The organism is Streptomyces sp. NPDC048257 (assembly GCF_043201855.1).
In the GTDB taxonomy this organism is placed as follows: domain Bacteria; phylum Actinomycetota; class Actinomycetes; order Streptomycetales; family Streptomycetaceae; genus Streptomyces.
Map to the genome: position 1 here is coordinate 1 of NZ_JBICZI010000014.1, position 172,520 is coordinate 172,520.

156 protein-coding genes, 1 tRNA gene and 1 pseudogene are annotated in these 172,520 nt (G+C 72.1%); 94 read left to right on the top strand and 64 right to left on the bottom strand.

The features are described 5' to 3' along the window. Positions 1-384 precede the first annotated feature (384 nt). Positions 385-1,455: a DUF3533 domain-containing protein gene (locus ACGFZK_RS24235; RefSeq protein ID WP_393850954.1), complete on the bottom strand. Its 1,071-nt coding sequence runs from the start codon at positions 1,453-1,455 to the stop codon at positions 385-387. Positions 1,456-1,570: 115 nt separating this feature from the next. On the opposite strand from ACGFZK_RS24235, the gene ACGFZK_RS24240 reads away from it, so the two are divergent. From ACGFZK_RS24240 to ACGFZK_RS24250, 3 genes are all read left to right on the top strand, one after another. Beyond that, entirely contained in the window at positions 1,571-5,200 is a 3,630-nt protein-coding gene (locus tag ACGFZK_RS24240) for a DNA polymerase III subunit alpha (RefSeq protein WP_393850955.1), read from the top strand. Further along, positions 5,197-6,204 (top strand): hypothetical protein, encoded by a 1,008-nt coding sequence (locus ACGFZK_RS24245; RefSeq protein ID WP_393850956.1) that lies wholly within the window; start codon positions 5,197-5,199, stop codon positions 6,202-6,204. Before ACGFZK_RS24240 ends, ACGFZK_RS24245 begins: the two co-directional genes overlap by 4 nt. Before the next feature lie 179 nt (positions 6,205-6,383). Next, on the top strand, positions 6,384-7,244 hold the full coding sequence (locus tag ACGFZK_RS24250; protein ID WP_393850957.1) for an esterase/lipase family protein: 861 nt from the start codon (positions 6,384-6,386) through the stop codon (positions 7,242-7,244). A 47-nt stretch (positions 7,245-7,291) separates the two neighbouring features. Here ACGFZK_RS24250 and ACGFZK_RS24255 read toward each other — a convergent pair whose 3' ends face one another. The 6 genes from ACGFZK_RS24255 to ACGFZK_RS24280 form a co-directional block, all read right to left on the bottom strand. Continuing rightward, complete coding sequence (locus tag ACGFZK_RS24255) at positions 7,292-8,353, bottom strand: lytic polysaccharide monooxygenase (protein WP_393850958.1); 1,062 nt, start codon at positions 8,351-8,353, stop codon at positions 7,292-7,294. Positions 8,354-8,681: 328 nt separating this feature from the next. Next, positions 8,682-8,909 carry a hypothetical protein gene (locus ACGFZK_RS24260; RefSeq protein WP_393850959.1) on the bottom strand — a complete coding sequence of 76 codons (228 nt, stop codon included), beginning with the start codon at positions 8,907-8,909 and terminating at the stop codon, positions 8,682-8,684. Positions 8,910-9,061: 152 nt separating this feature from the next. Then, positions 9,062-10,186: a hypothetical protein gene (locus ACGFZK_RS24265; RefSeq protein ID WP_393850960.1), complete on the bottom strand. Its 1,125-nt coding sequence runs from the start codon at positions 10,184-10,186 to the stop codon at positions 9,062-9,064. 1,057 nt (positions 10,187-11,243) lie between these two features. Beyond that, positions 11,244-12,317 (bottom strand): tRNA (adenosine(37)-N6)-threonylcarbamoyltransferase complex transferase subunit TsaD, encoded by a 1,074-nt coding sequence (tsaD, locus tag ACGFZK_RS24270; protein ID WP_393850961.1) that lies wholly within the window; start codon positions 12,315-12,317, stop codon positions 11,244-11,246. 219 nt (positions 12,318-12,536) lie between these two features. Continuing rightward, positions 12,537-13,019 carry a DUF402 domain-containing protein gene (locus ACGFZK_RS24275; protein ID WP_393850962.1) on the bottom strand — a complete coding sequence of 161 codons (483 nt, stop codon included), beginning with the start codon at positions 13,017-13,019 and terminating at the stop codon, positions 12,537-12,539. After that, entirely contained in the window at positions 13,016-13,975 is a 960-nt protein-coding gene (locus ACGFZK_RS24280; RefSeq protein ID WP_393850963.1) for a GNAT family N-acetyltransferase, read from the bottom strand. The genes ACGFZK_RS24275 and ACGFZK_RS24280 overlap by 4 nt, the downstream gene beginning before the upstream one ends. A gap of 71 nt (positions 13,976-14,046) precedes the next feature. Between ACGFZK_RS24280 and ACGFZK_RS24285 the strand changes: the two genes are divergently transcribed. After that, entirely contained in the window at positions 14,047-14,436 is a 390-nt protein-coding gene (locus ACGFZK_RS24285; RefSeq protein WP_393850964.1) for a GntR family transcriptional regulator, read from the top strand. A 57-nt stretch (positions 14,437-14,493) separates the two neighbouring features. Here ACGFZK_RS24285 and ACGFZK_RS24290 read toward each other — a convergent pair whose 3' ends face one another. After that, complete coding sequence (locus ACGFZK_RS24290) at positions 14,494-15,591, bottom strand: DUF5925 domain-containing protein (RefSeq protein WP_393850965.1); 1,098 nt, start codon at positions 15,589-15,591, stop codon at positions 14,494-14,496. A 206-nt stretch (positions 15,592-15,797) separates the two neighbouring features. Between ACGFZK_RS24290 and ACGFZK_RS24295 the strand changes: the two genes are divergently transcribed. After that, entirely contained in the window at positions 15,798-16,604 is an 807-nt protein-coding gene (locus tag ACGFZK_RS24295) for an SGNH/GDSL hydrolase family protein (protein WP_393851081.1), read from the top strand. Here ACGFZK_RS24295 and ACGFZK_RS24300 read toward each other — a convergent pair. Continuing rightward, positions 16,574-18,358, bottom strand: coding sequence for a serine/threonine-protein kinase (locus tag ACGFZK_RS24300; RefSeq protein ID WP_393850966.1), 1,785 nt, complete (start codon positions 18,356-18,358; stop codon positions 16,574-16,576). The genes ACGFZK_RS24295 and ACGFZK_RS24300 overlap by 31 nt on opposite strands. 279 nt (positions 18,359-18,637) lie before the next feature. Between ACGFZK_RS24300 and ACGFZK_RS24305 the strand changes: the two genes are divergently transcribed. Next, positions 18,638-18,907: a hypothetical protein gene (locus ACGFZK_RS24305; protein WP_030723188.1), complete on the top strand. Its 270-nt coding sequence runs from the start codon at positions 18,638-18,640 to the stop codon at positions 18,905-18,907. 49 nt (positions 18,908-18,956) lie between these two features. Here the strand turns inward: ACGFZK_RS24305 and ACGFZK_RS24310 are convergent, their stop codons facing one another. From ACGFZK_RS24310 to ACGFZK_RS24320, 3 genes are all read right to left on the bottom strand, one after another. Next, the gene (locus ACGFZK_RS24310) at positions 18,957-20,153 is read right to left on the bottom strand and encodes a CaiB/BaiF CoA transferase family protein (RefSeq protein ID WP_393850967.1); all 1,197 of its coding nucleotides are present in this window, start codon (positions 20,151-20,153) and stop codon (positions 18,957-18,959) included. Positions 20,154-20,293: 140 nt separating this feature from the next. Beyond that, the gene (locus ACGFZK_RS24315) at positions 20,294-21,082 is read right to left on the bottom strand and encodes an ABC transporter permease (protein WP_393850968.1); all 789 of its coding nucleotides are present in this window, start codon (positions 21,080-21,082) and stop codon (positions 20,294-20,296) included. Then, positions 21,079-22,110 (bottom strand): ATP-binding cassette domain-containing protein, encoded by a 1,032-nt coding sequence (locus ACGFZK_RS24320; protein WP_393850969.1) that lies wholly within the window; start codon positions 22,108-22,110, stop codon positions 21,079-21,081. The genes ACGFZK_RS24315 and ACGFZK_RS24320 overlap by 4 nt, the downstream gene beginning before the upstream one ends. Positions 22,111-22,183: 73 nt before the next feature. Here ACGFZK_RS24320 and ACGFZK_RS24325 point away from each other — a divergent pair, with 73 nt between their 5' ends. Next, a complete protein-coding gene (locus ACGFZK_RS24325; protein WP_393850970.1) occupies positions 22,184-22,909 on the top strand; it encodes a TetR/AcrR family transcriptional regulator in 726 nt (241 codons plus the stop codon). Positions 22,910-22,938: 29 nt separating this feature from the next. On the opposite strand, the gene ACGFZK_RS24330 is transcribed toward ACGFZK_RS24325, so the two are convergent. Beyond that, positions 22,939-24,069 carry a type ISP restriction/modification enzyme gene (locus ACGFZK_RS24330; protein ID WP_393851082.1) on the bottom strand — a complete coding sequence of 377 codons (1,131 nt, stop codon included), beginning with the start codon at positions 24,067-24,069 and terminating at the stop codon, positions 22,939-22,941. A 144-nt stretch (positions 24,070-24,213) separates the two neighbouring features. On the opposite strand from ACGFZK_RS24330, the gene ACGFZK_RS24335 reads away from it, so the two are divergent. Beyond that, positions 24,214-24,378 carry a hypothetical protein gene (locus ACGFZK_RS24335; RefSeq protein WP_393850971.1) on the top strand — a complete coding sequence of 55 codons (165 nt, stop codon included), beginning with the start codon at positions 24,214-24,216 and terminating at the stop codon, positions 24,376-24,378. 45 nt (positions 24,379-24,423) lie between these two features. On the opposite strand, the gene ACGFZK_RS24340 is transcribed toward ACGFZK_RS24335, so the two are convergent. After that, on the bottom strand, positions 24,424-25,173 hold the full coding sequence (locus tag ACGFZK_RS24340) for a GntR family transcriptional regulator (protein WP_393850972.1): 750 nt from the start codon (positions 25,171-25,173) through the stop codon (positions 24,424-24,426). Positions 25,174-25,239: 66 nt separating this feature from the next. After that, positions 25,240-26,553, bottom strand: a complete 1,314-nt coding sequence (hmgA, locus tag ACGFZK_RS24345) for a homogentisate 1,2-dioxygenase (protein ID WP_393850973.1) — start codon at positions 26,551-26,553, stop codon at positions 25,240-25,242. A gap of 274 nt (positions 26,554-26,827) precedes the next feature. Here hmgA and ACGFZK_RS24350 point away from each other — a divergent pair, with 274 nt between their 5' ends. The 8 genes from ACGFZK_RS24350 (at position 26,828) to ACGFZK_RS24385 (ending at position 39,066) form a co-directional block, all read left to right on the top strand. Next, a complete protein-coding gene (locus tag ACGFZK_RS24350; protein ID WP_393850974.1) occupies positions 26,828-28,966 on the top strand; it encodes a right-handed parallel beta-helix repeat-containing protein in 2,139 nt (712 codons plus the stop codon). Positions 28,967-29,088: 122 nt separating this feature from the next. Beyond that, entirely contained in the window at positions 29,089-29,889 is an 801-nt protein-coding gene (locus ACGFZK_RS24355) for a hypothetical protein (RefSeq protein WP_393851083.1), read from the top strand. A gap of 535 nt (positions 29,890-30,424) precedes the next feature. Then, positions 30,425-31,777 (top strand): hypothetical protein, encoded by a 1,353-nt coding sequence (locus tag ACGFZK_RS24360; protein WP_393850975.1) that lies wholly within the window; start codon positions 30,425-30,427, stop codon positions 31,775-31,777. A 35-nt stretch (positions 31,778-31,812) separates the two neighbouring features. Next, on the top strand, positions 31,813-32,433 hold the full coding sequence (locus ACGFZK_RS24365; protein ID WP_393851084.1) for a TetR/AcrR family transcriptional regulator: 621 nt from the start codon (positions 31,813-31,815) through the stop codon (positions 32,431-32,433). Between the two features lie 193 nt (positions 32,434-32,626). Further along, positions 32,627-34,825, top strand: a complete 2,199-nt coding sequence (locus ACGFZK_RS24370) for a molybdopterin oxidoreductase family protein (RefSeq protein ID WP_393850976.1) — start codon at positions 32,627-32,629, stop codon at positions 34,823-34,825. Positions 34,826-34,898: 73 nt separating this feature from the next. Further along, the gene (locus ACGFZK_RS24375; RefSeq protein WP_393850977.1) at positions 34,899-36,383 is read left to right on the top strand and encodes a CitMHS family transporter; all 1,485 of its coding nucleotides are present in this window, start codon (positions 34,899-34,901) and stop codon (positions 36,381-36,383) included. Between the two features lie 97 nt (positions 36,384-36,480). Continuing rightward, positions 36,481-37,893: an aldehyde dehydrogenase family protein gene (locus ACGFZK_RS24380; protein WP_393850978.1), complete on the top strand. Its 1,413-nt coding sequence runs from the start codon at positions 36,481-36,483 to the stop codon at positions 37,891-37,893. Between the two features lie 93 nt (positions 37,894-37,986). Beyond that, positions 37,987-39,066, top strand: coding sequence for a Zn-dependent alcohol dehydrogenase (locus ACGFZK_RS24385; protein ID WP_393851085.1), 1,080 nt, complete (start codon positions 37,987-37,989; stop codon positions 39,064-39,066). 19 nt (positions 39,067-39,085) lie between these two features. On the opposite strand, the gene ACGFZK_RS24390 is transcribed toward ACGFZK_RS24385, so the two are convergent. Continuing rightward, on the bottom strand, positions 39,086-39,727 hold the full coding sequence (locus ACGFZK_RS24390; protein ID WP_393850979.1) for a TetR/AcrR family transcriptional regulator: 642 nt from the start codon (positions 39,725-39,727) through the stop codon (positions 39,086-39,088). Between the two features lie 77 nt (positions 39,728-39,804). Between ACGFZK_RS24390 and ACGFZK_RS24395 the strand changes: the two genes are divergently transcribed. From ACGFZK_RS24395 to ACGFZK_RS24405, 3 genes are all read left to right on the top strand, one after another. Then, positions 39,805-40,956, top strand: a complete 1,152-nt coding sequence (locus tag ACGFZK_RS24395; protein ID WP_393850980.1) for an acyl-CoA dehydrogenase family protein — start codon at positions 39,805-39,807, stop codon at positions 40,954-40,956. Positions 40,957-41,122: 166 nt separating this feature from the next. Next, on the top strand, positions 41,123-41,410 hold the full coding sequence (locus ACGFZK_RS24400) for a YiaA/YiaB family inner membrane protein (protein WP_393850981.1): 288 nt from the start codon (positions 41,123-41,125) through the stop codon (positions 41,408-41,410). A gap of 96 nt (positions 41,411-41,506) precedes the next feature. Next, positions 41,507-42,142 carry a TetR/AcrR family transcriptional regulator gene (locus tag ACGFZK_RS24405; RefSeq protein WP_393850982.1) on the top strand — a complete coding sequence of 212 codons (636 nt, stop codon included), beginning with the start codon at positions 41,507-41,509 and terminating at the stop codon, positions 42,140-42,142. Positions 42,143-42,154: 12 nt separating this feature from the next. On the opposite strand, the gene ACGFZK_RS24410 is transcribed toward ACGFZK_RS24405, so the two are convergent. Next, on the bottom strand, positions 42,155-42,616 hold the full coding sequence (locus tag ACGFZK_RS24410) for a MaoC family dehydratase (RefSeq protein ID WP_393850983.1): 462 nt from the start codon (positions 42,614-42,616) through the stop codon (positions 42,155-42,157). A gap of 130 nt (positions 42,617-42,746) precedes the next feature. Between ACGFZK_RS24410 and soxR the strand changes: the two genes are divergently transcribed. Next, on the top strand, positions 42,747-43,190 hold the full coding sequence (gene soxR, locus ACGFZK_RS24415; protein WP_393850984.1) for a redox-sensitive transcriptional activator SoxR: 444 nt from the start codon (positions 42,747-42,749) through the stop codon (positions 43,188-43,190). On the opposite strand, the gene ACGFZK_RS24420 is transcribed toward soxR, so the two are convergent. The 4 genes from ACGFZK_RS24420 to ACGFZK_RS24435 all read right to left on the bottom strand — a co-directional run bounded on the left by ACGFZK_RS24420 (position 43,171) and on the right by ACGFZK_RS24435 (position 47,468). Then, positions 43,171-44,004: a 3-keto-5-aminohexanoate cleavage protein gene (locus tag ACGFZK_RS24420; protein WP_393850985.1), complete on the bottom strand. Its 834-nt coding sequence runs from the start codon at positions 44,002-44,004 to the stop codon at positions 43,171-43,173. The genes soxR and ACGFZK_RS24420 overlap by 20 nt on opposite strands. Further along, positions 44,001-44,582 carry a hypothetical protein gene (locus ACGFZK_RS24425; RefSeq protein ID WP_393850986.1) on the bottom strand — a complete coding sequence of 194 codons (582 nt, stop codon included), beginning with the start codon at positions 44,580-44,582 and terminating at the stop codon, positions 44,001-44,003. The genes ACGFZK_RS24420 and ACGFZK_RS24425 overlap by 4 nt, the downstream gene beginning before the upstream one ends. A gap of 95 nt (positions 44,583-44,677) precedes the next feature. Then, a complete protein-coding gene (locus ACGFZK_RS24430) occupies positions 44,678-46,072 on the bottom strand; it encodes a serine-threonine protein kinase (RefSeq protein WP_393850987.1) in 1,395 nt (464 codons plus the stop codon). A gap of 82 nt (positions 46,073-46,154) precedes the next feature. Further along, complete coding sequence (locus ACGFZK_RS24435) at positions 46,155-47,468, bottom strand: exo-beta-N-acetylmuramidase NamZ domain-containing protein (RefSeq protein WP_393850988.1); 1,314 nt, start codon at positions 47,466-47,468, stop codon at positions 46,155-46,157. A 95-nt stretch (positions 47,469-47,563) separates the two neighbouring features. Here ACGFZK_RS24435 and ACGFZK_RS24440 point away from each other — a divergent pair, with 95 nt between their 5' ends. The 3 genes from ACGFZK_RS24440 (at position 47,564) to ACGFZK_RS24450 (ending at position 50,789) form a co-directional block, all read left to right on the top strand. After that, on the top strand, positions 47,564-48,328 hold the full coding sequence (locus tag ACGFZK_RS24440) for an SDR family oxidoreductase (RefSeq protein ID WP_393850989.1): 765 nt from the start codon (positions 47,564-47,566) through the stop codon (positions 48,326-48,328). Continuing rightward, the gene (locus tag ACGFZK_RS24445; protein ID WP_393850990.1) at positions 48,313-50,115 is read left to right on the top strand and encodes a class I adenylate-forming enzyme family protein; all 1,803 of its coding nucleotides are present in this window, start codon (positions 48,313-48,315) and stop codon (positions 50,113-50,115) included. Before ACGFZK_RS24440 ends, ACGFZK_RS24445 begins: the two co-directional genes overlap by 16 nt. 68 nt (positions 50,116-50,183) lie before the next feature. Beyond that, entirely contained in the window at positions 50,184-50,789 is a 606-nt protein-coding gene (locus ACGFZK_RS24450; RefSeq protein WP_189973680.1) for a TetR/AcrR family transcriptional regulator, read from the top strand. A 79-nt stretch (positions 50,790-50,868) separates the two neighbouring features. On the opposite strand, the gene ACGFZK_RS24455 is transcribed toward ACGFZK_RS24450, so the two are convergent. The 9 genes from ACGFZK_RS24455 to ACGFZK_RS24495 form a co-directional block, all read right to left on the bottom strand. Continuing rightward, entirely contained in the window at positions 50,869-51,126 is a 258-nt protein-coding gene (locus tag ACGFZK_RS24455) for a hypothetical protein (protein WP_393850991.1), read from the bottom strand. 73 nt (positions 51,127-51,199) lie between these two features. Then, a complete protein-coding gene (locus ACGFZK_RS24460) occupies positions 51,200-52,399 on the bottom strand; it encodes a S8 family serine peptidase (RefSeq protein ID WP_393850992.1) in 1,200 nt (399 codons plus the stop codon). 189 nt (positions 52,400-52,588) lie between these two features. Then, positions 52,589-53,821, bottom strand: coding sequence for an acyl-CoA dehydrogenase family protein (locus tag ACGFZK_RS24465; RefSeq protein WP_393850993.1), 1,233 nt, complete (start codon positions 53,819-53,821; stop codon positions 52,589-52,591). A gap of 11 nt (positions 53,822-53,832) precedes the next feature. Beyond that, on the bottom strand, positions 53,833-54,882 hold the full coding sequence (locus tag ACGFZK_RS24470; RefSeq protein WP_393850994.1) for a phosphotransferase family protein: 1,050 nt from the start codon (positions 54,880-54,882) through the stop codon (positions 53,833-53,835). Between the two features lie 132 nt (positions 54,883-55,014). Beyond that, positions 55,015-55,926, bottom strand: coding sequence for an MBL fold metallo-hydrolase (locus ACGFZK_RS24475; protein WP_393850995.1), 912 nt, complete (start codon positions 55,924-55,926; stop codon positions 55,015-55,017). A 96-nt stretch (positions 55,927-56,022) separates the two neighbouring features. After that, a complete protein-coding gene (locus ACGFZK_RS24480) occupies positions 56,023-56,319 on the bottom strand; it encodes a hypothetical protein (RefSeq protein WP_393850996.1) in 297 nt (98 codons plus the stop codon). A 106-nt stretch (positions 56,320-56,425) separates the two neighbouring features. Then, positions 56,426-56,743 carry a DUF202 domain-containing protein gene (locus ACGFZK_RS24485; protein WP_393850997.1) on the bottom strand — a complete coding sequence of 106 codons (318 nt, stop codon included), beginning with the start codon at positions 56,741-56,743 and terminating at the stop codon, positions 56,426-56,428. Continuing rightward, positions 56,740-57,138, bottom strand: a complete 399-nt coding sequence (locus ACGFZK_RS24490; protein ID WP_393850998.1) for a YidH family protein — start codon at positions 57,136-57,138, stop codon at positions 56,740-56,742. Before ACGFZK_RS24490 ends, ACGFZK_RS24485 begins: the two co-directional genes overlap by 4 nt. 9 nt (positions 57,139-57,147) lie before the next feature. Then, the gene (locus ACGFZK_RS24495) at positions 57,148-57,669 is read right to left on the bottom strand and encodes an NUDIX hydrolase (RefSeq protein ID WP_393850999.1); all 522 of its coding nucleotides are present in this window, start codon (positions 57,667-57,669) and stop codon (positions 57,148-57,150) included. Positions 57,670-57,754: 85 nt separating this feature from the next. On the opposite strand from ACGFZK_RS24495, the gene ACGFZK_RS24500 reads away from it, so the two are divergent. Continuing rightward, positions 57,755-59,410, top strand: a complete 1,656-nt coding sequence (locus ACGFZK_RS24500; RefSeq protein WP_393851000.1) for an FAD-binding dehydrogenase — start codon at positions 57,755-57,757, stop codon at positions 59,408-59,410. 33 nt (positions 59,411-59,443) lie between these two features. On the opposite strand, the pseudogene ACGFZK_RS24505 reads toward ACGFZK_RS24500, so the two are convergent. Then, positions 59,444-59,839, bottom strand: a pseudogene (locus tag ACGFZK_RS24505) (ASCH domain-containing protein). Positions 59,840-60,206: 367 nt separating this feature from the next. Between ACGFZK_RS24505 and ACGFZK_RS24510 the strand changes: the two are divergent. The 3 genes from ACGFZK_RS24510 to ACGFZK_RS24520 all read left to right on the top strand — a co-directional run bounded on the left by ACGFZK_RS24510 (position 60,207) and on the right by ACGFZK_RS24520 (position 64,487). Next, entirely contained in the window at positions 60,207-61,154 is a 948-nt protein-coding gene (locus ACGFZK_RS24510) for a hypothetical protein (protein WP_393851001.1), read from the top strand. A 100-nt stretch (positions 61,155-61,254) separates the two neighbouring features. After that, positions 61,255-62,826 (top strand): APC family permease, encoded by a 1,572-nt coding sequence (locus ACGFZK_RS24515; protein ID WP_393851002.1) that lies wholly within the window; start codon positions 61,255-61,257, stop codon positions 62,824-62,826. Positions 62,827-63,038: 212 nt separating this feature from the next. Then, positions 63,039-64,487: an amino acid permease gene (locus ACGFZK_RS24520; RefSeq protein WP_393851003.1), complete on the top strand. Its 1,449-nt coding sequence runs from the start codon at positions 63,039-63,041 to the stop codon at positions 64,485-64,487. Positions 64,488-64,593: 106 nt separating this feature from the next. Here the strand turns inward: ACGFZK_RS24520 and ACGFZK_RS24525 are convergent, their stop codons facing one another. Further along, positions 64,594-66,363 (bottom strand): SpoIIE family protein phosphatase, encoded by a 1,770-nt coding sequence (locus tag ACGFZK_RS24525; RefSeq protein ID WP_393851004.1) that lies wholly within the window; start codon positions 66,361-66,363, stop codon positions 64,594-64,596. 117 nt (positions 66,364-66,480) lie between these two features. After that, positions 66,481-66,864 carry a hypothetical protein gene (locus ACGFZK_RS24530; RefSeq protein ID WP_393851005.1) on the bottom strand — a complete coding sequence of 128 codons (384 nt, stop codon included), beginning with the start codon at positions 66,862-66,864 and terminating at the stop codon, positions 66,481-66,483. A gap of 115 nt (positions 66,865-66,979) precedes the next feature. Here ACGFZK_RS24530 and sigJ point away from each other — a divergent pair, with 115 nt between their 5' ends. After that, positions 66,980-67,942 (top strand): RNA polymerase sigma factor SigJ, encoded by a 963-nt coding sequence (gene sigJ, locus ACGFZK_RS24535; protein ID WP_393851006.1) that lies wholly within the window; start codon positions 66,980-66,982, stop codon positions 67,940-67,942. A 629-nt stretch (positions 67,943-68,571) separates the two neighbouring features. On the opposite strand, the gene ACGFZK_RS24540 is transcribed toward sigJ, so the two are convergent. Then, positions 68,572-68,659 (bottom strand) — tRNA-Leu (locus ACGFZK_RS24540). Positions 68,660-68,826: 167 nt separating this feature from the next. On the opposite strand from ACGFZK_RS24540, the gene ACGFZK_RS24545 reads away from it, so the two are divergent. From ACGFZK_RS24545 to ACGFZK_RS24555, 3 genes are all read left to right on the top strand, one after another. Continuing rightward, on the top strand, positions 68,827-70,152 hold the full coding sequence (locus ACGFZK_RS24545) for a M20/M25/M40 family metallo-hydrolase (RefSeq protein ID WP_393851007.1): 1,326 nt from the start codon (positions 68,827-68,829) through the stop codon (positions 70,150-70,152). Positions 70,153-70,281: 129 nt separating this feature from the next. Next, the gene (gene chpH, locus ACGFZK_RS24550) at positions 70,282-70,515 is read left to right on the top strand and encodes a chaplin ChpH (RefSeq protein ID WP_393851008.1); all 234 of its coding nucleotides are present in this window, start codon (positions 70,282-70,284) and stop codon (positions 70,513-70,515) included. Positions 70,516-70,679: 164 nt separating this feature from the next. After that, positions 70,680-71,528, top strand: coding sequence for a chaplin (locus ACGFZK_RS24555; protein ID WP_393851009.1), 849 nt, complete (start codon positions 70,680-70,682; stop codon positions 71,526-71,528). A 39-nt stretch (positions 71,529-71,567) separates the two neighbouring features. On the opposite strand, the gene ACGFZK_RS24560 is transcribed toward ACGFZK_RS24555, so the two are convergent. Beyond that, on the bottom strand, positions 71,568-71,756 hold the full coding sequence (locus ACGFZK_RS24560; RefSeq protein WP_030009118.1) for a DUF5703 family protein: 189 nt from the start codon (positions 71,754-71,756) through the stop codon (positions 71,568-71,570). A 47-nt stretch (positions 71,757-71,803) separates the two neighbouring features. On the opposite strand from ACGFZK_RS24560, the gene ACGFZK_RS24565 reads away from it, so the two are divergent. Beyond that, positions 71,804-72,460 carry a hypothetical protein gene (locus ACGFZK_RS24565; protein WP_393851010.1) on the top strand — a complete coding sequence of 219 codons (657 nt, stop codon included), beginning with the start codon at positions 71,804-71,806 and terminating at the stop codon, positions 72,458-72,460. 61 nt (positions 72,461-72,521) lie between these two features. Here the strand turns inward: ACGFZK_RS24565 and ACGFZK_RS24570 are convergent, their stop codons facing one another. Then, the gene (locus tag ACGFZK_RS24570) at positions 72,522-74,759 is read right to left on the bottom strand and encodes a helix-hairpin-helix domain-containing protein (RefSeq protein ID WP_393851011.1); all 2,238 of its coding nucleotides are present in this window, start codon (positions 74,757-74,759) and stop codon (positions 72,522-72,524) included. Beyond that, positions 74,756-75,739, bottom strand: coding sequence for an aldo/keto reductase (locus tag ACGFZK_RS24575; RefSeq protein WP_393851012.1), 984 nt, complete (start codon positions 75,737-75,739; stop codon positions 74,756-74,758). The genes ACGFZK_RS24570 and ACGFZK_RS24575 overlap by 4 nt, the downstream gene beginning before the upstream one ends. Before the next feature lie 101 nt (positions 75,740-75,840). On the opposite strand from ACGFZK_RS24575, the gene ACGFZK_RS24580 reads away from it, so the two are divergent. After that, positions 75,841-76,890, top strand: coding sequence for an LLM class F420-dependent oxidoreductase (locus ACGFZK_RS24580; RefSeq protein ID WP_393851013.1), 1,050 nt, complete (start codon positions 75,841-75,843; stop codon positions 76,888-76,890). Between the two features lie 236 nt (positions 76,891-77,126). Then, positions 77,127-77,957, top strand: coding sequence for a ferritin-like domain-containing protein (locus ACGFZK_RS24585; protein ID WP_393851014.1), 831 nt, complete (start codon positions 77,127-77,129; stop codon positions 77,955-77,957). Here ACGFZK_RS24585 and ACGFZK_RS24590 read toward each other — a convergent pair. Continuing rightward, entirely contained in the window at positions 77,935-78,927 is a 993-nt protein-coding gene (locus ACGFZK_RS24590) for a magnesium and cobalt transport protein CorA (RefSeq protein ID WP_393851015.1), read from the bottom strand. The genes ACGFZK_RS24585 and ACGFZK_RS24590 overlap by 23 nt on opposite strands. 53 nt (positions 78,928-78,980) lie before the next feature. On the opposite strand from ACGFZK_RS24590, the gene ACGFZK_RS24595 reads away from it, so the two are divergent. The 4 genes from ACGFZK_RS24595 to mshC all read left to right on the top strand — a co-directional run bounded on the left by ACGFZK_RS24595 (position 78,981) and on the right by mshC (position 82,519). Then, positions 78,981-79,700: a histidine phosphatase family protein gene (locus ACGFZK_RS24595; RefSeq protein ID WP_393851016.1), complete on the top strand. Its 720-nt coding sequence runs from the start codon at positions 78,981-78,983 to the stop codon at positions 79,698-79,700. A 76-nt stretch (positions 79,701-79,776) separates the two neighbouring features. Beyond that, entirely contained in the window at positions 79,777-80,367 is a 591-nt protein-coding gene (locus tag ACGFZK_RS24600) for a DUF3090 domain-containing protein (RefSeq protein ID WP_393851017.1), read from the top strand. Beyond that, positions 80,331-81,179: an SCO1664 family protein gene (locus ACGFZK_RS24605; protein WP_393851086.1), complete on the top strand. Its 849-nt coding sequence runs from the start codon at positions 80,331-80,333 to the stop codon at positions 81,177-81,179. Before ACGFZK_RS24600 ends, ACGFZK_RS24605 begins: the two co-directional genes overlap by 37 nt. Before the next feature lie 110 nt (positions 81,180-81,289). Next, positions 81,290-82,519: a cysteine--1-D-myo-inosityl 2-amino-2-deoxy-alpha-D-glucopyranoside ligase gene (gene mshC / locus ACGFZK_RS24610; RefSeq protein WP_393851018.1), complete on the top strand. Its 1,230-nt coding sequence runs from the start codon at positions 81,290-81,292 to the stop codon at positions 82,517-82,519. A gap of 184 nt (positions 82,520-82,703) precedes the next feature. Here the strand turns inward: mshC and ACGFZK_RS24615 are convergent, their stop codons facing one another. The 5 genes from ACGFZK_RS24615 to ACGFZK_RS24635 form a co-directional block, all read right to left on the bottom strand. After that, entirely contained in the window at positions 82,704-83,702 is a 999-nt protein-coding gene (locus ACGFZK_RS24615; RefSeq protein WP_393851019.1) for a PAC2 family protein, read from the bottom strand. Positions 83,703-83,829: 127 nt separating this feature from the next. Then, a complete protein-coding gene (locus ACGFZK_RS24620; protein WP_393851020.1) occupies positions 83,830-85,437 on the bottom strand; it encodes an FAD-dependent oxidoreductase in 1,608 nt (535 codons plus the stop codon). 41 nt (positions 85,438-85,478) lie between these two features. Then, positions 85,479-87,005, bottom strand: coding sequence for a glycerol kinase GlpK (gene glpK / locus ACGFZK_RS24625; RefSeq protein ID WP_393851021.1), 1,527 nt, complete (start codon positions 87,003-87,005; stop codon positions 85,479-85,481). An 81-nt stretch (positions 87,006-87,086) separates the two neighbouring features. After that, positions 87,087-87,869: an MIP/aquaporin family protein gene (locus tag ACGFZK_RS24630; protein ID WP_393851022.1), complete on the bottom strand. Its 783-nt coding sequence runs from the start codon at positions 87,867-87,869 to the stop codon at positions 87,087-87,089. Between the two features lie 313 nt (positions 87,870-88,182). After that, complete coding sequence (locus ACGFZK_RS24635; protein ID WP_393851023.1) at positions 88,183-88,950, bottom strand: IclR family transcriptional regulator; 768 nt, start codon at positions 88,948-88,950, stop codon at positions 88,183-88,185. Positions 88,951-89,226: 276 nt separating this feature from the next. Here ACGFZK_RS24635 and metH point away from each other — a divergent pair, with 276 nt between their 5' ends. The 4 genes from metH (at position 89,227) to ACGFZK_RS24655 (ending at position 97,348) form a co-directional block, all read left to right on the top strand. Then, on the top strand, positions 89,227-92,739 hold the full coding sequence (metH, locus tag ACGFZK_RS24640) for a methionine synthase (RefSeq protein WP_393851024.1): 3,513 nt from the start codon (positions 89,227-89,229) through the stop codon (positions 92,737-92,739). Positions 92,740-92,852: 113 nt separating this feature from the next. Beyond that, the gene (locus tag ACGFZK_RS24645; RefSeq protein ID WP_393851025.1) at positions 92,853-93,554 is read left to right on the top strand and encodes an HAD family hydrolase; all 702 of its coding nucleotides are present in this window, start codon (positions 92,853-92,855) and stop codon (positions 93,552-93,554) included. A gap of 533 nt (positions 93,555-94,087) precedes the next feature. Further along, positions 94,088-95,692 (top strand): ABC transporter substrate-binding protein, encoded by a 1,605-nt coding sequence (locus tag ACGFZK_RS24650; protein WP_393851026.1) that lies wholly within the window; start codon positions 94,088-94,090, stop codon positions 95,690-95,692. A 72-nt stretch (positions 95,693-95,764) separates the two neighbouring features. Continuing rightward, complete coding sequence (locus ACGFZK_RS24655; RefSeq protein WP_393851027.1) at positions 95,765-97,348, top strand: ABC transporter substrate-binding protein; 1,584 nt, start codon at positions 95,765-95,767, stop codon at positions 97,346-97,348. Positions 97,349-97,447: 99 nt separating this feature from the next. Here ACGFZK_RS24655 and ACGFZK_RS24660 read toward each other — a convergent pair whose 3' ends face one another. Continuing rightward, positions 97,448-98,119 carry a response regulator transcription factor gene (locus ACGFZK_RS24660; protein ID WP_030016364.1) on the bottom strand — a complete coding sequence of 224 codons (672 nt, stop codon included), beginning with the start codon at positions 98,117-98,119 and terminating at the stop codon, positions 97,448-97,450. 64 nt (positions 98,120-98,183) lie between these two features. After that, positions 98,184-99,077 carry a RecB family exonuclease gene (locus tag ACGFZK_RS24665; RefSeq protein WP_393851028.1) on the bottom strand — a complete coding sequence of 298 codons (894 nt, stop codon included), beginning with the start codon at positions 99,075-99,077 and terminating at the stop codon, positions 98,184-98,186. A 222-nt stretch (positions 99,078-99,299) separates the two neighbouring features. Here ACGFZK_RS24665 and ACGFZK_RS24670 point away from each other — a divergent pair, with 222 nt between their 5' ends. The 3 genes from ACGFZK_RS24670 to ACGFZK_RS24680 all read left to right on the top strand — a co-directional run bounded on the left by ACGFZK_RS24670 (position 99,300) and on the right by ACGFZK_RS24680 (position 102,141). Then, positions 99,300-100,433 (top strand): site-2 protease family protein, encoded by a 1,134-nt coding sequence (locus ACGFZK_RS24670; RefSeq protein ID WP_393851087.1) that lies wholly within the window; start codon positions 99,300-99,302, stop codon positions 100,431-100,433. An 18-nt stretch (positions 100,434-100,451) separates the two neighbouring features. After that, positions 100,452-101,348, top strand: coding sequence for a tRNA (adenine-N1)-methyltransferase (locus tag ACGFZK_RS24675; protein ID WP_030016358.1), 897 nt, complete (start codon positions 100,452-100,454; stop codon positions 101,346-101,348). 196 nt (positions 101,349-101,544) lie between these two features. Beyond that, positions 101,545-102,141: a hypothetical protein gene (locus ACGFZK_RS24680; protein WP_393851029.1), complete on the top strand. Its 597-nt coding sequence runs from the start codon at positions 101,545-101,547 to the stop codon at positions 102,139-102,141. Positions 102,142-102,145: 4 nt separating this feature from the next. Here ACGFZK_RS24680 and ACGFZK_RS24685 read toward each other — a convergent pair whose 3' ends face one another. Beyond that, on the bottom strand, positions 102,146-102,466 hold the full coding sequence (locus ACGFZK_RS24685; protein ID WP_393851088.1) for a ferredoxin: 321 nt from the start codon (positions 102,464-102,466) through the stop codon (positions 102,146-102,148). A gap of 264 nt (positions 102,467-102,730) precedes the next feature. On the opposite strand from ACGFZK_RS24685, the gene arc reads away from it, so the two are divergent. From arc to prcA, 6 genes are all read left to right on the top strand, one after another. Continuing rightward, positions 102,731-104,497, top strand: a complete 1,767-nt coding sequence (gene arc / locus ACGFZK_RS24690; RefSeq protein ID WP_393851030.1) for a proteasome ATPase — start codon at positions 102,731-102,733, stop codon at positions 104,495-104,497. Between the two features lie 274 nt (positions 104,498-104,771). Next, positions 104,772-106,283, top strand: a complete 1,512-nt coding sequence (gene dop / locus ACGFZK_RS24695) for a depupylase/deamidase Dop (RefSeq protein WP_030389612.1) — start codon at positions 104,772-104,774, stop codon at positions 106,281-106,283. 186 nt (positions 106,284-106,469) lie between these two features. Continuing rightward, a complete protein-coding gene (locus ACGFZK_RS24700; protein WP_030016348.1) occupies positions 106,470-106,682 on the top strand; it encodes a ubiquitin-like protein Pup in 213 nt (70 codons plus the stop codon). Between the two features lie 149 nt (positions 106,683-106,831). Next, positions 106,832-107,008 carry an endonuclease domain-containing protein gene (locus tag ACGFZK_RS24705; RefSeq protein WP_393851031.1) on the top strand — a complete coding sequence of 59 codons (177 nt, stop codon included), beginning with the start codon at positions 106,832-106,834 and terminating at the stop codon, positions 107,006-107,008. Then, positions 106,960-107,799 (top strand): proteasome subunit beta, encoded by an 840-nt coding sequence (gene prcB / locus ACGFZK_RS24710; protein ID WP_393851032.1) that lies wholly within the window; start codon positions 106,960-106,962, stop codon positions 107,797-107,799. Before ACGFZK_RS24705 ends, prcB begins: the two co-directional genes overlap by 49 nt. A gap of 46 nt (positions 107,800-107,845) precedes the next feature. Continuing rightward, positions 107,846-108,610, top strand: a complete 765-nt coding sequence (gene prcA, locus ACGFZK_RS24715; protein WP_329103781.1) for a proteasome subunit alpha — start codon at positions 107,846-107,848, stop codon at positions 108,608-108,610. A gap of 68 nt (positions 108,611-108,678) precedes the next feature. Here prcA and ACGFZK_RS24720 read toward each other — a convergent pair whose 3' ends face one another. Beyond that, positions 108,679-109,677: a LacI family DNA-binding transcriptional regulator gene (locus tag ACGFZK_RS24720; protein ID WP_393851033.1), complete on the bottom strand. Its 999-nt coding sequence runs from the start codon at positions 109,675-109,677 to the stop codon at positions 108,679-108,681. A 145-nt stretch (positions 109,678-109,822) separates the two neighbouring features. On the opposite strand from ACGFZK_RS24720, the gene ACGFZK_RS24725 reads away from it, so the two are divergent. From ACGFZK_RS24725 to ACGFZK_RS24785, 13 genes are all read left to right on the top strand, one after another. Further along, complete coding sequence (locus ACGFZK_RS24725; RefSeq protein WP_393851034.1) at positions 109,823-111,085, top strand: MFS transporter; 1,263 nt, start codon at positions 109,823-109,825, stop codon at positions 111,083-111,085. A 128-nt stretch (positions 111,086-111,213) separates the two neighbouring features. Then, a complete protein-coding gene (pafA, locus tag ACGFZK_RS24730; RefSeq protein WP_030768414.1) occupies positions 111,214-112,575 on the top strand; it encodes a Pup--protein ligase in 1,362 nt (453 codons plus the stop codon). Positions 112,576-112,701: 126 nt separating this feature from the next. Continuing rightward, entirely contained in the window at positions 112,702-113,643 is a 942-nt protein-coding gene (locus ACGFZK_RS24735; protein WP_393851035.1) for an FKBP-type peptidyl-prolyl cis-trans isomerase, read from the top strand. 28 nt (positions 113,644-113,671) lie between these two features. Next, complete coding sequence (locus ACGFZK_RS24740; RefSeq protein WP_393851036.1) at positions 113,672-114,064, top strand: FKBP-type peptidyl-prolyl cis-trans isomerase; 393 nt, start codon at positions 113,672-113,674, stop codon at positions 114,062-114,064. Between the two features lie 169 nt (positions 114,065-114,233). After that, positions 114,234-115,190 carry a helix-turn-helix transcriptional regulator gene (locus tag ACGFZK_RS24745; protein WP_393851037.1) on the top strand — a complete coding sequence of 319 codons (957 nt, stop codon included), beginning with the start codon at positions 114,234-114,236 and terminating at the stop codon, positions 115,188-115,190. A 110-nt stretch (positions 115,191-115,300) separates the two neighbouring features. Further along, a complete protein-coding gene (locus tag ACGFZK_RS24750; RefSeq protein ID WP_393851038.1) occupies positions 115,301-116,269 on the top strand; it encodes a helix-turn-helix transcriptional regulator in 969 nt (322 codons plus the stop codon). A gap of 14 nt (positions 116,270-116,283) precedes the next feature. Beyond that, complete coding sequence (locus tag ACGFZK_RS24755) at positions 116,284-116,511, top strand: hypothetical protein (protein WP_393851039.1); 228 nt, start codon at positions 116,284-116,286, stop codon at positions 116,509-116,511. 26 nt (positions 116,512-116,537) lie between these two features. Next, entirely contained in the window at positions 116,538-116,738 is a 201-nt protein-coding gene (locus ACGFZK_RS24760; protein WP_393851040.1) for a hypothetical protein, read from the top strand. Positions 116,739-116,904: 166 nt separating this feature from the next. Continuing rightward, the gene (tatA, locus tag ACGFZK_RS24765) at positions 116,905-117,195 is read left to right on the top strand and encodes a Sec-independent protein translocase subunit TatA (protein WP_393851041.1); all 291 of its coding nucleotides are present in this window, start codon (positions 116,905-116,907) and stop codon (positions 117,193-117,195) included. A 47-nt stretch (positions 117,196-117,242) separates the two neighbouring features. After that, positions 117,243-118,208 (top strand): twin-arginine translocase subunit TatC, encoded by a 966-nt coding sequence (tatC, locus tag ACGFZK_RS24770; protein ID WP_393851042.1) that lies wholly within the window; start codon positions 117,243-117,245, stop codon positions 118,206-118,208. A gap of 16 nt (positions 118,209-118,224) precedes the next feature. Further along, positions 118,225-119,124 carry a diacylglycerol kinase gene (locus ACGFZK_RS24775; protein ID WP_393851043.1) on the top strand — a complete coding sequence of 300 codons (900 nt, stop codon included), beginning with the start codon at positions 118,225-118,227 and terminating at the stop codon, positions 119,122-119,124. A 46-nt stretch (positions 119,125-119,170) separates the two neighbouring features. Further along, positions 119,171-122,011, top strand: coding sequence for a DEAD/DEAH box helicase (locus ACGFZK_RS24780; RefSeq protein ID WP_393851044.1), 2,841 nt, complete (start codon positions 119,171-119,173; stop codon positions 122,009-122,011). 91 nt (positions 122,012-122,102) lie between these two features. Continuing rightward, positions 122,103-122,774: a helix-turn-helix domain-containing protein gene (locus ACGFZK_RS24785; protein WP_393851045.1), complete on the top strand. Its 672-nt coding sequence runs from the start codon at positions 122,103-122,105 to the stop codon at positions 122,772-122,774. A gap of 48 nt (positions 122,775-122,822) precedes the next feature. Here ACGFZK_RS24785 and ACGFZK_RS24790 read toward each other — a convergent pair whose 3' ends face one another. The 4 genes from ACGFZK_RS24790 to ACGFZK_RS24805 form a co-directional block, all read right to left on the bottom strand. Beyond that, the gene (locus ACGFZK_RS24790) at positions 122,823-123,794 is read right to left on the bottom strand and encodes an RluA family pseudouridine synthase (protein ID WP_393851046.1); all 972 of its coding nucleotides are present in this window, start codon (positions 123,792-123,794) and stop codon (positions 122,823-122,825) included. A gap of 170 nt (positions 123,795-123,964) precedes the next feature. Then, positions 123,965-125,509 (bottom strand): serine hydrolase, encoded by a 1,545-nt coding sequence (locus tag ACGFZK_RS24795; RefSeq protein WP_393851047.1) that lies wholly within the window; start codon positions 125,507-125,509, stop codon positions 123,965-123,967. 133 nt (positions 125,510-125,642) lie between these two features. After that, on the bottom strand, positions 125,643-126,482 hold the full coding sequence (locus tag ACGFZK_RS24800) for a siderophore-interacting protein (protein WP_393851048.1): 840 nt from the start codon (positions 126,480-126,482) through the stop codon (positions 125,643-125,645). 48 nt (positions 126,483-126,530) lie between these two features. Continuing rightward, positions 126,531-127,436, bottom strand: a complete 906-nt coding sequence (locus ACGFZK_RS24805; protein WP_393851089.1) for a 5'-3' exonuclease H3TH domain-containing protein — start codon at positions 127,434-127,436, stop codon at positions 126,531-126,533. A 198-nt stretch (positions 127,437-127,634) separates the two neighbouring features. Between ACGFZK_RS24805 and ACGFZK_RS24810 the strand changes: the two genes are divergently transcribed. Together ACGFZK_RS24810 and ACGFZK_RS24815 are read left to right on the top strand one after the other, a co-directional pair. Further along, on the top strand, positions 127,635-128,321 hold the full coding sequence (locus ACGFZK_RS24810) for a helix-turn-helix domain-containing protein (RefSeq protein ID WP_393851049.1): 687 nt from the start codon (positions 127,635-127,637) through the stop codon (positions 128,319-128,321). 5 nt (positions 128,322-128,326) lie between these two features. After that, a complete protein-coding gene (locus ACGFZK_RS24815) occupies positions 128,327-129,058 on the top strand; it encodes a helical backbone metal receptor (RefSeq protein ID WP_393851050.1) in 732 nt (243 codons plus the stop codon). Positions 129,059-129,105: 47 nt separating this feature from the next. Here the strand turns inward: ACGFZK_RS24815 and ACGFZK_RS24820 are convergent, their stop codons facing one another. Further along, entirely contained in the window at positions 129,106-130,224 is a 1,119-nt protein-coding gene (locus ACGFZK_RS24820) for a TDT family transporter (RefSeq protein WP_393851051.1), read from the bottom strand. A gap of 70 nt (positions 130,225-130,294) precedes the next feature. Here ACGFZK_RS24820 and ACGFZK_RS24825 point away from each other — a divergent pair, with 70 nt between their 5' ends. Beyond that, a complete protein-coding gene (locus ACGFZK_RS24825) occupies positions 130,295-131,218 on the top strand; it encodes a LysR family transcriptional regulator (protein ID WP_393851052.1) in 924 nt (307 codons plus the stop codon). 140 nt (positions 131,219-131,358) lie between these two features. Further along, entirely contained in the window at positions 131,359-131,709 is a 351-nt protein-coding gene (locus ACGFZK_RS24830) for a hypothetical protein (RefSeq protein WP_393851053.1), read from the top strand. Positions 131,710-131,743: 34 nt separating this feature from the next. Here ACGFZK_RS24830 and ACGFZK_RS24835 read toward each other — a convergent pair whose 3' ends face one another. The 4 genes from ACGFZK_RS24835 to ACGFZK_RS24850 form a co-directional block, all read right to left on the bottom strand. Next, a complete protein-coding gene (locus ACGFZK_RS24835; protein ID WP_393851054.1) occupies positions 131,744-132,553 on the bottom strand; it encodes a hypothetical protein in 810 nt (269 codons plus the stop codon). A gap of 151 nt (positions 132,554-132,704) precedes the next feature. Continuing rightward, entirely contained in the window at positions 132,705-133,412 is a 708-nt protein-coding gene (locus ACGFZK_RS24840) for a gamma-glutamyl-gamma-aminobutyrate hydrolase family protein (protein WP_393851055.1), read from the bottom strand. A gap of 45 nt (positions 133,413-133,457) precedes the next feature. Continuing rightward, positions 133,458-134,936 carry an ethanolamine permease gene (gene eat, locus ACGFZK_RS24845; protein WP_393851056.1) on the bottom strand — a complete coding sequence of 493 codons (1,479 nt, stop codon included), beginning with the start codon at positions 134,934-134,936 and terminating at the stop codon, positions 133,458-133,460. A gap of 121 nt (positions 134,937-135,057) precedes the next feature. Continuing rightward, on the bottom strand, positions 135,058-135,804 hold the full coding sequence (locus tag ACGFZK_RS24850) for a FadR/GntR family transcriptional regulator (protein WP_393851057.1): 747 nt from the start codon (positions 135,802-135,804) through the stop codon (positions 135,058-135,060). Between the two features lie 77 nt (positions 135,805-135,881). On the opposite strand from ACGFZK_RS24850, the gene ACGFZK_RS24855 reads away from it, so the two are divergent. The 4 genes from ACGFZK_RS24855 to ACGFZK_RS24870 all read left to right on the top strand — a co-directional run bounded on the left by ACGFZK_RS24855 (position 135,882) and on the right by ACGFZK_RS24870 (position 140,851). Further along, positions 135,882-137,246 (top strand): glutamine synthetase family protein, encoded by a 1,365-nt coding sequence (locus ACGFZK_RS24855; protein WP_393851058.1) that lies wholly within the window; start codon positions 135,882-135,884, stop codon positions 137,244-137,246. Positions 137,247-137,310: 64 nt separating this feature from the next. Continuing rightward, positions 137,311-138,663 (top strand): aldehyde dehydrogenase family protein, encoded by a 1,353-nt coding sequence (locus ACGFZK_RS24860; protein WP_393851090.1) that lies wholly within the window; start codon positions 137,311-137,313, stop codon positions 138,661-138,663. Positions 138,664-138,669: 6 nt separating this feature from the next. Then, positions 138,670-139,455, top strand: coding sequence for a 3-oxoacyl-ACP reductase (locus ACGFZK_RS24865; RefSeq protein ID WP_052877158.1), 786 nt, complete (start codon positions 138,670-138,672; stop codon positions 139,453-139,455). Between the two features lie 109 nt (positions 139,456-139,564). Beyond that, positions 139,565-140,851 (top strand): haloacid dehalogenase-like hydrolase, encoded by a 1,287-nt coding sequence (locus ACGFZK_RS24870; RefSeq protein ID WP_393851059.1) that lies wholly within the window; start codon positions 139,565-139,567, stop codon positions 140,849-140,851. A 57-nt stretch (positions 140,852-140,908) separates the two neighbouring features. Here ACGFZK_RS24870 and ACGFZK_RS24875 read toward each other — a convergent pair whose 3' ends face one another. Then, positions 140,909-142,111 carry an amino acid deaminase/aldolase gene (locus ACGFZK_RS24875; protein WP_393851060.1) on the bottom strand — a complete coding sequence of 401 codons (1,203 nt, stop codon included), beginning with the start codon at positions 142,109-142,111 and terminating at the stop codon, positions 140,909-140,911. A gap of 420 nt (positions 142,112-142,531) precedes the next feature. Between ACGFZK_RS24875 and ACGFZK_RS24880 the strand changes: the two genes are divergently transcribed. From ACGFZK_RS24880 to ACGFZK_RS24890, 3 genes are read left to right on the top strand one after another with little or no spacing between them, the layout of a single operon-like run. After that, positions 142,532-143,332, top strand: a complete 801-nt coding sequence (locus ACGFZK_RS24880; RefSeq protein ID WP_393851061.1) for a hypothetical protein — start codon at positions 142,532-142,534, stop codon at positions 143,330-143,332. Then, complete coding sequence (mycP, locus tag ACGFZK_RS24885) at positions 143,329-144,549, top strand: type VII secretion-associated serine protease mycosin (protein ID WP_393851062.1); 1,221 nt, start codon at positions 143,329-143,331, stop codon at positions 144,547-144,549. Before ACGFZK_RS24880 ends, mycP begins: the two co-directional genes overlap by 4 nt. 21 nt (positions 144,550-144,570) lie before the next feature. Then, positions 144,571-145,311 (top strand): SseB family protein, encoded by a 741-nt coding sequence (locus ACGFZK_RS24890; protein ID WP_393851063.1) that lies wholly within the window; start codon positions 144,571-144,573, stop codon positions 145,309-145,311. A gap of 132 nt (positions 145,312-145,443) precedes the next feature. Here the strand turns inward: ACGFZK_RS24890 and ACGFZK_RS24895 are convergent, their stop codons facing one another. Further along, positions 145,444-145,821 carry a DUF1844 domain-containing protein gene (locus ACGFZK_RS24895; protein ID WP_030387119.1) on the bottom strand — a complete coding sequence of 126 codons (378 nt, stop codon included), beginning with the start codon at positions 145,819-145,821 and terminating at the stop codon, positions 145,444-145,446. Between the two features lie 325 nt (positions 145,822-146,146). Between ACGFZK_RS24895 and infC the strand changes: the two genes are divergently transcribed. The 9 genes from infC to ACGFZK_RS24940 all read left to right on the top strand — a co-directional run bounded on the left by infC (position 146,147) and on the right by ACGFZK_RS24940 (position 156,161). Continuing rightward, positions 146,147-146,881: a translation initiation factor IF-3 gene (infC, locus tag ACGFZK_RS24900; RefSeq protein WP_030387120.1), complete on the top strand. Its 735-nt coding sequence runs from the start codon at positions 146,147-146,149 to the stop codon at positions 146,879-146,881. A gap of 105 nt (positions 146,882-146,986) precedes the next feature. Beyond that, positions 146,987-147,181 (top strand): 50S ribosomal protein L35, encoded by a 195-nt coding sequence (rpmI, locus tag ACGFZK_RS24905; protein WP_030387121.1) that lies wholly within the window; start codon positions 146,987-146,989, stop codon positions 147,179-147,181. A 101-nt stretch (positions 147,182-147,282) separates the two neighbouring features. Then, positions 147,283-147,669 carry a 50S ribosomal protein L20 gene (gene rplT, locus ACGFZK_RS24910; RefSeq protein WP_007263143.1) on the top strand — a complete coding sequence of 129 codons (387 nt, stop codon included), beginning with the start codon at positions 147,283-147,285 and terminating at the stop codon, positions 147,667-147,669. Positions 147,670-147,853: 184 nt separating this feature from the next. Continuing rightward, on the top strand, positions 147,854-148,714 hold the full coding sequence (locus ACGFZK_RS24915; protein WP_393851091.1) for a TrmH family RNA methyltransferase: 861 nt from the start codon (positions 147,854-147,856) through the stop codon (positions 148,712-148,714). 55 nt (positions 148,715-148,769) lie between these two features. Next, positions 148,770-150,002 carry a sensor histidine kinase gene (locus ACGFZK_RS24920; protein ID WP_393851064.1) on the top strand — a complete coding sequence of 411 codons (1,233 nt, stop codon included), beginning with the start codon at positions 148,770-148,772 and terminating at the stop codon, positions 150,000-150,002. A 153-nt stretch (positions 150,003-150,155) separates the two neighbouring features. Then, positions 150,156-151,283 carry a phenylalanine--tRNA ligase subunit alpha gene (pheS, locus tag ACGFZK_RS24925; RefSeq protein WP_393851065.1) on the top strand — a complete coding sequence of 376 codons (1,128 nt, stop codon included), beginning with the start codon at positions 150,156-150,158 and terminating at the stop codon, positions 151,281-151,283. Continuing rightward, on the top strand, positions 151,283-153,811 hold the full coding sequence (gene pheT / locus ACGFZK_RS24930) for a phenylalanine--tRNA ligase subunit beta (RefSeq protein ID WP_393851066.1): 2,529 nt from the start codon (positions 151,283-151,285) through the stop codon (positions 153,809-153,811). Before pheS ends, pheT begins: the two co-directional genes overlap by 1 nt. A gap of 419 nt (positions 153,812-154,230) precedes the next feature. Then, on the top strand, positions 154,231-155,571 hold the full coding sequence (locus ACGFZK_RS24935; protein WP_393851067.1) for a transcriptional regulator: 1,341 nt from the start codon (positions 154,231-154,233) through the stop codon (positions 155,569-155,571). Positions 155,572-155,633: 62 nt separating this feature from the next. Next, entirely contained in the window at positions 155,634-156,161 is a 528-nt protein-coding gene (locus tag ACGFZK_RS24940; RefSeq protein WP_393851092.1) for an NUDIX hydrolase, read from the top strand. Between the two features lie 3 nt (positions 156,162-156,164). Here the strand turns inward: ACGFZK_RS24940 and ACGFZK_RS24945 are convergent, their stop codons facing one another. Continuing rightward, on the bottom strand, positions 156,165-157,058 hold the full coding sequence (locus ACGFZK_RS24945) for a 3-hydroxybutyryl-CoA dehydrogenase (RefSeq protein ID WP_393851068.1): 894 nt from the start codon (positions 157,056-157,058) through the stop codon (positions 156,165-156,167). Between the two features lie 139 nt (positions 157,059-157,197). On the opposite strand from ACGFZK_RS24945, the gene ACGFZK_RS24950 reads away from it, so the two are divergent. Continuing rightward, positions 157,198-158,457, top strand: a complete 1,260-nt coding sequence (locus ACGFZK_RS24950) for a glycoside hydrolase family 10 protein (protein ID WP_393851069.1) — start codon at positions 157,198-157,200, stop codon at positions 158,455-158,457. Here ACGFZK_RS24950 and ACGFZK_RS24955 read toward each other — a convergent pair. After that, complete coding sequence (locus ACGFZK_RS24955; RefSeq protein WP_393851070.1) at positions 158,451-158,648, bottom strand: DUF1918 domain-containing protein; 198 nt, start codon at positions 158,646-158,648, stop codon at positions 158,451-158,453. The two genes, ACGFZK_RS24950 and ACGFZK_RS24955, sit on opposite strands and share 7 nt — an antisense overlap. 57 nt (positions 158,649-158,705) lie before the next feature. Beyond that, positions 158,706-159,611, bottom strand: a complete 906-nt coding sequence (locus ACGFZK_RS24960; protein ID WP_393851071.1) for a DMT family transporter — start codon at positions 159,609-159,611, stop codon at positions 158,706-158,708. Here ACGFZK_RS24960 and ACGFZK_RS24965 point away from each other — a divergent pair. The 7 genes from ACGFZK_RS24965 to ACGFZK_RS24995 all read left to right on the top strand — a co-directional run bounded on the left by ACGFZK_RS24965 (position 159,610) and on the right by ACGFZK_RS24995 (position 166,796). Then, positions 159,610-161,055, top strand: a complete 1,446-nt coding sequence (locus tag ACGFZK_RS24965) for a PLP-dependent aminotransferase family protein (protein WP_393851072.1) — start codon at positions 159,610-159,612, stop codon at positions 161,053-161,055. The two genes, ACGFZK_RS24960 and ACGFZK_RS24965, sit on opposite strands and share 2 nt — an antisense overlap. Before the next feature lie 31 nt (positions 161,056-161,086). Then, positions 161,087-161,662, top strand: a complete 576-nt coding sequence (locus ACGFZK_RS24970; RefSeq protein ID WP_393851073.1) for a histidine phosphatase family protein — start codon at positions 161,087-161,089, stop codon at positions 161,660-161,662. Between the two features lie 249 nt (positions 161,663-161,911). Continuing rightward, positions 161,912-162,940: an N-acetyl-gamma-glutamyl-phosphate reductase gene (argC, locus tag ACGFZK_RS24975; protein WP_393851074.1), complete on the top strand. Its 1,029-nt coding sequence runs from the start codon at positions 161,912-161,914 to the stop codon at positions 162,938-162,940. Beyond that, positions 162,937-164,109, top strand: coding sequence for a bifunctional glutamate N-acetyltransferase/amino-acid acetyltransferase ArgJ (gene argJ / locus ACGFZK_RS24980; protein WP_393851075.1), 1,173 nt, complete (start codon positions 162,937-162,939; stop codon positions 164,107-164,109). Before argC ends, argJ begins: the two co-directional genes overlap by 4 nt. Then, entirely contained in the window at positions 164,106-165,050 is a 945-nt protein-coding gene (argB, locus tag ACGFZK_RS24985) for an acetylglutamate kinase (protein ID WP_393851076.1), read from the top strand. The genes argJ and argB overlap by 4 nt, the downstream gene beginning before the upstream one ends. Then, positions 165,047-166,252 carry an acetylornithine transaminase gene (locus ACGFZK_RS24990; RefSeq protein ID WP_393851077.1) on the top strand — a complete coding sequence of 402 codons (1,206 nt, stop codon included), beginning with the start codon at positions 165,047-165,049 and terminating at the stop codon, positions 166,250-166,252. Before argB ends, ACGFZK_RS24990 begins: the two co-directional genes overlap by 4 nt. A gap of 7 nt (positions 166,253-166,259) precedes the next feature. Next, on the top strand, positions 166,260-166,796 hold the full coding sequence (locus tag ACGFZK_RS24995) for an arginine repressor (protein WP_030010023.1): 537 nt from the start codon (positions 166,260-166,262) through the stop codon (positions 166,794-166,796). 9 nt (positions 166,797-166,805) lie between these two features. Here ACGFZK_RS24995 and ACGFZK_RS25000 read toward each other — a convergent pair whose 3' ends face one another. Genes ACGFZK_RS25000 through ACGFZK_RS25010 form a run of 3 tightly spaced genes read right to left on the bottom strand, consistent with a single transcriptional unit; the run spans position 166,806 to position 169,441 of the window. Further along, the gene (locus tag ACGFZK_RS25000) at positions 166,806-167,492 is read right to left on the bottom strand and encodes a L,D-transpeptidase (RefSeq protein WP_393851093.1); all 687 of its coding nucleotides are present in this window, start codon (positions 167,490-167,492) and stop codon (positions 166,806-166,808) included. Positions 167,493-167,498: 6 nt separating this feature from the next. Continuing rightward, the gene (locus ACGFZK_RS25005; protein WP_393851078.1) at positions 167,499-168,080 is read right to left on the bottom strand and encodes a pyridoxamine 5'-phosphate oxidase family protein; all 582 of its coding nucleotides are present in this window, start codon (positions 168,078-168,080) and stop codon (positions 167,499-167,501) included. Between the two features lie 5 nt (positions 168,081-168,085). Continuing rightward, entirely contained in the window at positions 168,086-169,441 is a 1,356-nt protein-coding gene (locus tag ACGFZK_RS25010) for a hypothetical protein (RefSeq protein WP_393851079.1), read from the bottom strand. Between the two features lie 185 nt (positions 169,442-169,626). On the opposite strand from ACGFZK_RS25010, the gene ACGFZK_RS25015 reads away from it, so the two are divergent. Further along, positions 169,627-170,820: an argininosuccinate synthase gene (locus ACGFZK_RS25015; protein WP_030009472.1), complete on the top strand. Its 1,194-nt coding sequence runs from the start codon at positions 169,627-169,629 to the stop codon at positions 170,818-170,820. Positions 170,821-170,963: 143 nt separating this feature from the next. Continuing rightward, entirely contained in the window at positions 170,964-172,391 is a 1,428-nt protein-coding gene (gene argH, locus ACGFZK_RS25020) for an argininosuccinate lyase (RefSeq protein WP_393851080.1), read from the top strand. The last annotated feature ends 129 nt before the right edge of the window (positions 172,392-172,520 follow it).

The following is a 172,520-nucleotide window of genomic DNA, read 5'->3' on the forward strand; positions in this document are numbered from 1 at the left end:
GCCGAGCCGCCCGCAGGCACACGGCGCGAGCGGGACATCGCCGAGCCGCCCGCAGGCACACGGCGCGAGCGGGACATCGCCGAGCCGCCCGCAGGCACACGGCGCGAGCGGGACATCGCCGAGCCGCCCGCAGGCACACGGCGCGAGCGGGACATCGCCGAGCCGCCCGCAGGCACACGGCGCGAGCGGGACATCGCCGAGCCGCCCGCAGGCACACGGCGCGAGCGGGACATCGCCGAGCCGCCCGCAGGGACACGGCGCGAGCCGAATCCGCCGAGCCGCCCGCAGGGACACGGCGCGAGCGGGACATCGCCGAGCCGCCCGCAGGGACACGGCGCGAGCCGAATCCGCCGAGCACCCCGCAGGGACACGGTGCCGTGCGGGTCAGTCGGGGAGGCCGCTGCCCACCGGGGGGCCCGGGCGGCCCTTGCGGAGCAACCCGCAGGCCAGGGTGACCGCCGCGCCGACCACCGCCCAGGCGGCCAGCACCAGCATCGGCCCGCCCGCGCCGTTCCCCTCGAAGTACGTGATGGAGCGCGCGGCGTACGTACCGGCGCCCGGCGGCAGGGCCGGGCCGATGGCACTCCAGAACGGCGGCAACAGCGGATACGCATAGGCGCCGCCGGCGCTCGGGTTGCCGAACACCACGACCAGCAGGATCGCGAGGCCGATCCCGATCACGCCCGCCAGCCCCTGCAGGGCGAGCGTGATCGCGCCGACCGCGAAGACGACGAGGGCGCCCAGCCCCCACAGCCCCATGACGCTGCCGGGCAGCGCGTCCAGCACCGGGCCCGCGATGACCGCGCCGAGCAGCCCGGCGGCGATCGCGTACACGAGCAGCGCGGCGAGGCGGATGACGGCGCGGGCGGCGTTCGCGGGCCGGGCCCCGGCGCTGATCGCGAGGATCGCGGCGCACAGGTAGCCGCCCACGCACCAGCCGATGACCAGGTAGAAGGAGCTCAGGCCGCGGGCGTCGCCCGCGTAGGCCGGGGCCACGTCGGTGATCCGCACCGCCCGGCCCTGGGCCGACTCGGCGCGCCCCACGATCTCGGCCAGGGCCTGGGACAGCGAGGCCCCGGCGCCGGACGCGACCAGCAGCCGGTCGGTCTTCCCGCCCGGGTCGACGATCAGCGCGCCGTCGACGTCCCGGTTCCTGACCTGGGCGGTCGCCGCGGCCTCGTCCTCGGCCACGCGGGGGTCGAGGGGCTTGCCGGGCAGGGCGCCGAGCTGCTTCGCGGACTGTTCGGCCACCGGGGCGCGAGGGGCGGCCACGGCGATCGGGATCTCGCTGGGCACCGGATGGTGGAAGGCGCCGATGTACGAGGTGATGAAGGCGACCTGGAGGGCCAGCACCCCCAGGAGCAGCAGGGCCGCCCGGGTGGTCACGGCGTCCTTGATCTCGGCGAGGAAGCCTTTGGGCGGGCCGGTGTCGGGGCTCTCGGTGGGCGGGGTCATGTCTCACACGCTCTGCGTGCGGGGGGCGGGCCGCAGCAGGGGCGGGCCGAACGGATGACCTCGGGCCCCCTCAGGTGATCGAACAAGTGTTTCGCACGGGTATTCGAATTGCTCTATGGTGGAGAGCGGGGGAGGTGTTCATTCGAGCGAAAGCAGGAGGCCGCGGGTGCCTGGTTTTACGCATCTGCACACCGTTTCGGGGTTCTCCATGCGCTACGGAGGCTCACACCCGGAACGGCTGGCGGAACGTGCCGCGGAGCGGGGCATGGACGCCCTCGCCCTGACCGACCGCGACACCCTCGCGGGCGCGGTGCGGTTCGCGAAGGCGTGCGCGCAGGCGGGCATCCGGCCGTTGTTCGGAGTGGACATGGCGGTGTCGCCCGCCGGATCGCCCACGGCGGGCCCGGCCGGGCCGGGGGGCTCGACCGGGTCCGCCGCGGGCGGCGGGCCGGGTACGGGCGGCGGGTCCGGCGAGGCCTCGTACCGGCGGCGTACCCCCGTCAAGGGCGGCGCCTTCGTGGACGAGTCCGCCGCGCGGGCCGTCTTCCTGGCCCGGGACGGGGCCGCCGGATGGGCCGAGCTGTGCCGGATGGTCACCGCGGCCCATGCGGAGGCCGCCGAGGTCCCGCTGGTGCCTTGGGGCGCCCTGCGCGGGGAGGGTGTCTTCGTCCTGCTCGGGCCCGCCTCCGAAGTGGGGCGGGCGCTCGCCGCGGGCCGCCCCGACCGGGCCGCCCGGCTGCTCGCGCCCTGGCGGGAGGTCTACGGCGACTCCCTGCGCCTGGAGGCCGTCCACCACGGCCGGACCGGCACCGGGCCCGGCTCGCTCCGGCTGGCCGCCCGCACCGTCGGCTTCGCCGCCGAGCAGGGCGTCCCGGCCGTGCTGACCAACGCCGTCCGCTACGCCGACCCCGGCCAGGGCCCGGTCGCCGACATCCTCGACGCGGCCCGCCGCCTGGTCCCCATCGATCCCCGGAACCCCCGGTCTCCGCTCGACAGCGGCGAACGCTGGCTCAAGGGCCCCGCCGCCATGGCCGAGGCTGCCGACCTGATCGCCCGGGCGGCCGGCCTGCGACCCGCCGACGCCAGAGGTCTGCTCGCGGAGACCCGGCGTACCGCCGAGGCCTGCTCCGTGGACCCCGAGGACGACCTCGGCATGGGTTCCGTGCACTTCCCCGAGGCCCGGCTCGTCGGTGCGGCCCACCGCAGCGCCCAGCGGGTCCTCACCTCCCGGGCCTCGGCCGGCATGGTGCTGCGCGGCTACGCGGACGACCGCGCGTACTGGGAGCGGATGCACCACGAGCTCGACATCATCGCCTACCACGGTTTCGCCTCGTATTTCCTGACGGTCGCTCAAGTGGTGGACGACGTAAGGGAGATGGGCATCCGGGTGGCCGCCCGCGGCTCCGGGGCCGGCTCCCTCGTCAACCACCTGCTCGGGATCGCGCACGCCGATCCCGTCGCCCACGGCCTGCTGATGGAGCGCTTCCTCTCCAAGCGGCGGCGCGTCCTGCCCGACATCGACATCGACGTGGAGTCCGCCCGCCGGCTGGAGGTCTACCGGCGGATCATGGAACGGTTCGGCACCGAGCGCGTCGCCACCGTCTCCATGCCCGAGACCTACCGGGTCCGGCACGCCATCCGCGACGTCGGCGCCGCCCTGTCCATGGACCCCGCCGTCACCGACCGGCTCGCCAAGGCCTTCCCGCACATCCGGGCCCGCGACGCCCGCGCCGCGCTGGAGGAGCTGCCCGAGCTGCGTGACGTACGCGGGGAGTCGTACGGGCGCCTGTGGGAGCTCGTCGAATCGCTCGACGCGCTGCCGCGCGGGATCGCCATGCACCCGTGCGGGGTGCTGCTCTCCGACGACTCCCTGCTCGCCCGTACGCCGGTGGTGCCCACCAGCGGCGAGGGCTTCCCCATGTCCCAGTTCGACAAGGACGACGTGGAGGAGCTCGGGCTGCTCAAGCTGGACGTGCTGGGCGTGCGGATGCAGTCCGCGATGGCGCACGCGGTCGCGGAGATCCGGCGCGGCACGGGGCAGGAGCTCGACCTGGACGATCCGGCGCAGGTGCCGCCGGGCGACCGGGCCACGTACGAGCTGATCCGCTCGGCCGAGACCCTGGGCTGCTTCCAGATCGAATCGCCGGGCCAGCGGGACCTGGTGGGGCGGCTGCAGCCGGCCACCTTCCACGACCTGGTCGTCGACATCTCGCTGTTCCGGCCGGGGCCGGTGGCCGCCGACATGGTGCGGCCCTTCATCGAGGCCCGGCACGGGCGGGCACCGGTCCGCTTCCCGCACCCCGACCTGGCCGACGCGCTGCGCGAGACGTACGGGGTGGTGGTCTTCCACGAGCAGATCATCGAGATCGTGCACGTCATGACCGGCTGCGGGCGGGACGAGGCGGACCGGGTGCGGCGCGGACTGTCCGACCCGCAGTCGCAGGCGCGGATCAAGGTCTGGTTCGCGGCGAGGGCGGCCGAGCGCGGCTATCCGGTGGAGGTGATCGGCCGGACCTGGGAGATCGTGGAGGCCTTCGGGTCGTACGGCTTCTGCAAGGCGCACGCGGTGGCCTTCGCGGTGCCCACCTACCAGTCGGCCTGGCTGAAGGCGCACCACCCGGCGGCCTTCTACGCCGGGCTGCTGACCCACGACCCGGGGATGTACCCGAAGCGGCTGCTGCTGGCGGACGCGCGGCGGCGGGGCGTACCGGTGCTGCCGCTGGACGTGAACCGGTCGGCGGCCGCCCACCGTATCGAACTGGTGTCCGATGCGGGTGGTGTGTGGGGGCTGCGGCTCGGGCTGTCCGACGTCCACGGCATCAGCGGGGCCGAGGCGGACCGGATCGAGGCCGGACAGCCGTACGCCTCCCTGCGCGACTTCTGGGACCGGGCGCACCCGGGGCGCCCGGTCGCCGAACGGCTCGCACAGGTAGGGGCGTTGGACGCGTTCGGCGCCAACCGGCGGGACCTGCTGCTGCACGTGTCCGAACTGCACGGCGCACAGCGGGCCGCAGGTGTACGCAACCCCCAACTCCCGCTGGAGGGCGGCCGGTCCACGGCCTCCGTCGGGCTGCCCGACCTGACCGACGCCGAACGGCTCAGCGCCGAGCTGGGCGTCCTCGGCATGGACGCCTCGCGGCACCTGATGGGGGACCACCACGCCTTCCTGACCGAGCTGGGAGTGATCCCGGCGCGCCGGCTGCGGGACACCGAGCACGGGCAGACCGTGCTGGTCGCGGGGGCCAAGGCGGCCACCCAGACCCCGCCGATCCGCTCCGGGAAGCGGGTCATCTTCACGACGCTGGACGACGGGACGGGCCTGGTCGACCTCGCCTTCTTCGACGACAGCCACGAGCGCTGCGCGCACACCGTCTTCCACTCCTTCCTGCTGCTGGTACGAGGCGTCGTGCAGCGGCGGGGCCCGCAGAGCCTGAGCGTGGTCGGGGCGGCGGCGTGGAACCTCGCGGAGCTGGTGGAACTGCGCGCGGCGGGCGGCCTGGACGCGGTCGCGGCCCGCCTCGCCGAGCCGGCCGCCCCGGGGCACGGCGCGGCCGGGGGAGGCGGTGCGGCCGACGGCGCCGAGGCCGACGCCGACGGCGGGGAGCCGGGAGCGAGGGCCCCCGGCCGCAGGATCCGCATGTCCACCGGGTACGAGATGAACCCCTGGGCCGACCTCCAGCCGCCGGGCACCGGCCCCGCGACCGGCCGCAAGCTGTGGCACTCCAGCCCGGGGAGCGCGGGATGACCGCCGAGCAGGTCGTGATGTGCCTGCGGCTGCACCCCGCCGACGGGGGACCGCTCGGGGCGCAGGAGTACGCCGGGGTCCTCGCGCTGCTCGGCGGGATCACCCCGGCCGTGCAGTCCGTGGCGCCCGACACCGTCCTCGCCGACATCCGGGGCGCGCTGCGCTACTTCGGCTGCGACGCCGCCCGGCTGGCCGCCGTGATCCGGGTCCGGGCCCTCGCCCTGTACGGCGTGGACGCCGCCGTCGGCGTGGCCGGCAACCCCATGCTGGCCCGGGCGGCGGCCCGCGAGGCCCCGCCCGGGGGGACCCTGGTGATCCCCGGGGAGCCCGCCGCCGTAAGGGACTTCCTGGCGGACAAGCCCGTCACCGCCCTCGACGGGGTCGGGCCGAAGGCCGCCCGCACCCTGTGCTCCTACGGCCTCGGCTCCGTCGGCCGGGTCGCCGCCGCCCCGCCCGCCGCCCTGCGGCGGATCCTCGGCGCCCGGCTCGGCCGGGAGGTGCACGAGCGCGCCCTCGGGATCGACCGGACCCCCGTCCGGCCGGGTGCGGCCGCCCGCACCATCGCCGCCGAGCGGCTCTTCGATCTGGACGAGCTGGATCCCGTACGGCACCGGCGGGCCCTGCTCTCGCTGACGGAGGAGCTCGGCGCGAAGCTTCGTACACAGGAACAGGGCCGCGGGCAGGTCTGCCGCGCCCTCTCGCTCACCGTCCGCTGCGCCGACCGCACCACCCTCACCCGGACGCGCACCCTGGCCGAACCCACCGCGCACTCGGCCGCCCTGACCGCCACGGCCTACGCCCTCTACGCGGGCCTCGGCCTGCAGCGGGCCCGGGTCCGCGCGCTGTCCCTGCGCGCCGAGGACCTGACCTCGGCCGAACGGGCCACGCGGCAGCTCAGCCTCGACCCCGAGGACGAGAAGGCCCGCCGCCTGGAGGCCGTCACGGACCGGGTCCGCGCGCGCTTCGGGCCGCACGCCATCGCCCGCGGCACGTTGGCCGCCTGACGGCTCATCCGGTCGCCATGCACGGGGCATCCGGGCGACGCGCGAGTTTTTACCGACGCGTAACTTCCCTGTGTTCATACTCACCCGTAATTTAGCGGCAGCAGCTCCCCTTGTGATCCGGATCACGGGACGAACCCCCACGCTCATCCCCTTGAGTCGACCCGCAAGGAGATCACACGATGCTGCCCTGGAGACGCCTGCTCCGCCCGCTGGCCGTCCTCACCCTCACCGCCGCCGCGCTCGTCGCCCCCACCGGCGCAGCGCAGGCCGCGGCCGCCCCCAGCAGCGGCTGGAACAACTGGTCCTGCAAGCCGTCCGCCGCCCACCCGCGTCCCGTCGTGCTCGTCCACGGCACCTTCGGCAACTCCGTCGACAACTGGCTCGGCCTCGCGCCGTACCTCGTGCACCGCGGGTACTGCGTCTACTCGCTCGACTACGGTCAGCTGCCCGGCGTGCCCTTCTTCAACGGGCTCGGCCCCATCGACAAGTCGGCCGGACAGCTCGACGTCTTCGTCGACAGGGTGCTCGCCGCCACCGGCTCCGCCAAGACCGACATCATCGGGCACTCGCAGGGCGGCATGATGCCGCGCTACTACCTGAAGTTCCTCGGCGGCGCCGCGAAGGTCAACGCGCTGGTCGGACTCGCCCCCGACAACCACGGGACCACCCTCCTCGGGTTCACCAAGCTCCTGCCGTACTTCCCGGGGGCCGAGGACCTGATCAGCACCGCGACGCCGGGCCTCGCCGACCAGATCGCCGGATCCCCCTTCCAGCGGAAGCTGAACGAGGGCGGCGACACCGTGCCCGGCGTCAAGTACACGGTGATCGCGACCAAGTACGACGAGGTGGTGACGCCCTACCGGAGCGCCTTCCTGGAAGGCCCGAACGTACGCAACGTCGTACTGCAGGACCTGTGCCTCCTGGACCTCTCGGAGCACGTCACCATCGGGCTCACCGACCGGATCGCCTGGCACGAGGCGGTCAACGCCCTCGACCCGGCGCACGCCGAACGGACCACCTGCGCCTCGGTCTTCGACTGACGGGGCACAGGCGGTCCGGAGCGCGAACCGCGAGGCCAGGGGGTGTCCTAGCGACCGTGGCGGCCCGTCGCCGTACGGGCCGTGCGGCGCCGGGCGGCTGCGAACAGCACGGCCGCGCCCACGGCCAGGGCGCCGGCCCCGGCGATCGCGATCGCCGGGGTGGCGCTGCTGCCGCCGGTCTCCGCGAGGTTGTCCTTCGCCGGGGACGGCGCGGACGGGGAGGACGAGGACCCGGCCCCGATCGGGGCGGCGGCGTCGGCCCTGCCGTTGGTCCTCGGGTCGTTGTCGCCGTGGCCGTTGTGCTCCACCGTGGACTTGCCGGCGCCGTCGGCGATCTGCTGGTCCGTCGGTGCCGAGGGCTTGTCGGACGGCTTGCCGGCGGGCTTGTCGGCGGGCTTGTCGGCGGGCTTGTCCGACGGTTCGGGCCGGGTGGTCGGGGTACCACCGGTACCGCCCCCGTTGTCCTTGCCGAAGACCACGTCCGAGCAGGTGTAGAAGGCCTCCGGGCTGTCGGAGCGCTGCCAGATGCTGTAGATCAGGTGGCGGCCCGACTTGTTCGGAACGGTCCCCGAGAAGACGTAGTCGCCGTTCTGCATGCCCGGGTCGGTGGCCTTCGCGAACGGCGCGGGCTCCAGGTCGGACCACTTCAGGGGCTTGGTGGGGTCGTAGCCGTCCTTCGTCACGTACAGCTCGAAGGAACCCTTGTGCGGGGCCGTGCCCTTGTAGCGGAAGGTGTGCGCGCCGGCGGACATCGGGCTGGCCGGCCAGTCGGCACGGGCCAGGTCCAGACCCTGGTACTTGTCGTTGCCGGCCGAGCACAGCTGGCCGTTCGGGATCAACGACCGGTGGTTCCCGGCCGCGTTGGCGATGTTCACCGCGTTCCAGTCGTAGAACGCCTGCGCCCCGCCGGCCCCGACCGCCGCCTTGCACGCCGCCGACTTCGGGGACTCCGGCCCTTCGGCGTAGCACGCCGCCACCCGGCTGACCGGGTCCGTCATCGAGCCGTGGGCGACCGCGGGGGCGGCCGCGTACGCGACCAGCGCGAGCGGGGCGAGACCGGCGGAGGCGATACGGGTCAGCGTGACGGCGGTACGGCGGCGTGCGGGCATGGGTGATCTCCTTCGGGCACAAGGCAGGGGCGTGCCGGCGGAATCGGGCTCCGCGGCGCCGCCCCCCGGCGGCGCCACGTCGGGCCCTTCCTGTCCTGGCCCGGCCAAGCTAGCCGCCCGGACCACGGCTTTTGCCACCTCGGACCCTCCGGAGCGGATCCTTAGGGTCCTCTTAAGGTCGAGGTAAGAGGGGCCTCAGGAACCGGCGCTGCGGAACCCTTGCACCCCAGGGTTCTGGCTCCCCACCGCCCGTGACAGTCCAGGCAGATCCGCTCTGTGCTGCCTCCGGTGGCTCCCCGGCTGGCTCCCCGCGCGCTGCCTGTGACCTTCAGGCGCCGGGGCGCTTCCACACCGCGGGCCCGCCGCCTTCCCACGTGATCGGCCCGTCCTCGCTCAGGTCCACGTCCTCCAGGCCGGCGCGGCGGAGGAACTCGGCAACGTCCCCGGGGGTGTGCGCACGACCGAGGTCCGCGTCCACGCCGAGCGCATGCACCGTGACTTTGCGACCACCCTGTGGTGACACCGGATGCACGATGATCTCCGTCTGATCCGACATACCCCCAGCCTGCCGCTCCCGCGCCAGTCCAGCACGCTGAGCGCACGGTCCGGCCGACAGCGAGAACCGGTTGTCTCAGCAGCTTCCGAGGCGAGGCCGGTACTCCAGCCGTAGATCGTGAGTCGCCGGCGGGGGCTGGCGGAGCTCGATCGCTACGCCGACTGTGCCGGTACGCGGGTGGTGGCACTGGCGCAGATGGGGAGGGTCCGGGCGGAGTAGGAACGGGCGGCCGCGATGAGGCCGAAGCCCAGGCCGGTGAAGGCCAGACCGCCGAAGGCGACCATCCAGGTGATCCCGGAACTGGTGGTGAACGCCCCCGACGGTTTCAGCTTCGGCAGTACTCCGGTGGCACTGAGCGGGGCGTAGATCAGCAGGACGACTCCGTATACGGACAGGCCGACGGAGCTCAACCACGCCGGCAGCAAGGGCAGTAGGCGTGGGACTCGCCGCCCGGAGAGGATCAGGGTCCATCGTGGGAACACTTGTCCCCACGGGTACAGCAGTCCCAGCAACAGGAAAATCGCAGCCATCGCGGCCAGCACGGTGACATCGATTCCCACCGATGCAAGGGCCTTTGCGAGTTCCGACTCGCCTGCGTTCATCTCCCGCCACCCCTGCGCCGTGACGCCGATCGCATCGCCACCCAGCGTCCAGATGGTCTTGACCCCCGCCCACGGCAGGAGCCCACACATCAGCAGGCAGACCAAGACTCGGGTTCGCTTCAACGCGATGGAGGGGCCGGGGTGGGCGAGCGGACCGTCAAAACCACCTGCGTGGTCCTGTCCGCACCGTGGGCACCTGCCTCGCAGGCGTCGGCGGTACGACATTCCGACGAGGATGAGGAGAGCGGCGCCCACCGCGTTCATCACGGTTTGCGCCAGGCCGGTGGCGCTGTCCACCCCGGAGAACGACGCCAGCGTCACGAAGTGCGCCGGCAGACTGGCCATTCCCATCACGAACACGGGGACCGCCAGGATCAGCGCCGCCGCCACCGTCACTCGACCACGCCTGGCAAGCGTTCGGGTGGTGGCCAGGCAGGCCGCGGCAGCCAGGACGGCGAGGACTGCCAGGAGGAGCTGGACCGTCGGCGCATACGCGATATCCGGCGACCAGGACACGGTGGCGCCTGATGTGGCCCATGTGACCTCGACTACGGCGAACAACACGCCCCATACCGCGGCGGCGTGCGGTGCCCACGTGGGCCAGCGCCGCGACCACACCGACCACCCAGCGTCCTCCAACGGCGGGCTGGAGCCGGTATGCGTCTGCGATTTCATAGGAACAGCCACCGTGACCTCCGGTCCGAATTGCCGACACTCAAGAATTCCCCGCACCCATACCGGTCACATCCGCCGCGCGGACCATCCGCCTCCCCCGCGTGGGGGAGGAACGAACGGGCACTCCAGCCTTGGATCGTGATCTTCGCACCTGGAAGGCTGCCTGGCGGCGGTAGCTGACGCGCTGACCTGAACGTGCGGGACCCTGCCTTGGTTAGTCAAGCTGGTCCTCCGCGTATGAGAAAGTGACGTTCTTGCACGGTCGGCAGATTCGAGCTCTAGGGCACCCTCGGCCACCCGTGCGGGGGGTCATGACTTTTTCGGAGCCCTCCGGTCTCCGAAACCGGATATACCCAGGCTTGACCGGCTGCCAGTTGACGAAATTCAGGAGAGCAATGGGGTTCCATATCGCCAGCCAACCGTCTTCCATTGACTGCTGACAGTTCGAACACCTCACGTCGTCACTCATGATATTGGGATCCTTTCAAGCTGATTCGGCTTGCCGGCCGACCGTCACGAGAATTTCGCCAACATGACTGTGTCAGGGTGCAGTCGTGTGAACTCACGAGTCTTTAGCGAGGCGAGCGCATACTCGCTGCATTGCACCAGCGGGGCTGTAGGTAATCCATGTGTTCTGTGCAAATCGATGCATCGATCATGTCCCGAAAATCGAAGCTCATCATGTTGCGGGATTTCGGGACTTGGCACATGCTGTCCATTCTGGTATGAGATCTCGGCCATCCGTCCGGGAGTCGCCGCACGATCACAGAGAATGCTTTCCCGCAGTCCAGGCCGGCGTCCGGAGTGGCGGGACCTCGGCCGCTACCGGCGTATGACGCACTACTCGCTACGCGACCGCAACCGATGCCGGCGGCGGCGACTGGGTCGGTTCCAGCTGCCGCGCTCCCCTGCACCCCGAACCGGCCGGCAGGCGCAAGTGACACTGAACGGCGGGAAAACGCCTTCAGGCATCAGGCAGCCACAAGAAGCGACGTCTCAGGGCTCGATGGGGTGGCCCGGCCTGATCGGTGCGCTGCACGCAGGGACAAGAGCCGCCTCAGGAAGCGAGTCGGGCGGTGGTGCGGGCGACGGGGTGCAGGGCCGCGTACTCCAGCGGCGCCGACGGGTCGATCGAGACGTCGAGCGGCGCGGGCTCGGCGCCGGCCCGGAGCAGCAGGTCACCGACGGCGGCGATCATCGCCCCGTTGTCGGTGCACAGCTTCAGTGGCGGCACGCGCAGGGTGATCCCGGCGGCCCGGCAGCGTTCCTCGGCGAGCGCCCGGACGCGCGAGTTGGCGGCCACGCCGCCCACCACGACCAGCGTCCCCACCTCGTACGCGCGGCAGGCGGCGACCGCCTTGCGGGTCAGGACGTCGGCCACGGCCTCCTGGAGCGAGGCCGCCCCGTCGGCGAGCGGCAGTTCCTCGCCGCGGATCCGGTGCTGCTCGGCCCAGCGGGCGGCGGCGGTCTTCAGCCCGGAGAAGGAGAAGTCGTAGCGCGCGTCGCGCGGCCCCGTCAGCGGCCGGGGGAACCGCACGGCGTGCGGGTCGCCCGTGCGGGCGGCGCGGTCGACGGCCGGTCCGCCCGGGTACGGCAGCCCGAACACCCGGGCCACCTTGTCGAAGCACTCCCCGGCCGCGTCGTCGACGGTGTCCCCGAGGTGCACGATCGGGTCGCGCGCCAGGTCCCGTACGAGCAGCAGCGAGGTGTGCCCGCCGGAGACGATCAGCACCATGCACGGGTCGGGCAGCGGCCCGTGCTCCAGGGTGTCGGCGGCGACGTGCCCGGCCAGGTGGTGCACCCCGTAGAGCGGCACCCCGAGCGAGAAGGCCAGGGTCTTCGCCCCGGCCAGCCCCACCTGGAGCGCACCGGAGAGGCCCGGGCCGGTGGTGACGGCCACCGCGCCGATGTCCGTCATCCGCAGTCCTGCCCGGTCCAGGGCCTCCCGTACGACGGGGGTGAAGGAGTGCACGTGCGCCCGTGCGGCGATCTCGGGCACCACTCCGCCGAAGCGGGCGTGTTCGTCCATGCTCGACGCCACGGCATGGCCCAGCAGCCGCCCGTCCCGCACGAGCCCCGCGCCCGTCTCGTCACACGACGACTCGATTCCGAGCACCACCGGAGAGCCCACGACGGCTCCTTTCGCACCTCATGAGTAATTGCAATCTGTGTGCAATAAGGTACGCCGTCGCGGGCGGGTGCCGTGGCCGGGGAGCGGGCGGCGGAGCATCCGGAATCTCCCCTGTCATATGCCTATCGGCTCCCTGTGGCCCGTGCGTATGGTGTGGCCCCGGACCATCCCGGGCCCGGCGCCCTCCCGGCTCCCCACGGGAGGGCCGCCGCGCGCCCCCTACCGGAGCAGAGCGGAGAGCCCGGCCGCCGAGCGGGCCTGATCGTCCAGCGCGTCGAGGGCCCGGACGGCCTGGGCGGCGGCCTCCGGGTCGCTCGTGGCGAGCCCGCTCTCGGCGAACTCGTCCTCGTCCAGCCGCAGTACGGAGGTCCCGTCCGCCGAGACCCACAGGTCGAGGTCCAGGTCCTCGACGAGGATCTCCCCGCTCTGCACCAGGGCGGGGCGCGTGACGTCGCAGTACCAGCCCTTGAGGACACCGGCGCCGGTCCACACCTCCTTGACCGCGTACCAGCGCGTCCGCCAGAAGTGCTCGACGAACACGTCGCCCGGCTCGAAGCGCACGAAACCGAAGTCCCGTACGCCCTCGGCCGCCCAGGGGGCGCGCACGGAGATCCGGTCGCCGTCGTCGGCGACCTGCGCCGCCGGGTAGCGGATCTTGGTCCGGCCGGCCTTGGTCAGGACGACGGTCAGCTGCTCGGTCACAGGGTCTCCAGTTCCTTCGGCTTCTTCAGCTTCTTCGTGAAGCGCGTCTCGGTCGCGCAGATCTCGTAGCCGAACCACTCGTTGATGGCCAGCATCGGGCCGTTGCCCGCATCGTTGCCGGTGAAGGCCTCCGTGTAACCGGCCGTGCGGGCCCGGTGAAGGGAGGCCGTCTTGGCGAGCTTGGCCAGACCCCGGCCGCGGAAGGCGCGCAGGGTGCCGGTCATCGCCGAGGCGTAGCGGGTGCCGCCGTCGGTCTGAGCCGCGGCGAAGGAGGCCACCGCGCCGTCGGCCACGGCGACCGTGGTCAGCTCCTTGTCGAGGGACGGGCTGTTCCAGGTGTGTGCGAGCCAGTCCTCGTAGTCGTCGAACTCGGACGCCACATCGCTCGGTTCGTCGGAGGTCGTCTCGGCGTCGGCCTCGAAGAGCGGCCGCGGATCGGCGGCGAAGGCGGAGGCCGGACGCAGCTCGACCCCGGCCGGAAGGTCCCGCGGGAGCTCGGGCAGGGCGGCCGCCGCCAGGTCCAGGCGCAGGAAGTGCGCCGAACGGCTGGGGCGGTAGCCGTGCCGCTCGGCGAAGGCGCGATGTGCGGGCTCGTCGAGCACCCAGGCGTACACGTCCGTCGCGCCCTGCGCGGCGAGGTGCTCCTCGGCGGTGCGCAGCAGCAGGGTGCCGGCGCCGAGGCCGCGGTGGGCGGGGTGCACGTACGCGTTGACGTACGACTGGCCGGGCACGGGGCTGTCGTGGGCGATACCGGCCTGGGCGCTGCCGATGACGTGGCCGTCCGAAGTCTCGGCGACGAGGATCCGGTGCCGTTTCGCGGGGTGGGCGCTGGAGAGCTCGAAGGCCACGCCCTGGGCGGTGGTGATCAGGAAGGGCAGGGCCGCGCGGCGCACCCGTACGACGGACTCCGCGTCCGAGAGGTCGCCGGGTCGGAGGTCGCGGATCAGAACACTCATGCGGCAGACGCTACGGCCGCCCCTGCGCCGGGCGCCTCCCAATTACCCGGGCATGGTGGACAATCACCTGCGTGACCTCGACGAACCTGAAGATCACCATCGACGGCTCGGCCGGCTCGGCCGCTCCCTACGAACAGCTGCGCGCGCAGATCGCCGACCGGGCCCGGTCGGGGAAGCTGCCGGCGGGCTTCAAGCTGCCGACGGTACGGGGCCTCGCGGAGGAGCTGGGGCTGGCCGCCAATACGGTCGCGAAGGCGTACCGGGCGCTGGAGGCGGACGCGGTGATCGAGACGCGGGGGCGGAACGGGACGTTCATCGCGGCCGCGGGGGATGCGGTGTTCCGCGAGGCGGCTGCGGCGGCCCAGGTGTACGCGGAGCGGGTCCGCCGCCTCGGCCTGACGGAGGCCGAGGCGGCTGCGGCTGCCACGGCCGCCCTCCGGGCCCGGTACGCCGCCCGGTAGACGCAGCGGGGCCCGGCTGCCGCGGGTCCGGGCGGCGCCCGGTTCACCGGACACGCCCTAGAGGTAGAGGCCCGCCTCCGAAGTGTGGGGTTGTGGCGGGAGGATCGCCGCCGGGCCCGTGCCGCGCCGCAGGGCGAACAGCTCCGCCAGGCTGGCGCCCTCGCGGGGGACGCCCTCGTCCGTGCCCAGCCAGTCCACCGCCTCCCGGTGCGTCAGCCGGCCGACCTCGATGCGGGCCAGGCAGCGCCCCGGGCGGACCACCGCCGGGTGGAGCCGTTCCAGGTCCTCGTTCGTCGTCACGCCGACCAGGACGTTGCGGCCCTGCCCCAGCAGTCCGTCCGTCAGGTTCAGCAGCCGGGACAGCGCCTGCCCCGCGGTGTGGCGGGCCTCGCCGCGGATCAGCTCGTCGCAGTCCTCCAGCAGCAGCAGCCGCCAGCGGCCCTTCGCCGTGCCCTCGTCCTCGCCGATCGCGATGTCCATCAGGTAGCCCACGTCGTTGAACAGCCGCTCGGGGTCCAGGACGCAGTCCACCTGGCACCAGTCCCGCCAGGACCGGGCCAGCGTGCGCAGCGCGGAGGTCTTGCCCGTGCCCGGCGGCCCGTGCAGCAGGAGCAGCCGGCCCGCGATGTCGTCCGGGGTCACCTTCATCAGCCGGTCCATCGCCCCGGCCACCGGCGCGGTGTAGTTGGGCCGCACCTCCGGCCAGGTCCCGGCCCCGATCTGGCGGGTCGTCCGGTACGGGCCGCGGCGCGGGGAGACGTACCAGAAGCCCATCGTGACGTTCTCGGGCTGCGGTTCGGGCTCGTCCTGCACGCCCTCCGTGGCCTTGCCGAGCACCCCGGCGGCGAGTTCGTCGCTGACCGCCGTCACGGTGACGTCCGCGCCCCGGCTCCAGCGCGAGACCAGCATGGTCCAGCCCTCGCCCTCGGCGAGGGTGGCGCTGCGGTCGCTGTCGCGCGCCGAGCGCAACACCGTTGCCTCCGGCGGCAGGAGGGTCGCCTCTGCCTTGACCCGCTCGATCGACACGCTGTGCGAGTACGGCTGCTCACCGGACGCGAACCGGCCGAGGAACAGGGCGTCGACGACATCCGACGGCGAATCGCTGTCGTCGACGTTGAGCCGGATCGGCAGCGCGTCATGCGGGTTGGCTGACATGGCGCCCATGATCCGGCACGGCGTGCCCTCGTGCACCCGTGTTTCGCCGGATCGGGTGCCCAGGTTCCCTCTTCAAACGCATTCGAAGTGAAGGTTCGGACCGCAACTCTGCCCGGAACATTCTTGGCATGGACACTTCCAGCGAACCCCGGCTGCTTGTACCACGGACTCAGGAGTAACCCCCACAAGGAGCCGCACACATGAGCATGAGACTGTCGCGCTTCGCTGCCCTCACCTCCTCCCTGTTACTCGCCGCGGGAGCCACCCTCTTCGGCGCCGGCCAGGCGGCCGCCTCCGCCCGGGCCGACTTCGGCTACGTCGCCCTCGGCGACTCGTACTCCTCCGGCGTCGGCGCCGGCAACTACGACAGCGGGAGCGGCAACTGCAAGCGCACCACGCGCGCCTACCCGGCCCTGTGGGCCGCCGCCCATTCCCCCCAGACCTTCTCCTTCACCGCCTGCTCGGGCGCTCGTACGGGTGATGTCCTCGCCAGCCAGCTCGCCCCGCTCAACTCCGGCACCGACCTCGTCAGCATCACCATCGGCGGCAACGACGCCGGGTTCGCCGACGTCATGACGACCTGTGTGCTCCAGTCCGAATCCACCTGCGTCAACCGCGTGAACCAGGCCAAGGCCTACGTGGACTCCACCCTCCCCGGCCAGCTCGACCAGGTCTACAACGCCATCGACAGCCGCTCGCCCGGCGCGCACGTCGTCGTCGTCGGCTATCCCCGCTTCTACAAGCTGAACGGCACCTGCACCACCGGCCTGACCGAGGGGGAGCGGGCCGCCATCAACGGCGCCGCGGACCACCTCAACACCGCCATCGCCAAACGCGCCGCCAACCACGGCTTCACCTTCGCCTCGGTCGCCGGTGCCTTCACGGGTCACGAGATCTGCTCCGGCAGCGCGTGGCTGCACAGCCTCAACTGGCTGAACATCGGCGAGTCGTACCACCCGACCGCCGCCGGACAGTCCGGCGGCTACCTGCCGGCCTTCACGAACGCAGCCTGATCGGCCCGGCTGGCCGGGTCCACCTGGTCCGCCGGGTTCGCCGGGTCCACCTGGTCCGCCCGGTCAGCCGACTCCGTCCCGTCCGTCCCGTCCGTCCCGTCCGTCCCGTCCGGTTCGCCGGGCGCGGGAGGCGTCGGAGAGCTCGCCGTCGGCGAGGCCGGTGACGGACTCGGCCCGGGGGAGGGGGCCCCGCTCGTCGGGGTCTCCTTCCGGCAGGTCACCGAGGTGGCCACCCACTGGGTGGCCACCTCGGCCGGCCCCCGCACCTCCAGCCGGACCGCGTCCTCGAAGACGCCGTCCGGCTCGTGCGTGAGTTCCGCGTGCTCCAGCCGCCGGCTCCGCGGCCCGCCCTCCTCGTACGTGACGGACTGCCAGCCGGGACCGGAGGTCCGCCCGCTGCGCGTGGCCCAGCGGTACTCCAGCACGACCGGGGTGCGCTCCACCTCGACGGTGGCGGTGAACGCGGGCGCGTCCGCCGCGGGCGGCGGACAACTGCCCGTGTAGGAGGAGCGCACGGTGTCCACGTACACCCCGACGTGCTGCCCGGCGGGGGCCGAGCCGGAGGCGGAGGCCGAGGGAGCCGTCGAGGGGGTCGTGATGACGCTCTGCGCGGTGGTCGCCGCGCCCGTCGGGGCGCCGCCGCCACTGCCGTTCGCGCCGGTGTCCTTCCTGTCCTTGAGCAGCAGCCACCCCACGGCGACCAGGGCCAGCAGCATCAGCACGATCCCGATCGTCAGCACCAGCCCGGCGTGGCCCTCGCGCGCCACGGGCCCGGACGCGGGCAGCGGCGGTGTGGCCCGCCCGTACGGGTCGTGCGCCCCGTGCCCGCCGTGTCCGGGGCGATCGGACTGCCCGCCGTGCCCGGGGTGTGCGACGGCCGTCGGAGTGTCCGGCCCCGACACCGGCGCGCCGGAGGCCCGTACGGTCCCGCCCGCGCCCACCACCCGCAGCATCCGGGCCGCCTCCGCCGCGGGCAGCCGCTCGGCCGGGTCCTTGCGCAGCAGCCCCTCCAGTACGGGCGCCAGCGCCCCGGCCCGGCGCGGCTGCGGCAACTCGGCGTCCACCGCGGCCCGCAGGGTGTCCAGCGCTGTGGCCTGCCGGAAGGGCGTGGCCCCCTCGACGGCGGCGTAGAGCATGATCCCGAGTGCCCACAGGTCCGACGCGGGTCCCGGGTCGCGCCCCATTGCCCGCTCCGGCGCCAGGAATTCGGGGGAGCCGACCACCTCGCCCGTCATGGTGATCGCCGAGGAGCCCTCCAGGCTCGCGATCCCGAAGTCGCCGAGCAGCACCCGGCCGTCGTTGGCGATCAATACGTTGCCCGGCTTCACGTCCCGGTGCAGCACTCCCGAGTCGTGCGCGGAGCGCAGGGCGGCGAGCACCTGTTCCCCGATGTGCGCTGCCCGTTGAGGGGGCATCGGCCCCTCGGCCTCCAGTACCTCGGCCAGCGAGAGGCCGCGCACCAGCTCCATGACGATCCAGGGCCGCCCGCCCTCGGAGGCCACGTCGTAGACGGTGACGACCCCGCGGTGCGAGACCCTGGCCGCGGCCCAGGCCTCCCGCTCCAGCCGCCGGTACAGCCGCTCCAGTTCGGCGGGCTCCAGTCCGGCCGGAGCCCGTACCTCCTTGACGGCGACCTCGCGGGCGAGCACCTCGTCCCGGGCCCGCCACACGACGCCCATCCCGCCGCGGCCGATCGGTTCGAGCAGTCGGTAGCGGCCCGAGATGACACGATCGGAGTTCGATTGCTCACTCACGCGCGCCCCCGAGTGTGTTCCCGTGCGCCCACGCGTCATCGGGCGATCACTCCAAGTTAGCGCAGTGTGGGCCAAGTGGCCCCTGTCGTGACGGGACTCGCGCAGAGGCCTTTCGCAGCGTGACGTCTGTGCGGAGAGTAATCGTCGACTCCGCTGAGTAATCGTCAACTCCCCGTCGCCACAGGGGTAATTCACACCACCGGGATACCCGGGGGCGACGCGGGGGCGATAGGGTTAACCTGCCCGGGCCGGGTGCCCTCGTACGGGTGGGGAGAGAACATGGAACAGATAGCAATGCGCAGCAGGCCGCCACGCGTGCCTGCCATCACCTGCGGCAGCAGTGCGACCAGCTCGCGCCTCGACCGCCACCTCTCCGTGCTGGGCGGTCCCGCCGTCCCGCACCGGGAGACCGCCGAGGCGACGCTGCTGATGCGCGAGCTCACCTCCCGCGACCACACGCACCGTCTGCGGAGCCGGAGCGCGCGCGTCTCGCTCTTCGCGCCGCTGCGCCGTCTGCGTCGCACGCTCTTCGGCAGCCGCCGCTCGTAACCGTCCCCGTACCGCAGCCGCCGGCCTTTCGGTCTCCGGCTCCCCGGCCCTACCCGATCACACCGTCCCGGCGCAGTTCCGAGATCTGCGCGTCCGCCATCCCCAGGGCGCGCAGCAGGGATTCGGTGTGCTCGCCCAGCGCGGGCACCGCACCCATGTGCGGTGCCGCGCCGCCCGGCAGCCCGATCGGCGGCAGCAGGGCCCGCAGCGGTCCGACCGGTGATTCCACCTCCCGCCAGCGGTCCCGGGCCGCGAGTTGCGGATGCCCGGCCAGCTGGGCCACCGAGTTCAGCCGCGCGCACGCGATGCCCGCCGCTTCCAGCCGCCCGATCGCCTCGTCCGCTCCGAGCCGGCCCAGCGCCTGCGCCACCACCGCGTCGGTCTTCTCCCGGTTCCCGGTGCGCGCCGTATTCGTCGCGTACGCCGGATCCTCTGCCAACTCGGGCCGCTCCAGCACCTGTTGGGCGAGCCGCCGCCATTCGCGGTCGTTCTGCACCGACAGCAGCACCCGGTCCCCGTCGGCCGTCGGATAGGCGTCGTAGGGGGCGATCACCGCGTGCGCGAGGCCGGTGCGGACCGGCTGCTCCCCGCCGTGCATCGTGTGGTGCAGCGGGTGTCCCATCCATTCGGCGAGCGCGTCGAGCATCGACACCTCCACCCTGCCCCCGCGCCCGGTGACCCCGCGGCGCAGCAGGGCGGCCAGGACTCCCGAGAAGGCGTACATGGCCGCCGCGATGTCCGCCGCCGGGATCCCCGCCTTGACCGGCTGTTCCGGGGTGCCGGTCACCGACACCAGGCCCGCCTCGCACTGCACGAGCATGTCGTAGGCGCGCTTGTGGGCGTACGGGCCCTCGGCGCCGTAGCCGGAGACGTCCACGGCCACCAGCCGGGGGTAGCGTGCTGACAGCGCGGCCGAGTCCAGCCCGAGCCGGGCGGCGGCTCCCTGCGCGAGGTTCTGCACGAAGACGTCGGCCCCGGCCAGCAGCCCGTGCAGGAGCTCCCGGCCGCGCGGGTCCTTCAGGTCGAGCGCGATCGACTCCTTGCCGCGATTGGCCCACACGAAGTGGGAGGCGAGGCCGTGCGCGGCCGTGTCGTAGGCACGGGCGAAGTCGCCGCCGTCGGGGCGCTCGACCTTGATCACCCTGGCGCCGAGGTCGGCGAGCTGGCGGGTGGCGAAGGGGGCCGAGACGGCCTGTTCGACGGCGACGACGGTGATGCCGTCCAGGGGGAGCGGTTCGGTAGCCATGGGGCCTGCCTACCGGGTCGGACGGGCGGCTGTCACCTACGGCCGCTGCCGGGGGCCGTCAGGGCCGGGTTGTCGGGGCGCGCCGGCCGGGCCGTGCTGTCGGGGGCCGGCTATCCGGGGGCCCCTGTCCAGGGCCCGCGCTATCGCGGGCCGCGCGCGAACCTGCGCGTGGCCAGCGGCACGAACAGCGCGAGCAGCAGCCCCGACCAGAGCAGCGCCCCGGCCACGGGATGCGCCGCGGGCCAGGCCGCGCCTGCAGCGGCCTCGCCCCCGGCGTTCCCGCACAGCACGCGCACGGCGGTGGCGACGGCGCTGATCGGGTTCCACTCGGCGACCGCGCGCAGCCACCCGGGCAGACCCGCGGTCGGCAGGTACGCGCTGGACAGCATCGGCAGGATGAAGGTGGCGCCGCCGAGCTGGCCGGCCGCCTCCTCGCTCCTGCTCGGCAGGCCGAGGTACGTACCCACCCACGCGGTGGCGAAGCGGAACAGCAGCAGCACGCCCAGGGCCCCCAGCGCGCCGGGCAGGCCGTTCTCGATGCGCCATCCCATGGCCAGCCCCACCAGCATCAGCGGCACCATCGACACGCCGGTGGTCAGCAGGTCGGCGGCCGTCTGCCCGAGCGGGACGGCGGTGCGGCTCATGGGCAGGGTCCGGAAGCGGTCCGTCACCCCGCGGTGGACGTCCTGCGCGGCCGTGAACAAGCCGGTCATCAGACCGTTCGCGGCGGTGGCGGCCAGCAGCCCGGGGACCAGGAACTCCCGGTACTCGGTGCCCGGCATGGCGAGGGCGCTGCCGAAGACGTAGCCGAAGAACAGCAGCATGGTGATCGGCATGGTCTGGGTGAGGACCATCAGCGCCGGGGCGTGCCGGGCCTTCTGGAGCTGGCGGGTGAGAACGGCTCCGCCGTCGGACAGCAGGGTGCTCATGCGGCGTACTCCCGATCGGTGTCGGTGTCGGTGTCGGCGTTGGCGGCGGCGGCCTCGGCATCGGGGGTGCCGGGGCTGCCGGGGTGGGGCGGGCGGGCCCCGGTGAGGCGCAGGAACACCTCGTCGAGGGTGGGCGGGCGCAGGCTCGCGTCCGTGACCGGCACCCCGGCGGTGTCGAGTTCCCGGATGATCCGGGGCAGGGTGAGACCGCCGTCGAGGACGGTGACCCCGACGGTCAGCCGCTCCTCGTCGAGCACGGGCCGGCCGCCGGTGAGCTGGGCGAGTACGGCGGCGGCGCGTGCGACCGCCCCCCGCGCCGCGACCGTGACCTCGGCGTGGGCGCCGATCCGCGCCTTCAGCAGGGCCGGGTTGCCGGTGGCCACGGCCCGGCCGCCGTCGACGACCACGATCTCGTCGGCGAGCCGGTCGGCTTCCTCCAGGTACTGGGTGGTGAGCAGCACCGTGGTGCCCTCCTCCGAGAGCGTGCGCACCGCCGTCCAGATCTGTTCGCGGGCCGCCGGGTCCAGGCCGGTGGTGGGCTCGTCGAGGAACAGCACTCGGGGCCGGGTGATCAGCCCGGCGGCCAGGTCCAGTCGCCGCCTCATGCCGCCGGACCAGGTGGACGCCACCCGGTCGGCCGCCTCGCCGAGCCCGAAGCGCTCCAGCAGCTCGTCGGCGCGGGCCCGGCCCGCGGGGCGGCGCAGCCCGGCGAGCCGGGCGAAGAGCCGAAGGTTCTCACGGCCGGTCAGGTCCCCGTCGACGGAGGCGTACTGGCCCGTGACACCGATGGCGCGGCGGACTGCCGCGGGATCCCGGCTGACGTCGTGGCCGGCGACGCTCGCGCGGCCGCTGGTGGGCGCGGTGAGCGTGGTGAGGATCCGCACGGCGGTGGTCTTGCCCGCCCCGTTGGGGCCGAGGAGGCCGCAGACCGTGCCCTCGGGGACGGCGAGGTCGAGGCCGCGCAGGGCGTGGACCTCCCCGTAGCTCTTCTCCAGACCCTCACTAAGTACAGCGTACGTAGTTGTCATGCGTGCCACCGTACCTCACTACGTACGCCGTACGTAACTAAGATGGTGGCGAGACGACGAGGTGATCTGAGCCATGACAGCCGGCGGGCGACCCGCTGAACCCGAAGTGATCTGGTCCCGCCCCCAGCGGGCCGGCCGCGGACCCAGGCCCGCGCACAGCCGCGAGTCGATCGCGTCCGAGGCGGTGCGGATCGCCGACGAGGAGGGGATCGAGGCCGTCTCCATGCGGCGCGTGGCGGCCGGGATCGGCGCCGGGACGATGTCCCTCTACAACTACGTCCCGCGCAAGGAGGACCTGTACGAGCTGATGGTCGACGCGGTCAGCGGGGAGTACGAGCTCCCGCCGCCGACCGGCGACTGGCGGGCCGACCTGCTCGCGCTGGCGCGCGGGACGCGGGCGCTGATGCACCGCCACCCCTGGCTGCCGCGCCTGCTGAGCCCCGTCTACGGCTTCGGCCCGAACGCCCTGCGCTACCTCGAGTACACCCTCGACTGCCTGGCTCCGCTGGACGCGGCGGACGCCGAGAAACTGGAGCTCGTCGCCGCCGTCAACGGCGCCGTCGCGACCTACGTGGCGGGGGAGCTGGCGATGGCCGAGCGGGCCCGCTCGCTGCCCTGGAGCGAGGCGGAGGAGCAGCGCGTACGGACGGCCTGGCTCGGCTCCCGCCTGGCCGGCGGGGAGTACCCGCGGCTGGCGGCGGCCCTCTCCGGCGGCGGCCCGGTCCCGGGTGCCGGGCTCGACATGGCCGAGGTCTTCGACCGCTCGATGTCCCGGCTGCTGGGAGCCTGGGGGGCGTAGAAGGTGTCCCGGGCCGAGGTGGCGGCCCTTCAGAGGAGCGCGAACTGCCCGCCCGGGCCCTCCTCCTGGTGGTCCAGAACCGAAGCCGGGCGTCGGGCCCAGGCCGGCGGCGGCAGCACCCCGGCCGCGTGCAGGGCCCCGGCCGACATCCCCGGCCCCGGACCCGGCTCGAACGCGGCCCGCTCCGGGGCCAGTTCGGCCAGCAGGGCCAGCGTGGTCACCAGGGCGAGCAGCTCCGAGGTCCAGCTCTGCGGCCACTCGACGGGCCCCAGCGCCGCCAGCCCGCCCGCTTCCGGGCCGCGGTGTGCGGTGCGGGCGGCGAACCATGCCGGGAGCACCCGGACGCCCTGTGCCTCGTACTCCCAGGCGCCGGCCGGCACGGGGGACACGGTCCCGGTCCCGAGGCTCAGCGTCTCGCTCCCGGCGTCGTACGCGAGCTCGTGCGGCCAGGCGGTGACCGCCGCGCGGACGTACGGGCGGCGGCCGCCGGGCAGCCGGGGCGGCTCACCGCCGCGCGCCCCGCGCAGCTGCACGGTGAGCAGCCGGTGCCCCAGCTCCAGCCCGGCCCGCCAGTGCGCGGGATCGGCGGCGAGCGGGACCTCGTACCCGCGCGGGCCGGGGCGGCCCGCCGCGAGGATCCAGCACAGGACGTCCTCGGGGGTCACCCAGCCGCCGTAGTGCGCGCCCAGCAGGGGCAGCAGGCCGGGGGCGAGATTCGGCTCGGCGCCGCCCGGGCGCCGGTGCAGGGGGCGGATCCGGCCGAGGCGGCCGGCCGGGAGATGTGCGGTGACCAGCGGATCCGGGGCCTCGACGAGGAACATCTGGTGCTCGTCCCGGACCCGCCAGAGCTCGGGGCGGGCCGTGTCGATGAGCCGCTGGTCGGGCAGCAGCCACTGTTCGTCGAAGGGCTCGCGGAGCACCCGTACGGGGTCGGGGCAGGGGCCGGGGGCGTCGGCGAAGCGGGCCGTGGCCGCCGAGCGCTGCCCCGGCAGGGCGGCCGCCCCGGCGTCGGGCCTGCGGCTGCGGCTCGGGCGGAACAGCCGCTCCCGCTCGGCCCCCTCGGAGCCGGTCAGGGCGGCCCAGCGGGCGCGCAGGGCCGCCGGATCGGGTGCGACCACCCAGTCCCGGCCCAGGCGCAGGCCGCCCACGGCCCAGGGCATCAGATCCTCAAGCAGCGGTACGTCTTCGCTCACGCCGCCGATGGTAGCGACGGGTCCGATGGCCGGGCTGCGTCCAGGCCGAAGAGTTACGCTCCTTGTGTACGCATACGTACGGTATCGACCGGGGAGGCTGAGGAGGCGGTCATGAGCCAGTACGACGAATACTCGACCCCGTCGCAGGCCGAGGGCGAGCGCCTGGACGAGGACATGGACGAGACCCAGCGCAAGCAGCGGCAGCACCCCCAGACGACGCGGACCACGCCGTCGCAGGCGGAGGGCGAACGCACCCGGGAGGACGAAGAGAAGTAGCGGCGGGCCGCCCGGCCGTCACCCTGTGGTCCCGTCGTCGCCCTGTCAGTGCGCGTCGACGGTCACGGTGAAGGAGAACCGGTCGCCGCGGTAGCGGATCCGGGCCACGTCCACCACCCGGCCGTCCTCGTCGTAGGTGACGCCCGTGTAGTGCAGGATCGGGCTCAGCAGCGGGACCTGGAGCAGCTCGGCGGTCTCCGGGTCCGCCAGCCGGGCCTCCACCGTGTCCGTGATCCGGCTGATGCGCACGCCCACGATGTCCCGCAGGACCTTCGTCATCGGCCAGCGCTCGAGGTCGGCGAGGTCCACGGCCCCGGCGAATTCCGGAAGGACCGCGTTCTCCGCCCAGTTGGTCGGCTCGCCGCTCTCCCGGTCGTGGCGCAGGCGCCGGTACGTGACCACCTCGGGCGTGCCCGGGAAGTGCTCCAGCAGCTCCCCGGACACGGCGGTTCGGCCGTGTCCGAGGATCGTCGTGCGGTCACCCGACTGCTGGGCCACGATCGCGTCCACCGAGCCCAGCAGCCGGACCGGAGTGCTGCGCAGCGCGCCCGGCTCGATGAAGGTGCCGCGCCGCCGGTGCCGGCTGATCAGCCCCTCGCCCTCCAGCTCCTTGAGCGCCTGCCGCATGGTCAGCACGCTCACCCCGTAGTGCCCGGCGAGCTGCTCCTCGGTGGGCAGGCGCAGCGAGGCGTCCGGGGTGCGCCCCAGTATCGAGGCGCGCAGTGACTGCGACACCTGGTACCAGAGCGGCAGCTTCCGGTTCAGGACCAGCGAGTCGGGGGCGAAGGCGGTCACGGGTGGATCTCCGAACGGCTGGACAGGGGTGACGACGTGCGGCGCATGCAGGGTATGCAGTGCAGGTCAGGCGCGGAAGTGGCGCTGCAGACCCTGCCACACGTCGTCGTAGCCGCGCTGGAGGTGATCCGCGCCGGCCGCCTGGGCGGTGGCGGTGATCGGCCAGCGGGTCTCGAACATGAAGGCCAGGCCGTCGTCGATCTTCTGCGGCTTCAGCTCGGCGGCGCTCGCCCGGTCGAAGGTCTCGTGGTCGGGTCCGTGCGCGGACATCATGTTGTGGAGCGAGCCGCCGCCGGGGACGAAACCTTCGGCCTTGGCGTCGTAGGCGCCCTCGATGAGGCCCATGTACTCGCTCATCACGTTGCGGTGGAAGTAGGGCGGACGGAAGGTGTCCTCGCCGACCAGCCAGCGCGGGGCGAAGACCACGAAGTCGACGCCGGCCAGGCCCGGGGTGTCGGAGGGCGAGGTCAGCACCGTGAAGATCGACGGGTCGGGGTGGTCGTAGCTGATCGAGCCGAGGACGTTGAAGCGGCGCATGTCGTACACGTACGGGACGTGGCTGCCGTGCCAGGCGACCACGTCGAGCGGGGAGTGGTCGTAGGTGGCGGACCAGAGGTTGCCGCAGAACTTGTTGATCACCTCGGTCGGGCGCTCGCTGTCCTCGTACGCCGCCACGGGGGCCTGGAAGTCCCGTGCGGCGGCGAGGCCGTTGGCGCCGATCGGGCCCAGGTTCGGCAGCTCGAAGGGCTGGCCGTAGTTCTCGCAGACGTAGCCGCGGGCGTCGGCGTCCAGCAGCTCGACGCGGAAGCGGACGCCGCGGGGGATGAGGGCCATGTCGCCGGGGCGGGCGGCGAGCAGCCCGAGCTCGGTGCGCAGGAGCAGGCCGCCGCGCTCGGGAACGATCAGCAGCTCGCCGTCGGAGTCGCTGAACACCCGGTCGGTCATGTCGGTGTTGGCGGCGTAGAGGTGGATGGCCATGCCGGCGCGCTGGGCGGCGTCGCCGTTGCCGCCGAGGGTCCACAGGCCGGACAGGAAGTCGGTGCCGGGGGCCGGGTCGGGCAGGGGGTTCCAGCGGAGCCGGTTGGGGTCGGCCACGGCCTCGGTGAAGGGCGCGGAGCGCAGGGCGCCGTTGTCGATCCGGGTGAAGGGCGGGTGCGCGGCCGAGGGGCGGATCCGGTAGAGCCAGGAGCGGCGGTTGTGGGTGCGGGGCTCGGTGAAGGCGCTGCCGCTGAGCTGCTCGGCGTAGAGGCCGAGGGGGGCGCGCTGGGGCGAGTTCCGGCCGATCGGCAGTGCGCCGGGGACGGCCTCCGAGCTGTGCTCGTTGCCGAAGCCGGTGAGGTACTCCAGTGCCTCTGCCGTCTTCCTGGCCTGCTCGCTCATGTGCTGCTCCCGCTCCGTCGAAGGAATCCTATGGTCGACAGTAGGATTCCGCGGCCCGCACGTCAACGGCGGACCCGGGGGGCCGGGTGGGAGATCGGCGGGAAAGGCGGGAAAGGCGCGAAAGGTCGTGCGGGACACAGGGTGGAACGCAGGGCGGGCGCCGGACGAGAAGCCGGACGGGAAGTGGGGTGGGAAGCGGGAGGGAAGGCCGGACGGAAAGCGGATTCGGTCGAGGGGGATCCCAAAAGATGAACATTGCTCTACTCTCACGCGCATGTCGTGGACCCGCAGGTTCCCTGCCGTGCCGGCGGCGCTCCTCGCCGCCCTCCTCGCCCTTGTGTCCCTCCTCGTCGCCGCGCCCGCCGCCCGCGCGCACGAGGAGCGCCCGATCACCCTCCCGGACGGCTCCGGCTCCGTACCCGAGTACCGCAGCGCGGAGCCCGACCTGATCGTCTGCAAGACCGACCGGCCCGCTTTCGAACGCCGGATATCCGCCTTCCCCGAAGAGCTCAGGCAGCGCAACCTCGCCCTGTACGAGCGGTGCGAGCAGAGCGGCTACCGGCACCTCCAGGAGGCCGTCGACGCCGTCGACCGGCCCGGGATGAACATCGCGATCCTCCCCGGCCTCTACGAGGAGGAGCCCTCGCTCCCCAAGCCGACGGGGGAGTGCGCCGCACTGAAGGCCCCCCAGTCCTCGCTCGGCTACCAGATCCTGTCCTACGAGCAGCAGGTGCAGTGCCGGCACAACCAGAACCTCGTCGCCATCCTCGGCAAGACGAACCTGCAGATCGAGGGCACGGGCGCGTCACGGCTCGACGTGGTCGTCGACGCCAAGTACCAGAAGCTGAACGCCATTCGCGCGGACAAGTCCAACGGCGTCTACTTCCGCAACTTCACCGCCCAGCGCACCACCTTCAACTCGCTCTACGTGCTGGCGGGCGACGGCTTCGTCATCGACGACGTGCTGACCCGGTGGAACGACGAGTACGGCTTCCTGACCTTCGCCAGCGACCACGGGCTCTACAAGAACTGCGAGTCGTACGGGAACGGCGACTCCGGCATCTACCCGGGCAGCGCCTCCGACATCAACGACGGCCGCGGCTACGAGGTCCCCCGCTACTCCATCGAGATCACCGGCTGCCGCAGCCACCACAACATGGTCGGGTACTCCGGCACCGCGGGCGACTCGGTGTGGGTGCACGACAACGAGTTCGACCAGAACATGGGCGGCGCCTCGATGGACAGCGCCTTCCCCGGGCACCCCGGACTCCCGCAGAACCACGCCAAGTTCGAGCGGAACCTGATCCACGACAACAACCAGGACTACTACGGCCACGTCGCCGACGGCACCTGCGCCAAGCCGCCGATCGAGCGCGGCTACGAACGCGGCGTCGTCTGCCCGCAGATCTCCATGCCCCCCGGCACCGGCGTCATCACCGCGGGCGGCAACTGGAACCTCTACGAGGGCAACTGGGTGTACGGGCACAAGCGCGCCGGCTTCTTCCTCAGTGCCGTCCCCGCCTTCATCCGGGGCGAGGAGGCGTGGTCGAAGCAGACGGACACCTCCCACCACAACCGGTACGCCGGGAACGTCATGGGCAAGGACAAGTCCGGCGCCGCCCGGCCCAACGGCATGGACGTCTGGTGGGACGGCCAGGGGCGCGCCAACTGCTGGCAGAACGGCCCCGACGGCTCCACCCCGGGCACGGTCCCGCAGTGCGGTGACCGGCGCGGCGAAGTCTCCGGGGCGTCGGCCCGCCTGGTCGGCGAACCGGTCAAGCTGGTCCAGCTCCTCGTCTGCGCGGACTACAGCGTCCAGGCGCGCAAACTCCCGGCCGGCTGCGACTGGTACGGCGCGCGCGGCCTGGAGCGGGTGGAGACCCAGCTCGCGCTGGCCGTGGCCGCCGTCCTGCTGCTGGTCGGCGGGGTCCTGTGGTGGCGCCGCCTGCGCGGCTCCCGGCTGGGTACGGGGGCCTCGTTGCTGGGACTGGCGGGCCTGGCCCTGGACGTGGCCGGCTCCACCATGCCCCTGACCGCCACCTTCGTTCCGGCGCTCGCCCTCCTCCTGCTCGGCCTGTGGTGGACGGGCGTCGGCCTGGTCCTGCGCCCCGGCCGCCCCTGGCCGGCCCGCCTGACCCTGCTGCTGGCCGGGCTCACCCTGCTGGACGCCTTCGACAAGGCGGTCCTGATGATCCCCTGGACCCCCCTGAGCCCCGCCTGGGTACGGGCCCTGGTGGCCGTGGTCTGGGTCCTGTGGGCCGTGGTGGCCTCGGCACGCCCGGGTACCCCGGCCCGCCCGTCCGGCCCGGGCGACGACCCCGCGGGCGACCGCGCACCGGTCCCGGCAGGCCCCGCCCCGGCGCTGCGCGCGGCCGCCCCGGAGCCCCCGGTCACCCCGGAGCCCGCGCCGTGACCCCCGCCCAGGCCCCAGGAGGCCAGGTGACCGACCGACCCGACGGGGACAACCGGTGCGACGCCTGCGGTACGCCGCCCCGCGCGGCCCGCAGGCCCCGCCGCACCGCCCGCGCCGCGGCCCTGCTCGCCCTCGCCCTGCTCCTCGTGGGCGGCGCGGCGACGGGCTGTGGTGGGCGGGCCACCACCCACCACAAGCCCGGCACCAGCCACGAGCAGGCCTCCGGCAGCGTGGGCACCCTGCTCACCGCCACCGACGCCACCGGCCACCGGCTCCGCGAGGTCCCGGCCGAGGGCGCGCCGGAGGTCCAGCTGACCGTCCGCCCGGACTCCGAGGACGGCTGGAACCTCCAACTGGCGGTGAAGAACTACCGCTTCACGCCCGACAGCACCGGCGGCGCCGCCCTCCCCGGCGCGGGCCACGCCCACCTGGAGCTCGACGGCCGCAAACTGGCCCGGCTGTACGGCCCCTGGTTCCACCTGCCCGCGGCGCAGGTGCCCGAGGGCGCGCACACCCTGACCGTCCGCCTGTACGCGGACGACCACACCGCCTGGGCGGTGTCGGGCAAGCCGGTCGAGGGCACGGCCCAGCTCACCGCCACCGCCACCGCCCCGGGCGAGCCGGGCGGCCACCGCCACGGCGAGGCCCCGGGCGAGCAGGCCGACCGGACGGTCACCATCGCCGTCCGGGACGGCAAGGTCACCCCCGCCCCCGCCCGCACCGAGCTGCGGCGCGGAGAACGCGTGGCCCTGCGCGTCACCAGCGACCGCGCGGACACCCTGCACGTCCACGGCTACGACAAGGAACTCGCCCTGCCGGCAGGTCAGGAGGCCACCCTGATCCTGACGGCCGACCGCACGGGCCTGTTCGAGGTCGAGACCCACGAGTCCAGCCTCGTCCTGACCCAACTCCTCGTCCGATGACCCACCCCCACCCGACGCCCATACCCTCACGCGGGCCCGCCCCCGTCCGGCCACACCGACCCGGGCCTATGCCCGCAGCCGGGCCTATGCCCGCAGCCGGGCTGGCGCCTCGGCCCGTATCCGGGCCGGGGCCCTGGCCCGCACCTCGGCATGCACCCACACTCGGGCTGGTATGCGGGCTCGCGCCTGCGCCGCGGCCTGCGCACGGGCCTGCGCACGGGCCCGGACCGGGGCCCGCAGTTGGGCCTGGCCCCCGGCCCGGGTGCATGCTCCGGCATGCGCCCGTATCCGGGCTGGCGCCCAGGCCTTCGCCCCGGCCCGCACCTGGGCCCGCATCCGGGTTCGGGCGCGGCCCGGAGCCGCGGCCCGGGCGACCCGCACCCCGGTCCGCGCCCGTACCCGGGCCTGGGCCCGTACCCGCGCTCGGTGGTCCGCCGACGTTGCCGTCCGCCGCCCCGTTCCGGCCGCCCGGGCTCGGGCCGGAGTCCGGGCGGGCCGGCTGCGTCGGCGGCGCGGCACCGTGCCGGGCGGGGCGATGGTGAGCCGCCTCGGGCCGGGCCCAGCCCCAGGCGCCCACGGCCAGGGCGTGGTCCTTCACCCGGCCGATCCGCTCACCTCGCTCGCGCACGGGATCGGGTCCCAGCACGATCTGCCGATCTCTCCCTTCTATGCGTTCGCCGGTGCCTTCGCTGCGCTGTTCGTCTCCTTTCTCGCACTCGGCCTGCTTTGGTCCACCTCCCGCTTCCGCGGAGACCGTTCGGGCCTCGCCCTGCCCGTCGCCCTCCAGCGGGTGGCCGACGCGCCCGCCAACCGCACCGCCCTGCGCGGACTGGGACTCGCCGCCGCGCTCGCCGTCCTGCTCCACCTCCTCCTCGGTCCCGACGACCCCGCGCACAACCCCGCTCCCGGCGCCGTCTACGTACTCCTCTGGGTCGGACTGGTCCCCGCCTCCCTCCTCCTCGGCCCCGTCTGGCGCCTGCTCAACCCGCTCCGCACCCTGCACCGCCTGCTCTCCCGGGCCCTGCGCCGCCGCGGCCCCGGCCGCCCCCTCCCCGCCCGGCTCGGCCAATGGCCCGCCGCCGTAGGGCTGTTCGCCTTCACCTGGCTCGAACTCGTCGCTCCCGATCCCGCATCAACCACCACCCTCCTGATCGTCATCACCGCCTACGCCACCGCCCAACTGCTGCTCGCCGCCCGCTTCGGCGAGCGCTGGTTCGAAGACGGCGACGCCTTCGAGGCGTACTCCGACCTCCTGGCCAGGCTCTCCCCCCTCGGCCGTCGCAACGACGGCCGCCTCGTCCTGCGGAACCCCTTCCACGGACTCGACGCGACACCCGAGCGGCCCGGACTCGTCGCCACCGTCTGCGTCCTGTTCGGCTCCACCGCCTACGACGGCTTCTCCGACAACCCCTCGTGGGTCAACGCCATACAGACCTCCCCCCTCGGCCGCACCCCCGCGGCCACACTCGGACTGCTCGCTTCCGTCGCCCTCGTCGCCACCCTCTACTGCCTCTGCGCCGCGGCCACCCGCCTCGTCAGCGGCCCGCACCCCGGCCCGCTGACCGCCTTCGCGCACTCACTCGTACCGATCGCACTCGGCTATCTCACCGCCCACTACTTCTCCCTCCTGGTAGTCGAAGGACCACGCACAGTAAGCATGGCACTGGGCACTGACAACGCCCCCGAACCCGTGCCACCACTGGGGCCCGGCGGCCTCGCCGCCCTCCAGGTCATCGCCGTCGTCACCGGTCACGTGCTCGGCGTCGTCGCCGCCCACGACCGCTCCCTACGCCTCTTCCCGCCGGCGAAGGCGGTGGCGGGTCAACTGCCGCTGCTGGCGCTGATGATCACTTACACCATCGGCGGGCTCAGTCTTCTGCTGAACTGAGGCCCCCACCGAACCGAGAAGCGAGGAGCGGCATGATGGACCCCGTGCCTCCTGCCCACTCCCTGCGCCGTACGCCGATCCAGCAGCGCAGCGCCGACCGGCTCGCCCGGATCCTCGACGCCTGCGCCGAGCTGCTGGACGAGACCGGGTACGAGAACCTCAGCACCCGTGCCGTCGCCTTGCGGGCCGGGGTACCCATCGGTTCCGTCTACCGCTTCTTCGGCAACAAGCGGGCCATGGCCATCGCCCTCGCGCACCGCAACCTGGACCAGTACGTCGACGGCATCGCGGACCGGCTCGCCGATCTGCCGGCCACCCACTGGCGGCCCGTCGTGGACGCGGTGCTGGACGAATACCTGGCGATGAAGCGCAGCGTGCCCGGCTTCGCGCTCGTCGACTTCGGTGTGCCCGCGCCCCCGGCCGAGGGGCCGGAGGCGGACCCCAACCACCAGGTCGCCGCCCGGCTGACCGAACTGCTCTCCGCGCACCTCGCCCTGACGCCCGACGCCACGCTGGAGCGTGCCGTCCTCGTCGCCGTCGAGGCCACCGACGCACTGATACAGCTCGCCTTCCGGGCCGACCCTGCCGGGGATCCCGGCATCGTCGACGAGACCCGCGCGATGATGCACGCCTACCTCGCCCGCGTGCTGGACTGACCCTGCCTGCCTGCCTGCCTGCCTGCCTGCCCACTGCCGCTGTCGCCCCGGGCTCGGGACGGTCTCCCCGCCGTGGCGCGTACACGCGTGCCCACTCGATCCTCCACACCCCCTCCCCTCCGTGCGTACCGGTCGGTATGCTCGGTGCACACCGCGTGCCCGTGCGCCGCAGACCGCCGCCCCTGGAGGGCCCATGTCCCGCACCGCCCTGCGCATCTGCCCCCTCTGTGAAGCCACCTGCGGCCTCACCCTCACCGTCGCGGACGGCGTGGTCACCGGCGCCCGCGGTGACCGCGAGGACGTGTTCAGTCGGGGTTTCATCTGCCCCAAGGGGGCTGCCTTCGGGGCGCTCGACTCCGACCCCGACCGGTTGCGCGGCCCCCTCGTCCGCCGCGACGGCCGACTGCGGGAGGCCACCTGGGAGGAGGCCTTCGACGCCATCGCGGCCGCGGTCCCCGCCCTGGTCGGGGAGTACGGGGCCCAGGCGGTCGGCGTCGTGCTCGGCAACCCGAACGTCCACACCATGGCCGGCGCCCTCTACCCGCCCCTGCTCCTCAAGGCCCTCGGCACCCGCAACCTCTTCACCGCCAGCACCCTCGACCAGATGCCCAAGCACGTGTCCAGCGGGCTGCTCTTCGGCGACCCCTTCGCCATCCCGGTCCCCGACCTCGACCGGACCGACTTCCTGCTGCTCCTGGGCGCCAACCCGGTCGAGTCCAACGGCTCCCTGTGCACCGCCCCCGACTTCCCGGGCCGGCTCAAGGCCCTGCGGGCCCGCGGCGGCACCCTGGTCGTCGTCGACCCGCGCCGTACGCGCACGGCCGCGCTCGCGGACCGCCACCTCGCGCCGCGCCCCGGCAGCGACGCACTGCTGCTCGCCGCCCTCGCACACACCCTGATCGAGGAGAAGCTCGCCGCCCCCGGGGCGCTGGAAGAACACAGCGAGGGCATCGGGGAACTCGGCGCCGTGCTCGGGAGTTTCACTCCTGAGGCCGTCGCACCCGCATGCGACCTCGACGCCGCCGAGATCCGCACCCTCGCCCGCGAGCTCGCGGCCGCGCCCACCGCCGCGGTCTATGCACGGATCGGCAGCTGCACCGTCGAGTTCGGCACGCTCGCGAGCTGGCTGGTCGACGTACTCAACATCCTGACGGGCAACCTCGACCGGCCGGGCGGAGCCCTCTTCCCGCTCTCCGCGACGGCCCCCGCGGTCCGGCCCGCGGGCCCGGGCAAGGGGTTTGCCCTCGGCCGGTGGTCGAGCCGGGTCGGCGGTCACCCGGAGGTCAAGGGTGAGTTGCCCATGGCCGCGCTCGCCGAGGAGATCGAGACCCGGGGTGACGGGCGGATCCGCATGCTGCTCGCCATCGCCGCCAACCCGGTCCTGTCCGCACCCGACGGCGACCGGCTGGACCGGGCGCTGGCCGGCCTCGACTTCATGGTCTCGGTCGACCCGTACCTGAACGAGACCTCACGCCACGCACACGTCGTCCTGCCACCGCCGCCGCCCTCGCAGAGCCCGCACTTCGACTTCGCCTTCAACGGGTTCGCCGTGCACAACCAGGCCCGCTACTCGCCCGCCGCCGTCCCGCTGGAGGAGGGGCGCATGGAGGAGTGCGAGATCCACGCGCGCCTGATCCTGGCCGTCTCCGGCCTGCACGGAGCGCCGGCGGAGGCCGTCGACGAGCGCGTCATCGCCGACAGCCTGGCCCGGGCCGTCACCGACCCCCACTCACCGCTCCACGGCGGCGACCCGCAGCAGCTGAGCCGCCTGCTGACCGGCCGCACCGGACCCGAACGGCGCCTCGACCTGATGCTGCGCACGGGCCCCTACGACCTGACCCTCGACGATCTGCGGCAGGCACCGCACGGCATCGACCTCGGCCCGCTGCGGCGCCGGCTCCCGAGCGTGCTCAAGACCCGCAGCGGCAGGATCGAGCTGCTCCCGGACCCGATCGCGGCCGAACTCCCCAGGCTGCGCGCGGCGCTCGCCGACCGCCCCGCCGCCCTGGTGCTCGTGGGCCGCCGCCATCTGCGGTCCAACAACAGCTGGTTGCACAACGTTCCGGCCCTCACCGGTGGTTCCAACCGATGCACCCTTCAGGTGCATCCGCAGGACGCAGACCGGCTGGGCCTCGTCGACGGGGGGCGGGCCAGGATCACCGCCGACGGCGGGAGCCTGGAGGTGCCCGTCGAGGTCACCGACGCCGTCCGCAGCGGCGTGGTGAGCCTCCCGCACGGGTGGGGTCACGACCGCGCCGGCTCACGTCTGTCGGTGGCCGCCGCGGTGCCCGGCGCCAATGTCAACCAGCTGCTGGACGGCACCCGCATGGACCGGCTGTCGGGCACCGCGGTGCTCAACGGCTTCCCCGTCGAGCTCGCACCCCTGCCCTGAGCTGGGGTTTTGCTCGTATTGCTCACGCGTAGACGTCTTGTTGGCGCAAGGAGGGGGCACCTACCTTCCCCACATGCTGACCTTCCTCGGCTTCGCCATGATCGCGACCTTCCTGGTCCTGATCATGATGAAGAAAATGTCGCCCATCGCGGCGCTCGTCCTCATCCCCGCACTCTTCTGCGTGTTCGCAGGGAAGGGCGCGCACCTCGGCGACTACGTCATCGACGGCGTCGGCAAGCTCGCTCCGACCGCCGCCATGCTGATGTTCGCCATCGTCTACTTCGGCCTGATGATCGACGTCGGCCTCTTCGACCCGATCGTCCGGGGCATCCTGCGCTTCTGCAAGGCGGACCCGATGCGGGTGGTGGTCGGTACCGCCGTCCTCGCCGCGATCGTCTCGCTCGACGGCGACGGGTCGACCACCTTCATGATCACCGTCTCGGCCATGTACCCGCTCTACAAGCGCCTCGGCCTCAGCCTCGTGGTCATGACGGGCGTCGCGGCCACCGCTAACGGCGTCATGAACACCCTGCCCTGGGGTGGTCCGACCGCCCGCGCCGCCACCGCCCTCAAGCTCGACGCCGCCGACATCTTCGTCCCGATGATCCCGGCCCTCGCGGTGGGTCTGCTCTGCGTGTTCGTCCTGGCGTACGTCCTCGGCGTGAAGGAGCGCCGCCGCGTCGGCACGCTGGTGATGCCCGGCCAGGCGGAGCCGGAGGCGGCCCAGGAGGAACTGGTCCCGGCCACTCCCGGCGCGGCAGCCGCGGGCACGGCCACCGCGGGCGCGTCCACCTCCGTGGACGGCGCCGCCGGATCCGCCACGTCCACCTCCGACTCCATCTCCACATCCGACTCCGACCCGCACTCCGAACCGCACCCGCACGGGACGGGCTCCGCGCCCACCCCCGAGGACGGCTTCCAGGGCCTGGACCCGAACCGCCCCACTCTGCGTCCCCGCCTGTACTGGTTCAACGCCGGCCTGACCGTCGCGCTCCTCACCGCGATGATCATGGAATTGCTGCCCATCCCGGTGCTGTTCCTGCTCGGCGCGGCCCTCGCGCTCACCGTCAACTTCCCGCACATGCCCGACCAGAAGGCCCGGGTCGCCGCCCACGCCGACAACGTCCTCAACGTCGCCGGCATGGTCTTCGCCGCCGCCGTCTTCACCGGCGTCCTCACCGGCACCGGCATGGTCAAGCACATGGCCGACTGGCTCGTCGGCGCCATCCCCGAGGGCATGGGCCCGCACATGGCGCTCGTCACCGGCCTGCTCAGCCTGCCGCTCACCTACTTCATGTCCAACGACGGCTTCTACTTCGGCGTCCTGCCCGTCCTGGCCGAGGCCGGCGCCGCCCACGGGGTCTCCCCGCTCGAGATAGCCCGCGCCTCCCTCGTCGGGCAAGCCCTGCACATGTCGAGCCCGCTGGTTCCGGCCGTCTACGTCCTCGTCGGCATGGCCAAGGTCGAGTTCGGCGACCACACCCGGTTCACCGTGAAATGGGCGGCTCTGACCTCCCTCGTGGTCCTCGCGGCAGGGATGCTTTTCGGCATCATCTGACGTCCGGCACCCCTGGCCGATAAAAACTACCGACGCTAGTTTGTAGGGTGTTGGCGAGGTCGGATCTACGCGCTCGTGCGTGCTCGGGAGGAATGCCATGAAGGCCCACGACGGGATGTACATCGACGGCGCATGGCGGCCCGCCGCCGGAAGCGAACTGATCGAGGTCGTGAACCCGGCCGACGGCCAGGTCATGGCCCAGGTCCCGGCCGGTACGGGCGAGGACGTGGACGCGGCCGTACGGGCGGCCCGCGCCGCCCTCCCCGGCTGGGCGGCCACGCCCCCGGCCGAGCGGGGCGCCCTGATCGGCGCGCTCCGCGACGCACTGCTGGCCCGCAAGGGCGAGCTGACCGAGACCATCACCGCCGAGCTCGGTTCCCCGCTCGGCTTCTCGAAGGCGGTCCACGTCGGATCGCCGATCGCGGTGGCCGGCTCCTACGCCGAACTCGCCTCCTCGTACGCCTTCGAGGAGCGGATCGGGAACTCCACCGTGCTGCTGGAGCCGGTCGGGGTGGTCGCGGCCATCACTCCCTGGAACTATCCGCTGCACCAGGTCGTTGCAAAGGTGGCGCCCGCTCTCGCCGCCGGCTGCACCCTCGTCCTCAAGCCGGCCGAGGACACTCCGCTGACCGCACAGCTCTTCGCCGAAGCCGTGCACGAGGCGGGGATCCCGGCCGGGGTCTTCAACCTGGTGACCGGGACCGGGCCCGTCGCAGGTCAGGCCCTGGCCGCGCACGAGGGAGTCGACCTCGTCTCCTTCACCGGCTCGACCGCGGTCGGCAGGCAGATCGGCGCCACGGCCGGCGCCGCCGTCAAGCGGGTCGCCCTCGAACTGGGCGGCAAATCGGCCAATGTCATCCTGCCCGGCGCCGACCTGGCCAAGGCCGTCGCGGCCGGCGTCGGCCACGTCATGAACAACAGCGGCCAGAGCTGCAACGCGCTCACCCGGATGCTCGTCCACCGGGACCAGTACGAGGAGGCCGTCTCGCTCGCGGCCGCCGCCGTCGCCGAGTACCCCACCGGCGACCCGCGCCAGGCGGGCACCCGCGTCGGCCCCGTCGTCAATGCCAAGCAGCACGAGCGGGTCCGTGGCTTCATCGCCAAGGGCGTGGAGGAAGGTGCGCGCCTCGTCGCCGGCGGGCCCGACGCGCCGCAGGAACAGGGCTACTTCGTGGCGCCGACAGTGTTCGCCGACGTCACGCCCGATATGACCATCGCCCAGGAGGAGATCTTCGGCCCGGTGCTGTCGATCCTCCGCTACGAGGACGAGGACGAGGCCGTGCGCATCGCCAACGGCACCGTCTACGGCCTGGGCGGCGCCGTCTGGGCCGCCGACGAGGCGACGGCCGTGGCCTTCGCACGCCGTATGGACACCGGGCAGGTGGACATCAACGGCGGCCGCTTCAACGTGCTCGCGCCCTTCGGCGGCTACAAGCAGTCGGGTGTCGGCCGCGAGCTGGGCGCGCACGGCCTGGCGGAGTACCTCCAGACCAAGTCCCTGCAATTCTGATCCGCCCCACCAGTCCCGCCGCCCCCGCACGCCCCGCCGCCCCCGCCCACCCGCCGCACCCGCATTGAGCACCGGAAAGACGAGATGACGACCATGGTCCGCGCCGCCGTCCTGCCCGCCGTCGGAGCCCCGCTGGAGATACGGGACATCGTGCTGCCGGATCCCGGCCCCGGGCAGGTCCGGGTACGGCTCACCGCAGCCGGCGTATGCCACTCCGACCTCTCCCTCACCAACGGCACCATGCGGGTCCCGGTGCCCGCCGTCCTCGGCCACGAGGGTGCGGGCACGGTCCTCGCGGTGGGGGAGGGCGTCACCCACGTAGCCCCCGGCGACGGGGTGGTGCTCAACTGGGCTCCGTCCTGCGGAGCGTGCCACCACTGCACGATCGGCGAGGTCTGGCTCTGCGCCACCGCGCTCACCGGGGTCGGCGCCGTCTACGCGCACGACGCGCAGGGCACCGAACTGCACCCCGGGCTGAACGTGGCCGCCTTCGCCGAGGAGACCGTCGTCGCGGCCAACTGCGTACTGCCGGCCCCCGACGGGATCCCGCTCGCCGAGGCCGCCCTGCTCGGCTGCGCCGTCCTCACCGGCTACGGGGCCGTCCGGCACAGCGCCCAGGTCCGCCCGGGCGAGTCGGTGGCCGTCTTCGGCGTCGGCGGCGTCGGCCTCGCCGCCCTCCAGGCCGCCCGGATCGCACAGGCGGGCCCGGTCATCGCCGTCGACGTGTCCCCGGCCAAGGAGGAACTGGCCCGCGCGGCCGGGGCCACCGAGTTCGTGCTCGCCTCCGACACCACCGCCAAGCAGATCCGCGCGCTGACCGCCGGGCAGGGCGCCGACGTCGCCGTCGAGTGCGTCGGCCGGGCGCAGACCATCCGCGGCGCCTGGGAGTCGACCCGCCGCGGCGGCCGCACCACGGTCGTCGGCATCGGCGGCAAGGAGCAGCAGGTCACCTTCCACGCCCTGGAGATCTTCCACTTCGCCCGCACCCTCACCGGCTGCGTCTACGGCAACAGCGACCCCGCCCGCGACCTCCCGGTGATCGCCGGCCACGTCCGCGCGGGCCGCCTCGACCTCGGCGCCCTGGTCACCGACCGCATCACGCTCGACGACATCCCGGCCGCGTTCGACGCCATGCTGGCGGGCAAGGGCGGCCGCTCCCTCGTCGTCTTCTAGCCCGAGGGGGACGCGGGCGTCACGCGGTCTCCTCCGACGCCTCGTACTGGAGGGCGAGCCCGTCCAGCAGCGCCGCCAGGCCCGTCTCGAAGGCGCCCTCGTCCACCTCGTGCTGCCGTTCGGCCAGCAGGTGGGCCTGGCCCAGGTGCGGGTAGTCCGCCGGGTCGTACGCCGCGCGGTCGTCCACGAAACCCCGGGCGAACGAGGCCACCGCCGAGCCCAGGATGAAGTACCGCATCAGCGCGCCGATCCGGGTCGCCTGCGCCGGGGACCACCCGGCCTCCGTCATCGCCCCGAACACCGCGTCCGCCAGCCGGAGCCCGGCCGGCCGGCGGCCCGGCCCGCGCGCCAGCACCGGCACGATGTTCGGGTGGTCCGCCAGAGCGTCCCGGTACGAATGCGCCCACGCGTGCAGGGCCGCCCGCCAGTCCCGGCCGTCGTCGAACATCGACAGGTCGACCCGCGCGCTCACCGAGTCCGCCACCGCGTCCAGGATCTCGTCCTTGGTGCGGAAGTGGTTGTAGAGCGAGGGCCCGCTGACCCCGAGCGCGGCCGCCAGCCGTCGCGTCGACACCGCCTCCAGCCCCTCCGCGTCCACCAGGGCGCCGGCCGCCTCGACGATGCGGTCCCGGCTGAGAAGGGGCTTGCGCGGTCTGGCCATGCGCCACATAGTAGGGCCTGCCCGCCATAAACTACCGGTGCTAGTTAAAGGTGCCGATCCCGCCCCGGAGGTGCCCGGTGAATCTGGAGCTGAGCGAGGAACAGAGCGCCGTCCGCCGGCTCGCCCGCGAGTTCACCGAGCGCGAGGTCGTCCCGTACGCCGCCGAGTGGGACCGCGCCGAGAGCGTGGACCGGGCCATCGTGAAGAAGCTGGGCGCGCTCGGCTTCCTCGGTCTGACCGTCCCCGAGGAGTACGGCGGCTCCGGCGGCGACCACCTCGCCTACGTCCTGGTCACCGAGGAGCTCGGACGCGGCGACTCCGCCGTGCGCGGGATCGTCTCCGTCTCCCTCGGCCTGGTCGCCAAGACCATCGCCGCCTGGGGCACCGAGGAGCAGAAGCGCGCCTGGTTGCCCCGCCTGTGCTCCGGCGACGCACTGGGCTGCTTCGGCCTGACCGAGCCCGGCACCGGCTCCGACGCCGGCAGCCTCACCACCCGCGCCGTGCGCGAGGGGGGCGCGTACGTCCTCGACGGCAGCAAGATGTTCATCACCAACGGCACCTGGGCCGACGTGGTGCTGCTCTTCGCCCGCACCGGGGAGGAGCCCGGCCACCGCGGGGTCTCCGCCTTCCTCGTCCCCACCGACACCCCGGGTCTGACCCGCCGCGAGATCCACGGCAAACTCGGCCTGCGCGGCCAGGCCACCGCCGAACTGGTCCTCGACGGCGTCCGCGTACCCGCCTCCGCGATGCTCGGCCCCGCGGGCAAGGGCTTCTCGGTCGCCATGTCCGCCCTCGCCAAGGGCCGGATGTCGGTCGCCGCCGGCTGCGTCGGCATCGCCCAGGCCGCCCTGGAGGCCGCGCTCTCCTACGCCGCCCAGCGCGAGCAGTTCGGCAAGCCGATAGCCCATCACCAGCTGGTCCAGGAGCTCATCGCCGACATCTCGGTCGACGTGGACGCGGCCAGGCTGCTGACCTGGCGGGTCGCCGACCTCATCGACCGCGGGCAGTCCTTCGCCACCGAGTCCTCCACCGCCAAGCTCTTCGCCTCCGAGGCCGCCGTGCGCGCCGCGAGCAACGCCCTCCAGGTGCACGGCGGCTACGGCTACATCGACGAGTACCCGGCGGGCAAACTGCTGCGCGACGCCCGCGTGATGACCCTGTACGAGGGCACCAGCCAGATCCAGAAACTGCTCATCGGCCGTGCCCGCACCGGGGTTTCCGCCTTCTGAGGCCCCCTGGCCCGCTGCCCCCTGGCCTGCGCCGCCCCCTGGCCTGCTGCCCCCGGACGCCCCCTGGGGCCCCTGCGGTCTTCCGGGACCCGTGAGGTCCGGCTGAGTACCCCACATGAGTACGCGTGCGGATGTGCTCGACCGTGTTCCGCCGGATGCTCGACCCATGAACGAGACACCGGTCAAGCAGCAGAGCACGGGGGCGTACTACGGCCAGGCCGTCGCCTCCTTCGGCATCGCCATCGGCGCCGTGGCCGTGGGGATCTACAACCTGGAGGCGAACGGCTGGGTCCGGGCCTTCCTCGGCATCGCGGTCCTGTACCTCACCACCTCGGCCTTCACCCTCGCCAAGGTGATCCGCGACCGCCAGGAGGTCGGGCAGATCGTCAGCCGGGTGGATCAGGCCAGGATGGAGAAGATGATGGCCGAGTTCGATCCCTTCGCGCCGAAGTAGCCGCCTCGACGGGGCCCGGCGCGCTCGACAACGCTAAGCGCTTGCTCACCCTCCGGTAGGGTGTTCACTTCCACACGGCGAAGAGGTGAGTGAGCGATGGACAGCGCGGAGGATACGGTCGACGGCTACCGGCCGTGGTCCGAGGTCACCCCCGACGCCGCACGGCGGCTGCTCGTCGCCGCCGTCGACGCCTTCGCCGAGCGCGGGTACCACGCCACCACCACACGTGACATCGCGGGCCGTGCCGGTATGAGTCCGGCCGCGCTCTACATCCACTACAAGACCAAGGAAGAGCTGCTCCACCGGATCAGCCGGATCGGCCACGACAAGGCGCTGGAGATCCTGACCATCGCCGCCGACGGTCCCGGCAGTGCCGCCGACCGGCTCGACGCCGCCGTCCGGTCCTTCGTACGGTGGCACGCGGCGCACCACACCACCGCGCGCGTGGTCCAGTACGAGCTCGACGCCCTCGCTCCGGAGCACCGCTCCGAGATCGTGGCGCTGCGCCGGCAGAGCGACGCCGCCGTGCGCCGCATCCTCGCCGAGGGGGTGGCCGCGGGGGAGTTCGACGTCCCCGACGTGCCGGGCACCACGCTCGCCGTCCTGTCGCTGTGCATCGACGTGGCTCGCTGGTTCAGCGCGGCCGGACAGCGCACGCCCGACGAGGTCGGCGGACTCTACGCCGACCTCGTGCTCCGCATGGTGGGTGCGCGGCCCGCCCCCCGGAAGTAGCGGTCGGCAGGATCAGAAGTAGTAGCGCGACACCGACTCCGCCACGCACACCGGCTTGTCGCCGCCCTCGCGTTCGACCGTGACCGTCGCCGTGACCTGTACGCCGCCGCCCGCCTCCGTGACCTCGGTGATCACCGCGGTGGAGCGCAGCCGCGAACCGACGGGCACCGGCGCCGGGAAACGCACCTTGTTCACCCCGTAGTTGAGACCCATCCGCATGCCCTCGACCCGCATGATCTGCGGCACCAGGCTGGGCAGCAGGGACAGCGTCAGATAGCCGTGCGCAATGGTGGAACCGAAGGGTCCGTCCGCCGCGCGCTCCGGGTCCACGTGGATCCACTGGTGATCGCCGGTGGCGTCCGCGAAGAGGTCGATCCGCTTCTGGTCCACCTCCAGCCACCCGCTGGGGCCGAGCGGTTCGCCGATCCCGGCGTGCAGCTCCTCGGCGGACGTGAAGACCCTCGGTTCGGCCATGCCCTGCTCCTGTCTCTCACGGACGCTCTCACGGACGCCCTCGCGGACGGCTGACGGACGAATAAGCGCTTGCTCAGCATGCTGGGGGCCGTATGCGTATGTCAACGGACCTCCGACTACGCTCGGCCGGGTGCCGCAGATTCCCGAAAAAATCCACGAGCTCACCGTCGGTCAGCTGTCCGCCCGTAGCGGCGCGGCCGTCTCCGCGCTCCACTTCTACGAGTCCAAGGGCCTGATCAGCAGCCGCCGCACCTCGGGCAACCAGCGCCGCTACACCCGCGACGCGCTCCGCCGGGTGGCCTTCGTCCGCGCCGCCCAGCGCGTGGGCATCCCGCTGGCAAGCATCCGCGAGGCCCTGGCCCAGCTCCCCGAGGAGCGCACCCCCAACCGCGAGGACTGGGCCCGCCTCTCCGAGGCCTGGCGCGCCGAACTCGACGAGCGCATCAGCCGGCTCGGCCGCCTCCGCGACCACCTGACGGACTGCATCGGCTGCGGCTGCCTGTCGATGGAGAACTGCGCGCTGTCCAACCCGGACGACGTCTTCGGCGAGCGGCTCACCGGCTCGCGGCTGTAGGGGGTGCAGGGGGTGCCGGGGATGCAGGAGGTGCAGGAGGTGGAGGAGCTGTCTGCGCCAGCATGTCCCGGGCCGCCGCCACCAGTTCCGCGTTCGACCGCGCCGGCTGCCCGTCGGGCAGGTGCGTCACGTCCCCCACGCCGGTCCGTACGCCCGTACCGCACCGCGCGGCCAGCCGCAGCACCGGCCAGGCGGCCGCGTCCCGCCCGTACAGCAGCACCGGTACGGGCGGCAGCCCGCGCAGTCCCGCCACCAGGGCCGGATCGGCCGACGCGAGCTCGGCCGAGAGCCGGACCCGGCCGGGCTCGCGCACCGGCCAGGCCAGGAAGCGGGCCAGTGGCTGCGGCCCGGCACCGCCACCCAGCGGCACCACCGCGTCCACCGCAACCCCCCGGGCCAGCAGGGCCCGGGCCAGCTCCCCGGCCCCCGGCTCCCCGAAGTGCACCAGCGCCCGGTCCGGCAGCACCGTCCACGAAGCCACCCGCTCCAGCCGCGCCGCGGGATCGGGTTCGGCCGCGATGCTCGCCGGTACCGTCAGCGCTACGCCGACCCCCGCGCGCCGCAGCACCTCCAGTACCGGCCCGACCACCCGTGGCGAGAGGCTCTCGCCTCCGCACGGGGTCCGCGGGTGCACCAGCACCTCCCCGGCCCCGGCGGCCACCGCCGCCAGCGCCGACTCCGCCAGCGCCTGCGGCGACATCGGCACGGCCGGGCCGTCCGTGGCGCCCCGCGAGCCGTTCACCGCCACCTGCAGCGAAACCCGCAGCGAACCCGGCAGCGAACCCTGCACCTCCACCGGTGGCGATGCCCTCACGCGGCCCCCGCCGCCGGGATGTCCGCCAGGGCCGGTCTGGGCACCACGATCCCGCAGCCCGCGCACACCGGCCCGTCCCAGGCCAGCGCCCCCGCCCAGGGGCCGACCGGAGCCACCTGCGGCCAGCGCAGTTCGGGGTCCCCGCAGACCGGGCACGCCGAGCCGGGCTCCGACTCCAGCGCCCGCACCAGCCTGCGAAGCACCTCGCCCAGCGTCCCCTCCGGCCGAACCCCCGGATCCGCGCACCGCACCACCGCGTCCCCGCTCCCGCCCCACGCCCATTCCGGGCGGCGCAGCCCGTGGTGCTTCTCCCGCCGGCGCCGCTCCGCGAACGTGCGCTCGTACTCCAGCCAGACCGCCCGCGCGTCCTCCAGCTCCTCCAGCGCGGCGACCAGCCGCAGCGGATCCGCCCCCCGGTCCTCGGGCGCGATCCCGTGCCGGTCGCACAGGTGCCACCACGTGGCCCGGTGCCCGTACGGCGCGAACCGCTCCAGGCAGCGGCGCAGCGAATGGCGCCGCAAGGCCCGGTCATTGCGCGCGTCGCGCACCTGGTAGGCCAGACTCCGGAATCCCGCCATCACACCATCACCTCCGCCGATGTGCCCAACATGCCCGGTCGGAGGCAGGCGCATGCGGGGGCGGTCGAGGCGTGCGGGTGGCACATGGCCAGAACTCAGCGCCCCATGCGCCCCGCAGCCACCACCACCCGGGCCAGTTCCTCGTGGCAGATATCGCTGTGCGCCCCCGACGGGGCACCGCCGCGCCGGACCACGGAGCCCGCGTCCACGCTGACGCAACCGGCTGCGGGCACCCCCTCGCGCAGGACGGAGTCGAGGGTCAGCCGGGGCGCGCCCGGGACCGCCTGGACCCCGTCGTGCCCGATGGCGCCCCACCGCTCGTCGAAACCCAGCAGACCGGCCGAATCCCCTGCCATCCGGGAGGCCAGCGGGTAGAAGACCCTGAGCGCCGAGTCGTGCGGGGAGTGGCAGGCGACCACCGGCCCGTCGACCCTGCGCTGGAGCCCGCGCAGGGCGCCGCCGCTGCCCTTGTCGTGCGGCAGCCGGTCGGCGAACGCGTAGTGGGAGAAGGCCCCCTGGAGCAGGGTCACGGATTTCACGTAGCGGGCCCGCTCCGGCACCGCGCGCAGCGCGAAGGACACCACGCGCGCCCCGAAGCTGTGCCCGATCAGATGGAACCGCAGCGCCGGGCGGGCGGCGGCCAGCTCGGTCAGCACCGGGCCGAGACCGCGTTCGCCGACGACGCCCGCCCGCTTCTTCATCTTGTAGTAAGCGGCCTGCCGCAGGAGCTCCTTGGCGCCGCCCCACAGGCCGCGCAGCCCGCCGCCGGCCGCGAGACCCGGACCGCCGGCGTCCGCCGGGGCGGGGGCGCCCGCCCGGACCAGGGCGACGGACAGGGCCCGGCACACCTCCAGCACATCCCGCGTGAAGATCGCGGGGACCTCCGGAGCGACGGCCGCCGGTACCGCGTCCACCCCCGCCAGCTCGCGTACGAGGGCGCCGAACTCGATGAAGGCGGCAGCCGAGTCCGGCCGCTCCTCCAGCAGTTCGGCCGCCCGGTCCAGCTCTGCCCGCCGCTCCGGCCAGAACTCCGCGAGCGCCCGGCGGGTGAGGGGGTCCAGCGCGCTGCCGAAGGCGGGTTCGGGGAGGGCGCCGGGCGGGTCGAAGTCGGGTATCGGCTCGTCGGAGAACCGCATCGCGGGCCAGACGACACCCACGTAGCCCAGGCGCACCCCCGACCCCACCAGTCCCGGGAAGGGGGCGAAGAACCGGTCGTAGAGCCGTGTCGCCGTGGACCGGTCGCTGTTCCAGCCGTGCGCGAAGACCAGTACGTCCGTGGCCTCCATCCGGGCCACCGTCCCCTGCGTGACCCGGTCCACGTCCCCCTCGGAGTCGAAGGTGAGCTCGGCGTACGGCCCGACCCCGATGGCGCTCCCGACCCCGAGCCCGCCCCTGACATCGAGCCCGCCGCCGAGCCCGCCGCCGAGCCCGATCGCACCTCCGAGCCCGCTTCCGCCTCCGACCCCGTATCCGCCACCGATGTCCGCCATGACGCCCCCTCCACGCCGTGCCTACGGTGCAGTCAGCATCCTGCTGCTGCGCGCGCCCGGCCAGCCCCCCGACGCGGCCGGCTCACGGATAGAGCAGGTACCCCTCGCGCACCCCCGCGAAGCGTGCCAGCCCCGCCGCCCAGTCGCCCGCCACCTCGTCCACGCCCGCCCCCGCGTCCACCAGCGTCCGCACCCGGTCCGAGCCGGTCAGCCGGTCGATCCAGTGGTCCGCCCGCCAGCCGAAACCGCTCCACGCCCGCCGCGCCGTGATCAGCAGCCCGATCCCGGCCCGTACCGGGTCGAAGGCCTCCCGGTCGTGCACGATCAGCCGGACCCCGCCGCACAGCTTCCCCACGTGCTTGGAGAACGTCGGCGTGAAGTACGCCTCCCGGAACCACACCCCGGGCAGCCCCAGCGCGTTCGCGGCCTGCGCCCACCGTCGGTCGATCCCCTCCGCGCCCACCACCTCGAAGGGCGTGGTCGTCCCGCGCCCCTCGGAGAGGTTCGTCCCCTCGAACAGGCAGGTGCCGGCGTACGCGAGGGCGGTGTCCGGGGTCGGCATGTTCGGGCTCGGCGGCACCCAGGGCAGCCCCGTCTCCCCGAAGAACGACTCCCGCCGCCACCCGGACATCGCCACCGTCCGCAGCCGGACCGGCTTGTCCGTCAGGAACTCGCCGTTGAACAGCCGGGCCAGCTCGGCCGCCGTCATCCCGTGCGCGAGGGCGATCGGCTCCCGGCCGACGAAGCTCGCGTACGGGCGCTCCAGTACCGGCCCCGCGGCCCGCCGGCCGCCCACCGGGTTCGGCCGGTCCAGCACCACCACCGCCTTGCCGGCGAGCGCGGCCGCGCGCATGCAGTCGTAGAGGGTCCAGATGTAGGTGTAGAAGCGCGCCCCGACATCCTGGATGTCGAAGACGACGGTGTCGATCCCGGCCGCCGTGAACACGTCCGCGAGCCGCTGCCCGCTCTTGTCGTACGTGTCGTACACCGGCAGCCCGGTCGCCGGGTCCCGGGAGGCACCCTCGGAGCCGCCCGCCTGCGCCGTCCCGCGGAAGCCGTGCTCGGGCCCGAACACCGCGACCAGGTCGACCCGTTCGTCCGCGTGCAGTACGTCGACCAGGTGCCGGGCGTCGGCGGTGATCCCGGTGGGGTTGGTGACGACCCCGACCTTCTGTCCGGCCAGCGCGGCGTATCCGCCCGCGGCGAGCCGTTCGAAGCCGGTGCGCACCCGGGCGGCCGCCCCTGGGGTCCCGGTGGCCACTGTCGTCCCTGCGGTACCCACCGTCCCTGTGGCGGGCGCGGTCCCGACGGCCCCTGCCATCCCTGCGGACCCGACCGCTCCCGCCGATCCGATGGCCCCCGCCAGCCCCAGCACCCCGCGTCGCGACAGCGTCATCCCGCCACGCTATGAGGCGCACCCCTTTCCTCCGGACATACCGACTGGTTAGTCTGCCCACGATCCGGCATCCGGCCGCACGAGAGGTGGACCCCGTGAGCGCGTACCAGAACCAGCGAGTCGTCGTCACCGGAGCGGGCGGCGGCATCGGCGCCGCCCTCGCGCACCGCTTCGCGGCCGAGGGCGCCACGGTGGTGGTCAACGACCTCGACCCGCTCAAGGCCGCCGCCGTCGCGGACGCCATCGGAGGCCGGGCGATCCCGGTAGCGGGCGACGCCTCGGCGGTCGTGGCCGAGGCCCGCGAGGCCCTCGGCGGGACGGTCGACGTCTACTGCGCCAACGCCGGCCTCGCCTCGGGCGGCGACGCCTTCGCCGACGAGGCCGTCTGGGAAGCGGCCTGGGACACCAACGTCATGGCCCACGTCCGCGCCGCCAGACTGCTGCTGCCGGACTGGCTGGAGCGGGGGAGGGGCCGGTTCGTGTCCACCGTCTCGGCCGCCGGACTGCTGACCATGATCGGGGCGGCCCCGTACAGTGTCACCAAGCACGGTGCGCTCGCCTTCGCAGAATGGCTCTCGCTGACCTACCGCCACCGGGGTGTCGAGGTCCACGCCATCTGCCCGCAGGGAGTGCGCACCGACATGCTGACCGCCGCGGGCTCGGCGGGCGAACTCGTACTCGCGCCGACCGCGATCGAGCCGGAAGCGGTCGCGGACGCGCTGTTCGACGGCATGGAGAAGGGCCGATTCTTGATCCTGCCGCACCCCGAGGTCGCCGACTTCTACGCCGCCCGCGCCACCGAGCCGGACCGCTGGCTGAGCGGAATGAACCACCTCCAGCAGAAATGGGAGACCCGGTGACCTCGTCCCAGACCTCCCAGACCTCCCGGCCTTCGCAGGCCCCGCGCGCCTCCCTGTACGCCGCCAAGCCATGGCTCGGGCTGCTCGCGGCGGCCCAGCGGGCGCCCGTCGCCCCGCCGCCCACCGTGCTGCACGCCTTCCGCGAGGCCGTCGCCCGGGCCCCCGAACGCACCGCGCTGGCCTACTTCGACGGCCGGATCGGTTATGCGGAGGCGGACGCGCTGTCCGACGCCGTCGCCGGTCACCTCGCGGCGCGGGGCGTCCGTCGCGGGGACCGGGTCGCGGTCATGCTGCAGAACACCCCGCACTTCGTGCTCGCCGTCCTCGCCGCCTGGAAGGCCGGCGCCGTCGTCGTCCCGCTCAACCCCATGTACAAGTCCGGCGAGGTCGCGCACATCCTCGGCGATTCCGGGGCCGCCGCGCTGGTCTGCGACGGCCGCGCGTGGACGGCGTACCTGCGCGAGGCCGTGCGGGACAGCGCCGTACGGACCGTGCTGACCGCATCGGACCTGGACTTCCAGACGCGCAACGATCCCCGGCTCTTCGGCCCGGCGGCGGACCGGGCCACGGCCCCCGCCCGGCCGGTCGTGCCCGCCCAGGCGGACGCGCCGGACGCGGTGGCCGGCCGGGAGCATCCGGCCGGCCCGGACGCCGCCGACCTCGCCACCGCCGACCTCTTCACCGTGGCCCGCGGCAGGCGACCCGCGCCGCACGACCCGGGCCTCACCGCCGCCGACACCGCCCTCATCAGCTACACCTCCGGCACCAGCGGCACCCCCAAGGGCGCGATGAACCCGCACGGCGCGCTCACGTACAACGCCGTCCGGCAGGTGACCTCCCACCCCCTCCCCGAGGGCGCCACCTACTTCGCCCTCGCGCCCCTCTTCCACATCACCGGCATGGTCTGCGAGCTCGCCGCGTGCCTCGCCAACGCCGGCACCCTGGTCCTCGCCCACCGCTTCGATGCCGGCGCCGTCCTCGACGCCTTCCTCGAACACCGCCCCGCCTACGCCGTCGGCCCCGCCACCGCCTTCATGGCCCTCGCCGCCCACCCCGGCGTCACCCCGGACCACTTCGCCTCGTTCCAGGTGATCTCCTCCGGCGGCGCCCCGCTCCCGCCCGCGCTCGTCGAGCGCCTGCGCAGCGCCTTCGGCTTCTACCTCCGCAACGGCTACGGCCTCACCGAGTGCACCGCCCCCTGCGCCACCGTGCCCGTGCACCTCGAAGCTCCCGTCGACCCCGCCTCCGGCACCCTCGCCGTGGGCCTGCCCGGCGCCGACACCGTGGTGCGCATCCTCGACGAGCAGGGCGCCGAGGTCCCCTTCGGCGAGACCGGAGAGATAGCCGTCCGCGGCCCGCAGGTGGTCCCCGGTTACTGGGGCCTGCCCGCGGACACCGCCAAGGCCTTCCCGGACGGCGAACTGCGCACCGGGGACGTCGGATTCATGGACCCGGACGGCTGGCTCTACGTCGTCGACCGCAAGAAGGACATGATCAACGCCTCCGGCTTCAAGGTGTGGCCGCGGGAGGTCGAGGACGTGCTCTACACCCACCCCGCCGTCCGCGAGGCCGCCGTCGTCGGCGTCCCGGACGAGTACCGCGGAGAGAGCGTGAAGGCGTACGTGAGCCTGCGTCCCGGCGCCTCGGCCGAGCCGCAGGAGCTCTCCGCCTACTGCGCCGAGCGCATCGCCGCGTACAAATACCCGCGCCAGGTCGAGATCCTGCCTGTTCTTCCGAAGACGACCAGTGGCAAGATCCTGCGACGGGAACTGCGCGATCGAGGCTGAAAACAGTCGGACGGTCGTACAGCTGGTCGCAGTGACCAGGCAGGAACGAGGAAGGGAAGGTCAGCGCCATGGCGGCCAGGACCACGGAACCCGCAGGCACGCACGAGGCCCCGGTACCGCAGCGGCTGCTGGCCGTCGCCACCCGGCTGTTCGCCGAGCGCGGCTACGACCGCACCTCGGTGCAGGAGATCGTCGAGGCGGCCGGCGTCACGAAGGGTGCGCTCTACCACTACTTCGGCTCCAAGGACGACCTGCTGCACGAGGTGTACGCGCGGATGCTGCGGCTCCAGCAGCAGCGCCTGGACGCGGTGGCCGACTCCGACGCGCCCGTCGAGGAGCGGTTGCGCGCCGCGGCCGCCGACGTGGTCGTCACCACCATCGAGAACCTCGACGACGCGATGATCTTCTTCCGGTCGATGCACCAGCTCAGCCCGGAGAAGTTCAAGCAGGTACGGGCGGAGCGCCGGCGCTACCACGAGCGCTTCCGGGCGCTGGTGGAGGAGGGGCAGCGTACGGGGGTGTTCTCCAGCGCCACCCCCGCCGACCTGGTGGTGGACTACCACTTCGGGTCCGTCCACCACCTGTCCACCTGGTACCGGGCGGACGGCCCGCTCACGCCGCAGCAGGTCGCCGATCACCTCGCCGACCTGCTGCTGCGCGCACTGCGTCCCTAGGGATGTCTTGCCGATCAGCCCGGAGCCGCTCCGAGAGTCCCCCCGGGCCCCCGGAGCGCCTTCCGCCGGGAGATACGGCTCAGTACGTGATCTCCTCGCCGCTGGAGGTCCAGAACCGCGCGTAGCCCGGTTCGCTGCCCGGAACCCAGTGCGGCTCCACGACCGTCAGCCGCCCCGGCTCGTGGCAGAGCATCGGGGCGAGCTGTGGTCCGGGGCTGTAGTCGGGCCATGCGACGAGGATGTGGTCACCAGGTTCGAGAACCACCTCCCAGGCAAGCGGTTCGAACCACGCGCTCAACGGGCCGGGCCCGTCTGCGGCCACCCTGAAATGGATCACGAGGCGGAGCATACGGGGCTCCGGCCCGCAGGGTCCGGGGGGCCGCCCGCCGGGCGGACCCCCGGACCGCCGACTACGGAGCCACCTTCAGCAGCTTGTTCGCCGTGCCCGACGACGGGTTGGTGACGGCTCCCGAGGTGGCCGCCCCCGTCAGGGCCGCAGCTGTCTGGGCCGGGGTCGAGGACGGGTGACCGGCCAGGTAGACCGCCGCGGCGCCCACCACGTGCGGGGTGGCCATGGACGTGCCGGAGATGGTCTTCGTCCCGGTGTCGCTGTCGTTCCAGGCGGACGTGATGTCCGAGCCCGGCGCGTACAGGTCCACCACGGCGCCGAAGTTGGAGAACGAGGACTGCGCGTCGTCGATCGTGCTCGACGCGACCGTGATCGCCTCCGTGACCCGCGACGGCGAGCCCTGCCCGGCGTCGGCCGATTCGTTGCCCGCCGCCACGGCGAAGGTGACGCCCGAGGCGATGGCCCGGCGCACCGCCTCGTCGAGCGCCTCGTCGGCGCCGCCGCCCAGGCTCATGTTGGCCACCGAGGGCCCCGAGTGGTTCTGCGTGACCCAGTCGATCCCGGCGACCACCTGCTCGGTGGTGCCGGAGCCGTTGTCGTCCAGCACGCGCACCGCGACCACCTTCGCCTTCTTGGCGACGCCGTGCGCGGTACCCGCGATGGTGCCGGCCACGTGCGTGCCGTGGCCGTTGCCGTCGTCGGCGCTGTCGTCGTTGTCGACCGCGTCGAAGCCGGACGTCGCGCGGCCGCCGAAGTCCTTGTGGGTGGTGCGGACGCCGGTGTCGATGACGTACGCCGTCACCCCCTCGCCGCCGCTGTCGGGGTAGTTGTACTTCTTGTCGCCCGCCTGCGCGGTCTGGTCGATCCGGTCCAGCCCCCACGACGGCGGGTTGGGCTGGGTGGCGTTGATGGTGAACTTCTTGTTCTGTACGACCTTGCCGACGGCCGGGTCCGCGGCGAGCCGCTTCGCCTCGGTCTCGCTCAGGCCCGAGGCCGAGAAGCCGTTGACCCCGGAGCCGTAGGAGCGCTTCAGCTCGCCCCCGTACTTGCGGGCGAGCTGTTCCTTGTTCGCGGATGCGTCGAGTATGACGACGTAGCTCCCGCTGATCGCGCCGGGTGCGCCGAGGCCGTACACCGTGCCTTCGGCCGGTGCCGCAGCCCCCGCGAAGGGGCTGGCCAGCAGGGTCACGGCGGCCGCTGCGGCGGCTCCCGTGCCCACTGCGACGTACCTGAAACGGCGCGAGCGCTTGTGAGTTGCCATCTGGAGGGTTCTCCTCATGTTGACGTGTGGGGCGTCAGACCTTCTGGAGAACCCTGTTCCGATTGACAGGCGCAAATCAAGAACACCTTGGCGTTGCGGGGTTATTCAACAAGCTTTCTTAAAGGGTCCCCCGCATCCCCTTCACTTCGCACACAGGTCCGTACGAACTCCTGCACGATTCCCGCACGTTCACGGCCGGCCGGCCGCGTAGGCCTTCAACTCCCGCCGCGCCAGCGACCGCTGGTGCACCTCGTCCGGGCCGTCGGCCAGCCGCAGGGTCCGCGCCGCCGCCCACAGTTCGGCCAGTGGGAAGTCCTGGCTCACCCCGCCCGCGCCGTGCAGCTGCACCGCGTCGTCGAGGATCCGCACCACCGCCCGCGGCGTCGCGATCTTGATGGCCTGGATCTCGGTGTGTGCGCCCCGGTTCCCGGCCGTGTCCATCAGCCAGGCCGTCTTCAGCACCAGCAGCCGCAGCTGCTCCACCGTGACCCGGGCGTCGGCGATCCAGTTCTGTACGACGCCCTGGGCGGCCAGCGGCCTGCCGAAAGCGGTACGTTCCACCGCGCGCCGGCACATCAGCTCGATGGCCCGCTCCGCCATGCCGATCAGCCGCATGCAGTGGTGGATGCGGCCCGGGCCGAGCCGGGCCTGGGCGATGGCGAAGCCGGTGCCCTCCTCGCCGATCAGGCTCGCCGCCGGGACCCGGGCGCCGTCGAAGACCACCTCCGCGTGGCCGCCGTGGTCGTGGTCCTCGTAGCCGTACACCGTCATCGCCCGGCGCACCTCGACTCCGGGGGTGTCGCGCGGCACCAGGATCATCGACTGCTGGCGGCGCGGGTCGGCGCCCTCCGGGTCGGTCTTGCCCATCACGATGAAGATCCTGCAGTCCGGGTTCATCGCCCCGGAGATGAACCACTTGCGGCCGGTGACCACGTACTCGCGACCGTCCGCCGAGCGCTCGATACGGGTTTCGATGTTCGTGGCGTCCGAGGAGGCCACCTCGGGCTCGGTCATCGCGAACGCGGAGCGGATGTCCCCGGTCAGCAGGGGCTCCAGCCACTGCTTCTTCTGCTCCTCGTTCCCGAACTGGGCGAGCAGCTCCATGTTCCCGGTGTCCGGGGCCGCGCAGTTGGTGGCCATCGGCGCCAGGTGCGGGCTGCGGCCGGTGATCTCGGCGAGCGGCGCGTACTGGAGGTTGGTCAGCCCGGCGCCGTACTCGGCATCCGGGAGGAAGAGGTTCCACAGGCCCTGGCGGCGCGCCTCGGCCTTCAGTTCACCGAAGACGGCCGGGGAATCCCAGGGCGAGGCCAGCCGTGCGCGCTGCTCGGCGGCGACGGGCTCCGCCGGGTAGACGTACTCCTCCATGAACGCGAGCAGCCGCTCGCGGAGTTCCTCGGTCCGGGCGTCGAATGCGAAATCCATGGGTGAGTGCCTCAGCCTTCCTGGGGGTCCTGGCGGTCCTGGAGAGTGGTCAGTCCGTGCTCGATGAAGACCGGGACCAGCTCGCCGATCCGGTCGAAGCCCGCCCCGACGGTCTGTCCCAGCGTGTAGCGGTAGTGGATGCCTTCGAGGATCACGGCGAGCTTGAACCAGGCGAAGGCCGTGTACCAGGCGATCGCCCCGGTGTCCCGGCCCGAGCGGGCGGCGTACCGCTCGACGAGCTCGGCCGGCGCCGGATGGCCCGGCGCCCCGCTCGTCGTACTGACCGGTGATCCGGTCAGGCCCAGGTCCGAGCTGTACATCACGAGCAGTCCGAGGTCGGTCAGCGGATCCCCGAGCGTGGACATCTCCCAGTCCAGCACCGCCCGGATGCTGTCGTCCGGGCCGCCGATCAGGACGTTGTCGAGCCGGAAGTCCCCGTGCACCACGGTCGGGGCGGGGGAGTCGGGCAGCGTCCGGCCGAGCGCGGCGTGCAGCTCGTCGATCCCGGCGAGCTCCCGGCCCCGGGAGGCCGCGAGCTGCTTGCCCCAGCGGCGCAACTGCCGGTCGAGGAAGCCCTCGGGCCGGCCGAAGTCGCCCAGGCCCACCGCCGCCGGGTCCACCGCGTGCAGCTCGACCAGGGTGTCCACCAGGCCCAGCACCGCCCGCCGGGTGCGCTCCGGGCCGAGCGCGGTGAGCTGCCCGGCCGTCCGGTACGGGACCCCCTCCACGTACTCCATGACGTAGAACGGCGCCCCGAGCACGGCCTCGTCCTCGCACAGCAGCAGCGGCTCGGGCACCGGAACGGCCGTGCCGTGCAGGGCCGCGATGACCCGGTGTTCGCGCCGCATGTCGTGCGCGGTGGCCAGGACGTGGCCGAGCGGCGGCCGGCGGACCACCCAGCGGGCGGTTCCGTCGGTGATCTCGTACGTGAGATTCGACCGGCCGCCCTCGATCAGCCGGCCGCGCAGCGGACCGGCCACGAGTCCCGGCCTTGCCCGGTCGAGATGACCGCGCAGTCGCTCCAGATCCAGGCCGCGTGGGTCGGCCGGGGCTGAGGTCATGGGTGCGTACCTCCGTGCGAGTCGACGAGCAGAAGAGCGACGGTGCGTCGGACACCGTCGCAAGCCATCATGCCGACCAGTCGGTATGTCGTCCAGAGCGCGGACGGAAGGAAATCCTTCCGCCCGGCCGTCTCAGGCGTGACAGAGGATCGGCGTTCCGCCGTTCATCACGGTCATGTCCGTCAAGACGGCGAGTATGTCCAGCGGCGCGCCCTCCGGCTCCCCGGCCAGTTCCGCGTACGCCCGGTGCACGTTCGCCACCAGCCGCTCGCTCTCCCGCCAGGCGGCGAACTCGCCGAGATCGGCCTGCCGGGCCACCTCCAGCGGGGACAGCCCCTTCGCTCGCCCCTCCCGGGCGAGTTCGGCCACGTACCGCAGGTAGCGCTCGGTGGAGTCGTAGGCCGAGGGGTCGGTCAGGGGCCCGTGGCCCGGTACGACGGTCTCCGCGTCCAGCGCGCGCAGCAGTTCCAGCGCCCGCAGCGAGCCGGCGAGGGAGCCCATGGCCAGGAACGGGGTCCCTCCGGAGAAGATCAGGTCGCCGGTGAAGACCACCCGCTGCCCGGGCAGCCACACGACCGAGTCCCCGGTGGTGTGCGCGACGCCCGGGTGGATGACCTGCACCTCGGTCGCGCCGACGTGCAGGGTCGCCCGGTCGCTGTAGGTGAGGTCGGGTGCGACGATGCCGATCGCGCCGAAGTCCGTGGCGGGCCAGATCATCTCGAGCTGGTGCCCGGCGGCGAGCTGCTCGGAGCGCGCGTTGTCGTGCCCGAGGATCAGCGCCCCGGGGGCGAAGACGCCGTTGCCGTACGTGTGGTCGCCGTGGTGGTGGGTGTTGACCACGGTGCGGGGGAGCGGCGCCCCGGCGGCCACGACCGCCTCGCGCAGGGCCAGGGCCCGCCGCTCGGTGGCGGCGGTGTCCACGAGCAGGGTCCGGCCCCCGCCGGTCACGAATCCGGCGTTGTTGAGGCACCAGCCGCCGTCCGGCTGGACGTAGGCGTACACCCCGGGCGCGGGCTGGACGAGGTACGGCTCTTCGACGGACATCTGCGCTCTCCCCGGGTCGCTTGACGAACGGTCGGCATCCTGCCAGCCGTCGCCGCGCCGGGGGAGGGCGGGTGCCGCTCCCGACGGGACCTTCGGTCAGTGGTCGTCGTAGTGTCCGTCGTGCTCCGCGTGCCGGTGCCCGTCGTGCAGGTAGTCCACGTGGTCGCCGTGCCGGACCGACTCGTGCCCGCAGCCCGAGCCGTGCGCGTGTCCGTGGTCGTCGTGCGTGGTGTGCCCGCTGGGCTCGCACTCGTCCCAGTGCCCCGAGTGCTCCCGGTGCAGATGGCCGTCGTGGGCGTAGTCGACGTGGTCGCCGTGCGAGACCGCCTGGTGCCCGCAGTCCGCGCCGTGGGTGTGCTGGTGCGTGGGGTGTTCGTGGTGCAGGGTCGTCATGGCGCTGAGGTTAGTGTGGATTGTCGGGTATCGCCCGTTGTGTCGCAGTGGCGCGGCGAAGCGCGATCATCACACCGGCGGCTCGGCCGGCACGCGCACCGGCGGCTCAGACGATCAGCGGCATCGCGAGAACCGCCAGCGCCAGCGTGCACGCCACCACCGCCAGCGCCGCCCGCGGCGCGAGCACCCGCGGCCGCCCCGCCGCCAGCGCCCGGATCCGCCGGTGGGCCACCCACAGGAACGCCAGCCAGATCAGCGCGATGGCCGCCGCCCCGACCACCTCTACCGGCGCGCCGGACCCGCGCAGCGCCTGCCGCACCGCCAGTACCGCCACCACCGAGGACGCCAGCGTCGTACGCCGCCACGCGAGCCGGGTCCGCTCGGGCTGCAGCCCGGCGTCGCGGTCCCTGCCCGGGGCACTCACCGCCCCGTCGTCCAGCCCAGTGCCACGACCACCATCATCGCCACCGCCACCAGCCCCACGCCCAGGCTCAGCAGCACCGGGAACCGGGACACCGGCAGGTCCTCGCCCCGCCGCATGGCCCGCTCGCACCGGACCCAGTGGTTCACCGCCCGCAGCGCACAGGCCGCACCCACCGCGAGCAGCGCGAAGGCCATCCCGACCCGGATCCCCCAGCGCAGGTCCGGCAGGAACTGGTCGACGGCGAAGCCGCCGCCCACCAGGGCCAGCGAGGTGCGGATCCAGGCGAGGAAGGTCCGCTCGTTGGCCAGCGAGAAGCGGTAGTCGGGGGTCTCGCCCTCGTCCCTCAGCCGCGAGGGTGCGAACCAGAGGCGCACGTCCTTGACGAAGTCGATCACCCGACAAATCTACTGGCGGGAGCGGGTATGCGCGCGCAGCCGCCGGTAGGCCTCCAGCCCGTCCGGTACCCAGGCCCACTCCCCGTCGGCCACCCGCCGGTCCAGCTCCTCCTGCGTGAGGTGGGTGTGCCAGTCGACCTCCGAGGCCTGCGGGGCCACCGGCAGCTCGCACCGCACCTCGTGCACGTACGACCACCAGGCCCCGCCCGGGCCCTCGTACAGGAACTTGAACAGGGGCGTCGGCTGCGCCAGCCCCCACACCCCCAGTTCCTCCTCGGCCTCGCGCAGCGCTGCCTGCGCGTAGCTCTCGCCGGCGCCCAGCACCCCGCCCACGAACATGTCGTAGTACGAGGGGAAGACAAGCTTCGAGGCGGTCCGCCGGTGCACGAAGATCCGCCCCTCCGCGTCCCTGACCTGCACGAACGCGCAGCGGTGGATCAGTCCCCGCGCGTACACCTCGCCCCGCGGGGCCTGCCCGGTGACCCGGTCGTCCCGGTCCACCACGTCCAGCACTTCATCAGCGGCACTCATACAGGTCATCCAATCACCGCTGTTGACTGGTTACCGCTCCGTAGCCAAGGATCTGCCCCACCACCGACGGAGGACGGGTAACCGCATGACGTACGACGCAGACGTGATCGTGATCGGAGCCGGGCTCGCGGGGCTCGTGGCCACCGCCGAGCTCGTTGACGCGGGCCGCAAGGTCATCCTGCTCGACCAGGAGCCCGAGCAGTCGATCGGCGGCCAGGCCCACTGGTCCTTCGGCGGCCTGTTCTTCGTGAACTCGCCGGAGCAGCGCCGGATGCGGATCAAGGACAGTCACGCCCTCGCCCTCCAGGACTGGCTGGGCACCGCCGGATTCGACCGCGAGGAGGACGCCTGGCCGCGCCGCTGGGCGGAGGCCTACGTCGACTTCGCGGCCGGCGAGAAGCGTTCCTGGCTGCACGCGCAGGGCGTCCGCTTCTTCCCGGTGGTCGGCTGGGCGGAGCGCGGCGGCTACGACGCCAACGGCCACGGGAACTCCGTCCCCCGCTTCCACATCACCTGGGGCACCGGCCCCGGCCTGGTCGAGCCCTTCGAGCGGCGCGTCCGGGCGGGCGCGGCCCGCGGCCTGGTCCGCTTCGCGTTCCGCCACCGCGTCACCGGGCTCTCCGCCACGGCCGGCGCGGTGGACACCGTGACGGGCGAGATCCTGGAACCCTCCGGGGCCGTACGGGGCGCCGCGAGCAGCCGCGAGGCCACCGGGACCTTCTCCCTGCGGGCCCAGGCGGTGATCGTCACCAGCGGCGGCATCGGCGGCAACCACGACCTCGTCCGCGCGCAGTGGCCCGAACGGCTCGGCACACCGCCGCAGCGGCTGCTCTCCGGGGTCCCGGCGCACGTGGACGGTCTGATGCTCGGCATCGCGGAGCGGGCGGGCGCCAGCCACATCAACAAGGACCGGATGTGGCACTACACCGAGGGGATCCAGAACTGGGACCCGATCTGGGCCCGGCACGGCATCCGCATCCTGCCCGGCCCCTCCCCGCTGTGGCTGGACGCGACGGGCAAGCGGCTGCCCGTACCGCTCTTCCCGGGCTTCGACACCCTCGGCACGCTCGACCACATCATGCAGACCGGCCACGACCACACCTGGTTCGTGCTCAACGAGCGCATCATCGGCAAGGAGTTCGCCCTCTCCGGCTCCGAGCAGAACCCGGACCTCACCGGCAAGTCGGTGCGCGACGTCTTCACCCGCGCCCGCCAGGCCGTACCCACCCCGGTCAGGGCCTTCATGGACCGCGGAGCCGACTTCGTCGTCGAGCGGGACCTGTCCGCACTGGTCCGCGGAATGAACGCGGTCACCAAGGAGGACCTCCTCGACGAGGCCACCGTCCGGGGCGAGATCGTGGCCCGCGACCGGGAGATCGCCAACCCCTTCACCAAGGACCTCCAGGTCACGGCCATCCACGGGGCCCGCAGGTACCTCGGCGACAAGCTGATCCGCACGGCCGCCCCGCACCGGATCCTGGACCCCAAGGCCGGGCCGCTCATCGCGGTGCGGCTCTCGATCCTGACCCGCAAGTCCCTGGGCGGACTGGAGACCGACCTCTCCTCGCGGGTCCTGACCGGCTCCGGCGAACCGCTGCCGGGCGTCTACGCGGCCGGCGAGGCGGCCGGATTCGGCGGCGGCGGGGTGCACGGCTACCGCGCCCTGGAGGGCACCTTCCTCGGCGGGTGCATCTTCTCGGGCCGGGCGGCGGGCCGCGCCGCCGCCCAGGCCGTCGGCTGACGGGCACCCGCCCGCGAAACCCGTACGGCGCCGTCAGACCAGCCGTTCGGTGACCCGGAACGGCTCCGCGATGACGAGGGTGTCGTCATCGACCGTGAACCCCGGGTCACCGATCGCCCCGCGCACCGGATCGCTGTGCCAGAACTCCTCGTGTGCCGTACGTCATTCGGCCACCGACGTGAAACCCTCGCCCTCGTCGAGCGCGTGCCGCAGCCCGACGTCCCCGAGCCGGAGCACCTCCAGGGCGGTCACCTCCACCACCGCCACCCCGCGCTCCGCGGAATCGACCAGCAGGGACCGGGCGCCGGGCTCCGGGAGTGGCTCGTCCTCGGCCCCGTACTCCGCGAGCAGGCCGGTGGTGCTGGTCTTCGCCCCGCTCAGCACGGCCGCGACCAGCTGATCGCGCAGCGGACCGGGGAAGCCCAGCAGATACGGGGGAAGCCCAGCAGATACGGGGGAAGATCATCGCAGGCGGTCATGCGGCCACCCCACGAGAGCGCACAGACACCTCCGGAACGGTACCGATCACCCAACTCGCACCCTCGTCGCAGCAGTTGAAACCCGCCAGGCAGTGGACTGGACCTTGACGCGGAGCTGGGCGTACCGCTTTGCTGTGCGTGATCACCGGCGCGCTCACCGTCGCGATCCCCGGACCGACCCGCTCCACCCGGTTCACCCGCTCCACAGGTTCACCCGCTCCGCCCGGCCGAACCCCACGCGTGCGCCCTGCGCGAGTACCGGCCGCCGCTGAGCCCCGTCACCCTCGTCCGCCCGCGTCCTGGAGGGAAACCCGCGGATGTCCCCGCCTCCGCCGCCCCTCGGTCGTGCCCGCAAGCGGGACGCCCAGCTCTTCGACCCGGCCCTCTGCGACGCCGAACTCGTCGACGTACGCTCCCAGTTCACCCAGGGCCGGTGGTCCCGGGCCCGTTCCCTCCTCGTCGGCACCGGCGACGACTGGGACCGCCGCGGCCACCGCGTCGTCGTCCTCGCCCAGACCCCGGCGGCCACCGCCTGGGCCCGCGAGTGGCTGCTCGCCGAACCGGACAGCGCCGACGCCGCCACCCTCCTCGCCTGCGCCGCCGTCTTCACCGCCCTGCGCCACAAGGGCACCCCGGCCGCGGCCGAGGAGGCCTGCCGCCGGGCCGCCGGCCTGCTCCCGGCCGACCCCACCCCCTGGCTCGGGCTGCTCCTCCTCTCCCGCGCCTTCGGCAGCGAGGAAGAGTTCAGCCGCCACTTCGACCAGGTCCGGGCCCGCCACCGCGAGCACCACCACGCCCATCACCTGATGGTCGCCAAACTGGCCGAACGCGCCCTCGTCTCCGGCCAGGACCCGCTCCACGAGGTCTACGACTTCGCGTCCTGGGCCGCCGAGGAGTCCCCGGCCGACTCCCCGCTCGCCGTCCTCCCCGTCGTCGCGCACGCCGAGCGCTACCGGGTGCTCGCCGCCACGCACGGCCACTCGCCCGAGGCGGCCGCCGCCCACTGGGCCGGCCGCCGCGCCCGCCAGGTGCTGCGCGCCGCCTTCGACTGGTGGCTGGAGTGGGAGCGCGACGACCACCCGCGCAACCGGGTCGACCTGAACTTCCTCGCCCACGCCAAGCTCTGCGAGGGCCGCCCGGCCGAGGCCGCCGCCCTCTTCCACCGCATCGGCAGCCACGCCACCCGCGCCCCCTGGTCCTATCCGGACCGCGACCCGCAGAAGGCCTTCCTCGCCGCCCGCGGCGTCGCGCTCGGCACCGCCTGACCACGCGCCGCCCCCCGTAAAGGCCCCCGCAAAGCCCCCGAAAGAACCGCTCCGAAAGAACCGCCCCGAAAAGAACCGTGCCCCCCGAAAGGACGCCGCCATGCCGACGGGCAGATCCTCCACGCTCCAAGACCCGGCCGAGATCCGTACGTACAAGGGCCAGGACCGGGCCCTGCGCGCCGACCGCCTCGGTACCGCCGGCCTGCTGCTGTCCGTACTCGCCGCCAGCGCGCCCCTGATGGTCGTCGCCGGTGTCATGCCCACGACCTTCGGGGTCATGGGCATCGTCGGCCAGCCGCTGCTCTTCGTCATCCTCGGCGCCGTCCTCGCGCTCTTCAGCGTCGGCTACGCCGAGATGAGCCGCCACGTCCACAACGCCGGCGCCTTCTACGCGTACATCGCCCGCGGCCTCGGTCCCACCGCCGGCGCGGCCGCCTCGCTCGTCGCCCTCGTCGCGTACAGCGCCATGCAGGTCGGTGTCTTCGGCATCCTCGGCTTCGAGATATCCGGCCTCTTCGCCACCTATCTCGACATCGAACTGGCCTGGTGGATCCCGGCCCTGCTCGCCGTCGCCGTCACCGGGGCGCTCGGCTGGCTCAAGATCGACCTCAACGCCAAGGTCCTCGGGGTCCTCCTCCTCGTCGAGTGCGTCCTCGTCGTCGTCTTCGACGTCGCCGCCATCGCCGAGCCGGCCGCCGAAGGCCTCTCGCTCCACGCCTTCGACCCCGCGACCCTCGGAGGAGCCGGTTTCGGCACCGCCCTCTGCTTCTGCATCGCCGCCTTCGTCGGCTTCGAGCAGTCCCCGGTCTACGCCGAGGAGACCAGCAAGCCGCACATCGTCGTCTCGCGCGTGATGTTCCTCGCGGTCGGCTTCGTCGCCCTCTTCTTCGCCGTCAGCGCGTGGGCCCTCACCGTCGCCACCGGCCCCTCGGAGGTCGTCAGGACCGCCGGCGAGGCCGGCCCCACCCTGCTCTTCCAGCTCACCGAGGCCCGCCTCGGCGCCGCCTTCACCGACGTCCTGCACGTCCTCTTCGTGACCGGCATGTTCGCGGCCATGCTCAGCTTCCACAACGTGGTCGCCCGCTACGCCTTCGCCATGGGCCGCGAGGGCCTCCTCCCGGCCACCTTCGGACGCACCAACCCCGGCACCGGAGCCCCCGCCACCGGCTCCCTGCTGCAGACCGGCGTCGCCGCCCTCGTCGTGATCGCCTTCGCCCTCTCCGAGGACAAGGCACCCGCCGATCCCTCCCTCAAGGTGCAGCTGCCCGACCCCACCACCCCCGTCCTGCACCTGTTCACCTGGATGGGCAGCGTCGGCGCCCTCGGTGTGACCCTCCTCATGGCCGCCGCCTCCTTCGCCGTCATCGCCTTCTTCGTCCGCCGCGGCACCGCCGGCGCCCAGGTCTGGCGCCTCCTCGCGGCCGGCACCGCCGGTGTCGCCCTGCTCGCCATCGCCGTCTACACCGTCAAGGACTTCGGCGTCCTGGTCGGCGCCGAGAAGGGCTCCGCCCTCAGCTGGGTGCTGCCCGGCATCATCGGCGCCGCCGTCGTGACCGGCCTGGTCTACGGAGCCGTGCTGCGCCGCAGCCGCCCCGAGGTGCACGCCCGTATCGGCCTCGGAAACGAGGCCTTCCGCCTCGACCAGGCGGCGGAGGGCACCCCCGGCGACTGACCTCGCTTTCCAGCCCCTACGAAGCCCCCGACACCCGTTTCCAAGGTCGTCGGGGGCTTCGGCGTGCGGGGGGTGCTTTTGGAGGGGAGCAGAGCCTCATGGTCTCCTGTTGCGACCAAACCACCCGGATCGCAGCACAGGGGACACCACCCAGCTCCCCTGCGCGGCGGTCGGGGCACTGCCTTGTCCCACCCACGAAGGCGAAGTCCTACATGAGTGACCTGAGTGAGCGCACCTTGACCGAGGCTCCCGCCCCGGCGCCGACCCGCCATGTCGACGCCGGTGACGAGGGCTACAGCAAGGACCTCAAGTCCCGCCACATCAACATGATCGCGATCGGCGGGGCGATAGGCACCGGCCTGTTCCTCGGCGCCGGCGGCCGCCTCGCCGGCGCGGGTCCCTCCCTCGCGATCGCCTACGCAGTGTGCGGAGTCTTCGCCTTCTTCGTCGTGCGGGCCCTCGGCGAGCTCGTCCTGTACCGCCCGTCCTCCGGTGCGTTCGTCTCGTACGCGCGCGAGTTCATGGGCGAGAAGGGCGCCTACACGGCCGGCTGGCTCTACTTCCTGAACTGGTCCACCACCACCGTCGCCGACATCACGGCCGCCGCGACCTACGCCCACTTCTGGTCGATGTTCACCGACGTCCCCCAGTGGGTCCTCGCCTTCATCGCCCTCGCCATCGTGCTCACCGCCAACCTGATCTCGGTGAAGTACTTCGGCGAGATGGAGTTCTGGTTCTCGCTCGTCAAGGTCGCCGCCCTCGTCGTCTTCCTGATCGTCGGCATCTGGCTCGTCGCCACCAGCCACGACATCGGCGGCAGCACCCCCGGCCTCGCCAACATCACCGACAACGGGGGCCTCTTCCCCTCCGGCGTCCTCCCGATGCTCCTGGTGATCCAGGGCGTGGTCTTCGCGTACGCCTCCGTCGAGCTCTGCGGAGTCGCCGCCGGCGAGACCGAGAACCCCGAGAAGATCATGCCGAAGGCGATCAACTCGATCATGTGGCGCGTGGGCCTCTTCTACGTCGGCTCGGTCGTCCTCCTCGCCCTCCTCCTGCCGTACACCGCGTACAGCTCGGACCAGAGCCCCTTCGTCACCGTCTTCGACAAGCTCGGCGTCCCCGGCGCCGCGGGCGTCATGAACCTCGTCGTCCTGACGGCCGCCCTCTCCAGCCTGAACTCCGGCCTCTACTCCACCGGCCGCATCCTGCGGTCGATGTCCCTGGCAGGCTCCGCCCCGAAGTTCACCGGCGTCATGAACAAGGGCAAGGTCCCCTACGGCGGCGTCCTGTTCACCGCAGCCTTCGGCATCGCGGGCGTCGGCCTGAACTACTTCATGCCCAAGGACGCCTTCGAGATCGTCCTCAACTTCGCCTCGCTCGGCATCCTCGGCACCTGGGCCATGGTCATGCTCTGCTCGCTCCACTTCTGGCGCCGCGCCCAGCAGGGCCGCCTGGAGCGCCCGTCCTACCGCCTGCCCTGGGCCCCGTACACCCAGCTGGTGACCCTCGCCTTCCTCCTCACGGTGCTGGTCCTGATGTGGTGCGACGGCGGAGTGGGCCGCACCACGGTCCTCTTCGTCCCGGTCATCGGCGCCGCCCTGGTCGGCGGCTGGTACCTGGTCCGCGGCCGGGTAGCCGAACTCGCGGCAACCCGCCGCTGACCCCGCGACCGTCTGCGAAGGCCCCCGCGCCGGACCCCGTCCCGCGCGGGGGCCTCGAACCGTCCGGCCCGAGCCCGGAACGACCTGAGCCGCCCGGGCCGCCCCTCTAGCCTCGGCGCCGGCCTGCCGTGCGGGCGGCGAGGAGGGTGACGTCGTCCTCGGCGTCCGTGACGCGGAGGGCCGCGAGGACCGTGTCGATGACCTCCGGCAGTGCCCCGTCAGCGGGCAGGGCGATGCCGGTGAGGCGGCGGAGCGAGGTGTCGATGTCCTCGCCGCGGCGTTCGACCAGGCCGTCCGTGAACAGCATCAGGACGCACCCCGGCTCCAGCGTGAAGGAGGCGTTCTCGTAGCGGCCGTAGCCGGTGCCCAGGGGCGGCCCTACCGGTACCGGCGCCAGGAACGGTCCCTGCTCGCGGCCGATGACCATGGCGGGCAGGTGCCCGGCGCTCGCGTGGACGCAGGTCCCGGCGGCGTGGTCGACCAGCACGAGCAGGCAGGTGGCCACCCGGTCCAGGCCGCCGGCGAAGACGACCCGGTCCGCCTCGCGCAGGATGTCCGCAGGCGGGTGCCCGGACGCGGCGAGCGCGCGGATGAGGGAGCGGTAGTGGCTCATCGCCACCGCCGCCTCGACCCCGTGGCCCATGACATCGCCCATCACCAGCAGGGTCCGGCCGCCCGGCAGGGCCAGGCAGTCGAACCAGTCCCCGCCCACCAGGACGCCCGTACCGGAGGGCAGGTAGCGGGAGGCCACCTCGAGGTCGTCGTGCGGGAAGGTGGGCTCGGACAGCAGCGCCTGCTGGAGTTCGAGCGCCATCCCCTGCTCCCGGGCGAACCGCTCGGCCTTGGCGAGGCTGGTCGCCGCCCGCTCGGCCAGGGTCCGGGCCACGACCACGTCCTCGCGCCCGAACGCCGGGGAATCCCCGGCACGCACCAGGGTGAGCGTGCCGATCGGACGGTCCTGGGCGATCAGCGGCACCACGACACCCGAGTGGATGCCCGCCTGCCGGTACGCGGCGACCCGGTCCGCGCTGGGCGCGGCCCGGCTGAAGGCCTCGTCGGAGGAGAAGTTCCCCAGCCACGGTTCGCCGCTCTCCAGGCACTGCCGGACGGCCGAGCCGCACTGGTGGTCCACGTACTCCCCGGCCGCGCCGAGCGCCCGTACCCGCGCGGAGAGGTCCCGTACCGACGTCACCGAGACACGCCGCAGCCGCAGGGAGCCGTCGCCGGTCGGCTTCCCGCCCGGCCCCTCCCGCGGGATGAGCTCCACACTCGCGGCGTCGGCGAGTCCCGGAACCAGGAAGTCGGTCAGCTCACGACAGGTGGTGTCCACGTCGAGCGTGGTGCCGATCCGCACGGAGGCCGTGTCCAGCAGGAGCAGGCGCCGATTGGTGCGCGACAGCTCCCGCTGCCGCTCCCTGGGCGCGCTGACCTCGAGGCCGATGCCCACCACCCCCAGCACCCGCCCGTCCTCCTCCAGCCGGTGATAGGTCCCCCGCCACACCCGCGACGCGTACGGGGAGTCGGCCCGGGTGCGGCCCTCCAGGATCAGCTCCCTCGGCTGCCCGTCCCGCAGCACCTGGTGCAGGACCTCGTCGGGGCGCTCGACGTCCGGCAGCACCTCGCCCAGCGTCCGCCCCAGCAGCGCCTGGGCGGGCAGGCCGTTCATCACCGCCATGTGCGGGCCGACGTACAGATAGCGCAGTTCGGCGTCCAGCACCGCGATCCCGGCCCGGGCTCCGTCGAGGATCTGCCGCAGCAGCCGGTACTCGCGCACCAGCCGGTCCACATCGGACGGGTCGCCCGCCAGGGCGGCGGCGACCACCTCGTCCGCGTCCTCGCCGAACAGCCGACGCGGGCCGGCGCCCTCAGCCCACATCACGGGACCTCCCTCAGCCGGTCTGCCCCTCCGATGTGGTCCCAACATAACAACAGAGCAGGTCAGGGCGATATTGCGTCGCTCTGACCTGCTCCGTTGCACGTGTGCCAGGTCCGGTCAGGGGCGGCGAGCGGACGGGCCGCGGCCCAGTACCAGCAGGCTCAGGGCGAACATCAGGACGCCGAGCGGGACGTGGACCGACGGAACGCGTGCGATGCCCAGGACCACCTGCACCGAGGCGAGCACGAGGAAGCCCGACGCGTACAGGATGGGCCGCGGCGACCCGCCGCCCGGCCGCCACGCCAGCACCGCGGCGAGTACGTACAGCATCGACGCCCCGTACATCACGCGCGCGCCGACCCCGTGCAGCAGCTCGCCGTGGGCCGACGTCAGCAGCAGCCCGGCGGTGACCGCCTGGAAGAAGATCGCCAAGGTCTGCAGGGCGACCGCGACCTGCAAGAACGTGAAAGAGCGCGGCTTCTGCGTCGTCAGTGTGGCCATGGTGCGGCCCCCTCTTCTGCCTCACGGCGTCGATCTATAAGGTCTCGGTAGTCCGACGACGTGGGCCCGCGGAATGTGAGGCGGGGCGCCGGAGGGCGGACCAGGGGGAGCAGTTGTGAGCACGAGTACGTCGGCCACCGTGGGGGGCGGCCGGTCCGAGCCGGATCCGAGCGCGATCGTCGGCGAGCGCCGGCACCTCACCAACCTCGCCTACCGGCTGCTCGGTTCGCTGGCCGAGGCCGAGGACGCCGTACAGGAGACCTACGCGCGCTGGTACGCGATGCCGAGGCAGCGGCAGGAGGCCGTCGAGTCGCCCGGTGCCTGGCTGACGACGGTGGCCGGCCGCATCTGCCTGGACCTGCTCGGCTCCGCGCGGGTACGGCGCGAGCGCTACGTCGGCGCATGGGTCCCCGAGCCGCTGCCCGACCGTACGGAGTGGACCGGCGGGCCGGACGACCTCGCCGACCCCGCGGACCGGGTCGCCCTGGACGAGTCGGTGAACATGGCCTTCCTCGTCGTACTGGAGTCGATGACACCGGCCGAACGCGTCGCGTTCGTCCTGCACGACGTCTTCCGGTACCCCTTCGGCGAGATCGCGGCGATCGTCGGCCGCACACCGGCGGCCTGCCGCCAGCTGGCGACCTCGGCCCGCCGGCGCGTGCGTGCCGCGCAGGTCCCGACGGCCGCGGCACCCGGACAGGCCGCTCTGGTACGGGACTTCAAGGAGGCGTGGGAGGCAAGGGACATCAGGGCCCTCGTGGATCTGCTCGCCCCCGGCGCCGCGATGATCGCCGACGGCGGCGGACTGGTCGGCGCCGCCCTGAAGCCGATCGAGGGCAACGAGCGGATCGCCGAGTACCTGATCCACATCGCGGACAAGGCCCCTGGACTGACGCTCCTGGAACGGTCGGTCAACGGCCGGCCGGGCCTCGTCGCCCGGCACACCGGGGTCACCGTGACCGTCGCGGCGTTCGAACTCACCGAGGGCCGCGTCACCCGCATCTGGGCGGTCCGCAACCCGGAGAAGCTCCGTCCGTGGAACGAAAGAGCCGGTCAGGGCGACTTCGCATCGCCCTGACCGGCTCTTTGTGTCGACGTAGCACCAGGTCCTCCGTGCGGAGAAGCCCCGCTTACGGCGGGGCTTCTTCGTGACCAGACCGGGCCAAGATCGTTCGCAGGCCATGAACCACACGAAGCGAGTACTCGTCACGATCGCCCTCGCAGGCGCCACCGCCACGATGGGGGGAGTCGCTCAGGCCGCTGAGAGCGCCCCCCTGCCCCTCCCCGTCGCGTTGAATGCGCAGGGCATCGTTGCTCCGCTCCAGGGCGCTCTCCCTGCCCAGATCGCCGGCCCGGTTGCTCGTACGGTCGATGCGCCACTGGCGATCTTGGATCTTCTGACGGGGAGCCTTCAGGGCATTCCGGGTGCGCCTCGGTAGCGTCGCGCTCGAATCACCCCCCGGCCCGGGCCTGGAGGGACTTCTCCGTGACGGTCGACACGCGTGGTCGTGGCAGACCGTGAAGATCCAGCGTCCCCATCACGCGCCCCTCCTGGCCCGAAGCGAGGAGGGGCTTCGTCTTGCCTGTGCACCCGCCAAGGACCCGGTGGAGGTGGTGCACGCGGAACAGGCGGCCGGGGCGACGCGAGCGGTTGGTCACGCCGCAACCCCGGAAAGCAGAAAACCCCACACGAAGTGGGGTCTCAGCTGGTGTCCGAGGGGGGACTTGAACCCCCACGCCCGATAAAGGGCACTAGCACCTCAAGCTAGCGCGTCTGCCATTCCGCCACCCGGACAAGGTGTCTGTCTCGCGTCCCTCGCGGGCCGTTCCGACGTGGAAAACATTACCAAACATTCCGGGGTCCTCGATCACACCCCCGGACGACCGGGGATCGCCCTTGGGGAGAGCGGTCAGGAGCGGGAGGATGGGAACGTTCGGTACCGATCAGTGGGAGGAAGCAGCGTGAGCGAGTCGAGCGCGGGCAGGACCGTCTCCGGTGAGGACGAGGTAGTCGACCTCTGCCGGGACCTCATCCGGATCGACACCAGCAACTACGGAGACCACTCGGGTCCCGGGGAGCGCAAGGCGGCGGAATGGGTCGCCGAGAAGCTCGCCGAGGTCGGGCTGGAGCCGCAGATCTTCGAATCGCACAAGGGGCGCGCCTCGACCGTGGCGCGGATCGAGGGCGAGGATCCCTCGCGGCCGGCGCTGCTGATCCACGGGCACACGGACGTGGTTCCGGCCAACGCCGCCGACTGGACGTACGACCCCTTCGCGGGCGAGATCGCCGACGGCTGCGTGTGGGGCCGCGGCGCCGTCGACATGAAGGACATGGACGCGATGACGCTGGCCGTCGTACGCGACCGGATGCGCAGCGGGCGCAAGCCCCCGCGGGACATCGTGCTGGCCTTCCTCGCCGACGAGGAGGCGGGCGGCATCTACGGCGCCCGGCACCTCGTGGACAAGCACCCGGGCCTGTTCGAGGGCGTCACCGAGGCGATCGGCGAGGTCGGCGGCTTCTCCTTCACGGTGAACGAGAACCTGCGGCTCTACCTCGTGGAGACCGCGCAGAAGGGCATGCACTGGATGCGGCTCACGGTGGAGGGCACCGCGGGCCACGGATCCATGACCAACAGCGACAACGCCATCACGGAGCTGTGCGAGGCCGTGGGCAGGCTCGGCCGCCACCAGTGGCCGGTGCGGGTGACGAAGACGGTGCGCAGCTTCCTGGACGAGCTCTCGGACGCACTCGGGACCCCCCTGGACCCGGACAACATGGACGCGACGCTCGCCAAGCTCGGCGGCATCGCCAAGATGGTCGGCGCGACGCTGCGCAACTCGGCCGCACCGACGATGCTCGGCGCCGGCTACAAGGTCAACGTCATCCCCGGCCAGGCGACGGCCCACGTCGACGGCCGCTTCCTGCCGGGCTACGAGGACGAGTTCTTCGCCGACCTGGACCGGATCCTCGGCCCGCGCGTGAAGCGGGAGGACGTGCACGGGGACAAGGCGCTGGAGACGGACTTCGACGGCAGGCTGGTGGACGCCATGCAGGGCGCCCTGAAGGCCGAGGACCCGATCGCGCGGGCGGTCCCGTACATGCTCTCGGGCGGTACGGACGCCAAGTCCTTCGACGACCTCGGCATCCGCTGCTTCGGCTTCGCGCCGCTGCAGCTGCCGCCGGAGCTGGACTTCGCCGGGATGTTCCACGGCGTGGACGAGCGGGTGCCGGTCGACGGACTGAAGTTCGGTGTGCGGGTGCTCGACCGATTCATCGACAACGCCTGAGATTCGAGAAGGTGTGCGCATTCCACTGAGAAGAGTGAATGCACTCATACGCTCGTAGCCCCGGTGATCCCTCCTCGTTACAGGTGTTGCGGTCCGCGGCTGGGACCGCATTGCCTACTAGGAGGAACAATGATCAAGAAGGTTGTCGCCGCTGCGGCTGCCACCGGTGGCCTGGTTCTCGCGGGTGCGGGCCTGGCCCACGCCGATGCGGCGGCGCAGGGTGCGGCCATCGGCTCGCCCGGTGTCCTGTCCGGCAACGTGCTGCAGGTGCCCGTCCACGTTCCCGTGAACGTCTGCGGTAACACGGTCTCCGTCATCGGCCTGCTGAACCCGGCCTTCGGCAACACCTGCGTCAACGCCTGACGCATCTGAAGTCTTCGGCCCCGGAGCGCATCCCAGCGCTCCGGGGCCACCGGGCTTTCCGGCCCGGATTCCTCCCACTTTCTTGGGCGTACCGGGCGGGGGAGCCCGGACGGCCGGGCCATCGGGGCGATGGCCGAAACGCACACACCAGGGGACGAGTACAGATGCGACGACCGGCACAGGTCACCAGGAAGACCCTGATCACCATGGCTGCCGCGGGGGGTGTCCTCGCTCTGGGCGGGGGCTACGCACACGCGGACTCCGGGGCCTCGGGGCACGCGGCGAACTCACCGGGCCTGCTGTCCGGGAACACCGTGCAGGCGCCCGTGGACGTACCGGTGAACGCCTGCGGGAACACGATCACGGTGGTGGGAGGCCTCAACCCGGCCTTCGGGAACCACTGCGTCAACGGATCGGGCCACACCAAGCCGCCGAAGCCGAACCACCCGGGCCACCCCGGCAGCCCCGGGCATCCGGGCCACCCGGGCGGCGACGACGAGCCGTGCGACGACCACCCGGGGAACCCCGGCAACCCGGGTAACCCCGGCAACCCCGGCAACCCGGGTAACCCCGGCAACCCGGGTAACCCGGGTAACCCGGGTAACCCGGGTAACCCGGGTAACCCCGGCAACCCGGGTAACCCGGGTAACCCCGGGAACCCGGGTAACCCCGGCAACCCCGGTAACCCCGGCAACCCCGGTAACCCCGGTAACCCCGGGAACCCGGGTAACCCCGGCAACCCTGGGAACCCTGGGAACCCCGGCAACCCCGGTACTCCGGGCACCCCCGGTACTCCGGGCACCCCCGGAAACCCCGGCACGCCCAGCAATCCCGGCAACGGTTCCGTCACCCCGGTCACGAACCCCGGCCCCGGGACCGGGAACAACCCGGGTCAGGCCGGCAACCTTGCCGCCACCGGCTCCGGGGACGTCCTCACCGCCGGTCTCCCGCTCGCGGGTGGCCTGCTGCTCGCCGGCACCGTGCTCTACCGCCGGTCCCGCAACGCCGCCTGACGGACACTCACGGCGCGGGCCCCGCCCCCGGGGCCCGCGTCACCAGGTCGCGCGGACCTGACGGATGATCCGGCGGCGCAGTCGCACACGGCGACTGCCGTCCCGGTACAGGCTGAGCCGGTCGAGTTCCCAGTTCCCGTACTCGGCATGGTCGGTCAACAGGCGGGTCGCCTCCTTGCGAGGAACGCCGCGGGGCACGTACACGTCGACAAATTCGTATTCCGGCATCGCATCTATTGTGCGGGCAGAGGCCTGCTACGGATAGCGTCTGCTCTATGTCTGATGCCGCTCTTCCCACTGTTGCCGAGGTACGCGCCGCCGCCGAGGCGGTCAAGGCCGCGCTCGACCGTCACCTCGCCGCGGTCGAGCGCAGGATCGGGGACGAGGACCCCGACGTCTACGCCGCGTTCAACGAACTCGCCGCCGCGTCCGAGGTGTACGACGAGCTCCTCTACGACCGCTACGACGAGGTCACCCCGTTCGAGATCCCCACGCCCGAGGACGGCGTGCCGTACACCGGTCCCGCCGAGCCCGCCGCCTTCAGCGTGCTCATCCGCCGCGACTACGCCGTGGTCGAACCGGCGCGGCTGATCGCCCAGGCCGAGCGCGTCGCCGCGCACGACCGGGACGCCGACTTCGTCCAGGACGGCGGCAGCGCCGACGCGCTGGGCGTCCTCTTCGGGGAGTACGAGCCCGACGAGATCGCCTCCCGCTACAAGGACTTCGGGCTGGAGGAAGGCGACTCCACCCTCTGGATCGCGGCCTCGGAGGAGGTGGCGGAACCGGGGGAGTGGCTCAACTCGCCCTTCGGGCACATCGATCCGCAGGACGTGCTGCACCGGTTCGACGTCAGCTCCGTCTTCGACGAGGAGGCCGACGAGTTCGACGAGGACGAGGAGGAGGCCGCCGAGCCGGGGCTGACCCGGGCGTGATCGCGGCCCCACATGCCGGACACCGTGGCCCCCGCCCTCCCGGGCGGGGGCCACGGCCGTCTCACTCCGGCTGCCGGCCCGCCGTGGCCAGGGCCGTCAGCAGGCCCGTCAGCCGTGTCGTACGCGGCTTCGCCGGTACCTCGGCCACCGCGCGCGGCAGCGCCTGGTCGACGCCGTGCACCACGGACAGGTGCCGCTCGCCCCGCCCGAACGCCGTGTAGACCCAGTCCCGCGACAGCGCCTGCGCCGCGTCGCCCGGCAGGACGACGACCACCGCCGGCCAGCGCGTGCCCACGGCCTGATGTGCCGTCACCGCCCAGCCGTGCCGCACCTGGGACTCGACGAGGTCCTTCGGTACGACGATCCGCGCGCCCGCGCGGTCCAGGTGCAGGCCCTCGGCGTCCGCCGACACCACCCGGGCCGGCAGGGCCCGCCCGGCGGACGGGACGTGGACGACCCGGTCGCCGGGGTCGAAGCCGCCGAACCGGCCGGGGCCGGGGTTCAGCCGCTCCTTCAGGGCGGCGTTCAGCGCCCGGGTGCCGGCCGAGCCGCCGTGGCCAGGGGTGATCACCTGCACGCTGTCCGCCGGGATCCCGAAGGCCCGCGGCACCGACTCGGCCACCAGCTGCACGGCCCGGTGCACGGCCTCCCCGGCGTCCTGCACCGGGACGATGACGACCTCCTTGCCGGGGGCCTCGACCTGGTTCAGCTCCCCGATCCCGACCCCCGAGACGAGCTCGCCGAGAGGGCCCGGGTCGGGGGTGCGGGAGACCAGCTGCGGGCAGGTACGGGCCGCCAGCACATCGCCGAACACCCGTCCGGCCCCGGCGGATCCGAGCACGCCGGGGTCCCCGGAGAGCACCAGACGGGCCCCGTCCGGTACGGACTCCACCAGCGCGGCCGCGGTTTCCACGTCCAGCTGCGGCGCGTCCAGCACCACGAACAGGTCCAGCGCGAACTGCCCGTCCGCGTCCCGCCCCGGCCCCTCGGCCCCGGCCAGCAGCCCCGCCACGGTCACCGCGTCCGGGCCGCCGGGGGCGTGCGCGGCCAGACAGACGCGCAGGCCCAGCTCCCGGGCCGCCGCGGCCAGCGCGAACGGCTCGGCGCGGGCGGCCTCGCCGCCGGTGTGGGTGACCAGGCCGTGGCTCGCGACCGTGCGGATCAGTTCGGCGGCGGACGGGCTCGGCGCGGCCGCGGCGGCCCGCTCCCAGTCCGCGTCCGCGGAAGCGTCGAAGGTGCCGGCGGCGAGCCGCGCCAGGCCGTCGGCCAGGCTCTCCTCGGCCATGGCGGCGCCCTCGAGGCCCACGACCACGCGTACGGGCTGCTCCTCGTCCTCGCCGACCGGCGGCCCCAGGGGCTCGTGGAAGACCAGCACCGAGCCCTCGGCGATGGCCTGTTCCAGCGCATCGGCGGGAGCCGGTACGCCGTACTGGGCCAGGGCCTTCTCCAGCACCGGAGCCTCCAGCGCGGTGTGCCCCTTCAGCCCGGCCTGGGTCAGCAGCCAGCCCACCAGGACGGTGGTGCGGCGCTCGTCCCCCGGGCCGGCCTCGGAGCCCAGCAGGGCCCGCGCGAAGCCGTCGGCCTGGGTCGGGCGCACGCCGGGCACCGACAGCAGCCGCCAGGGGTTCTCGGCGAGCTGCCCCGCGGCGTCCTCGCCCAGGGCCGCCGCGGCGGGGGCGGCCAGGGTCTCGGGGGCGCCCCCGCGGGCCAGTACGGTCCGTACGGTGTCGACGGCGTCGGCGGAGGGCGCGGTCGCCGGCGCCGGTGTGGTGCTGCGGGGGGCGGGGGGCGCGGCGGGTGCCCTGCGGGGCGCGGCCGGTGCCTCGTCGAAGTACACGGCGGGGGGATTCGCGCCGCCCTCCACGGCCCGTACGGCGGCCAGCAGGTCGGCGGCCTTCCCGCTGAGCTTGGCTCCGGCCTCGACGGGTCCCTCCCGCTCGGCCTTGCGCCGGGCGATCCGCTCCCGCTCGATCTTCTGGGCGGCCAGCTCGGCCTGCGCCTCGTTGAGGGCGGGCGATGCCTGGCCCACGGCGTCGGGCCGGGACTCGGCCCCTGCGGGGCCGTCCCCCTCCCCGCCCCCTCCCGAAACCGGGGGCTCCGCGACTGGCCCCCCGTCCCCGGCTTCGCCTTCGGCAGCGGCGTGGCTCTCCGCGCCCCCCGCGCCCTCGGCGGGGCCGGGCTCGTGCGCGTCTTCCGTGGACGCCGGGCCCGGGGCCGCTTCGGCGGCTGCGGACGGCTCGGCCTTCGGGGCGGCCGGGTCTTGCGCGGCGGCGGTGTCGGCCTGAGGGTCCGTGCTCACAGCGTGCTCCAGTCCTGGTCGGGGTAGCGGTGCACCGGAGCCGAAACATCGTCCAGCGCCCGGCAGATCTCCACCGGAAGACTAAGGGCCTCCACCGACAGTGCCGCCGCGAGCTGCGCGGACGTCCGCGCGCCGACGATGGGCGCCACCACCCCCGGCCGGTCCCGGATCCACGCCAGGGCCACCTGGAGCGGGGTCACGGCCAGCCCCTGGGCCGCCGTCACCACCGCGTCCACGATCCGGCCCGCGGCCTCGTCCAGGTACGGGTCCACCAGGGCCGCCAGGGACTCCGAGGCGCCCCGGGAGTCCGCCGGAGTGCCGTCCCGGTACTTGCCCGTCAGCACCCCGCGGCCCAGTGGCGACGAGGGCAGCAGGCCGATCCCGAGGTCCAGCGCGGCCGGCAGCACCTCCCGCTCCACCCCACGCTGGAGCAGGGAGTACTCCATCTGCGTCGAGGCAATCCGGGTGCGCACCCCGGGGGCCGCGAGCTGCCAGGTCGCCGCCTTCGCCAACTGCCAGCCGCAGAAGCCCGCGAGCCCCGCGTACCGGGCCCGCCCGCTGCTCACCGCCAGGTCCAGCGCCTGCAGGGTCTCCTCCAACGGGGTCGCCGGGTCGAAGGCGTGCACCTGCCACAGGTCGACGTAGTCGGTGCCCAGCCGGTCCAGCGAGGCGTCCAGGGCCGCCAGCAGGTGCCCGCGCGAGCCGTCGAACCGCCGGTCGGGGTCCGGCACACTGCCCGCCTTGGTCGCGATCACCAGGTCCCGGCGCGGGACGAGCCCGTCCACCAGCCGTCCGAGGAGGTACTCCGCCTCACCGCCGCCGTACACGTCGGCGGTGTCGACGAGCGTGCCGCCGGCCTCCCAGAAGGTCTTCACCTGCTCGGCGGCGGCTTCCTCGCCGGTGTCACGGCCCCAGGTGAGGGTGCCGAGGCCGATCCGGGAGACGCGCAGTCCGGTGCGGCCGAGATGCCTCTGCTCCATGAGCGCTGAGACTACTGGGGCGCTGACGCGGAGGACCCTGGCGCGCTACAGTCCCCGCACACCAACGTTACTGATCGGTAAACCGGTAAGGGGACGAACACATGCGGCTCGGCATCAATCTTGGTTACTGGGGCGCGGGCATGGACGCCGACAACCTCGCCGTCGCCCAGGAGGCCGACCGACTGGGTTACGACGTCTGCTGGGCGGCCGAGGCCTACGGCTCCGACGCCCCGACCGTGCTCGCCTGGGTCGCCGCCCAGACCGAGCGCATCGACGTCGGCTCGGCGATCCTCCAGATCCCGGCCCGCCAGCCCGCGATGACCGCGATGACCGCGGCCACCCTCGACTCGCTCACCAAGGGCCGCTTCCGGCTCGGCCTCGGCGTCTCCGGACCGCAGGTCTCCGAGGGCTGGTACGGCGTCAAGTTCGACAAGCCGCTCGCCCGGACCCGCGAGTACGTGGAGATCGTCCGCAAGGCCATGACCCGCGAGCGGCTCTCCTACGAGGGCCAGCACTGGACCCTGCCGCTGCCCGGCGGCCCCGGTAAGCCGATCAAGCTGACCGTGCACCCCGAGCGCGAGCACATCCCGCTCTACATCGCCGCCATCGGGCCCAAGAACCTCGAGCAGACCGGCGAGATCGCCGACGGCGCGCTGCTGATCTTCCCGGCCGCCGAGCACCTGGAGGCGACCGCCCTCACCCACATCCGGGCGGGCCGCGAGAAGGCCGGGCTGACCATGGAGGGCTTCGACGTCTGCCCGACGGTGCCGCTGGCCCTCGGCGACGACGTGACCGCGCTCGCGGACATGTTCCGCCCGTACACCGCCCTGTACGTGGGCGGCATGGGCAGCCGGAAGCAGAACTTCTACAACCAGCTGGCCCAGCGCATGGGCTACGAGAAGGAAGCCGCGGAGATCCAGGACAAGTTCCTGGCGGGCGACAAGGCCGGTGCGGCCGAGGCCGTTCCGCACTCGCTGATCGACTCGACCACGCTGCTCGGCCCGGTCGCCCGGATCGCGGACGGGATGCGGGCCTACGCGGAGGCCGGGGTCACCACCCTCACGCTGGCCCCGGCCGGATTCACCCTGGACGAGCGGATCGCCGCCCTGCGCGCCGGCACCGAGGCCATGGAGCTCGCGGGTCTCGCCTGATCCGGGTGCCGGCACGGGGCCGGTGCCGGCGTGGGGTCGGCACCGGCGCGCCGGTGAACGCTTCTGCGGCCGTGGTGGGGGCTCGGGGGGTCTTCCCCGCCACGGCCGACACAGCGAACAACGCCGTGGACGCCCGCCGGGTTACGCGCGGCGGGCGAACCCCCGGTTTCGTTCATTCGGACGAGCAGTGCGACCCATCGGTTGCCCGCCCCGCCGACCGGCGTTTGACTCGTTCCATGCTCTCTGCCCGCAGCCTGTTCCAGGAGATCGTCGACAACGACGGCTCCTTCCAGCTGTTCTGCTCCATCGCCGCCAGCGGGGAGACCCAGGGCGGCTGGGAGAACGCCCGTATCGCGGCCCTCGTGCCCGACGGCATGCGCCACCTCGCGCCCAAGATCACGCGGCACGGCGCCGACGAGGACAAGCACGGCCGGATCTTCAACGCCCTGCTCCGCAAGCGCGGCCTGCCCGCCGTCCCGGTGCCCCCCGAGACCGACTACACGATGCTGCTGGAACGCCGGGGCATCGGCCTCGCGCACGAGAAGCTGCGCCGCGAGCAGGCGCTGACCGAGGAGGACATCGTCGTCTACCTCGCGCACAGCCGCGTCACCGAACAGCGCGCCGCCGACCAGATGGACATGCTGGTCAGGTACTTCGGTGACCACCCCGACGTGGGCAGGGCCATCCACATGATCAGCCACGACGAGGACAACCACCTCGCCTACTGCCACGAGGAACTGCTGCGCCTCGCCCGGTCCGGCTACGGCCGGACCATCCAGCGGGTGCTCCGCGAGAGCGCCCTCGCCGAGATCTCCGTCTACCGCGACGTGAGCCTCGCCGTCATGGGCCACATGGGACGGCTGCTGCACTGGCCCGCCCCCAAGGCGGCCGCGCTCGCCGCCGGCATCCACGGGATGTACGCGTACGAGCGGTTCAGCGGCTGGCACCGGATGGTGCACCTGCGGATGCCCGAGCGCCTGGACGCCCTCGGCGGCGCACCGGCCGCCGCGCCCGGCTCCGCCCACGCCCCGCGCGCGTGGGAACTCAGAGCCAGCCCCGGCGCTTGAACATCCGGTGCAGGCCCAGGCACGTGCCCGCCATGACCACCAGCACCCCCGGATAGCCCCACACGTGCCCGAGCTCCGGCATGTGGTCGAAGTTCATCCCGTAGATCCCCGCCACCATGGTGGGCACGGCCGCCATCGCCGCCCACGCCGAGATCTTGCGCATGTCGTCGTTCTGCCGCAGGCCCATCTGCGCGAGGTGTGCGCCGAGCGCGTCCGACAGCAGCCGGTCCAGGCCCTCGATGTACTCGTTGGCCTTGGTCAGGTGGTCGGCGACGTCGCGGAAGAACGGTTGCGCGTGGTCGTGGACGAAGGGGACCTCCCCGAAGGCGAGCCGGTCCATCGGCTGGAGCAGCGGACTCGTCGCCCGCCGGAACTCCAGCACCTGCCGCTTGAACCCGTAGATCCGGGCGGCGGTGTTCTTGGTGTCCGAGGCGTTCGGGGCGAAGACCTCGGCCTCCAGCTCCTCCAGGTCCGCCTGGAGCTCGGCCGCCACCTCGATGTAGTGGTCGACCACCGCGTCCGACACCGCGTACAGCACCGCCGTCGGACCGTGCCGCAGTACGTCCGGCTCCTGCTCCAGCCGGTGGCGTACGGCGGCCAGCGGGGCCCCCTCGCCGTGCCGGACCGTCACGACGAACGAGTCCCCTATGAAGACCATCAGCTCGCCCGCGGTCACCGTGTCCGTGGCCTCGTCGTACTGCACGGGCTTGAGGACGACGAACAGCGAGTCGTCGTACACCTCCAGCTTCGGGCGCTGGTGCGCGGTCAGCGCGTCCTCCACCGCCAGCGCGTGCAGACCGAACTCCTGGCGGACGTGGTCGAATTCCTTCTCCGTCGGCTCGTGCATACCGATCCAGAGGAAGGCGTCACCGGTCGCCCGGGCCTCGTCCAGGGCGTCCGAGAAGTCCTCCGGTCCCTCGGTACGGCGGCCGTCCCGGTAAATAGCGCAGTCCACAATCACGCAGGGCATTCTTCCCTGCCCACGGCCCGCCCGCACGCCCGGTCAGCGCATACGCTGGCCCCATGGCCACGCTGATCCTCGTACGACACGGGCGGTCCACCGCCAACACCGCTGGGCTGCTCGCCGGATGGACCCCGGGAGTGGCCCTCGACGAGCGCGGCGCCGAGCAGGCCGCCGCCCTGCCCGGCCGGCTGGCGGGGGTGCCGCTGGCCGCCGCCGTCACCAGCCCGCTGCAGCGCTGCCGGGAGACCCTCGCACCCCTGCTGGCCGCACGTCCCGAGCTGGAACTGCACACCGACGAGCGGATCGGTGAGTGCCACTACGGCGAATGGTCGGGCCGCAAACTCGCCGAGCTCTCCGACGAGCCGCTGATGAAGATCGTCCAGCAGCACCCCTCGGCGGCCGCCTTCCCCGGCGGTGAATCCATGCGCGCCATGCAGGCGCGCGCCGTGGACGCCGTACGGGACTGGGACGCCCGGATCGAGCAGGCGCACGGCAGCGAAGCCGTCTTCCTGATGTGCTCGCACGGCGACATCATCAAGTCCCTTGTGGCGGACGCCCTGGGCATGCACCTGGACCTCTTCCAGCGCATCCACGTCGACCCCTGCTCGGTGACCGCCATCCGGTACACCGCCACCCGGCCCTTCGTGTTCCGGCTCGGCGACACCGGGGACTTCGGCTCGCTCGTACGGCGCCCGGCCGCACCCGAGGACGTCGCATCGGACAAAGACACCGAAGACGCGGGGAACGCCGTCGTGGGAGGCGGCGCGGGCGCGGCTTGATCGCACGGAGCAGTAGGGTGGACGGGCCCACACAAGGGCGCAGACCTGCCCTGCCGCCGAGACTTGGAGACTGGACGTGCCCCGTCAGGTGTTCCTCTACGACCCCCCGGACCGCTTCGTGGCCGGCACGGTCGGTCTTCCGGGACGCCGTACGTTCTTCCTGCAGGCCTCCGCCGGCCCCCGCGTCACCAGCGTCGCCCTGGAGAAGACCCAGGTCGCGGCGTTGGCCGAGCGGATGGACGAGCTGCTGGACGAGGTCGTACGGCGCACCGGCGGCAATGCCCCGGTCCCGGCCGTGGCCCCCGCAGAGGCCGCCGACACCGCGCCGCTGGACGTCCCCGTCGACGAGGAGTTCCGCGTCGGCACCATGGCCCTGGCCTGGGACGGCGAGGAACAGCGCATGATCGTCGAGGCCCAGGCGCTGGTGGAGCTCGACGCCGAGTCCGACGAGGACCTCGCCGACGCGGAGGAGCGGCTGCTCCAGGACGAGGAGAACGGCCCGCCGATGCTGCGGGTCCGCCTCACCGGCGCCCAGGCCCGGGCCTTCGCCAAGCGGGCCCTGGACGTCGTCAACGCCGGCCGCCCGCCCTGCCCGCTGTGCAGCCTGCCGCTCGACCCGGAAGGGCACGTCTGCCCGCGCCAGAACGGCTACCGGCGCCAGGCGTGACCGACACGGGGGAGCTGGAGGAACTGCTCGCCAAGGGCGAGCTCACCGTCATAGGCCGGATCCGCGAGGCGTCCAACGCCGTCCTGCTGTGCAGCGTCACGTACGGGGGCATGAGCGCCGACTGCGTGTACAAGCCGGTCAAGGGGGAGCGGCCGCTGTGGGACTTCCCCGACGGGAACCTCGCCCAGCGCGAGGTCGCCGCCTACCTGGTCTCCGAGGCCACCGGATGGGGGCTGGTACCCGCCACCGTGCTGCGCGACGGACCGTACGGCGAGGGCATGGTCCAGCGGTGGATCGAGGCGGACCCGCCGGACGAGGACTCCCCGATGGGCGCGCTCCTCGGGCTCGTCGACGGCGAGGAGGCGGGGGAGGGCTGGAAGCCCGTCGCCCTCGCCGAGGTCGGAGAGGGCCGCACCGCCCTCCTCGTGCACGCCGACGACCCCCGGCTGCGCCGGCTCGCCGTACTCGACGCCGTGATCAACAACGGCGACCGCAAGGGCGGCCACCTGCTGCCCGCGCCCGACGGCCGGCTCTACGGCATCGACCACGGAGTGACCTTCCACGCCGAGGACAAGCTGCGCACCCTCCTGTGGGGCTGGGCCGGGGAGCCGCTGACGGACGAGGCGCGCGAGGTGCTGACCGCGCTGGCCGCCGGCCTGGCCGCGGGAGCCCCGCTCGCCACCCGGCTGGCCGAACTGATCACACCGGTCGAGCTGGCCGCCGTACGGGCCCGGGTGGAGCACCTGCTGCGCACCGGAACCCATCCGCAGCCGTCCGGGCAGTGGCCGGCGATCCCCTGGCCACCGGTCTGAACCAGCCACCGGCCGTACGCACAGAACCGGCCAGATCGCAAGAGTGCCGATCAAGACAACAGTGCAGGTCCAGTTCGTTTCCGGAACACCCGTCCGGTTAGGCTCGAGACATGCATGCCTGGCCCGCTTCTGAGGTCCCCGCCCTTCCTGGCAAGGGCCGCGACCTCCAGATCCACGACACCGCGACCCGGGGGACGATCACCCTCGCCCCCGGTCCCGTCGCCCGTATCTACGTCTGCGGGATCACTCCCTACGACGCGACCCACATCGGTCACGCGGCGACCTACAACGCGTTCGACCTCGTACAACGCGTGTGGCTCGACACCAAGAGGCAGGTCCACTACGTCCAGAACGTCACGGACGTGGACGACCCGCTCCTGGAACGGGCCCTGCGCGACGGCCAGGACTGGACCGAACTGGCGGAACGCGAGACCGCACTCTTCCGCGAGGACATGACGGCCCTGCGGATGCTGCCGCCGCAGCACTACATCGGAGCCGTCGAGGCCATACCCGGCATCGTGCCGCTGGTCGAGCGGCTGCGGGACGCGGGCGCCGCCTACGAGCTGGAGGGCGACGTCTACTTCTCGGTCGAAGCCGACCCGCACTTCGGCGGGGTCTCCCACCTCGACGCCGAGGCGATGCGGCTGCTCTCGGCGGAGCGGGGCGGCGACCCCGACCGGCCCGGGAAGAAGAACCCGCTGGACCCGATGCTGTGGATGGCCGCACGTGCGGGCGAGCCGAGCTGGGACGGCGGCTCACTGGGCCGCGGCCGGCCGGGCTGGCACATCGAGTGCGTGGCGATCGCCCTCGACCACCTGGGCATGGGCTTCGACATCCAGGGCGGCGGCTCCGACCTGGCCTTCCCGCACCACGAGATGGGCGCCTCGCACGCGCAGGCGCTGACGGGCGAGTTCCCGATGGCCAAGGCGTACGTGCACGCGGGCATGGTGGCACTGCACGGCGAGAAGATGTCGAAGTCGAAGGGCAACCTCGTCTTCGTGTCGGCCCTGCGGCGCTCCGGGGTGGACCCGGCGGCGATCCGCCTGGCGCTGCTGTCGCACCACTACCGGGCCGACTGGGAGTGGACGGACGCGGTCCTCGCCGAGGCCGTGGCCCGGCTGGAGCGCTGGCGCGCGGCCGTGTCCCGGCCGGACGGCATCCCGGCCGACGCGCTGGTCGAGGAGGTCCGCGAGGCCCTGTCGAACGATCTGGACGCGCCTGCGGCCCTGGCCGCCGTGGACCGCTGGGTCGAGCGGCAGATCGCCACGGACGGCGACGACGAGTCGGCCCCCGGCCTGGTCTCCCGCACGGTGGACGCCCTCCTGGGCGTTGCCCTGTAGCCACCCCCGCAGCCCTGCTGCCGATGCCCCCTGGCCACCCGGCCCGGGGGCATCGCGCTTTCCGCGGGAACCGGGCGCTGCCCGGACCCGGTCCTCACACGCCGGACGGGCTGAAAGATCAGCCTCGCCGGCGTGTGAGGCGCGGGGCGGGGAGAGGCTCCGCGCAGCGGCCGCACCGGCGCGGTCAGGCCTCCGGAGGGGTGTCGTCCTCGTCCGGGGAGGCGGCGGCCGGCGGCTCCGGTTCCTCCCCGGAGGGGTCCGGCCTGCGTTTCGGGGGGCGGGGCAGGCCCCCGCTCGTGTCGCGCAGGTACGAGCCGTCGCCCGGCTCGGCCGACGGCCCCGCCGGATCCCGCCGCCGCAGGTACCGCTCGAACTCCCGGGCGATGGCATCCCCCGAGGCCTCCGGCAGATCGGCGGTGTCCCGCGCCTCCTCCAGCGTCTGGACGTACTCCGCCACCTCGCTGTCCTCGGCGGCCAGTTGGTCCACCCCCAGCTGCCACGCCCGGGCGTCCTCCGGCAGCTCGCCCAGCGGGATCCGGATGTCGATCAGATCCTCCAGCCGGTTCAGCAGCGCCAGCGTCGCCTTCGGGTTCGGCGGCTGCGAGACGTAGTGCGGCACCGCCGCCCACAGGGACACCGCCGGAACACCCGCGTGCGTACAGGCCTCCTGCAGGATGCCCACGATCCCCGTCGGGCCCTCGTACTTGGTCTCCTCCAGGTCCATCGTCCGCGCCAGGTCCGCGTCGGAGGTCACCCCGCTCACCGGCACGGGCCGCGTGTGCGGGGTGTCCCCGAGCAGCGCGCCCAGGATGACCACCATCTCCACGCCCAACTCGTGCGCGAAACCGAGGATCTCGTTGCAGAACGACCGCCACCGCATGGACGGTTCGATCCCGCGGACCAGCACCAGGTCCCGCGGCTTGGCGCCGCCGATCCGGACCACCGACAGCCGTGTTGTCGGCCAGGTGATCTTCCGTACCCCGTTGTCCAGCCACACCGTCGGCCGGTTGACCTGGAAGTCGTAGTAGTCCTCTGCGTCGAGCGCCGCGAAGACCTCGCCCTTCCACTCCCGGTCCAGGTGTGCGACCGCACCGGAGGCCGCGTCACCCGCGTCGTTCCAGCCCTCGAACGCGGCCACCATGACCGGGTCGATCAGCTCGGGCACGCCCTCAAGCTCGATCACCCAGGTCTCCTTCCGAAGTTCCCTTGCGTACGTGGGTCAGCCTAAGCCTTGATGAGGCACCGGCCACAGCCCACGACAGAGGGGCGGTTCCCCTCGGAACCGCCCCTCTTCCCCACCTGCGTGGGAGCTATGCCTTGTGGCCCAGCATCTCCTCGACCCGGGCACGGACGGAGTCGTCGTCCAGGCCGCGGATCGTCACCGTCGTACGGCGGCGCAGCACGTCGTCGACCGTCTCGGCCCACTCGTTGTCACGGGCGTAGGCGACCTGCGCCCAGATCTCCGGACCGTCCGGGTGGATCCGCTCGGCCAGCGCCGGGTCCTCGTTCGCGAGGCGCGCGATGTCGAAGGCCAGCGAGCCGTAGTGCGAGGCCAGGTGGCGGGCGGTCAGCGGGTCCATCCGCGTGCCCGGCTCCCGGTCCACCAGCAGCCGGTGCGCGACCGCGTTCGGGTTGGCGACACCCGGCAGCGCGATCCTGCGTACCAGCGACTTCACCGGCTCCATGTCCTCGGTCAGCGGGCTGCCCGGGAGCTTCGCCAGCTTGTCCATGACCACACGGCCGATGTGGCGGTACGTCGTCCACTTGCCGCCGGCCACCGACAGCATGCCGCCGGCGCCCTCGGAGACGACCGTCTCGCGCTTGGCCTTCTCGACCCCGCCGGGGCCGCCGGGCAGCACCCGCAGGCCCGCGAAGGCGTACGTCATCAGCGAGCGGTCCAGGTCCGCGTCCTTCACGGAGAACGCCGCCTCGTCCAGAATCTGCTGGATGTCGGACTCGGTGGCGCGCACGTCCGCCGGGTCGCCCTCGTACACCTCGTCGGTGGTGCCGAGCAGCAGCTGGTCCTCCCACGGGAGGGCGAAGGTGATGCGGTACTTGTCGATCGGGGTGGCCATGGCGGCTTTCCACGGCGACTTGCGCTTCATGACGATGTGCGCGCCCTTGGAGAGGCGGATCGACGGCATGGAGTGCTTGTCTTCCATGCGCCGCAGGTGGTCCACCCACGGGCCGGTGGCGTTGAGCACGACGCGCGCGTCGACCCCGAACTCGGTGCCGTCGAGACGGTCCTTGAGCTCGGCGCCGGTGACCCGGCCGCGCGTCTTGCGCAGTCCGGTGACCTCGGCGTGGTTCAGGACGACCGCGCCCGAGTCGACGGCCGCGCGGACCGTCATGACGGCGACGCGGGAGTCGTTCATCTGGTGGTCGTAATAGACCGCGACGGCCTTCAGGTTGTCCGTCTTCAGGCCGGGGTTGTCGGCGACGGCACGGGCCGGGGATATGACCTTGCCGATGCCGTCGCCGAAGGCCGAGAGGGCGGAGTAGGCGAAGACGCCCGCGCCCAGCTTGGCCGCACCCACCGGACCGCCCTTGTAGACCGGCAGGTAGAAGGTGAGCGGGTTGACCAGGTGGGGGGCCACGTCCTTGGCCAGCACCCGCCGCTCGTGGTGGTTCTCCGCGACCAGCTTGACCGCGCCGGTCTGCAGGTAGCGCAGACCGCCGTGGACGAGCTTGGAGGAGGCCGAGGAGGTGGCGCCGGCGAAGTCGCCGGCGTCCACCATGGCAACCCGCAGGCCCGACTGCGCGGCGTGCCACGCCACGGAGGTACCCAGGATTCCACCGCCGATGACCAGCAGGTCGTACGTGGCCTTCGACAGCTGCTCACGGGTCTGGGCGCGGCTGACGTTGGCACCGGCGGTCGGGTGCGTACCCAGTGCGGGAACGCTCTGCAGGCTGCTCATATCTCTCTTAGCTCCTCGTCGATTGACTCAGCTGAGTGCGGTCAGCTGGCGTCTTCGTCGTCGACCCAGCCCATGGAACGCTCCACGGCCTTGAGCCAGCTCTTGTACTCGCGGTCCCGCTGCTCGGCGGGCATCCGCGGGGTCCACTCCGCCGCGCGGCGCCAGTTGGCGCGCAGGGCGTCGGTGTCGGGCCAGAAGCCGACGGCCAGGCCGGCGGCGTAGGCGGCGCCGAGGCAGGTGGTCTCGGCGACCATCGGGCGCACCACGGGGGCGTCCAGGAAGTCCGAGAGCGTCTGCATCAGCAGGTTGTTGGAGGTCATGCCGCCGTCGACCTTGAGGGCGGAGAGCTCGACACCCGAGTCCTTGGTCATGGCGTCGGTGATCTCGCGGGTCTGCCAGGCGGTGGCCTCCAGGACGGCACGGGCGATGTGCGCCTTGGTGACGTACCGGGTGAGGCCGGCGATCACACCGCGGGCGTCGGAGCGCCAGTACGGGGCGAACAGGCCGGAGAAGGCGGGCACGAAGTAGGCGCCGCCGTTGTCCTCGACCGAGGAGGCCAGGGTCTCGATCTCGGCCGCGGACTTGATCAGGCCCATCTGGTCGCGCATCCACTGGACGAGCGAGCCGGTGACGGCGATGGAGCCCTCCAGCGCGTAGACCGGCTTCTGGTCGCCGATCTTGTAGCCGACCGTGGTCAGCAGGCCGCTGTAGGAGTTGATGACCTTGTCGCCGGTGTTCATCAGCATGAACGTTCCGGTGCCGTACGTGGACTTGGCCTCGCCCTCGGCGAAACAGGTCTGGCCGAACAGGGCGGCCTGCTGGTCACCGAGCGCCGAGGCGACCGGGACACCGGCGAGGACGCCCTCCTTGACGTGGCCGTAGACCTCGGCGGAGGACTTGATCTCCGGGAGGATGTCGAGCGGCACCTCCATGGACTTCGCGATGCCCTCGTCCCACTTGAGGTTGTGGAGGTTCATCAGCATGGTGCGCGAGGCGTTGGTGACGTCGGTGACGTGCACACCGCCCTGGGTGCCACCGGTGAGGTTCCAGATGACCCAGGAGTCCATGGTGCCGAAGAGGATGTCCCCGGCGGCGGCGCGCTCGCGCAGGCCCTCGACGTTGTCCAGCAGCCAGCGGGCCTTCGGACCGGCGAAGTAGCTCGCCAGCGGCAGACCGGTCTCGCGGCGGAAGCGGTCCTGTCCGACGTTGCGACCGAGCTCCTTGCACAGGGCGTCGGTGCGGGTGTCCTGCCAGACCAGCGCGTTGTGGACCGGCTCGCCCGTGTGGCGGTCCCACAGGACGGTGGTCTCGCGCTGGTTGGTGATGCCGACGGCCTTGACGTCCGCCGCGGTGATCTCGGCCTTGGCGATGGCCCCGGCGACGACCTCCTGGACGTTGGTCCAGATCTCGGTGGCGTCGTGCTCGACCCAGCCCGGCTTCGGGAAGATCTGCTCGTGCTCCTTCTGGTCGACGGCGACGATGCGGCCGTCGCGGTCGAAGACGATGCAGCGGGAGGAGGTGGTGCCCTGGTCGATCGCGGCGATGAAGGGACCGGTGCTGGTGGTCATGTTGGCTGCTCCTGGCAGGTCTGGTGAGTAGGCGGAATCAGGAGGGCGGTGCGGATCTTACGATCTTGCCGGTACTGCTGATCAGGCGAACGCGATGTTGTAGAGACCACCGGCGAGAGCGGCACCGACGAGCGGGCCGACCACCGGGATCCAGGAGTAACCCCAGTCGGAGCCGCCCTTGTTGGGCAGCGGCAGCAGGGCGTGCACGATACGCGGACCGAGGTCGCGCACCGGGTTGATGGCGTAGCCGGTCGGGCCACCGAGCGAGAGACCGATGCCGACGACCACGAACGAGGTGATCAGGACGCCGATGACGCCGAGGCCCTTGCCGTTGTCCTGGAGGCCCTGGGTCAGGATCGCCAGGATCAGGACGGCGGTACCGATGATCTCGGTCGCGAGGTTCTGCACGACGTTACGGATCTCGGGGCCGGTGGAGAAGACGCCCAGCACCGGACCGGCCACATCGTGCGGGTGCGGGTCCTCGGGACCGAGCTTGGCGTCGCGGATGTGCTCCGGGTCCGCCAGGTGGACGCGGAACTGTCCGTAGTAGGTCACCCACATCAGGACGGCGCCGAGCATCGCGCCCAGCAGCTGGCCCGCGAAGTAGACCGGCACGTCACCCCACTCGCCGGTCTTGATGGCGAGGCCGACGGTGACCGCCGGGTTGAGGTGCGCACCCGAGAGCGGCGCGGAGACGTAGGCGCCGATCAGTACGGCGAAACCCCAGCCGAACGTGATGGCGAGCCAGCCCGCGTTGCGGGCCTTGGAGCTCTTGAGTGTCACTGCGGCGCAGACGCCACCGCCGAGCAGTGTGAGCAGGGCGGTACCGATGGTCTCGCCGATGAAGATGTCGGAGCTGGACACCCGCGACTCCTTTGTACGTCCAGGGGTGGGCGGAAACCGGGTCCCTCCGGTGGTTCCGCGCACTCGGTGAGTGCTGCACCGGTCCGTGGCCTTGTCGCATCCTAGCGCGTATTGCCGGTAGGTGTTCGACAATGCCGACCGATGAACGGCAGTTTTCCGCCCAAGTGAAGAACGCGTCAAGGGTCGGCCAGGCCAAAGTGTCGGATCGTTACCACTCGGTGCGATCGACCAAATCCAGCCATCCCATGGTCGGGATATGGCGAAAAGTGGGCAGAAAGAGGCCAGAGTGCGGCCGAAGCCTGCTAAAGGAAGCTCAGAACCGGCCTGCGCCGAGATCGCGTGAAACCGCACGCGCACAGTCCCGTACCGACGCCACGAGGGCCGCACGGGGCTCCCCGGACTCGCCGCAGACCCGTTCCACGGCACCCGCGACCGCCACCGCGCCGACCGGCATCCGGCGCCGGTCGTGGATCGGCGCCGCCACCGAGGCGATGCCCTCCCAGGTCTCCTCGACGTCGGAGGCCCAGCCGCGCGCCCGGGTCAGGCCCAGGAGCTCCTCGAAGCCGGTGCCGTCCGTGACCGTCCGGGGGGTGAAGGCCTCGCGCTCCACCTCATGGGCCTGGGTGTGCGCCACCGGGTCGTACGCCGACAGCACCTTGCCCAGCGCGGTCGAGTGCAGCGGCTGCATGGCGCCGACCTCCAGCACCTGACGGCTGTCGTCGGGCCGGAACACGTGGTGCATGATCAGCACCCCGCTCTGGTGCAGCACGCCCACGTACACGCTCTCGCCGCTCGCCCGGGCCAGATCGTCCGTCCAGACCAGGGCGCGGGCGCGCAGCTCGTGCACGTCGAGATAGCTGTTGCCCAGGCGCAGCAGCTCCGCGCCGAGCTGGTACCGGCCGGAGGCCGGGTCCTGCTCCACGAAGCCCTCGGCCTGCAGGGTGCGCAGGATGCCGTGGGCCGTGCCCTTGGCCAGCCCGAGGGAGGACGCCACGTCCGAGAGTCCCAGCCGGCGCTCGCCGCCCGCCAGGAGTCGCAGCATCGCAGCGGCTCGTTCGAGCGACTGGATGTTCCGTGCCATCGCGCAGCCTCCTGCTGACTTTCGTTATTACCGACCATCTTGACGCGGTTCGACAATGCTGAACAGTATCGGTCGATGCCGACCTTGCGCACCGTCGAAGCTCTGTTCGCCCTGCCGCCGCCGGGACACCCCTGGCACGTCCCCGCCACAGAATGCAGTCCGCCACGTGGGACACCCACACCGGGGCCGGGGCCTCGCGGTTACCCTGGCCGCGTGCACCCTTGACAACAGAGGGGGTGCAAAGCCGACAGCCGTCGCATCCCAGGGAGCACAACCATGGCTTCGTTGCCCACCCCGCCCGCTGACACCCAGACCCGGGCCGATGCCCTCCGAGAGGCGCTCGCGACCCGTGTGGTCGTCGCCGACGGGGCCATGGGAACGATGCTCCAGGCGCAGGACCCCACGATGGAGGACTTCCAGCAGCTCGAGGGCTGCAACGAGGTCCTGAACGTCACCCGCCCCGACATCGTCCGCTCGGTCCACGAGGCGTACTTCTCGGTGGGCGTGGACTGCGTCGAGACGAACACCTTCGGCACGAACTACGCCGCCCTGGCGGAGTACGACATCGCCGAACGCAATTTCGAGCTGTCCGAGGCCGGTGCCCGGATCGCCCGTGAGGTCGCGGACGAGTGCACCGCCTCCACCGGGCAGCAGCGCTGGGTCCTGGGCTCCATGGGTCCGGGCACCAAGCTTCCCACCCTGGGTCACATCACCTACGGCCAGATCCGTGACGCCTACCAGATCAACGCCGAGGGCCTGATCTCCGGCGGCGCCGACGCGCTGCTCGTGGAGACCACCCAGGACCTGCTGCAGACGAAGTCCTCGATCATCGGCGCGCGCCGCGCCATGGAGGCCCTGGGCGTCACGGTCCCGCTGATCTGTTCGGTGACGGTGGAGACGACCGGCACGATGCTGCTCGGCTCGGAGATCGGTGCGGCGCTGACCGCGCTGGAGCCCCTGGGCATCGACATGATCGGCCTGAACTGCGCCACCGGCCCCGCCGAGATGAGCGAGCACCTGCGCTACCTCGCCCGCAACGCCCGCATCCCGCTGTCCTGCATGCCCAACGCCGGCCTGCCCGTCCTGACGAAGCAGGGCGCGCACTACCCGCTCTCCGCGCCGGAGCTGGCGGACGCGCAGGAGACCTTCGTCCGTGAGTACGGCCTCTCGCTGGTCGGCGGCTGCTGCGGTACGACGCCGGAGCACCTGCGCCAGGTGGTGGAGCGCGTGCGCGGCACGGCGATCACCGAGCGCACCCCCCAGCCGGAGCCGGGCGCGGCCTCGCTGTACCAGACGGTGCCGTTCCGCCAGGACACGTCCTACATGGCCATCGGCGAGCGGACGAACGCGAACGGGTCGAAGAAGTTCCGTGAGGCGATGCTCGAGGCGCGCTGGGACGACTGCGTGGAGATGGCCCGCGACCAGATCCGCGAGGGCGCGCACATGCTCGACCTGTGCGTGGACTACGTCGGCCGCGACGGCGTCGCCGACATGGAGGAGCTGGCGGGTCGTTTCGCGACGGCCTCGACGCTGCCGATCGTCCTGGACTCGACCGAGGTTCCGGTGATCCGGGCGGGTCTGGAGAAGCTGGGCGGCCGGGCGGTCATCAACTCGGTGAACTACGAGGACGGCGACGGACCGGAGTCCCGCTTCGCCCTGGTCACCCGACTGGCCCAGGAGCACGGCGCGGCTTTGATCGCGCTGACCATCGACGAGCAGGGCCAGGCCCGCACCGTCGAGCACAAGGTCGCCATTGCCGAACGGCTCATCGACGACCTGACCGGGAACTGGGGGATCCGTGAGTCGGACATCCTCATCGACACCCTGACCTTCACGATCTGCACCGGCCAGGAAGAGTCGCGTAAGGACGGCATCGCCACGATCGAGGCGATCCGCGAGCTCAAGCGCCGCCACCCGGACGTGCAGACGACGCTGGGTCTGTCGAACATCTCGTTCGGTCTGAACCCGGCCGCGCGTGTGCTGCTGAACTCGGTGTTCCTCGACGAGTGCGTGAAGGCCGGCCTGGACTCCGCCATCGTCCACGCCTCGAAGATCCTGCCCATCGCCCGGTTCGACGAGGAGCAGGTCACCACCGCTCTGGATCTGATCTACGACCGGCGCGCCGAGGGCTACGACCCGCTGCAGAAGCTGATGGCCCTCTTCGAGGGGGTCAACACCAAGTCGATGAAGGCCGGCCGCGCCGAGGAGCTCCTCGCCCTGCCGCTGGACGAGCGCCTCCAGCGCCGCATCATCGACGGCGAGAAGAACGGCCTGGAGAACGACCTCGACGAGGCCCTGGAGACCCGCCCGGCCCTCGACATCGTCAACGACACCCTCCTGGAGGGCATGAAGGTCGTCGGCGAGCTCTTCGGCTCCGGCCAGATGCAGCTGCCGTTCGTCCTCCAGTCCGCCGAGGTCATGAAGACCGCCGTGGCCTTTCTCGAGCCGCACATGGAGAAGACCGACGACGAGGGCAAGGGCACCATCGTCCTGGCCACCGTCCGCGGCGACGTCCACGACATCGGCAAGAACCTCGTCGACATCATCCTCACCAACAACGGCTACAACGTCGTCAACATCGGCATCAAGCAGCCGGTCTCCGCGATCCTCGAGGCCGCGCAGGAGCACAAGGCCGACGTGATCGGCATGTCGGGCCTGCTGGTCAAGTCGACGGTGATCATGAAGGAGAACCTGGAGGAGCTGAACCAGCGCAAGCTGGCCGCGGACTACCCGGTGATCCTCGGCGGCGCCGCCCTCACCCGCGCCTACGTCGAGCAGGACCTCCACGAGATCTACGAGGGCGAGGTCCGCTACGCCCGCGACGCCTTCGAGGGCCTGCGCCTGATGGACGCCCTCATCGCGGTCAAGCGCGGTGTCCCCGGCGCGTCCCTGCCCGAGCTCAAGCAGCGCCGCGTCGCCAAGCGCGACACTCCCGCCCTCCAGGTGGAGGAGGCCGAGGAGCCCGGCGGCCGCTCGGACGTCTCCGTCGACAACCCGATCCCCACCCCGCCGTTCTGGGGCACCCGCGTGGTCAAGGGCATCCCGCTCAAGGACTACGCCTCCTGGCTCGACGAGGGCGCCCTGTTCAAGGGCCAGTGGGGCCTCAAGCAGGCCCGCGCGGGCGGGGCCACGTACGAGGAGCTCGTCGAGAGCGAGGGCCGTCCGCGTCTGCGCGGCCTCCTGGACAAGCTGCACACCGAGAACCTCCTCGAGGCCGCGGTCGTCTACGGGTACTTCCCCTGCGTCTCCAAGGGCGAGGACCTGATCATCCTGGACGAGCAGGGCAACGAGCGGACCCGCTTCACCTTCCCGCGCCAGCGCCGCGGCCGCCGCCTGTGCCTCGCGGACTTCTTCCGTCCGGAGGAGTCCGGCGAGACCGACGTCGTCGGCCTCCAGGTGGTGACCGTGGGCTCGAGGATCGGTGAGGCCACGGCCAAGCTGTTCGAGTCGGACTCGTACCGCGAGTACCTGGAGCTGCACGGCCTGTCCGTCCAGCTCGCCGAGGCCATGGCCGAGTACTGGCACGCCCGTGTCCGCGCCGAGCTCGGATTCGGTGGCGAGGACCCGGCGAAGGTCGAGGACATGTTCGACCTCAAGTACCGCGGTGCGCGCTTCTCGCTCGGCTACGGCGCCTGCCCCGACCTGGAGGACCGCGCGAAGATCGCCGCCCTCCTGGAGCCGGAGCGGATCGGCGTCCACCTGTCGGAGGAGTTCCAGCTCCACCCGGAGCAGTCCACCGACGCGATCGTGATTCATCACCCCGAAGCGAAGTATTTCAACGCACGCTGAGCTCCGCCGACGTACACTTGTCGGTCCCATACAGGCCGGTCGCCTGTTCCCCGGGGTGGTATGCCCCGCGGAAGAGGTGACCGGCCTTCTCGTCCCTTCTGAGAGGCATGCGCATGACGAGCACCGTTCCCGCCCCCGTCGCCCGTACGGCCGACGGTTCTGCCCTGCAGGCGGTGCTGCTCGACATGGACGGCACCCTGGTCGACACCGAGGGCTTCTGGTGGGAGATCGAGGCCGAGATCTTCCAGGAGCTCGGCCACCGGCTCGAGGAGTCCTGGCGCGACGTGGTGGTCGGCGGCCCGATGAGCCGCAGCGCGACCTTCCTGATCGAGGCGACCGGCGCCGTCATCGGCCTCGCCGAGCTCAGCGTCCTGCTCAACGAGCGTTTCGAGGCCCGCATCGCCGACCGGGTGCCGATGATGCCCGGCGCCGAGCGGCTGCTGACCGAGCTGGCCCGGCACAACGTGCCCACCGCCCTCGTCTCCGCCTCCCACCGCCGGGTCATCGACCAGGTCCTGCTCACCCTGGGCCGCGACCGCTTCACGATGACGGTCGCCGGTGACGAGGTGGCCCGTACCAAGCCGCACCCCGACCCGTACCTGTTCGCCGCGCGGTCGCTGGGCGCGCACCCCTCGCGGTGCGCGGTCATCGAGGACACCCGCACCGGTGTGGCGGCCGCCGAGGCGGCCGGCTGCCGGGTCGTGGCCATTCCCTCGGTGGGCGTGATCGAACCGGCCCCGGGGCGTACGGTCGTCCGCTCGCTGGAGGAAGTCGACCTGGCGTTCCTGCGCTCGCTCATCGTCCCGTTGAACTGAGCGCGACGACCGGCCCGCACCGTACCGCGCGTACGCCACGCACCGGCATCCCTCATGCACGCTCCGTACCGAACGGAACGGCGCAGGAACGAGGTCCGACGGAAGGATCTTCCGTCGCAGGCCCCGGAGGCTGAAATTCCATCCTCTCCGGGAGGGGTTGCTCAGAGTGACGTTGGTCACCCGTCAACCCCCCGACGGACCTGTCGCAGGCTCCCTGACCCTTCCCTTGTGTCCGGATTGATCAGCCCCTGACCGAATCTGCGCCGCCCTGCGTGTGAACAGGCAGTTCGCTCCGATCACGGTGCGATTACGCCCCAAGTCCGGTCAGTTCCAGCCATCCCGTCCCGGGCCACTAGTGTCGACGCGGGCACCAAGCCGCACCTCAGCCGTCCCCGGCACAACACCCCTGTGCCGGGACCGCGTGGACCGATCGTCACTCACCGGCCCGATCGTTCCGCCCTGAACGGGCGACCGTCGCGAAGTGCCCTCTACGCCGCTTTGAACAAGTGCCGGTTACAGGGAGTACTTCCAGCATGAACCGCAAGACCATGGTGCTGACGGCCGCGGCCGGACTGCTCACCCCCGCGCTGGCCGCCTGCGGCAGCACGAGCGGCGGAGGAGCAGGATCCGGAGCGATCGTCGTCGGGACCACCGATCGGTTCGAGGCCGCAGACTTCGCTCCCGCCCCGTTCGACCCGGCCTACGCCTACGACGCCGGCGCCTGGAACATCCTGCGCCAGACCGTCCAGACGCTGATGCACACCCCGCGCGGCGGCGGCCAGCCCGTCCCCGAAGCGGCCTCCGCCTGCCGCTTCACCGACGCCGGCAACGAGAGCTACCGCTGCACCCTGCGCCCCGGTCTGAAGTTCGCCGACGGTGAGCCGCTCACCGCCAAGGACGTCAAGTTCTCCATCGACCGGGTCCGCACCATCAAGGACGAGAACGGCCCCTCCTCGCTGCTCTCCACGCTCGACAACGTCGAGGTCAAGGGCGCCGACACCGTCGTCTTCCACCTGAAGACCCCGGACGCGACCTTCCCGTTCAAGCTCTCCACCCCCGCCGCCGGCATCGTCAGTGAGAAGAACTACGACGCCAAGAAGCTCCGCGAGGGCTTCGCCGTGGACGGCTCCGGCCCGTACACGATGAAGGCCGAGGTCAAGGGCAACCAGCTGGTCCGCGCCGTCTTCACCAAGAACCCGCACTACAAGGGCGACCTCAAGCTGCAGAACGACAAGGTCGAACTGCGCACGTATCCCGACTCCCCGGCCATGGGCAAGGCACTCACCGACGGGAAGATCCACATGGTCTCCCGCACCCTGTCGCCCGCCCAGATCGCCGACTTCACCGCCCAGCCGCCCAAGGGCGTCAAGCTGGTCCCGATGCCCGGACTGGAGATCCGCTACCTCGGATTCAACACCGAGGCGCCGGTCGTCAAGGAGAAGGCCGTCCGCCAGGCCCTCGCCGCCGCCGTCGACCGCGGCCAGCTCATCTCCAAGGTCTACGGCAAGGCCGCCCAGCCGCTCTACTCGCTGGTCCCCACCACCGTGACGGGCCACGTCAACTCCTTCTACAACAAGTACGGCGACGCCAACACGCCCAAGGCCGCCGCACTGCTGAAGGAGGCCGGGATCAAGACCCCGGTCAAGCTGACCCTGCACTACACCAGCGACCACTACGGCGACGGCACGGCCGCCGAGTTCGAGGCACTCAAGGCCCAGCTGAACTCCACCCAGCTCTTCGACATCACCGTCCAGGGCAGCGAGTGGGCCGACTTCCGCCCCGCCCAGAAGAAGGGCGACCACGCCGCCTACGGGCTCGGCTGGTTCCCCGACTACCCGGACGCCGACAACTTCCTCGCCCCGTTCCTGGAGCAGGACAACTTCCTGGGCACGCCGTACGCCAACAACGCGGTGCGCAGCAGGCTCATCCCCGAATCCCGGCGCGCGGCCGACCGTAACGTCGCCGTCCCCGCGATCACGGAGATACAGGACATCGTCGCCGAGGACGTGCCCGTCCTGCCCCTGTGGCAGGGCAAGCAGTACGTCGCCGCACGCGACGGGATCACCGGAGTGGAGTGGTCGGTCAACGCCATCTCCGACCTCCAGCTGTGGGAGCTCGGCCGCGGCGTAAGCGGCTGAGAAAAGGCAATGACCGGCAGCGGGTGTCGCGGGCCGGAGCAACGAAACAGTTCGACTGTGAAGGACGTTCGCGTGAATCGACGTAACCAGTGGCTGGCGGCCCCGCTCGGCGCAGCCACCGCCGCCGCGCTGCTCAGCGGTTGCGGTTCGACCGATGGCTCCAATGCCGGCAGCGGCAAGGGCGTGGTCATGGGCATATCCGACAAGGTGAAGTCCGTCGACCCGGCATCGGGCTACGACCCGGGCTCCTGGCTGCTGTTCAACAACGTCTTCCAGTCGCTGCTGAGCTTCCCCAAGGGCGGTACCACCCCCGAGCCCGACGCCGCGCAGACCTGCGGCTTCGAGGGCGGTGACAGCAAGCTCTACAAGTGCACCCTGCGGACCGGGCTGAAGTTCAGCAACGGCCACAGCCTCACCTCGAAGGACGTCAAGTTCTCCTTCGAGCGCACGCTGAAGATCAACGACGAGAACGGCCCGGCCGTCATGCTCTCGTCGATCGCGGGCATCGACGCCCCCGACGACAAGACCGTCGTCTTCCGGCTCAAGACCTCCGACGCCACCTTCCCCAGCAAGATCGCGTCGGGCGCGGGCTCCATCGTCGACCACAGCGAGTACCCGGCCGACAAGTTGCGCACCGACAACAAGGCGATCGGCTCCGGCGTCTACAAGCTGGACTCGATCGGCGAGAAGAGCGCCAGCTTCTCGGTCAACGAGTCCTACACCGGCAAGGCCAAAGCCAAGAACACCGGCGTCACGCTGAAGTTCTTCAACGGCGACCAGGCCGGCCTCAAGAAGGTCCTGGAGAGCGGGGACGTCGACTTCGCGTTCCGCGGTCTCGCCGCCAAGGACATCGCCGCCCTCGCCGCGACCAAGACCGGCGACAACAAGGTCGACGTCGTCCAGGGCACCGGCGCCGAGGTCGAGCACATGGTGTTCAACGTCAGCGACCCCGTCGTCGGCAAGCTCCCCGTGCGCAAGGCCATCGCCTACCTCGTGGACCGCGAAGCCCTCGTCAAGGACGTGTACGCGGGTACCGCCACCGCGCTCTACTCCATCGTGCCGACCGGCATCGCCGGCCACACGACGCCGTTCTTCGACCGCTACGGCGGTTCCCCGCAGCCCGAGAAGGCCAAGGCCGTCCTCAAGGCCGCCGGCATCAACGGCAAGGTCAAGCTGACCCTGTACTCCACCCCGTCCCGCTACGGCCCCTCCACGGACCAGCAGTTCGAGGTCATCGCCAAGCAGCTCAACGACAGCGGACTCTTCGAGGCCGACGTCAAGTCCGTCGAGTACGAGCAGTACGAGAAGGACATCCAGGCCGGCAAGTACGGCGTCTACGTGAAGGGCTGGGTGCCCGACTACCCGGACGCCGACAACTTCACCCAGCCGTTCTTCGGCCCGGACAACGTCCTGCACAACAACTACGACAACAAGGAGATCACCGGGACCATCATCCCGTCGACCTCCGCCAAGTCCGACCGCACCGCGGCCAACACGGACTACAACCGCCTGCAGGACATCGTCGCCGACGAGCTCCCGATCCTCCCGCTCTGGCAGGGCAAGCAGTACGCCGTGACCCGCCAGAACGTGACCGGCCTGCAGTGGTCGCTCGACGCCTCGACGGTCTTCCGCTTCTGGGAGATCAGCAAGGGCTGACGCCGCGGCAACGCGTGAGGGGGCCGTACGTGCGCACACGTACGGCCCCCTCACGCATGTGCGCCGCCGGGTCCCTGCGTCCCTGCGCCCCCGGCGGCCCTACTGGGCCCCGGGGCGCACCAGACCGCTCTCGTACGCGTACACCGCCGCCTGGACCCGGTCCCGCAGCCCCAGCTTCGTCAGCACGTGCCCCACGTGCGTCTTGACCGTCGTCTCGCTCACGAACAGATCCGCCGCGATCTCCGCGTTCGACAACCCGCGGGAGACCAGCTTCAGCACCTCGACCTCACGCTCGGTCAGCGTTCCCAGCGTGTTGGGAAGGCTCTCCTCCCCCGACGGCAGGTGCCCCGCGTACTTGTCCAGCAGCCGCCGCGTGATGCTCGGTGCGAGCATCGCCTCACCCGCGGCGACCACCCGGATCGCCTGCACCAGCTCGTTCGCCGGGGCGTCCTTCAGCAGGAACCCGCTCGCCCCCGCGCGCAGCGCCTCCACCACGTACTCGTCCAGGTCGAAGGTGGTCAGCACCAGCACCTTCGCCGGCCCGTCGCGCTCCGGACCGGTGATCTGGCGGGTCGCCTCCACCCCGTCCATCCGCGGCATCCGGATGTCCATCAGCACCACGTCGGGCTGCAGCGCCCGCACCTGGTCCAGCGCCTGCAGACCGTCCCCGGCCTCGCCGACGACCGCCAGGTCCTCCTCCGCCTCCAGGATCATCCGGAAGCCGGTGCGCAGAAGTGGCTGGTCGTCGACCAGAAGGACGCGGATGGCCACGGGGTCTACCTCGTATTCGTCGGACGGCTACGGCGGGCGCGTCCATTCTGCCCTGGCACGATGATCAGGACTCCGCCGGGAGCTCCGCCACCGGCCGGGGGCTGATCAGCAGGGGATAGGGCGGGGGAGTTCCGCCGAACTCCGGACACACCGCCTGATGATCACACCAGCCGCACAGCTTCGTCGGCCGCGGCCGCCACTCACCCGTCTCCGTCGCCTCCCGGATCGCCTCCCACAACGCGTGCAGCTTGCGCTCCACCCGCTCCAGGTCCGCGACCACCGGGTCGTACGTCAACACGTCCCCGCTGCCCAGGTACACCAGCTGCAGCCGCCGCGGCACCACCTGCTTCAGCCGCCACACCACCAGCGCGTAGAACTTCATCTGGAACAGCGCACCCTCGGCGTACTCCGGCCGCGGCGCCTTGCCCGTCTTGTAGTCGACGATCCGCACCTCACCCGTCGGCGCCACGTCCACCCGGTCGATGATCCCGCGCAACCGCAGCCCCGACTCCAGCTCCGTCTCCACGAAGAACTCCCGCTCCACCGGCTCCAGCCGCGTCGGGTCCTCCAACGTGAACCACCGCTCGACCAGCGCCTCGGCCTCGGTCAGCCACCGCGCCAGCCCCGCCCCCTCGTCACCCTCCGGGAACAGCTCCGTCAGCTCCGGCTTCGACTCCAGCAACCGGTCCCACTGCCCCGGAACCAGCGCCTTCGCCCGCGGCGCCGTCCGCTCCGGCGCCGGATGGTCGAAGAGCCGCTCCAGCACCGCGTGCACCAGCGTCCCGCGCGTGGCCGCCGCACTCGGCTTCTCCGGCAGCTTGTCGATCACCCGGAACCGGTACAGCAGCGGGCACTGCATGAAATCGCTCGCCCGGGAAGGAGAGAGCGAAGTGGGCGCCACGGCGCTCCGCGCATCGGCATCGGCTGCACCAGGCACAGCACCGGGACTCGTCGTCATGGACAAAACCCTACGACCCATCACGGACAGCACGCGCATACCATCGACGCCAAGCCCCCTCGCACTGCATGATCGGAGCATCACGACCCGCTACAGCACCGCGCCGAACGCGCACAGAACGACACTGGAAACACCAGCACCGAACGAAGGAAAGCCGTGGCAGACACCGACGAGACCGGCGAGCGCGCAGGCAGGCGCTCCGGACCGGGCGGCGGACTCCTCATGGGCCGCCCCTTCGGCGTACCCGTCTACGTCTCGCCCAGCTGGTTTCTCGTCGCCGCCCTCATCACCTGGGTCTTCGGCGACCAGCTCGACCGCGTCCTGCCCGATCTGGGACCCGTCCGCTACCTCGTCTCGCTCTTCTTCGCCGTCGCCTTCTACGCCTCCGTGCTGGTCCACGAGCTCGCGCACACCGTCGCAGCCCTGCGCTTCAAGCTCCCCGTGCGCCGCATCCAGCTCCAGTTCTTCGGCGGAGTCTCCGAGATCGAAAAGGAATCCGAGACACCCGGCCGCGAATTCGTCCTCGCCTTCGTCGGCCCCCTGCTCTCCCTCCTCCTCGCCGGAGCCTTCTACCTCGGCATGAAGGCCGTCGACCCGGCCACCGTCCCGGGCGTCCTCCTCGCCGGCCTGATGATCTCCAACCTGCTCGTCGCCGCCTTCAACCTCCTCCCCGGCCTCCCCCTCGACGGCGGCCGCATGCTCCGCGCCGTCATCTGGGGCATCACCGGCAAGCCCATGGCCGGCACCGTCGCCGCCGCCTGGGTCGGCCGCGGCCTCGCCATCGCCGTCCTCCTCGGCCTCCCCCTCCTGACCCACACCGGAGTCCTCGGCAACCGCACCGCGGACATCGGCGGCATGAACACCGTCATGGACGCCCTGCTCGCCGCCATCCTCGCCGCCATCATCTGGACCGGCGCCGGCAACAGCCTGCGCATGGCCCGCCTGCGCGAACACCTCCCGGAACTGCGCGCCCGCACCCTCACCCGACGCGCCATCCCCGTCGAGAACGCCACCCCCCTCTCCGAGGCCCTGCGCCGCGCCAACGAAGCCGGAGCCCGCGCCCTCGTCGTCGTCGACGGACAGGGCGACCCCACCGCCATCGTCCGCGAAACGGCCATCGCCTCCGTCCCCGAACACCGCCGCCCCTGGGTCGCCGTCAGCACCCTCGCCCAGGACCTCACCGACGGCATGAAGGTTTCAGCGGACCTCACCGGCGAAGAACTCCTCGACCACCTCCGCGCCACCCCCGCCACCGAATACCTCGTCCTCGAACCCGGCGGCACCATCTACGGCGTCCTGTCCACCCTCGACGTCGAGAAGGCCTTCGTGAAGGCCATGGCACGGCCCCAGTCCTGAAGCCAATACACTGGTCACATGTCCGAACCGACCGGTGCCGCCCGCCGACGCGGGCCCTTCGAGGTCGGGGACCAGGTACAGCTCACCGACCCCAAGGGCCGCCACTACACGTTCACGCTCGAAGCCGGGAAGAATTTCCACACCCACAAGGGTTCCTTCCCGCACGACGAGCTGATCGGTGCTCCCGAAGGCAGCGTTGTCCGTACCACGGGCAACGTCGCATACCTCGCGCTGCGCCCCCTGCTCCCCGACTATGTCCTGTCCATGCCCCGCGGCGCCGCCGTGGTCTACCCCAAGGACGCGGGCCAGATCCTGGCCTTCGCCGACATCTTCCCCGGCGCCCGCGTCGTGGAAGCGGGAGTGGGCTCCGGCTCCCTGAGCAGCTTCCTGCTGCGCGCCATCGGCGACCAGGGCATGCTCCACAGCTACGAGCGCCGCGCGGACTTCGCCGAAATCGCCACCGCCAACGTCGAACGCTACTTCGGCGGACCCCACCCCGCGTGGCAGCTCACCGTCGGCGACCTCCAGGACAACCTGTCCGACACCGACGTCGACCGCGTCATCCTGGACATGCTCGCCCCCTGGGAGTGCCTGGAGGCCGTCTCCAAGGCCCTGGTCCCCGGCGGCATCCTCTGCTGCTACGTGGCCACCACCACCCAGCTGTCCAAGACCGTCGAGTCCATCCGCGAGATCGGCTGCTTCGCCGAGCCGCAGCCGTGGGAATCGATGATCCGCAACTGGCACGTGGAAGGCCTCGCCGTCCGCCCGGACCACCGGATGATCGGCCACACCGGCTTCCTCGTCACCGCCCGCCGCCTCGCGGACGGGGTCGAGCCCCCGATGCGCCGCCGCCGCCCCGCCAAGGGCGCCTACGGCGAGGACTACGACGGCCCCGGCAGCGACCGCTCCGCATAGCGGTCCGCCACAACGGCCCGAGCCCCGCGGACCCAACACGAAGGCGCTGTGGCGCAGTTCCCCCGAACACCCGGGAACTGCGCCACAGCGCCTTTTCGTTGTCCGTGCACCAGCTCCGGACCCAACCGTTCCACCGCCCTGTGAGGTGTGGCACGATGCTGGCTCCCCGTCACCCTTCGCACAGGAGACACCCCGCGTGCCGCACAGCCCCGCCGAGCCGGCCCCGATCCCGGAATCCCTGGCGCACAGCAGCACCAGGCCCCTCCACTGGCTCGCCACGGCCACCGCCATGGCCGCCGTCATAGCCGCCGCGGGACTCGTACAGCCCGCCACCGGCACCCCCGCGGCCGCCGGAGAACCCACGGCGAAGGGCCCCGAGGCCACCGCTCCCGACCCGGCCGGGGTCACCTACCCCCTCGACTGCCGGGGCGCCCCGCAGACCGTCACCACCAGCGCCCAGGGCGACCTCGACGGCGACGGCCGCCCCGAGACCGTCGCCGCCGTCCGCTGCGACGCCGGCTCCGGCACCCCGCCCCACGCGATCTACGTCCTCACCCGGGACCGGTCCGAAGGCGCCCGCCCCCGCGTCGTCGCCACCCTGCTCGACACCGCCCGGCGACAGACCGTCACCGACCTGACCGTGCGCGACGGACTCGCCACGGCCACCCTCGTCGGCTACTCCTCACCCGACGTACCGCGCTACAGCCCCGACACGAAACAGCTCGCCAAGTGGCGCTGGCGCGACGGAAAATTCCGCCAGGAGCTGACGGACTCGGCCGCCAGGAGTGTTTGAAACGTCACTCCGCGTCGGGACCGAAGACTTCCACCCTGTCCGAAACGCGCCTTACGTGAATGCAGTCCCCGGGACATTCCTTCGCCGAGTCGACCACGTCCTGGAGCAGCGTCAGCGGAACCGGAGTGCTCGCCCCCGCCTCCTGCAGCAGCTCGTCCTCGGCGCTCTTCACATACGCCAGACCATCGATGTCCAGCTCGAACACCTCAGGCGCGTACTGCACGCAGATGCCGTCCCCGGTGCACAGGTCCTGATCGATCCAGACCTCGAGCGGCTCGCCGGCCTCACCGGCACCACCCGTCGGAGCCTCCTGCTGCACGGTCATATCTCCTGCCGTTTCCTGCGCTGAGTGATCCATCCCGGTCACAAGCCGCAACAAGTCGCGCGGGCCCTGACGGGTGTTGAACAGTTCGACCTTACAACCGGCTGCTTCCGGAGTTTGATGGGTGGGTATTTCCTTGGCGTGAGGGAGTACGCAAGGGTGAAGATCGGACACACCTCTACCGTCTTTGTGATCTAGGGGTTTCAATCACCACCAGCCCAGGTAGGGTCAGGAAGCGTCCAGCTCCCCTTGGAGGAGGTGAGGACCGTGGCAGCCCACGACGACGACATCAACCGCGGCATCCGGCCCGCGCGAGGGTCCGAGGACCCCGCCGGCCAGGTTGCCTATCTCGAGCAGGAAATCGCCGTCCTGCGACGAAAGCTCGCCGACTCTCCGCGGCACACGAGGATTCTCGAAGAGCGGATCGTCGAGCTCCAGACAAATCTGGCCGGCGTATCCGCACAGAACGAACGACTCGCGAATACCCTCCGTGAGGCCCGAGACCAGATCGTGGCCCTCAAGGAAGAAGTCGACCGGCTCGCACAGCCGCCGGCCGGTTTCGGTGTCTTCCTGCAGGCGAACGAGGACGGCACCGTCGACATCTTCACCGGAGGCCGAAAGCTCCGCGTGAACGTCAGCCCCAGCGTCGACCCGGAAGACCTCCGGCGCGGCCAGGAGGTCATGCTCAACGAGGCCCTCAACGTGGTCGAGGCCATGGAATTCGAGCGGGCCGGGGACATCGTCACCCTCAAGGAGATCCTCGAGGACGGCGAGCGCGCCCTGGTTGTCGGGCACACCGACGAGGAGAGGGTGGTGAGGCTCGCCGAGCCGCTCCTGGACATCACCATCCGCCCCGGCGACGCCCTCCTGCTCGAACCCCGCTCCGGCTACGTCTACGAGGTCGTCCCCAAGAGCGAGGTCGAGGACCTGGTCCTCGAAGAGGTCCCGGACATCGACTACGACAAGATCGGCGGCCTGGGCGACCAAATCGAGCTGATCCGCGACGCGGTCGAGCTCCCGTACCTCTATCCCGACCTGTTCAAGGAACACGAACTGCGGCCCCCGAAGGGCATCCTGCTCTACGGCCCGCCCGGCTGCGGCAAGACGCTCATCGCCAAGGCCGTCGCCAACTCCCTTGCCAAGAAGGTCGCCGAGGTGACCGGGCAGGCCCAGGGAAAGTCGTACTTCCTGAACATCAAGGGACCCGAACTCCTCAACAAGTACGTCGGCGAGACCGAGCGGCACATCCGCCTCGTCTTCCAGCGTGCACGTGAGAAGGCCAGCGAGGGCACCCCCGTCATCGTCTTCTTCGACGAGATGGAATCCCTCTTCCGCACCCGCGGATCCGGAGTCAGCTCGGACGTGGAGAACACCATCGTCCCCCAGCTGCTCGCCGAGATCGACGGTGTGGAAGGCCTGGAGAACGTCATCGTCATCGGCGCCTCCAACCGCGAGGACATGATCGACCCGGCCATCCTGCGGCCCGGCCGTCTCGATGTGAAGATCAAGATCGAGCGTCCGGACGCCGAGGCCGCGAAGGACATCTTCGCGAAGTACCTCAAGGCCTCGCTGCCCCTGCACACGGACGACCTGTCCGAACACCAGGGCTCCCCGGCCGGCACCGTCCACAGCATGATCCAGACCGTCGTCGAGCAGATGTACGCCGAAACCGAGGAGAACCGCTTCCTCGAGGTCACGTACGCCAACGGCGACAAGGAAGTCCTCTACTTCAAGGACTTCAACTCGGGCGCGATGATCCAGAACATCGTCGACCGTGCCAAGAAGATGGCGATCAAGGCCTTCCTCGAGCACAACCAGAAGGGTCTGCGGGTGGCCCACCTGCTCCAGGCCTGCGTGGACGAGTTCAAGGAGAACGAGGACCTGCCCAACACCACCAACCCGGACGACTGGGCCCGCATCTCCGGAAAGAAGGGCGAGCGGATCGTATTCATCCGCACCCTCGTCACCGGAAAGCAAGGCGCGGACACCGGACGTTCCATCGACACGGTGGCGAACACCGGTCAGTACCTCTGACCCGGAGCGGCTGCGGATGCCTTCCCGGGCATCCGCAGCCGACTGCTTTACCCCACCGTTTCACCCCACCGCTCGACCGGCCGCTTTCAGCCGGTGACCAGGCGGATTCAATGACGGAAATGATCTCCCCACGAGCGCGCAGTGGTTCTAGGCTCTTCCGTACCGCCGGACGCGCAGTGCGGGGACGGGCACCGCACAGGCACACGCACCGGAGCACCAGCGGTACTTGAGCGCCGCTCCCGAAAGGGGAGCGCCGCCGGGCAAGGAGGGCCGCATGACCGTACGGCGAGTAATGGGGATCGAGACGGAGTACGGGATCTCCGTCCCGGGGCACCCGAACGCCAATGCCATGCTCACCTCGTCCCAGATCGTCAACGCCTACGCGGCGGCGATGCACCGGGCGCGCCGCGCCCGCTGGGACTTCGAGGAGGAGAATCCGCTGCGGGACGCCCGCGGCTTCGACCTCGCCCGCGAGGCCGCCGACAACAGCCAGCTGACCGACGAGGACATCGGCCTCGCCAACGTCATCCTCACGAACGGCGCACGGCTCTACGTCGACCACGCACACCCCGAATACAGCTCGCCGGAGATCACCAACCCGCTCGACGCCGTCCTCTGGGACAAGGCCGGCGAGCGGATCATGGCCGAGGCGGCCGTACGCGCCGCCCAGCTGCCCGGCGCCCAGCCGATCCACCTCTACAAGAACAACACCGACAACAAGGGCGCCTCCTACGGCACGCACGAGAACTACCTGATGAAGCGGGAGACCCCCTTCTCGGAGATCGTGCGCCACCTGACGCCCTTCTTCGTCTCGCGGCAGGTCGTGACCGGCGCGGGACGCGTGGGCATCGGCCAGGACGGCCGCGAACACGGCTTCCAGATCAGCCAGCGCGCGGACTACTTCGAGGTCGAGGTCGGCCTGGAGACCACCCTCAAGCGGCCCATCATCAACACGCGCGACGAGCCGCACTCGGACGCCGAGAAGTACCGCCGGCTGCACGTGATCATCGGCGACGCGAACCTCTCCGAGATCTCCACCTATCTGAAGCTCGGCACGACGGCACTTGTCCTGTCCATGATCGAGGACGGGTTCATCAACGTCGACCTGGCCGTCGACCAGCCCGTACGCACCCTGCACCAGGTCTCCCACGACCCGGACCTGCAGCACCTCATCACGCTGCGCAGCGGCCGGACCCTGACCGCCGTGCAACTCCAGATGGAGTACTTCGAGCTGGCGCGGAAGTACGTGGACGAACGTTTCGGGTCCGACGCCGACGAGCAGACCAAGGACGTGCTGGGCCGCTGGGAGGACGTGCTGGGCCGGCTCGAGAGCGACCCGATGAGCCTGTCGGGGGAGCTGGACTGGATCGCCAAGCGGGAGATCCTCGAGGGCTACCGGCGCCGGGACGGGCTGGGCTGGGACGCGGCGCGGCTGCACCTGGTCGACCTCCAGTACTCGGACGTACGGCCCGAGAAGGGCCTGTACAACCGCCTGGTGGCCCGCGGCAAGATGAAGCGGCTGGTGGAGGAGCCCGCGGTGGAGCGGGCTCAGAGCAAGCCTCCGGAGGACACCCGGGCCTACTTCCGCGGCCGCTGCCTGGAGCAGTACGCGGACGACGTCGCCGCGGCCTCCTGGGACTCGGTGATCTTCGACCTTCCCGGCCGCGACTCGCTCCAGCGGGTCCCGACGCTGGAACCCCTGCGGGGGACCCGCAACCACGTCAAGGAGCTCCTGGACCGCTGCCGCACGGCGGAGGACCTGGTCCGGGTGCTTTCGGGGCAGTGAGCGCGGCTGAAAGGCCTCCGGTCCGGGAATCATGAAGAGAGCCGGACGTTGCGCCGGAGCTTTTGAGCAACTGCGGGGACGAATGTCGGACCCTCCTTGTAGGGTCCGGCGTAGGGTCTGATCTTGGGAGATCCCGATCCGGGGTCTCTCTGTGTGAGCGTGCGAACCGAGCGGGGTGAGGTAGACATGGCGACCAAGGACACCGGCGGCGGACAGCAGAAGGCGACGCGCTCGACCGAGGAGGTCGAGGAGGCGGCGGTCGAGGAATCGACCGACCTCAAGGAGCGCCAGGAAAAGCTCTCCGACGACGTCGACTCCGTACTCGATGAAATCGATGATGTGCTCGAGGAGAACGCCGAGGACTTCGTGCGAAGCTTCGTTCAAAAGGGTGGCCAGTAAGGCCATTTGACCTACGAATCGAAGGTCGGGTAGGGAGCGGCGGGTCGGACGGTGCGGATACGGCATCCGTACCGTCCGGTCATGAGTGGTGCTCGCTCGCCGCTCGGGACGAGGTCCGGCCGCTCCGCCCATCGGGTTCGGCAGAGCATGTGGATCGCGATCATCAGACGGGTAAGGTCCGAGGCGTACGGTGCTTCAGCCGCAGAACGGCACCGGGCCAGTTCAAGGATCGGCCGGACGTCATGAGGCGTGCAGCCGCCTACGTGGAAGGAAACCTGTGGAACCCAACACTCGTAGCACAGGGCGTCTACCGGCAGCCTTCCTGACGCCGGGGTCCTCGTCCTTCATGGACTTCCTCGGGGCGCACTCGCCCGAGATGCTGCCCGGCAACCGCAAGCTGCCGGAGGGCGTCATCGAGGCGCCGCACGGGACGACCATCGTCGCCGCCACCTTCCCCGGTGGGGTCGTCCTCGCCGGTGACCGGCGGGCGACCATGGGGAACATGATCGCGCAGCGGGACATCGAGAAGGTGTTCCCCGCCGACGAGTACTCCGCCGTCGGTATCGCCGGTACGGCCGGCCTGGCCGTGGAGATGGTCAAGCTGTTCCAGCTGGAGCTGGAGCACTTCGAGAAGGTCGAGGGGACGACCCTGTCCCTGGAGGGCAAGGCGAACCGGCTCTCCACCATGATCCGCAGCAACCTCGGCATGGCGATGCAGGGGCTGGCCGTCGTGCCGCTGTTCGCCGGGTACGACGAGGGCAAGGAGAAGGGCCGGATCTTCTCCTACGACGTGACCGGCGGCCGTTCCGAGGAGCACGGGTACGCCGCCACCGGTTCCGGTTCGATCTTCGCCCGGGGCTCCATGAAGAAGCTCTACCGCCCCGATCTGACGGAGGAGCAGGCCACCACCCTGGTCGTCCAGGCGTTGTACGACGCCGCCGACGACGACTCGGCGACCGGTGGGCCGGACCTGTACCGCCACATCTACCCGATCGTCACCGTCATCACGGACGAGGGGTTCCGCAGGCTGACCGACGACGAGTCGCAGGAGCTCGCCCGTACGGTCACCAACCGTCGGCTGGAGCAGCCCGACGGCCCGCGCGCCGCCCTGCTCTGACCATCCGTCGCCCCGTAGGAGCCCAGAAGAAAGGGACGGACAGCCGGTGTCGACTCCGTTCTATGTGTCACCCCAGCAGGCCATGGCCGACCGGGCGGAATACGCCCGCAAGGGCATCGCCCGCGGTCGCAGCCTGGTCGTGCTGCAGTACGCCGACGGCATCGTGTTCGTCGGTGAGAACCCGTCCCGTGCGCTACACAAGTTCAGTGAGATCTACGACCGGATCGGCTTCGCGGCCGCCGGCAAGTACAACGAGTACGAGAACCTGCGGATCGGCGGTGTGCGGTACGCGGACCTGCGCGGATACACCTACGACCGTGACGATGTGACGGCCCGTGGGCTGGCGAACGTCTACGCGCAGACGCTCGGCACCATCTTCTCCTCGGCCGGCGAGAAGCCGTACGAGGTGGAGCTGGTGGTCGCGGAGGTCGGTGCGACCGCGGCCGGGGACCAGATCTACCGGCTGCCGCACGACGGGTCGATCGTGGACGAGCACGGTTCGGTCGCCGTCGGTGGCAACGCCGAGCAGATCAGTACCTTCCTGGACCAGCGTCACCGCGACGGGATGACCCTGTCGGAGGCGCTGAAGCTGGCGGTGCAGGCGCTGTCCAGTCAGGCCAACGGTGCGGACAAGGCGATTCCGGCGGAGCGCCTGGAGGTCGCGGTGCTGGACCGGACGCGGGCGCAGCAGCGCAAGTTCAAGCGGATCCGGGGCCGGCAGCTGTCGCGGTTGCTGGAGGCGGACGTGACGGCGGCGGTGCAGGCCGACGCCGTGTCGAACGACGAGGCGCCGGAGGACGACGCCGAGTAGGTCCCGTGGTGCGAGAGCCCCGGTCCGCCGTTCCGGCGGGCCGGGGCTTCGTCGTGTCCGGGGGTGGGTCAGGGGGTGGGGGCCGGGCCCGAGGAGTCGCGGACGACGAGCCGGACGGGGAGGTCGGGGGCGGTCCAGGCGGTGCCTTCGAGGACGGCGAGGAGGGCGGTCATGCCCTGTTCGCCGACGCGCTCGGCGGGGAGGTGGACGGTGGTGAGTTCGGGTTCGACGGCGGTGGCGAGGGCGAGGTCGTCGAAGCCGGTGACGGAGAGGTCCTCGGGGATGCGCAGGCCGAGGCGGCGGGCGGCCTTGCAGGCGCCGGCGGCCAGGATGTCGTCGTCGCAGACGATGGCGGTGGGCCGGTCCCGGGGGGTGGCCAGGGCGGCCTCCAGGGCCGTACGGGCGCCGTCGACGGTGAGGGGGGACCGTACGGTGCGCAGCTCGGTGCCGGGGCCCAGGAGGGCGCTGAGGGCTTCGGCGCGGGTGTCGAAGGTCCAGGAGTCGACGGCGGAGGCGAGGTGGAGGAAGCGCCGGTGACCGAGGGCGAGGAGGTGTTCGGTGATCTGGCGCATGCCGTCGGCCATGGCGAGGTTGACGTGGGCGGCGGCGGTGCCGGCGCGGGGGTCGCTGTCGAGCATGACGAGGGGGAGGGTGTCGCCGCCGATGGCGGCGAGGGCGTCGGCGGCCATGGAGGAGGCGATGACCCCGTCCAGGGCCGCGCGCGCGGAGGCGAAGGGGTCGCGGGCGGGGCCGGTGCCGTCGGGGGACGGGTAGAGGACGACGCCGAAGCCGTGTTCGGCGGCGACGCGGGCGGCTCCGGTGTAGACGCGGGCGAAGAACTCGTTGGTGAGGGCGGGGACGACGAGGAGGGCGGTGCGGGTGGTTCCGAGGCGGAGGTTGCGGGCGGCGAGGTTGGGCCGGTAGCCGAGGCGGGTGGCGGTCTCGCGGACGTGGGTGGCGGTGCGTTCGGAGACGCGGCCGGGCCATTTGCCGCCGAGGACGAGGGAGACGGTGGCCTGGGAGACCCCGGCGGCGGTGGCCACGTCGCGACTGGTGGGTCTCGTCACACGGGGCTCCTGAAGTGCGAGGTCGGGGGGTGCGGCCGGCTCCGTGGGGTGGACCGGCGGACTGCGCCCATGGTACGTATGACGGGACACGTTATACGTATTACTTGGGTTACTCCCGGCTGGATCCGGGCAGAAGGGGGCCGTCATGGCCGCGGGATACGCGGAGCTGCTCAGGACCCGGCACGCCGCGAGGCTGCTGGTGGGCACGCTCGTGGGCCGGCTGCCCAACGCCACCGGGCCGATCGCCATCGTGCTGTTCACGCGGGCCGAGGGCGGCAGCTACAGCCTGGCGGGGGCGCTGGCCGCCGCGTACGGACTGGCGAACGCCGTGGGCCAGCCGCTGCTGGGGAGGGCCGTGGACCTGTTCGGGCAGCCGCGGGTCCAGCTCCCGGCCGCGGTGGTCTCCGCGCTCGGCATGGTGTGGCTGGCGCTCGCGGGTACCGGCTCGGCGGTGGCCGCGTACGCCGCGGTGGTGGTCGCGGGGCTCTTCACACCGCCCCTGGAGGGCGGGCTGCGGGCGCTGTGGCCGGGTGTGCTCGGTGGCCGTGAGGAGAAGGTGCACGCCGCGTACGCGATGGACGCGGTGGCCCAGGAGGTCATGTTCACGGTCGGTCCGCTGCTCGTGACGCTGTTCGTGGCGATGTGGTCTCCGGCGGGGGCGCTGCTGGCGCTGAACGCGATCGGCGTGCTGGGCGCGCTGTCCGTGGTGGTCAGCGAGCCGTCCCGGAAGTGGCGTTCGGCGCCGCGGGAGGCGCACTGGCTGGGGGCGCTGCGTTCGCGCGGGCTGCTGGCGCTGCTCGGGGCGTTCTTCTTCGTGGGCACGGCGCTGGGCTCGATCACGGTGGCCGGTGTGGCGTACGCGGACGAGCACGGCGGTCAGGCGGTGTACGGCTGGCTGATGGCGGCGCTGGGCCTGGGCGCGCTGATCGGTGGCGTGTTCTACGGCGCCCGGCAGTGGGCCGGTGCGCCCGAGCGGCGGCTGCGGCTGCTGGTGGGCCTGCTGGCGGTCTGCTACCTGCCGCTGATGCTGGTTCCGGGGCCGGTGGCGATGACGGGGCTGGCGGCGCTGTCGGGTGTGTTCCTGGCGCCCGCGCTGGCGTGTGCGTTCATCGTCGTGGACCGGCACGCTCCGGCGGGCACGGTGACGGAGGCGTTCTCGTGGCTGGTGACGTTCTTCGGCGTGGGCGCGGCGATCGGTACGGCGGCGGCGGGCCCCGCGGTGGAGCTGGGCGGTACCGCGGCGGGCTTCGGGGTGGCGAGCGTGGCGGGCGCCTCGGCGCTGCTGGTTCTGATGGTGACTCAGCGGGTGCTGGCCACGGGGGGCCGCAGTCGCGCGGTGGCGACCTCGTCTGACGGTGTGTCGGACGGCTCCGGTGACGTGCCGTCGGAAGCCGCGTCGGCGTCCTGATCGGGGGGTGCGCCGGATGGGCCGATCGGGCCGAGATCGGACCGTGGATCGGCCCGTTGCGGGGAACTGATCGAAACGGCGCTCCCGAACCCGGTTTCAGAAGAGGGCAGAAGGCGTAATGTTCAGTCATGGACCGCCGCATTTTCGGGCTGGAGAACGAGTACGGCGTCACGTGCACGTTCAGGGGACAGCGCCGACTGTCTCCTGACGAAGTGGCGCGCTACCTCTTCCGCCGTGTTGTGTCATGGGGCCGCAGCAGCAATGTCTTCCTGCGGAACGGCGCCCGCCTGTACCTCGACGTGGGTTCGCATCCGGAATATGCAACTCCCGAATGCGACAACCTGACCGAGCTGGTGACTCACGACAAAGCAGGCGAGCGCATTCTCGAAGGTCTGCTCGTCGACGCCGAACGCCGCCTGCACGAGGAGGGAATCGCGGGCGACGTCTATCTCTTCAAGAACAACACCGACTCGGCGGGCAACTCGTACGGATGCCACGAGAACTACCTGGTGGCCCGGCACGGGGAATTCTCCCGCCTGGCGGACATTCTCATTCCGTTCCTTGTCACGCGGCAGCTGATCTGCGGCGCCGGCAAGGTGCTGCAGACGCCGCGGGGTGCGGTCTACTGCGTGAGTCAGCGGGCCGAGCACATCTGGGAGGGCGTCAGCTCTGCCACGACCCGCTCGCGTCCGATCATCAACACCCGGGACGAGCCGCACGCGGACGCCGAGCGCTACCGCAGGCTGCACGTCATCGTGGGTGACTCGAACATGTCCGAGACGACCATGCTGCTCAAGGTCGGGGCCACCGACCTGGTGCTGCGCATGATCGAGGCGGGCACGGTGATGCGGGACCTGACCCTGGAGAACCCGATCCGGGCGATCCGCGAGGTCAGCCACGACATCACGGGTCAGCGCAAGGTGCGGCTGGCGAGCGGCCGGGAGGCCTCGGCGCTGGAGATCCAGCGGGAGTACTACGACAAGGCCGTGGACTTCGCCGAGCGCCGGGGCATCCGTACCGGCGTGGTGGACCAGGTGCTGGAACTGTGGGGTCGCACGCTCGACGCGATCGACGCGGAGGACCTGGACCGGATCGGGACCGAGATCGACTGGGTCATGAAGTACCAGCTGATCGAGCGGTACCGGGCCAAGCACAACATGACCATGTCGAATCCGCGGGTGGCTCAGATAGACCTCGCGTATCACGACATCCACCGCCGGCGCGGGCTGTACTACCTGCTGGAACGCAAGGGGCAGGCGGCACGGATCTGCAACGACCTCAAGATCTTCGAGGGCAAGTCGGTGCCCCCGCAGACGACGCGGGCGCGGCTGCGCGGGGACTTCATCCGCCGGGCGCAGGAGCAGCGGCGGGACTTCACGGTCGACTGGGTGCACCTGAAGCTCAATGACCAGGCGCAGCGGACGGTGCTGTGTAAGGACCCGTTCCGGTCGGTGGACGACCGGGTGGAGAAGCTGATCGCCGGCATGTAGGACCGCAGAGTGACCGCAGTGTGACATCGCACTCCTCGCCAGGGCCTCGTACGTCTCTCGTACGGGGCCCTGTGCACGGCTTAGAGTGGCGAGCGACCGCTTTGCCGTCTGAGATCTGAGGAACCCGTGCGCCGACTTGCCGGCCTGCTTGTCGTACCCCTCCTGCTGCTGACGACCGCAGCGTGTGGCGACGACAGCGGCTCCGACTCCGCCCAGATGAAGAACGGGGCCCCCGCGATCACCAAGGGAGCCGCGTTCGGGGAGACGCCCACCCTGTCGAAGGGCAAGGGCACCCCGCCCAAGGAGCTGAAGGTGGTGACCGTCAGCGAGGGCACCGGGCAGGTGCTGAAGAAGAACGACATCGCGCAGGTCAACTACCTCGGCCAGGTGTGGGACGGCAAGGAGCCCTTCGACCAGAGCTTCGGGCGGCCCGCGCCGTTCGACGTGACCATCGGCGCCGGCGCCGTCATCAAGGGCTGGGACCAGGGCCTGGAGGGGCAGAAGGTCGGCAGCCGTGTCGAGCTGGTGATCCCGCCGGAGCTCGGTTACGGGGCGCAGGGCTCGCCCCCGAAGATCCCGGCGAACGCCACGCTGGTCTTCGTCGTGGACATCGTCAAGGGCGCGACCGTTCCGGCCTCGGCCACGGGCAAGGAAGTCGCCCAGGAGAACAAGGACCTGCCCAAGGTCGGCACGAACGCGGACGGCCAGGAAGTCTCCGTCACCGTTCCGAAGGACACGGCCGAGCCCACCAAGCTGGTCTCGAACTACGTCCTCGAGGGCGACGGCGCGGTCGTGAAGGACACCGACAGCGTCGTGGTCAAGTTCAACGGCAAGACGTGGAAGGACGACAAGTCCTTCGAGAGCACCTACACCAGCGGCCAGACGGTCACCTGGCCCCTGGGCGAGCTCTCGGTCAAGGGCCTGAAGGAAGGCATCGTCGGCAAGAAGGTCGGCAGCCGCATCCTGCTGGTCATCCCGCCGGACATGGGGTTCGGTGACAAGGAACAGGGCACCATCCCGGCCAAGTCGACGCTGGTCTTCAGCCTCGACATCCTCGCGGTGATGTAAGACTGTTCCGGTTGACCGTTTCGTACGTATGAGGAGAAGTTCCGTGAGTGACCTCCAGAAGCCCGAGATCGACTTCCCCGAGGGCGAGGCCCCCAAGGACCTCGTGATCGAGGACATCTGGCTGGGCGACGGCGCCGAGGCCAAGAAGGGCGACCGGGTCTCCGTCCACTACGTGGGTGTGGCCTTCTCCACCGGCGAGGAGTTCGACGCCTCCTGGAACCGCGGTTCCGCGCTCCAGTTCCAGCTCGGTGTCGGTCAGGTCATCTCCGGCTGGGACCAGGGTGTCCAGGGCATGAAGGTCGGCGGCCGCCGCAAGCTGGTCATCCCGGCCCACCTCGCCTACGGCGACCGCGGCGCGGGCGGCGCGATCGCCCCGGGCGAGACGCTGATCTTCGTCTGCGACCTGGTCAAGGTCGGCTGATCCGGACATCCCGATCAGTTGAGGGGCCCCCGCCGGCCGGCGGGGGCCCCTCGCTTTTGCCCGGGCGCGCCGGGGCGGTACGGTCACGGTCACGGATCCGTCCGCAACCGGTCGCGGCCCGTGTGACGGTTCGACGGATGTGCAGGCGGAGAAGGGCGGAAGGGCGTCGATGGCGATTGCCAAGGCCGAGCGGCTGATGAATCTGGCGCTGTGTCTGCTGGGGACCCGCCGGCCGCTCAGCAAGCGCGAGTTGCGCGGTTCCATCGAGGCCTACATGGAGGCCGGCAACGACGACTCCTTCAACCGCATGTTCGAGCGGGACAAGGACGACCTCCGCGAACTCGGCCTCGTCATCGAGACGGTGGAGAACCTGGACGGCGAGACCGGCTACTTGGCGCGCCGCGACAGCAACCGGCTGCCTCCCGTCTCGCTGGACGCCGAGGAGGCCGCCGCCCTGGGGCTGGCGGCCAAGGTCTGGCAGCAGGCCCGCCTGGCGGGAGCGGCCAGCGGGGCCCTGCAGAAGCTGCGCGCGGGCGGGATGCCCGAGGCGGAGGACCCGTACGAGGGCCAGCACAGTGCCATCGAGCCGCGCATCCCGGTCCACGAGGCGGCCTTCGAGCCGCTGATGCTGGCCTGCCGGGACCGTCGGCCGGTGGTCTTCGACTACCGCAAGTCCACCGCCGCCCGGCCCGAGGCCCGGCAGGTCGAGCCCTGGGCGCTGGAGTGCTGGCGCGGCCACTGGTACCTGGCCGGCTACGACCGCGACCGCGGGGCGGAGCGGGTCTTCCGGCTCTCCCGGATCACCGGCAAGGTGCGCTCGCGGGCCGCGAAGTACACCGCGGAGGTGCCGGACGTGGTGACCGTACGGGAGACCGTGGCCAGCTGGGCCGGGGAGGGCGCGGACCGTTCCGCGCTGATCCGGCTGCGGGCCGGGGCGGGCTACCCGCTGCGGGCCAAGGCCACCGCGGTGTGCGAGGGCGGGGACGGCTGGGACGAGCTGGAGATCCCGTACGGGCACGGGCTGGACGCCTGGCTGGTGGAGTTCGGGCCCGATGTCGTGGTGGTCGGTCCCGCCGACCTGCGGGCGGACGTGGTGGACCGGCTGCGGGCCGTGGCCGGCGCCTGACCGGGGACCGTGTGCCCGGCGGCCGACCCGCGGCCGCACCGTTCGACAACAGCGACAACAGCGACAACAGCGACGTCCACGGACGTGCCCTGAGGGGGAGACGTACCAGCATGGCTGCCAACGCCATCGACCAGACCCGCCGGATGCTGTCCCTGGTGACCTACCTGCGCGAGCGCCCCGGTGCGCACGTTGCGGACGTCGCGCGCGCCTTCGGGATCACCGAGGACGAGCTGATCTCGGACCTCGACGTGCTGCCCATGTGCGGGACGAGCTTCCGGGGCGGGGACCTGCTCGACATCGACACCGACGGGGAGCGCATCTGGTGGCGCAACCCCGACGCCTCGGGGGAGTCCACCGCCGAGCCGCTGCGGCTGGCCGCCGACGAGGCGACCGCGCTGCTGGTGGCCGCGCGCGCCGTGGCGACCCTGCCCGGGCTGCGCGAGAGCGACCGGGACGCCCTGCTGCGGGCCACGGCCAAGCTGGAGGCGGCCGCGGGCGAGGTGGCCGGGGCCAGCTCCCGGCTGTCGGTGACCTTCGAGTCGGAGGGCGGGGTCTTCGCGGACGTCGACCGGGCCATCGCGGAGCGCCGCCGGCTGTGGCTGCGCTACTACTCGCCCGCGCGGGACGAGCTCACCGAGCGCAAGGTCGATCCGATCCGGCTCTTCGCGGTGGGGCACACCTACATGGAGGGCTGGTGTCACCTCTCCGAGGCCCGGCGCACCTTCCGCCTCGACCGTGTCGCGGAGATCCGGCTGCTGGACGAGCGGGCCGAGCCGCCCGCCATCGAGCCGCGCGACCTGTCCGAGGGCCTGGTCCAGCCGGCCGCCGAGGACCCGGAGGTCGTGGTCGAGGTCGGGCCCGGCGGGCGCTGGGTCGCCGAGTACTACCCCCACGACAGTGCCGAGGAACTGGCCGGGGGCGGCCTGCGGATCACGCTGCGCAGCCCCGACCCGGCGTCGTTGCGGCGGCTCGCGCTGCGGCTCGGGCGCGAGGGGCGGATCGTCGCTCCCGCAGAGCTGGCGGAGAGCGCGCGGAGCGCCGCTCGAGAAGCACTCGCGGGGTACGGGGAACAGGTCTGAGGGGAGGGCGGTCGATGTCGCCAACGTCCGGGCCCGTCGCCTTCAAGGCATCCTGTCCCGACTGCCACGCCCGCTTCGAGCTGAACGCGGGCGCCCTCCGGCTGGCCATCGGGGGTAGCCGGCGTACCACTTTCTATTCCTTTACCTGTCCTGAATGTGGTGCCGCCGTCCGCAAACCGGCTGGTGAGCGCATCGTGGAACTGCTGACCGGTGGCGGCGTGAGCACCCTGCGCAGCATCTGATCCGGCCGGTGGCCTAGGCTCGGGCCATGCTGTGGCCGATGTTCGCAATTGCCCTGGGTTTCCTCGGAGTGGCCGTGCTCGCCGTGCTGGCCGTGCGGGTGTTCCTGGAGGTGCGCAGACTGGCCTCGCAGGTGGCGCAGGCCAGCCGCCGGATCACCGATGCCTCGGCGGATCTCGAGCGGGCGGCGGCGGACCTGGCCCGGACGGGACACGGCGTACGTCCCTGACAACGGGACGAATGTGTGTGACCAGGGCATTGACTACAGGCCAGGGCGCAAGCGCGGGGACCCCCGGGGATTGCCGGGCGTTAACCCCCTGGGGTTACGATCCTCGTTAGACAGTCCTAGGCGCCCGTGCCGTGTGCTGTGAACCTCGGAGAAAAGGAAGATACCTATGGGCAACCTCAGGGGTTGGGAAATCCTCGTCATTGTCGGGGTCATCATCCTGCTGTTCGGCGCCAAGAAGCTTCCCGACATGGCCCGCTCCCTCGGCAAGTCGGCCCGCATCCTCAAGAGCGAGGCCAAGGCCATGAAGAAGGACGGCGAGGGCGACGAAACCGCCACCGCCGCGCCCGCGGACCAGGCCGCGCAGCAGCCGGTCGCCCCGCGCACGATCCAGGCCGCGCCCGGTGACGTCAGCAGCTCCCGTCCGGTCAGCGAGCCGAACCGCACCGCCCAGGGCTGACACCCGCCGTACACGCCAGTCATCTGCAACGAGACAAGGGACGTGGGTTGCTCAAGTCTGCCCGCAAGCAGGAGAAGAAGGAACGACAGGCAAAGGACGCCGAAGGGCGTATGCCTCTCGTCGAGCACCTGCGTGAGCTGCGAAACCGCCTGCTGAAGTCGGTCCTGGCGATCCTGGTGATCACGATCGTCGCTGCCTTCTTCTACCGGGACATCATCAACTTCCTGTTGAAGCCGATGCTCGACTCCGTCGGCTGCACCAACGGTGTGGTGACCCAGCGCAACGGCCACCCCTGCGCCGACATGACCGTGAACGGCCTGATCTCCGCGTTCTCGATCGCCCTGAAGGTCTCGCTGATGGCCGGTGTGGTGCTCTCCGCGCCGGTGTGGCTGTACCAGCTGTGGGCGTTCGCCGCGCCCGGGCTGCACAGCCACGAGAAGAAGTACGCGCGGAGTTTCGTCGCGGTCGGGGCGCCCCTCTTCCTGACCGGCGCGGTGCTCGCGTACAAGATCCTCCCGCAGACCGCGACGATCATGCTCGAGTTCACCCCCGATCACGCGCGCAACCTGCTGCCCGTCGACGACTACCTCGACCTGGTCGCCCGCATGGTGCTCGTCTTCGGTCTGGCCTTCGAGCTGCCGCTGCTGCTGATCCTGCTGAACTTCACCGGCGTGCTCACCGGCAAGCGGCTGGCGAGCTGGTGGCGGGGCATGGTCCTCGGCATCACGATCTTCGCCGCCTTCGCGACCCCCACCGGTGACCCGCCGACCATGCTCGCGCTGGCCCTGCCCATCGTGGCCCTCTACTTCGCCGCCCTCGGCCTCTGCCTCCTCAACGACCGCAGGCGCCGGCGCAACGACCCCGACGCGGGGCTGAGCGACGACGAGGCCGCCGAGCTGGACCTCACCCCGGAGGCGATCGGCTCGCTGGAACCGGTCCCGGCTCCCGCGGCCCTGCCCGAGCAGGCCGACGGCGGACGCCAGCGGATCAACGGTTACGACGACGCCACCTGACAGGTACATTCCGGTGGTGAGTCACGAGGTCACCCTCTTCGTCAATCCCACCGCCGGACGCGGCCGGGGCGCGCACGCCGCGCAGCCGGCCGCTTCGGCTGTCCGGGCAGCCGGTTTCTCCGTACGGACCGTGGTGGGCGCCGACGCGCCGGACGCGCTGGCCCGGCTGACGGCCGCCGTCCGTGAGGGCACCGGCGCGGTGATCGCGGTGGGCGGCGACGGGATGGTCTCCCTGGCGCTCCAGGCCCTCGCCGGCACCCCGGTGCCGCTCGGGGTCGTCGCGGTGGGCACCGGCAACGACTTCGCGCGGGCCATGGGACTGCCCGTACGGGAGCCGGCCCGCGCCGGGCGGCTGGCCGCCGAAGCCGTCAAGGAGGGCCGGATCCGGGAGATCGACCTCGGGCGGGTGGGCGGCGCCGACCGCGGGGCATGGTTCGGGACCGTGCTGTGCTCCGGCTTCGACTCGCGGGTCAACGACCGGGGCAACCGGATGCGGCTGCCGGCCGGCCGGTTCAAGTACGACCTGGCGATGCTCGCCGAGCTGGCCGCCTTCCGGCCCTACCCGTACCGGATCACCCTGGACGACGGCCCGGTGATCGAGACCGAGGCGACGCTGGTGGCCGTCGGTAACGGATCCTCCTACGGCGGGGGCATGCGCATCTGCGCGGACGCCGTCCCCGACGACGGGCTCTTCGACGTCACGGTGGTCGGCGACTGCAGCCGGGCCACCTTGCTGAAGGTGTTCCCGCAGGTCTACAAGGGCCGGCACCTGAGCCACCCGAAGGTGACCGTCCACCGCGCCCGGAAGATCACCCTGGCGGCGGCGGGCCTGACCGCCTACGCGGACGGCGAGCCGCTCGGGGTGCTGCCGGTGACCGCCGAGTGCGTGCCCCGGGCCGTCCGCCTGCTCACTTAAATGATCGCGACTGTTGTCAGAGGTGGCGGGTAGGCTCGACAGCAAGATGACCGAAGAACTCTCACCCGCCGAGCGGTACGCCGCTGCCCGGATCCGCGCCGCCGAAGAGGCCTCCGCCCTGGCCCCCTTCCGCGAGATGTACGAATTCGATCTGGACCCGTATCAGGTCGAGGCCTGCAAGGCACTGGAGGCCGGCAAAGGCGTCCTCGTCGCCGCCCCGACCGGCTCGGGCAAGACCATCGTCGGCGAGTTCGCCGTGCACCTGGCCCTCCAGCAGGGCCGCAAGTGCTTCTACACCACGCCCATCAAGGCGCTGTCGAACCAGAAGTACGCCGACCTCGTCAAGCGCTACGGCGCCGACAAGGTGGGCCTGCTGACGGGCGACAACAGCGTCAACTCCGAGGCGCCGGTGGTCGTGATGACCACCGAGGTGCTCCGCAACATGCTGTACGCGGGCTCGCAGTCGCTGCGCGGCCTCGGCTACGTCGTGATGGACGAGGTCCACTACCTCTCCGACCGGTTCCGCGGGGCCGTCTGGGAGGAAGTGATCATCCACCTCCCCGAGTCGGTGACCCTGGTCTCCCTGTCGGCCACCGTGTCCAACGCCGAGGAGTTCGGCGACTGGCTGGACACCGTGCGCGGGGACACCGAGGTGATCGTCTCCGAGGAGCGGCCCGTACCGCTGTGGCAGCACGTCATGGCCGGCCGCAAGATCTACGACCTCTTCGAGGAGGAGTCCGACCACGGCGGCCGCGGCTCCGCGCGCCGGGAGGTCAATCCCGACCTGCTGCGCATGGCGCGCGAGGAGAACAGCCGCACGTACAGTCCGAAGGACCGGCGGCGCGGCAAGATGGTCCGCGAGGCCGACCGCGAGCGCGAGCGGCGCTCCCGCGGCCGGATCTGGACGCCCTCCCGCCCCGAGGTCATCGCCCGCCTCGACAACGACGGGCTGCTGCCCGCCATCAACTTCATCTTCAGCCGGGCCGGCTGCGAGGCCGCGGTCCAGCAGTGCCTGTACGCGGGCCTGCGTCTCAACGACGAGTCCGCGCGGCTCAGGGTCCGTGAGATCGTCGAGTCGCGGACCGCCTCCATCCCCACCGAGGACCTGCACGTCCTGGGGTACTACGAATGGCTCGAAGGCCTGGAGCGGGGCATCGCCGCGCACCACGCGGGCATGCTGCCCACCTTCAAGGAGGTCGTGGAGGAGCTCTTCGTACGCGGCCTGGTGAAGGCCGTCTTCGCCACGGAGACCCTGGCGCTGGGCATCAACATGCCCGCGCGCACGGTGATCCTGGAGAAGCTCGTCAAGTGGAACGGCGAGCAGCACGCCGACATCACCCCCGGCGAGTACACGCAGCTGACCGGCCGGGCCGGGCGGCGCGGCATCGACGTCGAGGGTCACGCGGTGGTGCTCTGGCAGCGCGGCATGGACCCGGCGGGGCTCGCCGGGCTCGCGGGTACCCGTACGTATCCGCTGCGTTCCAGCTTCAAGCCCTCCTACAACATGGCCGTGAACCTGGTCAGCCAGTTCGGGCGGCACCGCTCGCGCGAACTGCTGGAGACCTCCTTCGCGCAGTTCCAGGCCGACCGCTCGGTCGTCGGGATCTCCCGGCAGGTGCAGCGCAACGAGGAGGGCCTGGAGGGCTACCTGGAGGGCATGACCTGCCACCTGGGGAACTTCGAGGAGTACGCGCAGCTGCGCCGTGACCTCAAGGACCGTGAGACGGACCTGGCCAAGCAGGGTGCGGCGCAGCGGCGGGTGCAGGCGGCCAGTTCGCTGGAGAAGCTCAAGCCGGGCGACATCATCCACGTGCCGACGGGCAAGTTCGCCGGGCTCGCGCTGGTCCTGGACCCGGGTGTGCCGGCCGGGCGGGTCAACGGGCACCGTGGGTACGAGTACGCAGAGGGCCCGCGTCCGCTGGTGCTCACCGCCGAGCGGCAGGTCAAGCGGCTCGCCGCGATCGACTTCCCGGTCCCGGTGGAGGCCCTGGACCGGATGCGGATCCCGAAGACCTTCAACGCGCGCTCACCGCAGTCCCGCCGGGACCTGGCGTCCCAGTTGCGGACCAAGGCCGGGCACATCACGCCGGAGCGGCGCTCCCGCGGCCGGGCCGAGGCCGCCGACGACCGTGAGATCGCCCGGCTGCGCAGCGAGCTGCGGGCGCATCCCTGCCACGGCTGTGACGAGCGCGAGGACCACGCCCGCTGGGCGGAGCGCTACCACCGGCTCAAGCGGGACACCCAGCAGCTGGAGCGGCGGATCGAGGGCCGGACGAACACCATCGCCCGCACCTTCGACCGGATCCACGCGCTGCTGACCGAGCTGGACTACCTGCGCGAGGACGAGGTCACCGTGCACGGCAAGCGGCTCGCCCGGCTGTACGGGGAGCTGGACCTGCTGGCCTCCGAATGCCTGCGTGCCAAGGTGTGGGAGGGCCTGAGCCCGGCCGAACTGGCCGCCTGCGTCTCGGCGCTGGTCTTCGAGGCGCGCCAGTCCGACGACGCGGTCGCGCCGAAGGTACCCGGCGGCGCCGCGAAGGAGGCGCTGGGCGAGATGATCCGGATCTGGGGCCGGCTCGACGCGCTGGAGGAGGAGCACCGCATCAACCAGACGGAAGGCGTGGGCCAGCGCGAGCCGGACCTCGGCTTCGCCTGGGCGGTGTACCAGTGGGCCTCCGACAAGAGCCTGGACGAGGTCCTGCGCGAGGCGGAGATGCCGGCCGGTGACTTCGTGCGCTGGTGCAAGCAGGTCATCGACGTGCTCGGGCAGGTGGCGGCGGCGGCTCCGGCGGCCTCCGGTGACAGCGGGAGCACGGTGGCGCGCAATGCCCGTAAGGCCGTGGATGCCCTGCTTCGCGGTGTGGTGGCCTACAGCTCGGTCGGCTAGGCGGATTTGGTGATTCCTCCTAGGGCGGGCCTGGCCTGATCTCATCTCTTGCCATGATCGGATGGGCGTGCTCTGTGCGACGATCGATGGCATGAGTGGGGGAGCGGACGAAGGTCCGAGACGCGTCGGTCGGCCACGTGCCGACCGGCTGCGACCGGAGAGCGGCCGGCCGCCGCGCGAGGAACTCCTTTGCGCGGCGGCCGAGTTGTTCACCGTCCAGGGGTACGCGGCGACCACCACGCGGGCCGTCGCCGAACGGGCCGGGATGCGCCAGGCCACGATGTACCACTACTTCGCAGGCAAGGAGGAGCTCCTCGCCGAGCTGCTGGAGTCCACGGTCGCACCCTCGCTGGTACTGGCTCGGCAGCTGCTCGCCGATGACGGGCGGCCGGCCGCGCGGCGGCTGTGGGAGCTGTGCCGCTCCGACGTGCTGCTGTTGTGCGGGGGACCGCACAACCTGGGGGCGCTGTATCTGCTGCCCGAGGTGGGCGGTTCGCGGTTCACGCGGTTCCGCCGGATGCGCGGGGAACTCAAGGACGCCTACCGGGCGTTGCTCGCCGGGACCTGCGTCGGCGCCCGGCTGGCCGGGGACAAGGCCGGGTTGACCCTCCGGGGTGACCTGGTCTTCGGGCTCATCGAGGGCGTCATGCTGATCCACCGCACGGATCCGGCGCGGCCGGTGACGGCCTTCGCGGAGGCCACCGCCGACGCGGCGCTGCGGATCGCGGGCGTCGGCCATCCGGAGGAGACGGCCGGTGACTAGGGGGATCTTGCCGATCAGGCCGAGCCCTGCGGATCGGCAAGACGCCCCCTAGCGGCCGGACCCCGCCTCCCAGCCCGCGCGGTCGTCCCAGGCCTGGAGCGTGCGGCGGCTCTCGAAGCGGTGCGCGGCTCCGCTGACCGGGTCGGTGAACTCCAGTACCCGGGCCAGGAGTTGCAGCGGTCTGCGGTAGTCGTCCGGGGCCGGATCGGTGACCTGCGGATACACCGGGTCGCCCAGGATGGGCAGGCCCAGGCTGTTCATGTGGACCCGCAGCTGGTGGGTGCGGCCGGTGCGCGGGGTCAGCCGGTAGCGGCCCAGAGCGCCCCGGGCGTCGAGGAGTTCGACCAGGCTCTCGGCGTTGGGCTCGCCGCCGGGCACCTCGACCGCCGCGATGACCCCGCGGGCCTTCTCGATCCGGCTGCGGACCGTGCGCGGCAGGGCCGGGGCGAGCGCCGGGTCGTGGGGCGCGAGGGCCTCGTACTCCTTGTGGACCTCGCGCCGCTGGAAGAGGAGCTGGTAGGCGCCGCGGTCCCCGGGCCGGATGCTGAACATCACCAGTCCCGCCGTCAGCCGGTCCAGGCGGTGCGCCGGACTCAGCTCGGGCAGGTCCAGCTCCTCGCGGAGCCGGGCCAGGGCGGTCTCGGTGATGTGACTGCCGCGCGGGGTGGTCGCCAGGAAGTGCGGCTTGTCCACGACGAGCAGGTGCGGGTCCCGGTGGACGACGGAGATCGGGAAGGGCACCCGCGGCTCCGGCTCCATGTCCCGGTGGAACCACAGGTAGGCGCCCGGCTCGTACGGGTCCTGCGCGCTCAGCACCCGCCCGCCGGGGCCGAGCACCCGGCCCGCGGCCAGCAGGTGGGCCACGGAGTCGGCGCCGCGGGTGCCGGCGTAGCGCGCGGCGAGGAAGTCGCCGAGGTCCGGCCACGCGCCCTCCGGGTCGGGGGGCAGTCGCAGCCGGACCGCATCGATGCCGGCGCGCTGGGGGAGGGGCGAGGGGGGCGGCTGGGCTCTGCGTCTCATCGGGATCAGGCTAAGGGCTGTCCCGCAATCCCCGGTGGATCAGCGCACGGCGTCAGATGCGGCGGAGGAGCGTCCTCATACTGTGCGTATTCGGGCGTTCCGACAACGCAGCGAGGTGCCGTAGCTGTCGTCGTGCGCCCGCCGGGGATTACGGGACAGCCCTTGTGCGGCTACTGCTGGGTGAAGGTGCCCAGGTGCTCGGCGTCGAGGTACTCGATGCGGAGGGTGCCGTCGGCGAAGATCACCCCGGTGCGGCCGGCCGCGTTCTCGCCGGCGGTGACGAAACTGAAGGTGTCGCCGTCGTAGTGGGTGAGCGGGAAGCGCAGGGGCCCCGGACCGAGGGCCAGGGTGAGCGCGCCCTTGTCGTCCGCGGTGACGGTGGCCTTGCCGTAGTAGGGGTTGTCGTAGGTCCCGGTGTACGCGGCGCTGTCCTGGGCCGGTTGCGCGCCGGTGGGCGGGTGGGCGTAGTCGGTGGTCGGCCCGTTGGAGGGTTCGAGAGCCGCGGCATAGGCGGAGGCGGCCAGGGCGAGCCAGTCGGTCGAGACCTTGCCGTGTTCGGCGTAGTCGAAGAAGTCCAGGGCCACGGCGTCCGGGAGGCCGACCGGGGCGCCGTTGGTCAGGACGACGATGCCGAGCTTCTCCAGCGGGAGCATGGTGACGTTGGTGTTGGCGCCGAGGTCGAAGGCTCCGGAGTGGCTCAGGCGTACGCGGCCGGCGCTGTCGTAGCTGACGTTCCAGCCCAGGCCGTAGAAATCGGTGGTGCCGACGGCGTTGGCCGGCTGCGACACGATTTCGGGCAGGTGGGTCCGGGCGAGCGTGTCGGCGGGGATGATGCGCTTCCCGTCGAGGGTGCCGCCGGCCAGCTGCAGCCGCAGCCAGCGGGCCATGTCGGTGGCGGTGGAGCTGACACCGCCGGCCGGGGCCTGGGCGTCCGGGTCGCGGACGAAGCGCGGACTCCAGGTGCCGTCCGGGTTCTTGACGTGGGTGGCGGCGTGGTCGGGGGAGTTGACGAACGCGGAGAACTCGGTGCTCGTACGGGTCATGCCGGCGGGCTTGAAGAGGGTGTCCGCGGCGAGCTTCTGCCAGCTGCTGCCCTTGGCGCGGGCGACGGCCTCGGCGGCCGCGGTGAACCCGAAGTTGGTGTAGGCGTAGCTCGCCCGGAAGGGGGCCAGGGGCTCCAGGCGCAGGTGGTCGAGGATGTACGCCTGGTCGTAGCCGAGGTCTTCGAGGAGGTCGCCGGCGTGATCGGGAAGGCCGCTGCGGTGGGAGAACAGGTCGGCGGTCGCGACGTGGTCGGTGACCCAGGGGTCCTTGAGGGAGAACCCGGGCAGGACGGTGCGGCGGTCCCACTCGGCGGGATCGGTGAGGGTGCCGGCCACGACCGTCGAGGACACCGGCTTGGAGAGCGAGGCGATCTGGAAGACGGTGTCGGGGCCGACCTCGGCGCTCTCGCCGGTTCTGCGGAGTCCGTAGCCCTTGATGTGGACGACCTTGTCGTCGTGGACGACGGCCACGGAGACGCCGGGGACGCCGGTGCGGCGCATCATGTCCTCGACCGTGCGGTCGAGGCGGGCGACGGCCTTGTCGACGGCGGCGTCCGTGATCAGGGGCTTCGGGGCGGGGGGCGGGGTGGGCGCGGCCGTTGCCGGCATCGCCGCCGTCGCGGTCAGGAGGACCGCGGCCCCTGCTGCCCCGAGGGTGGGGAGCGTACGCATGGGGCCATTGTCCTGCCGGGGGCCGCGGAACGCGCGGCGCGGCCGCCGCCGGGGTGCGGGTGGGCGGATGCGGCGCCGTTGCGGGGGGCGCTGCCCCCGGACCCCCCGCCCCGAACGCCGGCGAGGCGAACCGTTACGCCGCTGCGCGGTGCTCCTGTTCGGCCTCGACCGAGGCGTTCCAGTCGCGCTTGATCGCGCGCCAGCCCTCGTCCGTCTCGCCCAGGCGCCAGTAGCCCGAGATCGACAGGCGTTCGCGCGGGATGCCGCGCTCCATGCGGAGGTGGCGGCGCAGGTCCTTCACGAAGCCGGCCTCGCCGTGGACGAAGGCGTGGACGTCCTTCGAGGGGAACTCGAGCGAGGTGACGGCCTCCACCAGGGCCTCGCCGACCGGGCGGTCGCCGCGGTGCAGCCAGACCGGGAGGACGCCGTCCGGGGTGGCGACCTTCAGTTCGTCGTCCGGGCCGTCGACCTCGATGATCGCGTGGACCCGCGCACCCGCCGGCATCCGCTCCATCGCGGCGGCGATCGCCGGCAGGGCGCTCTCGTCACCGACCAGGAGGTGCCAGTCGGCGACCGGGTCCGGGGCGTAGGCGCCGCCCGGGCCGAGGAAGCGTACGAGCTCGCCCGGCTTCACCCGCGCCGCCCAGGGGCCGGCCAGGCCCTCGTCGCCGTGGACGACGAAGTCGAGGGTCAGCTCCAGGTGCGCCGGGTCCCAGCTCCGTACCGTGTACGCGCGCTGCCGCGGCCACTGCGCGCGGGGGAAGTCCGCCCGGATCTGCTCCAGGTCCCACGGCGCGGGGTAGCTGACGCCCGTCGGCGCGAACAGCAGCTTGACGTATTGGTCGGTGTACTCGCCCGCGCCGAACTCCCGGAGGCCCTCACCGCCCAGCACGAGCCGCACCATGTGCGGCGACAGCCGCTCGGTGCGTACGACGACGGCGGTGCCGACGGTGCGGGCGCGTCCTTCTGCCACGGTGACTCCCCTGACTCCATGAAACTTAGCCTTACCTAAGTTATCACCTCAGTGGCGCAGCACGCTGCTCAGGCGGGCGACTGCGCCTCCCAGACCCCACCGATGGGCTAGCGCCTCCACCAGTTCGGGCTGCGCCGGAGCCGCCGGAAGGGCCGGATCGAACGCCGGCAGCGGGACGTCCGAGGCCACCTGGACCACCTTCGGAGCCACCGCCAGATACGGCCGGGACTCGTCGAGCCTCTTGCGCTGGGTGGGGGTCAGCTTCGACTTCGGATCGTCGATCGCCGCGATGATCCCGGCCAGGGTGCCGTAGGCGTCCAGGAGTTTGGCGGCCGTCTTCTCGCCGATGCCGGGGACGCCCGGCAGGCCGTCGCTCGGGTCGCCGCGCAGCAGCGCCAGGTCCGCGTAACCGGGGCCGTCCACCCCGTACTTCTCGCGGAGCCACGCCTCGTCCGTCACCTGTAGGGAGCCCACGCCCTTGAGGGGGTACAGGACCCGGCGCTGCCGGGCGTCGTCCACGAGCTGGTAGAGGTCGCGGTCGCCGGTGACGATGTCCACCGGTCCTCGAGCGCGGGCCGTTAGCGTTCCGATCACGTCGTCCGCCTCGTACCCTGCGACGCCCACCCGGGCGATGCCGAAGGCGTCCAGTGCGGTCTCGATGATCGGGACCTGGGGGGCGAGGGTGTCCGGGGTCTCCTCGACGTCGGGTCCGCTCTCGGTCTCCACGGCGACCCGGTGGGCCTTGTAGGAGGGGATCAGCTCCACCCGCCAGTGCGGGCGCCAGTCGGCGTCCATGCACGCGACCAGATCGTCCGGCCGGTGGTCCTGGACGAGCCGGCCGATGAAGTCGAGCAGGCCGCGCACGGCGTTGACCGGGGTGCCGTCGGGGGCCTTCACCGAGTCCGGCACCCCGAAGTAGGCGCGGTAGTAGAGGGAGGCGGTGTCCAGGAGCATCAGGCGTCGTGTCGTCACGGGGTCGATGATGCCGCAACACGCTCCGGCGGTTGTCCCGGCCACCGGGACGCCGGCGCCGCGACGGACGGTGACCGCACGGGTACGGGAAGAGCCGTGCACGCGAAACCGGAGGCGGTTGCTGCGTAAGGTGCTTACAGCACACCGATGTGCGACAGACATGGGGAGGGCAGCCCCGACATGAACGACAGGGACGGCACCGACGGCACCGATGGCACGAACAGCACGAACAGCACGAACAGCACGGACGGACCGAGCGGCAAGCTGATCGACGGCGACGACAAGGGCAAGGACAAGGACGGCAAGGAGCCGCTTCGGGTGGGCGTGGCCGTGCGCAAGCGGCGCCGCGCACTCCACCTCACGCTCGCCGCCGTGTCGGCGCGCAGCGGTCTGTCGGTGCCCTTCCTGAGCCAGATAGAGAACGAGCGGGCCCGGCCCAGCATGCGGTCCCTGGAACGAGTCGCGGACGCGCTGGAGACCACGGCCGTCGAACTGCTGGCCGCCTCCGACACCGCGCGGACGGTGGACCTCGTACGGGCCGGTGACGCCTCCGTCCTCACCCTGCTCCCGGGAGTACGGCCCCTCGTGCGCGGCCACCACCAGCTGCACGCGATGGAGTTCACCGGGGACCAGGACGCCGGACGCGAGTACCAGCACCGCAACGACGAACTGATGTACGTGGTCGAGGGTGCCTGCCAGGTCGAGGCGGAGGGGCGGGCGTACCGGCTGGAGAGCGGGGACGCGCTGTTCCTGTCCGGAGGGGTGCGCCACCGCTGGCGGGCGGTCACCGAGGACACCCGGATCCTGGTCGTCGCGGTGGGCGAGCACATCCACGCGACCTCCGAGCCCCCGTCGCCGGGACACTGAGCGGCATGCGGCGGGTCGTCTCGCTGGTGCCCTCGCTGACCGAGGCGGTGGCCGTGAGCGCGCCGGGGCTGCTGGTCGGGGTCACGGACTGGTGCACGCACCCCGAGGACCTCACGGACGGGCACGGGGACGTGGCGCGGATCGGGGGGACGAAGAATCCCGACGTGCGGCGGATCGCGGAGCTCCGGCCGGACCTGGTGATCGCCAACGAGGAGGAGAACCGGGCCCCCGACCTGTCGGCGCTGCGCGCCGCCGGGGTGGAGGTGCTGGTCACCGAGGTCCGGGACCTGCCGCAGGCGCTGCGGGAGCTGGACCGGGTGCTGGTGGGGGCGCTGGGGCTGACGAGGCCGGGGTGGCTGTCGGACGCGGAGGCCGCGTGGGCCCGGGTGGAGCCGGCCGGCGCGCGCACCGCCTTCGTGCCCGTATGGCGGCGGCCGTGGATGGTGCTGGGCCGGGACACCTTCGCCGGGGACCTCCTGGCACGCCTCGGCGTGCGCAACGTCTACGCGGGGCACCCGGAGCGGTACCCGAGGATCCCGGCGGCGGAGCTCGCGGCCGGCGGCTGCGACCTGGTGGTCCTCCCGGACGAGCCGTACCGCTTCACGGCCGGGGACGGCCCGGAGGCCTTCCCCGACCTGCCCGCCGCGCTGATCAGCGGGCGGCACCTGACCTGGTACGGGCCCTCGCTGGCCGAGGCGCCGACCGTACTGGCCCAGGCCCTGCGCGCTGCGCGCTGAGCCGTCCCTCGTACCCTGCGGGCCCGGCAAGATCCGGAAGAGACGGCCTAGCCGGCGAGCAGCCGGCCGGTGAACAGGCCGTGCAGGGTGTGGGCCGCGGCCAGGAGCCAGGTGGTCAGCAGCACCAGGAAGAGGGCGGCGGCGAGCCAGGCGAAGGCGGTCAGGCCCGTGTGGTGGGCGAGGCCCGTGGCGCCGGTGACGCAGGTGCCGACGGGGAAGGTCAGGGCCCACCAGGTCATCGCGAATCCCATGCCGTTACGGGCCGCCCGGACCAGCATGGCCACGGCCAGGGCCAGCCACAGCAGGGCGAATCCCATCACGGGGACCCCGTAGACGACGGCGAAGGCGCCCAGCGCGCCCGCGAGGGTGCCGTCGACCGACTGCGGGGCGACATCGGCGAGCTGGTTCACGGCGGTGGTCGACTGGCCGAGGGGGCCGAGGACCAGGAACAGGGTGGGGGTCAGGACCAGCGGCAGCGGGCCGCCCACCAGCAGCCGCCCGAAGATCAGGGGGAGCATCAGCAGGGTGGCGAGCAGGCTGATGCCGAACATGGCGTAGCAGGCGAGGAGCAGGGCCTCGCGGGGCTGGCCGGCGGGCAGGTGGGGTATCAGCAGCGGGCCGAGGGCGGCGGAGACCATGGGGGCGACCAGGGGGAGCAGCCAGACGGGAGTGGCCTGCCCGGCCTCGACCTTGTGGCGTACGACCATCAGGTAGGGCACGGCCACGGCCATGACCAGGCCGATCGCGGTACCGGCGGTGAAGAGCGCGGCGTCCACGGCGACGGCGGCGCCGGTCCCGATGAGGTCCTTGCCGACGATGAGGGTGCCGCCGCCGACGGCCAGCAGCGCCATCGACAGGCAGCCGTAGAAGGGCGCGACGGCCGGGTCGAGGAGATGGGCGCGGGCCTGGTCGCGGTGGTGGAGCCAGTGCCCGGCGCGGGCCGTGAGCAGGGCGGCGAGGGCGACGGCGGACAGCGCCCAGACGAGCTGGCAGGCCACGCGCTGGCCGGGGAGCTGGTAGGGCAGGGTTGCGCCGGCGTTGGCGACGATCGCCGTGCCCATGACGGAGGCGTACCAGTTGGGGCCGAGATGCCGCAGCGAGGGGGCCTTGTGGGCCCGTACTGCGGGTGTGACGTGGGTGCGGGGTCGCACGAGGGTGGTGGCCATGGACCCAGCCTCGCGCCGGGACGGGTGGGGCGGCAGAGGTCATCTCCCTATGAGGCCATAAACTGATGTTATGGGTAATGACGAGTGGGTTCCGCTGGCGCACCGGGTACCGGACCTGGGCGCGATGGAACTGCTGCTCGCGGTCGCGCGGGTCGGCAGCCTGAGCGGCGCGGCCCGGCGCCTGGGCATCACGCAGCCCGCCGCGAGCAGCCGGATCCGGGCGATGGAGACCCGGCTCGGCGTGGCCCTGGTCGACCGTTCCCCGCGCGGCTCGACGCTGACGGCCGAAGGCGCGCTGGTCACGGACTGGGCCCGGCGGGTGGTGGAGGCGGCGGAGGCCTTCGACGCGGGGGCGCAGGCGCTGCGCGGCCGGCGGGACTCGAGGCTGCGAGTGGCCGCCAGCATGACCATCGCGGAGTACCTGCTGCCGGGCTGGCTGATCGCCCTGCGCGGGCAGCGCCCGGACACGGCGGTGTCCCTGCACGCCGGGAACTCGGCGGCGGTCGCCGAACGGGTCCTCGCGCACGAGGCCGACCTCGGGTTCGTGGAGGGGCTGACCGTGCCCGAAGGCCTGGACTCGGCGGTGATCGCCCAGGACCGCCTGGTGGTGGCGGTGGCCCCGGGCCATGCGTGGGCGCGGCGGGCGCGGGGGGTGGAGGCGGCGGAACTGGCCTCGACCCCGCTGATCCTGCGCGAGCGGGGCTCCGGGACGCGGCAGGTCCTGGACGCCGCGCTGGCCTCGGCGGGCGGGCTGGCCGCGCCGCTGCTGGAACTGGCGTCGACCACCGCGGTGAAGGCGGCGGCGCTGAGCGGTGCGGGTCCGTGCGTGCTGTCGGAGCTGGCGGTGGGGGACGAGCTGGGCGCGCGGCGGCTGGTGGAGGTCCCGGTGTCGGGCGCGCCGCTCGACCGGGCGCTGCGGGCGGTCTGGCCGACGGGCTCCCGCCCGGCGGGCCCGGCCCGCGACCTGCTGTCCCTGACCCGCCGCCGCATCTAGAGGAGGGGGTGTCCGGGCCGGCCGGCTGGGCCGATCGGGCGAGGAGGGATCGATTCGGCGGTGGTCGGCCGGTGACCGGGCCGGGGCACTGCGGGAAAGGTGGTGCCTGCACGTTTTGGCTCTCCCGAGGAGAACACCTGATGCGTCTTCGCAACGCCGCCGTCGCCGCCTGTGGCGCCTTCACCCTCCTGCTGACCGTACCGACGTCGGCCTCGGCCGCGACGGGCGAGTTCCGGTACACGTACGTCGGCCTCGACGGCAGCCCGCAGGTCGCGGTCATCGAGAACCCGGTGGGCCGGGAGTGCTTCACCCTGCCCGAGGTGCAGGACCCGGGCGCCAGCGCGCCCGCCCACTCGCCGCGCAACCGGACCGACGCGACGGCCACGGTGTTCACCGAGCCCGACTGCGAGGGTGACCACTTCACCCTGCGGCCGTTCACGGGCCGCGGTTCGGAGCGGCTGGAGCTCCGGTCGGTCGTCTTCAGCCACTGATCAGCGTCGCGCCGGGGGGCGGTCGCGGAGGGCGTCAGGTGGATTCCCGGCCGCTCCGCGACCCGAGGGCCTTCGTCAGGAGCGAGCCCACGACGATCAGGGCGACACCCAGCCACCACATGTCGTCGAAGACGAGGACGGCGATCCCGACCGGGATCAGCAGGCCCGCCAGCGGCAGCAACAGCGCGGCCCTGCCGGGCGGTTCGGGGCCCTCGCCGGTGGCCTCGCGGACCGCCCGGGCGCGGACGACGTCCGGGTACCAGACCGTGAACTTCACCGCGGCGACGATGGCCAGGATCTGGATGATCCAGCCGGTCCAGATGTTGTCCGGGTTGTGCAGGACGAGGTCCCCGTAGGCGCCCGCGGCGGCCGCCACCAGGAAAGCGACGCCCCACGCGCCCGTGATCATGTAGTTGGTGCGCAGGAAGCCCCGGGCGTGCCAGAGCGACGGATCGACCTGCTCGCGGGCGTACTGCAGGGTGAAGGGCATCCGCACGGCCATCGAGCCGAAGGCGATCACGGCCAGCGCGATATTGGAGACCTCGCCGGCGTACGTCTCCAGCCAGCGCCTCGTGCCCTCGCTCGCCAGGAGCCCGACGACGGCCATGGAGGCGAAGAACACCACGTCGGCCAGTTCCAGCAGCTTCCAGGACGTGCCCCGGTTGACCAGGCGGCTCACCGCGATCAGCGCGAGTGCCGCGACCAGTGCCAGCGTGACCGCGAGCTCGAACCGCCCCGGTCCGACCAGCAGCGAGAAGATGATCCACGGCGCCATTCCGACGATCGGGTTCTCCAGGAACCCGGCCACCGGGCCGGACGCCGTGCCCTTTGGCTCGGTCCGCATCCTTCCAGCGTGCGCGCCCGGCGGGAGCCCGGCCAATCGTGCACCGGCCGCCGCCGGGCCGCCGCCGGGCCGCCGCCGGGCCGCCGCCGGGCCGCCGCCGGGCCGCCGCCGGGCCGCCACCGGGGCGCCACCGGGGCGCGGGGCCCCGGGATCAGCCCACCGGTACCGCGGTGCGCACGGAGGCCGCCTCGATCAGGGAGGACATCACCCTCGTGTCCGTGTCCCGCTCCGGGTGCCACTGGACGCCGAGCACCCACCGCTCCGGTTCGGGCAGTTCGATCGCCTCCACCGTGCCGTCGACCGCGTGGGCCGAGACGACCAGGCCGCGGCCCAGCCGGTCGACGGCCTGGTGGTGGTAGGTCGGGACCTGCGCCTCCTCCGGGACCAGGTCCGCGTACCGGGTACCCGGGACCGGGCGGACCGGGTGCCAGGAGATGGCGCCCGGGGTCTCGAAGTGGCCGTCGATGTGCTGGATCAGCGTGCCGCCCAGGGCCACGTTCAGCGCCTGCATGCCCCGGCAGATGCCGAGCACGGGCACGTCCGCGTCCAGCGCGGCGCCGATCAGGGCCAGCTCCCAGTGGTCGCGTACGGTGGCGGGGGCGCCCGTACGGGAGTCGCGCGCGGCTCCGTAGTGCACCGGGTCCACGTCCGGGCCGCCCGCGACGACCAGGCCGTCCACCCGGCTCAGCACCTCCGCCGCCGCCCCGGGTTCGTCCGGCGGGAGCAGCACGGCAGCGCCGCCCGCCGCCTGGACGAGTTCGTAGTACCCGGTCGGTACGAGGGATGTCGGGAGGTCCCACACGCCGTAGCGGGTGGAGTCCTCGACGTAGGTGGTGATGCCGATGAGCGGCCTGGGCACGTTCGTTACCTCCAGCAGGGGGTAGGGCGGGGCAGGAACAGGCTTTCAGTCGCGGGTCAGTTCCGCCTCGGCTTCCGCCAGAGCCGCGAACTCCTCCTCCGGGGCCGAGGCCACCAGGTGGTGCCGACTGTAGATCGCGAAGTAGGCCAGGGCGACGGCGTACACGGCCAGGGCGATGAATGCCGCGTCCTTGTCCACCAGGAAGGTGGCGACCAGGGCCGACAGGGCGAGTGCGAAGGCCACCGAGGAGGTCAGGATCCCGCCCGGGGTGCGGTACGGACGTTCGAGGTCCGGCTCCCGGCGGCGCAGCACGATGTGCGAGAGGGCCATCAGCGCGTAGGAGATGGTCGCGCCGAACACCGCGATGTTGAGCATGCGGGCCCCGTCGCCGGTGGCCGCGGCGAGGGCGAAGCCGATGGCGCCGGGGATGACGAGACCCAGGTACGGGGCCTTGCGCTTCGAGGTGAGCGAGAGGAATCGGGGCAGGTAACCGGCCCGCGAGAGGGCGAAGAGCTGGCGCGAGCCGGCGTAGATGAGGGAGAAGAAGGAGGCCACCAGGCCGGCCAGGCCCGCGTAGTTCACGAAGCGGCTCAGCGCGGTCGGGCCGCCGTCTCCCTCCAGGGCCACGACCAGCGGGTTGCCGGCGTCCTTGACGGCGTCGGCGCCCTGGGCGCCCGTCGCGGCGAAGAAGGTGATCAGCGCGAGCAGGGCGAGGATGCCCATGGAGATGGAGAGGGCCTTGGGCATGGAGCGGACCGGGTCCTTGGCCTCCTCGGCCGCCAGCGGTACGCCCTCCACGCCGAGGAAGAACCACATGCCGAAGGGGAACGCGGCCCAGATGCCCAGCAGGCCCAGCGGCAGCCAGGAGTTCGAGCCGAAGGCCTCCGCGTCGACGGGGATGTCGTTGAGGCCGGAGGCGTCGAACTCGGTCAGGGCCCCCACCGCGAAGATCAGCAGCGCGGCGACGGCGATGGCGGTCACGACGAGGCTGAAGCGGAGAGCCTCGCCGACGCCCCAGAGGTGGACCCCGATGAAGATCACGAAGCAGCCGAGGTAGACCGGCCAGCTGGAGGTGAGGCCGAAGAGGCCGAGTGATTCGACGTAGTCGCCGATGAAGATGACGATCGCGGCCGGGGCCAGGATGTACTCGATGAGGATGGCGGTACCGGTGAGGAAGCCGCCCCAGGGGCCGAGCGCGCGGCGGGCGAAACCGTAGCCGCCGCCGGCCGTCGGCAGGATGGTGGACAGTTCGGCGAGGGAGAAGACCAGGCAGGCGTACATCGCGCCCATGAGGACGGTGGCGATGGCGAGGCCGCCGAAGCCGCCCTTGTCGAGGCCGACGTTCCAGCCGGAGAAGTCCCCGGAGACGACGTACGCGACGCCGAGGCCGGTGAGGAGCAGCCAGCCGGCGCTGCCGCGGCGCAGCGTCCGGCGCGCGAGGTACTCGTCGGTGCCGTCCCCGCCGTCGGGGGACTTGGTGGGTGCGGGTACGGCGCTCAGCCGTGCCTCGATGTCGTCGGCCATCGTGCGCTCCTGCCTCGGGGCAATGGTTGTGGGGCGTACCTTTGCCTTAGAGGAGTGGAGTGCGCAAGACCTCTGCGTTAAACAGAAGTTACGAAACCCTCCCGGCCGCCCCCGGAACCGCTCAGGCCAGGAAGCCCCGCAGCAGCGCCGCCGTGCCGCAGCAGTGCTCGCGCATGGTCTCGCGCGCCCCGGCCGCGTCCCCCTCCAGCACCGCCTCCACCAGCGTGCTGTGCTGCTGCTGGGAGTGCTCCAGGTTCCGCACGAGCAGCGGGATGCAGTCCAGCAGGTCGTTGACGGAGGCCCGGACGGCCGCGTACTGGGCCGTCAGGGTGGCGGACCCGGCCAGTTCGCACAGGGTGAGGTGGAAGAGCGTGTCCTGGCGGCGATAGTCGGCGAGCGGGGCGTCGTGGGTGGCGGCCAGCGCGGCGAGCAGCCGCTCGGTGCCCCCGTCGGGCAGGCCCTGGGAGGCGCACAGTCCGGCCGCCCCCACCTCCAGGACCTCGCGGAACCGCAGAACGTCCTCGATGTCCACGCCCGCGACGCGCCGGCGCAGCTCTTCTTCGGCGCGACCGGCCGGGGTGTCGGCGCGGGGCAGCACAAACGTTCCGCCGTACCGTCCGCGCCGGGCCTCCACCAGCCCCTGGTCCTGCAGCACCTTGAGCACCTCGCGCAGGGTGACCCGGCTGATCCCCATCCGCTCCGCCAGTTCCCGCTCGGGCGGCAGCCGTTCACCGCCGGGCACCAGCCCCAGCCGGACCACCTGGAGGATCTGCTCCAGTGCTTCCTCGAAACCGTTGCCCGCCCGTACCTGGCGCAGCACGGGATTCAGTCGCGCGAGGGCGTCGCCCTCGCTCGCCGTATCGGTCATCTCGGCTCCTCCCCTTCCCAAGCAATGGTTCTATTCAATACCTTAGGCCTCCTCGGCTCACCGAAGGAGAGATTCCAGTGGTAGACCGCAAGCCGCCGCTCGCGCCCGAGGAGCTCCGCTCCCTCGTCGCCAGCGGCGAGATCGACACAGTCGTCCTGGCCTTCCCCGACATGCAGGGGCGGCTCCAGGGCAAGCGGTTCGCCGCACAGTTCTTCCTCGACGAGGTCCTCGAGCACGGTACCGAGGGCTGCAACTACCTTCTTGCCGTCGATACCGACATGAACACCGTCGACGGCTACGAGATGTCCTCGTGGGACCGGGGCTACGGCGACTTCGCCATGCACCCCGACCTCGCCACCCTGCGCCGCATCCCCTGGAACCCCGGCAGCGTCTTCCTCCTCGCCGACCTCGCGTGGAACGACGGCTCGCCCGTCGTCGCCGCGCCCCGGCAGATCCTGCGCCGCCAGCTGGAGCGCCTGGCCGAGGCCGGGTACACCGCGATGGTCGGCACCGAGCTGGAGTTCATGGTCTTCCAGGACACCTACGAGCAGGCCTGGAACTCGGGCTACCGCGGCCTGACGCCGGCCAACCAGTACAACATCGACTACTCCGTCCTCGGGACCGGCCGCATCGAGCCCCTGCTGCGCCGGATCCGCAACGAGATGCAGGCCGCCGGCCTGATCGTCGAGTCGGCCAAGGGCGAGTGCAACCTCGGCCAGCACGAGATCGCCTTCCGCTACGACGAGGCGCTCACCACCTGCGACCAGCACTCCGTCTACAAGACCGGGGCGAAGGAGATCGCCTCCCAGGAAGGTGTCTCGCTCACCTTCATGGCCAAGTTCGACGAGCGCGAGGGCAACTCCTGTCACATCCACCTCTCGCTGGCCGACTCCGACGGACAGAACGCCATGGCCGGAGACGGGCCCGGCGGAATGTCACCGGTGATGCGGCACTTCCTGGCCGGCCAACTGGCCGCACTGCGCGACTTCTCCCTCCTCTACGCCCCCAACATCAACTCGTACAAGCGTTTCCGGCCGGGATCCTTCGCGCCGACCGCCGTCGCCTGGGGCGTGGACAACCGGACCTGCGCCCTGCGGGTCGTCGGGCACGGCCGTTCCATGCGCTTCGAGAACCGCCTCCCCGGCGGCGACGTCAACCCGTACCTCGCCGTCGCCGGCCTGGTCGCGGCCGGGCTCTACGGCATCGAGAACCGCCTCGAGCTCCCCGAGGCCTGCGGCGGGAACGCGTACACCGCCGACTACGCCCACGTCCCGGCCACCCTGCGCGAGGCCGCCGAACTCTGGGAGAACAGCGAGATCGCCAAGGCCGCCTTCGGCCCCGAAGTGGTCGCGCACTACCGGAACATGGCCCGCGTCGAGCTCGACGCCTACGACTCCGCGGTGACCGACTGGGAGCTGCGCCGCTCCTTCGAACGCCTGTAGCCACCGCACGCCACCGAACGAAACTGTGAGGCACCACGTGTCCGATGCGCTGGCCCCTTTGAATCTGAGAGTGCTCAATCCGGCCACCGAGGAAACCGTCGCCATCGTCCCGGCCGCCACACGGGACGATGTCGACGCCGCCGTCGCCCGGGCCGCCGCGGCCCAGCGTGCCTGGGCGGCGGCCGCCCCCGCCGACCGGGCCCGGCTGCTGCGCCGCTTCGCCGCGGTCGTCGACGGCCACATCGAGGAACTGGCCCAGCTGGAGGTCCGCGAAGCCGGCCACACCATCGGCAACGCGCGCTGGGAAGCCGGCAACGTACGCGACCTCCTCGACTTCGCGGCCGGGGGAGTGGAACGGCTCTCCGGCCGCCAGATCCCCGTGGCCGGCGGCATCGACGTCACCTTCCTCGAACCCCTCGGCGTCATCGGCGTGATCGCCCCCTGGAACTTCCCGATGCCGATCGCGGCCTGGGGCCTGGCCCCGGCCCTCGCCGCCGGCAACGCCGTCATCCTCAAGCCCGCCGAGACCACCCCGCTGACCGCGCTGCGCCTCGCCGAACTCGCCCTCGAGGCCGGGATCCCCGAGCACCTCTTCCAGGTGCTGCCCGGCCGCGGGGACGTCACGGGCGACGCACTCGTCGAACACCCCGGCGTCGCGAAGATCGTCTTCACCGGGTCCACCCGCGTCGGCAAGCAGATCATGGCCAAGTGCGCCGACCGGGTGAAGCGCGTCACCCTCGAACTCGGCGGCAAGAGCCCCAACATCGTCTTCGCCGACGCCGACCTCGAAGCAGCCGCGGCCGCCGCCCCCATGGCCTTCCTCGACAACACCGGCCAGGACTGCTGCGCCCGCACCCGGATCCTCGTACAGCGCTCCGCCTACGACCGCTTCCTGGAGCTCGTCGCCCCCGGCATCGCGGCCGTCGCCGTCGGCGACCCGCTCGACGAGAAGACGCAGATGGGCCCGCTGATCTCACGGACCCAGCTGGACCGCGTACGGTCCTTCGTCACCGACGACCTCACCGCGATCCGCGGCACGGCCCCCGAGGGCCCCGGCTTCTGGTACCCGCCCACCCTCGTCACGGACGTCGCCCCCACCGCCCCCGTGGCCGCCGAGGAGGTCTTCGGGCCGGTCGCCGTCGTCCTGCCCTTCGAGGACGAGGAGGACGCCGTACGCCTGGCCAACGCGACCGAGTACGGCCTGTCCGGCTCCCTGTGGACCCGCGATATCGGCCGCGCGCTGCGCGTCTCGCGCGCCGTCGCAGCCGGCAACCTGTCCGTCAACTCCCACAGCAGCGTCCGCTACTGGACCCCCTTCGGCGGCTACAAGCAGTCCGGACTCGGCCGCGAGCTCGGACCCGACGCCCTCACCGCTTTCACCGAGACCAAGAACGTCTTCATCAGCACGGAGGCCTGAACCCACATGTCGAACGAAGAGATCATCTGCCGCCGCCTGGTCGGCCGTACCGCCGTCATCACCGGAGCGGGCAGCGGCATCGGGCTCGCGACGGCCCGCCGCCTGGCCTCCGAGGGAGCCAACATCGTCTGCGGCGACATCGACGAGACGGCCGGCAAGGCCGCCGCCGAGGAGGTCGGCGGCACCTTCGTCAAGGTCGACGTCACCAGCCCCGAGGAGGTCGAGGCGCTCTTCAAGACGGCCTTCGACACCTACGGATCCGTGGACATCGCCTTCAACAACGCGGGCATCTCGCCCCCGGACGATGACTCCATCCTGACCACCGGCCTGGAGGCCTGGAAGCGCGTCCAGGACGTCAACCTCACCTCCGTCTACCTGTGCTGCAAGGCCGCCCTGCCCTACATGCAGCGCCAGGGACGCGGCTCCATCATCAACACCGCCTCCTTCGTCGCCATCATGGGCGCCGCCACCTCCCAGATCTCGTACACGGCCTCCAAGGGCGGCGTCCTCGCCATGTCCCGCGAGCTCGGCGTGCAGTTCGCCCGCGAGGGCATCCGCGTCAACGCCCTGTGCCCGGGCCCCGTCAACACCCCGCTGCTGCAGGAACTGTTCGCCAAGGACCCGGAGCGCGCCGCCCGCCGGCTCGTGCACATCCCGCTGGGCCGCTTCGCCGAGCCCACCGAGATCGCCGCCGCCGTCGCCTTCCTCGCCAGCGACGACTCCTCCTTCATCAACGCCACCGACTTCCTCGTCGACGGCGGCATCTCCGGTGCGTACGTGACCCCCCTGTAGGCCCGGCACACCACCACCCCGTCCCGGCCGGCCGGGCGCCGCAAGGTGCCCGGCCGCTCTCCTGCCCCTCCCCGATCCCCGAGCCCCCCGGATTCCCCGAAGGAGCAGCATGCAGAGAAAGTGGGCGGCCCCCCTCGCCCTCCTGGCGCTCGCCGCATCGAGTCTTCTGGCCGCCCCACCGGCCCAGGCGTCGCACACACCCTGTGCCCGGGTCACGGTCGGCTCCGGCTGGTACGGGGACAACCGGGCCCGCCTCCAGGAGCTCGTCGACCGGTACGGCGACTGCGACCCCCACCGCCCCGGCCGCACCAGGCCCGTCGCCGTCTTCGACTGGGACAACACCGTCGTCAAGAACGACGTCGGCGACGCGACCATGTTCTGGCTGCTGCGCAACAACCGCATCCGCCGGCCCGCCGCCGGGGACTGGTCCACCACCAGCCGCCACCTCACCCCGGCCGCCACGAAGGCCCTGGCCGACGCCTGCTCCGCCCTCGCCCGCCCCGGCGCCCCGCTGCCCACCGGCACCCCCGCGGGAGCCGCCTGCGCCGACGAGATCAACGCCGTCTACGGCACCGCTGCGACCCGTACCGGAGCCCCCGCCTTCGCCGGCTGGGACCGCCGCACCACCGAGCCCTCGTACGCCTGGCTGTCCCAGCTGATGCAGGGCTGGACCGCCCGCGAGATCCGCGGCTTCGCCGCCGCGGCCCGCACTGAGAACCTCGCCGCGCCCGTCGGCGCCACGCAGCGGGTCGGCACCACGACCACCGCCACCGGCTGGGTCCGCTACTACGACCAGCAGCAGGACCTGATCGAGGGCCTCCGGAAGGCCGGCTTCGACGTGTGGATCAGCTCAGCCTCCCCGCAGCCCGTGGTCGAGGTCTGGGCCCAGGGCGTCGGCATCGAGGCCGACCACGTCATAGGCATCCGCAACACCACCACCCACGGCGGGAAGTTCACCACCCACCTCCAGGGCTGCGGATCCGTCAAGGACGGCGCGGACACGATGATCACCTACATCGACGGCAAGCGCTGCTGGATCAACAAGGAGATCTTCGCAGTACGCGGCGCGGCCGCCGAGAAGATCCAGCCCGCCGCCCGCCGCCAGGTGTTCGCCGCCGGAGACTCCGACACCGACATCTCCTTCCTGCGCGACGCCACCGCCCTGCGGCTCGTCGTGAACCGCAACAAGAACGAGCTGATGTGCCGCGCGTACGACAACAGCGACGGCCGCTGGATCGTCAACCCCATGTTCATCGAACCGAAGAAACAGAAGACCGACCCCTACCCGTGCGCGACGACCGGCTACGTCGAGCGCGACGGCACCAAGGGGCCGGTCCTGCGGGGCGACCGGAGCGTCGTCCCGGACCAGACGGACTCCGTGTACCAGGTGGATTAGGGGTGTCCTGCCGATCAGGCCGGGCGCCGCGAGCCCGGCCTGATCGGCAAGACGCCCCTAGAGGAAGGTCCGGCCCTCTCCCCGGTAAGTCGGCACGGTGTCGGTGACCCGGTCGCCCTCGACGAGGTGCAGGGTGTCGAACCGCTCGCACAGCTCGCCCGCCTTCGCATGGCGGAACCAGACCCGGTCGCCGATCAGCAGGTCGTCGGCCGGGCTCCCCAGCAGCGGGGTCTGCACCTCGCCCGCGCCCTCCTGGGGGTCGTAGCGCAGCCCCTGGGGCAGGTACGGAACCGGCAGCCGGTCCGGCCCGGCCGCGCCGGAGGCCGGGTAGCCGCCGCCGAGCACGGTCACCACCCCCACCCCGGGCCTGCGGACGACGGGCTGGGCGAACAGGGCCGCCGGACGCCCGCTGAACGACGTGTAGTTGTCGAAGAGCCGGGGCACGTACAGGCCCGAACCCGCGGCGATCTCGGTCACCGCGTCCTCGGCGGCCGTCTGCTGCACGCTGCCGGTGCCACCGCCGTTGACGAACTGCAGATCCGGTACGACGGCCCGCACGGCCCGCACCACCTCGGCCCGGCGCGCCGCCAGCTCCCGGCGGGCCGCGCCCTGCATCAGCCGGATGGCCCGGGACCGCAGCGGGCGGCCGGCCAGCGCGTCCCCGACCCCGGCGACATGACCCTCGTACGCCATCAGTCCCACGACCCGGAATCCGGGACGTGCGGCCACCGCCCGGGCCAGCCCGGCCAGCTGGGCGGGCTCGCGCAGCGGAGAACGGCGCGCCCCGACCCGTACCCGGCCGCCGAGCAACTGCAGGGCCGTGTCCAGCTCCAGACAGACCCGGACCTCCTCGGCACCGCCGTCCCGGGCCCCGTCGATCAGGTCCAGCTGCGCGGGATCGTCGACCATCACCGTGACGGCGGCGGCGAGCTTGGCGTCGTTCGCCAGCTCACCGAATCCGGCGCGGTCGGCGGAGGGATAGGCGAGGAGCACGTCCTCGAAGCCGGAGCGGGCCAGCCAGAGCGACTCGGCGAGGGTGTACGACATGATCCCGGCGAACCCGGGCCGGGCGAGGACCCGTTCGAGCAGGGCGCGGCACCGGACCGACTTGCTGGCCACCCGGATCGGCTTGCCGGCGGCGCGGCGGACGAGGTCGTCGGCGTTGGCGTCGAAGGCCTCGAGATCCACGATGGCCAGCGGCGCGTCCAGGTGCGCGGTCGCCCGGTCGTACCGGGCGCGGTCGGTGGCGGGGGAGTTCATGGGCGGCAGCTTGCCAGAGGTCTGTACCGGTGGGTAGTGGTTCCCCGCCCCGCCCTTTCGCCGTTTCCCGAGGCGCTGCCCCGGACCCCCGCGCCTCAATCGCCGGCGGGGCTGGAGGTGGCGCGGCGGGTCGGCCGGTGCGGCTCGTGGAACGGGGCTCCGCCCCGGGCCCCGCGCCTCAATCGCCGGCGGGGCTGGGGTGGTGCGCCTCCATCGGCGGTGGGGCTGGGCCGGGGGTGCGCTTCGAACGCCGGGCGGGCGGGGTGGTGCGGCTCGACCGCCGGGCGGGCGGGGTGGTGCGGCTGGACCGCCGGGCGGGCGGGGTGGTGCGGCTCGATCGGTGGTGGGGATGGGGGGTGTCGGCGGGACGCCGTAGAGTACGGGCAGGCAGCCGTACGGAACGGGGGGCGGAGCCGCCGGATGACCACGACGACACCGCGGACCGCGATCCTGGGCGAGCCCGAACCGACCCCGCCCGCGCACACGCCCCCGCGCCGCCGACCCGGGCGGGTCCTCGCCGCCGTGCTCTGCGTCCTCCTCGGCAGCGGCCTCGTCGGCGGAGCCACCCTCACCACCTGGGCCGAGCACCGCGCCGCGAACCGCCCCCTCCCCGCCGACGCCGCCTACCGCAAGGCCGAGTCGCTGTGGCGTGCCGCCCCCGTCGACAGCCTCCTCCCGCCCGTCCTGACCGGCCCCTCCGCCGGCCCCGGCGGCGCCGACCGCAGCTGGACCCGGATCGCGCTCGCCCCCGACGCCGAGTGCCCGGCCGCCCTCGCCGCCGACTGGCGGGCCCTGCTGGCCGCCACCGGCTGCACCCGCGTGCTCCGCGCCACCTACACCGACGCCACCCGCAGCTCCCTGATCACCGTCGGCATGGTCTTCACCCCCGCCGACGCCCCCACGATGAACGCCCTCAAGGGCCGGATCCCCGCCCCGCCCGCGTACGGGTTCGCCGACGCCCAGCGCGCCGCCTGGGCCACCTCCGTACTCGCCGAGGCCCCCGTCGTCGTCTACACCGTCTCCGCCTTCGCCGACGGCCGCCCCCTGGAGGCACCCCGCCCGGCCGAGGACCTGATGAAGAAGGACGCCACCGGAGCCGCCGCCCGGGCCGGACTCGGCCACGAGGCCCGGGCCGTCGCCGACCGCATCGGCCACAACATGGCGTTCCTCGCCGCACCGCCCGCCGCGACCACCGCACGCACCCCGGAGCCCACCCGATGAACCGCCGGGCGTTCGGGCGGGCGGGCGCCGCCCTGCTCGCCGCGACCCTCCTCGTCCCCGCCACCGCGACCCCCGCCGCCGCCGACACCATCCGAGACCGCCAGTGGGGCCTGCTCTCGCTCCGCGCCGAAGAGGCCTGGGGCACCACCCGGGGCGACGGAGTGACGGTCGCGGTCCTCGACACCGGCGTCGACGACTCCCACCCCGACCTCACCGGACAGGTCCTCGAAGGCACCGACCTCATCGGCATGGGCGCCGGCCGCGGCGACCGCGCCTGGGCCCGCCACGGCACCGCCATGGCGAGCATCATCGCCGGGCACGGCCACGGCCCCAGCCGCGGCCAGGGCGTCCTCGGCATCGCCCCGCAGGCACGGATCCTGCCGGTCCGGGTCATCCTCGAAGAGGGCGACCCGGGCCGCGCCAAGGCCCGCGACAGCAAGGGCGGCGCCCTCGCCGAGGGCATCCGGTGGGCCGCCGATCACGGCGCCGACGTGATCAACCTGTCCCTCGGCGACGACAGCGACTCCGCCCATCACGAGGCGGGCGAGGACGAGGCCGTCCAGTACGCCCTCGCCAAGGGCGTGGTCGTCGTGGCCTCCGCGGGCAACGGCGGCGAGGCGGGCGACCGCGTCTCCTACCCGGCCGCCTATCCCGGGGTCATCGCCGTCACCGCCGTCGACCGCCGTGGCAGGAAGGCCAAGTTCTCCACCAGCAACTGGTACGCCACCGTCAGCGCCCCCGGCGTCGACGTCGTCATCGCGGACCCCGACCGCGACTACTACGAGGGCTGGGGCACCAGCGCGGCGGCGGCCTTCGTCTCCGGAGCCGTGGCCCTCGTCCGCGCCGCGAACCCGGACCTGTCCCCGGCCCAGGTCAAGAAGGTGCTGGAGGCCACCGCCGCCGACTCCCCGGCCGGCGGCCGCGACGACGCCCGCGGTCACGGGCTGGTCGACCCCGTCGCCGCCCTCCAGGCCGCCGAGGCCATGCGCCCGGAGGCTCCGGTGCCCGCGGCCGCCGCGGCCGGCACCACGTACTTCGGCCCCGGCCCCGAACCGGTCCGCCCGCACGAGCGCGGCGCCCGGCTGGGGGCCCCGGCGGCAGCGGTCGCGGGGGCGGTGCTGCTCGTACTGGCCGCCGTACTGGCGCGACGCCCGCGGCGGGGCACCCGGGGCTGCGGCCGCGGGCCCCTGACGGAACCGCCGGACGCGGCACAGTAGGGTCGGGTAACTGTGGCGAACATGGCGAACAAGAACATTCCCGACCCGGGCTTCTCCGACGACGACGGCTCGGCCGATCCCCGGCTGACCGCGGCCCTGGCCGCCTGGTCCGAGGACAGGGCGAAGGAGCCGCAGGTGCTGGCGGCACTGAAGGGCGCCCGCCTGCTGGTCCCCGTGGTCGCCGTCCTCGGCGAGGTGGAGACCGACCCGGAGACGGGCCTGAAGCGCGAGAAGACCAGCGACATGGCCGTCCCGACCCTGCGGGCGGGCGACCGGCGGGCCCTGCCCGCCTTCACCTCGATCGCCTCGCTCGCGCTGTGGGACCCGGCGGCCCGGCCGGTGGCCGTCCCGCTGCACCAGGCGCTGGCCGCCGCCGCGCACGAGAAGGCCGACACCGTGGTCCTGGACCTGGCCGGCCCCGTCACGTACCAGCTGACCGGCTCCGCGCTGCTCGCGCTCGCCGAGGGCCGCACCGACGCGGGCCCGCTGGCCGATCCCGCCGTCCGGGAGGCCGTACGGGCCGCCGTGTCCGCGGAGCCGGCCGTCCTGCGCGCCCACCTCGGCCCGGGCGGCGCGGACGCCGACGGCACCCTGGCGATCGTGCTGGCCGAGGGCGCGCAGGCCGCTGGGGCGGCCCGTCGCGTCGCCGAGGCACTGGCGGCGGACACCACCCTGCGGGCGCGGCTGGTCCGCGGGCTGGACCTGGCGCTGCTGCCGTCGGACGCTCCGGCTCCGCCCGGCGAGCCCCTGTTCGCCCGCTGACCGGGAGACGGTTCCACGCTTCCGCGGTTCCACGCTGCCGCGCTTCCGCGGGTCCCCGGACACGACGACGGCCGGTGCACCCCGCTCGGGGTGCACCGGCCGTCGCCGTCGTTCTCGTCCGCCGTTGCGGGCTCAGCCGAAGACGGGGCCCGTGAACTTCTCGCCCGGCCCCTGGCCCGGCTCGTCCGGCACGATCGAGGCCTCGCGGAAGGCCAGCTGGAGCGACTTCAGGCCGTCGCGCAGCGGGGCGGCGTGGAAGGAGCTGATCTCGGTGGCGCTCGCGGTGACCAGGCCGGCCAGGGCCGTGATCAGCTTGCGGGCCTCGTCGAGGTCCTTGTGCTCGGAGTCCGGCTTGTCCAGACCCAGGTTGACCGCCGCGGCGCTCAGCAGGTGCACGGCCACCGTGGTGATCACCTCGACGGCGGGCACGTCCGCGATGTCGCGGGTCATGGTGTCGTAGTCGGGGGCGCCGTCGGCAGCGGGGTCGGTGGGGGGTGTCGCGTCAGTCATGCGCCCCACGATATGCCGTGCGGCGGGCTTGCGGCGCGGGTGCTAGTATGTACTTCGACCGGCCGGACACTTCTGTGCCCGGCCCACAAGTGGAGGCTCCGTTCTCCCACCTGACTGCCCTCCGGGGCGGCGGGTCACCGGTCAGGCGGTATCCATCGTTCCGTACGGACGATGGAAAGCTGCCCGATTTTACGCCCCGCGTTCGCACGCGACGGTGTTCCGGTTGTTTTTGGAGCCCCTGCCTGTGCCCGGCGGGGCTTTTTTCATTCTCCCGCTGCGGTCGGTCTGACGGAAATACACGTCAGCGGCTGTCTGCCAGGCAGCCGTGTGGTGCTACCGAGGAGGATCCATCAGCACCGAGCCCCGCATCAACGACCGGATTCGCGTTCCCGAGGTACGGCTTGTCGGTCCCAGCGGCGAGCAGGTCGGCATCGTGCCGCTTGCCAAGGCGCTTGAGCTCGCGCAGGAGTACGACCTCGACCTGGTCGAGGTCGCGGCGTCCGCACGCCCGCCGGTCTGCAAGCTCATGGACTACGGCAAGTTCAAGTACGAGTCGGCCATGAAGGCCCGTGAGGCGCGCAAGAACCAGGCGCACACGGTCATCAAGGAAATGAAGCTCCGGCCGAAGATCGACCCGCACGACTATGACACCAAGAAGGGTCACGTCGTTCGGTTCCTCAAGCAGGGCGACAAGGTCAAGATCACGATCATGTTCCGTGGTCGCGAGCAGTCCCGGCCGGAACTCGGCTACCGACTGCTGCAGCGTCTCGCTTCGGACGTCGAGGACCTCGGGTTCATCGAGTCGAACCCGAAGCAGGACGGCCGAAACATGATCATGGTTCTCGGTCCGCACAAGAAGAAGACCGAGGCGATGGCCGAAGCCCGCGAGGCGCAGGCCGCCCGCAAGGCGGAGCGCCAGGGTGTCGCCCACACCGATGACGAGGCTCCTTCCGAGGACGCCGCCGTCGAGGTCGATGACACCACCGAGGTCGCCTCTGCCGAGGCCACCGAGGCCGCTGCCGACGAGGCGCCGGCCGACGAGGCGAACGCCGAGGCCTGATTCCGGGGCAGCCCGTCTCGGAATCACCGACACAATATGACGCTCCCGTAAGCCGGTCCCGCATCGGACCGGTGGGAGCGCCACCGACGAGGAGATAACGGCGCTATGCCGAAGAACAAGACGCACAGCGGTTCCAAGAAGCGCTTCAAGATCACCGGCTCCGGCAAGGTGCTCCGTGAGCGCGCCGGCAAGCGCCACCTGCTCGAGCACAAGTCGTCCCGTGTCACCCGCCGCCTGACCGGCACCGCGGAGATGGCCCCCGGCGACGCCGCGAAGATCAAGAAGCTTCTCGGCAAGTGACGTCCTCCGCTCCCGGTTCGGGAGCGGGACGTCAAGACCGGGACCCCATCGAATTCGGGCCGTGTGAAGACACCCACGGCCCCGCTACAAGGAGTTAAAAAGTGGCACGCGTCAAGCGGGCAGTAAACGCCCACAAGAAGCGCCGGGCGATCCTCGAGGCGGCCTCCGGCTACCGCGGTCAGCGTTCGCGCCTGTACCGCAAGGCCAAGGAGCAGGTCACCCACTCGCTGGTCTACAACTTCAACGACCGCAAGAAGCGCAAGGGCGACTTCCGTCAGCTGTGGATCCAGCGCATCAACGCCGCTGCCCGCCAGAACGGCATGACGTACAACCGCCTCATCCAGGGTCTGAAGGCCGCCAACATCGAGGTGGACCGCAAGATCCTCGCGGAGCTGGCCGTCAACGACGCCAACGCGTTCGCCGCGCTCGTCGAGGTCGCGCAGAAGGCGCTTCCGGCCGACGTCAACGCCCCCAAGGCCGCTGCGTAAGGCCTGGCCGGCCGCGTAAGCAGCCGGCACCCTCGGACCCGCAGGCGATTCGCCTGCGGGTCCGAGTGCTTTTCCCGCACCGTGGGGGCGCACCGCCCGTACCGCCCGCGCTCCGCGCGTTCCGTACCGCCCGCGCCCGCGCGCCCCGCACCCCCGAGAGAGAACCGCAGAGACCATGGCTGACCTGGGTCACCCCGACGAGCTGATCTCCCCCCGCTCCCCGCGGGTGGCCGCCGCCCGGCGACTGGCGAGGCGCAACTTCCGCACCAAGGAGCGCCGCTTCATCGCCGAGGGCCCGCAGGCCGTCCGTGAGGCCGTCGAGCACCGCGGTCCCACCGGGGCGTCGACCCTGATCGAGCTGTTCGCCACCGTCGAGGCCGCCGAGCGCTACTCCGGGATCATCGAGGCCGCCCTGGACGCGGGCGCCCGCGTCCACTACGCCTCCGACGAGGTGCTCGCCGAGGTCTCGCAGACCGTCACCCCGCAGGGCCTGGTCGGCGTCTGCCACTTCCTGGACTCCCCCTTCGAGGAGATCCTCAAGGCCGAGCCCAAGCTCGTCGCCGTCCTCGCGCACGTCCGCGACCCCGGCAACGCCGGTACGGTGCTGCGCTGCGCGGACGCCGCCGGCGCCGACGCGGTGGTGCTGACCGACGCCTCCGTGGACCTCTACAACCCGAAGTCCGTACGGGCCTCCGTGGGCTCCCTCTTCCACCTCCCGGTCGCGGTCGGCGTTCCGGTGGAACAGGCCGTCGAGGGACTCCGGGCGGCAGGCGTACGGATCCTCGCGGCTGACGGCGCGGGCGAGGACGACCTCGACGCCGAGCTGGACGCGGGCACCATGGGCGGCCCCTCGGCCTGGGTCTTCGGCAACGAGGCCTGGGGCCTGCCCGAGGAAACCAGGGCCCTGGCGGACGCCGTCGTACGGGTCCCGATCCACGGAAAGGCCGAGAGTCTGAACCTCGCAACGGCCGCCGCCGTGTGCCTCTACGCGTCCGCCCGTGCACAGCGGGCGCCCGGAGGGTGCCGCTCCGTGACCCCCAGCTAGTAATGTGGCGGCCCGGGGGCCCACTGCGCTACTCGGAGATGTGGGGTACGGGGACATGACCGTCGGTACGAACAGCTCACCGGGGGCCGCGGACGCGGCCGAGGAGCGGTTCCGGGACGTCCCCGAAGCCGCGGCCGCCGCCGCGGGACTGCGCGGCGTACCACCGCAGGCGGTGGACTCCGCCCGCGACCGGGCACCGGCCGGATCGGCCGCACCGCCCCCCGCCGTCGCCACCGCCCCCGGCGAAGGCCCGGGCCTCGATCCGGACGAGCTGCCCGACGGGCTCGTCATCGCCGACGACACCGGGCGCGTGATCTGCTTCAACGCCGCCGCCGCACGGATCACTGCACTCGCCGCCGGCCAGGCGCTCGGCGCCCGCATCGACCACGCGCTCCCGCTGGAGGACCTCGAAGGCCGCCGCTGGTGGGCGCTGACCGACCCGTACGGCGGCCTCGCCACCCGCCGTGGACAGCCCGAGCGGAACCTACTGCTCCCGGGCGGCCGCGAGGTGCTGGTCTCCGCCAGCTACGTCCGTACGCATCCCACCGGCCCCCTGCGCCGTCTCGTGGTCACCCTCCGCGGCACCGAGGCCCGCCGCCGCACCGAGCGCAGCCACGCCGAGCTGATCGCCACCGTCGCCCACGAGCTGCGCTCCCCGCTGACCTCCGTCAAGGGGTTCACCGCCACCCTGCTCGCCAAGTGGGAGCGGTTCACCGACGACCAGAAGCGGCTGATGCTGGAGACGGTCGACGCCGACGCCAACCGGGTCACCCGCCTCATCGCCGAACTGCTCGACATCTCCCGCATCGACTCCGGCCGCCTGGAGGTGCGGCGGCAGCCGGTGGACATCGCCACCGCCGTAGGCCGCCACGTACAGGCGCTCACGGCGAACGGGCAGGCACCCGAGCGGTTCCTCGTGAGCGTCAGCCGCCCGCTCCCCGATCTGTGGGCCGATCCGGACAAGATCGACCAGATCCTCGGCAACCTCCTGGAAAATGCGGTGCGCCACGGAGAGGGAACGGTCACCATCGGTGTGTCGCCGCATGAGAAGGGAACCGCCGTCACCGTGACCGACGAAGGCCCCGGGATCCCCGAGGAGTCGATGGGCCGCGTCTTCACCCGCTTCTGGCGGGGGAGCAAGCGCGGCGGCACCGGCCTGGGCCTGTACATCGTCAAGGGCATCGTGGAGGCCCACGGCGGGACCATCACGGTCGGCCGCGGCCCCGGCGGCGGCGCCGAGTTCCGATTTATCCTGCCCGTGAGCGCCCCCGCGTACCTCACGCAGTAGCCCTGCGGAGGGTCCCGGCAGGTGGCCCACGGGCTCCTTCACCCCCAGCGACCTTTAGACTCGTCCTTTGGCACCTTTGTGTCCTTGTGCTGAGCGCGTCCTGCGCGTCGCGCGGGGGACCCAACCAGCCAGCCATCGGAAGTACGGGAAGAGATGTCGGCACCGAACAAGTCGTACGACCCTGTCGAGGTCGAGGCACTGAAACCGGAAGAGATCGAGCGCATGCGGGACGAGGCGCTCGCCGCCTTCGCGTCCGCCGGCGACCTCGACGCGCTGCGTGAGGCGAAGACCGCGCACATGGGCGACCGCTCGCCCCTGGCGCTCGCCAACCGCGAGATCGGCGCGCTGCCCCCGCAGGCCAAGGCCGAGGCGGGCAAGCGCGTGGGCCAGGCCCGGGGCGCCGTGAACAAGGCCTTCGGGGCCCGCACGGTCGCGCTCGAGGCGGAGCGCGACGAGCGGGTGCTGGTCGAGGAGGCCGTGGACGTCACACTGCCCTACGACCGCGTCCCCGCCGGCGCCCGGCACCCCTTGACCACGCTGATGGACCGCATCGCGGACATCTTCGTGGGCATGGGGTACGAGGTCGCCGAGGGGCCGGAGGTGGAGGCCGAGTGGTTCAACTTCGACGCGCTCAACTTCACGCCCGACCACCCGGCGCGCCAGATGCAGGACACCTTCTTCGTCCAGGGGCCCGAGGGCACCCAGGGCGACGAGTCCGGCGTCGTGCTGCGCACCCACACCTCCCCGGTGCAGGCGCGCTCGCTGCTGGAGCGCAAGCCCCCCGTCTACATCGTCTGCCCGGGCCGGGTGTACCGCACCGACGAGCTCGACGCGACGCACACCCCGGTCTTCCACCAGGTCGAGCTGCTCGCGGTGGACGAGGGCCTGACCATGGCGGACCTCAAGGGCACCATGGACCACATGGTCCAGGAGCTGTTCGGCGAGGGCACCACCACGCGCCTGCGCCCGCACTTCTTCCCCTTCACCGAGCCGTCCGCCGAGATGGACATGCAGTGCTACGTGTGCCGCGGCGAATCGGTGGGCAACCCCGACCGCCCGTGCCGTACCTGCTCCAGCGAGGGCTGGATCGAGCTCGGCGGCTGCGGCATGGTCAACCCCAAGGTGCTCATCGCCTGCGGTGTGGACCCCGAGAAGTACAGCGGGTTCGCCTTCGGGTTCGGCATCGAACGGATGCTGATGTTCCGCCACAACGTCGAAGACATGCGAGACATGGTCGAGGGTGACGTTCGCTTCACCCGGCCGTTCGGGAGTGAGATCTGATGCGCGTCCCGCTTTCCTGGCTGCGGGAGTACGTCGACCTTCCCGCGGGTGAAACCGGTCGCGACGTCGCGGCCAAGCTGGTCGACGCCGGCCTCGAGGTCGAGACCGTCGAGCAGCTCGGCGGCGGCCTCAAGGGTCCGCTCGTCGTCGGTCAGGTGCTGACCATCGAGGAGCTGGAGGGCTTCCGCAAGCCGATCCGCTTCTGCACGGTCAACGTCGGTCAGGCCAACGGCACCGGTGAGCCGCAGGAGATCGTCTGCGGTGCCCGGAACTTCTCCGTCGGCGACAAGGTCGTCGTGGTGCTGCCCGGCGCGGTCCTGCCGGGCGACTTCGCGATCGCCTCGCGCAAGACCTACGGCCGCACCTCGCACGGCATGATCTGCTCCGGCGACGAGCTGGGCATGGGCGACGACGGCACGCACGGCATCATCGTGCTGCCGCCCGAGCACGAGGTCGGCACCGACGCGATCGAGCTGCTCCAGCTCGTCGACGAGGTCCTCGACATCGACATCACCCCGGACCGCGGCTACTGCATGTCCATGCGCGGTGTCGCCCGCGAGGCGGCGACCGCGTACGGCCTGCCGCTGCGCGACCCGGCACTGCTCGACGTGCCCGCGCCGAACTCGTACGGCTACCCGGTCAAGGTCGATGACCCGGCCGGCTGCGACCGGTTCACCGCCCGCACGGTGACCGGTCTCGACCCCGACGCGCGCTCGCCGATCTGGCTCACCCGCCGCCTGCAGAAGGCGGGCATGCGCCCGATCTCGCTCGCCGTGGACGTCACCAACTACGTGATGCTGGAGCTCGGCCAGCCGCTGCACGCCTACGACCGCTCCAGCATCGAGGGCACCATCGGTGTCCGCCGTGCCGAGCAGGGCGAGAAGTTCACCACCCTCGACGGGGTCAAGCGCACGCTCGACGCCGAGGACCTGGTGATCACCGACCACAGCGGGCCGATCGGTCTCGCCGGTGTCATGGGCGGCGCCAACACCGAGATCGCCGACTCCCTCACCGACCCCGAGACCGGACAGGTCACCGGGACCACGGACGTCGTCATCGAGGCCGCGCACTTCGACTCCGTGTCGATCTCGCGCACCGCCCGCCGCCTGAAGCTCTCCTCCGAGGCCTCCAAGCGCTTCGAGCGGGGCGTCGACCCGCAGGCCGCCGCCGCGGCCGCGCAGCGGACCGTCGACCTGCTCGTGCTCCTCGCGGGCGGTACCGCGGAGGCCGGTGTCACCCAGTTCCTCGCCCCGGGTGCCCCGCGCACCGTCGCGATGAGCGCGGACCACCCCGACCGGGTCGCGGGCATGGAGTACGGCCGCGAGACCGTCGTACGCCGGCTCCAGGAGATCGGCTGCGACGTCTACGGCCAGGACGAGCTCGTCGTCACCGTCCCGTCGTGGCGGCCCGACCTCGCCGAGCCCAACGACCTCGCCGAGGAAGTCATCCGGCTGGAGGGCTACGGGAACCTCCCGTCGACCCTCCCCCAGGTGCCCTCCGGCCGCGGTCTGACCGCCCGGCAGCAGCTGCACCGCCGGGTCGGCCGCGCGCTGGCCGGCGCGGGCTACGTCGAGGCGCTCAGCTACCCGTTCATCGGTGAGGGCGTCTTCGACCAGCTCCAGCTCCCGGCGCACGACATCGCCCGTCAGGTGGTCAAGCTGGTCAACCCGATCTCCGACGAGGAGCCGGCGCTGCGCACCACGCTGCTGCCGGGTCTGCTCGGCGCGCTGCGCCGCAACGACAGCCGGGGCAGCCACGACCTCGCGCTCTTCGAGACCGGTTCGGTCTTCCGTGCCGCCGCCCGGCCGGGTGTCGCCGTACGGCTGCCCGTCGACCGGCGTCCCACGGACGAGGAGATCGCCACCCTGAACGCGGCCCTGCCCGCGCAGCCGCGGTACGCCGCGGTCGTGCTGGCCGGTGCGCGCGAGCAGGCCGGCTGGTGGGGCAAGGGCCGCCCGGCCGACTGGGCGGACGCGGTCCAGGCCGCCCGTGCGCTCGCCGTCGAGGCCGGCACCGAGCTCGTCGTCCGCCAGGGCCAGTACGGCCCCTGGCACCCGGGCCGCTGCGCCGAGCTGGTCGTCACCGTCGACGGCGTCGAGCAGGTCATCGGCCACGCCGGTGAACTGCACCCGCGCGTGGTCAAGGCGATGGGCCTGCCGGCCCGCACCAGCGCGATGGAGCTCGACCTGGACCGCCTCGCGGCGGCCGGTGGCGAGGCCCTCCAGGCGCCCCGGATCTCCTCCTTCCCGGTGGCGACCCAGGACGTGGCGCTGATCGTCGACGCGTCGGTCCCGGCGTCCTCGGTGGAGGCCGCTCTGCGCAAGGGCGCGGGCGAACTCCTGGAATCGCTGCGGCTGTTCGACGTGTTCACCGGTGAGCAGGTCGGCGAGGGCAAGAAGTCCCTGGCCTACGCGCTGCGCTTCCGCGCGGCCGACCGGACGCTGACCGCCGAGGAGTCCACGGCCGCGCGCGACGCGGCGGTGGCGCTGGCGGGCGAGCGGACCGGGGCGGTGCTCCGGGGCGCGTAACCGCTTCGCACACGAGTGAGGGGCGCATCCGGACCACCGGATGCGCCCCTCACTCGTTCGGGTGAGAAGTCGGGGGGCGAAGGCCACGCGCGCCGGGCCCGGTGGATGAGCCCGGCACGCGTTCGGCCCGGTCCCTGCCGGGGCGCGGCGACCAACCGGGCGCCGGCGGAACGGGAACGCGCCGCCCGCCTGCCATGGAGTGTCGGGCAGACAGCAGGACGGGCGGCGCGGTGACGGGTCGTCGCACTGTACGAGGGGGAGCCGACGACCCGAGCTACCTCTTGGCGAGGCTCTTCAGTGAAGCGCCCCGAGGGGTCCTTGCGGCAGAGTGCGCGTCGCATTTATGCGCGTTCTCGGTTCACACCCCGTGTGAACCGCGCACCCACTAGCCTGAGACGGACGAGCCCCAGGAGCGGCCCATGCAGCCCAATGTCCTGCTCGACGCCCTCCTCGCCGAGGCGGGCATGTCCCACGCCGGACTCGCCGCCTACGTGAACCAGGCAGGCCGCACCCGCGGACTCGCCCTGCGCTACGAACACACCGCCGTGACGCGGTGGCTGAAGGGCCAGCGGCCCCGGGGCCAGGTGCCCGACCTGATCTGCGAGGTGCTCGGCGGCCGGCTGCGGCGGCCCCTCGGACTGGACGACATCGGGCTCGGCGCGGCCGACCGGCCCGTCCCGCTGCACGCCTCTCCGCTCAGCGGTTTCGTGGACCGGGCCGCCGCCCTGTGGCGCTCCGACGGCCAGGCCCGGCCCCAGCTGCTCGCCGCCGAGGCGGTCACCGGGACGCCCGCCGTCATCCCGGTGTGGGAGTGGGAGAATCCGCCCGAGGACGCCGACGTCTCCCGTGAGGGATCGAACCCGATCGGGCCCGAGCACATCGAGATCCTGAAGTCCGCCCGCGCCCACTACGAGCTGATGTACCGCCGGGCCGGCGGACTGGCCACGCGGGACCGGATCGTCCGCTTCCTTGGCAGTGAGACCGCGCCCATGCTGCGCGGAAGGTACTCCGACGACCTCGGCCGCCGCCTGCACCGGGCCACCGGGTCCCTGGTGGCGGTGGCGGGCATCTGCGCGTACGACTCGGACGCCCACGGGCTGGCCCAGCGCTACTTCCACCAGGCCCTGCGCCTGGCCAAGGCGAGCGGGGACCGCGGGCTCGGGGCGTACGTCGTCGCGCTGATCGTCAACCAGTCCCTGCACCTGCGGGAGTACCGCCAGGCCGTTGCCTTCGCCGAGGCCGCACTGCGCGCCGCCGGCCGGCACACCACCCCGGCGCTGACGGCGGACCTGTACGCCATGCAGGCCAAGGCGTACGCGCAACTCGGCGACACCCGGGCCGCGCTGGCCTGCATCCGCAAGGCGGAGGCGGCCGCCGAGCGGATCCGCCCGGGCAGCGAACCGGACGAGACCGGCTATGTCCAGCCGGGTCTGGTCAACGTCCAGGTCGCCGAGGCACTGCTCAGTCTGGGCGATCTGGAGGCGGCTGGGGTCCAGGCGACCGCCGCCGTCGGCACCCCCGCGCACGACCGCGGCCGGGTGCACCGGCTGGCGATGCTGTGCGAGATCCAGCTGCGTCAGGGAGAGGCGGACCGGGCGGCGGCGTCCGCCGCCGAGATGGCCGAGCGGGCCAAGGGCATGGAGTCGCTGCGGCTGCGCGACCGGCTGCGGACGGTCCGCGAACAGCTTCTGACCAGCGGTTGTACGGGCGCGGAGGAGACCGCGAGGCTCATCGACGGGGCGCTGCGCGTTCCGCTGTGACGGGTCAGCTGCTGCCATGTTTGCCACCTACTCGAAAGGAAGGTGGCACTGCCGTGCAGTGGATGAACCTGAGTGAGCAGACTGTGTACAAGAACCGTTGGTTCGATGTGAATCTCGCCGATGTGGAACTTCCCGACGGCCGGCACCTGGACCACTTCGTGATCCGGCTGCGTCCGGTCGCCGTCGCCACGGCCGTCAACGAGGCCAACGAGGTGCTGCTGCTCTGGCGGCACCGCTTCATCACCGACAGCTGGGGCTGGGAACTGCCCGCCGGGGTGGTCGAGGACGGCGAGGACATCGCGGTCGCGGCGGCCCGCGAGATGGAGGAGGAGTCGGGCTGGCGGCCCGGACCGCTCCACCACCTGATGACCGTCGAGCCGGCCAACGGACTCACCGATGCCCGGCACCACCTCTACTGGGCGGACGGGGCCACCCACATCGGCCATCCCGAGGACGATTTCGAGTCCTCGCGCCGGGAGTGGGTCCCGCTGGGGCTCGTGCCGGACATGATCGCCCGCGGGGAGATCCCGGCCGCCAACATGGCGGCCGGGCTGCTCCTGCTGCACCACCTGCGGCTCGGCCGGCCGTAGGGATCAGCCGTACGGGTAGAAGCCCGCGCCCGTCTTGCGACCCAGGCGGCCGGCGTCGACCATGCGCTGGAGCAGCGGGGGAGCGGCGTACAGCGGCTCCTTGTACTCGGCGTACATCGAGTCGGCGATCGAGGCGATGGTGTCCAGGCCGATCAGGTCGGACAGCTTGAGCGGGCCCATCGGGTGGGCGCAGCCCAGCTCCATGCCGTTGTCGATGTCCTCGCGGCTCGCGATGCCGGACTCGAACATCCGGATCGCGGAGAGCAGGTACGGGACGAGGAGCGCGTTGACGACGAAGCCCGAGCGGTCCTGGGCGCGGACCGCGTGCTTGCCCAGCACGTTCCGCACCAGGGCCTCGGCCCGCTTGACCGTCTCCTCGCCCGTGGTCAGCGCGGGGATCAGCTCCACGAGCTTCTGCACCGGCGCCGGGTTGAAGAAGTGGATGCCGATGACCTGGTCGGGCCGCGAGGTCGCGACGGCCAGCTTGACCAGCGGGATCGAGGAGGTGTTGGAGGCCAGGATCGCGTCCGGGCGGGTGATCACCTGGTCGAGGACCTGGAAGATCTCCGTCTTGACCTGCTCGTTCTCGACGACCGCCTCGATGACGAGGTCACGGTCGGCGAACTCGCCGAGGTCGGTGGTGAAGGTGAGGCGGGCCAGCGTGGCGTCCCGCTCCTCCTCGCTGATCTTGCCGCGTTCGGCGGCCTTGGTCAGGGAGTTGTGCAGCCGGGTACGGCCGATCTCCAGGGCTTCGCCGGTGGTCTCGGCGACCTTGACCTCAAGGCCACTGCGGGCGCACACCTCGGCGATACCCGCGCCCATCTGGCCACAGCCCACTACGCCGACCCGTGTGATGTCGGAAGGGAGGTCAGTCACTTCGTGCCTTTCGCAGCTCATCCGTCGGCGGGTCCCCCGTACGATTCCGGCGCCCGCCACGCCCCCCGACGTTACTCCCGACCTTGCGCGGGGCGGGGGGCCGGGGCGGGCATGCTGAGCGCACATCGTCCACTGTCACTCAGTGAAACGGAGCTGTCACATGACGTATATCGGTCGACGGGCGCTACTCGCCGGAGCCGTGGGGGTGATCGCCGCCGCCACGGCTGCCACGACCGGCCCGGCCGCGGCGGCGGCGCGGCGGACCGGGACGCCCGCCCGGGTCGGCGCCGTCGACTTCCGCGGGATGTGGATCGCCTCCGTGGCGAACGTGGACTGGCCCTCCGAGAGCGGACTCTCCGCCGCGCGCCAGCGCACGGAGCTGCTCGGTCTTCTCGACACCGCGGTGGAGCGGCGCCTCGGCGCGGTGATCCTCCAGGTCCGGCCGGCCGCGGACGCGTTCTGGCCCTCGAAGCTGGAGCCCTGGTCGCAGTGGCTGACCGGGGAGCAGGGGGTCGACCCCGGCTGGGACCCGCTGGGCACGGCCGTCACCGAGGCGCACGCGCGCGGGCTGGAGCTGCACGCCTGGTTCAACCCCTACCGCGTGGCCAACCACACCGACCTCGACCGGCTGGCGCCCACGCACCCGGCGCGGCGCAACTCCGGCTGGACGGTGGAGTACGGCGGCAAGCTCTACTACAACCCGGGTGTGCCCGAGGTACGGCGCTTCGTGCAGGAGGCCATGCTCGACGCCGTGACCCGCTACCCGGTGGACGCGGTGCACTGGGACGACTACTTCTACCCCTACCCGGTGGCGGGCGAGTACTTCGACGACGACGACGCCTTCGAGGAGTACGGCGGCGCCTTCGGCTCCCGTGCCGCCTGGCGCCGCAACAACACCGACACCCTGGTCCGCGAGATGTCCGAGCGGCTGCGCACGGTCCGGCCGGCCGCTCGCTTCGGCATCAGCCCGTTCGCCGTCTGGCGCAACTCCGACCGGGACCCCACGGGTTCACCGACGCGCGCGGGCCTCGGGACCTACGACGACCTCTACGCGGACACCCGCAAGTGGGTCAAGGAGGGCTGGATCGACTACATCGTGCCGCAGGCCTACTGGCACATCGGGCACGAGACCGCCGACTACGCCGACGTCGTGCCCTGGTGGGCGCGGACCGTCGCGGGTACGGACGTCCAGCTGTACGTGGGGGAGGCCCTGTACCGCTGCGACGAGGACAGCCCCGTCGCCGCCTGGCGCGATCCGGGGGAGCTGTCGAAGCACGTGCGGTTCGCCCGGGGCTACCCGGAGGTCCGCGGCCACGTCTACTTCTCGGCGAAGCAGGTGGCCGCGGACCCCAACGGGGCGATGGCCCGGGTGGTCGCCGACCACTACCGGTCGGCGGCGGCCCCGCGCCGAATTCAGTGAGGGGGCTCTGAGGGGTGGCGGACCGTGCAGTCGGGTCCGGGAGCCATCAGTGCCTCGTGTCCGTCCTGGAAGCGGACCCGGTACGGGGGGGTTCCGTTCTCGCCCAGAACCTGGGTGATCTCGCCCACCTTGTCCTGCTGTCCCACGATCCTGCCGTGCTGCACCAGCTGGTCGCCCTCGGTCGCGCGCATAACTGACCTCCTCGGTGGCGGTCCGATCCGGTGCTAGCAGTTTAGGTCGTCATGGGGCTATTTGACCCGTTGGGTCACCGCGATGCAGACGAGTACCGCGCAGGCGGCGGCCGGTGCGGCGGGGGAGAGGTGCTCGCCCAGCAGGGCCACCGACCACACGAGGGTCAGCAGCGGCTGGGCGAGCTGGAGCTGGCTGGCCCGCGGAGCGCCGATCTCGGCCATGCCCCGGTACCAGACGTACAGGCCGAGGAAGGTGGAGCCGGCCGCCGCCCAGATCAGCCCGGCGAGCCCGTGGCCGCTGAGGTGCACCGGCTCGTAAGCGAGCCCGATAGCGGAGCCGGCCAGGCTGAGCGGCAGGCACAGGACCAGCGCCCAGCCGATCACCTGCCAGCCGGGCAGCATCCGGGCGAGCCGGCCGCCCTCGGTGTACCCGGCGGCGCACACGAGCAGGGCGCCGAACAGGTAGGCGTCCCCCGCGGAGAGGGCGCCGCCGCTCTGCGCGAGCGTGAAGCCCAGCACGACCGCGGCCCCGGCGAGAGCCGCGGCCCAGAAGGCGCGCGAGGGGCGGGCTCCGGTGCGCAGCGCGGACAGCGCAGCCGTGGTGAGCGGCAGGAGGCCGACCACCACGGCGGCGTGCGAGGTCGTCGAGGTGGTCAGCGCGAGGGTGGTGAGCATCGGGAAGCCGACGACCACCCCGGCGGCGACGACGGCGAGTCCCGCCCAGTGCTCACGGGCGGGCAGCGGGACCCGCCGGGCCAGCAGGAAGGCCCCGGCGATGGCGGCGGCGAGGACACTGCGCAGCGCGACCAGCGACCACGGGCCGAAGCTCTCCAGCCCCCACGCGGTGGCGGGGAAGGTCAGCGAGAAGGCGACGACGCCGAGCATGGCGAGGGCGGTACCCCGGCGTACCGGGTTCTTGACCGCTATCGTGGTCGGGAGAGTAGCGCTATTCTGTGCTGTCATGTACGAGCGTAGCAGTGTGGCGGAACTGGCCGAATCCCTGAGGTCCGAACTCAACCGCTACTCGGTGGGTGGAAAGCTCCCGTCGAGCCGGGCTCTGGTCGAGCGCTATCGGGTCAGCCCCGTCACCGTCTCCCGGGCCCTCGCGCAGCTCGCCGCCGAGGGGCTCGTGGTCACCCGGCCCGGCGCGGGGGTCTTCCGCGCCGCACCGCGCACGGCGGCCCCTGCCGTCGGGGACACCTCCTGGCAGGAGGTCGCCCTCAGCGCCGAGGGGGCCGGGGAGGTCGTCCCGCGGTCCGTCGACGCCACCGGAGTGCTGGGCTCGCTGGCCGCGCCGCCGACCGGGGTGATCGAGCTCAACAGCGGCTACCTGCACCCCTCCCTGCAGCCCGAGCGGGCCATGGCGGCCGCGCTGGCCCGGGCCGGGCGGCGGCCCGGAGCCTGGGGCCGGCCACCCCTGGAGGGACTGCCCGAGCTGCGCGACTGGTTCGCCCGGGAGATCGGCGGCGCGGTCGTCGCCGCCGACGTGCTGGTCACCGCGGGCGGGCAGAGCGCGCTGGCCACCGCCCTGCGGGCGCTCGCCCCGCCCGGTGCGCCGATCCTGGTGGAGTCCCCGACCTACCCCGGACTGCTGGCCATCGCCCGTGCCTCCGGGTGCCGGCCCGTGCCGGTCCCGGTGGACGCCGACGGGGTCCGGCCGGAGCTGCTGGCCGCCGCCTTCGAAGCGACCGGCGCACGGGTCTTCGTATGCCAGCCGCTCTTCCAGAACCCCACCGGGGCGGTCCTGGCCCCGGGGCGGCGGGCCGAGGTGCTGGGCATCGCCCGGGCCGCCGGGGCCTTCGTGGTCGAGGACGACTACGCCCGGGCCCTGGCCCACGAGGACGCCGGTCCGCTGCCCGCGACCCTGGCCGCCCAGGACGAGGACGGGGTGGTGGTGCACGTCAGGTCGCTCACCAAGTCCACCTCGCCCAGCCTGCGGGTCGGCGCGCTGGCCGCCCGCGGCCCGGTGGTCGACCGGCTGCGCGCCATCCAGATCGTCGACACCTTCTTCGTGTCCCGGCCGCTCCAGGAGGCCGCCCTGGAGCTGGTCGGCGCGCCCGCCTGGCCGCGCCACCTGCGCACCGTCGCCGCCGAGCTGCGCCACCGCCGGGACGTGCTCGCGGGGGCCCTGCGCCGGGACCTGCCCGAGCTGGAACTGCCGCATCTGCCGTCCGGCGGATACCAGTTGTGGGTCCGGCCGACCGGGGGCGGTGACGACACCGCCTTCGCGGCGGCGGCCCTGCGCGCCGGGGTGGCGGTGGCGCCCGGCCGCCCGTACTTCTGCGCGGAACCGCCGGGGCCGCACGTCCGGCTGAGCTTCGCCGGGGTCGCCGGCCCCGGGGAACTGGTCGAGGCCGTCCAGCGGCTGCGCACCGGCCTGGTGGACGGCCTCGGTCCGAACGCTTGACCGCACGCGGTCCGCGGATCACCATCGCCGCATGCATGTTCGGGTTTCGCTCGTCGCCGCAGCCCGTAGTACCTCGCTGCTCACCGAGCGCTTCGACGACGACCGCCCGCTGGACGGAGCCGGCTGGCGGTCGGTGGAGTCCGCCGCGCGGGGGCTCGTACCCCTGGGCTCGGCCGAGCTGCGCTACTGCTCGCCGACTCCGCGCAGCCGTGCCACCGGCGAGGCCCTCGGGTACGCGCCGCTGGCGCAGCCCGCCCTGCGCGAGTGCGACATGGGCCGCTGGCGGGGGCTGACCCTGGCCGAGGTGACCGCCCACGAGCCCGGCGCGGTGGACCTGTGGCTGAGTGATCCGCGCTCCGCCCCGCACGGGGGCGAGTCCCTGCTCGCCTTCATCTCCCGGATCGGCGGCTGGCTCGACACCCGGCCCGCCGACGACGGGGGTGCGATCGTGGCGGTGGCGGAGCCCTCGGTGGTCCGGGCCGCCCTGGTGTACGCGCTGAAGGCGCCCCCGCTGACGTACTGGAACGTGGACGTCCGGCCGCTGTCCACGATCACCCTGACCGGCTGGTCCGGTCACTGGTACCTCTCCCTGCAGGCCCCTGCGTAGGCCGCTGCGGAAGCCCCAGGGCAGGGGCCGCCGGACGTCGTCTCGTCGACGGGACGCACCGCCGCGCCGACCGGCCGTTTCCGCCCGTGTCCGCCCGAATCACCGGCGGAACGGGATCTTTCCTGCTAGACATCTTCCAGGGGCCGCCGCTGCCGTCCGGCCCCGTTGTCGTACCCCCTCCCACCAGACCCGGACATTGCATAAACGTGCGTAAGTACGTATGGTCATGCCATCGATGAGGAGGGTCCGATGGTGGTACGTGTAGCGGTGGCCGGAGCGAGCGGGTACGCGGGCGGGGAAGCCCTGCGCCTCCTGCTCTCGCACCCCGAGGTGGAGATCGGCGCCCTGACCGGCAACTCCAACGCCGGACAGCTCTTCGGCTCCCTGCAACCGCACCTCGTGCCGCTCGCGGGACGCACCCTGGAGGCGACCACCCCCGAGGTCCTCGCCGGCCACGACGTCGTCTTCCTCGCCCTCCCGCACGGCCAGTCCGCCGCCGTCGCCGCCCAGCTCGGCGACGACGTCCTCGTCGTCGACATGGGCGCCGACCACCGGCTCAAGGACTCCGCCGACTGGGACGCCTTCTACGGCGCCCCGCACGCCGGGACCTGGCCCTACGGACTCCCCGAACTGCCGGGCGCCCGCGCCGCCCTGGAGGGCACCAAGCGCATCGCCGTCCCCGGCTGCTTCCCCACCGCCGTCTCCCTCGCGCTCTTCCCCGCCTACGCGGAGCAGCTCGCCGAGCCCGAGGCCGTGATCGTCGCCGCCACCGGCACCTCCGGCGCGGGCAAGGCGCTCAAGACGAACCTGCTCGGCTCCGAGGTCATGGGCTCCGTGAGCCCGTACGGCGTCGGCGGCGGCCACCGCCACACGCCCGAGATGGTGCAGAACCTCTCCCCGCTGGCCGGGCAGCGCGTCAGCGTCTCCTTCACGCCGACCCTCGTGCCCATGGCGCGCGGCATCCTCGCCACCTGCTCCGCGAAGGCCCTCCCCGGCACCACCGCCCAGTCGCTGCGCGCCGCCTACGAGAAAGCGTACGCCGACGAGCCCTTCGTCCGGCTGCTCCCCGAGGGGCAGTGGCCGGCCACAAAGTCCGTGAACGGTTCCAACGCCGTCCACGTCCAGGTCGCGTACGACCCGTCCGCCCGGCGGATCATCGCCGTCAGCGCCATCGACAACCTGACCAAGGGCACCGCCGGCGGCGCGGTGCAGAGCATGAACATCGCCCTCGGGCTCCCCGAGCAGCTCGGCCTTTCCACGATCGGAGTCGCACCGTGAGCGTCACGGCAGCACAGGGATTCACGGCAGCGGGCATCGCCGCCGGAATCAAGGCGAACGGCAACCCGGACCTGGCCCTCGTGGTCAACAACGGGCCGCGACTTGCCGCCGCGGGCGTCTTCACCTCCAACCGCGTCAAGGCAGCCCCCGTGCACTGGTCCGAGCAGGTCCTGCGCGGCGCCGCCGTGGGCGCGGTCGTCCTGAACTCCGGCGGCGCCAACGCCTGTACCGGACCCAAGGGCTTCCAGGACACCCACGCCACCGCGGAGAAGGTCGCGGCCACGCTCAACGGACTCGGACTCGGCAGCGAGTTCAACGCCGGCGAGATCGCGGTCGCCTCCACCGGCCTGATCGGCGTCCTGCTCCCCATGGACAAGCTGCTCCCCGGCATCGAGACCGCGGCCGCGGCCCTGTCCGCGGACGGCGGCGAGGCCGCCGCCATCGCCATCAAGACCACCGACACCGTGCACAAGACGGCCACCGTCTCCCAGGGCGGCTGGACCGTCGGCGGCATGGCCAAGGGCGCCGGCATGCTCGCCCCGGGCCTGGCCACCATGCTCGTCGTCCTCACCACCGACGCCGACCTGGACAGCGCCACCCTCGACAAGGCGCTGCGCGCGGCCACCCGCACCACCTTCGACCGGGTCGACTCCGACGGCTGCATGTCCACCAACGACACGGTGCTGCTGCTCGCCTCCGGCGCCTCCGGCCAGGTGCCGGCGTACGAGGACTTCGCGGAGGCCGTGCGCAAGGTCTGCGACGACCTGGCCCGCCAGCTGATCGGCGACGCCGAGGGCGCCAGCAAGGACATCCGCATCGAGGTCATCGGCGCGGCCAGCGAGGACGACGCGGTCGAGGTCGGCCGGTCCATCGCCCGGAACAACCTGCTCAAGTGCGCCATCCACGGCGAGGACCCCAACTGGGGCCGGGTGCTCTCCGCGATCGGCACGACCAAGGCCGGATTCGACCCGGACCGGCTGGGCGTCGCCATCAACGGCGTCTGGGTCTGCAAGAACGGATCGGTCGGCGAGGACCGCGACCTGGTCTCGATGAAGGACCGCGAGGTCCGCATCACCGCCGATCTGTCCAACGGCAGCGAGTCCGCGGTCATCTGGGCGAACGACCTGACCGCCGACTACGTCCACGAGAACAGCGCGTACTCCTCATGAGCGACGAGAAGGCCGGCCAGCCCGGCACCTGCGGCGGCACCGCCCGCAAGCACACCGCCCTGCCCAAGGCACAGATCCTCATCGAGGCCCTGCCGTGGCTCACCCGCCACAACGGCAAGATCGTCGTCATCAAGTTCGGCGGCAACGCCATGATCGACGAGGACCTCAAGGCCGCCTTCGCCCAGGACGTGGTCTTCCTGCGCCAGGCCGGCCTGAAGCCGGTCGTCGTGCACGGCGGCGGCCCCCAGATCAACGCCCAGCTCGACAAGCAGGGCCTGGTCAGCGAGTTCAAGGCGGGGCTGCGCGTCACGACCCCCGAGGCCATGGACGTCGTACGGATGGTCCTGGCGGGCCACGTCCAGCGCGAGCTGGTCGGACTGCTCAACCAGCACGGTCCGCTCGCCGTCGGCATGACCGGCGAGGACGCCCGCACCATCATCGCGACCAAGCACAGCCCGGAGATCGGCGGCGAGGTCATCGACATCGGCCGGGTCGGAGAGATCACCTCCATCGACACCGGCGCGATCGAGGCGCTGCTGGCGGACGGCCGGATCCCGGTCATCTCCTCCATCGCGGGCAGCGCGGACGACCACCACGTCTACAACGTCAACGCCGACACGGCGGCCGCGGCCCTCGCCGCCGCCCTGGGCGCCGAGACGCTGATGGTCCTCACCGACGTCGAGGGGCTGTACGCGGACTGGCCGCACAGCGACGAGGTCATCAGCCGGCTCACGGTCAGCGAGCTGGAGAAGCTGCTGCCCGATCTGTCCAGCGGCATGGTGCCCAAGATGGAGGGCTGCCTGCACGCCGTACGCAACGGCGTGAACACCGCCCGCGTGCTCGACGGGCGGGTCCAGCACTCGATCCTGCTGGAGATCTTCACGGACTCCGGCATCGGCACGATGGTCGTGCCCGACGGCCAGTCAGGGGGAACGCAATGACGCAGGGCACCGGCAACCAGGAGTACGCCGCCCGCTGGCAGGGTGCGCTGAGCAACAACTACGGCACCCCCGCGGTCGCGCTGGTACGCGGCGAGGGCGCCCAGGTGTGGGACGCCGACGGGAAGCAGTACACCGACTTCGTCGGCGGCATCGCCGTCAACGCCCTCGGTCACGCCCACCCGGCGATCGTGGCGGCCGTCACCGGCCAGATCTCCACGCTCGGCCACGTCTCCAACCTGTTCGTCTCCGAGCCGGTCGTCGCGCTCGGCGAGCGGCTGCTCCAGCTCTTCGGCCGCCCCGGCAAGGTCTTCTTCTGCAACTCGGGCGCCGAGTCCATCGAGGCCGCCTTCAAGATCGGCCGGCTGACCGGGCGGACCCACATGGTCGCCACCGACGGCGGCTTCCACGGCCGGACCATGGGCGCCCTCGCGCTCACCGGCCAGCCGAAGAAGCAGGAGCCCTTCCGGCCGCTGCCGGGCGACGTCACGCACGTCCCGTTCGGTGACGTGGAGGCCCTGCGGGCCGCCGTCACCGAGGAGACCGCGCTCGTCGTCATCGAGCCCATCCAGGGCGAGAACGGCGTCGTCGTGCCCCCCGCCGGGTACCTGACGGCCGCCCGCGAGATCACCCGCGCCACCGGCACCCTGCTCGTCCTCGACGAGGTCCAGACCGGCATCGGCCGGTGCGGCCAGTGGTTCGAGCACCAGGCGCACGAGGACGTCGAGCCCGACATCGTCACCCTCGCCAAGGGGCTGGGCGGCGGCCTGCCCATCGGCGCGGTGGTCGCCTTCGGCCCCGTGGGCGACCTGCTCCAGCCGGGCCAGCACGGCACCACCTTCGGCGGGAACCCGGTCGCCTGCGCCGCCGGCCTCGCCGTCATCGACACGATCGCCGCCCAGGGGCTGCTCGACCAGGTCAAGGCCCGGGGCGAACGGCTGCGCTCCGGCATCGAGGGCACGGACCACGCCCTGGTCTCCCACGTCCGGGGCTCCGGTCTGCTGCTGGGTATCGTGCTGACCGAGCCGCTCGCCGCCCGGGTGCAGCAGGCGGCTCAGGATGCCGGCTTCCTGGTCAACGCGCCCGCCCCCGACGTCGTACGGCTCATGCCCCCGTACGTACTCACCGAGGCAGAGGCGGACGCGTTCGTCCGGGCGCTGCCCGGCATCCTCGACGCAGCAGGCGGGGACGGATCCGGAGAATGAGACGACGATGAGTCAGGCGCAGGACAACGAGCAAGGCGGCCAGGCCGTCCCGCAGACCCGCACCGCGCGTCACCGCCGGATCGTGGACATCCTCAACCGGCAGCCGGTCCGCTCCCAGAGCCAGTTGGCCAAGCTGCTCGCCGACGACGGGCTGAGCGTCACCCAGGCGACGCTCTCGCGCGACCTCGACGAGCTGGGCGCGGTGAAGATCCGCAACACCGGCGGCGAGCTGATCTACGCGGTACCCAGCGAGGGCGGCTTCCGCACCCCGCAGGCCCCGCTCGGCGAGTCCGCGAAGGAGGAGCGCATGCGGCGCCTCTCCGGGGAACTGCTGATCTCGGCGGAGGCCTCCGCGAACCTCGTGGTCCTGCGCACCCCGCCCGGTGCGGCGCAGTTCCTCGCCTCGGCGATCGACCAGGCCGAGCTCCGCGCGATCCTCGGCACGATCGCGGGCGACGACACCCTGATGCTGATCAGCCGGGACCCGGCGGGCGGCCAGGCCCTCGCCGACCACCTGCTGCGTCTGGCGCAGAAGGAGAGCTAGTCCGGGGGCTCAGTAGCGGGTCACGGCCAGGGCCCCCGACTCCGTGCCGATCGCGATGTGCGGACGACGGTCCGGATCGGCCCAGCGCAGGATCGCCCGCATGGCCCGCTCCGGCACGGACACGCAACCGGCCGTCGCGCCCTTGCCGTTGACGTGCAGGAAGATCCCGGCGCCCCGGCCGCGTACGGGCTCGTCGTAGTTGAAGGCGATGACCAGGGCGTGCGCGTACTGCTTCTCGTACGTCACCAGGTGCTCGGCCTCGCCCGGCGCGCAGTCCGCCGGCAGTGGTTCGACCCAGCGGTTGTAGTGGGCGGACGCGTTGTCCTGGCACCACCAGGAGTCCGCGGTCACCCGCCGGTAGTCGTGGTCCGTACCGGCCGGTGCCCGCCGGATCCCGAAGGCGTAGGGGAGTTCGTACAGGCCGGTGGGCGTGGTGTTGGTGCCCTGGGTCCGGGTCGCCCCCTCGGTGAGGCCGTTCGCCCCGAAGCGGGCGGGCGCGCTCCCGGACTCGTGCCACCGGCCCGCCCACCGCTCCCACCAGACCACCTTGCCGGTGGTGGCTCCGGGTGCGGGCGCGACGGCGGTGATCAGCTGACTTCCGCCGCCGGTGTCGGCGAGCCGGTCCGGCAGGGGCGCGGGACCCTGCGGGAGCAGGGTCGTGACGATCAGTGAGACGGTGACTACAGCGGTACGCAGCACATGTCAGACGGTACGGGGCGGAAGGGGCAGCGGCAGCGCAGGCAGGCCGTCGAGGCTCGATCCGATGAACTCCTTCTTCTCGCAGTACGCGGCGAACTCCTCGTCCGTCTTGCGGCCGAAGTACTCCGCGTGCAGGGTCCGCTCGCCCTGGTACTCCATGAGCGGGACGGCGTACCCGCAGACATCGGAGATCCGGCGGGCGTGGACCAGGACGACGGCCCGCGCCGACGGCCCGTCGGCCTCGCCGAACAGGGCGACCAGTTCGCCCCAGCGGGGATCGTCGCGGAAAACCACCTCGCCTTCGCCGTGGATGCGCACGATGTTGGGCGGCCCGCTGAACGCGCACCACATGAGGGTGATCCGGCCGTTCTCGCGGACGTGGGCGATGGTCTCGGCGCCGCTGCCCCCGAAGTCCAGGTAGGCCAGGGTCTGCTCGTCGATGACGACGAGGGTTCCGGCGCGGCCCTTGGGGGAGAGGTTGACGTGTCCGTCACCGGTGAGCGGAGCGGTGGCGGTGAAGAAGATCGGCTGCTCCTCGATGAACGTGCGCAGGCGGCCGTCTATGCGTTCGTAGAGCTTTCCCATACGGATCAGTATCCGTCGGCCGGGGCCGAGCACTGCGGAAGTCCGAGCTGCGCGCGCATCTGCCGCATGACGTAGTCGCTGAACAGGTCCGTGCACCGGTCCAGGAGGGCGCCGACCTCCGGGTCCCGCGCCGGCAGCTCCGGCGGCCGGTACGGCGACCACATGCTCCGGACGCGCTGCGCGGCGACCGTCCGCAGGGCCGGGTCACGGTCCGTCAGCAGTTCGACGGAGGCCCGTAGTCCGGCCACCCCGCCCCGGGCGAACAGCAGCCGGTAGGCGGCCCGGCGGGTGTGCGGCGGCCGCTCGGGCGCGATGCGGGCCCACAGCCAGTCGCCGGGCAGCTGCCCGGCGGAGGCGCTCAGGCTGCGTGCCGCCTCGCGGGCCACCGCCGGCGCGGGGTCGTCCAGCAGCGGCCGCAGCAGCTCGACGTCCGTGACGTCCAGCAGGCGCAGCCCGGCGACGGCCGCCGCCCGCACCGGACCGGCGGGGTGCTCCAGCAGCGTGCGCAGCAGCGGTGCGTCCTCGCGGCGGGCGCACTCGGCGAAGCCGATCACCGCGTACGGGGTCACGCGCGCGGGCTCGGCCAGCAACTGGAGGGAGAGCGGGTACGGGTCGCCGCCGCCCTGGCGGACCAGCCAGCGGGCGCAGGCCCGAACCAGTCCGGAGCGGTCGGCGAGGTGTCCGGCGGCCTCAGCCGTGCGGCCGGCGCCGCGCAGGGCGGTGACCCCGCCGGCGCGGACCATCGGGCCGCGGCCGCCGCGCAGGGCGTCGATCGCCTCGTCGTCCGGCCCGTCGCAGGCCAGGGCGGCCAGCGTCGCGTCCGTCCACAGCCGGCTCGTCAGCGGATCGTGCTCGCGGGCTGCCAGCCGGGCCAGCTCCCGTACGCCGAGCAGCCCGGCGTCGAGGGTCTGCCGCGCGGCGAACCGCCGGGTCGGCGGATCCGCGCTCTCGCGGAGCTCGGCGAGGAGGGTGCGGTCCTCGTTCAGCACGTCCTCGAAGCGTTCCAGCGCCCATGCGCCCTGTTCGCGCCGGCCGAGCCGGATGACGAGCGGTGTCAGCCGGCGCAGCGTGCCCGCGCGGTCGTCGGCCAGGGCCGCGGCCAAAACCTGCCGGGCCCGCTCGCGTACGGCCGGGACCCAGTCCGCGCACCGGATCGCGACGAGCTCGGGCAGCGGCTCGGGCGCCCGGAGGGCAGCCTCCCGGATCCGGCCGTTCGAGTGGCACAGCCGCACCGCCGGCGGCGCGCCGAGGGGGCTCGCGTGCGACCAGTAGTAGGTCTGCCGGACGGCGTGGTCGAAGTCGATCCACGCGGTCGCCGGGCTCCCGGGCGGCGGGATCTGCGTCTGCGTGCCGGTGTCCATAGGTCCTCCCCGTGACTGGTGGTCCTGATCGTAGGCAGCCGGGCCGTCGCCTCGCCTCTCATATATCCGCAGGTCAGGCGGTGGAGGTGGGGGGCGCGCCGGAGCCGCCCGCGCGACCGATTGACGAAACATACGGAGTAGTGCATAGTTATGCCTGTCGTTGAATGCACCGTAAGGAGAAACCCGTGACCGAGCGCGTCGTACTCGCCTACTCGGGCGGCCTGGACACCTCCGTCGCCATCGGCTGGATCGCCGAGGAGACGGGCGCCGAGGTCATCGCCGTTGCCGTGGACGTCGGCCAGGGCGGCGAGGACCTGGACGTCATCCGCAAGCGCGCGCTCGACTGCGGTGCGGTCGAGGCCGAGGTCGCCGACGCCTCGGACGAGTTCGCCAACGAGTACTGCCTCCCGGCGATCAAGGCGAACGCCCTCTACATGGACCGGTACCCGCTGGTCTCGGCGCTCTCCCGGCCGGCCATCGTCAAGCACCTGGTCGCCGCGGCCAAGAAGCACGGCGCCACGACCGTCGCCCACGGCTGCACCGGCAAGGGCAACGACCAGGTCCGCTTCGAGGCGGGCATCGTCGCCCTCGCCCCGGACCTCAAGTGCATCGCCCCGGTCCGTGACTACGCGATGACCCGGGACAAGGCGATCGCCTTCTGCGAGGAGAAGCAGCTCCCGATCGCGACCACCAAGAAGTCCCCGTACTCCATCGACCAGAACGTCTTCGGGCGCGCCGTCGAGACGGGCTTCCTGGAGGACATCTGGAACGCGCCGATCGAGGACATCTACGAGTACACCTCGAACCCGGCCCTGCCGCGCGAGGCCGACGAGGTCGTCATCTCCTTCAAGGAGGGCGTCCCGGTCGCCATCGACGGCAAGCCCGTCACCGTGCTCCAGGCCATCCAGCAGCTGAACGACCGCGCCGGCGCCCAGGGCATCGGCCGGATCGACATCGTCGAGGACCGTCTCGTGGGCATCAAGTCCCGTGAGGTGTACGAGGCCCCGGGCGCGATCGCGCTGATCACGGCCCACCAGGAGCTGGAGAACGTCACCGTCGAGCGCGAGCTGGCCCGCTACAAGCGGCAGGTGGAGCAGCGCTGGGGCGAGATGGTCTACGACGGCCTGTGGTTCTCCCCGCTCAAGCGGGCGCTGGACGGCTTCATCAACGAGGCCAACCAGCACGTCACCGGTGACATCCGGATGACCCTGCACGGCGGCCGCGCCGTGGTCACCGGCCGGAAGTCGGACGAGTCGCTGTACGACTTCAACCTCGCGACCTACGACTCGGGCGACACCTTCGACCAGTCCAAGGCCCAGGGCTTCATCGAGATCTTCGGTCTCTCCTCGAAGATCGCGGCCCGCCGCGACCTCGCCTGACCGATCAGCAGTCCGGACCGCCTCCCCGTTACCTCCGCGGCGGGGAGGCGGTTGCACATCCGAAGCCCGACAGGCCGCCGAGGCCCTGGGGCGTCGGAGCCTTACCCGCAGTCAAAGCCATGCAGTCTTGAGGAGCAGTAGCTGTGAGCAGCAACAAGGGTGACGTCCGGCTCTGGGGCGGCCGGTTCGCCGACGGTCCTTCGGAGGCGCTGGCCCTGCTGTCGGCGTCGGTCCACTTCGACTGGCGCCTCGCGCCGTACGACATCGCCGGCTCCCGCGCCCACGCCCGCGTGCTCCACAAGGCGGGCCTGCTCACGGCCGAAGAGCTCGACCGCATGATCGCCGGACTCGACCAGCTCGAGGCCGACGTGGCGAGCGGCTCCTTCACCGGGACCATCGCCGACGAGGACGTGCACACCGCCCTGGAGCGCGGCCTGCTGGAGCGGCTGGGCCCCGACCTCGGTGGCAAGCTGCGCGCCGGCCGGTCCCGCAACGACCAGGTGGCCACCCTCTTCCGGATGTACCTGCGCGACCACGGCCGGATCATCGGCGGCCTGATCGCGGACCTCCAGGACGCGCTGGTCGGCCTCGCCGAGACCCACCACGACGTGGCGATGCCGGGCCGGACCCACCTCCAGCACGCGCAGCCGGTGCTCTTCGCCCACCACGTACTGGCCCACGTGCAGTCCCTGTCCCGGGACGCGGAGCGGCTGCGCCAGTGGGACACCCGGACCGCGGTCTCCCCGTACGGCTCGGGCGCCCTGGCCGGCTCCTCGCTGGGCCTGGACCCGGAGGCGGTCGCCGCCGACCTGGGCTTCGAGCGGGGCTCGGTCGGCAATTCGATCGACGGCACGGCCTCGCGCGACTTCGTGGCCGAGTTCGCCTTCATCACCGCGATGATCGGGATCAACCTGTCCCGGATCGCGGAGGAGATCATCATCTGGAACACGAAGGAGTTCTCCTTCGTGACCCTGCACGACGCCTTCTCGACCGGGTCGTCGATCATGCCGCAGAAGAAGAACCCGGACATCGCGGAGCTGGCGCGCGGCAAGTCGGGCCGTCTCATCGGCAACCTGACGGGCCTGCTCGCGACCCTCAAGGCGCTGCCCCTGGCGTACAACCGGGACCTCCAGGAGGACAAGGAGCCCGTCTTCGACTCCTGCGACACCCTCGAGGTCCTGCTGCCGGCCTTCACCGGCATGATGGCGACCCTCACGGTCAACCGGGAGCGGATGGAGGAGCTGGCACCGGCGGGCTTCTCGCTCGCCACCGACATCGCCGAATGGCTGGTCAAGCAGGGTGTGCCCTTCCGGGTGGCGCACGAAGTGGCCGGCGAGTGCGTCAAGGTCTGCGAGGGCGAGGGCATCGAGCTCGACCAACTGACGGACGACCAGTTCGCGAAGATCTCGGAGCACCTGACCCCGGAGGTCCGGACGGTCCTGAACGTCGAGGGCGCCCTGGCCTCGCGCAGCGGCCGCGGCGGCACCGCCCCGTCGGCGGTCGCGACCCAGCTCACCGAGCTGAAGGCCGACCTGGTCATCCAGCACGCCTGGGCGGCCCACAAGCAGTAACCCGCCGTGCCCGCAGGGGCGGGGGGGGGGGGGGGCGGCGCCCCCCCCCCCCCCCGCGGGGGGGGGCCCCCCCCCCGCGGGGGGGACCGGGGTGGGTGGGGGGCACGAGCCCCCCCGGGGCAAGTCCCA

What these genes read in the sequence shown, in the direction of transcription:
- ACGFZK_RS24235 (WP_393850954.1), bottom strand. Translation starts at nt 1,455, where the DNA reads ATGACCCCGCCCACCGAGAGCCCCGACACCGGCCCGCCCAAAGGCTTC.
- ACGFZK_RS24240 (WP_393850955.1), top strand. Translation starts at nt 1,571, where the DNA reads ATGGTGGAGAGCGGGGGAGGTGTTCATTCGAGCGAAAGCAGGAGGCCG.
- ACGFZK_RS24245 (WP_393850956.1), top strand. Translation starts at nt 5,197, where the DNA reads ATGACCGCCGAGCAGGTCGTGATGTGCCTGCGGCTGCACCCCGCCGAC.
- ACGFZK_RS24250 (WP_393850957.1), top strand. Translation starts at nt 6,384, where the DNA reads ATGCTGCCCTGGAGACGCCTGCTCCGCCCGCTGGCCGTCCTCACCCTC.
- ACGFZK_RS24255 (WP_393850958.1), bottom strand. Translation starts at nt 8,353, where the DNA reads ATGCCCGCACGCCGCCGTACCGCCGTCACGCTGACCCGTATCGCCTCC.
- ACGFZK_RS24260 (WP_393850959.1), bottom strand. Translation starts at nt 8,909, where the DNA reads ATGTCGGATCAGACGGAGATCATCGTGCATCCGGTGTCACCACAGGGT.
- ACGFZK_RS24265 (WP_393850960.1), bottom strand. Translation starts at nt 10,186, where the DNA reads ATGAAATCGCAGACGCATACCGGCTCCAGCCCGCCGTTGGAGGACGCT.
- ACGFZK_RS24280 (WP_393850963.1), bottom strand. Translation starts at nt 13,975, where the DNA reads ATGAGTGTTCTGATCCGCGACCTCCGACCCGGCGACCTCTCGGACGCG.
- ACGFZK_RS24290 (WP_393850965.1), bottom strand. Translation starts at nt 15,591, where the DNA reads ATGTCAGCCAACCCGCATGACGCGCTGCCGATCCGGCTCAACGTCGAC.
- ACGFZK_RS24295 (WP_393851081.1), top strand. Translation starts at nt 15,798, where the DNA reads ATGAGACTGTCGCGCTTCGCTGCCCTCACCTCCTCCCTGTTACTCGCC.
- ACGFZK_RS24305 (WP_030723188.1), top strand. Translation starts at nt 18,638, where the DNA reads ATGGAACAGATAGCAATGCGCAGCAGGCCGCCACGCGTGCCTGCCATC.
- ACGFZK_RS24310 (WP_393850967.1), bottom strand. Translation starts at nt 20,153, where the DNA reads ATGGCTACCGAACCGCTCCCCCTGGACGGCATCACCGTCGTCGCCGTC.
- ACGFZK_RS24315 (WP_393850968.1), bottom strand. Translation starts at nt 21,082, where the DNA reads ATGAGCACCCTGCTGTCCGACGGCGGAGCCGTTCTCACCCGCCAGCTC.
- ACGFZK_RS24320 (WP_393850969.1), bottom strand. Translation starts at nt 22,110, where the DNA reads ATGACAACTACGTACGCTGTACTTAGTGAGGGTCTGGAGAAGAGCTAC.
- ACGFZK_RS24325 (WP_393850970.1), top strand. Translation starts at nt 22,184, where the DNA reads ATGACAGCCGGCGGGCGACCCGCTGAACCCGAAGTGATCTGGTCCCGC.
- ACGFZK_RS24330 (WP_393851082.1), bottom strand. Translation starts at nt 24,069, where the DNA reads ATGCCCTGGGCCGTGGGCGGCCTGCGCCTGGGCCGGGACTGGGTGGTC.
- ACGFZK_RS24335 (WP_393850971.1), top strand. Translation starts at nt 24,214, where the DNA reads ATGAGCCAGTACGACGAATACTCGACCCCGTCGCAGGCCGAGGGCGAG.
- hmgA (WP_393850973.1), bottom strand. Translation starts at nt 26,553, where the DNA reads ATGAGCGAGCAGGCCAGGAAGACGGCAGAGGCACTGGAGTACCTCACC.
- ACGFZK_RS24350 (WP_393850974.1), top strand. Translation starts at nt 26,828, where the DNA reads ATGTCGTGGACCCGCAGGTTCCCTGCCGTGCCGGCGGCGCTCCTCGCC.
- ACGFZK_RS24360 (WP_393850975.1), top strand. Translation starts at nt 30,425, where the DNA reads ATGGTGAGCCGCCTCGGGCCGGGCCCAGCCCCAGGCGCCCACGGCCAG.
- ACGFZK_RS24365 (WP_393851084.1), top strand. Translation starts at nt 31,813, where the DNA reads ATGGACCCCGTGCCTCCTGCCCACTCCCTGCGCCGTACGCCGATCCAG.
- ACGFZK_RS24370 (WP_393850976.1), top strand. Translation starts at nt 32,627, where the DNA reads ATGTCCCGCACCGCCCTGCGCATCTGCCCCCTCTGTGAAGCCACCTGC.
- ACGFZK_RS24375 (WP_393850977.1), top strand. Translation starts at nt 34,899, where the DNA reads ATGCTGACCTTCCTCGGCTTCGCCATGATCGCGACCTTCCTGGTCCTG.
- ACGFZK_RS24380 (WP_393850978.1), top strand. Translation starts at nt 36,481, where the DNA reads ATGAAGGCCCACGACGGGATGTACATCGACGGCGCATGGCGGCCCGCC.
- ACGFZK_RS24385 (WP_393851085.1), top strand. Translation starts at nt 37,987, where the DNA reads ATGGTCCGCGCCGCCGTCCTGCCCGCCGTCGGAGCCCCGCTGGAGATA.
- ACGFZK_RS24390 (WP_393850979.1), bottom strand. Translation starts at nt 39,727, where the DNA reads ATGGCCAGACCGCGCAAGCCCCTTCTCAGCCGGGACCGCATCGTCGAG.
- ACGFZK_RS24400 (WP_393850981.1), top strand. Translation starts at nt 41,123, where the DNA reads ATGAACGAGACACCGGTCAAGCAGCAGAGCACGGGGGCGTACTACGGC.
- ACGFZK_RS24405 (WP_393850982.1), top strand. Translation starts at nt 41,507, where the DNA reads ATGGACAGCGCGGAGGATACGGTCGACGGCTACCGGCCGTGGTCCGAG.
- ACGFZK_RS24410 (WP_393850983.1), bottom strand. Translation starts at nt 42,616, where the DNA reads ATGGCCGAACCGAGGGTCTTCACGTCCGCCGAGGAGCTGCACGCCGGG.
- ACGFZK_RS24425 (WP_393850986.1), bottom strand. Translation starts at nt 44,582, where the DNA reads ATGGCGGGATTCCGGAGTCTGGCCTACCAGGTGCGCGACGCGCGCAAT.
- ACGFZK_RS24430 (WP_393850987.1), bottom strand. Translation starts at nt 46,072, where the DNA reads ATGGCGGACATCGGTGGCGGATACGGGGTCGGAGGCGGAAGCGGGCTC.
- ACGFZK_RS24435 (WP_393850988.1), bottom strand. Translation starts at nt 47,468, where the DNA reads ATGACGCTGTCGCGACGCGGGGTGCTGGGGCTGGCGGGGGCCATCGGA.
- ACGFZK_RS24445 (WP_393850990.1), top strand. Translation starts at nt 48,313, where the DNA reads ATGGGAGACCCGGTGACCTCGTCCCAGACCTCCCAGACCTCCCGGCCT.
- ACGFZK_RS24450 (WP_189973680.1), top strand. Translation starts at nt 50,184, where the DNA reads ATGGCGGCCAGGACCACGGAACCCGCAGGCACGCACGAGGCCCCGGTA.
- ACGFZK_RS24460 (WP_393850992.1), bottom strand. Translation starts at nt 52,399, where the DNA reads ATGGCAACTCACAAGCGCTCGCGCCGTTTCAGGTACGTCGCAGTGGGC.
- ACGFZK_RS24465 (WP_393850993.1), bottom strand. Translation starts at nt 53,821, where the DNA reads ATGGATTTCGCATTCGACGCCCGGACCGAGGAACTCCGCGAGCGGCTG.
- ACGFZK_RS24470 (WP_393850994.1), bottom strand. Translation starts at nt 54,882, where the DNA reads ATGACCTCAGCCCCGGCCGACCCACGCGGCCTGGATCTGGAGCGACTG.
- ACGFZK_RS24475 (WP_393850995.1), bottom strand. Translation starts at nt 55,926, where the DNA reads ATGTCCGTCGAAGAGCCGTACCTCGTCCAGCCCGCGCCCGGGGTGTAC.
- ACGFZK_RS24480 (WP_393850996.1), bottom strand. Translation starts at nt 56,319, where the DNA reads ATGACGACCCTGCACCACGAACACCCCACGCACCAGCACACCCACGGC.
- ACGFZK_RS24495 (WP_393850999.1), bottom strand. Translation starts at nt 57,669, where the DNA reads ATGAGTGCCGCTGATGAAGTGCTGGACGTGGTGGACCGGGACGACCGG.
- ACGFZK_RS24500 (WP_393851000.1), top strand. Translation starts at nt 57,755, where the DNA reads ATGACGTACGACGCAGACGTGATCGTGATCGGAGCCGGGCTCGCGGGG.
- ACGFZK_RS24510 (WP_393851001.1), top strand. Translation starts at nt 60,207, where the DNA reads ATGTCCCCGCCTCCGCCGCCCCTCGGTCGTGCCCGCAAGCGGGACGCC.
- ACGFZK_RS24515 (WP_393851002.1), top strand. Translation starts at nt 61,255, where the DNA reads ATGCCGACGGGCAGATCCTCCACGCTCCAAGACCCGGCCGAGATCCGT.
- ACGFZK_RS24520 (WP_393851003.1), top strand. Translation starts at nt 63,039, where the DNA reads ATGAGTGACCTGAGTGAGCGCACCTTGACCGAGGCTCCCGCCCCGGCG.
- ACGFZK_RS24525 (WP_393851004.1), bottom strand. Translation starts at nt 66,363, where the DNA reads ATGTGGGCTGAGGGCGCCGGCCCGCGTCGGCTGTTCGGCGAGGACGCG.
- ACGFZK_RS24530 (WP_393851005.1), bottom strand. Translation starts at nt 66,864, where the DNA reads ATGGCCACACTGACGACGCAGAAGCCGCGCTCTTTCACGTTCTTGCAG.
- chpH (WP_393851008.1), top strand. Translation starts at nt 70,282, where the DNA reads ATGATCAAGAAGGTTGTCGCCGCTGCGGCTGCCACCGGTGGCCTGGTT.
- ACGFZK_RS24555 (WP_393851009.1), top strand. Translation starts at nt 70,680, where the DNA reads ATGCGACGACCGGCACAGGTCACCAGGAAGACCCTGATCACCATGGCT.
- ACGFZK_RS24560 (WP_030009118.1), bottom strand. Translation starts at nt 71,756, where the DNA reads ATGCCGGAATACGAATTTGTCGACGTGTACGTGCCCCGCGGCGTTCCT.
- ACGFZK_RS24565 (WP_393851010.1), top strand. Translation starts at nt 71,804, where the DNA reads ATGTCTGATGCCGCTCTTCCCACTGTTGCCGAGGTACGCGCCGCCGCC.
- ACGFZK_RS24575 (WP_393851012.1), bottom strand. Translation starts at nt 75,739, where the DNA reads ATGGAGCAGAGGCATCTCGGCCGCACCGGACTGCGCGTCTCCCGGATC.
- ACGFZK_RS24580 (WP_393851013.1), top strand. Translation starts at nt 75,841, where the DNA reads ATGCGGCTCGGCATCAATCTTGGTTACTGGGGCGCGGGCATGGACGCC.
- ACGFZK_RS24585 (WP_393851014.1), top strand. Translation starts at nt 77,127, where the DNA reads ATGCTCTCTGCCCGCAGCCTGTTCCAGGAGATCGTCGACAACGACGGC.
- ACGFZK_RS24590 (WP_393851015.1), bottom strand. Translation starts at nt 78,927, where the DNA reads ATGCCCTGCGTGATTGTGGACTGCGCTATTTACCGGGACGGCCGCCGT.
- ACGFZK_RS24595 (WP_393851016.1), top strand. Translation starts at nt 78,981, where the DNA reads ATGGCCACGCTGATCCTCGTACGACACGGGCGGTCCACCGCCAACACC.
- mshC (WP_393851018.1), top strand. Translation starts at nt 81,290, where the DNA reads ATGCATGCCTGGCCCGCTTCTGAGGTCCCCGCCCTTCCTGGCAAGGGC.
- ACGFZK_RS24620 (WP_393851020.1), bottom strand. Translation starts at nt 85,437, where the DNA reads ATGAGCAGCCTGCAGAGCGTTCCCGCACTGGGTACGCACCCGACCGCC.
- glpK (WP_393851021.1), bottom strand. Translation starts at nt 87,005, where the DNA reads ATGACCACCAGCACCGGTCCCTTCATCGCCGCGATCGACCAGGGCACC.
- ACGFZK_RS24635 (WP_393851023.1), bottom strand. Translation starts at nt 88,950, where the DNA reads ATGGCACGGAACATCCAGTCGCTCGAACGAGCCGCTGCGATGCTGCGA.
- metH (WP_393851024.1), top strand. Translation starts at nt 89,227, where the DNA reads ATGGCTTCGTTGCCCACCCCGCCCGCTGACACCCAGACCCGGGCCGAT.
- ACGFZK_RS24645 (WP_393851025.1), top strand. Translation starts at nt 92,853, where the DNA reads ATGACGAGCACCGTTCCCGCCCCCGTCGCCCGTACGGCCGACGGTTCT.
- ACGFZK_RS24650 (WP_393851026.1), top strand. Translation starts at nt 94,088, where the DNA reads ATGAACCGCAAGACCATGGTGCTGACGGCCGCGGCCGGACTGCTCACC.
- ACGFZK_RS24665 (WP_393851028.1), bottom strand. Translation starts at nt 99,077, where the DNA reads ATGACGACGAGTCCCGGTGCTGTGCCTGGTGCAGCCGATGCCGATGCG.
- ACGFZK_RS24670 (WP_393851087.1), top strand. Translation starts at nt 99,300, where the DNA reads ATGGGCCGCCCCTTCGGCGTACCCGTCTACGTCTCGCCCAGCTGGTTT.
- ACGFZK_RS24675 (WP_030016358.1), top strand. Translation starts at nt 100,452, where the DNA reads ATGTCCGAACCGACCGGTGCCGCCCGCCGACGCGGGCCCTTCGAGGTC.
- ACGFZK_RS24685 (WP_393851088.1), bottom strand. Translation starts at nt 102,466, where the DNA reads ATGACCGTGCAGCAGGAGGCTCCGACGGGTGGTGCCGGTGAGGCCGGC.
- dop (WP_030389612.1), top strand. Translation starts at nt 104,772, where the DNA reads ATGACCGTACGGCGAGTAATGGGGATCGAGACGGAGTACGGGATCTCC.
- ACGFZK_RS24700 (WP_030016348.1), top strand. Translation starts at nt 106,470, where the DNA reads ATGGCGACCAAGGACACCGGCGGCGGACAGCAGAAGGCGACGCGCTCG.
- ACGFZK_RS24725 (WP_393851034.1), top strand. Translation starts at nt 109,823, where the DNA reads ATGGCCGCGGGATACGCGGAGCTGCTCAGGACCCGGCACGCCGCGAGG.
- pafA (WP_030768414.1), top strand. Translation starts at nt 111,214, where the DNA reads ATGGACCGCCGCATTTTCGGGCTGGAGAACGAGTACGGCGTCACGTGC.
- ACGFZK_RS24740 (WP_393851036.1), top strand. Translation starts at nt 113,672, where the DNA reads ATGAGGAGAAGTTCCGTGAGTGACCTCCAGAAGCCCGAGATCGACTTC.
- ACGFZK_RS24745 (WP_393851037.1), top strand. Translation starts at nt 114,234, where the DNA reads ATGGCGATTGCCAAGGCCGAGCGGCTGATGAATCTGGCGCTGTGTCTG.
- ACGFZK_RS24750 (WP_393851038.1), top strand. Translation starts at nt 115,301, where the DNA reads ATGGCTGCCAACGCCATCGACCAGACCCGCCGGATGCTGTCCCTGGTG.
- ACGFZK_RS24755 (WP_393851039.1), top strand. Translation starts at nt 116,284, where the DNA reads ATGTCGCCAACGTCCGGGCCCGTCGCCTTCAAGGCATCCTGTCCCGAC.
- ACGFZK_RS24760 (WP_393851040.1), top strand. Translation starts at nt 116,538, where the DNA reads ATGCTGTGGCCGATGTTCGCAATTGCCCTGGGTTTCCTCGGAGTGGCC.
- tatA (WP_393851041.1), top strand. Translation starts at nt 116,905, where the DNA reads ATGGGCAACCTCAGGGGTTGGGAAATCCTCGTCATTGTCGGGGTCATC.
- ACGFZK_RS24780 (WP_393851044.1), top strand. Translation starts at nt 119,171, where the DNA reads ATGACCGAAGAACTCTCACCCGCCGAGCGGTACGCCGCTGCCCGGATC.
- ACGFZK_RS24785 (WP_393851045.1), top strand. Translation starts at nt 122,103, where the DNA reads ATGAGTGGGGGAGCGGACGAAGGTCCGAGACGCGTCGGTCGGCCACGT.
- ACGFZK_RS24790 (WP_393851046.1), bottom strand. Translation starts at nt 123,794, where the DNA reads ATGAGACGCAGAGCCCAGCCGCCCCCCTCGCCCCTCCCCCAGCGCGCC.
- ACGFZK_RS24795 (WP_393851047.1), bottom strand. Translation starts at nt 125,509, where the DNA reads ATGCGTACGCTCCCCACCCTCGGGGCAGCAGGGGCCGCGGTCCTCCTG.
- ACGFZK_RS24805 (WP_393851089.1), bottom strand. Translation starts at nt 127,436, where the DNA reads ATGCTCCTGGACACCGCCTCCCTCTACTACCGCGCCTACTTCGGGGTG.
- ACGFZK_RS24810 (WP_393851049.1), top strand. Translation starts at nt 127,635, where the DNA reads ATGAACGACAGGGACGGCACCGACGGCACCGATGGCACGAACAGCACG.
- ACGFZK_RS24815 (WP_393851050.1), top strand. Translation starts at nt 128,327, where the DNA reads ATGCGGCGGGTCGTCTCGCTGGTGCCCTCGCTGACCGAGGCGGTGGCC.
- ACGFZK_RS24820 (WP_393851051.1), bottom strand. Translation starts at nt 130,224, where the DNA reads ATGGCCACCACCCTCGTGCGACCCCGCACCCACGTCACACCCGCAGTA.
- ACGFZK_RS24825 (WP_393851052.1), top strand. Translation starts at nt 130,295, where the DNA reads ATGGGTAATGACGAGTGGGTTCCGCTGGCGCACCGGGTACCGGACCTG.
- ACGFZK_RS24830 (WP_393851053.1), top strand. Translation starts at nt 131,359, where the DNA reads ATGCGTCTTCGCAACGCCGCCGTCGCCGCCTGTGGCGCCTTCACCCTC.
- ACGFZK_RS24835 (WP_393851054.1), bottom strand. Translation starts at nt 132,553, where the DNA reads ATGCGGACCGAGCCAAAGGGCACGGCGTCCGGCCCGGTGGCCGGGTTC.
- eat (WP_393851056.1), bottom strand. Translation starts at nt 134,936, where the DNA reads ATGGCCGACGACATCGAGGCACGGCTGAGCGCCGTACCCGCACCCACC.
- ACGFZK_RS24850 (WP_393851057.1), bottom strand. Translation starts at nt 135,804, where the DNA reads ATGACCGATACGGCGAGCGAGGGCGACGCCCTCGCGCGACTGAATCCC.
- ACGFZK_RS24865 (WP_052877158.1), top strand. Translation starts at nt 138,670, where the DNA reads ATGTCGAACGAAGAGATCATCTGCCGCCGCCTGGTCGGCCGTACCGCC.
- ACGFZK_RS24870 (WP_393851059.1), top strand. Translation starts at nt 139,565, where the DNA reads ATGCAGAGAAAGTGGGCGGCCCCCCTCGCCCTCCTGGCGCTCGCCGCA.
- ACGFZK_RS24875 (WP_393851060.1), bottom strand. Translation starts at nt 142,111, where the DNA reads ATGAACTCCCCCGCCACCGACCGCGCCCGGTACGACCGGGCGACCGCG.
- ACGFZK_RS24880 (WP_393851061.1), top strand. Translation starts at nt 142,532, where the DNA reads ATGACCACGACGACACCGCGGACCGCGATCCTGGGCGAGCCCGAACCG.
- mycP (WP_393851062.1), top strand. Translation starts at nt 143,329, where the DNA reads ATGAACCGCCGGGCGTTCGGGCGGGCGGGCGCCGCCCTGCTCGCCGCG.
- ACGFZK_RS24890 (WP_393851063.1), top strand. Translation starts at nt 144,571, where the DNA reads ATGGCGAACAAGAACATTCCCGACCCGGGCTTCTCCGACGACGACGGC.
- ACGFZK_RS24895 (WP_030387119.1), bottom strand. Translation starts at nt 145,821, where the DNA reads ATGACTGACGCGACACCCCCCACCGACCCCGCTGCCGACGGCGCCCCC.
- rpmI (WP_030387121.1), top strand. Translation starts at nt 146,987, where the DNA reads ATGCCGAAGAACAAGACGCACAGCGGTTCCAAGAAGCGCTTCAAGATC.
- ACGFZK_RS24920 (WP_393851064.1), top strand. Translation starts at nt 148,770, where the DNA reads ATGACCGTCGGTACGAACAGCTCACCGGGGGCCGCGGACGCGGCCGAG.
- pheS (WP_393851065.1), top strand. Translation starts at nt 150,156, where the DNA reads ATGTCGGCACCGAACAAGTCGTACGACCCTGTCGAGGTCGAGGCACTG.
- pheT (WP_393851066.1), top strand. Translation starts at nt 151,283, where the DNA reads ATGCGCGTCCCGCTTTCCTGGCTGCGGGAGTACGTCGACCTTCCCGCG.
- ACGFZK_RS24935 (WP_393851067.1), top strand. Translation starts at nt 154,231, where the DNA reads ATGCAGCCCAATGTCCTGCTCGACGCCCTCCTCGCCGAGGCGGGCATG.
- ACGFZK_RS24940 (WP_393851092.1), top strand. Translation starts at nt 155,634, where the DNA reads ATGAACCTGAGTGAGCAGACTGTGTACAAGAACCGTTGGTTCGATGTG.
- ACGFZK_RS24945 (WP_393851068.1), bottom strand. Translation starts at nt 157,058, where the DNA reads ATGAGCTGCGAAAGGCACGAAGTGACTGACCTCCCTTCCGACATCACA.
- ACGFZK_RS24950 (WP_393851069.1), top strand. Translation starts at nt 157,198, where the DNA reads ATGACGTATATCGGTCGACGGGCGCTACTCGCCGGAGCCGTGGGGGTG.
- ACGFZK_RS24955 (WP_393851070.1), bottom strand. Translation starts at nt 158,648, where the DNA reads ATGCGCGCGACCGAGGGCGACCAGCTGGTGCAGCACGGCAGGATCGTG.
- ACGFZK_RS24965 (WP_393851072.1), top strand. Translation starts at nt 159,610, where the DNA reads ATGTACGAGCGTAGCAGTGTGGCGGAACTGGCCGAATCCCTGAGGTCC.
- ACGFZK_RS24960 (WP_393851071.1), bottom strand. Translation starts at nt 159,611, where the DNA reads ATGACAGCACAGAATAGCGCTACTCTCCCGACCACGATAGCGGTCAAG.
- ACGFZK_RS24970 (WP_393851073.1), top strand. Translation starts at nt 161,087, where the DNA reads ATGCATGTTCGGGTTTCGCTCGTCGCCGCAGCCCGTAGTACCTCGCTG.
- argC (WP_393851074.1), top strand. Translation starts at nt 161,912, where the DNA reads ATGGTGGTACGTGTAGCGGTGGCCGGAGCGAGCGGGTACGCGGGCGGG.
- argB (WP_393851076.1), top strand. Translation starts at nt 164,106, where the DNA reads ATGAGCGACGAGAAGGCCGGCCAGCCCGGCACCTGCGGCGGCACCGCC.
- ACGFZK_RS24990 (WP_393851077.1), top strand. Translation starts at nt 165,047, where the DNA reads ATGACGCAGGGCACCGGCAACCAGGAGTACGCCGCCCGCTGGCAGGGT.
- ACGFZK_RS24995 (WP_030010023.1), top strand. Translation starts at nt 166,260, where the DNA reads ATGAGTCAGGCGCAGGACAACGAGCAAGGCGGCCAGGCCGTCCCGCAG.
- ACGFZK_RS25005 (WP_393851078.1), bottom strand. Translation starts at nt 168,080, where the DNA reads ATGGGAAAGCTCTACGAACGCATAGACGGCCGCCTGCGCACGTTCATC.
- ACGFZK_RS25010 (WP_393851079.1), bottom strand. Translation starts at nt 169,441, where the DNA reads ATGGACACCGGCACGCAGACGCAGATCCCGCCGCCCGGGAGCCCGGCG.